The sequence below is a fragment of the Sphingomonas sp. ERG5 genome, assembly GCF_000803065.1.
Classification (GTDB): domain Bacteria; phylum Pseudomonadota; class Alphaproteobacteria; order Sphingomonadales; family Sphingomonadaceae; genus Sphingomonas.
In genome coordinates, this window is sequence record NZ_JSXI01000024.1 from 1 (window position 1) to 230,686 (window position 230,686).

Annotated in this window: 214 protein-coding genes and 2 tRNA genes (1 of these 216 cut by a window edge); 104 read left to right on the forward strand and 112 right to left on the reverse strand. The window is 63.3% G+C overall.

Annotated elements, in window-relative coordinates:
* Window positions 1-89 precede the first annotated feature (89 nt).
* Together OO12_RS08605 and OO12_RS08610 are read right to left on the reverse strand one after the other, a co-directional pair.
* Window positions 90-920: a TonB-dependent receptor gene (locus OO12_RS08605; RefSeq protein ID WP_034158276.1), complete on the reverse strand. Its 831-nt coding sequence runs from the start codon at window positions 918-920 to the stop codon at window positions 90-92.
* A gap of 157 nt (window positions 921-1,077) precedes the next feature.
* Window positions 1,078-2,127, reverse strand: coding sequence for a LacI family DNA-binding transcriptional regulator (locus OO12_RS08610; protein ID WP_034158277.1), 1,050 nt, complete (start codon window positions 2,125-2,127; stop codon window positions 1,078-1,080).
* Window positions 2,128-2,334: 207 nt separating this feature from the next.
* Here OO12_RS08610 and OO12_RS08615 point away from each other — a divergent pair, with 207 nt between their 5' ends.
* Window positions 2,335-3,264 (forward strand): formylglycine-generating enzyme family protein, encoded by a 930-nt coding sequence (locus tag OO12_RS08615; protein WP_034158505.1) that lies wholly within the window; start codon window positions 2,335-2,337, stop codon window positions 3,262-3,264.
* 177 nt (window positions 3,265-3,441) lie between these two features.
* On the opposite strand, the gene OO12_RS08620 is transcribed toward OO12_RS08615, so the two are convergent.
* The gene (locus OO12_RS08620) at window positions 3,442-3,963 is read right to left on the reverse strand and encodes a MarR family winged helix-turn-helix transcriptional regulator (RefSeq protein WP_052215681.1); all 522 of its coding nucleotides are present in this window, start codon (window positions 3,961-3,963) and stop codon (window positions 3,442-3,444) included.
* 85 nt (window positions 3,964-4,048) lie between these two features.
* Between OO12_RS08620 and OO12_RS08625 the strand changes: the two genes are divergently transcribed.
* Entirely contained in the window at window positions 4,049-5,581 is a 1,533-nt protein-coding gene (locus OO12_RS08625) for an alpha/beta hydrolase (RefSeq protein WP_034158278.1), read from the forward strand.
* 112 nt (window positions 5,582-5,693) lie between these two features.
* On the forward strand, window positions 5,694-6,431 hold the full coding sequence (gene mazG / locus OO12_RS08630; protein ID WP_034158279.1) for a nucleoside triphosphate pyrophosphohydrolase: 738 nt from the start codon (window positions 5,694-5,696) through the stop codon (window positions 6,429-6,431).
* Here mazG and hflX read toward each other — a convergent pair.
* The 8 genes from hflX to OO12_RS08670 all read right to left on the reverse strand — a co-directional run bounded on the left by hflX (window position 6,412) and on the right by OO12_RS08670 (window position 16,374).
* Window positions 6,412-7,704, reverse strand: coding sequence for a GTPase HflX (gene hflX, locus OO12_RS08635; protein WP_034158280.1), 1,293 nt, complete (start codon window positions 7,702-7,704; stop codon window positions 6,412-6,414). The genes mazG and hflX overlap by 20 nt on opposite strands.
* On the reverse strand, window positions 7,701-8,252 hold the full coding sequence (hfq, locus tag OO12_RS08640) for an RNA chaperone Hfq (protein ID WP_268747914.1): 552 nt from the start codon (window positions 8,250-8,252) through the stop codon (window positions 7,701-7,703). Before hfq ends, hflX begins: the two co-directional genes overlap by 4 nt.
* Before the next feature lie 141 nt (window positions 8,253-8,393).
* Window positions 8,394-9,764 carry a nitrogen assimilation response regulator NtrX gene (gene ntrX, locus OO12_RS08645; protein WP_034158282.1) on the reverse strand — a complete coding sequence of 457 codons (1,371 nt, stop codon included), beginning with the start codon at window positions 9,762-9,764 and terminating at the stop codon, window positions 8,394-8,396.
* A gap of 2 nt (window positions 9,765-9,766) precedes the next feature.
* Window positions 9,767-11,986, reverse strand: coding sequence for a sensor histidine kinase (locus OO12_RS08650; RefSeq protein WP_034158283.1), 2,220 nt, complete (start codon window positions 11,984-11,986; stop codon window positions 9,767-9,769).
* A gap of 52 nt (window positions 11,987-12,038) precedes the next feature.
* Complete coding sequence (ntrC, locus tag OO12_RS08655) at window positions 12,039-13,490, reverse strand: nitrogen regulation protein NR(I) (protein ID WP_034158284.1); 1,452 nt, start codon at window positions 13,488-13,490, stop codon at window positions 12,039-12,041.
* Entirely contained in the window at window positions 13,487-14,572 is a 1,086-nt protein-coding gene (locus tag OO12_RS08660) for a two-component system sensor histidine kinase NtrB (protein ID WP_034158285.1), read from the reverse strand. Before OO12_RS08660 ends, ntrC begins: the two co-directional genes overlap by 4 nt.
* 4 nt (window positions 14,573-14,576) lie before the next feature.
* Entirely contained in the window at window positions 14,577-15,590 is a 1,014-nt protein-coding gene (dusB, locus tag OO12_RS08665) for a tRNA dihydrouridine synthase DusB (RefSeq protein ID WP_034158286.1), read from the reverse strand.
* A gap of 121 nt (window positions 15,591-15,711) precedes the next feature.
* Complete coding sequence (locus OO12_RS08670; RefSeq protein ID WP_052215682.1) at window positions 15,712-16,374, reverse strand: GntR family transcriptional regulator; 663 nt, start codon at window positions 16,372-16,374, stop codon at window positions 15,712-15,714.
* A gap of 126 nt (window positions 16,375-16,500) precedes the next feature.
* On the opposite strand from OO12_RS08670, the gene OO12_RS08675 reads away from it, so the two are divergent.
* From OO12_RS08675 to OO12_RS08685, 3 genes are all read left to right on the forward strand, one after another.
* Window positions 16,501-17,841, forward strand: coding sequence for an MFS transporter (locus OO12_RS08675; RefSeq protein WP_200887424.1), 1,341 nt, complete (start codon window positions 16,501-16,503; stop codon window positions 17,839-17,841).
* A gap of 19 nt (window positions 17,842-17,860) precedes the next feature.
* On the forward strand, window positions 17,861-19,063 hold the full coding sequence (manD, locus tag OO12_RS08680; protein ID WP_034158287.1) for a D-mannonate dehydratase ManD: 1,203 nt from the start codon (window positions 17,861-17,863) through the stop codon (window positions 19,061-19,063).
* A 295-nt stretch (window positions 19,064-19,358) separates the two neighbouring features.
* On the forward strand, window positions 19,359-21,734 hold the full coding sequence (locus OO12_RS08685; RefSeq protein WP_034158288.1) for a TonB-dependent receptor: 2,376 nt from the start codon (window positions 19,359-19,361) through the stop codon (window positions 21,732-21,734).
* Between the two features lie 138 nt (window positions 21,735-21,872).
* Here OO12_RS08685 and OO12_RS08690 read toward each other — a convergent pair whose 3' ends face one another.
* The 3 genes from OO12_RS08690 to OO12_RS08700 form a co-directional block, all read right to left on the reverse strand.
* Complete coding sequence (locus tag OO12_RS08690; RefSeq protein WP_034158289.1) at window positions 21,873-22,568, reverse strand: hypothetical protein; 696 nt, start codon at window positions 22,566-22,568, stop codon at window positions 21,873-21,875.
* A gap of 105 nt (window positions 22,569-22,673) precedes the next feature.
* On the reverse strand, window positions 22,674-22,976 hold the full coding sequence (locus OO12_RS08695) for a hypothetical protein (RefSeq protein ID WP_034158290.1): 303 nt from the start codon (window positions 22,974-22,976) through the stop codon (window positions 22,674-22,676).
* 138 nt (window positions 22,977-23,114) lie between these two features.
* On the reverse strand, window positions 23,115-23,825 hold the full coding sequence (locus OO12_RS08700; RefSeq protein ID WP_034158291.1) for a class I SAM-dependent methyltransferase: 711 nt from the start codon (window positions 23,823-23,825) through the stop codon (window positions 23,115-23,117).
* 107 nt (window positions 23,826-23,932) lie between these two features.
* On the opposite strand from OO12_RS08700, the gene OO12_RS08705 reads away from it, so the two are divergent.
* Genes OO12_RS08705 through OO12_RS08715 form a run of 3 tightly spaced genes read left to right on the forward strand, consistent with a single transcriptional unit; the run spans window position 23,933 to window position 26,192 of the window.
* The gene (locus tag OO12_RS08705; RefSeq protein WP_052215684.1) at window positions 23,933-25,111 is read left to right on the forward strand and encodes a bifunctional 2-C-methyl-D-erythritol 4-phosphate cytidylyltransferase/2-C-methyl-D-erythritol 2,4-cyclodiphosphate synthase; all 1,179 of its coding nucleotides are present in this window, start codon (window positions 23,933-23,935) and stop codon (window positions 25,109-25,111) included.
* Window positions 25,111-25,644, forward strand: coding sequence for a hypothetical protein (locus OO12_RS08710; protein ID WP_034158292.1), 534 nt, complete (start codon window positions 25,111-25,113; stop codon window positions 25,642-25,644). Before OO12_RS08705 ends, OO12_RS08710 begins: the two co-directional genes overlap by 1 nt.
* 26 nt (window positions 25,645-25,670) lie before the next feature.
* The gene (locus OO12_RS08715) at window positions 25,671-26,192 is read left to right on the forward strand and encodes a CinA family protein (RefSeq protein ID WP_034158510.1); all 522 of its coding nucleotides are present in this window, start codon (window positions 25,671-25,673) and stop codon (window positions 26,190-26,192) included.
* On the opposite strand, the gene OO12_RS08720 is transcribed toward OO12_RS08715, so the two are convergent.
* Window positions 26,132-26,614 (reverse strand): type II toxin-antitoxin system RatA family toxin, encoded by a 483-nt coding sequence (locus OO12_RS08720; protein ID WP_034158293.1) that lies wholly within the window; start codon window positions 26,612-26,614, stop codon window positions 26,132-26,134. The two genes, OO12_RS08715 and OO12_RS08720, sit on opposite strands and share 61 nt — an antisense overlap.
* A complete protein-coding gene (gene lipA, locus OO12_RS08725; RefSeq protein ID WP_034158294.1) occupies window positions 26,614-27,534 on the reverse strand; it encodes a lipoyl synthase in 921 nt (306 codons plus the stop codon). Before lipA ends, OO12_RS08720 begins: the two co-directional genes overlap by 1 nt.
* A gap of 66 nt (window positions 27,535-27,600) precedes the next feature.
* On the opposite strand from lipA, the gene OO12_RS08730 reads away from it, so the two are divergent.
* Window positions 27,601-28,230 carry a carbonic anhydrase gene (locus tag OO12_RS08730; protein WP_034158295.1) on the forward strand — a complete coding sequence of 210 codons (630 nt, stop codon included), beginning with the start codon at window positions 27,601-27,603 and terminating at the stop codon, window positions 28,228-28,230.
* Here OO12_RS08730 and OO12_RS08735 read toward each other — a convergent pair whose 3' ends face one another.
* From OO12_RS08735 to aspS, 4 genes are all read right to left on the reverse strand, one after another.
* A complete protein-coding gene (locus tag OO12_RS08735) occupies window positions 28,231-28,638 on the reverse strand; it encodes a DUF1801 domain-containing protein (protein WP_034158296.1) in 408 nt (135 codons plus the stop codon).
* Entirely contained in the window at window positions 28,635-29,408 is a 774-nt protein-coding gene (locus tag OO12_RS08740) for a polyphosphate kinase 2 family protein (RefSeq protein ID WP_034158511.1), read from the reverse strand. Before OO12_RS08740 ends, OO12_RS08735 begins: the two co-directional genes overlap by 4 nt.
* A 16-nt stretch (window positions 29,409-29,424) precedes the next feature.
* A complete protein-coding gene (locus OO12_RS08745; protein ID WP_082006429.1) occupies window positions 29,425-30,816 on the reverse strand; it encodes an APC family permease in 1,392 nt (463 codons plus the stop codon).
* Window positions 30,817-30,953: 137 nt separating this feature from the next.
* A complete protein-coding gene (aspS, locus tag OO12_RS08750; protein WP_034158297.1) occupies window positions 30,954-32,753 on the reverse strand; it encodes an aspartate--tRNA ligase in 1,800 nt (599 codons plus the stop codon).
* Window positions 32,754-32,926: 173 nt separating this feature from the next.
* Here aspS and rnd point away from each other — a divergent pair, with 173 nt between their 5' ends.
* Genes rnd through OO12_RS08765 form a run of 3 tightly spaced genes read left to right on the forward strand, consistent with a single transcriptional unit; the run spans window position 32,927 to window position 34,723 of the window.
* On the forward strand, window positions 32,927-34,102 hold the full coding sequence (gene rnd, locus OO12_RS08755; protein ID WP_034158513.1) for a ribonuclease D: 1,176 nt from the start codon (window positions 32,927-32,929) through the stop codon (window positions 34,100-34,102).
* Entirely contained in the window at window positions 34,099-34,383 is a 285-nt protein-coding gene (locus OO12_RS08760; protein WP_052215685.1) for an I78 family peptidase inhibitor, read from the forward strand. Before rnd ends, OO12_RS08760 begins: the two co-directional genes overlap by 4 nt.
* Before the next feature lie 55 nt (window positions 34,384-34,438).
* A complete protein-coding gene (locus OO12_RS08765; protein WP_034158298.1) occupies window positions 34,439-34,723 on the forward strand; it encodes an I78 family peptidase inhibitor in 285 nt (94 codons plus the stop codon).
* A gap of 70 nt (window positions 34,724-34,793) precedes the next feature.
* Here OO12_RS08765 and OO12_RS08770 read toward each other — a convergent pair whose 3' ends face one another.
* The 5 genes from OO12_RS08770 to OO12_RS08790 all read right to left on the reverse strand — a co-directional run bounded on the left by OO12_RS08770 (window position 34,794) and on the right by OO12_RS08790 (window position 41,577).
* The gene (locus OO12_RS08770) at window positions 34,794-35,876 is read right to left on the reverse strand and encodes a serine hydrolase domain-containing protein (RefSeq protein ID WP_034158299.1); all 1,083 of its coding nucleotides are present in this window, start codon (window positions 35,874-35,876) and stop codon (window positions 34,794-34,796) included.
* Between the two features lie 64 nt (window positions 35,877-35,940).
* On the reverse strand, window positions 35,941-37,446 hold the full coding sequence (locus tag OO12_RS08775; RefSeq protein WP_052215686.1) for a Ppx/GppA family phosphatase: 1,506 nt from the start codon (window positions 37,444-37,446) through the stop codon (window positions 35,941-35,943).
* Between the two features lie 8 nt (window positions 37,447-37,454).
* On the reverse strand, window positions 37,455-39,632 hold the full coding sequence (locus OO12_RS08780) for an RNA degradosome polyphosphate kinase (RefSeq protein ID WP_034158301.1): 2,178 nt from the start codon (window positions 39,630-39,632) through the stop codon (window positions 37,455-37,457).
* 44 nt (window positions 39,633-39,676) lie between these two features.
* Window positions 39,677-40,312 (reverse strand): HdaA/DnaA family protein, encoded by a 636-nt coding sequence (locus OO12_RS08785; protein WP_034158302.1) that lies wholly within the window; start codon window positions 40,310-40,312, stop codon window positions 39,677-39,679.
* Complete coding sequence (locus OO12_RS08790; RefSeq protein ID WP_034158303.1) at window positions 40,309-41,577, reverse strand: hypothetical protein; 1,269 nt, start codon at window positions 41,575-41,577, stop codon at window positions 40,309-40,311. The genes OO12_RS08785 and OO12_RS08790 overlap by 4 nt, the downstream gene beginning before the upstream one ends.
* Before the next feature lie 60 nt (window positions 41,578-41,637).
* Here OO12_RS08790 and purM point away from each other — a divergent pair, with 60 nt between their 5' ends.
* The 4 genes from purM to OO12_RS08810 are packed head-to-tail and all read left to right on the forward strand — an operon-like array spanning window position 41,638 to window position 44,392.
* Window positions 41,638-42,744, forward strand: coding sequence for a phosphoribosylformylglycinamidine cyclo-ligase (gene purM, locus OO12_RS08795; protein WP_034158304.1), 1,107 nt, complete (start codon window positions 41,638-41,640; stop codon window positions 42,742-42,744).
* Window positions 42,745-42,750: 6 nt separating this feature from the next.
* Window positions 42,751-43,320 (forward strand): phosphoribosylglycinamide formyltransferase, encoded by a 570-nt coding sequence (gene purN / locus OO12_RS08800; protein ID WP_034158305.1) that lies wholly within the window; start codon window positions 42,751-42,753, stop codon window positions 43,318-43,320.
* Window positions 43,317-43,694 carry an MmcQ/YjbR family DNA-binding protein gene (locus OO12_RS08805; RefSeq protein ID WP_034158306.1) on the forward strand — a complete coding sequence of 126 codons (378 nt, stop codon included), beginning with the start codon at window positions 43,317-43,319 and terminating at the stop codon, window positions 43,692-43,694. The genes purN and OO12_RS08805 overlap by 4 nt, the downstream gene beginning before the upstream one ends.
* A complete protein-coding gene (locus tag OO12_RS08810; RefSeq protein ID WP_152616329.1) occupies window positions 43,691-44,392 on the forward strand; it encodes a hypothetical protein in 702 nt (233 codons plus the stop codon). Before OO12_RS08805 ends, OO12_RS08810 begins: the two co-directional genes overlap by 4 nt.
* Before the next feature lies 1 nt (window position 44,393).
* Here OO12_RS08810 and OO12_RS08815 read toward each other — a convergent pair whose 3' ends face one another.
* The 4 genes from OO12_RS08815 to OO12_RS08830 form a co-directional block, all read right to left on the reverse strand.
* Window positions 44,394-44,900 (reverse strand): GNAT family N-acetyltransferase, encoded by a 507-nt coding sequence (locus OO12_RS08815; RefSeq protein ID WP_327196013.1) that lies wholly within the window; start codon window positions 44,898-44,900, stop codon window positions 44,394-44,396.
* Between the two features lie 13 nt (window positions 44,901-44,913).
* Complete coding sequence (gene ndk / locus OO12_RS08820) at window positions 44,914-45,336, reverse strand: nucleoside-diphosphate kinase (protein ID WP_034158309.1); 423 nt, start codon at window positions 45,334-45,336, stop codon at window positions 44,914-44,916.
* A gap of 83 nt (window positions 45,337-45,419) precedes the next feature.
* The gene (locus OO12_RS08825) at window positions 45,420-45,860 is read right to left on the reverse strand and encodes a DNA polymerase III subunit chi (protein WP_034158515.1); all 441 of its coding nucleotides are present in this window, start codon (window positions 45,858-45,860) and stop codon (window positions 45,420-45,422) included.
* Between the two features lie 11 nt (window positions 45,861-45,871).
* Window positions 45,872-47,344: a leucyl aminopeptidase gene (locus OO12_RS08830; protein ID WP_034158310.1), complete on the reverse strand. Its 1,473-nt coding sequence runs from the start codon at window positions 47,342-47,344 to the stop codon at window positions 45,872-45,874.
* Window positions 47,345-47,528: 184 nt separating this feature from the next.
* Here OO12_RS08830 and OO12_RS08835 point away from each other — a divergent pair, with 184 nt between their 5' ends.
* The 5 genes from OO12_RS08835 to OO12_RS08855 all read left to right on the forward strand — a co-directional run bounded on the left by OO12_RS08835 (window position 47,529) and on the right by OO12_RS08855 (window position 53,733).
* Complete coding sequence (locus tag OO12_RS08835) at window positions 47,529-49,787, forward strand: LPS-assembly protein LptD (protein WP_034158516.1); 2,259 nt, start codon at window positions 47,529-47,531, stop codon at window positions 49,785-49,787.
* 76 nt (window positions 49,788-49,863) lie between these two features.
* Window positions 49,864-51,219 (forward strand): peptidylprolyl isomerase, encoded by a 1,356-nt coding sequence (locus OO12_RS08840; protein ID WP_034158517.1) that lies wholly within the window; start codon window positions 49,864-49,866, stop codon window positions 51,217-51,219.
* 12 nt (window positions 51,220-51,231) lie between these two features.
* Window positions 51,232-52,227: a 4-hydroxythreonine-4-phosphate dehydrogenase PdxA gene (pdxA, locus tag OO12_RS08845; protein ID WP_082006430.1), complete on the forward strand. Its 996-nt coding sequence runs from the start codon at window positions 51,232-51,234 to the stop codon at window positions 52,225-52,227.
* Window positions 52,224-53,057 (forward strand): 16S rRNA (adenine(1518)-N(6)/adenine(1519)-N(6))-dimethyltransferase RsmA, encoded by an 834-nt coding sequence (gene rsmA, locus OO12_RS08850; RefSeq protein ID WP_034158311.1) that lies wholly within the window; start codon window positions 52,224-52,226, stop codon window positions 53,055-53,057. Before pdxA ends, rsmA begins: the two co-directional genes overlap by 4 nt.
* 229 nt (window positions 53,058-53,286) lie before the next feature.
* Window positions 53,287-53,733 carry a hypothetical protein gene (locus OO12_RS08855; protein ID WP_200887425.1) on the forward strand — a complete coding sequence of 149 codons (447 nt, stop codon included), beginning with the start codon at window positions 53,287-53,289 and terminating at the stop codon, window positions 53,731-53,733.
* 60 nt (window positions 53,734-53,793) lie between these two features.
* Here OO12_RS08855 and OO12_RS08860 read toward each other — a convergent pair whose 3' ends face one another.
* The 3 genes from OO12_RS08860 to guaB form a co-directional block, all read right to left on the reverse strand.
* Window positions 53,794-54,309: a hypothetical protein gene (locus tag OO12_RS08860; RefSeq protein WP_034158312.1), complete on the reverse strand. Its 516-nt coding sequence runs from the start codon at window positions 54,307-54,309 to the stop codon at window positions 53,794-53,796.
* Between the two features lie 46 nt (window positions 54,310-54,355).
* Window positions 54,356-55,531, reverse strand: coding sequence for an RsmB/NOP family class I SAM-dependent RNA methyltransferase (locus tag OO12_RS08865; protein ID WP_034158313.1), 1,176 nt, complete (start codon window positions 55,529-55,531; stop codon window positions 54,356-54,358).
* Between the two features lie 144 nt (window positions 55,532-55,675).
* On the reverse strand, window positions 55,676-57,133 hold the full coding sequence (gene guaB / locus OO12_RS08870) for an IMP dehydrogenase (protein ID WP_034158314.1): 1,458 nt from the start codon (window positions 57,131-57,133) through the stop codon (window positions 55,676-55,678).
* A gap of 149 nt (window positions 57,134-57,282) precedes the next feature.
* Here guaB and OO12_RS08875 point away from each other — a divergent pair, with 149 nt between their 5' ends.
* The gene (locus tag OO12_RS08875; protein ID WP_034158520.1) at window positions 57,283-58,254 is read left to right on the forward strand and encodes an SPFH domain-containing protein; all 972 of its coding nucleotides are present in this window, start codon (window positions 57,283-57,285) and stop codon (window positions 58,252-58,254) included.
* An 11-nt stretch (window positions 58,255-58,265) separates the two neighbouring features.
* The gene (locus tag OO12_RS08880) at window positions 58,266-58,709 is read left to right on the forward strand and encodes an NfeD family protein (protein ID WP_200887433.1); all 444 of its coding nucleotides are present in this window, start codon (window positions 58,266-58,268) and stop codon (window positions 58,707-58,709) included.
* A 30-nt stretch (window positions 58,710-58,739) separates the two neighbouring features.
* Here the strand turns inward: OO12_RS08880 and OO12_RS08885 are convergent, their stop codons facing one another.
* The 4 genes from OO12_RS08885 to OO12_RS08900 form a co-directional block, all read right to left on the reverse strand.
* On the reverse strand, window positions 58,740-59,111 hold the full coding sequence (locus tag OO12_RS08885; RefSeq protein WP_034158316.1) for a hypothetical protein: 372 nt from the start codon (window positions 59,109-59,111) through the stop codon (window positions 58,740-58,742).
* 106 nt (window positions 59,112-59,217) lie between these two features.
* Complete coding sequence (locus OO12_RS08890) at window positions 59,218-59,853, reverse strand: DUF937 domain-containing protein (RefSeq protein ID WP_034158317.1); 636 nt, start codon at window positions 59,851-59,853, stop codon at window positions 59,218-59,220.
* A gap of 58 nt (window positions 59,854-59,911) precedes the next feature.
* The gene (locus tag OO12_RS08895) at window positions 59,912-60,364 is read right to left on the reverse strand and encodes a hypothetical protein (protein ID WP_052215687.1); all 453 of its coding nucleotides are present in this window, start codon (window positions 60,362-60,364) and stop codon (window positions 59,912-59,914) included.
* A 41-nt stretch (window positions 60,365-60,405) separates the two neighbouring features.
* On the reverse strand, window positions 60,406-62,019 hold the full coding sequence (locus OO12_RS08900) for a phosphoenolpyruvate carboxykinase (RefSeq protein WP_034158318.1): 1,614 nt from the start codon (window positions 62,017-62,019) through the stop codon (window positions 60,406-60,408).
* A 249-nt stretch (window positions 62,020-62,268) separates the two neighbouring features.
* On the opposite strand from OO12_RS08900, the gene OO12_RS08905 reads away from it, so the two are divergent.
* The 9 genes from OO12_RS08905 (at window position 62,269) to OO12_RS26805 (ending at window position 69,614) form a co-directional block, all read left to right on the forward strand.
* Complete coding sequence (locus OO12_RS08905) at window positions 62,269-63,114, forward strand: phytanoyl-CoA dioxygenase family protein (RefSeq protein ID WP_052215688.1); 846 nt, start codon at window positions 62,269-62,271, stop codon at window positions 63,112-63,114.
* A gap of 554 nt (window positions 63,115-63,668) precedes the next feature.
* Window positions 63,669-64,376, forward strand: a complete 708-nt coding sequence (locus tag OO12_RS08910; RefSeq protein ID WP_034158319.1) for a response regulator transcription factor — start codon at window positions 63,669-63,671, stop codon at window positions 64,374-64,376.
* The gene (locus tag OO12_RS08915) at window positions 64,373-65,938 is read left to right on the forward strand and encodes an ATP-binding protein (RefSeq protein ID WP_052215689.1); all 1,566 of its coding nucleotides are present in this window, start codon (window positions 64,373-64,375) and stop codon (window positions 65,936-65,938) included. Before OO12_RS08910 ends, OO12_RS08915 begins: the two co-directional genes overlap by 4 nt.
* A gap of 14 nt (window positions 65,939-65,952) precedes the next feature.
* A complete protein-coding gene (locus OO12_RS08920; RefSeq protein ID WP_034158523.1) occupies window positions 65,953-66,399 on the forward strand; it encodes an HPr kinase/phosphorylase in 447 nt (148 codons plus the stop codon).
* Entirely contained in the window at window positions 66,396-67,337 is a 942-nt protein-coding gene (gene rapZ / locus OO12_RS08925; protein ID WP_034158320.1) for an RNase adapter RapZ, read from the forward strand. The genes OO12_RS08920 and rapZ overlap by 4 nt, the downstream gene beginning before the upstream one ends.
* Window positions 67,334-67,741 carry a PTS sugar transporter subunit IIA gene (locus OO12_RS08930; protein ID WP_034158321.1) on the forward strand — a complete coding sequence of 136 codons (408 nt, stop codon included), beginning with the start codon at window positions 67,334-67,336 and terminating at the stop codon, window positions 67,739-67,741. Before rapZ ends, OO12_RS08930 begins: the two co-directional genes overlap by 4 nt.
* Window positions 67,741-68,013 (forward strand): HPr family phosphocarrier protein, encoded by a 273-nt coding sequence (locus tag OO12_RS08935; protein WP_034158322.1) that lies wholly within the window; start codon window positions 67,741-67,743, stop codon window positions 68,011-68,013. The genes OO12_RS08930 and OO12_RS08935 overlap by 1 nt, the downstream gene beginning before the upstream one ends.
* 6 nt (window positions 68,014-68,019) lie before the next feature.
* On the forward strand, window positions 68,020-68,820 hold the full coding sequence (locus tag OO12_RS08940) for a TrmH family RNA methyltransferase (RefSeq protein WP_034158323.1): 801 nt from the start codon (window positions 68,020-68,022) through the stop codon (window positions 68,818-68,820).
* Between the two features lie 74 nt (window positions 68,821-68,894).
* Window positions 68,895-69,614 carry an META domain-containing protein gene (locus tag OO12_RS26805; protein WP_052215690.1) on the forward strand — a complete coding sequence of 240 codons (720 nt, stop codon included), beginning with the start codon at window positions 68,895-68,897 and terminating at the stop codon, window positions 69,612-69,614.
* Here the strand turns inward: OO12_RS26805 and OO12_RS08950 are convergent.
* Window positions 69,611-70,735: a 2OG-Fe(II) oxygenase gene (locus tag OO12_RS08950; protein ID WP_052215691.1), complete on the reverse strand. Its 1,125-nt coding sequence runs from the start codon at window positions 70,733-70,735 to the stop codon at window positions 69,611-69,613. The two genes, OO12_RS26805 and OO12_RS08950, sit on opposite strands and share 4 nt — an antisense overlap.
* Before the next feature lie 54 nt (window positions 70,736-70,789).
* Window positions 70,790-72,190: a DNA recombination protein RmuC gene (locus tag OO12_RS08955; RefSeq protein WP_034158324.1), complete on the reverse strand. Its 1,401-nt coding sequence runs from the start codon at window positions 72,188-72,190 to the stop codon at window positions 70,790-70,792.
* 78 nt (window positions 72,191-72,268) lie between these two features.
* Here OO12_RS08955 and OO12_RS08960 point away from each other — a divergent pair, with 78 nt between their 5' ends.
* The gene (locus OO12_RS08960) at window positions 72,269-73,933 is read left to right on the forward strand and encodes a formate--tetrahydrofolate ligase (protein ID WP_034158325.1); all 1,665 of its coding nucleotides are present in this window, start codon (window positions 72,269-72,271) and stop codon (window positions 73,931-73,933) included.
* A 17-nt stretch (window positions 73,934-73,950) separates the two neighbouring features.
* Here the strand turns inward: OO12_RS08960 and OO12_RS08965 are convergent, their stop codons facing one another.
* The 3 genes from OO12_RS08965 to recR are packed head-to-tail and all read right to left on the reverse strand — an operon-like array spanning window position 73,951 to window position 75,347.
* The gene (locus OO12_RS08965) at window positions 73,951-74,163 is read right to left on the reverse strand and encodes a DUF7336 domain-containing protein (RefSeq protein WP_034158326.1); all 213 of its coding nucleotides are present in this window, start codon (window positions 74,161-74,163) and stop codon (window positions 73,951-73,953) included.
* A 25-nt stretch (window positions 74,164-74,188) separates the two neighbouring features.
* Window positions 74,189-74,719, reverse strand: a complete 531-nt coding sequence (gene def, locus OO12_RS08970) for a peptide deformylase (protein WP_034158327.1) — start codon at window positions 74,717-74,719, stop codon at window positions 74,189-74,191.
* 31 nt (window positions 74,720-74,750) lie between these two features.
* Complete coding sequence (gene recR / locus OO12_RS08975; RefSeq protein ID WP_034158526.1) at window positions 74,751-75,347, reverse strand: recombination mediator RecR; 597 nt, start codon at window positions 75,345-75,347, stop codon at window positions 74,751-74,753.
* A 54-nt stretch (window positions 75,348-75,401) separates the two neighbouring features.
* Between recR and fmt the strand changes: the two genes are divergently transcribed.
* The 3 genes from fmt to OO12_RS27965 all read left to right on the forward strand — a co-directional run bounded on the left by fmt (window position 75,402) and on the right by OO12_RS27965 (window position 77,576).
* A complete protein-coding gene (gene fmt / locus OO12_RS08980) occupies window positions 75,402-76,313 on the forward strand; it encodes a methionyl-tRNA formyltransferase (RefSeq protein WP_034158328.1) in 912 nt (303 codons plus the stop codon).
* Complete coding sequence (gene truA, locus OO12_RS08985; protein WP_034158329.1) at window positions 76,310-77,065, forward strand: tRNA pseudouridine(38-40) synthase TruA; 756 nt, start codon at window positions 76,310-76,312, stop codon at window positions 77,063-77,065. Before fmt ends, truA begins: the two co-directional genes overlap by 4 nt.
* A 304-nt stretch (window positions 77,066-77,369) precedes the next feature.
* On the forward strand, window positions 77,370-77,576 hold the full coding sequence (locus OO12_RS27965) for a hypothetical protein (protein WP_160296768.1): 207 nt from the start codon (window positions 77,370-77,372) through the stop codon (window positions 77,574-77,576).
* Between the two features lie 71 nt (window positions 77,577-77,647).
* Here the strand turns inward: OO12_RS27965 and OO12_RS08990 are convergent, their stop codons facing one another.
* The 8 genes from OO12_RS08990 to OO12_RS09025 form a co-directional block, all read right to left on the reverse strand.
* Complete coding sequence (locus OO12_RS08990) at window positions 77,648-78,832, reverse strand: class I SAM-dependent RNA methyltransferase (RefSeq protein WP_034158330.1); 1,185 nt, start codon at window positions 78,830-78,832, stop codon at window positions 77,648-77,650.
* A complete protein-coding gene (locus OO12_RS08995) occupies window positions 78,829-80,220 on the reverse strand; it encodes a bifunctional ADP-dependent NAD(P)H-hydrate dehydratase/NAD(P)H-hydrate epimerase (protein WP_034158331.1) in 1,392 nt (463 codons plus the stop codon). The genes OO12_RS08990 and OO12_RS08995 overlap by 4 nt, the downstream gene beginning before the upstream one ends.
* Entirely contained in the window at window positions 80,217-80,630 is a 414-nt protein-coding gene (locus OO12_RS09000; RefSeq protein ID WP_052215692.1) for a hypothetical protein, read from the reverse strand. The genes OO12_RS08995 and OO12_RS09000 overlap by 4 nt, the downstream gene beginning before the upstream one ends.
* Entirely contained in the window at window positions 80,617-82,338 is a 1,722-nt protein-coding gene (gene ilvD / locus OO12_RS09005; RefSeq protein WP_034158333.1) for a dihydroxy-acid dehydratase, read from the reverse strand. Before ilvD ends, OO12_RS09000 begins: the two co-directional genes overlap by 14 nt.
* An 8-nt stretch (window positions 82,339-82,346) precedes the next feature.
* Window positions 82,347-83,081 (reverse strand): N-formylglutamate amidohydrolase, encoded by a 735-nt coding sequence (locus OO12_RS09010; RefSeq protein WP_034158334.1) that lies wholly within the window; start codon window positions 83,079-83,081, stop codon window positions 82,347-82,349.
* A 205-nt stretch (window positions 83,082-83,286) separates the two neighbouring features.
* A complete protein-coding gene (locus OO12_RS09015; RefSeq protein ID WP_034158335.1) occupies window positions 83,287-84,114 on the reverse strand; it encodes a 4-(cytidine 5'-diphospho)-2-C-methyl-D-erythritol kinase in 828 nt (275 codons plus the stop codon).
* Window positions 84,111-85,700 carry a tetratricopeptide repeat protein gene (locus tag OO12_RS09020; RefSeq protein WP_052215693.1) on the reverse strand — a complete coding sequence of 530 codons (1,590 nt, stop codon included), beginning with the start codon at window positions 85,698-85,700 and terminating at the stop codon, window positions 84,111-84,113. The genes OO12_RS09015 and OO12_RS09020 overlap by 4 nt, the downstream gene beginning before the upstream one ends.
* Window positions 85,701-85,707: 7 nt before the next feature.
* Window positions 85,708-87,369, reverse strand: a complete 1,662-nt coding sequence (locus tag OO12_RS09025) for an electron transfer flavoprotein-ubiquinone oxidoreductase (RefSeq protein WP_034158528.1) — start codon at window positions 87,367-87,369, stop codon at window positions 85,708-85,710.
* 117 nt (window positions 87,370-87,486) lie between these two features.
* Here OO12_RS09025 and OO12_RS09030 point away from each other — a divergent pair, with 117 nt between their 5' ends.
* From OO12_RS09030 to moaB, 3 genes are read left to right on the forward strand one after another with little or no spacing between them, the layout of a single operon-like run.
* Window positions 87,487-88,221 (forward strand): uracil-DNA glycosylase, encoded by a 735-nt coding sequence (locus tag OO12_RS09030; RefSeq protein ID WP_034158336.1) that lies wholly within the window; start codon window positions 87,487-87,489, stop codon window positions 88,219-88,221.
* Window positions 88,218-90,017, forward strand: a complete 1,800-nt coding sequence (locus tag OO12_RS09035; protein WP_082006431.1) for a lytic transglycosylase domain-containing protein — start codon at window positions 88,218-88,220, stop codon at window positions 90,015-90,017. The genes OO12_RS09030 and OO12_RS09035 overlap by 4 nt, the downstream gene beginning before the upstream one ends.
* Complete coding sequence (moaB, locus tag OO12_RS09040) at window positions 90,007-90,534, forward strand: molybdenum cofactor biosynthesis protein B (RefSeq protein WP_034158337.1); 528 nt, start codon at window positions 90,007-90,009, stop codon at window positions 90,532-90,534. The genes OO12_RS09035 and moaB overlap by 11 nt, the downstream gene beginning before the upstream one ends.
* 13 nt (window positions 90,535-90,547) lie before the next feature.
* Here moaB and OO12_RS09045 read toward each other — a convergent pair whose 3' ends face one another.
* Window positions 90,548-91,072, reverse strand: a complete 525-nt coding sequence (locus OO12_RS09045; RefSeq protein ID WP_034158338.1) for a YbjN domain-containing protein — start codon at window positions 91,070-91,072, stop codon at window positions 90,548-90,550.
* 152 nt (window positions 91,073-91,224) lie between these two features.
* Between OO12_RS09045 and OO12_RS09050 the strand changes: the two genes are divergently transcribed.
* Window positions 91,225-92,157: a hypothetical protein gene (locus OO12_RS09050; protein ID WP_034158339.1), complete on the forward strand. Its 933-nt coding sequence runs from the start codon at window positions 91,225-91,227 to the stop codon at window positions 92,155-92,157.
* Between the two features lie 62 nt (window positions 92,158-92,219).
* Here OO12_RS09050 and OO12_RS09055 read toward each other — a convergent pair whose 3' ends face one another.
* Window positions 92,220-92,927, reverse strand: a complete 708-nt coding sequence (locus OO12_RS09055; protein ID WP_327196015.1) for a phosphoribosylanthranilate isomerase — start codon at window positions 92,925-92,927, stop codon at window positions 92,220-92,222.
* A 132-nt stretch (window positions 92,928-93,059) separates the two neighbouring features.
* Between OO12_RS09055 and OO12_RS09060 the strand changes: the two genes are divergently transcribed.
* Together OO12_RS09060 and OO12_RS26810 are read left to right on the forward strand one after the other, a co-directional pair.
* The gene (locus OO12_RS09060) at window positions 93,060-94,133 is read left to right on the forward strand and encodes a PA0069 family radical SAM protein (RefSeq protein ID WP_034158340.1); all 1,074 of its coding nucleotides are present in this window, start codon (window positions 93,060-93,062) and stop codon (window positions 94,131-94,133) included.
* Between the two features lie 82 nt (window positions 94,134-94,215).
* The gene (locus OO12_RS26810) at window positions 94,216-94,881 is read left to right on the forward strand and encodes a Crp/Fnr family transcriptional regulator (RefSeq protein ID WP_052215694.1); all 666 of its coding nucleotides are present in this window, start codon (window positions 94,216-94,218) and stop codon (window positions 94,879-94,881) included.
* 323 nt (window positions 94,882-95,204) lie between these two features.
* Here OO12_RS26810 and OO12_RS09070 read toward each other — a convergent pair whose 3' ends face one another.
* A complete protein-coding gene (locus OO12_RS09070) occupies window positions 95,205-95,582 on the reverse strand; it encodes a GFA family protein (RefSeq protein WP_034158341.1) in 378 nt (125 codons plus the stop codon).
* 469 nt (window positions 95,583-96,051) lie between these two features.
* On the opposite strand from OO12_RS09070, the gene OO12_RS09075 reads away from it, so the two are divergent.
* A complete protein-coding gene (locus OO12_RS09075) occupies window positions 96,052-98,421 on the forward strand; it encodes a bifunctional diguanylate cyclase/phosphodiesterase (RefSeq protein ID WP_052215695.1) in 2,370 nt (789 codons plus the stop codon).
* Window positions 98,422-98,469: 48 nt separating this feature from the next.
* On the opposite strand, the gene OO12_RS09080 is transcribed toward OO12_RS09075, so the two are convergent.
* Both OO12_RS09080 and dnaE read right to left on the reverse strand, forming a co-directional pair.
* On the reverse strand, window positions 98,470-100,062 hold the full coding sequence (locus OO12_RS09080; RefSeq protein WP_034158342.1) for a long-chain fatty acid--CoA ligase: 1,593 nt from the start codon (window positions 100,060-100,062) through the stop codon (window positions 98,470-98,472).
* A gap of 15 nt (window positions 100,063-100,077) precedes the next feature.
* Window positions 100,078-103,557 (reverse strand): DNA polymerase III subunit alpha, encoded by a 3,480-nt coding sequence (dnaE, locus tag OO12_RS09085; RefSeq protein WP_034158343.1) that lies wholly within the window; start codon window positions 103,555-103,557, stop codon window positions 100,078-100,080.
* A gap of 331 nt (window positions 103,558-103,888) precedes the next feature.
* Here dnaE and OO12_RS09090 point away from each other — a divergent pair, with 331 nt between their 5' ends.
* Complete coding sequence (locus OO12_RS09090; RefSeq protein ID WP_034158344.1) at window positions 103,889-105,121, forward strand: calcium-binding protein; 1,233 nt, start codon at window positions 103,889-103,891, stop codon at window positions 105,119-105,121.
* Here OO12_RS09090 and OO12_RS09095 read toward each other — a convergent pair.
* From OO12_RS09095 to secG, 8 genes are all read right to left on the reverse strand, one after another.
* Window positions 105,118-105,609 (reverse strand): glutathione peroxidase, encoded by a 492-nt coding sequence (locus tag OO12_RS09095; RefSeq protein ID WP_034158345.1) that lies wholly within the window; start codon window positions 105,607-105,609, stop codon window positions 105,118-105,120. The two genes, OO12_RS09090 and OO12_RS09095, sit on opposite strands and share 4 nt — an antisense overlap.
* Entirely contained in the window at window positions 105,606-106,208 is a 603-nt protein-coding gene (locus OO12_RS09100) for a GNAT family N-acetyltransferase (protein ID WP_034158346.1), read from the reverse strand. Before OO12_RS09100 ends, OO12_RS09095 begins: the two co-directional genes overlap by 4 nt.
* A 45-nt stretch (window positions 106,209-106,253) precedes the next feature.
* On the reverse strand, window positions 106,254-106,928 hold the full coding sequence (locus tag OO12_RS09105) for an ABC transporter ATP-binding protein (protein ID WP_034158347.1): 675 nt from the start codon (window positions 106,926-106,928) through the stop codon (window positions 106,254-106,256).
* 1 nt (window position 106,929) lies between these two features.
* Entirely contained in the window at window positions 106,930-108,180 is a 1,251-nt protein-coding gene (locus tag OO12_RS09110) for a lipoprotein-releasing ABC transporter permease subunit (protein WP_034158348.1), read from the reverse strand.
* Window positions 108,181-108,621: 441 nt separating this feature from the next.
* Window positions 108,622-111,096, reverse strand: a complete 2,475-nt coding sequence (locus OO12_RS09115; RefSeq protein WP_034158349.1) for a TonB-dependent receptor — start codon at window positions 111,094-111,096, stop codon at window positions 108,622-108,624.
* A gap of 75 nt (window positions 111,097-111,171) precedes the next feature.
* A complete protein-coding gene (locus OO12_RS27970) occupies window positions 111,172-111,363 on the reverse strand; it encodes a hypothetical protein (protein WP_152616333.1) in 192 nt (63 codons plus the stop codon).
* 75 nt (window positions 111,364-111,438) lie between these two features.
* Entirely contained in the window at window positions 111,439-113,073 is a 1,635-nt protein-coding gene (locus OO12_RS09120; protein WP_034158350.1) for a CTP synthase, read from the reverse strand.
* 95 nt (window positions 113,074-113,168) lie between these two features.
* Complete coding sequence (gene secG / locus OO12_RS09125) at window positions 113,169-113,540, reverse strand: preprotein translocase subunit SecG (protein ID WP_034158533.1); 372 nt, start codon at window positions 113,538-113,540, stop codon at window positions 113,169-113,171.
* A 262-nt stretch (window positions 113,541-113,802) separates the two neighbouring features.
* On the opposite strand from secG, the gene OO12_RS09130 reads away from it, so the two are divergent.
* The 9 genes from OO12_RS09130 to OO12_RS09170 all read left to right on the forward strand — a co-directional run bounded on the left by OO12_RS09130 (window position 113,803) and on the right by OO12_RS09170 (window position 121,822).
* Entirely contained in the window at window positions 113,803-114,123 is a 321-nt protein-coding gene (locus tag OO12_RS09130) for a MarR family transcriptional regulator (protein WP_034158351.1), read from the forward strand.
* Window positions 114,086-114,436 (forward strand): SH3 domain-containing protein, encoded by a 351-nt coding sequence (locus OO12_RS28500; protein ID WP_160296769.1) that lies wholly within the window; start codon window positions 114,086-114,088, stop codon window positions 114,434-114,436. The genes OO12_RS09130 and OO12_RS28500 overlap by 38 nt, the downstream gene beginning before the upstream one ends.
* Window positions 114,433-115,362 carry an N-acetyl-gamma-glutamyl-phosphate reductase gene (argC, locus tag OO12_RS09140; RefSeq protein WP_034158352.1) on the forward strand — a complete coding sequence of 310 codons (930 nt, stop codon included), beginning with the start codon at window positions 114,433-114,435 and terminating at the stop codon, window positions 115,360-115,362. The genes OO12_RS28500 and argC overlap by 4 nt, the downstream gene beginning before the upstream one ends.
* Window positions 115,363-115,435: 73 nt before the next feature.
* Window positions 115,436-116,896, forward strand: a complete 1,461-nt coding sequence (zwf, locus tag OO12_RS09145) for a glucose-6-phosphate dehydrogenase (protein WP_034158353.1) — start codon at window positions 115,436-115,438, stop codon at window positions 116,894-116,896.
* 141 nt (window positions 116,897-117,037) lie between these two features.
* Complete coding sequence (gene pgl / locus OO12_RS09150; protein WP_034158354.1) at window positions 117,038-117,754, forward strand: 6-phosphogluconolactonase; 717 nt, start codon at window positions 117,038-117,040, stop codon at window positions 117,752-117,754.
* Window positions 117,751-119,568: a phosphogluconate dehydratase gene (gene edd, locus OO12_RS09155; protein ID WP_034158355.1), complete on the forward strand. Its 1,818-nt coding sequence runs from the start codon at window positions 117,751-117,753 to the stop codon at window positions 119,566-119,568. The genes pgl and edd overlap by 4 nt, the downstream gene beginning before the upstream one ends.
* A 19-nt stretch (window positions 119,569-119,587) precedes the next feature.
* Window positions 119,588-120,556 (forward strand): glucokinase, encoded by a 969-nt coding sequence (glk, locus tag OO12_RS09160; protein ID WP_034158356.1) that lies wholly within the window; start codon window positions 119,588-119,590, stop codon window positions 120,554-120,556.
* The gene (eda, locus tag OO12_RS09165; RefSeq protein WP_034158357.1) at window positions 120,553-121,158 is read left to right on the forward strand and encodes a bifunctional 4-hydroxy-2-oxoglutarate aldolase/2-dehydro-3-deoxy-phosphogluconate aldolase; all 606 of its coding nucleotides are present in this window, start codon (window positions 120,553-120,555) and stop codon (window positions 121,156-121,158) included. The genes glk and eda overlap by 4 nt, the downstream gene beginning before the upstream one ends.
* Before the next feature lie 76 nt (window positions 121,159-121,234).
* Window positions 121,235-121,822, forward strand: coding sequence for a TetR/AcrR family transcriptional regulator (locus OO12_RS09170; RefSeq protein WP_034158358.1), 588 nt, complete (start codon window positions 121,235-121,237; stop codon window positions 121,820-121,822).
* A gap of 24 nt (window positions 121,823-121,846) precedes the next feature.
* Here OO12_RS09170 and mltG read toward each other — a convergent pair whose 3' ends face one another.
* The 5 genes from mltG to fabD all read right to left on the reverse strand — a co-directional run bounded on the left by mltG (window position 121,847) and on the right by fabD (window position 126,293).
* On the reverse strand, window positions 121,847-122,815 hold the full coding sequence (gene mltG, locus OO12_RS09175; RefSeq protein WP_034158359.1) for an endolytic transglycosylase MltG: 969 nt from the start codon (window positions 122,813-122,815) through the stop codon (window positions 121,847-121,849).
* A 6-nt stretch (window positions 122,816-122,821) separates the two neighbouring features.
* Complete coding sequence (fabF, locus tag OO12_RS09180) at window positions 122,822-124,081, reverse strand: beta-ketoacyl-ACP synthase II (protein WP_034158360.1); 1,260 nt, start codon at window positions 124,079-124,081, stop codon at window positions 122,822-122,824.
* A 165-nt stretch (window positions 124,082-124,246) separates the two neighbouring features.
* Complete coding sequence (locus OO12_RS09185; protein ID WP_034158361.1) at window positions 124,247-124,483, reverse strand: acyl carrier protein; 237 nt, start codon at window positions 124,481-124,483, stop codon at window positions 124,247-124,249.
* A gap of 84 nt (window positions 124,484-124,567) precedes the next feature.
* Window positions 124,568-125,305: a 3-oxoacyl-[acyl-carrier-protein] reductase gene (gene fabG / locus OO12_RS09190; protein WP_034158362.1), complete on the reverse strand. Its 738-nt coding sequence runs from the start codon at window positions 125,303-125,305 to the stop codon at window positions 124,568-124,570.
* Window positions 125,306-125,357: 52 nt separating this feature from the next.
* Window positions 125,358-126,293 (reverse strand): ACP S-malonyltransferase, encoded by a 936-nt coding sequence (fabD, locus tag OO12_RS09195; protein WP_034158363.1) that lies wholly within the window; start codon window positions 126,291-126,293, stop codon window positions 125,358-125,360.
* A gap of 137 nt (window positions 126,294-126,430) precedes the next feature.
* Between fabD and OO12_RS09200 the strand changes: the two genes are divergently transcribed.
* The 4 genes from OO12_RS09200 (at window position 126,431) to rplI (ending at window position 128,659) form a co-directional block, all read left to right on the forward strand.
* A complete protein-coding gene (locus OO12_RS09200) occupies window positions 126,431-127,213 on the forward strand; it encodes an acid phosphatase (protein ID WP_034158364.1) in 783 nt (260 codons plus the stop codon).
* A 164-nt stretch (window positions 127,214-127,377) separates the two neighbouring features.
* Window positions 127,378-127,803: a 30S ribosomal protein S6 gene (gene rpsF, locus OO12_RS09205; protein ID WP_034158535.1), complete on the forward strand. Its 426-nt coding sequence runs from the start codon at window positions 127,378-127,380 to the stop codon at window positions 127,801-127,803.
* A 14-nt stretch (window positions 127,804-127,817) separates the two neighbouring features.
* The gene (gene rpsR, locus OO12_RS09210; protein WP_034158365.1) at window positions 127,818-128,042 is read left to right on the forward strand and encodes a 30S ribosomal protein S18; all 225 of its coding nucleotides are present in this window, start codon (window positions 127,818-127,820) and stop codon (window positions 128,040-128,042) included.
* Between the two features lie 11 nt (window positions 128,043-128,053).
* A complete protein-coding gene (gene rplI / locus OO12_RS09215; protein WP_034158366.1) occupies window positions 128,054-128,659 on the forward strand; it encodes a 50S ribosomal protein L9 in 606 nt (201 codons plus the stop codon).
* Window positions 128,660-128,756: 97 nt separating this feature from the next.
* Here rplI and OO12_RS09220 read toward each other — a convergent pair whose 3' ends face one another.
* From OO12_RS09220 to OO12_RS09230, 3 genes are all read right to left on the reverse strand, one after another.
* Window positions 128,757-129,014 (reverse strand): GlsB/YeaQ/YmgE family stress response membrane protein, encoded by a 258-nt coding sequence (locus OO12_RS09220; RefSeq protein ID WP_034158536.1) that lies wholly within the window; start codon window positions 129,012-129,014, stop codon window positions 128,757-128,759.
* 535 nt (window positions 129,015-129,549) lie between these two features.
* A complete protein-coding gene (locus tag OO12_RS09225; protein ID WP_034158367.1) occupies window positions 129,550-130,329 on the reverse strand; it encodes a TSUP family transporter in 780 nt (259 codons plus the stop codon).
* A gap of 127 nt (window positions 130,330-130,456) precedes the next feature.
* Window positions 130,457-130,870 (reverse strand): hypothetical protein, encoded by a 414-nt coding sequence (locus OO12_RS09230; RefSeq protein ID WP_034158368.1) that lies wholly within the window; start codon window positions 130,868-130,870, stop codon window positions 130,457-130,459.
* A 3-nt stretch (window positions 130,871-130,873) separates the two neighbouring features.
* On the opposite strand from OO12_RS09230, the gene OO12_RS09235 reads away from it, so the two are divergent.
* On the forward strand, window positions 130,874-131,149 hold the full coding sequence (locus OO12_RS09235; RefSeq protein ID WP_152616335.1) for a hypothetical protein: 276 nt from the start codon (window positions 130,874-130,876) through the stop codon (window positions 131,147-131,149).
* 222 nt (window positions 131,150-131,371) lie between these two features.
* Here OO12_RS09235 and mutL read toward each other — a convergent pair whose 3' ends face one another.
* Window positions 131,372-133,156: a DNA mismatch repair endonuclease MutL gene (gene mutL, locus OO12_RS09240; RefSeq protein WP_034158370.1), complete on the reverse strand. Its 1,785-nt coding sequence runs from the start codon at window positions 133,154-133,156 to the stop codon at window positions 131,372-131,374.
* A 164-nt stretch (window positions 133,157-133,320) separates the two neighbouring features.
* Here mutL and OO12_RS09245 point away from each other — a divergent pair, with 164 nt between their 5' ends.
* From OO12_RS09245 to OO12_RS09275, 7 genes are all read left to right on the forward strand, one after another.
* Window positions 133,321-134,367 carry a rod shape-determining protein gene (locus OO12_RS09245; protein ID WP_034158371.1) on the forward strand — a complete coding sequence of 349 codons (1,047 nt, stop codon included), beginning with the start codon at window positions 133,321-133,323 and terminating at the stop codon, window positions 134,365-134,367.
* 77 nt (window positions 134,368-134,444) lie between these two features.
* Window positions 134,445-135,338 (forward strand): rod shape-determining protein MreC, encoded by an 894-nt coding sequence (gene mreC, locus OO12_RS09250; RefSeq protein ID WP_034158372.1) that lies wholly within the window; start codon window positions 134,445-134,447, stop codon window positions 135,336-135,338.
* A complete protein-coding gene (gene mreD / locus OO12_RS09255) occupies window positions 135,335-135,847 on the forward strand; it encodes a rod shape-determining protein MreD (RefSeq protein WP_034158373.1) in 513 nt (170 codons plus the stop codon). The genes mreC and mreD overlap by 4 nt, the downstream gene beginning before the upstream one ends.
* Before the next feature lie 19 nt (window positions 135,848-135,866).
* Entirely contained in the window at window positions 135,867-137,942 is a 2,076-nt protein-coding gene (gene mrdA / locus OO12_RS09260; RefSeq protein WP_034158374.1) for a penicillin-binding protein 2, read from the forward strand.
* Window positions 137,939-139,054 carry a rod shape-determining protein RodA gene (gene rodA, locus OO12_RS09265; protein WP_034158375.1) on the forward strand — a complete coding sequence of 372 codons (1,116 nt, stop codon included), beginning with the start codon at window positions 137,939-137,941 and terminating at the stop codon, window positions 139,052-139,054. The genes mrdA and rodA overlap by 4 nt, the downstream gene beginning before the upstream one ends.
* A gap of 105 nt (window positions 139,055-139,159) precedes the next feature.
* A tRNA-Lys gene (locus tag OO12_RS09270) sits at window positions 139,160-139,235 on the forward strand.
* Between the two features lie 420 nt (window positions 139,236-139,655).
* A complete protein-coding gene (locus OO12_RS09275; protein ID WP_160296770.1) occupies window positions 139,656-141,920 on the forward strand; it encodes a TonB-dependent receptor in 2,265 nt (754 codons plus the stop codon).
* A 22-nt stretch (window positions 141,921-141,942) separates the two neighbouring features.
* Here the strand turns inward: OO12_RS09275 and OO12_RS09280 are convergent, their stop codons facing one another.
* The 6 genes from OO12_RS09280 to OO12_RS09305 form a co-directional block, all read right to left on the reverse strand.
* On the reverse strand, window positions 141,943-144,282 hold the full coding sequence (locus tag OO12_RS09280) for an alpha-L-rhamnosidase (RefSeq protein WP_200887427.1): 2,340 nt from the start codon (window positions 144,280-144,282) through the stop codon (window positions 141,943-141,945).
* Window positions 144,279-145,211 (reverse strand): alpha/beta hydrolase fold domain-containing protein, encoded by a 933-nt coding sequence (locus OO12_RS09285; RefSeq protein ID WP_052215698.1) that lies wholly within the window; start codon window positions 145,209-145,211, stop codon window positions 144,279-144,281. Before OO12_RS09285 ends, OO12_RS09280 begins: the two co-directional genes overlap by 4 nt.
* A complete protein-coding gene (locus OO12_RS09290) occupies window positions 145,208-146,482 on the reverse strand; it encodes an MFS transporter (protein WP_034158377.1) in 1,275 nt (424 codons plus the stop codon). The genes OO12_RS09285 and OO12_RS09290 overlap by 4 nt, the downstream gene beginning before the upstream one ends.
* Before the next feature lie 283 nt (window positions 146,483-146,765).
* Entirely contained in the window at window positions 146,766-147,143 is a 378-nt protein-coding gene (locus OO12_RS09295; RefSeq protein WP_034158378.1) for a DUF885 family protein, read from the reverse strand.
* Complete coding sequence (locus tag OO12_RS09300) at window positions 147,136-148,527, reverse strand: DUF885 family protein (RefSeq protein ID WP_082006436.1); 1,392 nt, start codon at window positions 148,525-148,527, stop codon at window positions 147,136-147,138. Before OO12_RS09300 ends, OO12_RS09295 begins: the two co-directional genes overlap by 8 nt.
* Window positions 148,528-148,729: 202 nt before the next feature.
* Window positions 148,730-149,644, reverse strand: a complete 915-nt coding sequence (locus tag OO12_RS09305; protein WP_034158380.1) for a LysR family transcriptional regulator — start codon at window positions 149,642-149,644, stop codon at window positions 148,730-148,732.
* Window positions 149,645-150,060: 416 nt separating this feature from the next.
* Here OO12_RS09305 and OO12_RS27980 point away from each other — a divergent pair, with 416 nt between their 5' ends.
* The 6 genes from OO12_RS27980 to OO12_RS09335 all read left to right on the forward strand — a co-directional run bounded on the left by OO12_RS27980 (window position 150,061) and on the right by OO12_RS09335 (window position 154,336).
* The gene (locus OO12_RS27980) at window positions 150,061-150,576 is read left to right on the forward strand and encodes a hypothetical protein (RefSeq protein WP_152616336.1); all 516 of its coding nucleotides are present in this window, start codon (window positions 150,061-150,063) and stop codon (window positions 150,574-150,576) included.
* An 8-nt stretch (window positions 150,577-150,584) separates the two neighbouring features.
* Window positions 150,585-151,472, forward strand: a complete 888-nt coding sequence (locus tag OO12_RS09315) for a hypothetical protein (protein ID WP_034158382.1) — start codon at window positions 150,585-150,587, stop codon at window positions 151,470-151,472.
* 74 nt (window positions 151,473-151,546) lie between these two features.
* Window positions 151,547-151,873, forward strand: coding sequence for a hypothetical protein (locus tag OO12_RS09320; RefSeq protein WP_034158383.1), 327 nt, complete (start codon window positions 151,547-151,549; stop codon window positions 151,871-151,873).
* A gap of 139 nt (window positions 151,874-152,012) precedes the next feature.
* Window positions 152,013-152,456: a hypothetical protein gene (locus OO12_RS09325; RefSeq protein ID WP_034158384.1), complete on the forward strand. Its 444-nt coding sequence runs from the start codon at window positions 152,013-152,015 to the stop codon at window positions 152,454-152,456.
* Between the two features lie 53 nt (window positions 152,457-152,509).
* Window positions 152,510-152,719, forward strand: coding sequence for a hypothetical protein (locus tag OO12_RS09330; protein ID WP_034158385.1), 210 nt, complete (start codon window positions 152,510-152,512; stop codon window positions 152,717-152,719).
* A 690-nt stretch (window positions 152,720-153,409) separates the two neighbouring features.
* A complete protein-coding gene (locus tag OO12_RS09335; protein ID WP_200887428.1) occupies window positions 153,410-154,336 on the forward strand; it encodes an NAD(P)-dependent oxidoreductase in 927 nt (308 codons plus the stop codon).
* A gap of 63 nt (window positions 154,337-154,399) precedes the next feature.
* On the opposite strand, the gene msrB is transcribed toward OO12_RS09335, so the two are convergent.
* The 5 genes from msrB to OO12_RS09360 form a co-directional block, all read right to left on the reverse strand.
* On the reverse strand, window positions 154,400-154,849 hold the full coding sequence (gene msrB, locus OO12_RS09340; protein WP_034158386.1) for a peptide-methionine (R)-S-oxide reductase MsrB: 450 nt from the start codon (window positions 154,847-154,849) through the stop codon (window positions 154,400-154,402).
* A 39-nt stretch (window positions 154,850-154,888) separates the two neighbouring features.
* Complete coding sequence (locus OO12_RS09345) at window positions 154,889-155,743, reverse strand: alpha/beta fold hydrolase (RefSeq protein ID WP_034158540.1); 855 nt, start codon at window positions 155,741-155,743, stop codon at window positions 154,889-154,891.
* A gap of 81 nt (window positions 155,744-155,824) precedes the next feature.
* Window positions 155,825-156,295, reverse strand: coding sequence for a nuclear transport factor 2 family protein (locus OO12_RS09350; RefSeq protein WP_034158387.1), 471 nt, complete (start codon window positions 156,293-156,295; stop codon window positions 155,825-155,827).
* A gap of 2 nt (window positions 156,296-156,297) precedes the next feature.
* Window positions 156,298-156,924 carry a pyridoxamine 5'-phosphate oxidase family protein gene (locus OO12_RS09355; protein WP_034158388.1) on the reverse strand — a complete coding sequence of 209 codons (627 nt, stop codon included), beginning with the start codon at window positions 156,922-156,924 and terminating at the stop codon, window positions 156,298-156,300.
* 28 nt (window positions 156,925-156,952) lie between these two features.
* On the reverse strand, window positions 156,953-157,495 hold the full coding sequence (locus tag OO12_RS09360; RefSeq protein ID WP_034158541.1) for a carboxymuconolactone decarboxylase family protein: 543 nt from the start codon (window positions 157,493-157,495) through the stop codon (window positions 156,953-156,955).
* A gap of 116 nt (window positions 157,496-157,611) precedes the next feature.
* Here OO12_RS09360 and OO12_RS09365 point away from each other — a divergent pair, with 116 nt between their 5' ends.
* From OO12_RS09365 to OO12_RS09380, 4 genes are all read left to right on the forward strand, one after another.
* Window positions 157,612-158,523: a LysR family transcriptional regulator gene (locus OO12_RS09365; protein WP_034158542.1), complete on the forward strand. Its 912-nt coding sequence runs from the start codon at window positions 157,612-157,614 to the stop codon at window positions 158,521-158,523.
* Window positions 158,524-158,571: 48 nt separating this feature from the next.
* On the forward strand, window positions 158,572-159,321 hold the full coding sequence (locus OO12_RS26815) for a helix-turn-helix transcriptional regulator (RefSeq protein WP_052215700.1): 750 nt from the start codon (window positions 158,572-158,574) through the stop codon (window positions 159,319-159,321).
* A gap of 82 nt (window positions 159,322-159,403) precedes the next feature.
* Window positions 159,404-160,942 carry a S41 family peptidase gene (locus tag OO12_RS09375; RefSeq protein ID WP_034158389.1) on the forward strand — a complete coding sequence of 513 codons (1,539 nt, stop codon included), beginning with the start codon at window positions 159,404-159,406 and terminating at the stop codon, window positions 160,940-160,942.
* Window positions 160,943-161,062: 120 nt separating this feature from the next.
* Window positions 161,063-162,586: a carboxylesterase/lipase family protein gene (locus OO12_RS09380; RefSeq protein ID WP_052215701.1), complete on the forward strand. Its 1,524-nt coding sequence runs from the start codon at window positions 161,063-161,065 to the stop codon at window positions 162,584-162,586.
* Here the strand turns inward: OO12_RS09380 and OO12_RS09385 are convergent, their stop codons facing one another.
* Both OO12_RS09385 and OO12_RS09390 read right to left on the reverse strand, forming a co-directional pair.
* A complete protein-coding gene (locus tag OO12_RS09385; protein ID WP_034158545.1) occupies window positions 162,587-164,578 on the reverse strand; it encodes a TonB-dependent receptor plug domain-containing protein in 1,992 nt (663 codons plus the stop codon).
* 444 nt (window positions 164,579-165,022) lie between these two features.
* Window positions 165,023-165,640, reverse strand: coding sequence for a TetR/AcrR family transcriptional regulator C-terminal domain-containing protein (locus OO12_RS09390; RefSeq protein ID WP_034158390.1), 618 nt, complete (start codon window positions 165,638-165,640; stop codon window positions 165,023-165,025).
* 95 nt (window positions 165,641-165,735) lie between these two features.
* On the opposite strand from OO12_RS09390, the gene tet reads away from it, so the two are divergent.
* Window positions 165,736-166,932, forward strand: coding sequence for a Tet(A)/Tet(B)/Tet(C) family tetracycline efflux MFS transporter (gene tet / locus OO12_RS09395; protein WP_034158391.1), 1,197 nt, complete (start codon window positions 165,736-165,738; stop codon window positions 166,930-166,932).
* Window positions 166,933-166,956: 24 nt separating this feature from the next.
* On the opposite strand, the gene OO12_RS09400 is transcribed toward tet, so the two are convergent.
* Together OO12_RS09400 and OO12_RS09405 are read right to left on the reverse strand one after the other, a co-directional pair.
* Entirely contained in the window at window positions 166,957-168,393 is a 1,437-nt protein-coding gene (locus OO12_RS09400; protein WP_034158392.1) for an NAD-dependent succinate-semialdehyde dehydrogenase, read from the reverse strand.
* A 142-nt stretch (window positions 168,394-168,535) separates the two neighbouring features.
* Complete coding sequence (locus OO12_RS09405) at window positions 168,536-169,114, reverse strand: FMN-dependent NADH-azoreductase (RefSeq protein ID WP_034158393.1); 579 nt, start codon at window positions 169,112-169,114, stop codon at window positions 168,536-168,538.
* Window positions 169,115-169,215: 101 nt separating this feature from the next.
* Here OO12_RS09405 and OO12_RS28905 point away from each other — a divergent pair, with 101 nt between their 5' ends.
* On the forward strand, window positions 169,216-169,584 hold the full coding sequence (locus tag OO12_RS28905; RefSeq protein ID WP_235364725.1) for a winged helix-turn-helix transcriptional regulator: 369 nt from the start codon (window positions 169,216-169,218) through the stop codon (window positions 169,582-169,584).
* Between the two features lie 145 nt (window positions 169,585-169,729).
* Here OO12_RS28905 and OO12_RS09415 read toward each other — a convergent pair whose 3' ends face one another.
* From OO12_RS09415 to OO12_RS09440, 6 genes are all read right to left on the reverse strand, one after another.
* Window positions 169,730-170,551 (reverse strand): Cof-type HAD-IIB family hydrolase, encoded by an 822-nt coding sequence (locus OO12_RS09415; RefSeq protein WP_034158395.1) that lies wholly within the window; start codon window positions 170,549-170,551, stop codon window positions 169,730-169,732.
* Complete coding sequence (gnd, locus tag OO12_RS09420) at window positions 170,548-171,534, reverse strand: phosphogluconate dehydrogenase (NAD(+)-dependent, decarboxylating) (protein ID WP_034158396.1); 987 nt, start codon at window positions 171,532-171,534, stop codon at window positions 170,548-170,550. Before gnd ends, OO12_RS09415 begins: the two co-directional genes overlap by 4 nt.
* Before the next feature lie 73 nt (window positions 171,535-171,607).
* Window positions 171,608-172,735, reverse strand: a complete 1,128-nt coding sequence (tal, locus tag OO12_RS09425) for a transaldolase (RefSeq protein ID WP_034158397.1) — start codon at window positions 172,733-172,735, stop codon at window positions 171,608-171,610.
* A complete protein-coding gene (gene tkt / locus OO12_RS09430; protein ID WP_082006437.1) occupies window positions 172,735-174,831 on the reverse strand; it encodes a transketolase in 2,097 nt (698 codons plus the stop codon). The genes tal and tkt overlap by 1 nt, the downstream gene beginning before the upstream one ends.
* A gap of 64 nt (window positions 174,832-174,895) precedes the next feature.
* Entirely contained in the window at window positions 174,896-175,573 is a 678-nt protein-coding gene (gene rpiA / locus OO12_RS09435) for a ribose-5-phosphate isomerase RpiA (protein WP_034158398.1), read from the reverse strand.
* 66 nt (window positions 175,574-175,639) lie between these two features.
* Window positions 175,640-176,530, reverse strand: a complete 891-nt coding sequence (locus tag OO12_RS09440; RefSeq protein WP_034158399.1) for an AraC family transcriptional regulator — start codon at window positions 176,528-176,530, stop codon at window positions 175,640-175,642.
* A 174-nt stretch (window positions 176,531-176,704) separates the two neighbouring features.
* Here OO12_RS09440 and OO12_RS09445 point away from each other — a divergent pair, with 174 nt between their 5' ends.
* Both OO12_RS09445 and OO12_RS09450 read left to right on the forward strand, forming a co-directional pair.
* Window positions 176,705-177,667, forward strand: a complete 963-nt coding sequence (locus OO12_RS09445) for an SDR family NAD(P)-dependent oxidoreductase (RefSeq protein ID WP_034158400.1) — start codon at window positions 176,705-176,707, stop codon at window positions 177,665-177,667.
* Between the two features lie 151 nt (window positions 177,668-177,818).
* A complete protein-coding gene (locus tag OO12_RS09450; RefSeq protein WP_034158401.1) occupies window positions 177,819-179,396 on the forward strand; it encodes an ABC-F family ATP-binding cassette domain-containing protein in 1,578 nt (525 codons plus the stop codon).
* A gap of 6 nt (window positions 179,397-179,402) precedes the next feature.
* Here the strand turns inward: OO12_RS09450 and OO12_RS09455 are convergent, their stop codons facing one another.
* Both OO12_RS09455 and OO12_RS09460 read right to left on the reverse strand, forming a co-directional pair.
* Entirely contained in the window at window positions 179,403-180,479 is a 1,077-nt protein-coding gene (locus OO12_RS09455; RefSeq protein WP_034158402.1) for a PepSY-associated TM helix domain-containing protein, read from the reverse strand.
* A complete protein-coding gene (locus OO12_RS09460) occupies window positions 180,479-182,716 on the reverse strand; it encodes a TonB-dependent receptor (protein ID WP_152616338.1) in 2,238 nt (745 codons plus the stop codon). Before OO12_RS09460 ends, OO12_RS09455 begins: the two co-directional genes overlap by 1 nt.
* A 186-nt stretch (window positions 182,717-182,902) precedes the next feature.
* Between OO12_RS09460 and OO12_RS09465 the strand changes: the two genes are divergently transcribed.
* Window positions 182,903-183,427, forward strand: coding sequence for a gamma carbonic anhydrase family protein (locus tag OO12_RS09465; protein ID WP_034158548.1), 525 nt, complete (start codon window positions 182,903-182,905; stop codon window positions 183,425-183,427).
* On the opposite strand, the gene OO12_RS09470 is transcribed toward OO12_RS09465, so the two are convergent.
* The 4 genes from OO12_RS09470 to OO12_RS09485 all read right to left on the reverse strand — a co-directional run bounded on the left by OO12_RS09470 (window position 183,424) and on the right by OO12_RS09485 (window position 189,326).
* Complete coding sequence (locus OO12_RS09470) at window positions 183,424-184,377, reverse strand: alpha/beta hydrolase (RefSeq protein ID WP_034158403.1); 954 nt, start codon at window positions 184,375-184,377, stop codon at window positions 183,424-183,426. The genes OO12_RS09465 and OO12_RS09470 overlap by 4 nt on opposite strands.
* 4 nt (window positions 184,378-184,381) lie before the next feature.
* Window positions 184,382-185,836, reverse strand: coding sequence for an AMP-binding protein (locus OO12_RS09475; RefSeq protein ID WP_034158404.1), 1,455 nt, complete (start codon window positions 185,834-185,836; stop codon window positions 184,382-184,384).
* A 68-nt stretch (window positions 185,837-185,904) separates the two neighbouring features.
* Window positions 185,905-188,073, reverse strand: coding sequence for a TonB-dependent receptor (locus OO12_RS09480; RefSeq protein WP_034158405.1), 2,169 nt, complete (start codon window positions 188,071-188,073; stop codon window positions 185,905-185,907).
* A gap of 224 nt (window positions 188,074-188,297) precedes the next feature.
* Window positions 188,298-189,326 carry a LacI family DNA-binding transcriptional regulator gene (locus OO12_RS09485; RefSeq protein ID WP_034158406.1) on the reverse strand — a complete coding sequence of 343 codons (1,029 nt, stop codon included), beginning with the start codon at window positions 189,324-189,326 and terminating at the stop codon, window positions 188,298-188,300.
* A gap of 469 nt (window positions 189,327-189,795) precedes the next feature.
* Here OO12_RS09485 and OO12_RS26820 point away from each other — a divergent pair, with 469 nt between their 5' ends.
* Entirely contained in the window at window positions 189,796-192,756 is a 2,961-nt protein-coding gene (locus tag OO12_RS26820; RefSeq protein ID WP_052215703.1) for a YadA-like family protein, read from the forward strand.
* A 100-nt stretch (window positions 192,757-192,856) separates the two neighbouring features.
* Here OO12_RS26820 and OO12_RS09495 read toward each other — a convergent pair whose 3' ends face one another.
* Window positions 192,857-195,460 carry a M1 family metallopeptidase gene (locus OO12_RS09495; RefSeq protein ID WP_034158407.1) on the reverse strand — a complete coding sequence of 868 codons (2,604 nt, stop codon included), beginning with the start codon at window positions 195,458-195,460 and terminating at the stop codon, window positions 192,857-192,859.
* Window positions 195,461-195,578: 118 nt separating this feature from the next.
* Between OO12_RS09495 and OO12_RS09500 the strand changes: the two genes are divergently transcribed.
* Window positions 195,579-196,538 carry an NAD(P)H-dependent flavin oxidoreductase gene (locus tag OO12_RS09500; RefSeq protein ID WP_034158408.1) on the forward strand — a complete coding sequence of 320 codons (960 nt, stop codon included), beginning with the start codon at window positions 195,579-195,581 and terminating at the stop codon, window positions 196,536-196,538.
* Between the two features lie 46 nt (window positions 196,539-196,584).
* Here the strand turns inward: OO12_RS09500 and OO12_RS09505 are convergent, their stop codons facing one another.
* Both OO12_RS09505 and OO12_RS09510 read right to left on the reverse strand, forming a co-directional pair.
* On the reverse strand, window positions 196,585-197,046 hold the full coding sequence (locus tag OO12_RS09505; RefSeq protein WP_034158409.1) for a DUF1465 family protein: 462 nt from the start codon (window positions 197,044-197,046) through the stop codon (window positions 196,585-196,587).
* A 120-nt stretch (window positions 197,047-197,166) separates the two neighbouring features.
* The gene (locus OO12_RS09510) at window positions 197,167-197,364 is read right to left on the reverse strand and encodes a YdcH family protein (RefSeq protein ID WP_034158410.1); all 198 of its coding nucleotides are present in this window, start codon (window positions 197,362-197,364) and stop codon (window positions 197,167-197,169) included.
* A 220-nt stretch (window positions 197,365-197,584) separates the two neighbouring features.
* Here OO12_RS09510 and OO12_RS27440 point away from each other — a divergent pair, with 220 nt between their 5' ends.
* Complete coding sequence (locus OO12_RS27440; RefSeq protein ID WP_082006440.1) at window positions 197,585-197,740, forward strand: YdcH family protein; 156 nt, start codon at window positions 197,585-197,587, stop codon at window positions 197,738-197,740.
* Window positions 197,741-197,889: 149 nt separating this feature from the next.
* Here the strand turns inward: OO12_RS27440 and OO12_RS09515 are convergent, their stop codons facing one another.
* The 4 genes from OO12_RS09515 to OO12_RS09525 all read right to left on the reverse strand — a co-directional run bounded on the left by OO12_RS09515 (window position 197,890) and on the right by OO12_RS09525 (window position 200,042).
* A complete protein-coding gene (locus tag OO12_RS09515; protein ID WP_034158411.1) occupies window positions 197,890-198,267 on the reverse strand; it encodes a PilZ domain-containing protein in 378 nt (125 codons plus the stop codon).
* Between the two features lie 87 nt (window positions 198,268-198,354).
* Complete coding sequence (gene dksA, locus OO12_RS09520; RefSeq protein WP_034158412.1) at window positions 198,355-198,822, reverse strand: RNA polymerase-binding protein DksA; 468 nt, start codon at window positions 198,820-198,822, stop codon at window positions 198,355-198,357.
* A gap of 554 nt (window positions 198,823-199,376) precedes the next feature.
* The gene (locus OO12_RS29100; RefSeq protein WP_235364727.1) at window positions 199,377-199,520 is read right to left on the reverse strand and encodes a hypothetical protein; all 144 of its coding nucleotides are present in this window, start codon (window positions 199,518-199,520) and stop codon (window positions 199,377-199,379) included.
* 18 nt (window positions 199,521-199,538) lie between these two features.
* Window positions 199,539-200,042, reverse strand: coding sequence for a hypothetical protein (locus OO12_RS09525; RefSeq protein ID WP_235364728.1), 504 nt, complete (start codon window positions 200,040-200,042; stop codon window positions 199,539-199,541).
* 283 nt (window positions 200,043-200,325) lie between these two features.
* On the opposite strand from OO12_RS09525, the gene serS reads away from it, so the two are divergent.
* The 5 genes from serS to OO12_RS09550 all read left to right on the forward strand — a co-directional run bounded on the left by serS (window position 200,326) and on the right by OO12_RS09550 (window position 205,425).
* Window positions 200,326-201,603: a serine--tRNA ligase gene (serS, locus tag OO12_RS09530; RefSeq protein WP_034158413.1), complete on the forward strand. Its 1,278-nt coding sequence runs from the start codon at window positions 200,326-200,328 to the stop codon at window positions 201,601-201,603.
* Window positions 201,603-202,367, forward strand: coding sequence for a 5'/3'-nucleotidase SurE (gene surE, locus OO12_RS09535; protein WP_034158414.1), 765 nt, complete (start codon window positions 201,603-201,605; stop codon window positions 202,365-202,367). The genes serS and surE overlap by 1 nt, the downstream gene beginning before the upstream one ends.
* A 37-nt stretch (window positions 202,368-202,404) precedes the next feature.
* Window positions 202,405-203,484 carry a M23 family metallopeptidase gene (locus OO12_RS09540; protein WP_034158415.1) on the forward strand — a complete coding sequence of 360 codons (1,080 nt, stop codon included), beginning with the start codon at window positions 202,405-202,407 and terminating at the stop codon, window positions 203,482-203,484.
* 288 nt (window positions 203,485-203,772) lie between these two features.
* The gene (tyrS, locus tag OO12_RS09545) at window positions 203,773-204,999 is read left to right on the forward strand and encodes a tyrosine--tRNA ligase (protein WP_034158416.1); all 1,227 of its coding nucleotides are present in this window, start codon (window positions 203,773-203,775) and stop codon (window positions 204,997-204,999) included.
* Window positions 205,000-205,107: 108 nt separating this feature from the next.
* Window positions 205,108-205,425, forward strand: coding sequence for a pilus assembly protein PilZ (locus OO12_RS09550; protein ID WP_034158417.1), 318 nt, complete (start codon window positions 205,108-205,110; stop codon window positions 205,423-205,425).
* 5 nt (window positions 205,426-205,430) lie between these two features.
* Here the strand turns inward: OO12_RS09550 and recG are convergent, their stop codons facing one another.
* Window positions 205,431-207,491, reverse strand: coding sequence for an ATP-dependent DNA helicase RecG (recG, locus tag OO12_RS09555; RefSeq protein ID WP_034158418.1), 2,061 nt, complete (start codon window positions 207,489-207,491; stop codon window positions 205,431-205,433).
* Between the two features lie 73 nt (window positions 207,492-207,564).
* Here recG and OO12_RS09560 point away from each other — a divergent pair, with 73 nt between their 5' ends.
* The 3 genes from OO12_RS09560 (at window position 207,565) to OO12_RS26825 (ending at window position 213,492) form a co-directional block, all read left to right on the forward strand.
* Window positions 207,565-207,831, forward strand: a complete 267-nt coding sequence (locus OO12_RS09560; protein WP_034158419.1) for an FAD assembly factor SdhE — start codon at window positions 207,565-207,567, stop codon at window positions 207,829-207,831.
* Window positions 207,832-207,876: 45 nt separating this feature from the next.
* Window positions 207,877-211,332: a transcription-repair coupling factor gene (gene mfd / locus OO12_RS09565; RefSeq protein ID WP_034158420.1), complete on the forward strand. Its 3,456-nt coding sequence runs from the start codon at window positions 207,877-207,879 to the stop codon at window positions 211,330-211,332.
* Window positions 211,333-211,440: 108 nt separating this feature from the next.
* Window positions 211,441-213,492 (forward strand): bifunctional diguanylate cyclase/phosphodiesterase, encoded by a 2,052-nt coding sequence (locus OO12_RS26825; protein ID WP_052215704.1) that lies wholly within the window; start codon window positions 211,441-211,443, stop codon window positions 213,490-213,492.
* 22 nt (window positions 213,493-213,514) lie between these two features.
* On the opposite strand, the gene OO12_RS09575 is transcribed toward OO12_RS26825, so the two are convergent.
* Window positions 213,515-215,098, reverse strand: a complete 1,584-nt coding sequence (locus OO12_RS09575) for an amidase family protein (protein ID WP_052215705.1) — start codon at window positions 215,096-215,098, stop codon at window positions 213,515-213,517.
* Between the two features lie 388 nt (window positions 215,099-215,486).
* Between OO12_RS09575 and OO12_RS28505 the strand changes: the two genes are divergently transcribed.
* Complete coding sequence (locus tag OO12_RS28505) at window positions 215,487-215,642, forward strand: hypothetical protein (RefSeq protein ID WP_160296771.1); 156 nt, start codon at window positions 215,487-215,489, stop codon at window positions 215,640-215,642.
* 34 nt (window positions 215,643-215,676) lie between these two features.
* On the forward strand, window positions 215,677-217,245 hold the full coding sequence (locus OO12_RS09580) for a hypothetical protein (protein WP_235364729.1): 1,569 nt from the start codon (window positions 215,677-215,679) through the stop codon (window positions 217,243-217,245).
* On the opposite strand, the gene OO12_RS09585 is transcribed toward OO12_RS09580, so the two are convergent.
* Window positions 217,233-217,664 (reverse strand): YybH family protein, encoded by a 432-nt coding sequence (locus OO12_RS09585; RefSeq protein WP_082006441.1) that lies wholly within the window; start codon window positions 217,662-217,664, stop codon window positions 217,233-217,235. The two genes, OO12_RS09580 and OO12_RS09585, sit on opposite strands and share 13 nt — an antisense overlap.
* Before the next feature lie 237 nt (window positions 217,665-217,901).
* Here OO12_RS09585 and OO12_RS09590 point away from each other — a divergent pair, with 237 nt between their 5' ends.
* Window positions 217,902-218,516, forward strand: coding sequence for a DedA family protein (locus tag OO12_RS09590; RefSeq protein WP_034158422.1), 615 nt, complete (start codon window positions 217,902-217,904; stop codon window positions 218,514-218,516).
* 297 nt (window positions 218,517-218,813) lie between these two features.
* Here OO12_RS09590 and OO12_RS09595 read toward each other — a convergent pair whose 3' ends face one another.
* Window positions 218,814-220,802, reverse strand: a complete 1,989-nt coding sequence (locus tag OO12_RS09595; RefSeq protein ID WP_034158423.1) for a putative bifunctional diguanylate cyclase/phosphodiesterase — start codon at window positions 220,800-220,802, stop codon at window positions 218,814-218,816.
* Between the two features lie 168 nt (window positions 220,803-220,970).
* Between OO12_RS09595 and moaA the strand changes: the two genes are divergently transcribed.
* From moaA to OO12_RS09610, 3 genes are all read left to right on the forward strand, one after another.
* A complete protein-coding gene (gene moaA / locus OO12_RS09600) occupies window positions 220,971-221,966 on the forward strand; it encodes a GTP 3',8-cyclase MoaA (RefSeq protein WP_034158424.1) in 996 nt (331 codons plus the stop codon).
* Entirely contained in the window at window positions 221,963-222,742 is a 780-nt protein-coding gene (locus OO12_RS09605; RefSeq protein WP_034158425.1) for an NAD kinase, read from the forward strand. The genes moaA and OO12_RS09605 overlap by 4 nt, the downstream gene beginning before the upstream one ends.
* 51 nt (window positions 222,743-222,793) lie before the next feature.
* A tRNA-Asn gene (locus OO12_RS09610) sits at window positions 222,794-222,868 on the forward strand.
* Here OO12_RS09610 and OO12_RS27445 read toward each other — a convergent pair.
* Window positions 222,858-223,226: an antibiotic biosynthesis monooxygenase family protein gene (locus OO12_RS27445; protein WP_160296772.1), complete on the reverse strand. Its 369-nt coding sequence runs from the start codon at window positions 223,224-223,226 to the stop codon at window positions 222,858-222,860. The genes OO12_RS09610 and OO12_RS27445 overlap by 11 nt on opposite strands.
* A gap of 115 nt (window positions 223,227-223,341) precedes the next feature.
* On the opposite strand from OO12_RS27445, the gene OO12_RS09620 reads away from it, so the two are divergent.
* Both OO12_RS09620 and OO12_RS09625 read left to right on the forward strand, forming a co-directional pair.
* Window positions 223,342-223,821, forward strand: a complete 480-nt coding sequence (locus OO12_RS09620; RefSeq protein WP_034158427.1) for a MarR family winged helix-turn-helix transcriptional regulator — start codon at window positions 223,342-223,344, stop codon at window positions 223,819-223,821.
* 133 nt (window positions 223,822-223,954) lie between these two features.
* Complete coding sequence (locus OO12_RS09625) at window positions 223,955-224,446, forward strand: methylated-DNA--[protein]-cysteine S-methyltransferase (protein ID WP_034158428.1); 492 nt, start codon at window positions 223,955-223,957, stop codon at window positions 224,444-224,446.
* 2 nt (window positions 224,447-224,448) lie between these two features.
* Here OO12_RS09625 and OO12_RS09630 read toward each other — a convergent pair whose 3' ends face one another.
* Window positions 224,449-224,871, reverse strand: a complete 423-nt coding sequence (locus OO12_RS09630) for a GNAT family N-acetyltransferase (RefSeq protein WP_034158429.1) — start codon at window positions 224,869-224,871, stop codon at window positions 224,449-224,451.
* Complete coding sequence (locus tag OO12_RS09635; protein ID WP_034158430.1) at window positions 224,868-225,431, reverse strand: TetR/AcrR family transcriptional regulator; 564 nt, start codon at window positions 225,429-225,431, stop codon at window positions 224,868-224,870. Before OO12_RS09635 ends, OO12_RS09630 begins: the two co-directional genes overlap by 4 nt.
* 82 nt (window positions 225,432-225,513) lie before the next feature.
* Between OO12_RS09635 and OO12_RS09640 the strand changes: the two genes are divergently transcribed.
* From OO12_RS09640 to OO12_RS09655, 4 genes are all read left to right on the forward strand, one after another.
* A complete protein-coding gene (locus OO12_RS09640; RefSeq protein WP_034158431.1) occupies window positions 225,514-226,422 on the forward strand; it encodes an SDR family oxidoreductase in 909 nt (302 codons plus the stop codon).
* A gap of 534 nt (window positions 226,423-226,956) precedes the next feature.
* Window positions 226,957-228,189 (forward strand): hypothetical protein, encoded by a 1,233-nt coding sequence (locus OO12_RS09645; RefSeq protein WP_034158432.1) that lies wholly within the window; start codon window positions 226,957-226,959, stop codon window positions 228,187-228,189.
* 11 nt (window positions 228,190-228,200) lie between these two features.
* Entirely contained in the window at window positions 228,201-229,088 is an 888-nt protein-coding gene (locus OO12_RS09650) for a FecR family protein (RefSeq protein WP_034158433.1), read from the forward strand.
* A 66-nt stretch (window positions 229,089-229,154) separates the two neighbouring features.
* Window positions 229,155-230,686, forward strand: the 5' portion of a protein-coding gene (locus OO12_RS09655; protein WP_034158434.1) for an acetolactate synthase large subunit. Its footprint extends 106 nt past the window's final position; the window shows 1,532 of its 1,638 coding nt (coding positions 1-1,532); the start codon lies at window positions 229,155-229,157; its stop codon lies beyond the right edge, outside the window.

Below are 230,686 nucleotides of genomic sequence, written 5' to 3' on the forward strand. Positions count from 1 at the left end.
CGCTCGTGATCGACCACCATACGCACCGCGCGCTCGCGCACTTCCGGCGCAAACTTGTTCGTCGTCTTGCTCATACAGGCTCCACCTTCTCAGGAGTTGGAGCCTCCGGCAAACCCGGCGCGGTTCATTGAGACACAGCAGTTGCGATTACTCTCGCCATAGTCGCCGATCACATAAATGGAGGTAGCATCGTTCGGTTCGAACAGGAATTTTCCGCGAACGCCCCAGTTGTTGGTGTTGTTGAGTTTCTGGCCGTTAAAGGTGTTGGTGATGATGCCGTCCGCCGTGGAACGGAATCCCGAAAGACGAAACGCCGCGCGGCCCTTGTCGAGCACGAGCGACCCCGTTCCTTTCAATCGAACGTCATTGAAGCTGCCATAGCTCGCCGAGGCTTCGAGGCTTGTGTCGTACAGGCTCGGCTTTTCCGTGACGACATTGAGCGCTCCGGCCGAAGAGTTCTTGCCAAAGAGAGTTCCCTGCGGCCCGCGCAGCACCTCGATGCGCTCAATATCGTTGAAATCGAAAAAGGACGCCGCGGAGCGGCCGATGACGACTCCATCGATCACAGTCGAAACCGAAGGTTCGACGCCATCGGAGAAATTGAGCGTGCCGATACCGCGGATCGAAAGGCCCTGCCCTCGCGTGTTGGCACTGTTGGTGAAGCCGATCGATGGAGATACCTGTGACAATTGCTCCAACCCGTTAACCCGATTGTCGGAAAGCGCCGAAGCCGAAAGCACTGAGACGGAAACCGGGACTTTCTGGAGATTCTGCTCTCGCTTCTGCGCCGTCACGACAATGTCGTCGTTTGCAGCGTTCGCATCTCCCTGGGGTTGCCCGTCCTGCGCTTGAGCGACCGCCGATACGGACATCGCGATTGCGGCGGTGCACAGCCAAAGCCCTTTGCGACGATAGTTCATTCTGATCCTCCCCCAGATGTCCTCCAATCGTCGCCTCGCATAACTCCAGGGCTTAATCCCTTTGACTCCGAGTCGAGACAACGTTGTCCCGATCACCTAAAGAAGTGCGGAGCGAGCGTCAATATTGAGCAATCAAATGAGTCGGTGACCGCTCGACCTACTTGCCGGGCGCGCGCGCAAGCGTTTGACGAAACGTAATTTCATAGGGGACGGTCACCAGCTGATTCCAGTCCTCGCCAGCCTGCCCCCCGTGTGCGATGAGTTTCTGGCCGGCGATGCGGGCAATCTCAATGGTTGGCTGGCTGACCGTTGTAATACGCGGCAAGGTATGTTCCGCAATGGCCAGGCCGCCAAATCCCACCAGCGACAATTCATCCGGGACAGCGATGCCGTAATCGACCGCTGCTGCCAGAACGCCCGCCGCCATCTCATCATTCGCCGCGAAGATGGCGGTCGGACGCTCCGACAGACGCAGAAGCTCCCTGCCCTTTTCCAGCCCCGAACTGAACAGGAAATTGCCTTGACGCACGTCGACGGTGACACCAGCAACATTGGCGACAGCTTCCAGCAAGCCGGTTTTTCGCTGACGTTGGGCGGCATGATCCTCCGGCCCGTCGATAAAGCCGATCCGCCGGTGTCCATGAGACAAGATTGCCTCACCCACTTCGCGCGCGGCGCTTCGGTTGTCGATGACCAGACACAGCGCCCGCTCCAGATTCAGGCCTGGATTGATCCGCGCGAACGGCAGACCCCGGTTTTCCAGCACATCGAGAATCCAGCCGATGTCGCACAATGGAGGAACAAGAATGACCCCATCCAACTGCACCATGTCGAGAAATCGTTCCAGTACGGCCGGGTCAGCAGTTGGTGCGACGCTCTCAATCACAAGATGATATTCGGCCGCGTGACACGCCTGCAGCAAGCCAAGGATGACATCCGCAGCATAGCTTGGCATGCGGCGATCAGGCTCCGGCACCCCGTCAATCCGTGCCTGCGATCCAATAATGAAACCCAGTGCATGGGCTTTTCCGCCCCGAAGCAGACGAGCGGCCCGATTAGGCGTATAACCGAGCTCGCGCATCGCCGCCTCCACCTTGGAGCGTAACGCCTCGGCCACGGTGGGAGCCCCGTTAACCACCCGAGAAACGGTCTTGAACGATACGCCAGCGTGCTTTGCGATATCGATGATCGTGACTGACCGCTTCAAAAAGCCTCCCTTTGCCGTGGCAGTTGAGCTAACCAGCTGCGACGATAGACAGTGCCAGGTGCAAATCAAACCGCATTGGTAAAGCGTTCAGGCTCGTTGAACCGACACTGCCCAGACCGTGCCGGCTATTCTGCCGGAGGCAGTGAAGCGGACATGGGGAATAAGGAACGTGACCGACCAATGACTTCCGCCAAAACGCTTGCCGGAATGCGTTTCATTCCGGGTGGCACCTTTATCATGGGGTCGAACAATTTCTATCCCGAAGAAGCACCGCTCCGCAACGTGCGGGTCGATCCCTTCTGGATCGATGCCGCCCCGGTCACGAACGGCGACTTCTGCCGCTTCGTCGCAGCGACGGGCCATGTTACCGAAGCGGAAATGACACCCGATCCTGCGGATTATCCCGGGATGTCGCCCGGTATGGATCGTCCCGGCTCGCTTGTCTTTAGAAAGAGTTCCGGACCCGTTGACCTCAGCGACCCGAGCAATTGGTGGCGTTTCGAATTCGGCGCCGACTGGCGTCACCCGCTCGGCCCGGAAAGCTCGATCGAGGGAAGCGAAGATCATCCCGTCGTCCATTTGGCCTATGCCGATGCTGAGGCTTATGCCCATTGGGCCGGCAAGGCGCTGCCGACCGAGGCGGAATGGGAATATGCCGCGCGCGGCGGGCTCGAAAGTGCCGAATATGCGTGGGGAGACGAACTCGCCCCAAGTGGGGCGATGCTTGCCAATTATTGGCAGGGTTTGTTTCCTTATGCCAACCAATGCCTCGACGGCTGGGAAGGAACATCGCCGGTGGGTAGCTTTCCTGCCAATGGCTTTGGTCTATACGACATGATCGGCAATGTTTGGGAATGGACGCAGGACTGGTGGTCCGCGCCTGCGGCACGCGCGAAGAAGGCCAGACAATCCTGCTGCATGACTAGCAATTCGCAGGAAAAATATCGTTCGCGCAGTTACGATCCCGAACAGCCCGGAATCCGTATTGGCCGCAAAGTACTGAAAGGCGGATCCCATCTATGCGCCGCCAACTATTGCCAGCGCTATCGCCCCGCCGCACGGCATCCGGAAACGGTCGATAGCTCCACGAACCATATCGGGTTTCGCTGCCTGGTTCGAGAACCTATCCTGACCTAGAGACTATGCGGCGGTGGCGTCATAGAGCCAGATCGAAACGTTGCATTCGACCAGAAGGTCTCATTTCAAAGATACAGAAAACTGTCTCTTTTCAAAATTGGTTTAACAGATTGAACTGACCGTACGAAGACACCGGCCAAGATATTGCCCTCTTTCACATCCTTCAACGCGTAGTCATCACAATTGCAGGCGCAGCTTGCGCAACAGCCCAGCGAGCTCGGCGCATTCATTCTCGCTGAGACCGGAGACAGACTGTTTAGCCTGTTCAAAGCGCAGAGCGATCGCCCCATCGATCAGCCTGACGCCTTTGGCGGTAAGCTCGGCACTCAGCGAACGCCGGTCGCTGGTCCCGTGGCTACGCTCGATCAGCCCGCGTGCTTCCAGGCGGTTGAGACACGCGGTCATCGCGCCGGAGGTCAGCAGTACCGATTGCAACAATGTGGTCGGCGACAGTCGGTAAGGTGCGCCTGAGCGCCGAAGCGTGGCGAGCACATCCAGTTCGGTGTAGCTGAGCCCGACCGCGTGCAAGGATTTGCTCACCTCGCTTTCCAGCAAATGCCCCAGATGCAGCACGCGACCGACCACCGCCATCGCCGAGGCATCCAGATCCGGGCGCTCGCGACGCCAGTCCAGAAGCAGTTGATCGACGATGTCGCCGCTTGGGTCGCCCCCCTCTCGGCCTATTGAATCTTCTGGCATCGATATAGTATCTCAATATCAAGTATCTTGACATAAAGGTATCTTAATGGAACCCTGCACGCAATCCCCGAACAAAGGTGCGTGCATGCGATCGATCCTTACACTGGCTTTCCGGCGCTGTGTGCTGCTGTCGCTGATCTTCACAGCGCCCGCGTTCGCCGCGCCGCCGCACCGGGCCGGTGAGATCGTCGTTGAACATAACACGACCCGGAATGAGGCTGGAGCGGTCGTTCATTACGAGATCGGCACCTTGTACGTCCGTGAGAATCGCAAAAATGCCGACAGCAGGATCATTGGCGTCGGGTTCGCGCGCATCAAAGCGCCCCACCCCACCGGCGCGCCGCCAATATTCTGGCTACCCGGCGGCCCTGGGCTGAGCGTATTGGGCGCCTTTACCGACACGGACAATGCCGCCAAAGGCCGGCTGCGATCCTGGCTTGCCTTCGGGACCACCGCCGACCTCGTCATTATCGAGCAGCGCGGCTATACCCGTGGCGGTGAAATGCTCGAAGCGATGGGTGAGGCCTCCCCGCTCGACCAACCCGCTTCGCTACGCGCCGAAGCGCTGGCGATGCGCGAACTGGCGAAAAGGGCGGTCGCGGAAAACCCTGACAAGGATCTGTCCGGCTACAATATTGCCGAGTTCGCCGCCGATGTGGACGATCTTCGCGGTGCATTGGGCTATGATCAGATCAGCCTGTTTGGCGGCAGCTTCGGCTCGCAATGGAGCCTGGCCGTCATGCACTTCTATCCCCGGACCATTGCGCGCGCCGTGCTCTCCGGAGTCGAGCCATTGAATAATGGCTATGATCTGCCGTCACATGTGTTCGCGGCGCTGCAGCGCATCGCCTATGACGCCGATCGCGACGCCGCGCTCGCGCCCTATCTTCCCACGGGCGGCATGATGCAGGCGGTGCAGGCGCTTCGCCACCGCTTAGCCGCGCGGCCAGTGCGAGCAGTGATCCACGATGAATCGGGCAGAAGCCGGACAATCGTCCTGGGACTTGGTGACCTTCAACTCGCCCTGCTTTCACACACGCAGGAAGCCGAGCAATGGCCGGCGTTCATCCTGTCGCTCTATCACGGTCATTACGAAAGTTGGGCGCAAGAGGTCGCCGAGGCGCGCGAGGCCGGTAAGGTCAAGCTGATCGGCCCCCTGGCAGATTCGAGCCTGGGCGTCACCGCAGCCCGAGAACATCAATTGCGGTCCGATCCAGCGCTGGATTTTCTCGGCAACTGGAATTTCGAAGCGAACATCGCTTCGGCGCCCGACTGGCCCACCCCGGACATGGGCGATGACGTCAGAATGCCGGTCGAAAGCAGCATTCCCGTCGTCTTCGTGCATGGCGATTGGGACACCTCGACACCGGTCGAGAACACGCTGGGCCTGTTGCCTTATTATCCCAACGGCCATGCGATCCTGGTCCATCGTGGCGGCCATGACGGAACCTTCTATCAGTTGCGCGAAGATCCGATCGCAAAACAGGCAGTCTATGACTTTCTGAAAACAGGAAAAATGACCGGCCTTCCGGTCGCGATCAGCCTGCCCGCACCGCGCTTCGCCATCCCGTCCTTCGCGCCGCCGGCTGGTGGCGGAAAAGGGCGAGCTCCGCATTGATCGCGCCCTGCGCGTTGCACGGATGGCAGCATTGCTGCTACGCGAAAGGGTGGCTTTCAAATCAGATAGAGCGTCCGCGAGCGAGGCCATCGCTTTCCCCGGGGGAACGGCTATGGACCGCCTCGTGGCGATCATGGCACGCCTTCGCGATCCTGCCACGGGGTGCGAATGGGATTGCGCGCAGGATTTCGCGACGATCGCTCCCTATACGATCGAGGAAGCCTATGAGGTCGCCGATGCGATCGCGCGTGGCGACATGGCCGATCTAAAGGACGAACTCGGCGATTTGCTGCTCCAGGTCATCTTCCACAGTCGCATGGCGGAGGAGGCCGGCCTGTTCGCGCTGGACGATGTCGCGACCGCGATCAGCGACAAGATGGAACGTCGCCATCCCCATATCTTTGGCGGCGCGGCCGAGGGTGGCCATTACCTATGGGAAAAGATCAAGGCCGAGGAACGCGCCGCAAAGGGTGAGGCGAGCACGCTTGACGGCGTGGCGATCGGCCTGCCTGCCCTTCTTCGCGCCGAGAAACTGCAGAAACGCGCGGCGCGCACCGGCTTCGATTGGCCCGATGCGGACGGTCCACGTGCGAAGGTGATCGAAGAGATTGCCGAGATCGATGCGGCGGGCGTCGATCAGCGTGAAGAAGAAGTGGGCGACCTGCTCTTTTCCGTGGTCAATTGGGCCCGGCATCTCGGCGTCGATCCCGAAACCGCGTTGCGCGTGGCCAATGCCAAGTTCGAGGCGCGCTTCAAGGCCATGGAAGCAGAAGCGGGCGAAGGATTCTCCGGCCTGAATCTCGATGCCAAGGAAGCATTGTGGCAGGCGGTCAAGCGCCGCGCTGGCTGAACCGATCATAATCGCGCGGCGACATGCGCACTTCATAGGTCGCCTGGTCATTCTCGACGTCCTGACCAAGCACCTCGCCATGCGCGTGCAGCCAGGCGGCGCCGGCACCATCAGCTGAATCGAGCGTGATGCTGTAGCGGCGATGATTCTGCGTCAGCATCGCGGCCATGGTCTGGATCAGATCATCGACCCCTTCCCCGCTCAGCGCCGAAATCGCCACGACATCCGCGCGTCGTTCCGCTTCGCCGATCAACTCCGTGCGCTCGTCATGGTCGAGCAGATCGAGCTTGTTCCACGCCTCGAGCCGCGGCGTTTCCAGCGCCACGCCAATATCCTGCAGCACTGCTTCGACATCAGCGCGCTGCGCGGCGGTATCGGGATGCGCGATGTCGCGGACATGGATCAGCACATCGGCCGAAATGACTTCCTCAAGCGTTGCCTTGAACGCCGCGACGAGCTGAGTCGGCAGTTCGGAGACGAAGCCAACCGTGTCGGACAGGATCGCCTTGTCGAGCCCCGGCAAGCTGATTTGCCGCAGCGTCGGGTCGAGCGTCGCGAACAACAAATCCTCCGCCATGACGTCAGCACCAGTCAAGCGATTGAAAAGTGTTGACTTTCCGGCGTTGGTATAGCCGACTAGCGCGATCACCGGCCAAGGTGCACGCTGGCGCCGTTCGCGGTGCAAGCCACGCGTGCGGCTGACCTGTTCGAGTTCGCGCTTCAACCGCGCCATGCGGTCGCGGATCAGGCGCCTGTCGGCTTCGATCTGAGTTTCACCCGGGCCGCCGAGAAAGCCGAAGCCACCGCGCTGACGTTCAAGGTGAGTCCAGCTGCGCACCAGCCGGCCGGCCTGATAATCGAGATGCGCGAGTTCGACCTGCAATCGTCCCTCGGCGGTCGCGGCGCGTTCACCGAAGATTTCGAGGATCAGCCCGGTACGGTCGATGACCTTGGCGCCGAGTTCCTTTTCGAGATTGCGCTGCTGCACCGGCGTCAGCGACGCGTCGAAAACGACAAGTTCCGCTTCCTCCATCCGCACCACGGCGGCGAGCATCTCGACTTGCCCGCTGCCGAGCAAGGTCGAAGGGCGTGCGCCACGCACCCGGTAGGAGATCTTTTCCGTGACGACGACGCCGATCGCCTCGGCGAGACCGGCAGTCTCCTCCAGGCGTGCAGCTACATCGCGTGAGGAGGCACCATGTTCGGGAAACACGACAACGGCACGGGCACCACGCGAAAATTCATCGCGATCACGTTCGAAACCTGTGGTCAACCTTCGTCGCTATCCGCTGTTTCATCAGCCAAATTCAGCGGATTCGCCGGCTGGATGGTGGATACGGCATGCTTGTAGACCAGTTGCGACATGCCGTCGCGCTGCAGCAGCATGCAGAACAGGTCGAACGCCGCGATCTGTCCCTGCAACATGACGCCATTGACCAGGAACATGGTCACATTGTCGTCCGACTTGCGCACGGCGTTGAGGAATATCTCCTGCAACAGGGGGGCGCGCTTCTGCGCCTCACCCACCGCATTGACGATCGCCGCGACATCGACGGTACCGGAGGGCATGATGGTCGAAATGGCATGTTTGTAGATCAGCTGCGACTGGCCGTCCCGGCGCAGCAGCACCGAAAAATTATCGAACCAGGTAACGATACCCTGCAGTTTCACACCCTTGACGAGAAACATCGTCACCGGTGTCTTCGAGCGGCGCAGGGCATTGAGGAACAGGTCCTGAAGGGAGGTTTGCTTGTCGGCCATCGGTCGATCCTTTGTTCTTGGCGGGTTTTCCCGCTGTGCGCCGGTTCCCGGCGTCGGAATGGGCGCTATCGGGCGCTTATTGCTAATCTAGGGATGCGACAGTCTCGCGTCTACTGTCTGTTAGCATGGGATAATCGGTGGCGGACCGCCAGGGTGCCCAAAGTGGTTCGCGCCGGCCGCATCCGTGCGCCGCCGCTTTCCCTATTCGTCGCGCGTTTCGGTAATCCCGAGCAGCTTCAATTTTCGATGCAATGCCGACCGCTCCATGCCGATGAAGTGGGCGGTGCGCGAGATATTGCCCGAGAAACGCCGAATCTGGACGCGCAGATATTCGCGTTCGAACGTCTCTCGCGCCTCACGCAGGGGGGATCCCATGATCGCGTTGGTACCACCCATATCGCCCGGCTCACCCAGCACTTCGGCGGGAAGCAAGTCGAGATCGATTCGTCCGATCCGGTCGCCCGGTGCGAGAATGACCGTGCGCTCGACCACATTGCGCAACTGTCGGACATTGCCCGGCCATTCATAGGATTGCAGCGCGACCATCGCGTCGGGCGCGATCTCCGGCGTCGGCACGCGGCGTTCCGAAGCGTAATGCGCCATGAAATGATTGACCAATGCGGGAATATCCTCGCGCCTTTCGCTCAGACCGGGGATCAGCACCGGCACCACGTTGAGGCGGTAATAGAGATCCTCGCGGAAGCGTCCCTCGGCGATTTCGGACATCAGGTCGCGCGATGTCGCCGACACGACACGCACATCGACCTTGACGATGCGCTGCCCGCCAACACGCGTGAAGCTCTGATCGGTCAGCACACGCAGAATCCGTGCCTGAGTCGCGATCGGCATGTCGGCGATCTCGTCGAGGAACAAGGTGCCGCCATGTGCCTGTTCAAGCAGCCCGGGGCGAACGATGCCGCCGCTTTCCTCGGCGCCGAACAATTCCTCCTCGACGCGTTCCGGGGTCATGCGCGCCGCGCTGACGATCACGAACGGCGCGTCGGCGCGCTGACTCCAGCCGTGAAGCAGACGCGCGGCGACTTCCTTGCCGACGCCAGCCGCGCCCATCACCAGCACACGGCTGCCGGTTGACGCGACGCGCTTCAGTGTGGCGCGGACGCCGTTGATCGCGGTCGAACTGCCGGTGAGGTCATTGTCGCGACCAGCGCTGGCGCGCAGCGAGGCGACTTCGCGGCGCAGGCGTTCGGTCTCGGTCGCACGCGCAACCATCAGCAGCAAGCGCTCGGCCTCGAACGGTTTTTCGATGAAATCGGCGGCGCCGCGGCGGATCGCAGCGACAGCGGTGTCGAGATTGCCATGGCCCGAGATGACCAGCACCGGAATCGACGGGTCGCGCCGCTTCAATTCGTCGAGCAATTCCAGCCCGTCGAGCCGCGATCCCTGCAGCCAGACATCGAGCAGCACCAGCGACGGGCGCCGCGCCGCGATCGCCTCCAGCGCGGCGTCGCTGTCGGCGGCGCTGCGGGTTTCATAACCTTCGTCTTCGAGCACGCCCGAGACGAGTTCGCGAATGTCGCGTTCGTCGTCGACGATGAGGATATCGAGTGCCATGGTCAGGTCCGATTTCGTGTGAGTTCGGTGGGGCGACGATCGTCGCTGTCGACGACGGCAGCATCCGCACCGCTGCCGGCATCCATCGCCGAAAGTGCGGCGGTGTCGAAAGTCATGACAACGAGAGTCCCCCCGCCCTCGCGGTCGCCGAACGAGATGGTGCCGCAATGTTCCTCGACGATCTTCTTCACAATCGCGAGGCCGAGACCGGTGCCGCGGGCGCGTGTCGTCATATAGGGTTCGACAATCCGATCGCGCGCGGCGGGCAGGCCGACGCCATTGTCGGACACGGTGATACGGACGGTACGCGCCGTGTTGCGGCTGACCGTCATGGCGACCTCACCAGCGCCCTCCCCATCGATCGCCTCGATCGCCTCGACCGCGTTCTTGACGATATTGGTCAGTGCCTGGCCGATCTGACGACGATCGCAGACCAGTTCGAGCCCGGGATCGTCATTGGTCATGGCGAAGCGGATGGCCGGATGGGCAACCTCATGGAGGAACAATGTCTGCTTGGCGATGTCACCGATCACCTCGTTGCGAAACAGCGGCTTTGGCATGCGCGCGAAGGAGGAGAATTCATCGACCATGCGGCGCAGATCGCCGACCTGGCGAATGATCGTCTCGGTCAGGCGCGCAAAGGTGCCGTCGTCGCTGGCGATCTGTTTGCCATAACGGCGCTGCAGCCGCTCGGCGGCAAGCTGGATCGGGGTCAGCGGGTTCTTGATCTCATGCGCGATACGGCGCGCGACGTCGGACCAGGCGGCGCGGCGCTGATCGAGCAATTGCTGCGTGATGTCGTCGAAGGTCAGGATCGGCCCATCCTCCGAGCGCGCGATCTTCACCGCCAGCGTCTTGGCGTCACCGCCGGCATCGATCTCGACGATGGCATCGCGCGCATCGCTCTCGATCAATGTGGCGAGTTCGGGCGAGATATCGCCAAGCGGGCGGCCGACCGGGTTGCTGTCGCCGATATTGAGGAATTCGACCGCGGAGCGGTTGATCAACCGGATCGTGCCGTCGCCGGCAATCGAGACCACGCCGGCGGAAACGCCCGACATCACTGCCTCGATCAGCGCGCGGCGACTTTCCAGCGCTCCGGTCTGTTCCTCAAGACGTCCAGTCATCTGATTGAAGGCGTTGGCAAGTGTGCCAACCTCATCCTCGGTCTTCGGCGCGGGCACGCGCGCGGTGAGGTCACCATCGCTGACCCGACGCGCGGCGGCAACCAGTTCTCCTACCGGCCGCACCAGCCGGTCGGCGACCGCGAGTGCGATCCACACCGCGATCCCGACGATCAGCAGCGAAATGCCCAGCAGCGCCGCATTGAAGCGCAATTGCAGCGCACGCGACCGCGACTGCAGCACGTGATAATCGGCAAGGATGGCGTCGCCACGCTTGAGCTGTGCCGCCAGCTGTTCGTCGAACACTTTGGCGGTGTAGAGATAGGCGTGGCTACCATAGTCCAGCGCGACAACGGCGCCGGCGCGATCCTTGTTCTGCACTGTCACGAAGGGCGCGCCGTGATCGATATCGTCCATCATCTGCGTGGTGACGATATTCTCCAGGGGGCGGCCATAGGGATTGAGGACAGCCAGCGGATCCTTGTCATTGCGCCGCAGGATCATCGCTTCGGACAATTCGCGGTTAAAGGTCTGCAGGAACAGTTGGTCGCCGAACTTCGGGTCGTCGATCCGCCAATGACGCAAGTCGCGAGCCAGATCCCCGCTCATCGCCCTGGTCTGATCGGCCACGCGACCCAACTCGCGCTGGTAATTCTCGCGCACCAGGGCGCTGGCATTCTCCAACATGCCGCGCGCACGATCGGACGACCAGAACTCGACGCCATATTGGAACAGCAGCGACGCGAAAATTACCACAAGCAAGGTGGGGACCGCGGCAACCACCGAGAACATCGCCACGAGTTGCACATGGAGCCGCCCACGTCCGCCAAGCGGCGATCGAGCGGCGCGCCGCATCGCGACTCGCCGGCCGAGCAGCACCATCAGGGCGATACCCGGGAGCAGATTCGCGACCAGCAGCAGAGCGATGATGGTGGGGGTCAGCGACCGCTGCGGCGCCTCGCCACCTGTGACCACGAAGTAAGTGGTCACCGCGATCGCAATCGCGCCACCGAGCACCAGCAGCTCGACAAACGGTGTGACACTGAACCGTCGGCCCTGTGTTTTGGTTCTGATCGTAGGTGCCAATTCGGCGTTCATCGTGTCTTATCTACAACGACACCGTTGCAAATAGAACACAGAATCGAACGGGTCAGCCCGCATCCGCCTCGGTCGAACGCCCCGCCGCCGGGTCGATGCCCAGCATATCGAGACGCTTTCTCAGTGTATTGCGGTTGATTCCCAGTGCGCGCGCGGCGCGCAACTGGTTCTGGCCATGGCGGGCAAGCATGGCTTCGATCAGGGGGCGTTCGACCTCGCCGATGATGCGATCGTACAACGATCCGTCGTCGAGCGTCGCGGGTTCCTCGCGTGCCATGCGTTCGAGTCGCGCACGAACCGCGGCTTCGATCCCGGGATCGCTTTCGAAGACCGTCGGCGCGGCCGCCCGGGCGCCGAGCATCGCCCTCACCTCATCCGCGTCGATTCGCTCGTCACGGCTGAGCACCGCCATGCGGCGCATGATATTCTCGAGCTCGCGGACATTACCCGGCCAGTCGTAATTCTCCAGCGCAACGATCGCGGCTGGCGCGAGTTGCTTGCGCGGCAGGCCGCTTTCCGCCGCCCGGTCGAGGAAATGACGCGCGAGCAGGGCGACGTCTTGACGTCGTGCGCGCAACGCCGGCAGCGTGACCGGCACGACATTGAGGCGGTAGAACAGATCCTCACGGAACTGCCCGCCACTGACGAGTTGCGCGAGATCGCGATTGGTCGCGGCGACAATGCGCACATCGGCGCGGATCGTTCGGGCTCCACCCACCGTGGTAAACTCGCCTGACTGAAGCACCCGAAGCAGCCGGGTCTGCGCTTCCATCGGCATGTCGCCGATCTCATCGAGGAACAATGTACCACCAGCGGCCTGTTCGAACCGGCCAGCCGACCGCGCCTGCGCGCCAGTGAAAGCGCCGCGTTCATGACCGAACAATTCTGCCTCGATCAGCTCGCGTGGGATCGCCGCCATGTTGATCGCGATGAAGGGTGAGCGGCGGCGCGTGCCCAGATCATGAATCGCGCGCGCGACCAGTTCCTTGCCGGTGCCGGATTCGCCCGAGATCAACACGGTGAGGTCGTTCGACACCACGCGCGCGATTACGCGATAGACATCCTGCATCGCCGGGGAGCGGCCGATCAGCGGCAGGGTATTGTCGTCCTTGTCGATAGCGTCGAGGGGCGCGCCCTTGTGGCGGGCGAGCGCGCCCTGCACTGCGCGCGACAAGGCATCGAGATCGAATGGCTTGGGCAGATAGTCATACGCACCCACCTCGTTCGCACGAACCGCGGTGTTCAGCGTATTCTGCGCCGACAGCACGATGACGGGAAGAGTCGGGTGTTCGGCAGTCAACCGCGCGACACGGTCCAGCCCATTGCCGTCGGGCAGAACGACATCGGAAATCACCACATCGGGCAAGCGGATCGCTAGTTGCACATCGAGCTCGGCCAGCGTGGCGGCCGTGGTCACGGCATGCCCCGCCCGGCGCAGCGACTGCGCTACCACGGTACGGATCGCGGCATCGTCATCGACGACCAGGATGGTGCCGTTCTTCATGACGATCCTCTCGGCAACAGGATGCGGAAGACGGTCGCTTCAGGCATCCCTTCACGGGCATATTGGATGATGCCGCCCATATCACGCACCAGCTTGTCGACCAGAGCGAGGCCAAGCCCCTGCCCCTCCGGTTTGCCCGAGATGAACGGGTCGAACAGATGTTCGGCGATATCGGCCGGCGCACCGGGGCCATTGTCGATCACGCAGATCTCGATCGGCAGCGGCTGGCGCGGACGGCCCGGGGCGGCGCTGACCGCCATACCGTGGCGATAGGCGGTGGCGAGCGTGATGCGCGCATCGGCCTGCTGCGCCATTGCCTCGGACGCGTTCTTGAGCAGGTTGAGAATTACCTGGAGCATCGCGTCGCGATCGACCAGAGCCGGCGGCAGCGAGGGATCGAAGCGCTCGTCGATGGTGACGTCACGCGCAAAGCCGGCCAGTGCGACGCGCCGCGCATGGTCGAGTAGCGGATAGATATTCTCCGGTGCCGGGTTGAGCGGTCGCGTGTCGGTGAAGTCCTGCATGCGGTCGATCAGCGCGGCGATGCGGTCGACCTCGGTCGTGATCAGTGTGGTGAGTTCGTCCGCCCCCTCCCCGCCGGTCGCAAGCAATTGCGCCGCACCACGAATGCCCGAGAGCGGATTCTTGATTTCGTGCGCGAGCATCGCCGCCGCACCGACCGCGGCGCGTGCGGCGGAAGCGCGATCAGCGCTATTCCCCATACGGCGCGAGGCCGCGGCATGGTGAAGCGTGATGATGCGCCAGCCGGGATGATCGGCGACAGGAGCTTCGATGAAGTCTACCCGCATGCGGCCACCGCGCGCGGTGTCGATTTCGGTATCGAACGCGGCAAAGCCATGACTGTCGCGGCCATTATCGTCGCGCGGCGATTGCAGCACCGCGTCGACCGGCTGGCCGATCATTGCGCGTTCGGAAAGATTGAGCAGCGTTTCGCACTCGGCATTGGCGTGCGCGATGCACCCCGCCGGGTCGACCGTCAGCACGGCCACCGGTAGCGCCGCGAAGAGATGCGCGAACTCCGGACCGGGCCCCATACCCGATGGGGCGTCCGGCACCGTCATGACGTCACGCCGCGACCGCTTCCGGCGCCTGGTCCCGCCAGGGCGCGTAGAATTCGGCGAGCATGGCCTGCACTGTCTTCGGATCGGCGATCTGGTTGACGCGGTTGCGGAACTCGGCCGAACCGTGCAGCCCACGCGTGTACCAGCCGATATGTTTCCGCGCCATATTGACGCCGGTTTCGATGCCATAATGCGCGAGCATTTCATCATAATGCTCTGCAATAACGTCATATTGTTCCGAAACGCTTGGGTCGGGAAGGCGCTGGCCGCTGGCGAACCATTCCATAACCTGGGCAAGCAGCCAGGGCCGGCCATAAGCGCCGCGCCCGATCATGATGCCATCGGCGCCGGATTGTTCCAGCGCGGCCTCTGCATCCTCGATCGAGCAAATATCGCCATTGGCGATCACCGGCACCCCGACCGCATCCTTCACCCGACGGATGAAAGCCCAGTCAGCATTGCCCTTGTACATCTGGTTGCGGGTTCGACCGTGCACGGTGATCAGCTTGACGCCAAGATCCTCGGCAATGCGCGACAATTCGGGCGCATTGAGGCTATCGTGACACCAACCCATGCGCATCTTGAGCGTGACCGGCACGCTGACCGCATCGACCACGCCGCGGATGATCGCCCCGGCATTGTCGAGATCGCGCATCAGCGCTGACCCGGCATCGCCATTGGTCACCTTGCGGACCGGGCAGCCCATATTGATGTCGACGATCGCCGCGCCGCGATCCTCGCTGAGCTTGGCCGCTTCGCCCATCTCATAGGGCGTGCAGCCGACCAGTTGCATCGACACCGGATCCTCGATCGGATCCCAGGCCGCTTTTTGCAGCGACTGGCGTGTTTCGCGGATCGCGGCCTGGCTCGCGACCATTTCGGTCACGTTGAGGCCTGAGCCATAGCGGCGCACGAGCTTGCGGAACGGCATATCGGTCACGCCGGTCATCGGCGCGAGCACGACGGGGCGTTCGATCCGGACGGGCCCGATCTGGATGGGGGACAAGGTATTTTTCATGGAGTGCCTGAAAAACGGGCAGTACGCGAGATGCCCCTAAATGGCAAGCCGAGCCGTCAGGCAAGTGGATCACGGATTGCGTGCCTGTTCCTGTAATTTCGAAACAAGGGCCGCAGGCCCATCAGGCATAGCGTTCCGCCACCTTGGACTTCTGCAGCTTCTGCAGCGCGGAATAGACTTCAGACAGCATCGCGCGGACCATGTGCTCGGCGGCGACAGGATCGCGGCTGATGATGATGTCGAGGAGGTCGAGATGCGCGGTGACGATGTCCGCCATCGCGCCTTCGCTCGCGACATGCGTGTGAAACAGCCAGCCTGAGCGACGATAGAGTGTCTGTAGCGGCATCAGCGTATTGCCCAGCATCATCTCACCCGAAGCCGCCAGGATCACCGCATTCAACTGGCTGTCGACGACGTTGAACTCGGCCAGCGTCATCCCATCGCGACCTGCGCGCAACGCCTCGGCCGCGGCCGAAAGTTGCTCGATATGGTCGGCGTCAGCGCGTTGCGCGGCCAATTTGCAGGCGATCGCCTCCATTTCGATCCGCACCGGCAGAAGCAACCGCTCCTCTTCCAGATCAAGCGGCGCGATACGCAATCCCGATCGCGGCTGAACATGGATGAGCCGCGCTGTCGACAGCCGCTTGACCGCGTCATGGACCGGCGTGCGCCCGAACCCGGACAGCCGTTCGAGTTCGCCCAGCGTCGTCCGCGCGCCGGGTTGCAGATCAGTCGTGACAATCAGTGATTCCAGCCGGTCGAAAGCCTGCTGTGACAAACTCATATTCGGCAACGCTGATCCCGATCCCCCTGCCGCCCCGGTCGCGTGGGCTGGTTATGAACCTGTTGTGGCCCATCCGGGCTTTACAGCCAAGCAGCGAGCATCTAGTTCAATCTGAAATTTCAGATAATGACGATGGTAGCGGGAGAGTTGGGGGACATGGCAACGGTGACGCTGGTCACGCAGAAACCGGCAGGCCGGCGGCGCTGGATGATCGCGGTGCTGCTCGGCGTCGGCGTGATCGTCAACTATTTCGACCGCGTGATCCTGACCGTTGCGGCCCCCGCAATTCAGAGTGATTTCGGCTTCGACAGCCTGACAATCGGACTGTTGCTCGGCGCATTCGGCTGGACCTATGGGTCGCTGCAGATCCCGGTCGGGCTGCTGCTCGATCGGTTCGGCGTTCGTCGGGTGATGACGATCAGCATCGTGCTATGGGCGCTCGCCTCGTTCGTCACCAGCGCGGCGATCGGCGTTGGCAGCCTGTTCGTCGCCCGGCTGCTGCTCGGCGTCGCCGAGGCTCCCGCTTTTCCCGCCAACGCCAAGGCGATCGGTTACTGGTTCCCGCGCGCCGAGCGCAGTTTCGCGACCGCCCTGTTCGATGCCGCAGCCAAATTCTCCAACGTCATCGCCATCCCCGTGGTGGCTTTACTGGTCGTTTCGCTGGGTTGGCGGGGCGCGTTCATCGCCACCGGTTTCCTGTCGCTGCTCTATTTCTTCCTGTTCCGCCGCCTGTACCGCGAACCTGCCGAGGATACTCGGCTAAGCGCGGAGGAACGCGCCTACATCATTGCAGGCGGCGCGACGGCCGAAGGGCTGGCGCACACTGGCGGGTTGTCCCTGCTCGGTTATCTGCTGCGGCGGCGCAAGGTCTGGGGACTGAGCATCGGCTTTGCCTGCTACGGCTACGCCTTCGCGTTCTTCATCTTCTGGCTGCCCGGCTATCTGGTGCAGGAGATGAAGATGGACCTGCTCTCATCCGCGGGTTTCACCATCGTTCCATGGATGTGCGCGACCGCGTCCGACCTGCTCGTCGGCGGCTGGTTGATCGACCATCTCGTCGGGCGTGGCTGGAACGAGACGCGGGTGCGCAAGTCGATCATCGTGTCAGGTATGGTGACTGGCCTGTCGGTTGTCGGTGCGGGGCTGACGCACGATCCCTATTGGGCGATCGCCTGGATCACGCTGTCGCTGAGCGGCCTGGCCGCCGCTGCACCGGCGAGTTGGTCACTGCCGTCGCTGATCGCGCCACGCGGCGGCGCCGGAACGATCGGCGGCATCATGAACTTCATGAACAGCATCACCGGGATCGCCGCGCCCGCGGCAACCGGCTTCATCGTCGCCACGACGCACTCGTTCAGCGGCGCGTTTCTGCTCGCCGGCGCGGTGCTCGCCATCGGCATCTTCTTCTTTACCGTCGTCATGGGAAACGTCGCGCCGATCCCTGAACCGACCCTCCATACCGTCTGATTCCAGGATCCGTAGAGTTATGAAAATTACCAATGCGCAGGTGTTCGTCTGTTCGCCCGGCCGCAATTTCGTCACGCTGAAGATCGAAACCGACGCCGGCATCTACGGTATCGGCGACGCAACCGTGAACGGGCGTGAACTGTCGGTCGCCTCTTACCTCACCGATCATCTCGTACCCGCCCTGATCGGGCGCGACGCCAGTGCGATCGAGGATATTTGGCAATATTTCTACCGCGGCGCGTATTGGCGTCGCGGGCCGATCGGCATGGCCGCGATCGCCGCGATCGACGTGGCGCTGTGGGACATCAAGGCTAAGGCCGCCAATATGCCGCTATACCAGTTGCTCGGTGGCGCCAGTCGTGCGCGAATGCTCAGCTACAGCCATGCGGCCGGCGAGACGATCGAGGAAACCGCCGACAAGGTCATCGCCCTCACCGAACGCGGCTTCAAGGCAGTGCGCGTGCAAAGCGCGATTCCCGGAATGCCGGTGACCTACGGCGTCGACAAGGCCGGTGTCGCACCGCAAGCGCATGAGCGTCCGCGCGAGACATTATGGGACACATCACGCTATTTGCGCCATGTGCCCAAATTGCTCGGGCATGTCCGCGATATGGTCGGCGAGGACTTGCATCTGCTGCACGACGCGCACCACCGGTTGACCCCGCAGGAAGCCGCGCGGCTGGCGAAATCGGTCGAGCCCTTCGATCTGTTCTGGCTCGAGGATCTCGTGCCGGCGGAAAACCAGGAGGCGTTCCGCCTGATCCGTCAGCACAGCACCACGCCACTTGCCGTCGGCGAAGTGTTCAACTCGATCCACGACTGCCGCACACTGCTTGAAGAGGGGCTGATCGACTATATCCGGACCACACCGGTTCATGCCGGCGGCATCACGCATGTGCGGCGCATCGCCGATCTCGCCGGGCTGCACCATGTGCGCCTCGGCAGCCATGGCGCCGCCGACATGTCGCCGATCACGATGGGCGCGGCGCTGCATCTCGACCGCTGGGTGCCCAATTTCGGCATCCAGGAATATGCCTTCCATCCGCCCGAGGCGCAGGAGGTGTTCGCGCATGAGTGGCGGCTGGAGGACGGTTATCTGCTGAGCGGCGAAACGCCCGGCCACGGCGTTGATTTCGACGAAAAACTCGCCGCCCGCTACCCATATCAGCGTGCCTATCTCGATGTTGCGCGCCTGTCGGATGGAACGCTGTGGAATTGGTAGGCCCAAACGGTCTCAATCTGAAATTTCAGATTGACATGCTGCGGCCAGCGAATACACGGAACGATGAAAGCCGACCCTGTGGGAGTCGGTGCACAAGGGAGACAACTCCGACACTGCGACGATATCGGCATTAGGCTTCCAGCAACCTGCCCCGTGTCGAACGGACAGGCCCGCAAACCACGCATGTCGACACTGCTTTTTCGCCCAATCGAAGACCCCGCCGTGATCGTGCGCAGACGATCGCGGCGACTGAAACCGTGCGCCCAGAACAGAAAATCCAGGAGAGGAATACGACATGCTTAACGGACATTTGATCGCACGGGCCGGACTCGCCGCGGTGTTGCTTGGCACAACATGCCTGTCGAGCGTCGTTGCGGCGCAAACACTGGCCCCGCCGCCCGCAGATAGCGCCGCCGCGCCGCTCGCAACACAGGACACGCCAGACGCAACGCCAGTGGTGGCGAACGACGAAGGCCCCGACATCATCGTCACCGGCACGCGCCGGTCGGAACGCCTGCAAGACGTTGCGGTCGCGATCACCGCGGTCAGCGGTGAAGCGCTGGCCAAGACGGGTTATACGTCGGCTTCCGACCTGCAATATGTCGTGCCCTCTCTCACCTTCAACAATTCGCAGGGCGCAGGCTTTTCGATCCGTGGGTTCGGCAGCCAGAGCTTCGATTATAATCTGGAAAAATCGGTGTCGGTCGTGCTCGACGATGTCGTCCAGGGCCTGCCCCGCTCGATCGGCTTCAACACCTTTGCCGATGTCGAGCGCGTGGAGGTGCTCGAAGGCCCGCAGGGCACCCTGTTCGGCAAGAACGCATCAGCCGGCGTCGTATTCGTGGTGACGCGCAAACCAGAGATCGGTGTGGCCAGCGTTCAGGGTTCGGTGCGCTACGGCACCGACAACGAGACGCAGATCGAGAACACCGTCAATTTGCCGATCAGCGATACGCTCGCCGCGCGCATCTCAGGCACCTATCAGAAGCGCGACGGCTATCTGTTCAATGCCTTCACGCAAAGCAAGGAAGGTGGCTATCGCGATGTGGCGCTCCGCGCCAAATTATTGTGGCAGCCGACGGCCGACATCCAGGCGATCACGACAGCGGAATATTTCGATCATCGCGACGACGGTTACAATATCATTGAGAATGTCCGCAGCCTGACTCCTTATGCGACGCCCCCTTCGTCGACCTCGCAGACCAATCTCGATTACGCGACGATCTTCGCGCAATACGGCTTCGCGGCCGGGACGAAAAACCAGACCTATCTCGCGAACAATCCCTGGTATGGCTATGTCAAACAGAAGGGCATTTCAGAAAACATCACCGCGTCGCTCGGAGACTACACGCTGACTTCGATCACGGCCTACAAACATCAGAGCAGCGGTAACTTCAACGATCCCGATTACACCGCGACGGACTTCTACACGCTCAACCGCAACCGGCTGAAGGCAAACCAGTTTTCGCAGGAGTTGCGGCTGAATTCGCCGACCGGCAGAACGTTCGACTATATCGTCGGCCTGTTCTATTATCGGCAGAATGCGAGCGCCTTCGAAGCGCAGGCCGGCAAGCGAAACCGCACCGATCTCCCTCCCCTGACTTATGTCAATCCGGTCGGATCGGGTTCGGCCTATGGCTCGCAGCAGCGCAGCTATGCAGCGTTCGGCGAAGGCAATTTGCACCTGACGAGGAAGTTGTCGCTGATCGGTGGCCTGCGTATCACACACGACAAGGTTAGCGGCGATTACGCGCCGACCACCGATTTCCCCTACACCTATATCGGCACCATCCCACCGGCGATCGCCGGTTCCGCCAAGGCGACCGACCTGACTGGCAAGGCCACGATCCAGTACAAGCCATCGCCCGATATCATGGCCTATGCCACTTATGCGCGCGGCTACAAGTCACCGGCGATCGGCACGAGCCGCGGTGTTCTGCGTCCCGTAAAACAGGAGAATGTCGATTCGTTCGAAGTGGGTATCAAGTCGCAATTCTTCGACCGCCGCCTGACGCTGAATCTTACCGGCTACGTCACCAACTTCTCCAACTTCCAGGCCAACACCTTCATCCTCCAGCCGAACGGCGATTATCTTGGACTGCTGGGCAATGCGCCGAAGGTCGAGGCGCGCGGGTTCGAGATCAGCACATCGCTGCGCGCCACGCCGGATCTGACGCTCAGCGGTAACTTCACCTACAACCATTCGAAATATCAGGGCTTCCTGGTTGGCTGCTACGCCAATCAGCCGGTCAATGCGGCACCGGGGCCGGGCTGCTATCGACAGGGCGCGTCGCTGGTCAATGATGCGAGCGATACCGACGTGATCCTGGCGCCGCGTGTCGTCTACAATCTGGGCGCCAACTACGAACCGCGACTGACCGAAACGCTCAAGCTGTTCAGCAGCGTCAACTGGTCGCACCGCGCCAGCACGCTGAGCGTGGCAGGCGATCCGGGGACGCGCATCCCAGCGTACGGCCTGCTCAACGGCACGATCGGCGTGGGCGCGATCGATGGTCGCCTGCGCCTCAGCGTTTACGGGCGCAACCTGCTCGACACACTGTTCATCGCCCGACTGCGTCCACTGCCGTTCGGGCCGACCGGCAGTTATTTACAGACCGTCGCGGGCGAAGGACGTCGCACCATCGGCGTGCGTCTGGATTATGCGTTCTGATCGGACGATCAATCTGGATGGGAAGCCTCTGCCGCGCACCGGCGGGGGCTTCCTTGGCCGGCGCCCCGGGCAAAGGTGAGTCAAAACCTACAGGCGGTTGCTGACTTTCGGTAATTGCTGGCTACCGCCACCCCGTGATCAGCGCGCGCCGTTCATGGCAGCCTGAACCCGCAAGCGGGGAAAGACTTCCTCAAGCGACTTGGTGTCGGGCAATATGTAGACATATCCGCCTCTTTTCTGGAAAAGCGGGCGCAGGCTCTTGTTGTAGAAGGCCAGGGGCACATTGATGCACCCAAAGGTTATGCGGTTGTCGTCGGTCGTCGGAGACAGCATACGCTGGCGGCGCCGTTCCTTCTTGCTAACCTCTGTCGGGATCGGGTGGAGCGCCACGGACGTGGCATAATCGACCCAGAGCACTTTCTGCTTGCCGGCTGCCAACCCATATTTCGCCAGGAAGCGTCCCGCAGGCGTCGTCTTCTCCGCCGGGCCGATCTCGGCAAGGTTTTTGCTGCCGATGCCGGGGCTGGCGTCATCCCCGACGGCAACCCCGATCAGCACCGGCACCTTGGCCAGCGCTTTCCCTTTTGCATCGAAGAGCATGAGGGAAGGAGCGTTCTTGTCGATGATGACATAAGGCAGGGAATTATTGTCCCCGGACGCAGCCACCCAATCGGCGACGCGCATCGCCGCCACCGATTGGGTCGCTTCATCTTCCACTTCCGTCATCGCCGGATGCGGTCGCGTCGATCTTGACGGGTGAGCAGCTTCCTTCGCCCGTGCAGGCACGGAAAGAGTCAGCGAAAGCCCGGCAAGCGCCAGAAAGACATTGATCATCGCTTGAGGCGCTCGACATGAAACGGCAAAAATGAACGGCCGTCGCCCCGAGGGTAGACCGACGCGGAAAATCACAGCTTTATTAGCATACGCTGCCTTGCGGCATCAATGGCGCGGCTTTTTACGCTGATTTTCCTGCATGCGCTGCTCGACGCCATCCACCCGGGAATTGAGCTGATCGAGACGCTGACCATTATTCTGCGCCTGACCGGATGCGGCCTGTGCCTCGGCCAATGCCGCCTTGGCCGTGCCGTCGGTCTGCCCAAGCCTGGCCTCGAGCCCATCGACGCGTTGGCTCACGGGAGCGATCTGATCCCTCACATATCCCTTGGTGGCACAGCCACCCAAGCCCAACGCTCCAGCCAGGATGACAATGGCAGGGGCAAATTTGGTTACAGATGGCGACATCGCATTCTTCCAATGGTTAACGAAACCGTCGCAACCCAGGCACCGCAGTCAAAGTTCCACCAATTCGGTTCTATTCTGTCCGACTGTGCATCTCCTCGGATGAGATGAGTGGATCAAGCAGGTGCGCCGACGCGAGGATCAGCGCACCTTTTGCCATTCCATCAGCAGGAAATAGGGCGCACGGCGATACCGCGCCGTGCGCCCCGCATCGGCCCCGACCGGCGCGGGTTCGGCAAAATGCCGCAAGTCGAAGCCGGCATCGAGCAGCAGTGTCATGTAGGTGCCGAGCGGCCTGTGCCAGTTCTGTACGCGAATGCCATTCCACGCCTCCCAACTGACGCGCTGGTCGAGATAATGATCGACGCGAGGTAGTGGCGACCGGCCGAGCAGCCTGAGCCAGCGATCGGGCGTGCCCGCCGTGTGGAAACTCTGCAGATTGGCGATAAGCAACGCGCCGCCCGGACGCAGGACACGGTGGGTCTCCGCAATCGCGGCGGGCAAGTCGGGTATATCGATCAGCGACAGATAGCTGACGGCCAGATCAATCGTGGCATCAGGCAGGTCGAGCGCTTCCGCGCGTCCGACCCGGTAATCGCCGTCTGGATCAAGCTGTCTTGCGCGAGCGATCAACGCCACGGTCGGGTCGACACCGATCGGCACGATGCCCAGATCGCGCATCATGCGGCAGAACCTGCCTTCACCGCAGCCGATGTCAATCGCGGTGCCAAAGCCGCGCCCGGCGATCCGCGCGATCATCGGCGCGTCTAGCACGAAGCGGCGTCCCCAATCGCCCTGCAAGCCGACCGCATCGATCCAATCTTGCGCCGATTCCTTCCATCCATCGGACATGCCGTCGCGCTCCCCATCTATCGGCACGCCCCATAACCGATCGAATCGACCGAAGCCGAGCGGAATAGCGGGTGGCGAGGCGGTCGGGCATGGGCTAGGCGAACGACATGACGGCCCCCAGTCCTACGCACCACCCCGCCCGCCCCCGCACAGCTGCGCTGATCGTTGCTGCCGGTCAGGGATTGCGCAGCGGCGGCAGTATCCCGAAGCAATTCGCACGCGTCGCGGGCAAGCCGATGATCGCGCATAGCCATGCGACCTTGCTCGCGCATCACGCGATCGACCGTGTGATCGTCGCGATCGGCGAAGGACAGGATGCCGCGCTCGACGACGCGATCGGGCCGGTCGAGCGCGTGGCCGGCGGCGCAACCCGACGGCTGTCGGTGCTGGCGGGTCTGGAGTCGCTGGCGCGTGATGGTGTCACCCGCGTTCTGATTCATGACGCCGCCCGCCCCTTCCTGCCCGTGGCGGTGATCGATCGCTTGCTGGCCGCGCTCGACGAAGATGTTGGTGCGGTACCCGCTCTGCCTGTTGCCGATACACTCGCACGCGGCATGGAAGTGCTGGGCGCCGGAGTCTCACGGGACGGATTATTCCGTATCCAGACGCCGCAGGCATTCCGTTTCGACGCCATCCTCGCCGCCCATCGGGGTTGGTCGGGCGATGAGCCGACCGACGATGCCCAGATGCTGCGCCAGGCGGGGGGAACAATAGCTTTGATCGAAGGCGATGCGATGCTCGAGAAAGTCACTTACCCAGCCGACTTCGCGGCGGCCGAAGCGCGCCACGCCGCAACGATGCGCGTGCGCAGCGCGACCGGTTATGACGTGCACCGGCTGGCCGAGGGCGAAGAATTGTGGCTTGGCGGGGTGCTGATCCCGCACGACAAGGGGTTGTCCGGGCACAGCGATGCCGATGTCGCGCTGCATGCCATCACCGACGCACTGCTCGGCACGATCGCCGCGGGCGATATCGGCACGCATTTTCCGCCAAGCGACCCGCAATGGCGTGGCGCGGATTCGGCGCAATTTCTGGAGCATGCCGCTTCGTTGATCCGAGCACAGGGCGGCATCATCGATTTCATCGACCTGACGATCATTTGCGAAGCGCCGAAGATCGGTCCGCATCGCGCGGCGATGCGCGACCGGGTCGCGACGCTGTTGCGGCTCGCTCCGGGTCAGATTAGCATCAAGGCGACAACGACCGAGCGGCTCGGTTTCACCGGGCGGGGCGAAGGAATTGCCGCGCAGGCGATTGCGACGATTCGGATCATGGGGGACGCATAATGACGAAGCGGATCGGACTGACGGCAGCCATTGCCCTATGCGCAGGCATGAGCGCGACCGGCGTTCAGGCGGCGGAAACTGCGGCCAAGCCCTGCGTGACGCCGCAAGAAGCGTCCGGATTGATCCTGTTCATCGCGCCGGAGGCCTTCAAGGCCGTTGGCGACGTTTGCGCGACCACGCTGCCGGCCGGTGCATTGCTGCGCCAGACATCGGGAGCGTTCATTGAAAAGTACCGCGCCGAAACCGATGCGGCTTGGCCGATGGCGAAGGCCGCTTTGGTCAAGATTTCCGGCGACGACATCAAGCCGGCGCTGGAGAGCGATGCCTTCAAGCCGATGATGGCGACAATGATGGCGCCGATCATCGCCAAGGACATCAAGCCCAAGGATTGCGCTCAAATCGACCGGATCGCCACACTTCTCGCGCCGCTGCCGCCACGCAATGCCGCTGAACTGGTGGTGACTCTGATCCAGCTGGCGGGCGACAAGAAGGAGAGCAGCAAGCTGCCCGTCTGCCCAGCGGACAAGGGTTGATCATGGAGCCGAACAAGGGGCTGAGCATGGACACCATCCTGCCGGCCGAACTGGTTGAGGCCGCGCGACGCGTCGTCGATGCCAACAAGGCGATCGGCCGGCGGGTCACGGTCGCGGAAAGCTGCACCGGCGGACTGGTCGCGGCGGCGATTACCGAAATTCCGGGGTCGTCGGACGTGCTCGAAGCGGGCTTCGTGACCTATTCCAATGACGCCAAGCTCGAATTGCTCAACGTCAGCCCCGACATTCTCGAAACCTTTGGCGCAGTGTCGATCGCCGTTGCGTGGAACATGGCGCAGTCGGCGCTGGAAATGAGCGGCGCCGATGTCGCGGTAGCCATTACCGGTGTTGCCGGCCCCGGCGGCGGCAGCGAGAAGAAGCCGGTCGGTACTGTCGTGTTCGCTCGTGCGGAAAAAGGCGCCGATCCCGGCCATGTCGTGGCGGACCGCAAGGATTTCGGCGATCTGGGCCGTGGTGGCGTACGGCTTCAGGCGGCGCTGTGTGCGCTCGAACTGTTGCTGCCGTCGGTGAGCGCCGATCCGGCATAAAGCACCGCGGCGCGCTCCTCGAACGCGCCGATCATCTTGCGCAGTGCGGATCCGAACACTTGCCCGGCCAGCATCTCGAACATCTTGTTCTTGAACGCGAAATCGACGCTGAAATCGACCAGACATCCAGCAGCGCCATCGCTGCGGAAAGTCCATTCGTTGCGCAGATATTTGAGCGGCCCGTCGAGATAATCGACATGGATATGGTCGGGCCGCTGCTTCTTCACTTTCGACGTGAAGGTCTCGCGCAGTCCCTTGAAGCCGACGATCATGTCGGCGACCATCTCGGTCGAGCTGTTCGATCGCACGCGGATTGCCGTCACCCAGGGCAGGAATTCGGCATAGCGTCCGACATCGGCAACCAGGTCGAACATTTGTTCGCTGCTATAGGGTAAGCGGCGGGTTTCAGAGTGGCGGGGCATCAGGGGCGCGCGAGCTTCGCCTCCCGCGCTGCGCGCAGGGCGGCGAAATCGTCGCCCGCATGGTAGCTCGAGCGCGTCAGCGGCGATGCCGCCACCAGGAGGAAGCCCTTGGCGCGCGCGATCGCGGCATAGGCGTCGAATGCCTTGGGTGTGACGAAATCGATCACCTTGGCATGACGCGGGGTGGGCTGAAGATACTGGCCCATGGTCAGAAAATCGATATCGGCGGAGCGCATATCGTCCATCACCTGATGGACCTCAAGCCGCTCTTCGCCCAGCCCGACCATCACACCGGATTTGGTGAAGATCGATGGATCGTGGCGCTTGACGCTCTCCAGCAGGCGCAGCGAAGCATAATAGCGCGCACCGGGGCGGATCGTCGGATAGAGGCGCGGCACGGTTTCGAGGTTGTGATTATAGACGTCAGGGCGCGCCTCGACGATCGATTCCACAGCAGCTTGTGCCTTGTTCCTGAAATCGGGTGTGAGGATTTCGATGGTCGTTTTCGGCGTCGTGCGGCGCAGGGCCTGGATCACCTTGACGAATTGCGACGCGCCGCCATCGGGCAAATCGTCGCGATCGACCGACGTGATGACGATATGTTCGAGGCCGAGTTCGGCTGCCGCATCGGCGGTGTGCTGCGGTTCAAGCGCATCGACCGCGCGCGGCATGCCGGTCTTCACGTTGCAGAACGCACAGGCACGGGTGCAGGTATCGCCGAGGATCATCACCGTCGCGTGCTTCTTGGTCCAGCACTCGCCGATATTCGGGCACGCCGCCTCTTCACAGACGGTGTTGAGATTGAGCCGGCGCATCATCGCCTTGGTCTCGGCAAAACCGACGCTGGTCGGAGCCTTGACGCGGATCCAGTCAGGCTTGCGTTGACGTTCGGGACGGGCGATCGGAGTCATCTCGGTCATGGGGTCGCAGATAGCGATGCTTTGCCCCGCTTGCCACCCCCCGTTCCCGGTGCAAGAGAAGCGCGCATGACCGGCTTTTCGAATCTCATCCAGGGCTATCACCGCTTTCGCGATTCATCCTGGGCCCAGCAACGCAGCCGATGGGCGGTATTAAGCGACGGGCAGACGCCCAGCGTGATGGTGATTGCCTGCTCGGACAGCCGGGTCGACCCGGCGCAGATTTTCGATACCTCGCCGGGGGAAATCTTCGTCGTGCGCAATATCGCCAATCTGGTGCCGCCATTCGAGCTCGACGGCGGCCGGCATGGCGTATCCGCCGCGTTGGAGTTCGCGGTGACTCAGCTTCAGGTGTCGGAGATCGTGGTGATGGGCCATGGCTCCTGCGGCGGCGTCCATGCCGCGATCCAACAGACATTTGCCGGCAAGCCGCCGGGCGAAGGCGGCTTTATCGACCATTGGATCGACCTGCTCGATGAAGCGCGCGACGACATCGTCGCGCGGTTGGGGACCGGCCCGAACGCGGTGCGCGCGTTGGAAATGGAAACGGTGCGGGTCAGCTTAGCCAATCTGCGCACCTTTCCGTGCATTCCCGAGCGCGAGGCGGCTGGCACACTAACGTTGCACGGTGCCTATTTCGCCATCGCCGACGGCCTGTTGCATGTGATGGATGAAACGGGCCGCTTCGATATTGCCTGATCAGTGGTTATCCCCGTTGCGCCGGTGATAGGTCAAGGCAAGCCGGACACAGGCGGATAACTCGGCCTCCGGCAATGGGTCGCCGAGCTTGAGCAGGATGGCGCGATTGCCCTCGTAGTTCAGCTCGTCGAACATCGACCGGAAACTGTCGATCAGGCTCGTCCGGCAATTGAAATACAATGCATAATGGTCGGGCGCGGCCGGTTTCCACGCGATGCGGATCGTGCTCCCGCTTCCCGACATATCGGTCAGATAGGCAGGCTCGCCCCATTTCAGGGTCTCGGTCAGGGCGCCGACCCCTTCCGTGCCAGCGGCTGTGGCCAGGATCAGGTCGCGAACCGCCATCAGCGCCGCGCGGGCATTGGCCGGATAGCCGGCAAACACCCGCGCGACGGGATCGGGTATCATCCCTTGAGCGCCTTGCGCGCCAGTTTTTCCACCTTGGGATCGAGCGGCGGCGGCGTCATGTCGATATGCGCCTCCAGTCGGTCGGCAATCGCGTTCAGTGCGGCGATGCGTGCCGCCTTCTTGTTGTTGCCGTCGATCGCGCACCATGGCGCCCAGCGCGTGTCGGTGCGGCGGAACATCTCCGCCATCGCGTCGAGATAGGCACCGCGCTTGTCGCGGTTGCGATAATCGTCAGCCCCGGTCTTCCAGCGTTTCCAGGGATGGTCGAGCCGCGCCTTGAGCCGTTCATCCTGTTCCGCCTGGGTGGTGTGGACGAACAATTTGACGATCGTGGTGCCCGAATCCACCTGCTGAGCTTCGAACTCGTTGATCTCGTCATAACCGCGGCGCCATTGCGCTTCGGTCGCGAAGCCCTCGACTCGCTCGACCAGCACACGCCCGTACCAGCTGCGATCGAACACCCCGATATTGCCGTTCGCCGGCAGCCTTTGCCAGAAGCGCCACAGGAAATGGCGGGCGAGTTCTTCGGGAGTCGGCGCGGCGATCGGCCAGACCTCGAAATTGCGCGGGTCCCATTCGGCGGTGAGGCGTTGGATGATACCACCCTTCCCCGCCGCGTCCCAGCCCTCGAACAGGACGAGTGCACGCTTCTTGTGGACGATATGCGCGACCTGGATATGCGAGAGGCGCTCCTGGACCGCGATCAATGCCTCCGCATAGTCGCCGTCGAACTTCTTGCCCGATTCATAGTCGGATAGGTTGATGCTCATATGCCGCATCATAAGCTCAGCTTTGTGGGATTTGCACTTCCCAATTGCCGCGCCGGCGCAGCACGAACCAATAATAGCCGGCGGAGACCGCGATCTGCACTCCGGTCATGATCAGCGCGGCGCGGCCACCTTCCTCGACATCGATCCAGCTTGCCCAGGCGACACCGGCGAGCGCGACCAACGTGAGCACCGGCGCGACGGGATAAAACGGCATGCGATAATGCGCATGCGCAGTCCGCCCGGTTCGGCGCCCGACGATCGCCGCCACGCAAATGCCAGCGTAAATGACAAGCAAGCCGCTGCCGCTGAGGATTAGCAACAACTGGATCGGCAGGAAGCAGCATGCGACTCCGATCGCGCCGATCAGCAAGGTACCGATCCAGGGCGAGCCGAAGCGCGGATGGATGACGGTGAGCCAGCGATCGAGCGGACGCCCCCAGCTATTGTCACGCGCCGTACCGTAGAAGAAGCGCGCGCAGGCCAGCACCCAGGCGATCACAGCATTGATGATCGCGATGACCACGCCGACGGCGACCCAGTCGGCAAGCCTCCCCCCGCCTCGCGCCGCGACGAGCAGCCCGAACGGATCGCCCGCGCTGAGGAAAGCGGCGAGGTCACTCGCGCCCATCAACCCGCCAAGCACCGGCAGAACCTCTAGCAGGAGCGTCAGGACAAGCGCGGCGAGGATCGCACGGGCAATGCCCCGCGATGCATCGTGCATTTCCTCGCCAAAATAGACTGCTGAGCCATAGCCGTTGAGCGCGAAGATCGCGATCGACGTGGCAAGGCCGATTTGAGTGAGCGTCGCCGGCACCAACCCAGCAGGAGACGACATGACCGGCGCAGTCAGGAATTCAAGCGCGGAGCGCGCGGCGCCGTGAAAACCGACAACCGCGACCACGATCAGCGCGAGCACTTCGAACATCAGAAAGATACCGGTCATCCAGGCGTTCAGCCGGATGCGCAGTATCGCAACGAGCGTCGCGCCCACCACGACGGCGATGGCTACCGGTATTTGCGGAAGGCCGGGCAGGACGGTGGACAGCACCGCGCTGATACCGAGCGCAGCAACGGGAACAAAGAAGATATTGTTGAAGACGTTGACGCCAAGCATCACGAAACCGGCGAGCGGCCCCAAAGTATGCGCGACCGCGACATACTCCCCGCCTGCGACCGGCCAGGCCGAGGAGAGTTCGGCATAGATGAAGGCCGTCGCGACGCAGACGATCCCAGCCAGGATCAGCGCCCAGATCGCGCCGGTGCCCGCCACTTGGAGCATGCCGGGAATGATCACGAACACCGACGATGCGGGTGTCGTGACCGAAAGCGTCAGGAACAGCACGCCGAACACGCCCAGGCTGCGCACCAGCCGGGATGGCTGTTCGGGCCTCAGCTGTTCATTGAGCATTATCTGTCCGCCCCCGCGTCACGGTGCTGCGCACATGCGACACGCACGATGCCAGAACAAGCCCCCGGTGATCGGAGGCGCGCTTCCCCTCCGCGTCATTCCCGCCAAGGTGGGAATGACGCGGTATTCTGGCTGAATTACGCCGACTTGACTGCCTGAGCGTCGACAGTGCGGATATTGAGTTCCTTCAGCTGCTTCGACGTCACGAACGCCGGCGCCCCCATCATCAAATCTTCCGCCTTTTGCGTCATCGGGAAGACGATCACTTCGCGAATATTGGGCTCATCGGCAAGCAGCATGACAATCCGGTCGACGCCCGGCGCTGAACCGCCATGCGGCGGGGCGCCGCACTTGAAGGCGTTGATCATGCCCGCGAAGTTCGTATCGACATCGGCCTGGGTATAGCCGGCGATCTCGAACGCCTTGTACATGATCTCGGGCTTGTGGTTCCGTACCGCGCCTGACGACAATTCGATGCCGTTGCACACGATGTCATATTGATAAGCGAGGATGTCGAGCGGGTTCATCGTTTCCAGCGCTGCCATCTCGCCCTGCGGCATCGAGAAGGGATTGTGGCTGAAGTCGACCTTCTTCGCGTCCTCGTCATATTCGAACATCGGGAAATCGACGATCCAGCAGAATTCGAAGCGGTTCTGATCGATCAGGCCAAGCTGGTCGGCAACGCGAGTGCGCGCCAGCCCGGCAAGCTTCGCGGCCTGCGCTTCCTTGCCCGCGGCGAAGAAGATGCCGTCGTTCGGGCCGAGGCCAAGCGCGTCGGCGATCGCCTTCATGCCGTCCTGGCCGTGATTATTGGCGATCGGACCGCCGAACACGCCATCCTTCTGCGTCGCATAGCCAAGCCCGGGAAAGCCTTCGCCCTGCGCCCAGCTGTTCATGTCGTCGAAGAATTTGCGGCTCTTCTCATGCGTGTTGGGAGCCGGCAGCGCGCGCACCACATCGCCGCCCTCGACCATCGAAGCGAAGCGACCGAAACCGGAACCCTTGAAGAGCTCCGACACGTCGGTGATCAGGACCGGGTTGCGCAGATCGGGCTTGTCATTGCCGTACTTCAGCATCGATTCGCGGTACGGAATGCGCTTGAACGGCAATGGCGAGACGGTGCGACCCTTGCCCTGCCAGTCGGCGAATTCCTCGAACACGCCGTGCAGCACCGGCTCGATCGCCGCGAACACATCGTCTTGCGTGACATAGCTCATCTCGAAATCGAGCTGGTAGAATTCACCTGGGCTGCGATCGGCACGGGCATCTTCGTCACGGAAGCAGGGCGCGATCTGGAAGTATTTGTCGAAGCCCGCGACCATGAGCAACTGCTTGAACATCTGCGGCGCCTGCGGCAGCGCGTAGAATTTGCCCGGATGTACACGGCTCGGCACAAGATAATCGCGTGCACCCTCGGGCGACGACGCGGTCAGGATCGGGGTCTGGAATTCAGTGAAACCCTGCCCAATCATACGGCTGCGGAGCGACGAAATGACGTTGGAGCGCAGCAGGATATTGGCATGGAGCCGCTCACGCCGCAAATCGAGGAAGCGGTAGCGCAAGCGAATATCCTCGGGATATTCATTCTCGCCGAACACCGGCATGGGCAGTTCCTGCGCCGCCGATTGCACCACCACATCGCGCGCACGAATCTCGATCTCGCCCGAAGGCAGATTCGCATTCACCGTTTCAGGCGAGCGGGCCACCACATCGCCGGTAATCGTCACGACGGATTCGGCGCGCAATTTGTCGAGCGCGGCGTGAGTCGGGCTGTCGCTGTCGGTGACGATCTGCGTGATGCCATAATGATCACGTAAATCGACGAACAGCAGATTGCCGTGGTCGCGCTTGCGATGGATCCAGCCGCTGAGCTTGACCGACGTCCCGACATCGGCGGCGCGGAGCTGTGCGCAGGTATGCGTGCGATAGGCGTGCATTTGGATTCTCACTCTGGCTCGTCACCCTGGCACGGGCTGGGATCTCGCGCCGCAAGCGCGCGCGCCGTAACGGGAGACCCCAGCCTGTGCCGGGATGACGTAAATATGTGGGGCCGCGCTTCTCTTTCCATGCCGCCTTTGTCAACCCGCTCACCTGTCGCTATGGGTCCAAGATGCACATCCATGACCTGATCACCGACAGCGCCACCCTCGCCAATCTCTGCGCCCGATTGTCGCAAGCCGACTTCGTCTGCGTCGACACCGAGTTCATGCGCGAGAACACGTTCTGGCCGGAACTCTGCCTGATCCAGATCGCCGACGAGAATGAAGCAGCGGCGATCGATCCGATGGCGGCGGGACTCAACATGAAGCCCTTACTCGATCTGCTGGTCGACAATGAGGATGTGTTGAAGGTCTTCCATGCCGGCGGGCAGGATCTTGAAATCGTTTATAATTTGACCGGTAAGACGCCGCATCCGTTGTTCGACACGCAAGTGGCGGCGATGGCGCTCGGTCAGGGCGAGCAGATCGGCTATTCCAATCTGGTCGATTCTTATCTTGGCATCGTCGTCGATAAGGGCGCGCGTTTCACCGATTGGTCGCGCCGCCCGCTCGATGCGCGGCAAATCGAATATGCGATCGGCGACGTCACGCATCTGGCAAAAATCTTCCCCAAGATGCTCAATCGGCTGCGCAAGACCGGGCGCGGCGAATGGCTCGATCAGGAAATGGAGCGAATCGGCGATCCGGCCAATTACGCCAATGACCCCGAAGAAGCCTGGAAGCGTATCCGCATCGCCGGTCGCAAGCCCGACGTACTGGGACGGCTGAAGGCGCTTGCGCGCTGGCGCGAGCTCGAGGCGCAAGGCAAGGATTTGCCGCGAGGCCGTATCGTCAAGGACGAGACGATCGCCGATATCGCCGGCCATCCACCGCGCAAGCAAAGCGACTTGGCGAAAGTGCGCGGGCTGTCCGCGACCTGGGCGGGCAATGATATCGGCGGACGGCTGATGGCGGCGCTGGACGCAGCGGTACCAATGAGCGCTGACGAAATGCCGGCGCGCGATGATCGCAAGCCGGGCCTGGGCAAGGACGGCGCGCTGGTCGCCGATTTGCTCAAGCTCCTGCTCAAGATCCGCGCCAAGGAAATCGACGTCGCCTCGCGCCTGCTCGCGCGCAGCGAGGACCTCGAGGCGCTGGCGGCGGGGCAGCGCGAGGGGCTGTCGATCCTGCAGGGCTGGCGCTTCGAACAGTTCGGCCGTGACGCGCTTGACCTGGTCGAGGGGCGACTGGCCTTTGCCGTGGTCAACGGCAAGCTGAAGATGACTCGGACGGAGGACGCAGCATGAAGATCGCCATCGGATTGATCGGAGCCCTGGCGCTGGGCGGATGCATGGACGGCCATCCGACGCCGCTTCCCGGCCCACGGGCGTGCAATGCTGATCGCGTCCAGAACCTGGTCGGCCAGCGTGCTACCCCGGCTCTGGTCGGCAAAGCCAAGCGCCGCTCGGGCGCGTCGGTTGCGCGACGGATCACGCCTGAGATGCGGGTAACGATGGAATTCCGCGCAGATCGTGTGAATGTCTGGGTCGGCATCAACGGCACTGCGGAACGGATCAGCTGCGGTTAAGCGACGAGATCTGACAGCGAGCCCCCCTGAGAACGACACGGACGGAGGATATGCCATGAAACGGATCGCTGGAATCGCATTGCTGATGCTCTCGGCCTGCGCGATGGATGATCCGCCGCAGCGACCCGGCCCACCCCGCACCTGCAATGCAGATCGGGTACAGCAATTCGTCGGCAGCCCGGGATCGGCCAAGGTCGTCGCCAGCGCCAAACGCCGCGCTGGAGCGCGCGCGGTACGCCGGATCACGCCGGGCATGATGGTGACGATGGATTTCCGGATGGATCGCCTGAACGTCTATGTCGACGCGCAAGGACGGGTCGAACGCCTTACTTGCGGCTAGGATGGGTTGATCCACTTCCGCTCGGGCAGCTATCGCCCTCAGTCGCTTCGACCGCCATTTCTTGATGGTATCAGGACGTAGGCGGCGCAGCACCAAACAAGCTGTCGGCAAAGAGGTCGAGCGTGCGCTGCGACATGCCGGTGTTGTTGAGGATGACAACGGTCGAGTGATCGTCGAAGCGGTGGCCAAGTACTGAGCGATAGCCTTCGGTGTTGCCCGTTTCCCATCCGGCAAGTCGGGTTTGCGCACCAATCTGTAGCGATCGGATGCGGCCGCCCAGCGCATACCGGTCATCGGGCGCCCGGATCGTCTTCAATTCGCGAAGCGAGTCGCCCGACAGAAAGCCGGTATCGAACACGAGATGCGCCGCGCGCAGCAGGTCGGCGGCGGTGCTGTAATATCCACCCCCAGCGGCCATGATGTCCAGACGCCGCGCCGGCATGCGAACCAGCGGTGCCCCCCGATAAGATGCGGCAGTGGTCGGCAAGTCTCGGCTCGAACGCGCTGCATCGGTGTGTTTCAGGCCCAACGGATCGAGCGTAATGGTGCGCACGACCTGCTGAAACGGTTGCCCGGTTACCGCCTCGACCATCGCCGTGATGATGAACCAGTTGGTCATGGCGTAATCGAACTTGCTGCCCGGCTCGAAAGCGAGGTCGGCCGAAGCATAGAGCCTGACGCCCTCAGCGGCCGAAACCTCGCGCTCCAGCACGCCCGGATCGAGCTTGGCTGCTGGGAGGAACATGCTGGGAATGCCGCTCATGTTCGACAAAAGATGCTGGAGCGTGACCTTGGCGCCAGTGTCCGGCCGGTAATCGCGAAGGATAGTCGCGATCGGTGTATCAAGCGCGAGTTTACCGCGCTCGGCCAGCTTGAGCGCCGTCACTGTCGTCAGCCATTTGGAGATCGAAGCGATTGCGTAGCGCGTATCGATCGTTGCCGGCCGCCCCGCTTCGCTGTCGGCCATACCGAACGCACGCGCGTAACTTGCTTTGCCCGCTCCGCCCGTCATGACGATGCCCTGAAACCCATGGGCCTTCACAAAAGCGTCGACCACCGGGTTATCCTGTCCCAGCGACTCCTTCGCGAAGCCTGTTGCGGGGGTCAGCCCAAGAAGTGCACCAGTCACAAGCAATTGCCGACGGTCGATCATGCATCCCTCCCCGCGTCCCAATGCGAATATCTGGCGCGAATTGGATGAACCGCGGCTGATCGAATCAGGACGACGAAACGGAAAATGCCTCACGCCCAAAGGCGGCGGCCAGCGCCTTATGACGCCGTTCGACGGCTTCACCGTACAGGGAAGCGTCACCCGGCTCCAGATGCAATGCGAGCGTGGAGGGCCCGGCGAACAAGCGTGACCGCTGCAACGGACCGGCCAGCCCGCCACTCAGCCGCTGACCCAGCCGCATCGCGAGCCCCCAGGCGGTGGCGCGCTTCAGATCGGCTAGGGGCGCCAGATCGCCGATCGGTGCCGGCGTTTCAGTGCCGCCGCCAAGGCTGGTGAACAATGCCTGCGCCATCAAGGCGCGCCCGGGTGCGTCGATCGCGACCCAGTTGCCGTGCAGCGCGATTTCGACGCCGCGTTCGGCCCGGAACTCCGGATTGGCGCGCCAGCCAACATCGGCCAACTGGCAGGCAGCATGACGCAAGCGTGCCATGCCCGGGGAATCGTCAGCGAACAGTGGTGCGATCCAGCGATCGAGCAGGTCGCCATGTTCAGCGAAGCGCCCATGCCGACGCCCCTCGTCACGTGTGGCGACGATCAGCGGATCCTGCGCCCGAACGACTGGAGCAAGAGTGCTGTAGAGCAGCCCTTCGCGCAAACCGAAGGCGGAGACGATCGTCGTTTCGCTGCCGAGATATTTGAACAATGCCGACAGCAAGGCCGCGCCATCGCCCAGCGTCGCCGCGCGCCCCGACGAAAGCCCGGGAATGGCACGCAGCCGCCCCTTGGTGACATGACTGATCGTGCGACTCATTCGCGCGACCGCGGCCGGCGCCATGGAATATTGGTGAATAATCGGCAGCGGATAATTGTTCAGATGCATGTCGAGCCGCGCCAGGGCACGCCAGGTGCCTCCGACGAGGTAAAGCGGCAGCCGCTCCCCCCGCCGTGCCCAACCGGCACTTTTCAACGCCTTGGCAATCTGGCGTTCCAGCGCGCCCTGCCCGCCCTTGATACGGATCGGGCCGACGCGCAGCACGCCGAAGGGAAAAGAAACGCGGTCGCGCACTTCGCCGCCCGACACGCGCACCAGTTCAAGGCTGCCACCGCCCAGATCGCCGACAATGCCATTGGCATCGGGGATCGCTGACAACACGCCCTGGCCCGCCGCCATCGCCTCCTGTTCACCCGACAGAAGTTCGACATCGAGCCCGAGCGATCGCGCAGTTTCAAGCAGGAGGTGACCATTGGAGGCTTCGCGGACCGCAGCGGTCGCAACCGTGCGCAGACGGGTGACTTCCATTTCGCGCGCGACCGCGGCGAAGCGAGCCAGCGCCTGACTTGCCTTGAGCAGTCCCTCGGGCGCGATCGCGCCAGTTTCCGACAGGCCCCGACCCAGTCCAGCCATGACCTTTTCGTTGAACAATATGGCGGGCAACCGCTCCGGCCCCTGATAAATGACCAGACGGATCGAGTTGGAGCCGATATCGATGATCCCGGTACGTGGCTCCACCGATGGGTCGGCCCTAGGCTTACGAAACGACAAGGTCGGCATCGGTCGGGTCAACGTCGGCGCCGCAATGAAAGTTTCGGCACCGATTCGCCGAGCCCAAGCGCCGCACCGCGTCCCGACAGCGACGGGTTGGTCATAAAATAGCGGTGCAGATTGAACGGGCGGTCCCCCGGATCGTCGCGAACGTAGCTGCCGTCCGCATGCAATTCCCAGCTTTGTTCATTGTCGATCAGATTGGCGACCATCACCTGGTCGAGGATTTGGTCATGAACCGTCGCATTCTCGATCGGCAGCATATACTCGACGCGCCGGTCGAAATTGCGCGGCATCCAGTCGGCCGAGGAAATGAACAGTTTCGCGCCGTCATTGGGCAGCGCCTTGCCGTTCCCGAACGCCCAGATACGGCTATGTTCCAGGAAACGCCCGATCACCGATTTGACCCGGATATGCTCCGACATGCCTGGTACGCCGGGACGCAGGCAGCAGATGCCGCGAATGATCAGTTCGATCTCTACCCCGGCATTGCTGGCTTCGTACAGCTTCTCGATGATCGCGGGGTCGACCAGCGAGTTCATCTTCGCCCAGATCGCCGCCGCCTTGCCCGCGTTGGCGTTGGCGATTTCGGCATCGATCATCGCGACGAGATTGGGCCGTAAATCACGCGGTGAAAGGCTGATCAGTGCCATGTTCTGCGGCTCGACATAGCCGGTGACGTAATTGAACATCTGCGCCGCATCGCGCCCGAGACGCGGGTCGGCGGTGAAGAAGCTGAGATCAGTATAGATCTTCGCTGTGACCGGATGATAATTGCCCGTGCCGAAGTGGCAATACGTACGGAACTGGCCCGCTTCGCGTCTCACCACCATCGATACTTTGGCGTGCGTCTTCCATTCCATGAAGCCATAAACGACCTGAACGCCCGCGCGCTCCAGGGCGGAGGCCCAGACCAGATTTTGCTCTTCGTCGAAGCGTGCCTTGAGCTCGACCACGGCCGTGACCGACTTGCCCGATTCGGCCGCCGCAATCAGTGCATTGATCACGGCGGGCTGCTTGCCCGCGCGGTACAATGTCTGCTTGATCGCCACCACGTCGGGGTCGGCCGCCGCCTGTTTCAGGAAAGCGAGCACCACCTCGAACGTCTCGTATGGATGGTGGACCACGATATCCTTGGACCGGATCGCCGCGAAGCAATCCCCACCGAACTCGCGGATCCGCTCAGGGAAACGCGGACTATAGGGGGTGAATTTCAGATCGGGCCGATCCTCGTCAACGATCGCATCGAGGTCGTTGATGCCGAGGAACGTGCCCCCCTCGGTCACGAAGGAATCGCTACCGCCCAATTCATCGCGCAGTGCCGATGACAATCGCTCGGGCATACCCGATTCCAGCTCGAGCCTTATGACTCGCCCGCGCCGGCGCCGCTTGATCGCATTGGCAAAGTAACGGACGAGATCCTCGGCTTCTTCCTCGATCTCGATATCGCTGTCGCGCAGCACGCGAAATTCGGCCGCGCCATGGACTTCATACCCCGGAAAGATCAACGCCGAGAAGCGCTTCACCAGTGATTCGATCGCGACATAGCGCGCACGGTCACCCGGCAACCGTACAAAACGCGCCATGGTCGCCGGGAGCATCACCAGTTCGCGGATCGGCTCATCATCGGACTCGCGGACCAGATCGAACATCACCGCCAGCCCCTTGTTGGGCATGAACGGGAAAGGGTGTGCCGGATCGAGCGCCTGCGGTGTCAGGATCGGGAAGATCTGTTCGCGGAAATGCGTTTCGAGCCATGCGATATCGGCGGCATCGACGGCGCCGTCGATCGTCTTCGACCCCAGTACTTCGACGCCGGTGTCGGCAAGCTGATGGCGTAAGTCGCGCCACACTTCGCGCTGGCTCTGCACCAGCGCATCCGCTTCCCCCACCACGGCCGCTAGTTGCTGCCCGGCGGTCATGCCGTCTGCGGAGCGGCGATCGACGTCCTGCGCCAACTGTCCCTTCAATCCGGCAACGCGGACCATGAAGAATTCGTCGAGGTTCGATCCCGAAATCGACAAGAAGCGCAGTCGCTCGAGCAGCGGATGTGCGGGATTGCAGGCTTCCTCCAGCACGCGCCGGTTGAAGGCCAGCCAGGAAAGCTCGCGATTGAAGTACCGCTCGCTATCGCCACCACCGGCAAAGGGATCGTCGTCGTCATCGAGGCGCGCGATATGGGCGGGGCGGGTCATGGGGGTTCTCGGCTGAATCGTTTGCGTCAGGGTTGTTCGGGTCGTCAGAGATCTTTGGGCGGCGATTCGGGCGCGTGATCGGTGATAAGCCCGATTTCCGACAAAGTCGCGCGTGCGAGCGGAATCGACAGGCGTTTTCGACGCTCCATCACTTCCTGGTCGAGCGCATCGACCGCACGGAGCAAGGCGATATGGCTCCGCTCGACTCGCGCCAGCAGCCACTGGATCAAGTCCGGCCGGGCATCGAGACCGCGGCGCAGGAACATGCGTTCGAACAGGGCCTGCATCAGCACATCATCCGGCGCGCCGATCCTCGCGATCGGGCTTGCTGCAAGGCGCGAGCGAAGGTCGGCAAGCTTGACCGTCCATTCGGGCGGTGCTGCATCCGCGACGATCACCAGCGGATGACGCGACTCCTGTGCTCGGTTCCAGGCGTGGAAAAGTGCCGTTTCGCTTTGGCGTTCGGCATCGTCAATGATCGTCCCGCCGCTCTTCGCGGCAAAGATTCGCGCCAGCAGACTCCGGCCCGATTTGCGCGGACCGGTGAGGATCACTGACATGACCGGCCAGGACGCCCAGCGCTCCAGCTGTTGGACCGCACGGGAATTGGATTCGCTGACCAGGAACTCATCGTCGCGCGGGTCGGCTGGCCATTCGAACGGCAGCGCGATCTGGCTCATCCGCTGGTCGCGTTGTCCGCCGGCGCCGGCGTGCCGCCCTGCGACGGTTGCCCTCCGCGCCGGATGCGCAACGTCGTGCCACTGCCCTGTACCTGCCAGCCACGCGACTCCAGTGCAGCGGAGAGCGCTGCGGGATCACCGTCATAACCGACCCGCATCACTGACACCCCACCCAGTGCGAGGCTGCTGGTCAGCGCCGTGCGGACGCCGGGAATATTGCGCATCGCGGCCTCGGTCGCCGCCACGGCGCCCGCCCCCGGCGTATCGAACTGGATCGACAGCGTCGACCGCACGTCGCCAGTCGCGACCGGACCGGGTGTACCCGTGGCCGTTCCCAAATCCTCCGGCAGATCCTCGATCACCACCGGCGCGGCGGGCGGCGGGACATAGGCGAGGCTGGAATCGGTTTCGAGCATGCCGGACTGCAGCGCCGACTGATAAGTTTCGTCGATGCGCTTCACCCCGGCATCGAGCAGTGCGTCGAGACCATCGCTGCTACCGACGCGCAGCGAGAATTTGGCGATCAGACGATTGTCCGGGCCGTGGCGTGCCTCGAACACGCCGACTACCGGGCCACCCGGCCATTGGCGATAGAGCCTCACCACCGGCACAAGGATGTCGGAGGCGCCATATTGGTCGAGGATCGTGCGCCACCAGCCGCGTCCGGGCCGGCCGACCTGGCCGGCATTAAGCAGCATCGCGTCCGGGCCAGTACCCGCCGGGCGAATATAGTCCACGGCGCTGTTACCGGTGCGATAGCGGCCCCAGGCCTCCTGCCAGTCGGTTTTCTGTTCGAACACCTGGCCGGTACCGCCGGACCATTGCAGCGGAATGACCAGCATTGGTGGCGATCGCGTCGCTTGCCCGGCGACCCCGAGCAATCCGCCGGCGCGAGCGCGACTGAACAACACGCCGAGTCGCGCGACATAGCGATTCGGGCCGATCTGCTCGTCCTCGATGACAATTCCCGACACCATTGCATCAAGCGTGCTGTCCGACACCCCGGCACCGCTGCTGCCGAGACGCTTGGCAAGCATTTCCCAGCCCTTGCGCTGAGCGATGCGCCAGCCGGCGAAGCGCGCTGCATCGGCGGTCTTGCCGGTCACGTCGACCTGGACACCGCTGACTTCAAAACTGCCCGATCCATCGGCCGACGTCATCGGTTGTTCGGGGCTGTCGGCCTGCGCCACCACCATCCCGCCGGTCGCGACAAGCGCCAGTGCGAGAGCCATATAGGGTGGGCGAAGAAAGCGACGGACAAACATTGCGGTCCTTTTGGCGAAGCAAGCGTGGAAATCCAAGCGAGATATGGCTAGGCGGCGGTTATGAGTGAAACCGAACCGGGTACTGCGCCCTATACTTACGCCCAGGCGGGCGTTTCGATCGCTGCCGGCAACGCGCTGGTGCGCGCGATCGGCCCGCTTGCCAAAGCCACGCGCCGCGCCGGGGCCGACGCGGATCTTGGCGGATTCGGCGGATTTTTCGACCTGAAGGCCGCCGGCTTCGTCGATCCGCTGCTGGTCGCGGCCAATGATGGCGTCGGCACCAAGCTGAAACTTGCGATCGAGCATGATCGCCATGACGGGGTCGGCATCGATCTGGTCGCGATGTGCGTCAATGATTTGATCGTCCAGGGCGCAGAGCCGCTATTCTTCCTCGACTATTATGCCACCGCCAAGCTGGACCCGGCGGTGGCCGAGCGCGTTGTCGGCTCGATCGCCAATGGTTGTCTCCAGGCCGGTTGTGCGCTGATCGGCGGCGAAACCGCGGAAATGCCCGGCATGTATGCGCCGGGTGACTATGATCTGGCCGGCTTTTGCGTCGGCGCGGTCGAGCGCGACCGGGTGCTGACAGGGCGCGAGATCGCTGCGGGCGATGTAATTCTCGGCCTCGCCTCATCGGGCGTGCATTCCAACGGCTTCTCGCTCGTGCGCCGGCTTGCGTCCGACAAGGGCTGGAAGCTCGACCGCCCAGCCCTGTTCGATCAGGAAACGTTGCTGATCGATGCGCTGATGGCGCCGACGCGGATTTATGTGAAGAGCTTGCTGCCCGTGCTGGCCGAGGGGCGGATCAAGGGGCTGGCGCATATCACCGGCGGCGGGCTGCTGGAAAATGTACCGCGCGTCCTGCCCAAGGGTGCTCACGCGCGAATCGATGCCGATGCCTGGCCGCAGCCGCGGCTGATGGCATTCCTGCAAGCGCAGGGCGCGATCGAGCCCGAGGAAATGTCGCGCACCTTCAATTGCGGGATCGGCATGGCGGTGGTCGTTGCGGCCGAAGAAGCCGCCGCCGTCAGGGCCGCACTGGAATCGGCCGGCGAGACCGTCTTTGCAGTCGGCCATATCGAAGCGGGCGAACGTGGTTGCACGGTCAGCGGCTCGATCGAAACCTGGGGTGCACAGGCCGACTGGACGGCGACTCACCTTGGCTGATTTCCGATGACGAGGAAGAAAGTCGGGATCCTGATTTCCGGGCGCGGATCGAATATGATGGCGCTGGTCGAGGCATCACGGGCAACCGATAGCTCCTATGATGTCGCCCTCGTCGCGTCGGACAAGCCTGCCGCGCCCGGCCTGATCTGGGCGACCGAACATGACATTGCGACCTTCTCGCATTCGCCCAAGGGTATTCCGAAGGCGGAATATGAAGCTGTCATCGATGCCGCGCTGCGCGATGCCGGCGTCGAATGCATCGCGCTCGCGGGCTATATGCGGTTGCTGTCCGACGATTTCGTTGCGCGCTGGCGCGGGCGCATCATCAACATCCACCCTTCGCTGCTGCCCAAATACAAGGGCCTCGACACACATGCCCGGGCGATCGAAGCGGGCGATGCGGTGGCGGGATGCTCAGTGCATATCGTGACCGAGGAACTCGATGGCGGCGATGTGCTCGGCCAGGCGGAAGTGCCGATCCTTCCCGGCGACACTCCCGATACGCTCGCCGACCGCGTGCTCGCAGCGGAGCATCGCCTTTATCCGAAAGTTCTGGCACACTTCACCACGCGATGAGTCCGGATCCAGAAACCGCCCTGGCCAAGGTGCGCGACGCAGCGCTATCGCTCCCGTCGACCTTTGAGAAATTATCGCATGGCTCGCCCGGCTTCTTCATCGAGAAGGGCAAGGGCTTCGCCTATTTCTGGCATAATCACCATGGCGACGGCGAGACGGTGGCGATCGTCAAGACCAGCGGACGCGAGGAGCAGCAAATGCTGATCGAGGCCGATCCGGATTTTTATTACTCGCCGCCCTATCTGGGACCGTCGGGCTGGATTGCGATGCGGCTGGATGGATCCGAGCTCGATTGGGACCGCGTTACCGACCGGATTGCGATGAGTTGGGAAATGGTCGCGCCGCGGCGATTGCTGGAGGCCGGTGGCCGATGACCGATGAACTGCCCCCTGCACCGGAAACACCGGCACAACCCGGCCCGACTTCGCCCCTCGCCCCACCTTCCCCCCCGTCGGTGGAAGACGCCGCGCAACAGGCGGTCGATCGCGCCGAAGCGGCAGCGACCCGGCGACGTTGGGTCACGCTGGCTGAACTGGTCGGTGTCGCCGGACTGGTCATCGCCGCGCTGGGCTTGTGGATGACCTGGTCGGACCGGCGCGCTGACGATCAGGCGAAGCTAGTCGAAAAGGCGAGTGAAGCGAAAGTCCGTACGCTGGTGATCTTGAAAGGTGCCGCCGAACGCGGTGGCGACCGCCTGAAACTGTCGGATGCCGCGCATGACATCCAGAATATCGATGTCAGCTTTCCTTCAGCGCTGGGCATTGCCGCGCAGAACAGCGTGCTGGAACCAAGGGTCGAGGCGAGCTGGTTCTCGGGTGCCCTGCTCGATCTGACCGATGATGGCCCGGACAATCAGCAAGGGCGCATGCCGGTGCTGATCACCGCCAGCTATTGGGATGCCGATACCGAGCGCCGCGATACGGCGATCTATGATGTGATATGGAAGACCAACGGCCGCATGTTTCGCGGGCGCGCCCTCCATCTCGAAGGCCTGATGCTGCGCGAGCGGGCGGGTTCCAAGGCGCGGCTCGATGCGATCTGGGCGCGCGAAAAGCCCAAACCAACCAAATAACCTAAAGCGAAAGCGCGTAGATCGGGTCGTCGTGAACTTCGGCGCCGACCTCGAACTGACGCCTGCCGATTACCGTGAAGCCGTTGCGCCCGTAAAAGGCGCGGGCACGCTCGTTATATTCCCAGACGCCAAGCAGCATGCGGCGATACCCCGATCTCACGGCATCTTCGCTGGCGCGCATCATCAATGCTGGGCCCACACCCGAACCATGCGTCTGCTTCAGCGTGTAGATGCGGCGCAGCTCGATATCGCCGGGCCGCGGCTCGATCGGAAGGTCCGGCCTCGTCAGCACCGCATAGCCAACCGGCGCATGACCGGGCTCGACTTCGGCCAGTGTGAGGATCGTGCCAGGGTCGCGGGCCCAGGCGGCGAAGGTCTCGATCCCGTTATTCTTCAGGCAATGCGCGAGAAGATCGACGCTGTTCAGCACCATCGCATAGGTATCGAGAAATGCCGCATTGGCGACGAGCGACAGGGCGGCCGCATCATCCGGGCCGGCCTGTCGCACGCGCCATTCCATATCAGCCGACCAGTTCTTCCGGCTTGAAGAAATAGGCGATCTCGATCGCTGCATTCTCGTCGCTGTCCGAACCGTGGACGGAATTGGCTTCGATCGATTCGGCCAGTTCCTTGCGGATCGTACCGGCATCGGCATTGGCCGGGTTGGTCGCGCCCATGATATCGCGGTTGCGCTGTACGGCGTTCTCGCCTTCCAGCACCTGTACGACGACCGGGCCGGAGATCATGAAGCTGACCAAGTCGTTGAAGAAAGGACGCTCGCGGTGAACGCCGTAAAAGCCCTCGGCCTGGTCCTTGGTCATCTGGATACGCTTGGACGCGACGACGCGCAGGCCGGCTTCCTCCAGCATCTTGGTGACGGCACCTGTGATATTACGGCGGGTGGCGTCGGGCTTGATGATCGAAAACGTGCGGTTCGCGGCCATGACCGTGAAGCTCCTATGTATAGAAATGGCGGAAAGTCGCGGTTCCCTAATCGGGGGCGTGCCGCAATGCAAGATAATCGCAGCTAAGCAGCCTGTTCCCAGCGGCCATTGTCGTTCTGTTTCCAGTAACGCCGCTCGATCCCGCCACGATCGGCCAGTGCTTTCCATGCAGTGCGTGCCTCAATGATGCGGTCAGCGTCAAAAAGGTGGAAGGCGCGGTCAAAGCCGAGCGCTTCCTCGCGCCACAGGCCATCGGCCAACGCGACGTTACGCGCGGTATTTGCGGCATCGGCAGTTTCGGCGATCAACACGGGCTGCGCGGCATCGTCCCCCTCGCCCGCGCGGCCATGTGCGAGGAAGCTTTCGGTGCTGTAGCTCCACAGCAATGTATCGATCGCCGAACGCTGCCGCTCGCTTTCGGCAACGATCAGCAGCCGCCCGCCGCCCGACACTATCTTCTCCGCGATTTGCGGCAGGACGCGGTCGAGCGGCATGGTCGTCAAATGGTAGAAATCAACTTGCATCGATTCTGACATCAACCCTCGAAATTGTCCGCGACAAAGCGGTCGAGCAAGCGCACACCATAGCCCGTCGCGCCCTTGTCGAAGGTCGGGCCAGCTTTGTCGGCCCAGACCATGCCGGCAATGTCGAGATGCGCCCAGCGCACACCGGTCTCGATGTAACGCTGCAGGAACTGCGCCGCGGTGATCGATCCGGCGCCGCGCGGGCCGACATTCTTCATGTCGGCGATCGGGCTGTCGATCAGTTTGTTATAGGCGTCCGACAACGGCAAACGCCATAACAGATCACCCGATGCCTTGCCCGCGGCGAGCAACTGATCGGCGAGCAAGTCATCATTGGCGAAGCAGCCGCCATGTTCATTGCCCAGGCTGATGATCATCGCGCCGGTGAGCGTGGCGAGATCGACAATGGTCTTGGGACGATGCGTCTTTTGGACCCAGGTCAGCGCGTCGCACAGCACCAATCGACCTTCGGCGTCGGTGTTGAGCACTTCGATCGTCTGGCCCGACATTGAGGTGATGACGTCGCCCGGGCGCATCGCGGCACCGTCAGGCATATTCTCGACCAGGCCGCACACGCCGATCACGTTGGCCTTGGCCTTGCGCGACGCGAGCGACTTCATCGCGCCGACCACTGCGCCGGCACCGCCCATGTCCCACTTCATGTCTTCCATACCGGGTCCGGGCTTGAGCGAAATGCCGCCGGTGTCGAAGGTCACGCCCTTGCCGACCAGCGCCAGCGCGGGATCGCCCTCACCCGCTCCATTCCATTTCAGCGCCAGCAGTCGCGCTTCACGCGCCGAGCCGAGACTGACGCCAAGCAGTGCGCCCATGCCGAGATCGCGCATCGCGGCTTCATCGAGCACGGTTACTTCGAGTCCCAGCCCTTGAGTCTCGGCCAGCACCTTCGCGACGAAGCTCTCGGGATAGATGACGTTCGGCGGCTCGGCGACCAAAGTGCGCGTGAGCTCAAGGCCTTCGGTCAACGCCTTCTGATGCGACCAGGCGGCATCCGTGCCCTCCGGCGCGTTGAGCAAGGTGATCGAGGTCAGCGTCGGCTTGGCCTTTTCGGGCAGCTTGGTGCGATAGATATCGTGCCGCCAGCCGCGCTGCGCCGCCGCCGCCGCAAAGCGGGCTGCGGCCTTGGGTGTTGGCTCCGCACCGGCAAAATCGACCGTTACCGCTTCGACACCCGAGGTCAGCAGCCGCGCGGTCAACGCTCCGCCGGCCTTTTCATAATCCGCTTCGCCGCCATTGCCGACGCCAAGCAGCAGGATGCGGCGCACCCCATCCCCCGCACCGACGAAAACTTCAGCGATCGCAGCGGCCTCGCCATCGAACCGGCTGCTCCGCGCCGCGCCCAGCACGACCTTGCGTGCGGCGTCATCGAGGCCGATAAAAGTGGCGCGCTCCAGCGCATCCTTTTCGATCGGCAACGCAAGAGGCACGCCGGAATCAGCAGGTGCGGCGGAGAAAAGGATCTGCATGAAAACCTCGGTCGGTTGAAACAGGGGGAGATGAGTCGCCCCCTCTAGGCCAGCGAAGGCGGGCTGGCAAAGTGCCTCCCCGCCCCATGGTCACCGTTCAGCGCGATTGCGGCGAGCGCCGCGTGATGCGATAGGGCAAGCGTTCGCGCGTCATTCCGGCGCGGCTGGGGGTGTGTTTCCCGACGTGAAGCGTTCCGATCTGCTCTCGACCTGCGTGGCGCCGCTCGCCCTGATTCTTGCGACCGGGACCCTTGGGACGGGTGCGCAGGCGCAGGACCTGCAAACGCGCACTACACCGCCGCCCCCGCCATCCGAAACGCCCCTGCCGACCACCGACGAACAAGTGCAGTTCACCGCCGGCACGCTCGAATATGATCTCAATGATGAGATCGTGACGGCCAATGGCGACGTACGCATGTACCGCAACGGTGACCGGCTACGCGCGGACAAGGTCGTGTGGAATCGTAACACCGGCAAGGTTGTGGCAACTGGCAATGTCGCAGTGACCAATCCGGGCGGCGATACCGCCTATGGCGATTCGATCGACCTGACCGATTCGCTGAAGGATGGTGTGGTCGACAATATGCTGATCGTGCTCGAGCGCGGCGGTCGACTTGCCGCACGCAAAGGCACACGAGCGCTGGACGAGGTGGTAACGCTAGACGACGCCGCTTTCACGCCTTGCGCGGTGACGACGGCCAAAGGGTGCCCCAAGGAACCGTCCTGGAAGATCACCGCGGTCAAGATCGTTTACCGCCCTGACCGCGAGCGGGTCTATTATAGCGGCGCGCAAATCAATCTGTTCGGCTTGCCGTCGATCCCGATGCCGAAATTCTCGCACACGGTCAGCGACGGCAGCGCAAGCGGATTGCTGTCACCCGATTTTCGCTTCGGGCGAGTCAACGGCCTGGAGTATTCACAGCCTTATTATTTCCGCCTGGCGCCCAATCGCGGATTGATCATCACGCCGCGGGTATTCAGCAACGCGTTGCCGATGCTGCAGGCCAATTACAGCGCGCTCGACAGCGAGGGGGCTTACCGAATCGGCGCTTATGCCACGGTCAGCCGCCGCAGCGACGATGTGGGGACCGCAACGCCGCTTGAATCGCAAATGGCATTTCGTGGCTATCTCGACGGCGTCGCCCGCTATCAGTTCGACGAGAATTGGAGTGCAAAGGCATCGTTGCGACTGGCCACAGACCGGACCTTCCTGCGGCGCTATGATATTTCCTATGACGACCGGCTTCGCTCGACCGCGAGCCTGGAACGGATCGATGCCGACAGCTATTTTGCCATTACCGGCTGGGCGGTACAGACGCTTCGCGCCAACGACCGCCAGGGTTTGCAACCAATTGCGTTGCCCGAACTCGATTATCGCCGCCGCTTCAATGACGGGTTGCTCGGGGGCAAGTTCCAGCTTCAGGTCAACACGCTGGCGATCACCCGGACTGGGGGGGAGGATACGCAGCGCGCCTTTGCCAGCGTGCGCTGGGATTTGCGCAAGCTGACCTCGCTTGGCCAGGAAGTGACGTTCACCGCCTTTGCCCGCGGCGATGTCTACAACGCCAATGACACACTTTCGACGACGATCCCGAGCTATCGCGGGACCGAGGGTGTTCATGGCCGGGTGATGGGAACGGCCGCGATCGACGTGAAGTGGCCGTTCATCGGCGAATTCCTCGGCGGGACGCAGCGCTTGACGCCGCGGTTCCAGATCGCCGCGTCGCCCAAGACCGAAAATCTCGACATCCCCAATGAAGACGCCCGCGCGGTCGATCTGGATGATTCCAACCTCTTCGCGCTCAATCGCTTCCCCGGCTATGACCGGTTCGAGGACGCCACGCGCTTCACCTATGGTCTGGATTGGGCGCTCGACCTGCCCGGCCTGTCGATCAAGACCAATGTCGGGCAAAGTTATCGCCTGGGCCAGCGCCCGGTTATCTTCCCCGACGGCACCGGCCTGAACGATCGTTTCTCCGACATTGTCGGCCGCAACGAAATCCGGTTCCGCGATTTCGTGTCGTTCACGCAGCGCTACCGGCTCGACAAGGACGGGCTGGCGGTGCGCCGCAATGAGATCGACCTGACGGTCGGGTCGCGCAGCACTTATGCGCTGGTCGGCTATTTGCGGCTCAATCGGGATATCGATCCGGCACTGGAAGATTTGCAGGATCGTGAGGAAGCGCGGATCGCGGGCCGGATCCAGGTCGCGCGTTTCTGGTCGCTGTTCGGTTCGGCGGTGTTCGACCTGACCAATCGCGACGAGGATCCGCTGTCGGCGTCGGATGGCTTTACCCCCGTCCGCCACCGCATCGGGGTCAATTATGAAGATGATTGCTTGAGATTCGGCCTGACCTGGAAACGCGATTATCAGAACGCCGGCGACGCTCGCGCGGGCAATAGCTTCCTGTTCAGTCTGGCGTTCAAGAATCTTGGCCGCTAAGCTTGGGTTCACCTGCCCTGTTTCATGGATTTACCGCCGGGACGCGACGGCGCGATATGGGATTTTGACCGACGTGATGATTTCGAAGACGAAGGCGGTCCGGACCGGCCGCACGGTTGCATTGCTGGCAGGCCTCGCCTTTGCTGGTACCGTGGTCGCGCAGACCGTGGACGACAATAGTGTGCCGAGCACCGGCCTCGACATTCCCGCAAATATGCAGATTTTCGGCAAGGTCGACCCGAACGTCCGCAAGCCGACCGCGATCGTGAACGAAAGCGTCATCACCGGCACCGATGTCGATCAGCGTGTAGCGTTGATCGTCTCGGCCAATGAGCTCAAGCTCAGTGCGGAGGACAAGGATCGCCTGAAGCTGCAGATCCTGCGCCAGCTGATCGACGAAACGCTACAAATCCAGGAAGCCAAGGCCAGCGAGATCACGATCACGCAGCCGGAAATCACCCAGAGCTTCGACCGTGTGGCCCATAATTTCAAGCGGTCACCCGCCGAGATGCGCACATATCTGCGCTCGGTCGGATCGTCCGAGCGATCCCTGAAGCGCCAGATTGAAGGCGAGCTTGCCTGGCAGCGCTATCTGCGCCGCAAGGTCGAACCCAGCGTCAATGTCAGTGACGAAGAAGTAAAGGGCATTCTCGAACGTATCAAGGCGTCGAAGGGCTTGGACGAATTCCATGTCAGCGAGATATATCTGTCCGCGACGCCCGAGCGTGCGCAGCAGGTCAATGCCACCATGCGCCAGATGATCGAGAAGATCCAAAAGGGCGAAGCGCCCTTCGAATATTTCGCGCGCAACTCTTCCGAAGCTTCGACGCGCGCCGTTGGCGGCGATCTCGGCTGGGTTCGCGCCGCCCAGCTGCCGGACTCGCTCGCAGCGGCCGCTACATCGATGCAGGTCGGCCAGGTTGCCGGGCCGATCGAAGTGCCGGGCGGCTTCTCGATCCTGTACCTGGTCGACAAGCGGCAAGTGATGACCGCGGATCCCCGTGATGCACGCCTTGCGTTGAAACAGCTGACGGTGCGTTTTCCCACCGGCACCACTCAGACGGGCGCGACAGCGCGCGCCGCAGAGTTCGCCAAGGCGGTGCAGACCATCCAGGGCTGTGGCGGCGTTGCCAAGATCGCCAGCGATATCGGCGCCGAAGTGGTCGACAGCGACGCAGTGACGATCCGCGACTTGCCGCCCGCGCTGCAGGAAATCATGCTGAAGCTGCAGGTCGGGCAAGCGACGCCGCCTTTCGGCTCGGCGCAGGACGGCGTTCGCGCGCTGGTGGTATGCGGTCGTGACGATCCGCGTAACGGCGACTTGCCGCAAGCCGAGGCGATCCAGCGCCAGATGGAGCAGTCGCGCGTCAATCTGCGTGCACAGACCTTGCTGCGCGATCTGCGCCGCGATGCGATCATCGATTATCGCTGAGCAGGACGTCCGATGACCCTGCCGCTTGCCGTTTCGATGGGCGACCCCGCCGGGATCGGGCCCGAGGTCATCGCCAAGGCGTGGATCAAGCGTGAAGCGCATGTACTGATGCCGTTCTTCGCGGTCGGCGATGCGCGCGCCATTGCCGCTGTCTGGCAGGGCCCGATTGCGCGGATCAGCGACCCGGCCGAGGCCAACCAGGCCTTTGCTACCGCCTTGCCCGTCCTGAATGTCGAGGATGGCGGCGACATCACCCCCGGCCGGCCTGATGTCGATGGCGCACGCTGCGCGCTCCATTCGCTTGAGATGGCAGCGGGTTTGGCACGGTCGGATGCCGCACGGGCGCTGATCACCGGTCCGGTCTCGAAAGCACAGCTGTATCAGATCGGTTTCAGCTATCCGGGCCAGACCGAATTCATCGCCGAACGTTGCGGCATTTCGGGCGAGAATGCCGTGATGATGCTCGCCGGGCCGACGCTTCGCGTGGTGCCGGTGACGACGCATGTCGCGCTCGACAAGGTATCGGCGATGCTGTCTGTCGAACTGATTGTCGCCAAGGGTCGCGCGACCGCCCGCGGTCTGCAGCGCAATTTTGGCATCGCCGCGCCTCGCCTCGCCTTTGCCGGGTTCAATCCGCATGCCGGCGAAGGCGGCGCGATCGGGCGCGAAGAGATCGACTTCATCATCCCGGCCATCGAGATCCTGCGCGACGAAGGTATAGATGCGACCGGGCCGTTCGCAGCCGACACGATGTTCCACGACCGCGCCCGCGTCACCTATGACGCCGCGATCTGCTGCTATCATGATCAGGCACTGGTGCCGCTTAAGACGCTGCATTTCGACGAAGGCGTCAACATCACGCTTGGCTTGCCGATTGTGCGCACTTCGCCCGATCACGGCACCGCGTTCGGTATCGCCGGTCAGGACAAGGCCGAGCCGGGCGCGATGATCGCCGCGATCAAGATGGCCGGAGATGCTACCGCGCGCCGCGCCGCCGCGGACGCGTGACCCCTTCCTCGTTGCCGCAATTGCCACCACTGCGCGAGGTCATCGCGCGCCATGGGCTGACCGCGAGCAAGGCACTGGGGCAGAATTTCCTGCTCGACGGGCAATTGCTCGCGCGGATCGCACGCGTGCCGGGCGATTTACAGGATGCCGAAGTGTTCGAGGTCGGTCCCGGGCCTGGCGGGCTGACGCGTGCCTTGCTTCAGGCCGGGGCGCGGGTGACGGCGGTCGAACGCGACCGGCGCTGCATCCCAGCATTGGCCGAACTGGGCGACGCCTTTCCCGGCAAGCTGCGTGTGATCGAAGAAGATGCACTGGAGATTGACGCGGCCGCCTTGTTTGAGGGGAAGCCGCATATCGTCTCCAACTTGCCCTATAATATTGGCACGGCGTTGCTGGTGCGTTGGCTCTCGGCCGACTGGCTGCCCTGGTGGGCGAGCCTGACCCTGATGTTCCAAAAAGAAGTCGCCGACCGCATCGTCGCCGGCACCGATGACGATGCTTATGGCCGTCTCGCGGTGCTGGCGCAGTGGCGCAGCAACGCGAAGCTGGCGATGCCAGTACATCGTTCTGCCTTCACTCCGCCGCCCAAAGTGATGTCGGCGGTGGTGCATATCGTGCCCGCAGCGGCACCCGAAGACGTCAATTTCGCAACCCTGGAACGCTTGACCGGGGCTGCCTTCGGGCAGCGGCGCAAGATGCTGCGCCAGAGTGTGAAAGGCGTGCCCGGCGCGCTGGCGGCGCTGGAGCAGGTCGGGATCGAAGTGACGCGCCGAGCGGAGACCGTCAGCGTCGCGGAGTTCACCGAAGTGGCGCGAGTGATGGGCGCCTAGCGAATTTGAACCTCCAAGGTCGAATCACACTCCCTCTCCGGCGACCGAGAGACAGGAAAGTACGATAACGCGCGGTGTATGCTTCGCTCATCGAACATGATTTGTTGTACAAACAAAATCAGTCATCTCCCAAATCCCGTAATTGTAGATATTGGAGCGCGGCTCGGAAGTGCAGGATAACGTATAAGGGGTAAGCGCAATTACCGAGGTTTCGACTGTCGCGATCATTTTGCTGACCCTGCTCTTTGTCGGCCAGTTCGCTGTGCTCGCCTTTTTTCTGATACGCGGGAAGATACGGCGTGCGCGATCACCCGTGATCCTTCGCCCTGGCGGCAGCGTGGAGATACCGCTCGTTGCTGCGTTTGGCGGATGGAAAGGCATCCCCTGGATCTCGATGACCGATTCCAACCTCGCGCCTTTGCTGGTCCTGCATCAGGCAGACTTTGAATACCGCGTTATCCGCCTGAAACGCCGGCCCTATACGGATATCTGCAATGTCGACCTGCGCACGGCGATCGGCACCGTCAACATCATCCTCGAATTCCATGATTCGGTACGAAACTTCGCCGGGAATACCGGGAACGGGGAAAATGCCCGGAAGGCATTAGACATCCTCGCGAGCAAAGGCTGCGCGCTGAGCGAGCGCGCAAGAGCTTTCGTTTCGACCGCTCTATAGCGTCAACACCTGAGCAAATCGCGCGCGCGACCAAGGGCCGTGAGCGCCCTATGCCGAATGCTATTCCTTTGCGATCGGGGGCTTCTCCGGCACTTTGGTCTGCGCTGCTGCCGTGACGATCGGCGGCCCTTTGGCGATCGCCGCCGCCAGTGTTACGGCCTCGGGGCAAGCGGCCTTGCCGCACAAGGTCTTGATCTTGCCGAGGTTGGCCTTGGCCTGGATCACCGCCCCCTTGGCAACCAGCGCTTCGCCCTGACCCTGTAGCGCGAGACGATCATTGGGTTCGAGCAGCAGCGCTTCACGGTACAGGCGGATCGCCTTGCCGGGTAGGCCGCGTGCCTGGGCCACATCGCCAAGCGTGATGAACGCGGCGCGGTTACGTGGATCGACCACCAGCGCCGTTTCCAGCGCGTCCGTCGCCCCGTCGAGATTACCCGCCGCCTGTGCCGCCTTGCCTTGCGCGAGCAACGCCATCGACCGCGGATCGATCTGGTCGTCCGGGCGCTGACCGTGAAGCGCGGTCGAGACCGTGAGCAGCGTCAGTGCTGCTGCGGCGGCGACGGACGAATAACGCATGATGCTCTCCAACAAGGACAGAACGGGTTTTGACACGATCACTCGGCTAGCATGGCCGTTTCAGTCTTGCGACAAAAAACCCGTCGGTATCGTCATGCGCGGGCGTCAGGCGAATGCCGGGACCATGCGACCTGCCAGCGGGCAGGTCGAGCATGTCGGCGCTCCATTCAGGGCGATCGGCCAGGAAACGCGCGACCTGCCCTGCCCCTTCATCGTCGAGCAGCGAACAGACGATATACACCAGCGCGCCACCCGGCTTGACCAGCGCTGCGCCGATTTCTAGCACATGCGCCTGGGTTGCGACCAGCCGCTCGATCCGATCTGGGGTCAGCCGCCAGCGCGCTTCGGGATTGCGCCGCCATGTGCCGGTACCCGAACAGGGGGCGTCGATCAGCACGCAATCGGCGGTGTCCTGCCAATCCGCCAGTGCCTCGGCTTCGCGTGCCGGGTTCAACAGGCGCGTCTCGACGATCGTCGCCCCTGCCCTTGCCGCGCGAGGCGCGAGGCGTGACAGGCGGTTGCGATCGGTATCGGTGGCAAGCAGCGCGCCGCGATTGTCCATCGCAGCCGCCAGTGCGAGCGTCTTGCCGCCGGCGCCGGCGCACAGATCCACGATGCGCATGTCAGGTCCAGCCCTGGCGGCCATGGCAACGATCTGACTACCGGCATCCTGTACTTCGATCGCACCGTCCCTCGCGGCGTCCAGCGCCTCGACATTAGTCCCTGACGGCAACCTGAGTGCATCAGGAAGGCTGGCAATCGGCTCGGCACCCTCGATCGGTTCTGGTGCGGCCTTGAGCCGATTGATGCGAATATCGAGCGGTGCACGATCGATCAGCGCGGGAAGCTCGTCTTCACCGATGCCAGAGTCGAGCAGCTTCGCAACGATCCAGTCGGGTGCGGCACCTGATTTCGCAGCGACCTCATTCGCGCCGATCGCCGCGGGACCATGCGTTGAGCCGTCGAACAATGCAGCGATGTCCGGCTCCGCCTGCGCCAAAGCGAGCATGGCGGCGCGGCCAGATTTTGGACGATCGCCAAGTTGGCGGATCGCCGAATAGACCAACTCCCGCACCGCACGCCGGTCCTTGCTACCGGCGTATCGGCGCTCGGCGAAATAGCGCGCGATCAGCGTGTCGGCGGCGGCACCCTGATCACGTGCGGCGGTGGCGATGGCGTCGAGCAAGTCGATCGCGGCCTGGATCCGGGCAGATGGGGTCATTCAATGTTCCAGACTTCGTCGTGCCGGACTTGTTCCGACATCCACTGTGCCGCTTAGGCAATAAGCGTTGCTCTTGCGGCAGGGCGGACCCCGGAACAAGTCCGGGCGACGCAGAAGAAACTCGCGGTTGTTTTTATCGGCTCGCTATCGCGTCGGATAATTCGGTGCCTCGCGCGTGATCGTCACGTCATGGACATGGCTTTCCATCAGCCCGGCCCCAGTGATCTGCACGAATCTCGCGCGTTTCTGCAGCTCTTCGATCGTTGCCGAGCCGGTATAGCCCATTGCCGCCTTCACACCGCCGACAAGTTGATGGATCACGTCACGCGCTGGGCCTTTGAAGGCGACCTGCCCCTCGATTCCCTCGGGCACCAGCTTGAGCTGGTCCTTGATATCGCCCTGGAAATAGCGATCGGCGGAACCACGGCCCATCGCGCCGACCGAGCCCATGCCGCGATAGGATTTGTATGCACGGCCCTGATACAGGAAGGTTTCGCCTGGCGCTTCCTCGGTCCCGGCCAGCAGCGACCCGATCATCACACTCGACGCGCCGCCGGCCAATGCCTTGGCAATGTCGCCCGAGGTGCGGATACCGCCATCGGCAATGATCGGTACGCCGCTCTTATGGCCCTCGGCGGCGCATTCCATCACTGCGGTAAGTTGCGGCACGCCGACGCCGGCGACGACGCGCGTGGTGCAGATCGAGCCCGGCCCGATGCCGACCTTGATCCCGTCCGCACCGGCACCGATCAGCGCGCGCGCGGCTTCCGCCGTGGCGACATTGCCGGCGATGACCTGCACCGAATTGCTCAGCTTCTTCACCCGCTCCACGGCACGGGCAACGTCGCTGTTATGACCGTGCGCAGTGTCGATCACGATCAGGTCGAGTTCGGCATCGACGAGCGCCTGGGTCCGCTCAAACCCCTTGTCACCAACCGTCGTCGCGGCGGCGACGCGCAGGCGACCAGCGGCGTCCTTGGTCGCGTTCGGATAATTGACGGCCTTTTCCATGTCCTTGACGGTGATCAGGCCGACGCAACGATAGCTCTCATCGACCACCAGCAGTTTTTCGATGCGGCGCTGGTGCAGCAGGCGGCGAGCCTCATCCTGCGACACGCCGCTCGACACAGTGGCCAGATTTTCGTGCGTCATCAGTTCGGCGACCGGCTGATGCGGGTTGCCCGCGAAGCGCACGTCGCGGTTGGTCAGGATGCCGACCAGCTTGCCATCCTTCTCGACCACCGGAATGCCGCTGATGCGGTTGCGCGTCATCAATGCCTGCGCCTCGGCCAGCGTGGCGTCCGGCGCGATGGTGATCGGGTTGACCACCATGCCGGACTCGAAGCGCTTCACCTGGCGCACCGCGGCGACCTGTTCGTCGATCTCCATATTGCGGTGAAGCACGCCGATACCGCCAAGCTGCGCCATGACGATCGCCATGTCGGCCTCAGTCACCGTGTCCATCGCCGAGGACAGGATCGGGATGTCGAGCTTGATGCCGCGCGTCAATTGCGTTGCCGTATTGGCCTGGCTGGGAACGATGTCAGACTCCGCCGGATAGAGGAGAACATCGTCGAAGGTGAGGCCGAGGCGGATTTCCATGGGGTGCCAGTTCCTGCGCGGGGGAGAATCGTGGCGGCTCATGTAACCAAAGGTGCCGGGAAGCGCTAGGGTCCGCGGCACCGCATTTGGCTGTTCTTGCCCGATCGATGTGCTAAATCTGGTGCGATCGATTGGAAGAGGGCGACATCATGGAATTGACCGCAGGCGTTCTCGTGCTGGCACTGGTGCTGCTATACCTCTTCACGAGCATCAAGATCGTCCGCCAGGGCTATCAATATACGATCGAACATTTCGGCCGTTTCACCACCACCGCGCGGCCAGGGTTCAATTTCTACCCCGCCTTTTTCTATCGCGTCGGCCGCCGTATCAACATGATGGAGCAAGTGATCGACATCCCGGGTCAGGAGATCATTACCAAAGATAACGCGATGGTCGCGGTCGATGGCGTGGTGTTCTTCCAGGTGCTCGACGCGGCCAAGGCCGCCTATGAAGTGTCCGAACTCTATGTCGCGATCCTGCAGCTGACCACGACCAATTTGCGCACCGTGATGGGCTCGATGGATCTGGACGAGACGCTGTCGAAGCGCGACGAGATCAATGCCCGCCTGCTCTCGGTGGTGGATCATGCGACGACCGCCTGGGGCGTGAAGATCACCCGCGTCGAAGTGAAGGACATCCGCCCGCCCGCCGACATCGTCAACGCGATGGGTCGGCAGATGAAGGCCGAGCGTGAGAAGCGCGCCAACATCCTCGAGGCCGAAGGCTCGCGCGCTTCCGAAATCCTGCGCGCAGAAGGGCAGAAACAGTCGAAGATCCTTGAGGCGGAAGGCCGGCGCGAAGCCGCGTTTCGCGACGCCGAAGCGCGTGAACGTGCCGCCGAGGCCGAAGCGACGGCGACCAAGCTCGTCTCGGTTGCGATCGAACAGGGCAGCCCGCAGGCGATTAATTATTTCATCGCGCAGAAATATGTCGAAGCGGTCGGCAAGTTCGCGACTTCGCCCAATGCCAAGACGATCCTGTTCCCGGTCGAGGCGACACAGTTGATCGGTACGCTTGGCGGCATTGGCGAGATTGCGCGTGAGGCACTGGCTGATCGCCCTGCAACACCGCCCGCGGCCGCTTCCCGCCCGCGCGTCCCCGTCACACGGGGCGACCAGTGACGATCGATGGGATGAGCGCTGGGGCATTCTGGCTGATCGCTGCGCTGGTGCTCGGCGTGACGGAGTTGATTCTCCCCGGAGTGTTCCTCGTCTTTATCGCGATTGCCGCTGCGATCACCGGCTTGGCGACATTGGCGCTCCCGGAATTGCCGGCGGCGGTGCAGTTCGCGTCATTCGCGATCTGGAGCGGCGTCGCGGTGATGATCGGGAGACGCTGGTATCGTGACTATCCGGTCGCTTCGAGCGACCCGATGCTCAATGACCGCGGCGCACGGCTGATCGGCGAGATCGTCACGGTCGAGCAAGCGATCGATTCGAACGTTGGCCGGGTCAGACAGGGCGACGGCAGCTGGCCGGCGCGCGGTCCGGATGCTCCGGCCGGCGCACGGATGCGCGTGGTTGCGGTTGAAAGCGGCGTGCTGGTGGTTGAGGCGATAGCCCTTCCCACCGCCTGACAGCCCCCGACTTGCGCCGGGGGCCACCAGTCATTTCTTGCCGAACAGGCCGCCGGCCAGACCGGCGATGTCGTTGAGCGGATTGCCGTCCCCATCGCGGTCAAGCAGTCCGCCGACCTTGCCCATGATGCCGTCACCGCCGCCAGCAGCGCCGAGCAGGCCGGCAAACTGGGCGAGCGATCCTTCACCACCGATATGGCCGACGATCTGCTGCAGAATGTCGGGCGCGATGCCGGTCGCCGAAGCGGCGGTCTCGACAGTATCACCTGGTTCAGGGTGTGCCTGACCCAAAGCGGTGACCGCACTCTCCGCCTGTTCCGGCGTCAGGCCGACCTTTTCGGCAAGGTTCTTGATATCGACATTGCCGGCAACTTGGCCAAGCAGTCCATCGAGCAATCCCATGATCTTTCCCTTCGACTCGGAAAATGCCGTAAGCGGCTCCACACGCTAAGCCGAACCGGCCGCACGCACGAGCGAATCCTTAGCATGGCGGGCAAGCCAGCCCGGCTCAACGCCCGGCGAGCTTGCCCGCCATGCCCAGGATGTCGTCGAGCGGGTTGCCATCATGGTTCATGTCGATCAGCGAGCCCAGTGCGCCGAGACCGCCAAGCCCTCCCGCCGCTGGTGCTGGTTGCGCCGCCGCCTGCTGACCGCCGCCGAGGATCGATCCCACCAGGCCGCCCAGCATACCACCAAGGCCGCTTTGCTGACCCGCGTCTGCACTTCCCGGCTGCGCCCCGCCTGCCTGTTTCGCCAGATAGCCCGCGACCGCCATCGCCAGCAGCGGCAGCATCTTCCTGAGCAGATCGGACGAAACGCCGCTTTGCGCGGCAGCGTGATCGGCCACGGTTCGACTGACGTCCTTCGATCCGAAAATCTGCCCCAGCACATTATTGCCGGCATCGACATCGCTGGCGCCGGGCGCGAGGATATTGGCGAGCAGTCCGCCGCCGCCCAGACTGCCGAGAATGCCCGCCAGCCCCGACAGCCCGTCGGGATGCTGTTGCGCCTGCCCTTTCATGCCACCGAGGATCGCCGGCAACAGTGCGGCCGCACCGGCTTGGGCCGTGCCTTCGTCGATGCCGAGTTGACTGGAAATGGCGCTGATACCGCCAGCCTGGTTGATGATGTCCATGATGTTCATCTGTTGCACTCCTCAAACCCGGCGCTCAACCTAAGCGCCGATCCGGATGCTGTCTCGCTCAATCGGCGGGCAGCGGAGCCAGGTCCGGCGGAACATATCCGCGCCGCGCCGCGACCGAGAACAGGCGCTCCCTGCTATAGAAGCGCAGCGGCCAGTCGCGCCGCCCGATTGGCGATGCAAGCAGCGCATTGACCGTATCGACGAGCGGTTGGCCAATGGCCTGGCCAGCGAGATGCAGTCTGATCCCGGCGATGAAACAGCGCGTGATCGTGTCGTGATAACCCTGGGTGTCGTCGTTCACCCCGCCGGCGCTCTCGTTATAGGCGGAGATGATCCCGGCGATCCGCGCATCCACATCAATATCGGGCCGGTCGCGGACCAGCCACAGGGTCGCACCGAGATGCGCCTCATGCGTCCATTCGGCCTTGGGTAATGTGCACGCGAGCAACCCCTCCCCGATCCGGCGGATCGCGGCGTCATCGGCAAAGGGGCGAAATGGCAGGTCGGTCATCGATCGGGCTTTCTCTCGTGCCCGATCGATGACCGGGCGTTTCAGACGGTTTGAGTGGTGCGCGCAGCGGGCGCCGATTGTCGCACGCCCTCATCGACATGGTCCGCGAATTGGGCGAAATTCTCGACGAACTGGTCGACCAGCCTGGCCGCCGTGGCGTCATAATCGGCCTTGTTCGACCATGTTTCGCGCGGATCGAGGATCGCGCTGTCGACGCCCGCCACCGCAACCGGCACCTTGAAGCCGAAATTCGGATCAGTGCGGAACTCGGCATCGTTCAGGCTGCCGTCGAGTGCTGCGTTAAGCAATGCACGGGTCGCCTTGATCGGCATGCGCTTGCCGACGCCATATTTGCCACCGGTCCAGCCGGTATTGACCAGCCAGCAATCGACCCCGCCCTTGGCGATTCGTTCCTTGAGCAAATTGCCATAGACCGACGGGTGGCGCGGCATGAAAGGCGCACCGAAGCAGGTCGAGAAGGTCGCGCTCGGCTCGGTAACACCAATCTCGGTGCCCGCGACGCGCGCGGTATAGCCCGACAGGAAATGATACATTGCCTGGTCCGGGGTCAGCTTCGAGATCGGCGGCAGGATGCCATAGGCGTCCGCAGTCAGGAAAATGATGTTGCGCGGCACCGGCCCCATATTCTTTTCCGACGCGTTCGGAATGAAGTCGATCGGATAAGCGCCGCGGCTGTTCTCCGCGAGACGGTCGTCGTCGAGATCGAGCACGCGCGTGACCTGGTCCATCACGACATTTTCCAGGATCGTGCCGAAACGCTTGGTCGTGGCGAAGATCTCCGGCTCGGCATCAGCCGACAGGCGGATCATCTTGGCGTAGCAACCGCCCTCGAAATTGAACACAGCGGTGTCCGACCAGCCATGTTCGTCATCGCCGATCAGCGTGCGGCTGGCATCGGCGCTGAGCGTCGTCTTGCCGGTACCCGACAGGCCGAAGAACACCGCGGTGTCACCGTTCGGGCCCATATTGGCGGAGCAATGCATCGGCATCACGCCGGTCGGCGGCAACAGGTAGTTGAGCAGTCCGAATACCGACTTCTTCATTTCGCCGGCATATTTGGTGCCGCCGATCAGAATCAGCTTCTCGGTGAAATTGACCGCGATCACCGTCTCGCTGCGGCAGCCATGCTTGGCCGGGTCGGCAACGAAGCTCGGTAGGTCGATGATGGTGTAATCGGCGACGAAGCCGCGCAACTGGCTTTCTTCCGGGCGGACCAGCATCGTGCGGATGAAGCTGTTGTGCCAGGCAAGCTCAGTCACGACGCGCACATTGACGCGGTGCTCGGGCTGCGACCCGCCGAACAGGTCCTGAATGAACAGATCTTCCTTGCTCTTCAGCGCGGCGAGGAAATCGGTCTTGAGCGCGGCGAAATGCTCAGGGCTCATCGCCTTGTTGCTCTTGCCCCACCACACGGTGTTTTCGGTTTCGGCATCGCGGACGATGAACTTGTCCTGCGCCGAGCGGCCGGTATGCGCGCCGGTTTCGACCACCAGCGGGCCATCAGCGGACAATTTGCCTTCGCCGCGCGAGATGGCGGCCTGGATCAGGCGGGCGGTGACAAGGTTCCAGTGCAGATTGGCGCGGGTCTCGATGCCCTGCGCTTCAAGGCCGGCGTCGGGAATGCGATCGCTCACGGGTGTCTCTCCGAATAATGCTGTGCGGGCGTTGCCGCATACCAATGTGATGATTGGGCGCATATCGCCGCCACGCCGGAGCGTCAAACATTGGGCCGCAGGACGCACTCCACCTGCGCCGGAACCACGCGCGCGCGCCGGACGTCGAATACCCTATCCTCTCATTGCCGACCGATTGCGGTCTGGATTTATCCGCAAATAGATATATTTAGAATTAAATAACACAAAAAAATCAAAACGGAGAGGATTATGCTGACCGAGGCATCGACTCGATCATGGACCGAGAAGGGATATTTCTTCGAGCGGGGACTGATCGCGAAGGACCGTGTCGCACAGATCGAGGCGGAGACGATCGCGGCGATCGCCGCCGATCCCCCCGCAGCGCATCCCGGCGAGCGGGTCTATGTCACCGAGCAGGACCTGCTGATCTATCCCGAGACCGCACCAAGCCCGATTGCGCGCAATCCGGAGGATTACATTGCCAAGGTGTTCAACTGCCACGCGGTCGGCACGGCGCATGAACTGGCGGTCGACCCCGCGATCACCGACCGGTTGGCCGATCTGCTTGGCCCCGATGTGGATTGTTTCCAGAGCCAGTTCATCTTCAAGAATCCCGGCGTGATCGGTCAGCCCTGGCACCAGGACGGCTATTATTTCCGCTACGACCGCCAGCCGCAGATCGGCGTCTGGGTCGCGCTCAGCGCCGCGACGATCGAGAATGGCTGCCTCTGGGTGCTGCCCGGCTCACACCGCGCGAACATCATCCATGAGCATGTCCCTGATCAACGCCCGGAGACGTTGCAAGGCTATCTGGAAATCGTCTCGCAGGACACGTCGGCGGACGAACCGGCACTGATGGAGCCGGGCGACGTGCTCTTTTTTCATAGCTATCTGATGCACCGCTCGACCGACAATATCGCCGATTACCGCCGTTCGGCGATGGTCTATCATTATGCCGAAGCCGGTACGCGGCCGGCCGATCCGCTCGCGGCGGCGATGCTGGCGCCGGTCAATCGCTGGGTGCCGGCGCGGCGTCGCGACGGTGATGTTCTTCGCGAAATCGTCGATACGGCATCCTCCTTTCCGCAGCATTGAAGAGCGACTCCGCCCGCAACCGCAAGGAGGGCGATAGCAATCACGCCCTGTCGCGGTTCCTGACGGACATGAACGGGCTTACAGTCTGAAAGGCGCGTTTCCATAGCTGCTGCGATAGCGGAGTTTAACAGCGGTTGAATCAAGCCCCGCGAGATAAGCGGGTGACGAGTTGGGGAGATATGTTACACCCTATTGTAACATATCTCCCGTGCAAGGGAGTGACGCATTTGGCTGGTGTCCTCGCTGCCAAGCGACGGACCGCATTGAGCAGGCCGGAGAAAATACTACCCATAGTCAATTGGTTAATTGCTCACTTCTCTTCCAGCTCATTCCGCCCCTGTTAATCGCCCTTGTTCCATAATCGCGGCGATGGGCCATATATTGCTGAAATACCGCCACAAATTCGCACAGGGGATCCAGGATAACAGCGGTGGCTTTTTTATTCCGGTAAAACAGCGGCCCGCCGCCCGGCAAACCACCACGCACCGGACAAGCCGGTTGAGCCGACCCCGGCTTTGCACTACCTCATCCGTAACAAATAATGAGGGTCCCGAATGACGGCGACGATCGCGCTAGTCGATGACGACCGCAATATCCTGACGTCCGTGTCGATCGCGCTGCAGGCCGAGGGCTTTGTCACGCGCGTCTATTCGGATGGCGAAACCGCGCTGAAAGCGCTGATCGAGAATCCGCCCGACCTGGCGATCTTCGATATCAAGATGCCGCGGATGGACGGGCTGGAGCTGCTGCGGCGGCTGCGCGAGAAGCAGGCGACGCCGGTCATCTTCCTGACCTCAAAGGATGATGAGCTCGACGAGGCGCTCGGCCTTGCGATGGGTGCGGATGATTATATCGCCAAGCCCTTTTCGCAACGCCTGCTGATCGCGCGCATCCGGGCGATCCTGCGCCGCACCGAACTGGCCCAGGCCGGGCCCGCGGGCGACGAGGAGACGGCGGCGGGCGAACTGGAGCGCGGACGGCTGACCATGGATACCGCGCGGCACCGCGTCACCTGGGGCGGGAAGAACGTCACGCTGACCGTGACCGAATTCCTGATCCTCGAGACGTTGGCGCAGCGGCCGGGCATCGTGAAGACGCGCAACCAGTTGATGGATGCCGCCTATCAGGACGATATCTATGTCGATGACCGCACCATCGACAGCCATATCAAGCGGGTACGGCGCAAGTTCCGGCAGATCGACCCCGAATTCGATGCCATCGAAACGCTGTATGGCGCCGGATATCGCTTCTCCGAGGAATGAAGCGGGAGGTTGATGACGGCGAGCTGACGCTTCGCTGGTCCGGCCGTGTTTCGCTCACGCCGCGGATCCTGTTCGTCAACATCTTCGCGCTGGCGCTGCTCGCGGGCGGGTTTTTCTATCTCGATTCCTATCGCAGCCGGATCGTCGACAGCCGTGTGGCGCAGGCGAGCCGCGAGGTGCGGCTGATCGCCGAAGCGATGCGCTCGGTCCAGCCAGCGCGACGCGACGCGCTGGCGTTGCGCCTCGCGCGCGATACCGGCGCGCGGCTGCGGCTTTATGACGAGGCGGGGACGCTGATCAGCGACACGCGCGCGCTCGGCCTGCGTAACGTCGTGCTGCAGGACCCCGACAAGCAGGATTGGGGTCAGGGCGCGGCGCGCTTCCTCGACGCGATGATCGACACCGTGGTCGGCACGCCGCGCGCCCCGCTTTATCGCGAACGTATCGCCGGGCTCGACTGGCCCGACGTGCGCACCGCGCGCAATACTGAAACGGCGCCGGCGACCGTGTGGCGCGCGCCCGACCGAACGCCGGTGATTACCGCCGCCGCCGCCATTTCCGGGCTCAAGGGTGTCCAGGGCGTGGTGATGACGACGATGAATGCGACCGACATCACGCAGACGGTACGGGTCGAGCGCTTCCGGTTGAGTGTCGTGCTGCTGATCGTCGCGATCGTGTCGATCCTGTTGTCATTGTTCCTCGCGCGCACGATCGTGCGGCCGCTGCGCCGTCTTGCCAGGGCGGCGGTGCGGGTCCGGCTCGGCCGCGCGCGCGAAGTGGTGGTGCCGCGCTTGCCGACGCGGCGCGACGAAGTCGGCATGCTGGCGCGCGCTTTGTCCGACATGAGCCTCGCGTTGCGCGCGCGGATCGATGCGACCGAGGCGTTCGCCGCCGATGTCGCGCATGAGATGAAGAACCCCCTCGCCTCGCTGCGCTCCGCAGTCGAGGGGCTGTCGCTGGTGCGCGATCCCGAATTGCAGGAACGGCTGCTCGCCATTGTGCGCGACGATGTCCATCGCATGGACCGGCTGATCACTGACATATCGGAGGCGTCGCGACTCGATGCGCAACTCAGCCGGGCCAAGTTCGAGCCGGTCGATATCGGCGCGATGCTCGACGGTCTGCTCGCCCAGCGCGACGATCGCGGTACCGAACGCGGCATCCGGTTGCGCTTCGATCACCGTCCGAGCGACCGGCTGATCGTGATGGGCGAAGGGACGCGGCTGGAGCGCGTGTTCGAGAATCTGATCGACAATGCCGTGTCCTTCTCGCCCGATGGCGGGCTGATCACTCTCGCCGCGTTGCGCGATCAGGACGAACTGATCATCAAGGTCGAGGATGAAGGTCCCGGCGTGCCGGAGGAAGCGCGCGAGCAGGTATTCAGCCGGTTTCAGTCGCTGCGCCCCGAAAGCGAGGAATTCGGTAAGCATTCGGGCTTAGGCCTCGCCATTGCGCGGACCATCGTCGAAGGGCATCAGGGGTCGATCGTGGTCGAATCGCGCGAGGACCGATTGAGCGGGGCACGTTTTGTGGTGACATTACCACTCAAGGATCGCAGATGAGTCGCGAGCCGAAAATGACACCAAAGACCGTCAGCGTCTCGACCGAGACGCTGCACGTTTCGACGGTGGCGATCGATGGCCGGGCCGTGTTGATCGAGGGGCCGTCGGGCGCGGGCAAGTCGGATCTGGCGTTGCGCCTGATCGATCGCGGCGCGGTGCTGGTCAGCGACGACTATACGATCCTGATCCGCAGCGGCGACACGCTGCTCGCAACCGCCCCCATGACGATCGCGGGCAAAATCGAGATTCGCGGTCTCGGCATTGTGCCGATGCCGCATGTCGAGCGTGTGCCGGTCGCACTACTGGTACGCCTGACGGATGGCTTCGACCGCATGCCGCTCGACAGGAGCGAGCGGAAGATCGCCGGGATCGCAGTCTCCGAAGTGTCACTCGACGCGCATGAAAATTCCGCGCCGATCAAGGTCGAGCTGGCGCTGAAGCGGATCGCAGCCCCGGCATGATCCGCGAACCCAAGAATATCCTGCTCGTCACGGGCATGTCGGGCGCGGGCAAATCGACCGTGTTGCGCACACTCGAGGATCTTGGCTGGGAAGTGGTCGACAACCTTCCACTGCTGCTGCTCGACCGGCTGCTCTCGGCACCGCTGCCCGAAGGGGCGGAAAGCATGTCGCAGCCGCTGGCGCTCGGCATCGGTGCACGCACGCGCGATTTCGACCCTGACAGCGTCGTGAAGCGCATCAAGCAGCTGCGCGAGGATTATGGCCATAACATCGGCATTCTGTTCCTCGATTGCGCCGGCGGCGAGCTGGAGCGGCGCTATTCGGAGACGCGGCGGCGGCATCCGCTGGCGCTCGATCGGCCGGCGAGTGATGGCATTGCGCGCGAACGGGAACTGCTTGCCCCGCTGCGGCGCGGCGCGAACCGATTGATCGACACGACCAGCATGACCGGCAACGAGCTGGCGCAGCAAGTCCGCGAGACCTTCTCGGACGAGAAGCTCGGCGCGCCGACGCTATCGGTGATGTCGTTCGGTTTCGCGCGTGGCGTGCCACGCAATGCCGATCTGGTGTTCGACATGCGCTTCCTGCGCAATCCACATTGGGTCGAAGCGCTGCGGCCGGGAACGGGCCTCGACGCCGATGTCGGCGCTTATGTCGCGGGCGACCCGGCCTATGACGCAGCGCTGGCGCAAATCGAATCGCTGCTGTTGCTGCTGCTGCCCCGCTACCGTGCCGAGGGGAAGTCCTATGTAACGATCGCATTTGGCTGTACCGGCGGGAGACATCGCTCGGTGCATGTCACGGAACGGGTAGCCGCACGGTTGCGCGACGAAGGATTTTCGCCCACGGTCACTCACCGCGATCTTGCCGCGGCGCCCCAGGACTCGCTGGAGGGTGCCCCGGCGGATGGGCCTGGAAGTGGAACTGTTTTGCAATGATCGGTCTGGTTCTGGTGACGCATGGGCGCCTCGCCGATGAATTCGTGACCGCGATGGAACATGTCGTGGGCAAGCAGGATCGTATCGCGACCATCGCGATCGGTCCCGATGACGACATGGAAGCGCGGCGCAGTGATATCGCTAACGCAATCGCTCAGGTCGATGCCGGGCATGGCGTCATCCTGCTTACCGATTTGTTCGGCGGCACGCCCTCCAACCTCGCGATCTCGCTGATGGAAAAGGGCCGGGTCGAAGTGATTGCCGGGATCAATCTCCCGATGCTGATCCGCCTTGCTTCGGCACGGACCCGGATGAAGGTCGTTGACGCCGTTGCCGCCGCGCGCGAGGCGGGGCGCAAATACATCACCGTAGCCTCCGAAGTCCTGGGCGAGGCCGCTGCCTGATGCCGGTGCAACGAACGGTCCTGATCACCAACAAGCGTGGACTTCACGCACGCGCCAGCGCCAAATTCGTCACTCTCGCCTCGACTCAACCGGTCGAACTGTCGGTCGAGAAGGATGGCGCGGGCAGCGTTACCGGCACCTCGATCATGGGCCTGATGATGCTTGGCGCGGCAATGGGTGATTCGATCACGATCAGCGCCGATGGCGATGGCGCCGAAGCAGCCGTCGGCGCATTGTGCGAGTTGGTGGAAGCCAAGTTCGGCGAGGATTGATCGCCCGTGCCACGCGAAATTACCGCCTTTTCCAACCCGCTGATCAAGCGGGTGCGCGAATTGCGCGACAAGCGCCATCGCCGTGAACAGCGCCAGTTCCTTGCGGAAGGGCTGCGCATCCTGACTGAAGCGCGCGATACCGGGCGGCTGCCCCGCACGCTGTTCTATGCCGCTGCCAGTGCGGACCATCCATTGGTCCATGCATTGTCGATCGACGTCGAGGAAGCGGGCGGCGAGTCGATTCAAACTACGCCCGACATTCTGTCCAAGCTGTCGGGCAAGGATAATCCGCAAGCGGTGGTCGGCGTGTATGACGATTTCCCCAGATCGCTGGAGACACTGGACCGGAGCAAAGCCGATATCTGGCTGGTCGCGGAACGGCTGCGCGATCCGGGCAATCTCGGCACCATCCTGCGCACCGGCGACGCGGTCGGGGCCGGCGGGTTGATCCTGATCGGGGAAAGCGTCGATCCCTTTTCGGTCGAGGCGGTGCGCGCCAGCATGGGCGCTTTGTTCACCGTGCCCGTCGTGCAAGCGGAATGGTCCGAGTTCGTGCCCTGGCTGCGCGGCGGTCCCGGTCAGCTTGTCGGCCTGAGCCTCGATGCCGAGAGCGACTATCGCGCCGCGCGCTATGCGTCGCCGACTTTCCTGCTCACCGGCAATGAAGCGCAAGGCATGCCGGCCAATTATGCCGCCGAGTGCGACTTGCTGGTCAAGATCCCGATGCTGGGTAGGGCCGACAGCCTCAACGCAGCGGTAGCGACGGCGGTGATGGCCTATGAGGTATTGGCGCAGCAGCGCGGCTGACGCCCGGCTGAACGCTTGCGTAACGATCGGTTCAGCCGCGCGACCATAATCGTGATGCTTCAAGGAGACCCGACATGAAGTTCGTCCCCACGCTCACTGTCCTTGCCCTGCTGCTCCCCGGCACCGCTGTTGCCGCGCCGCAACGCGACACGCCATCGTACAGGGCCGTCGGCACTGAACCGGGCTGGGCGCTGACGATCGATAACAGCCTGATCCGCTATATCGGCGATTATGGACGGACCAAAGTGACGACCCCGGCCCCGGTGCCGCGGCCGAGCTTCAATGGCTTGCGCTATGTGACGCCGCGCATCACCGTCGATATTACCCGCGTGCGCTGTAATGACGGCATGAGCGACCGGGAATTTCCCGACAAGGTGACGGTCGCGATCGATGGTCGCACGGTCAGCGGCTGCGGCGGCGACCCGATCGTCGCATCGGCGCCCGCTCCGGCGGCGGCGATCGACGGCGCATGGCGGATCGAAAGCGTGAACGACCGACCGACCCGGGGACCGAAATCCGCCTCTGTCACCTTCGGCGGCGGCCGGATCAGCGGCAGCACCGGCTGCAACAATTTCAACGGCATTTTCCGTTTCGAGCGTGGTTTCCTCGCGACCGGCCCGTTGGCATCGACGCGCATGGGCTGCCCCGGACCGGCGATGGCGCAGGAACAGGCGATTCTTGGCGTGCTTGGGCAGCGGCTTAGCGTGAGCTCGAACTTGAACGGCAAGCTGGTCCTGGTCGGTCGCGAACGAGCGAAGCTGGTCTTGTCGCCCGCGTTCCCCAGGCGCCGCTAAGCTTGGGACGACGCGGTGACGCCTTCAGGTGAGCCGACACGGTAACTGCTCAATTCCGGCGCCAGAAAGCGCAGATTCTGTTCGCGCAACGCCGCACCGGCATCGTCGTACAGGAACGGCAGGAACGCGTAGCGCTTACCGCGCGTCACGGGCGTTGCCTCATGCAATAACGAGCAGGAGAAGACCGCCGCGCCCCCGGTGGGCGCGCGATAGGTACGTCGGCCGAATTCGGGAAAACGCAGGTCGCCACCATCATAATCCTCGGCATTGAGGTTGATCGTGCAGGCGAACTTGCGGTGCGCGGTGCCCTTGGTGGTGTTGTCGCGGTGCGCGCGGAAATGACCGCCACCATTGTCGCCATCATAACAGGCGACGATCCAGCGCTCGATCCGCGTCGCATCGAACTGAAAGGCGCGATGGATCATCGGCCGCAGGAAACGATTGAGCCGCGCACGCAACGCCGCAATCAGTTGCTCGTCCTCGATCATGCAGTCCGATCGGCGCTTGTGGCTATGATCGACCTTCAGCACGGTCATGCCATTTTCTTCGCGCATGAAACCCGAATCTTCGCCGCCCTGCCGTTCGTACAGCTCGATAAGGTGACGACATAGCGCTGGTTCGAGAATATGCGGCGCGATCAACACCGGCGCTGTGGTGTCCTCAGGATCGGCCTTGAGTGAAGCCAGGGCAGTCATGATCTCCTCACCAGCCCCAATGTCGGCGTGCCGGACGACGCGCAGCATGGGGTCGAGCAGGAGCCAGTGCGGGCGATAGCGCCGGGACGTGCCTTCTTCCTCGACTGCGCCATATTTGCCGGACACCGCACGATCGTGATCGAGGAACCAGCGGATGCCCGGCAGCGACGGTTCGATGCGCTTTTGCTTCACGTCAGCCGGATCGATCGACACCCCGAAAAAGCATGCTTTCTCGTCATCGAACAGATGCCGGTGGCGTTCAACCAACTGCAATGCCTCCCGGCTAGCCGGCCATTCGGCGCCGCCGAGAAACAGCATGACGACCGACCGGCCGGCAACGGTATCGAACGCGAACCTTGGATTGCCGTCCAGCGCCGCGGCATGAAACCAGGGTGCGGGATCGCCCGGGACGAGAAGCTTGGCCATCCGATCGGGATAGCAAGTCGATAGTCGGTGTAAAGTCTTGCGCCAGGCCGCGATTCACTCCGCAGCCTGATCCACCTCATTTTCCAGCAACGCCGGCGCTTCGCCATAGCGCGCCAATGCTTCGACCGGTGGGACGTCCTCAATCTCGCGCGCGCCGGGCTCGATATTCAGGTCCTTCAACTTGCGCGCGGTAACCAGCGTTCGGCTTTCAAAACTCGACACGAAGGCATTGTAATTATTGACGGCCGAAGTCAGGCCACCACCGACCTTGCGCAAATCGCCCGCCGCCTTGGCGAGGCGGTCGTACAGCTCCTTGCCCAGTTCACCGATCTGACGCGCTTCCTTGGCGAGACGCTCCTGACGCCACACCGCAGACACGGTGCGGGCAATGGCGATGAGGTTGGTCGGCGTGGCGAGCAGCACGCGTTTTTCGAACGCGAAGTCCCACAAGGTCGGCTCCTGTTCGAGTGCCGCCGACAGGAAATGCTCGCCGGGGACGAACATGATGACATAGTCGGGGGCGTCGGCGAACTGGCTCCAATAGGCTTTGTTGCCCAGCCCGTTGATATGGGCCTTCATCGACGCGGCATGGAGCACCAGGCCGCGTGCCCGTTCTTCTTCGTCGACCGCACCGAACGCGTCCTGGTAGGCGTTGAGCGAGACCTTGGCATCGATCACCAGACTGCGCCCGCCCGGCACGGTAACGATCGCATCGGGACGCAACCGTCCGCCTTCGTCGCCGCCCGAAATACTGACCTCGGTCTGGAAGTCGGTATGTTCGGACAAGCCGCAGGTTTCGAGCACATTCTTCAATTGCTGCTCACCCCAGCGCCCGCGCGATTTGGGTGCATTGCGCAACGAATTGACCAGCTTGGCGGCCTCGCTGCTGACTTTCTCCTGCCCGACGCGCAACCCCTCGAGCTGGCCCTTGAGCTGATCGAAGGCGCCTTTGCGTTCGGATTCGACCTTGGAGACGGTCTCCTCATATTTCAGCAAGCGATCGCTGACCGGCTGGAGCATCGATTTGAGGTTCTGGCCGGCGGTTTCCTCGGACTGTTTGAAACGCGCATCGGCGCGGGTGAGAAACGTCTCCTGCGCCTCGGCCAGCAATTTGTTCGAAACCTCGGCAAACTGCGCCGCCATCAAGTCCTTGGCCTCGCGCAATTCCGTCAGGCGCGCCTCGAAGGCGCCGGCCTGCGCCTTCAGCGTGGCAAGATCGGTACGGGCCATGTCGCGCTCGTCGCGAATGATCTCCAACGTCTCGGCAAGCTGCGCTGCCGCCCTCGCCCGCTCTTCGGCCGACGACAGATCGATGAGGGCGCGCTTATACTCTTCGGTGCGCGCATCACGTTCGGCGCGGGCCTCCGCACTGCCCTTCCCGCCGAAAAACCAGCCAAGGCCTAGGCCTATCAGCAGGACGGCGATGAGCAGCAGTGGAACAATCAGGCCAGTCATTGAAAATCTCGATGGAACATTGCAGGAACTCTAGCGCGGAGGATTGTGTTGCGCCAGCCCTTGGCTAGGACAGCCGGCATGCAGACCGACATCGAGATCTCCCGCGCCGCGACCTTGCAACCGATCAGTGAGATTGCCGCCAAGCTATCGATCCCTCCCCAGGCGGTCGAACCTTACGGCCATTTCAAAGCGAAGATCGACCTGTCCCGCGTCCCGGCGACGGGAAAACAGGGTAAGCTGATCCTGGTCACCGCGATCAACCCGACACCGGCGGGTGAAGGCAAGTCGACCACCTCGGTCGGGCTGGCCGATGCGCTCAACCGGATCGGCAAGAAAGCGGTGCTGTGCCTGCGCGAACCGTCGCTCGGGCCATGTTTCGGCACCAAGGGCGGCGCAGCCGGCGGCGGTTATGCGCAGGTCGTGCCGATGGAGGACATCAATCTCCATTTCACCGGAGATTTCCACGCCATCACCTCGGCGCACAATCTGCTCGCGGCGATGATCGACAACCACGTCCATTGGGGCAATGCGCTCGATATCGATGTGCGACGGATCGTCTGGCGCCGCGTGCTCGACATGAACGACCGGGCGCTGCGCGATATCGCTCAATCGCTCGGCGGCCCGGCCAATGGCTATCCGCGCGAAAGCGGCTTCGACATCACGGTCGCGTCGGAAGTGATGGCGATCTTGTGCCTGGCGAGCGATCTGGAAGATCTCGAAGCACGGCTGGGACGGATCGTGGTCGCCTATACGCGCGGCAAGCAGCCCGTCACCGCGCGCGACCTGAAGGCCGATGGCGCGATGGCGGTGCTGCTGGCGCAGGCGGTGAAGCCCAACCTGGTGCAGACGCTGGAGGGCAATCCGGCATTCGTTCATGGCGGGCCGTTCGCGAACATCGCGCATGGCTGCAATTCGGTGATCGCGACGCGCGCGGCGCTCGGGCTCGGCGATTATGTGGTGACCGAAGCGGGGTTCGGCGCGGATCTGGGTGCGGAGAAATTCTTCGACATCAAATGCCGCCAGTCGGGACTGAAGCCCTCGGCAGCGGTGATCGTGGCGACGGTGCGCGCGCTGAAGATGAATGGCGGCGTGGCCAAGGCCGATCTCGGCGCGGCCGATCCCGAAGCGGTGCGGCGCGGCGGCGTCAATCTGGCGCGGCACATCGAGAATGTGCGGCAATTCGGCGTGCCGGCGATCGTCGCGATCAACAAATTCTCGACCGATACCGAGGCTGAGCTCGAGGTGATCCGCGAGATTGCCGCAGCGCAAGGGTCCGAAGCGATCCTGTGCACGCATTGGGCCGATGGCGGTGCGGGTGCCGAGACGCTGGCGGAGAAGATCACCGAATTGTGCGACCATGCGACGCCCCAATTCGCGCCGCTTTACGATGACGGCCTGTCGCTGTTCGACAAGATCAACACCGTCGCCACGCGCATCTACCGTGCGGAAGAGGCCATTGCCGACCCTGGCGTGCATGCGCAGCTGAAGCGCTGGGAAGATGCCGGGTTCGGCACCCTGCCCGTGTGCATGGCGAAGACCCAGTACAGCTTTTCGACCGATCCGGCGAAGCTCGGCGCACCGACCGGGCATGTCGTGCCGGTGCGCGAAGTACGGCTGTCGGCGGGCGCCGGGTTCGTCGTGGCGATCTGCGGTGAGATCATGACCATGCCGGGCTTGCCGCGCGTGCCGGCAGCGGAGTCGATCCGGTTCGGCAAGGACGGAGAGATCGAGGGGCTGTTCTGAAGGCGTCGTAACGCACGTCAATCAACCCCGAAACCTTCCGACCATGCGTCGCGATCAATCTCATATTGATCGATCACGAAACCATCAGGCGCATCGCGGAATCCGGCGAACTGCAGCTTGCGTTGCTTCGCTTCTTCGGCCTTCTCCGCGCTATGATAGACACCGATGAGCTTATCATCGGTATTCCCGTTATCCAGGCCGCGTGAATGCCAGAGCAGGAACACATGCATCACGCCTGCTCCCTGCCGAGAAAAATCACGCCGCCTTGCGCGCCTTGGCCAGCTTCTTGAGCACCATGTCGCGCTTTAGGCGCGAGATATGGTCGATGAACAGCACGCCGTTGAGATGATCGATCTCATGCTGGATCGCCGTCGCCATCAGGCCGTCGAATTCCTGCTCATGCGCCTTGCCGTCGCCATCGAGCCACTTGATCACACAGCGCGCGGGGCGCTCGACCTCGGCATATTGGTCGGGGATCGACAGGCAGCCTTCGGTGTAGGAGGCATAATCGTCGCTGACCGAGACGATCTCCGGGTTGATGAAGACATGCGGCGCGCGGACCGGCTTGGCGTCCTTCTCATCGCTTTCCGGCTCCTGCAGGTCGATCACGACGATGCGCTGCTCGATCGCGACCTGAGTCGCGGCGAGGCCGATGCCGCGGGCATCATACATCGTGTCGAACATGTCGGAGACGATCGCGCGGATCGAATCGTCCACGGTTGCGACGGGCTTCGCGACGGCACGCAGGCCGGGATGCGGTACTTCGAGGATTTCCAGAATAGCCATAGCCGCGAGCTAGGAAAGCGCGAGCCTGACGTCAAGCGACAGGTCGTCTCGCTCTCAGTGCCTGGGCCAACGTTCCCTCGTCGAGATAGTCGAGTTCGCCGCCAACCGGCAGCCCGTGCGCAAGTTGCGTGATGCGGATCGGAAAACGCTCGATCCGCTCGGCGATATAATGCGCGGTGGTCTGCCCCTCGAGCGTGGCGTTCATGGCCAGAACCACTTCATCCACGCCGCCGATTTCGATCCGGCGCACCAGCGAATCGATCGCCAGATCCTCGGGGCGAATGCCCTCGAGCGCCGAGAGTCGCCCGCCCAGCACATGGAAACGACCCGGGAACAGGCGCGAACGATCAAGCGCCCAGAGATCGGCCACTTCCTCGACGACGCACAGGGCGCGAGAATCGCGCCGTGGATCAGCACAGACGCCGCATGGGTTTGTTGTATCAATATTGCCGCAGATCGAACAGGTTGCGAGATTTTCCTCGACCGCACTCAGAGCAATCAGCAATGGCCCGAGCGCGGTCTGGCGCTTCTTGAGCAAGTGCAGCACCGCGCGACGCGCCGAACGCGGCCCCAGACCGGGGAGCCGCGCCAGTGCCTGTGTCAGGGCTTCGATCTCGGGAGAGGCCATCAGGAACAGATAGGGGGTTGCGCTGCCCTCCGGCAAGCGGTCAGAGCATGATCCATGCGGATCATCTTCATGGGCACACCGGAATTCTCGGTGCCGATACTACAGGCGCTGGTCGATGCGGGTCACGATGTGGCGGCGGTTTATAGCCAGCCGCCGCGTCGGGCGGGGCGTGGCAAGGCGCTAACCCCCTCCCCGGTCCAGGCGCGCGCCGAAGCCTTGAGCGTTGCCGTGCGAACGCCGGTGTCGCTGCGCGATGCCGAGGCCCAGGCCGAATTCGCTGCCTTCGGGGCCGATATCGCGGTGGTCGCGGCCTATGGCCTGATCCTGCCGCGTTCGGTGCTCGATGCGCCACGACAGGGATGCCTGAACGTGCATGCCTCGCTCCTGCCACGATGGCGCGGCGCGGCGCCGATCCAACGCGCAATCCTGGCCGGCGATGCCGAAACCGGGGTGTGCATCATGCAGATGGAGGCCGGGCTCGATACCGGGCCGGTCCTGCTGCGTGAAGCAACCCCAATCGGCGCCAGGACGGCGGGCGAACTGACCGACGCACTGAGCGCGATGGGTGCGCGGCTGATGGTGACGACGCTGGCCACGCTCGACGCCTATCCGGCCGAGCCGCAACCCGATGATGGCGTCACCTATGCGGCGAAGATCGACAAGGCCGAGAGCCGGCTGGACTTTTTGCAACCCGCCGGGGCCGTCGAGCGGCAGGTGCGAGGCTTCAACCCGCCCGGCGCCTGGTTCGAGATCAGCGGGGAACGGGTCCGCATCCTGGCGGCGGAAATACTCCCGCGCAGCGACAAGCCCAAAGCCCCGGGAACGGTTCTGGATGAGCTGCTGACCATCCAATGCGGCGATGAGGTCATTCGCCCGACCCTGCTGCAACGCGCCGGTCGTGGCGTCATGACGTCAGCCGAACTGCTGCGCGGCTTCGCCATCCCCGCCGGAACGGTGCTGACGTGACGCGCTTCGCGCTGACGGTGGAGTTCGACGGCCGGCCGTTCATGGGCTGGCAGCGGCAGAATCATGGCCCAAGCCTGCAGGCCGCGATCGAGGCAGCGGTGCTGGCGATCACTGGCGAGGCGGTCGCAGTCCATGCGGCGGGGCGCACCGATGCCGGGGTTCATGGATTGGGCATGCGTGCGCATGTCGACGTCACGCGGACGATCACGCCATTCCGGCTGATGGAAGCGATCAACGCGAAACTGCGCCCCGACCCGGTGGCGATCCTGGCGTGCGAGATCGTGGCGGACGACTGGCACGCACGCTTTTCCTGCCTGGCGCGGCACTATGAATATCGCATCGTCACGCGCCGTGCGCCGCTGACCGTCGAGCGCGGCCTCGCCTGGCGCGTGCCGATCGACCTTGATGCCGGCGCCATGGCCGAGGGCGCGGCGCGCCTGGTCGGACGTCATGACTTCACCACGTTTCGCTCGGCGCATTGCCAGGCCGACAGCCCGGTGCGCACGCTCGACCGCCTCGATGTTGTGCGCGAGGGCGAGCGGATCCTCGTAAGAGCCTCGGCACGGTCGTTCCTGCATCATCAGGTTCGATCGATGGTCGGCTGCCTAGCGCTGGTCGGCCAGGGGAAATGGAGCGCCGACGATATGAGCGCAGCGCTCGAGGCGAAGGATCGAGCGGCGCTGGGCCTGAATGCGCCGCCCGATGGCCTGTTCTTCCTGAAGGCGGATTATCCTCGGGACACCCAGCCCTGACGCTCATCGCCCAGCTGGAAGGCAAGTGTTGATGCTGGTCATGTGAAAGAGCGGGCGGCGGGGACAGTATCCTCGCCGTTGATGGTCCTAACGATTCGCCTGGCGGCATTGAATCGACGGCATTGCACTGCGCCACAGCGGGTCTGGGCCGCTTGCCGCGATCGATCGAAACTCCCGCAGCTGCGGGAGTTGTTGCGGGAGTTTCTGGGGGAAAATGCTTTTTGAGGGTTCTGCGGGAGTCTGCGGGAAAAGCTGCGGGAGTTTTGATGGATTCTCACGGGAGTTTTTCCGCTGTGCTGCGGGAGTGACGGGAAAAGGCGGGCTGAATGTCATGTTCTGTTCGATTCCGGTTCTGCCGATTCAACGGGTCGGCCGAATTGCTCTTGCCCGGCGCGCAATATTTGCGCCGGAGAGCAAGCATGACGAGGTCGAATGGACATCTGAATCGACGCGCTGCGCCGCCATGGCGAACATCGGCGCTGCACGACAAAAATTCGTGTTAATAAAGTGAGATGACAGATATTTTGCCGATCATATCGCAGATAGTCTACGCGCTTCTACGGCACCATTTGCCCTGCCCGCCTAGCGGCTGAACTTCGCCGCCAGTTCGACATGCGTGGACCAGCGAAACTGACCGACCGGCTGGATCCAGTCGAGCGTATATCCGCCCTTGCACAGCATCTCGGCATCGCGCGCGAAGCTGCTGGGATTGCATGAAACATAGGCGATCAGCGGCGCCTTTGATTCGGCCAGCAGCAATGCCTGTTCGCGCGCGCCCGCACGCGGCGGATCAAGCACGATCGCCTGAAACCGATCCAGTTCGACAGTCGTGAGTGGACGGCGGAACAGATCGCGATGGTCAGCGAAGATCTGGCGGCCGGCCAGCGCTGCGGCCGATTTGAGCGCGCCGATCGCATCCCGCGCCGCTTCGCCAGCATAGACGCGGCCCGGAAGCGCGAAAGTGAAGGTGCCGAGACCGGCGAACAGGTCAGCGGTGATGGTGGCGCCGCCGATAGCCTCGCGCACCATGGCAATCAACGCTCCCTCTCCCTCGCGGGTTGCCTGAAGAAAGGCTGCGGTCGGCAACGCAACGGGAATGCCGCTCAGAGTGATGGTGACGGGCTCAGGCTCCCAGCGGACCTCAGGACCGAGGCCGCCATCGATCGCGAAGCGCGCGACATTATATCGGCTGCAAAAGGCGCTGATCGCTTCGGCCGCGGCCAGCCCTTCGGGCTCGATGCCTTCGACCAGCAGATCAATGCCCTGGTCGGCCTCGGTCAGATGCAGGCGGGCGCGGCGGTTCTTCTTGAGGAATTTGGCGAGCAGCGGGCGTAACGGCGCGATGACCGCGAACAGCGCCGGGGTGAGGATATGGCATTCCTCGATATCGACCAGAACGTGACTGGCATTCTCGCTGAAGCCAATCTGGACCCGGCCGCCTTTCATTTCCGCCTGCAGCGCGGCGCGGCGGCGGCTGAAGGCGGGCGACAGCAAGGGTGCGCGAATTTCGGTTTCGAGCGCATGCGCCGCCAGCGCGCCCGTGATGCGGTCAATGATGAAGTCGCTATAACTGACGTCATCGAGGTGCTGGAGCTGACATCCACCACAGCGCGGAAAGTGACGGCATGGCGGCACTTGATGATGCGGGCCGGGAATGACGTCACCGGAGGCGGTCAGAGTATCACCAGGCGCAGCCAGCGCGGCGTGGCGACCGTCAGCGGTGATTCCTTCGCCACGGGCGGCAACACGAATGATGGTGTCAGTCATAAAATGCTCCTGACGGCCGTCAGGGCGTCTGCAAGGTCATCAGCGATAAAGGCGCCGCTCAGTCGCTGTGCGGCGCGCGCATGGGCCCATACGCCGGCACAGGCCGCATCGAAAGGCTTCTTGCCATTCGCCGCGAGGAAAGCACCGACCGCACCAGCCAGGACATCGCCCGTACCGGCAGTCGACAACCAGGGGCTGCCGGTCGGAGCGATGCTGACAGGCCCCTGGGGCGATGCGATGACGGTGTCGGCGCCCTTGAAGACGATCGTCGCCCCCGAATGCGCAGCGGCGGTACGAGCGCGATCGATCTTGCTGCCCTTGCCTGGACCGAACAGCGCATCGAATTCACCGGCATGTGGCGTCATGATCGCGGGCGCCGAACGACCCCGAACCGCGGCGAGCCGTGCCGCATCGAGCAAGTGGAGCGCATCACCGTCGATCACCAGCGGAGCGGATGACGCCAAAGCCTGATCGAGCCGCGCCCTTGCCTCCCCGCCCCGCCCAAGGCCCGGCCCGATAATGAGTGCGCCGATCCTTTTGTCGGTCAGTGCATCGGCAGCAAATTCTTTACGAACAATGGCATGGGGCTGTAATGCACCATGCGATGTAAGCAGCAGAACATAGCCCGCACCGGCGCGAAGAGCGGCAGTGGCGGACAATTCCGCCGCCCCCGGCATGTCGCCGCCGATGATCGCGACCATGCCACGCGAATATTTGTGCGATTCCGGACCCGGCACAGGCAGCTGCGGCACACCCAACACAGTGGCGTCGCTCGATACCGCAACCCCGATATCGAGGATCCGCACCGCGCCGCACCGTCCGGCTGCGGGGTAGAGCAAATGCGCCGGCTTCGCCGCACCCAGCGCCAGCGTGACGTCAGCGGGGGGAATGTCACCGAGCAACGCGCCGCTATCGGTTTCAACACCGCTGGGCAGATCGACCGCAATCGACAGGCGCGCGCGGCGGTTCAGCCGTCGCAGCGTGGCGACGAGCGCCGGATCGAGCGAGCGCGACAGGCCAGTGCCGAACAGCGCATCGACCAGGATCGGGGCGGATGTCGCATCGGTGAGTGTTTCGACCGGGCCGGTCCAGCCTTGACGTGCGGTGCGCGCGGCTGCGGTGGCCGGCGCCGCGAGCGCGGCAATGCGGACCGGCAAGCCCCAATCGCGCAAGGCCGTGGCCGCGACATAACCATCGCCGCCATTGTTGCCGGGACCGCAGAGGATCAGGACGTCGCTTCCCATGGCCAGACGCCTGACGACGTGAGCGACTTCGGTTCCCGCGCGGAGCATCAGGCGGTCGACGCTGGTTCCCGCGGCAATTGCCAACTCCTCCGCCGCGCGCATTTCCGCTGCGGTTACAACAGGCTTACCCGAAAGTGGCGTCATGGCGCCGTGGATGAAGGCGCGGCAGCAGGCCCGCGCACGGTGGCCGGCAGGCGATAGCGATCGCCGCCCAGCGCGACCTCGATCTTGTTGTCGGCGAGCACGGTGACCCTGGCCTGTTCCGCGCCATCGGCCGCGACCACGCCCCTGCCGTCTTTGGTCACCAGCAAGCGATGAAAGGCACCGTCGGGATGACGCACGGTCAGGATCAGGCCGTCAGCGGTGGTTTCCCGATCGATCGTGCAGACGCGCGCGAAATCGCCCGAGCCGCCCTGGGCGCAGATCAGCTCGCCCTTGTCCTCGACCGCGGCACGTTGTTCCGCCTCGACCTTGGCCAATGCGCCATGATCAGTCTTCGTCTCGCCACAGGCCGTGGCGCACAGGGCAAGCAGGATTCCGCTAGATATCCGCATAGACATGACGTTCGGCACTGGCTCCCGGATGCGTGACCGCGCCCTTATAAGCCGGGCCGACCGTCGCCGCATAGCGCCACAGCGCACCGGACTGGTAATCGTTGATGCGCGGCTGCCAACGCGCGCGCCGTTCGGCGAGCACATCGTCCGCCACATCGAGGTCGATCGTTCCCGCCGCGGCATCGATGGTGATGATATCACCATTCTCGACCAGCGCGATCGGGCCGCCCTCCGCCGCTTCAGGGCCGACATGGCCGATGCAGAACCCTCGCGTTGCTCCCGAGAAACGGCCATCGGTGATCAGCGCGACCTTCTCGCCGAGACCAAGGCCATAAAGCGCAGCAGTGGTCGACAGCATCTCGCGCATGCCCGGGCCGCCCTTTGGCCCCTCGTAGCGAATGACGATCACTTCGCCTTCGTTGATCGATCGCGCCTCGACCGCGGCGAAACAATCTTCCTCGCAATCGAACACCCGCGCCGGGCCGCTGAATTGCAGGCGGTGCATGCCGGCGACCTTCACGATCGCGCCGTCGGGGGCAAGGCTGCCGCGCAGACCCACCACGCCACCCGTCGCCATGATCGGCGTCTTGACGTCATAAATGACTTTCTGGTCGGGGTTCCAGGTCACCTGATCGATATTCTCGCCGAGCGTCTTGCCGGTCACGGTCAGGCAATTGCCGTCGAGGAACCCGCCCGCGAGCATCGTCTTCATCAGCATGTAAACGCCGCCCGCTTCGTACATGTCCTTCGCCACATACTTGCCGCCAGGTTTCAGGTCGGCGATGTAAGGGGTTGATTTAAAAGCTTCCGCTACATCGAACAAGTCGAACTCAATGCCCGCCTCATTGGCCATGGCGGGCAGATGCAGCGCGCCGTTGGTCGACCCGCCCGTCGCCGCCACGACGCGCGCGGCGTTGATGAACGCTTCGCGCGTACAGATGTCGCGCGGGCGGATATTCGCCTCGAGCAGCGCCATCACCTGATCGCCCGCCGCGCGCGCGATCTCATCCCGGCCGCGATAGGGCGCGGGCATCATGTTGGAATTGGGCAGTGACAGGCCGATCGCCTCACCGACGCACGCCATGGTGTTGGCGGTGAATTGCCCGCCGCACGCGCCATGGCCGGGGCAAGCGACCTTTTCGAGCTCGATCAGTTCCTGCAACGGGCATCCGCCCGCGGCATATTGGCCGACCGCCTCGAATACATCGACCACGGTCACGTCCTTGCCGTGATAGCTGCCGGGCAGGATCGAGCCGCCATAGACGAAAATGCTCGGCACGTTGAGCCGCAGCATCGCCATCATCATGCCGGGAAGCGACTTGTCGCAGCCGGCAAAGGCAACCAGCGCGTCGTAGCAATGACCGCGTACGCTGAGCTCAACCGAATCGGCGATCACCTCGCGGCTGACCAGCGAGGATTTCATCCCCTGATGGCCCATCGCGATGCCGTCGGTAACGGTGATGGTGTTGAAACGGCGCGGCATGCCGCCGCCCGCGATCACGCCGGCCTGCGCGGCATCGGCCTGGGCATCGAGCGTGGTGTTGCAGGGCGCGGAGTTATTGCCCGCGCTGGCGAGTCCGACGAAGGGCCGGGCGATGTCCTCTTCGGAAATCCCCATGGCATAGTAATAGCTGCGATGCGGGGCGCGCTCGGGGCCAACGGAAACATGGCGGCTCGGCAGGCGAGACTTGTCGAATATGCGGGTCATGCGACAGCCTATGTCGCGAGAGGGCCCTTTGACGCAAGTCTGTTGCGTAAGGTTTCGAGCATCGGGCCCAAAATTTCCGCCCATTTCCTGACACCGGCGGCATGGGCAATTTCGTCGTTGCGGATTTCGATCGCCAGGCTGGCGATGCCATTGGCTTCGCCATGCCGGTTAAGCGTCGCGTTGAGAATGCGGCCGGAATAGGGTTCGTTGTCACCGGTCGTGACGCCAGCGTCGCGCAGCAAATCGACGGCAAGACGCGCCGCGCGCGTGTCGCGATTATAGAGAATGCCCGCCTCCCATGGGCGGCGTCCCGCACTGCCCTGTTCGAGTTCGGGCGTGAAACTGTGGATCGAGGCAAGCAAAGTCGGGCGGTATTGCCGAACCAGTTGCGCCAGCGCGCGATGATAGGGCGCGTGGAAGCGGGCAATGCGCGCGGTGCGATCGGCCGCGACATTGCCGGGAATCGCATGCCCATCGCTGATCGTCGGCATCAGCGATGGATGATCGGGCTGACGATGAAGGTCGATCACCAGGCGCGACACGGTGGCGAAGATCGCCGGAACACCGAGATCGGCCGCCAATGCTTCGGTCAGCGGGGCTGCGCCAATATCGATCGCGATATGTTTGCCGAGCAGCGCCGCATCGATGCCGAGGTCGATGCCCGGCGGCACCGCATCGGACGCATGGTCGCAGATCAGCAGAATGCCGCCGCTCTTGCCGTCGAGAATGATCGGCGCGCTCATGGGATGAAAAGAAGGGCAGCGAGACCGAACCCGCCGCCCTTCCTGTCGGATGGCGCGCGGGAGAACCGTGGACCATCAGCGGACGCGCCGCGCAGAGCGGCGGATCCGTTCAAACGGTACGGAGCAAGAGCGATGCCAGATGCATCGCACGGAGACGGCCGACGAAAATCGCCACGGCATTGTGCCAGTTCGGGACGGAAAACTGTCATGCGAGTGTCGATTCGAGACACCACCAGCCGGGATGGCCGGCCCGGATCGCGGTGGCGGCATGGCTCCGCTCTAGCTCGGTTTCATAGAGCGCAAAACAGGTCGCGCCGGAACCCGACATGCGAACAAGGACCGGATCGGCGTGCAGCGCCAGGCGATCGAGCACATCGCCGATCACCGGCGCCACGGCGCGGGCCGGCGCCTCGAGATCGTTGCGGCCGTTGCGGGCGCGATCGAGCAACGCGCCATCGCCGATCGGTCCGCGATCGACCTTGTCCCACGCGCCGAATACCGTGGCGGTCGAAACGGCAATCCCGGGATTGACCAGCAGCACCGGCGTTCCGGCAAGGCCGTCCAGCGGCACAAGCCGTTCGCCCCTGCCCGTTCCGATCGCGCTCCTGCCCAGCAGGCACGCCGGCACGTCGGAACCAAGTGCTTCGGCGCACGCGATCAGGCGGCGGTCATCAACGGCAATGCGATGCAATCCGGCAAGTGCGCGCAACGTCGCGGCGGCGTCGGCGGAACCCCCGCCAATGCCTGAGGCAATGGGCAGGTTCTTTTGCAAAACGACCGACACTTCGTCAGATAATTCAAATTCTTGTGAGAATAATCTGACAGCCCGAGTGATAAGATTATCGCCCTCGCCCGCCAGTCCTGAGGCGAAAGGCCCTTCGATCGTCAGGCCGGCATCGCCGGGTGCCAGCCGCACCTCATCGCCATGGGTCAGGAACGCAAACAGCGTCTCGATCTCATGATAGCCATCAGTGCGGCGCGCACGGACGTGCAGCGCAAGATTGATCTTGGCCGGCGCTTTTTCGATGATCACGGGCGCCGATTGCCTTCGACTGGCCCGGACGCGATCTTGGCGGTCAGCCGCGCCGTATCGTCGGCATTGGCAACGACCGCCGCGGCGCGCCAGGAATAACGCGCCTCATAGCGACGACCGACCGCCCAATAGGCATCGCCGAGATGCTCCGAGATGTCGCCATTGGCAGGCTCGGCCCGCGCCGCGCGTTCGAGCAGCGGCAAGGCGCGCGGCGCGTCGCCGGTACGGTAATAGGCCCAGGCGAGCGAGTCGGTGATCGATGCGTCATCGGGCGCCAGGCTGCTGGCGCGTTCGAGCATCGCACGCGATTCCGCGATCTTCTCGCCGCGCTCGATCCGGGCATAGCCGAGATAATTGAGCGCCAGCGGTTCGTCGGGCGCGAGCTCAACCGCCTTTTCCAGCGCCTTGCGCGCTTCCGGCCAGCGTTTCGCCTGGTCGAGCGCACCGCCGAGTTGGACATAATGCGCCCAGGTGACGTCCTTGCCCACGCGCTTGATCGACAAGGTGAAGGCCTTGGCCGCGTCATTATAGCGCCGCGCGGCGACGAACAGTCCGCCAAGCCGCGTCGCATCTTCGCTGTCCGCGCCCGGTGCAGCCGACAATGCCGTCGCCGCCAGCAGCGCGCGTGCGGAATCTCCGGCGCGATTGAGCACCGTGATGCGGGCATCAAGCGCGACGGCATGGAACGGACTGTCGGGCCCGATCGCATGCAATGCGGCAAGCGCGCCCTCATTCGCGGCGTTGCGCGACAGGGCATCGGCCAGCAGCAACCGCGCCCGGTCATTGTCCGGCTCGACGCGCAACGCCGCGCGGATCAATGCGACCGAGATCGGCGTCGGGTCGCCCTCCGCCAGATCAGCGGCGAGACGCAGGAAAAGCCGCGACACGCCGAACCCGGCCGACGGTTTCACGCCGGCGCCAAGGCGCGAGCGGAACGCGACGATCACGCGATCGTCGCCGCGCAGCAGCGCCTGAGAGACTTCGCTCCGGCCCTGGGCGGCAAGCAATTGCGCCGCGTTGACGCGCAGATCGAGGCTCGCCTGATCGGCACCGAGCAATGCTTGCAGCGCGACCACGCCGTCATCGACTCGCCCGGTTGCGATCAGCAGCAGCGCGCGATTTTCGGCATTGAAGCGGCGCGCGATCGACTTGCCCTTGTCCGGATCGAGCCCGACAAGCGCGTCGCCGCCCGCACCGAACGTCACCCAGGCCTGAAGCGCGGGCTGGGCGAATTCGAACGGTCCGGTCGAGATACGCTTCAGCGCCGCTTGCTGGCCGGGCACGTCATTCTGCCGGATTGCCGTCGCCAGCATGAGCAGCGCCGCATCCGGGGGCGCTTCGCCATTTTTCTGCAGTATCGCCAGCGACCGGTCGATCAGCGCGTCATCGCCCGCTTCCAGCGCTTCGCGATAGGCGCGCCGGGCGACGGTGACGCTTTCCGGCGTCTGGAGCAGCGCCTGGCCATAGCTTGCCACCGCGACCTGCGTATGGCCATCGCCATCGGCGGCCCGCGCACGCGCATAGGCGCTGAGATCCGCGCCCGCCCAGGCCGGGCTCGCGGCACTCAGCGCGAGCCCCAGCAGCAACAGGCGATTACATGTTCGGATAGTTCGGCCCTCCGCCGCCTTCGGGCACGACCCAATTGATGTTCTGGGTCGGGTCCTTGATGTCGCATGTCTTGCAGTGGACGCAATTCTGCGCGTTGATCACGAACTTCGGATCGCCGGTTTCTTCGCCCACGATCTCGTAAACGCCCGCCGGGCAATAGCGTTGCGCCGGTTCGTCATACATCGGCAGATCATAATCGACCGGGATGGCCGGGTCCTTGAGCGTCAGATGGACCGGCTGATCCTCCTCATGATTGGTGTTCGACAGGAACACCGAGGAGAGACGGTCGAAGGTCAGCACGCCATCGGGCTTGGGATAAGCGATCGGCTTGACCAGATCCTTGCGCCACAGCGTCTCATTGTCCTTGTGGTGCTTCATCGTGAAGGGCATCTTCACGCCGAGATGCTCGGCCCACATGGTGATGCCGGCCAGCCCCGACCCGAGCAGCTCGCCGAACTTCTCGACCAGCGGCAGCACGTTGCGGACCTTGGACAATTCCCTGGCGACCCAGCTGGTCTTGTACGCCTCGGGGAACGCCGCGAGTTCATCATGCTCGCGACCGGCGGCGAGCGCATCGAACGCGGCTTCGGCGGCCATCATGCCCGACTTCATCGCGGTATGGCTGCCCTTGATGCGCGGCACATTGAGGAAGCCGGCGCTGTCGCCAATCAGCGCACCACCCGGGAAGACCAGCTTCGGCACCGACTGGAACCCGCCATCGCTGATCGCGCGCGCGCCATAGGAAACGCGCTTGCCGCCCTTCAGGATCGCGGCGATCGCCGGATGCGTCTTCCAGCGCTGCATTTCCTGGAAGGGCGAGAGATAGGGGTTGGAATAATTGAGCCAGGTGACGAAACCGAGCGCAACCTGGCCATTGGCCTGATGATAGAGGAAGCCGCCGCCGTTCGACCCTTCGGTCTCGGTCAACGGCCAGCCCTGGGTATGGATCACGCGGCCGGGGAAATGATTTTCGGGATCGATATCCCACAATTCCTTGATGCCCAGGCCATAGACCTGTGGCTGGCTGTCCTTCGCCAGGTCGAAAGTGCGGATCAGCTCCTTCGACAAATGCCCGCGCACCCCTTCGCCGAAGAAGGTGTATTTGGCATGGAGTTCGAGGCCCGGCGTGTAATCGGGCTTGTGCGTGCCGTCGCGCGCCACGCCCATGTCGCCGGTCGCGACGCCCTTGACCGAGCCGTCTTCGTTGAACAGCACCTCGGCCGCCGCGAAACCCGGAAAGATCTCGACGCCAAGCTCTTCCGCCTGCGCCGCCAGCCAGCGGCACAGATTGCCCAGGCTGCCGGTGTACGTGCCCTTGTTGTGCATGAAGGGCGGCGTGACGAAGTGCGGCATGCCGAACTGTTTGTTCTTCGTCAGGATCCAGTGCTGATTGTCGTTGACCGGCACCTCGGCCATCGGACAGCCACGCTCGCGCCAGTCCGGGATCAACTCATCGAGCGCCTTCGGATCGACCACCGCGCCCGACAGGATATGCGCGCCGACTTCGGAGCCCTTTTCGAGCACGCAGACCGACACGTCGCCGCCCTTTTCGGCGGCAAGTTGCTTCAGCCGGATCGCCGCGGCCAGACCCGCGGGGCCTGCGCCGACGATCACCACGTCATAGGGCATCGACTCACGGTCGCTCATCTTCGTCCTCCGTCTGACGTCCTCGCACGCGCGCTCGTCGCGTCCCGGGAACGTCTTGTCCTTGTCCCGGTGCCAGCGAATTGACCGCGCCGTCAACTAGTGACTCTAAGGCATGTGATGGGGGCTGACCAAAATTTCGACTGGCGACATGCCGCGGCGAGCGCAATCGACTGGTGGCGCGAGGCCGGCGTCGATGCGACGATCGACGAAGCGCCGCGCGACTGGCTTGCGCGGGTCGAGGCGCCACCGGTGGTCGAGGATCAAGCCGCCGTAGCGGCACCCTTTGTCCTGCCCGATACGCTGGAGGCCTTTGCCGCCTGGCGATCGGGGCCCGACGCGCCGGAAGCGGGCTGGCCCGAACCGATGATCGCGGCGCAAGGCACGGCGTCGTCGGACCTGATGGTGCTGGTCGACGTGCCCGAGCGCGAGGATGCCCAGAGCGGCATGCTGATGAGCGGGGCGGCCGGTCGCCTGTTCGACCGGATGCTGGCGGCGATCGGCCGCGACCGTTCATCGATCTATCTCGCCGCACTGTGCACCGCGCGGCCGGTCAGCGGCCGGATATCGCCCGAAATCGGGGATCGGCTGAACGAACTGGCGCGCCATCATGTCGCGCTCGCCGGGCCTAAACGGGTGCTTTTGCTCGGTAATGCGCCGAGCCGTGCGTTGCTTGGGGCGGATGCGGCGCGCGCGCGCGGTGGTTTACGAACGCTTAACCTTAATCTTGGCACGGTGGAGATCGAGATCGACGCGGTGGCGAGTTTCCATCCGCGCTTCCTGCTCGAGAAACCGGCGTTCAAGGCCGAGGCGTGGAAAGACCTGCAGATGTTGATCGGGGGACTGGAATCGTGATCCGACATGCAACCGGAAAGGCCTTGCTGGCCTGCGCGCTGGCAGCGGCACCGCTGAGCCAGGCCTATGCGGCCGATGCAGCCGATGCCGCGCTTCCCGATACGGCGCACGCGGAGACGACGCGCTCGGGCGGCGGCATTCCGACTCAACTCGATGCCACGCAGCGCGATGGATATCGCGCGGTCTTCGCCAGCATCCGGGCGCAGAAATGGCTCGATGCGCAACTCCAGCTCGATTCGATGAAGCCCGGCCCGCTCCACGCCATCGCCCGGGCCGAACTGCTCACCGCCAAGGGCTCGCCCAAGGCCGATCTCGACCCGTTGATGAAGCTGCTGAGCGAAGCGCCGGAACTGCCTCAGGCGGCGCAAATGCTGACCATGGCGAAATCGCGCGGCGCGATCGATTTGCCCACCCTGCCCGAAGCCCGCCGGCTGACCTGGCTTGGCAGCGCACCGGTCCGGTCGCGGGCCAAGAGCATCAAGAGCGACCTGGTCGCCGCCGAACTGGCGATCAAGATGCAGCCTTACGTCAAAGCCGACCAGGGCGTCGAAGCCCAGGCATTGCTTGACGCCACCGAAGGCCTGACGCCCGAGGCGCAGACCGAATGGCAGCAAAAGGTTTCCTGGATCTATTACCTGCAAGGTGATGACGCCAATGCGCGAACGATGGCGGCCAAGGCTGCGCTCGGCAGCGGCGACTGGGCGGTCCAGGGCGATTGGGTCAATGCGCTTGCCGCATGGCGGCAGCATGATTGCGCAGCGGCGGAAAGCGGCTTCGAGACGGTCGCGGCCCGTGCGAGCGACATCGAACTTCGCGCCGCCGGCCAATATTGGGCAGCGCGCGCCGATATGGCCTGCGGCCGGCCGGAACGGATCGAGGCACGGCTGAAAAGCGCGTCGCAGTATCGCGAGACATTCTACGGCCTGCTTGCGCGCCAGGCGCTGGGCATTCGTGACGCCGCCCCGCGCACCGCCAGCTATATCGCCGGCGACTGGCAGGCGCTGGGTCGCCGCCCCAATATCCGCGTTGCCGCCGCGCTGGTCGAAATCGGCGAGACCTCGCTCGCCGACGAAGTGATCAAGCAGCAGGCGAAACTGGGCGACCCAAGCGAATTCGGCTCGCTGGTCCGCCTCACCTCGACGCTCAATTTGCCTGGCACGCTGGTGTGGCTGGCGCATAACGGTCCGGTCGGCGCCACCGCATCGATCGAGGCGCGCTATCCGGCGCCGAACTGGACGCCCGATGGCGGCTGGCGCGTCGACCGCTCGCTGGTCTATGCCCACACCCTCCAGGAATCGAAATTCCGCACCGATGTGGTGAGCAGCGCGGGCGCTTATGGCCTGATGCAGGTGCGCCCCGGCGCGGCCAGCGATATCGCACGCAAACAGGGCCGCAGCTTCGACCGGTCGGCCCTTACCCGTCCATCGACCAATATCGAGGTCGGACAAAGCTATCTCGAGCAACTGCGCGATCTGCCGCTGACCGGCGGGCTGCTGCCCAAGGTGATCGCCGCTTATAATGCCGGGCCATTGCCGGTGCAGATCTGGAACGCGCAGTCGCGCGATGGCGGCGATCCTCTGCTCTATATCGAATCGATCCCCTATTGGGAGACGCGCGGTTATGTCTCGACCGTGCTCCGCAACTATTGGATGTACGAAAGCCAGAGCGGCAAGACCGTGTCGCCGAGCCGCGTCGCTCTCTCGCAGGGCATGTGGCCGCGCTTCCCTGGCCTTCCCGGCGCTGCGTCGGTCAGGCTGAGCGCGAAGGCGCCGAGCGCGTTCTTCAGTGCCAATTGACGAGAAGGCCGCGTTCCTGCCGGTCAGGATCGCGGTAATGACGGTGTCCGACACCCGCACGCCCGCCGACGACCGGTCGGGCGATATTCTGGTCGCCCGAGTGCTGGCCGCTGGCCATGTGCTCGCCGACCGGACGATCGTCATCGACGACGTCGCGGCGATCGTCGAGCGGCTGACGCAGTGGATCGACGACGATCAGGTCGATTGCGTGATCACCACTGGCGGCACCGGCGTGACCGGGCGCGATGTGACCCCCGAAGCGATCGAACGCGTGCAGGACAAGCCCATCCCGGGCTTTGGCGAACTGTTCCGCTGGCTGAGTTTCCAGACGATCGGCACCTCGACCATCCAGTCGCGCGCCTGCGCCTGTGTGACGCGTGGCACTTATATCTTCGCGCTGCCGGGATCGACCGGCGCGGTGAAGGATGGGTGGGACGGTATCCTGAAGGACCAGCTCGACAGCCGGCACACGCCCTGCAACTTTGTCGAGCTGATGCCGCGGCTGAGGGAACGCTGAGCGGCAGCGGCTATTACTTCGGCGCGGCCGCAGCCGGTTCGGTTTTCGCCGGCGCGGCCTTTTCATTCAGGAATTTCCCGAGCGATGCGTCCATCGCCGCGTACCATTCGATATAGTCGATGAAGTTGGCGTAAGTCGTTTTGCCGATCGCGCTGATATAAATATACTCGGCCAGGTCCCCGTCTGAATCGATCGCTACCTTCAGGAAGCGGTTGTCGCGATTCCATTCATTGGCCAGCGCCAGCGAGAAATGCGGCTGTTTCTTGTACCAGGAATAGAGTTCAAGCGAATCGCATCCGGTACCGTTGGTGCAGCCATAGAATTGCACCTGGAACCCGCTGCCATTGACGCCGCTGAGGATATATTCCCGGCCGGAATCACTTTTCTTGATGTCGGCCTTGTACCCGGCCTGCATCATCACCCCGGCGACTGTCCTGATATCGCTGAGGTCGATGACCCGGTCCTGGACCTGATCCTTGGCCAGCGACGGCGCGGCGATGGTCAGCGCACCGAACAGCGCCAAGGCGGATATGGCCATTCTAAACATCACTGTCTCCCTGAACTCCCGCCGGTCTATCGCGCCACCCACCACGATCAACTGGAGTCTGCTCCAAACGCCCGCTGCCGGGTGTGTAAGCGCCTGTTAAATCCCCGCCGCTATCATGCCGCGATCTTTCGAGAGGCATTTGCATGACCGCGCCGATTTTCGATCTGACCGCCAAGCTGAAAGCCAAGGCCGAACTCACCTCCGACGACACGCTGGCGCTGCGACGGGTCGCCTGGCCCGACGGGGTCATCGAGCCTGCAGAGGCGGAGGCGATCTTCGACCTCAACACCAGCGTCAAAGGCAAATCGCGCGACTGGGTCGACTTCTTCGTCGAGGCGATGACCGCCTATCTCGTCGAGCAGCAATCGCCCAAGGGCTATGTCGACGACGCCAAGGCCGCCTGGCTGATGGCGAAGATCGACAGCGACGGGCGCGTGGACTCGCTCGGCGAACTCGAGTTGCTGGTCAAGGTGCTGGAAAGCGCGACCAACGTCCCCGAAACATTGAAGACCTATGCCCTGCGGCAAATCGAGACGATCGTGCTGACCGGCACCGGCCCGACCCGCGACGGTGGGTCGCTTGATGCCGGGTCGATCAACGCCGCCGAGGTCAAGCTGCTGCGTCGCGTCGTGTATGCGCAAGCCAGTGATGGCCCGGCATTGGTCAGTCGCGCCGAGGCCGACATGCTGTTCCGAATCAAGGACGCGACACTTGCTGCCGCCAACGCGCCGGAATGGCAGACCCTGTTCGTCCAGGCGGTCGGCAATCACCTGATGGCGCATGGCGATTATCATGCACTCAGCCGCGAGCGGGCGACCGAACTCGATACCTTCATGAACGATACGCGATCCGGCGTCGGCGGCTTTCTCGGCCGCCTCGCAGGATCGGGCGTCAGTGATGGGTTCCGCAGCATCTTCGGCGAGAAACCCCAGGAGGTGGACCATGACGCCGCGGTCGCCGCCGATCGCGCCATCATTGCCGATGAACAGGCCTGGCTGACGTCGCGGATCAATGCCGACCAGGGACTGGATTCATTGGAAAAGGCGCTGCTCGCCTTTATCGTTGCGGAACAGTAAGAGCTGACGCGTAGCGGAACGGTCGGAAAAAGCACGCGCGCTTCAGGCGGCCGAACCCCACATCAATCGGACTGGAAAGCTTCGTCCGCCTTCCGGACGGCCAGCATGAAGCTGGCAAGCTTGGTCTCATCCAGCAACCCCTCAGTCCGTATCCCCGTGCACAAATCCAGCCCGAAGGGGCGCACTCGCCGGATGGCATCGGCGGCGTTCGCCGCCGAGAGACCGCCAGCGAGGAAGACGGGCAGCGGGCTGGCCTTCACAAAGTCGGCGCTTATGGCCCAATCATGCTGCAGGCCGGTCCCGCCAAATCGCGGTATCGCGGCGTTGGGGCTGCCTGAATCGAGCAGGAACGCGTGCACATAGGGAGCATATGCCGGGATCAAGGCGAGCGCTTCGCGACCTTCAACATGAATTACCTGAACCCGGCGGACATGAGGTTGCAGTTCAGCGAGGCGCGCCGATTCCCTCTGCGTGAGGTGGGGCAGGATCTGCACGGTCGTAGGCCGGGTCAGCTCGATATGCGCCGAGATGGCGTCCGCGCTGCTCTCCGAGGTCAACAGGAATGTCGCTATGGGCGGCGGAACGACCGCTATGATCCCCGCGATCTGATCGTCGGCGATGGTACGGGGACTGGGCGGCCTTTGGGCGACAAAACCGACGGCGTCGGCACCAGCGGCAATGGCCATTCTCGCCTCCGCATCGGATCGGATGCAGCAGATCTTGACTCGCGTTCTCATAAAAAAAGGCATCTCGCATTCATCGGATCCCATGGCAACAGCGCCGCGGCAATCGGAGAGACGAAGGCGAGCGAGAACCCCTGCTCGACAGTTATTCACCCGCTTAGTCGACGCATCATGCCCTGATGTTCTTGTTATGTTCCTGACAACCTGCTACGTTACGCCATGGCCGGAAATCGCCCCACTCGCGGCGCCACGCTCAATCGCGACAGTGTCCGCTTCAACTTGCCCGAACGCGAAGCCGATGGCGACTGGCTCGATGCACAGGGCGATGTGGATGGCGAAGCCCCGAAACTTCGCACCACGGTGACGGTCGAAAAGCCGCGCACGATCATCACGCGCAACCAGTCGCCGGATGTGGGCTTCGATCGCTCGATCAATCCGTATCGCGGCTGCGAGCATGGCTGCATCTATTGCTTCGCGCGGCCAAGCCACGCCTATCACGACTTGTCGCCGGGCCTGGATTTCGAGAGCAGATTATTCGCCAAACCCAGCGCCGCGGTGCTGTTGCGCGCCGAATTGTCGAAACGGGGTTATGTCGCCCGACCGATCGCGTTCGGGACCAATACCGATCCCTATCAGCCGATCGAGGGCGACTGGCGGATCACGCGCGCCTGTATCGAGGTGCTGGCAGAAACCGGTCATCCGCTGACCATCACGACCAAGTCCGACCGCGTGGTGCGCGACATCGACTTGCTCGCGCCAATGGCAGCGCGCGGGCTGGCGGTGGTGGCGCTGTCGGTCACTTCGCTCGATCCGCGTATTGCCATGACAATCGAACCTCGTGCACCGTCCCCCTCGCGGCGGCTGGCGGCAGTGCGCAAGCTGGTCGATGCCGGCATCCCGACACATGTGTCGATCGCGCCAGTCATTCCGGCAGTCACCGATCATGAGATGGAGCATCTCCTGGAACGGGCCGCGGAATGTGGCGCGCGCACCGCTTCCTTCCTGCCGGTGCGCTTGCCACATGAGGTCGCGCCACTGTTCCGCGCGTGGCTCGATGCGCATTTCCCCGACCGCGCGGGTAAGGTGATGGCGACGATCCGCGACATTCGCGGCGGGCGCGACAATGATCCCAATTTCGGCACGCGCATGCGTGGACAAGGGCCCTGGGCGGAACTGCTGCGGACGCGATTCCACATTGCGTGCCGAAAATATGGACTGAACAGCGAGCGCATCGCCGTGCGCTGCGACTTGTTCAGGGCGCCGAAGGGACCGCAGGGCGATCTGTTCGGCTAAGGTCCGCGCACAATGGCATCGCCCCTTCCCGCCGGGCCAGCTTTGCCGCATGGATACACAGCATCTATTATCCGGGGGCAGCATGTTTTCGACAGCGGGGCTTGTACTGCACTTGAGCTATGCGCTGCTCGTCGCGGCGATGCTCTCCGGCAAGCCGCACCTCATGCGATTGCTGATCGCGCTCGCGGCGATCCTGATCCTCCTGCGTGCGACGCTACTGGTTCATGATGGCACCACGGTCATATGGATGGCGATCCTGCTCGGCACATGGTTGCTGAAGCTCTGGGGCGACCAGCGCGAAAATGCAGCGACGACGCAGTTCGACGAGCGAGAGGAAGCGATGCGGAGCGGATGCCTGGGCGATCTGCCGCGCGGCGCCGCGCGGCTGTTCATCGACCAGGGTTTGTGGCTCGAGGGAACGCCCGGTGAAATTCTGACGCACGAAGGGCAGCCGGTCGACCATATCTATTTCCTCGCCAGCGGCGAAGCGCAGGCAAGCAGTAGCGGCCGGGCAGTTGGCATGTGCCGCCCTGGCGACCTGATCGGCGAAGCGACGGTCCTGTCGGGCGGCGCGGCGACAGCCACCGTCACCCTGGTATCGCCCGCGACCTTCTGGTGCGCCTCGACCGCCAATGTCCGGCAGTTTCTCGACGACCATGAAAGCCTGCGCATCACGATCGAGCGCAGCTTTTCAGATGCGCTGAGAGAGAAACTGCGTGCCGCCAACCGCCTAATCGCAGCCAGCTAGCGCATCGGGTGCGGCGTCTTGCCCTGGTAGCGCGCCGCCGCAATCCTGTTTTTCCGACAATAAGAAAGATCGCGCCGCGAGAAGTCCGGTAAGTGAGGCAAGCCAGACCCCGTGCCATGGTTGAATCGCCAGCGGCGGCAGGATCGCGGGACGCGGCGAGGGAGATATGTTACACCGGTATGTAACATGGCTTTTCCGCAGTCGCTTCGGCGCGATTCTGATATAATTCTATATATATCATTGACTTAATTGGCCATCACTAGTCACGCATAACCCAACCAGCGGCTTTGCGGTGCTCAAACCGGGATCGCTGCCGTCAACAGCTATTGATGCTGCGGCAGGCCATCAGCGATCTCGTAATAGTCACCTTTCTCGGCAACGAAGATGTGCATCTTGACGGTTGTTTCGGTGGAATCATCGAAAGCTCCCATCGCGACGGCTATCCAGTCGCGATGCAACGGCTCCCAGAAGAGCGAGGATCCGCATGTCGCGCAGAAACCCCGCCTGATCTTTTCCGACGATTGAAACCATGTGAGCGATTCCGTGCCGGTGACGGATAAAGCGGCCTTCGGAATGTCAGTCGAGGCGAAGCAATGCCCGGACTGCTTTCGGCACATCTGACAGTGACATATATCGGGTTGCGGCAAGGCGCTATCGACGGTGAAGGCGACTGCACCACATAGGCATGAACCGGCGTGCATTGACTCGTCCCGAACTGCGCGCTCGCCCAATGCCAGCGTCTCTCTTCAGCACCATCGCATTGGTGCCAGAATGCCCGCAAGTGGAGTGATGCTGCCGACAATGTCTCACATGGCAGGCAAGTGCGACCTGATCCGCGAGCATTCCAATGCGAGTCTCAAGGCGGCGCGCACACGGACAATGTGGCTGCTTCAGGGGGTTGCGAGCTGTTTCGGGCATGCGACTGCACCGAAGGAACTAACCACCAATGGCGCGAAGAGCCTCCATAACGTTTGCCAGCGCTTACGAGTGCATCGGATCAAACGCACGGTGCCTCGGGTGGGTCGCCAAGGTGTAAGTCTCGCAAGACTCCCCCTCAAACGCACAAATTCATCAAGAACATCCATTATGGTGTAAACACACTGAGATCACAGAGTATTTTTATTTTTCGTTAGCGAGGCACCTTTAGCAATACAAGCATAGGAGAAACCGATGTTTTCTGTCCTAGCCTGTATTCAACACCAGCATGATTGGCGGCTGATTGTCGTTGCGGCGGTAATTTGCCTGATTGGCAGTTTCACCACCATGCTTCTGTTCCAGCGCGTGCAGGAATGTGAGCGCGCCCACCGGTATCGCTGGATGGCGACCGCCGCGATCACCTGCGGCACCGGCATATGGGCGACGCACTTCATCGCAATGCTCGCTTATGACAGCGGTTTTCCCATCAGTTACGCTCCGCAGGCGACGGCCATGTCGATCGTGGTCGCAATCGCCGCCGCCGGAGCGGCAATCATCGTGGCGCATGCGCGGGGCAATGCCGCATCTTTCGCGATCGGCGGCGCCATCCTTGGCCTCGGCATTGCCGCAATGCATTTCACCGGCATGGCCGCGATCGAAGCGCAGGCACGGCTGATCTATGATGTGCCGATGACCATATCGGCGGTGCTGGCCGGCACCATATTCGCTTCTCTGGCCTTGCTGGCATTCCACACCTTTCGCGATATTCGCCGCCTTGCGGTTGCCACGACATTGTTCGTCCTGGCGATCTGCAGCCTCCATTTCACCTCGATGAGCGGCATTACGCTGCGACCCGATGCAAGCGTCATCGTCGCCGGCGCATCGATCGACCGCTCGCTGCTCGCCGGGATCGTCATCGCCGTTTCAACGGCACTGATCCTTACGGCATTCGGCGCGACCTTTCTCGACCGCCATCTCACGGACCTCAGGGGGCTGGCCAACGCATCGCTCGAAGGCCTTTTGATAGTCAGGGACGATCGGATTCTCGACGTCAATGAACGCCTCATCGAAATGTCCGGCTGGACATCGTCTCAACTGACAGGCCGCCCGCCAACCGCCATACTCGTTCTGGGACCGGAGGGTCTGAATTGCTGCGGCGACACCGACGGCCCGTCCGAAATAACGCTCCTGCACGTCGATGGCCGCGAGATTCCGGTCGAGATATTATGCCGCACGATCGAATATCGCGGACGTGAATCTCACGTTCTGGTCGTTCGGGATATCACCGAACGCAAAAAGTCGGAGCGCAAGATCGAGCATCTGGCGCACCATGATTCGCTGACCGATCTGCCCAATCGCGCGCTGTTCGACGATCGAATGGATCTGGCGCTGCGCCTTGCTGCGCAACGGGACGAGCAGGTCGCGATTCTCTGCCTGGATCTGGATCGCTTCAAGGCGGCGAACGATATTTTCGGTCATGGCGAAGGCGATCGCATCCTGTGCAAAGTGGCCGACATTCTCCGCGATGTGACGGACTCGACCGATACGATCGCCCGCCTTGGCGGGGATGAATTCGCGATCATTCAATCCGGTGTTCCTCAGCCCGAATCGGCCAGTCAACTCGCCAATCGTGTGCTGGCCGCTTTCGCCGAGCGCATGAACATGGCGCGTGATCCGAAAGCCGTCGGTGTCACCATCGGCATTGCGCTGTTTCCCGACGATGGATCGAACAGCGATGAATTGCGCACCAATGCGGACACTGCGCTGTATCGCGCCAAGGGTGCGGGGCGCGGCACCGCCTGCTTCTTCGATGCGGCGATGGATGAAGCCGCCCGCATCCGGCGTGAACTGGGTCATGATCTGCGGCGCGCAATCCTGCGCAATGAACTTTCCGTCGCCTATCAACCGCTGATCGCTGCCCGATCCGGCCAGGTGGCCGGCTATGAGGCGCTGTTGCGCTGGATCCATCCGGAGCGCGGCGTGATTGGCCCCGCCATCTTCATTCCGATCGCGGAGGAAAGCGGCACGATCGTCGAACTGGGTGCGTGGGTGCTGGAACAGGCGTGTTCCGAAGCCGCGCGCTGGGCGGAACCGCTCACCATCGCGGTCAACGTGTCACCGGTGCAGTTTCAACTCCCCAATTTCTGCGAACAGGTCGCGGACGTGCTGAGCCGAACCAAACTGGACGGCACCAGATTGGAACTCGAAATCACGGAAGCGGTCCTGATGCGGGATCGCGAGGCCGTGCTGGTGCTGCTGCATCGCCTGCGGGCGCTTGGCGTGCGCATCGTGATGGACGATTTCGGCACCGGCTATTCGTCGCTCAGCAATCTGCAAAGCTTCCCGTTCGACAAGATCAAGATCGACGGTAGCTTCACCGCGGCGATCGAGCATGACGACGCCGCGCGATCGATCGTCCGCGCGATCATCGGTCTGGGCCATAGCCTCAATCTGCCCGTCGTGACCGAAGGCGTCGAGACGGAGGCCCAGCGCTTGATCGTCACTGAACAGAATTGCTCGCAACTTCAGGGCTTTCTGCTCGGCAAGCCCGGCGCAGAGCCCAGCAGGGCGCTTCACCCGGCGGAGATTGTCCAACTGGATAGCGCCCGCCTGAAACGGACCTGAGCCTCGTCGATCCGGCAGGCGATGCCGGATCGACGACTCCAGCCAGCGTCAGGCAGCCGCCAGCTTGTAATCCTTGAACCGCGCGCGCAGTTCGGTCTTGAGCAGCTTGCCGGTGGCGGTGTGCGGCAAATCGTCGACGAAGACGATCTCATCGGGCAACCACCATTTTGCGACATGATTGCTGAGATGTGCGGTGATCTCGTCGGGCGTCACCATGCTGCCCGGCTTCTTGACCACGAGGAGCAGCGGGCGCTCGTCCCATTTGGGATGATAGATGCCGATCGCCGCCGCTTCCCCGACCCCGGCACAGCCGATCGCGGCATTTTCCAGCTCGACCGAGCTGATCCATTCGCCGCCCGATTTGATCACATCCTTGGCGCGGTCAGTGATCTGCATCGTTCCATCGGGATGGAGCACCGCGACGTCGCCGGTGTCGAACCAATTGTCCGCGGCGACCGCATCGGCTTCGGCCTTGAAATAGCGCTTGATCACCCAGGGACCGCGGATCTGCAGCCGGCCCGAGCTGAGCCCGTCACGCGGCTGTTCGCGATCCTCGTCGTCGATCACGCGCAGTTCGACCCCGAACGGGATCGACCCCTGGCGCGAGACCAGGTCGAGCTGCTCGCCCAGCGTCATCTCGTCCCAATGCGGCGGCGGAAAGCCGGCGGTACCGATCGGCGAGGTCTCGGTCATGCCCCAGAGATGCTTGACCACCACGCCCATGCCCATGAGCCGTTCGATCATTGCGCGCGGGGCGGCCGATCCGCCAATCGTCACTTGCTGCAGATGGCGCGGCTCTTCGCCGGTCGAATCCATATGCTGGAACATCGACAGCCACACCGTCGGCACGCCGGCCGAATGCGTCACCTTCTCGTCATTCATCAATCCGCACAGGATTTTCGGATCGTTGACCGCCGAATAGACGAACTTCGCCCCCGACATCGCGCCGGCATAAGGCAGCCCCCAGGACGCGGCATGGAACATCGGCACGATCGGCAGCACCACCGCATTGGCCGAGAGGTTGAACACCCAGGGCGCGACCTCCGCCATCGCATGGATGACGGTCGAGCGATGTTCATAGAGAACGCCCTTGGGATTGCCGGTGGTGCCGCTGGTATAGCAGAGCATGCATGGATCGCGTTCCGGGCCTTCGACCCAGGCATAATCGCCATCTTCCGCCGCGATCAGCGCCTCGAAGCCATCGGGACCATCATCGTCGAACGCGACATAATGCTCGATGCTCGTCCATTGCGGCTTGAGCCGGTCGACCAGCGACTGGAACTGCTTGTCGTAGAACAGCACCCGGTCTTCGGCATGGTTGGCGATATAGACGAGTTGCTCGTCGAACAGCCGCGGATTGATCGTGTGGATCACGCCGCCAATGCCGATCGCGCCATACCAGGAGACGAGATGGCGGCTATGGTTCATCGCCAGGGTGGCGATGCGGTCGCCCTTGCCGCAGCCGAGCCGCTCCAGCGCCTGGCAAAGTTTCCTGGCGTCGCGGGAAATGCCGGCCCAGTCGGTGCGCGTCTCCTGCCCATCGGCATAGACACTGACGATCTCTCTTTTGCCGTGCTCGCGCGCGGCATGATCGATCAGCTTCGTCACCCGAAGTTCGAAATCCTGCATTCCACCCAGCATCAACACCCTCTCTCGCTACCCAACCAGAGCGAGCCTCGCTTCGGAGGTTCTCAGCTCGACATCACTGACATCCTGAAGGGTCTCGATCCGTCCGGCAAGCTCGCCGTCGAGCAAAAAGTCACGGCCAAGCAGGACGCGGGCAGCGCCGCCTTCGGGAAGCGCCGCCCTGATCCACACCTGGCCACGTCCGCCGCGATGCTCGGCGAGCAGGTGGGCCAGCGCAGCCACCGCTGCCGGCGTGGCAATGGCGGCTTCGAGGGTGAAGCGAGCATGATTGGCCAGCGCTTCAAATGGCTGGATCCGCTTGATCGCGACGCGCGGCGCGTCTTCGCCCGGCCGGCGATCAAGCTCGACGGTCAGGATGCCGCACCCCCCATTGCGCGCGGCTTCTTCAAGCTCGGCGGCGACGACGTCATCGAAACAGGTCGCGAAGAACTGGCCGGAAGGGTCGGACAATGTCGCCATCAGATAACGGCGCCCCTTGGCGGAGGTGCGCCAGCGCGCATCCTCGACCAGCGCGGCCATCGTCGCGCCGGCGCGGGTGCCGTCGTCGGGGATGGAGAGTTCGCCCAGCGCGGCATAATTGCGCGCGCCATGCGCCCGGGCGAGATGCGAATGACGATCGACCGGATGCGCGGAGAAATAATAGCCAAAGGCTTCCTTCTCCTGCTCCATGCGCTGGGCAAGCGTCCAGCGCGCGCTGAGCGGAAGCTTGATCGCGGGCTCCTGTGCCTCGCCCTCGCCGAACAGGCCGCCCTGCCCGCTGACCTTCATCTCCTGCGTGCGCGCGGCGGTGGCGAGCAGGGTCTCGGCCACCGCGAAGATACCGGCACGATTGGTGTCGATCAGATCGAACGCGCCTGCCCCGGCCAGCCCCTCGAGCTGGCGCTTGTTGAGCAAGCGCGGATCGACGCGGCGCGCGAAGTCATCAAGCGTGTCGAACGGGCCATTGGCGATGCGTTCGTCGACCAGCTTCTCCATCGCGCCTTCACCGACGCCCTTCAATGCGGCAAGTGCGTAGCGGACGGCCAGTCCATCGCCGTCATATTCGACGCTGAACTCCGCCTCGCTCTCGTTCACGCACGGTGCGTGGCATTTGATGCCCATGCGCCGCATATCGTCGGCGAAAATGGCAAGCTTGTCCGTGAGATGCAGGTCGTAGCACATTGACGCCGCGAAGAATTCGTGCGGATGGTTCGCCTTGAGCCATGCGGTCTGATAGGTGAGCAGGGCATAAGCCGCCGAGTGGCTCTTGTTGAAGCCATAGCCTGCGAACTTGTCGATCAAATCGAACAATTCATTGGCCTTGCCCGCGGCAATGCCATGCGCCTTTGCACAGCCTTCGACGAAAGTCGCGCGCTGCGCGTCCATCTCGGCCTTGATCTTCTTGCCCATGGCGCGACGCAGCAGATCGGCGCCGCCCAGGCTGTAGCCGGCGAGGATCTGCGCCGCCTGCATCACCTGTTCCTGATAGACGAAGATCCCATAGGTTTCCTTCAGGATCGGCTCCAGCAGCGGGTGCGGATATTCGATCGGCTCGCTGCCGTTCTTGCGGCGACCGAACATCGGAATATTGTCCATCGGGCCGGGACGATACAGCGCGTTGAGCGCGATAATGTCCTCGAACACGGTCGGCCGCACGGCGGTCAGCGTGCGCCGCATGCCTTCGGATTCGATCTGGAACACGCCGACGGTGTTGCCGCTCTGGATCAGCTTGAACGTCGCGTCGTCGGTCCATTCCAGGGCATCGAGGTCGACAATGATCCGGCGCTTTGCCAGCAGTTGCACGGCCTTCTTCAGAACGGATAGTGTCTTGAGGCCGAGAAAGTCGAACTTCACCAGTCCGGCGGCCTCGACATATTTCATGTCGAACTGCGTGACCGGCATGTCCGATCGCGGATCGCGATAAAGCGGCACGAGCTGGTTGAGCGGACGGTCGCCGATCACCACGCCGGCGGCATGGGTCGAGCTGTGCCGCGGCAGCCCTTCGAGCTTCATCGCCAGGTCGAGAAGGTGCTTCACACCGTCGTTGTTGCGATATTCCTGCGCCAGTTCGCTGACGCCGTTGAGCGCACGATCGAGCGTCCAGGGATCGGTCGGATGGTTGGGGATGAGCTTCGCCAGCCGGTCGACCTGGCCATAGCTCATCTGCAGCACGCGGCCGGTGTCCTTGAGCACGGCGCGCGCTTTCAGCCGCCCGAAGGTGATGATCTGCGCGACATGGTCGGTGCCATATTTGCGCTGGACGTAGCGGATCACTTCTTCGCGGCGGGTTTCGCAGAAATCGATGTCGAAGTCGGGCATCGACACGCGTTCCGGATTGAGGAAGCGTTCGAACAGCAGCCCGAGCTTCATCGGATCGAGATCGGTGATGGTCAGCGCCCAGGCGACGACCGAGCCCGCGCCCGAACCACGGCCCGGACCGACCGGAATGTCATTGTCCTTGGCCCATTTGATGAAGTCCGCGACGATCAGGAAATAGCCCGGGAAGCCCATCTGGATGATCACGTCGAGCTCGAAGTCGAGCCGGGCGAAATACTCCGCTTCGGTCGTGTTCGGCGCCAGGCCGCGCTTCAGGCGTTCGGCGAGGCCGGCATGCGCATCGACGCGCAGCGCCTCGGATTCGGCATCACGGTCGCCGGCCAGGCTCGGCAGGATCGGCTTGCGCGCGGGCGCCGCGACGGCACAGCGCTGCGCCACGACCAGCGTGTTGGCGATCGCCTCGGGCAAATCGGCGAACAGCATGCGCATGTCCTTGGCCGGCTTCATCCAGGCGTCGGGCGAACTGCGTGGGCGGTCGTCGCTGGCGATATAGGTCGAATTGGCAATGCACAGCATCGCGTCATGGGCTTCGCTGAAATCCTCATCGGCAAAGCAGCACGGATTGGTCGCGACCAGCGGCAAATCGCGTGCATAAGCGAGATCAAGCAAGGCCGGCTCCGCCCTGCCCTCGATTTCGTCGAGGCGGCGGGTAAGCTCGATATAGAGCCGGTCGGGAAACAATGACTGCAGCCGGTCGGCATAGGCCATCGCACGGCCGTCCTGCCCCTCGGCCAGCAGCCGCGTCAGGCCGCCCTCGCGGCCGGCGGTCAGCGCGATCACGCCGTCGGTACGCCCTTCCAGCGTGGCGAAATCGACATGCGGCGCCTGTTCGATCGGGCGGTCGAGATGCGCCATCGACACCAGAGCGCAGATGTTCTGATAGCCCGCCTCATCCTGGGCATAGAGCGCCAGCCAGTCGAGCGGTGCCTCCACGCCTTCGGGCATATCGGGCCGGGCGACGCCAAGCATTGCGCCGATGATCGGCTGAACGCCCGCGCCCTTCGCCGCGTCGGAAAAAGCCATCGCGGCATAAAGCCCGTTGCGGTCAGTCAGCGCCGCGGCGGGAAAGCCCAGTTCCTGGGCGCGCTTGGCGATCGCCTTCGGCTCGATTGCGCCATCGAGCATCGTAAAGGACGAAAAGATACGCAGGGGCACAAACGCGGAATGAGGCATGCCAGCTTTATGCGGAGTGTGGCGCGGGATGGGAAGCACCGACGGCGCAAAAACCTGTGGCTAACTCCTTCCTTGCGCACAAGGGGGCATGACATGGATGACAAAGCCGATTGGTTTGTCGAGGTTTGAGACATTCAGGCTGCGTCGAGAAGGTCCGGCAATCAGCCCGCCGCGTTATCCCACGCAGCAAATACAGCCACTATGGAAGTAAATAGTTCACCCTGTCGCAAACAAGGAAAGAGACACTTGCGATTGATATTCGACCATGAAACGCTCCCTGCCAACCAACTCGACTCGCGTTCAACCGCATCAATCATGGGGAGCGATTTGCATGGCGACGTTCAATGGCACCAGTGTCAGTGATTATTACACCGGCACCGGATCGGGTGATTTCATCTACGGCAATGGCGGTGACGATAGCCTGGCCGGCGGAGCCGGTGCGGATTACATCGATGGCGGATCGGGGAACGACTTTCTCTTCGCGTATCTCGGGCTGGACACCGACACATCTGTCGACACGGTGCTTGGCGGGGATGGTAACGACCATATCTTTATCGGTTATGGCGACAATGCGAATGGCGGCAACGGCACCGATAACCTGTCGCTTTTCCTGAGCAACGCGTCGTCGGCCGTCAATATCGACTTTACCGGCCTGTGGCTGGGCGGCAGCGCGACCTTGGGCGGCGGGACGATCCAGGGATTCGAGAATCTCGATTCAGCGACCGGGACAGCGTTCAACGACGTCATGATCACGGGCTCGCCCGGGGGAAAGATCTGCAGCCTGCTGGGCCAGGATGGCAGCGACACGCTCACCGGCGGTGCCGGTATCGATTATCTCACCGCCGGCTTCGGCTCGGTTTCGGCACTCGGCACGGATACCTATTATGACGTGCTCTATGGTCTGGGCGGCGACGATACCTTGATGTTCGGGATCGGCGACTATGCCGATGGCGGTTCCGGATTCGATAGCTTCACGTTCGACGCCGGCACCAGCGCGACGGGTGTGACGATCGACTTCACGACCCTGTTCACCACTGGGTCCGACACCATTCTCGGCACCTATATGAACAGCCTTGAGGATATCGAAACGGTCTATGGTTCGCTGTACAACGACACCATCAACGCGGGATCGGCATCGACCAAGGCAGCGCTGTCCGGTCGGGACGGCAATGACACATTGATCGGGGGTTCGAGCAGCGACACGCTGACCGGCGGCACCGGCGCGGACATTTTGACCGGCGGGGCGGGCAGCGATGAATTCGTGTTCGGTGCAGGCGAGATTGGCGGCGCAAGCTGGGCGACGACCGACCTGATCACCGATTTCAGCCATGCTGCGGGCGACAGGATCCGGTTGTCCGGCATCGACGCCGTCGTCGGCGGCTCGGACAACGCGTTTTCGTTCATCGGGACCGGCTCGTTCACCGGTGTTGCGGGTCAGCTGCGCTATGACATCGCCGGCGGCGTGACGACCGTCTATGGCGACACCAATGGCGACGGCATTGCCGATCTGGCCATCGCCTTCAGCAGTGCGGTCACGCTCGTCAGTGGTGATTTCTACCTTTAGCGCGGCGCCGACAGCAGCTTTTCGATATCCGCTTCGATGTCCTCGGGCTTGGTCGTCGGCGCATAGCGCGCGATCGTCTTGCCGCCGCGGTCGACCAGGAATTTGGTGAAGTTCCACTTGATCCCGGTCGATCCGAGCAAGCCGGGCGCTTCACTGCGCAGCTTCTGGAACAGCGGGTCGGCGTCCGAGCCATTGACGTCGATCTTGGCGAAGACCGGGAAGGTCACATCATAGGTCAGGGTGCAGAAATTGGCGATCTCCGCCGCATCGCCAGGTTCCTGGCTGCCGAACTGATTGCAGGGAAAGCCAAGCACTTCGAAACCGCGATCGGCATATTTGCGGTGCAGCGCCTCCAGCCCCTCATATTGCGGTGTGAAGCCGCATTTGGAGGCGGTGTTGACGATCAGCAGCACTTGCCCGGCATAAACGGAGAGATCGACACTGCCGCCATTGGCGGCCTTGACGCTCAGGTCGGTCACTGCGGTCATGCGGTCGCTCCTTCGTGGCGCGCGAGCAGATAGTCGAGATTGGCGCGGACCCCCGGCCATTCGGTCGCGGTAATCGAATAGACCACGGTGTCGCGCAAATGGCCATCGGGCATCACCATATGATTGCGCAGCACGCCATCGAGCTTCGCACCGAGCCGTTCGATCGCACGCCGCGACCGCTGGTTGAGCCAATCGGTGCGCAACTGGACGCACGAACAGCCAAGCGTTTCGAACGCATGAGTCAGCAGCAGCCGCTTCGTCTCACTGTTGAGCCCGGTGCGCTGCACGCGCCGCGCATAGAGCGTGCCGCCGATCTCGACCCGGCGATGCGGGGCGCTCATACGCATGAAGCGCGTGGTGCCGGCGATCGCGCCCTCCGCATCGAGCACCGCAAATGGCATGGCCCGCCCGGCATCGCGCTCGCTCATCAGTTTCGCCATCCAGGTGCCGACCGTGGCGGCATTGGGCACGAACGTGTAGAACTGGTCGGCCAGATCGTCGGCGATCGCCGCGACCAGCGCCTCGCCGTCCCCGGGCTCAAGCGGACGAAGCGTGACATAGCGTCCGGACAATATGGGTATGGTGGTCCAGGCCGGCATAGGATCAAGCCGCCGAATTAAGGTTCGGACAATATAAGCAAATGGTCATGCCAGTCTTCCCTCGTGAAGCCGGACCACGCGGTCCATCTTCAGCGCCATGCGCTCATTATGAGTCGCGACCAGCGCCGCAGACCCTTCATGGCGGACGAGACGGAGGAATTCGGCAAGGACGATATCGGCAGTGGCCTCGTCCAGATTGCCGGTGGGTTCATCGGCCAGCACCAGCGCCGGCCGATTGGCCAGCGCGCGCGCGACGGCGACACGTTGCTGCTCGCCACCCGAGAGCTGGCTCGGCCGATGCGTCAGGCGCTGACCAAGGCCAAGCGCGGTCAGCAGCGATTCGGCGCGGTCATCAGCCTCGGCGCGAGTCTTGTCGCGAATCAGCTGCGGCAGGACGACATTTTCCGATGCGTTGAAATCGGGCAGCAAGTGATGGAATTGATAGATGAAGCCGAGATAATCGCGGCGGACCACGGTGCGCTGATGCGAATCGAGCTGCGCCGCCTCGCTGCCGGCGATCCGGATCGATCCGCTGAACCCGCCCTCAAGCAAGCCGATCGCCTGGAGCAGGGTCGATTTGCCCGACCCTGAGGGCCCGAGCAACGCGACGATCTCCCCTGCCCCGACGGTCAGGTCGACACCGCGCAGCACTTCGATCGTGACGCCGCCCTGGGCGAAGCTGCGTGTCAGGCCGGAAACGGCAAGGATCGGCTCATTCATCTCATTCATAACGCAACACCTGGACCGGATCGGTGCTTGCAGCCTTGAACGCTGGATAAAGCGTGGCGAGGAAGCTGAACACCAGCGCCATCAGCGCGATCACGACGATTTCGACCGGATCGGTCTTGGACGGCAGTTCGGTGAGGAACCGGATCGCCGGGTCCCACAGATTCTGTCCGGTGACGAACTGGACGAAATTCACCACGCCCTGCCGGTAATAGAGGAAGATGAAACCGAGGATCAGCCCGGCGACGATGCCCAGCGCGCCGATCGTCGTGCCGACCACCATGAAGATGCGCATCAATCCGACTCGCGTCGCGCCCATCGTGCGCAGAATGGCGATGTCGCGGGTCTTGGCGCGCACCAGCATGATCAGTGACGACAGGATATTGAACACCGCGACCAGGATGATGATCGACAACACGGTGAACATCGCGACGCGCTCGACCGCGAGCGCCTCGAACAATTGCGCGTTCATCTGCCGCCAGTCGGCGATCACTGCGCGCCTTCCGATCTTGTCGGCAAGCGGCGCCAGAATCGGACCGACGCGATCGGGGTCGACCGTCTGCACTTCGATCATGCCGACATTGTCGCCCATCAGCAGCAATGTCTGCGCATCCTCGATCGGCATCACGACATAGGCCTTGTCGTAATCATAGACGCCGATCTCGAAGATCGCGCCCACGGTATAGGAAACGATCCGCGGTACCGTGCCGAACGGGGTGGTTTGCCCTTGTGGGCTGATCAGCGAGATTTCGCTGCCGACCTGCGCGCCCAACGAATCGGCGAGGCGCGATCCGATCGCGATCTTGCCGCTGCCGGGGGCGAGGCTGGCGAGCGAGCCCATCACCACCTTGGTGCTGATCGTCGAATTGCCGCGAATATCCTGCACGCGCATGCCACGAACCAGTACCGCTTCGACCCGGCCATTATAGCTGGTCATCAGCGGCTGTTCGATCATCGGCGTCGCGCTGGTCACGCCGGGGGTCGCCCGGGCGGCCTTGACCATGTCGCGCCAGTCGGGAATTTGCCCACCAATCCCCTGCACCACCGCATGACCGTTCAGACCGACGATCTTGTCGAACAGTTCGGCGCGAAAACCGTTCATCACGCTCATCACGATGACCAGGGCGGCGACACCGAGCATCACCGCGACCAGGCTGATGCCGGCGACGAGGAAGATGAATGCTTCCCCCTTGCCCGGCAGGAGATAGCGCCGGGCGATCATGCGTTCGTAGCGTGATAATATCATGGGTGCCGGTGATGCCCGCCCGAGGAATGACAGCGCCGCTCTAGGATGCGCGTGCGTCGCTGGCAACTGAGGCACCCTGTTGCGCAATCGCCACAGGATCGCCGCAATCGAACCGAACCGGTCACATTGCCGGTGACAAACGCGCCCGTCGAACCTAGCACTTCCAACACTGAGACACAGGCAATGGCCGTGGTTCGGGGAATGCTTTCAGCTCCACCTTGAAAACAAGGTGTGCAGCGAGGGCGGGACAAAGGGGGCTGACGAGCGATCGTCACGCAGGCGCCCGGGCTGGAGACGGTCCGGGCGTTTGACATTTCCGGCCCGGAAAATCTCACTTTACGCGAACGAAACCTCAGCCGGAACGCCCGGCTAGGGCCGTTATCCGAACGCGACGGTCCGCAACCGGCCCCCTCCCGCGCACGGGAGAGGGCCATACGCACGTCAGAAGGAAGCGCTGATCGTCAGGCCATAGGTCCGAGGATCGCCGGGATTGCCGGCGATCAGGCCGGTATTGCCCGGCGTGGTCGCGAGCAGCTCGAAATACTTCGCGTCAAAGGCATTGCGCACCCAGCCGAAGACATTGAAGCTGTCGGTGCGATAGCCCGCACGGAAGTTTGTCAGGGTATAGCCGTTAATATCGGTATAGATCGACCGCGAGGCGTTGGACGAGAATGTGGTCCGGGAATTGGCGTCGGCCGCTACATATGCCTGACCGTCTAGTCCGAACAACCTTGCCGGGACGTTATACTCGCCGCCATAGGAAAAAGCCCATTTCGAGATGCCCGGGAGCAACTGGCCTGAAATATTGCAGACCAGCGGACTATTGGTGCCTGGCGCTCCCGGGGCGCCGATGACCGCGCCACTGCCGCCGCCAGAGAGTTCAGGCGGGCAAGGTGCATTTTTGAAGTCCACATATTTGGGGTCGGTGTAGGCGCCGTTCACGTAGACATTGAAGCGATCCGACGGACGAACGGAAAAATCGGCTTCGACACCCCGCACGCGCACCTTCGGCGCATTGGCGAGATAGCCGCGCAACGCAGAGGTCGAACTGTCGTTCACGATCGCCTGATAATCCTTGATGTCGGTCCAATAAGCAGTGAGGTTGAGCGTCGCCCTGCGATCCCAGAATTGCGATTTCACGCCCACCTCGAAATGGTCGACCTTTTCTGGCTTGATCTGGGCGAGCTGTGTCTGGACCACGCCTCCCACAACCGGCACACCGTTCAAATTCAGACCGCCTGATTTGAAGGTATGGGCGTAAGTAGCGTACAGCAGTACATCGCGCGTCGGCTTGTAAGACGCCGTCAGGTCGTATGTAAGATTCCATGCCTTATAAGCTTCATCTCTGAATGCCTGAGGCTGGATCGCTGTGCGCTGCTCGACCTGACGCGGTGTGCCGCCGCCGGTTGGGACGAGATTGCCCTGCCCGTCTCTGACGACGCTTACATAACTGCCGATCTTGTTGTCATAGTTGACCCGAAGGCCGGGTGAGATCGTGAACTGGTCGGTCAGGTCCCAGTTAAGCTTGCCGAATACAGCCCCGCTGAAATTCTTCAGGCGAATATCGTTATTGGCCGTCAACCCATTCAGCACAGTCGGATCCAGATAGAGCAGAGGGCTTCCGGGAGCGGTCGTGTCACGTGCCGTTGGACTGATCAGCCAACGGCTCGCCGCAGACCCCTGTTGCTGAATGCCAGTCGTATGGATGTCCTGATAGAAGCCGAAGACACCTAGGACATAGTCGAAGCCATTACCCTTGCCGGCATAGCGGAATTCCTGCGTGTACTGATTCTGCTTGGTCGGATTGTTGGACTTGGTCGTGATCGGCAAGCCGGTGAAGTCGCGATCGTTCTTCGGACCCCAGTCCCAGAAGCGCCAAGCGGTAACCGAGGTCAGCGTTCCCGAGCCCAGCTCAAGTTCGCCGCGTAGCGACACGCCACCAAGAATGTTCTTCGCGGCTAATTCAGCATCGACATCGGTCACCCGGTCAAACGGATTACGGCTCGGCACGACGTAATTCTGCTGCGCCGACAAAGCGTCATACTGCCGGTTCAGCGCACGCTGCGTGGAGCCATTTCGCACGAAAATCTGCGCGCAGCATGCGGGATCCTGGCGGTTATAATCGCCGGACAAGGTGAGTTTGAGGCTGTCGCTCGCATTCCACAGCAGGGCACCGCGGAAACCGATATTATCCTGCGCGTTGATATAGGTGCCGGTCTTGACGTTGTAGATCGTGCCGCGCCGGCTGGTCGTCGAGAGGCCGAGGCGCACGGCAACATTATCGCTGATCGGCCCGGAAACCGATGCCTTGGCCTGTTTGAACGCCAGGTTGCCGGCAGTGACTTCGGCTCGCCCCTCGAAATTGAAGCTCGGCGCCTTCGACGTGATGTTGATCGCACCGGCAACGGTGTTCTTGCCGTAGAGTGTCCCCTGCGGCCCGCGCAGCGTCTCGACTTGCTGAACATCGAGGAAATCGAGCGTGGCGACCGCGACGCGGCTGAAATAGACCTGGTCGATATAGACGCCGACGCCCTGGTCGATGCCGTCATTGGTCAGGCCGAGTGGCGCACCGAGGCCGCGGATATTGACCGACGAATTGCGCGGGTTGGACGAATAGAATTGCAGCGTCGGCTGAAGCTGCTGCAGCCGCGCCACGTTGAAGCTGCCGGTGCTGTCGAGTTCCTTGACGCCAACCACCGAGATCGCGATCGGCACGTCCTGCACCGCTTCCGCGCGGCGGCGTGCAGTGACGATGATGTCGGACGCGACCGAACTGCGCTGAACATCCTCTTCATCGCGCTCCGGCGTGCCCGGAACAGAGACTGTCGGCGTGACCTGCGGTGGCGCAACAGGTTCCGGAGCGGTTTGCGCAATCGCCGTCGAAGCCAACAACGCGGAAAGAGTGTGAGCGAGCATCAATGATTCCCCCTAGAGAAGAGCCTAAACTCTACTATTTCGGTGGGAGTTCTATCCGCTGCGTTCTTGAGCCCGCTAAAGTTGAACTTTACGCTGGCGCGAATCCGGGCTTTTTCGCTTTATCGCTTCGATGAAGTGACCCAAACAAGCGTCGCGCTGCGCCCGGATGAGCGCCACATCCTCTCGCTCGCGCAAGATTGATTTCGGAACCAGGCAGATCGTCTGTGGCACGGTGATGCCGGCCGCAACGCTCAGCGACCGCACCACTTTACTTTCTTATCGTTGGAAAACGGACGACGATCAGTCCCTGTTGCTCGCGACCAACAGGGAGAAACCGCGGTTTCAGACCAGCCGGCTTTGCTTCACCGCAGCTTCGACGAAGCTGGCGAACAAGGGATGTGGGTCGAACGGCTTGCTCTTCAGTTCGGGATGGAACTGCACGCCGATGAACCAGGGATGGTCCGGCCGCTCGACAATCTCGGGCAAGGTGCCGTCGGGCGACATGCCGGAGAACACCAGTCCGCCCTTTTCCAGCGCCTCGCGATACCCGGTATTGACCTCGTAACGGTGACGATGGCGCTCGCTGATGTCGTTGCTGCCATAGATCGAGGCGACGACGCTGTTCCCGTCGAGCTTCGCCGCATAGGCGCCGAGCCGCATCGTGCCGCCGAGATCGCCACCGGCCTCGCGCTTTTCGATACCGTCGGAGGTCATCCATTCGGTGATCATGCCGACCACCGGTTCATCGGTCGGACCGAATTCGGTCGATGAGGCGTCAGCAATGCCGCTCAGATCGCGGGCGCCTTCGATGCAGGCCATCTGCATGCCGAAACAAATGCCGAAATACGGCACACGGCGTTCACGCGCGAAACGGACGCTGGCGATCTTGCCCTCGGCACCGCGTTCGCCGAACGCGCCGGGAACCAGGATTGCGTGAAGCGGTTCGAGCTTCGCTGCGACGTCGCTGTCGGTCTGCTCGAACAGCTCGGCATCGATCCACTGGATGTTGACCTTCACCCGGTTGGCGATGCCGCCATGCACCAGGGCTTCATTGAGCGACTTATAGGCGTCGGGCAGGCCGACATATTTGCCGACCACACCAATCGTGACTTCGCCTTCGGGGTTCTCGAGCCGGTCGACGATATCGATCCAGCGATCGAGCTTCGGCGCCTCGCCCGGTTCGATGCCGAAAGCGCGCAGCACTTCCGAATCGAGCCCTTCGGCATGGTACTGCATCGGCACCGCGTAGATGCTCTTGGCGTCGAGCGCCGGAATCACTGCGGCCTGGGGCACGTTGCAGAACAAAGCGATCTTGGCCCGCTCGCTCGCCGGCAGCGGCTGTTCGCAGCGGCACACCAGCACGTCGGGCTGGACACCAAGCGCCGCGAGTTCGCGTACCGAATGCTGAGTCGGTTTGGTCTTCAACTCGCCGGCGGCAGCGATGTACGGCACCAGGGTGACATGGATGCTGACCGACTGGCCGCGGCCAAGGTCGTTGCGGATCTGCCGAATCGCCTCGATGAAGGGCAGAGATTCGATATCGCCGACCGTGCCGCCAATTTCGCACAGCACGAAATCCACATCGTCGGTCTGCGCCTGGGCGAATTCCTTGATCGCGTCGGTGACGTGCGGAATGACCTGCACGGTCGCGCCGAGATAATCGCCGCGCCGTTCGCGCGCGATGATCTGCTGATAGATACGGCCCGAGGTGACATTGTCCGACTGGCGCGACGGCACGCCGGTGAAGCGCTCATAATGGCCGAGATCGAGGTCGGTTTCCGCCCCGTCGTCGGTCACATAGACTTCGCCATGCTGGTAGGGCGACATCGTGCCGGGATCGACATTCAGATAAGGATCGAACTTGCGGATACGCACGCGGTACCCCCGCGCTTGCAGGAGAGCCGCGAGGCTCGCCGCCATGAGACCTTTGCCGAGCGAGGAAACCACGCCGCCGGTGATAAAAATGAACCGCGCCATGGGAGCAAAGGCCTAGCGTCGTTTAGGGTCGCGCGACAAGCGTGCGACTCCGAAAAGCTGTCGGAAATCCGCCAAGTGGCGGATTATGGCTGAGATTATTGCGCGAGCGGAACTGCGCTGTTGTTCGCCGGCGCGGTCGCATTTGCCGCGAGCGCCGCCGCCGTTGCCGCATCATTGGCTGGCGGCGCCGCTGCCGGGGCTGCGACGGGCTTGCGGGCGAGCGTCGGATCGATCGTCACTGCCTGGCGGGTCGAGGCCAGCACCGCGAGCAGGATGCTGAGGCCGACGAACACCGTCGCGAGGACAGACGTGGCGCGAGTGAGGAAATCCGCCGCGCCGCGCGCCGACATCAGCCCCGACGGGCTGCCCCCCGTACCAAGCCCGCCGCCCTCCGAGCGCTGCATCAGGATGACCCCGACCAGGAACGCCGCAACGACGGCATGAACAACGAGGATGAAGGTGAACATGAGCGGTTGCGCGATCTTTGGCTGAGGAATTGCTGCGGAAAGCGGCGACATAGGCGAGGTGGCCCGTTCGATCAACCACCGCACCAGTGAAACGTTCTGGCCGCTAACCAGAACATTTCGCCTCCGCACTGAAACCAGCCGCGCTCACGGGCGTTATGACCGGCGATGTCCTGCCTTCGGGCATTGCGTAATGTGGAATTTTATTGTGGCCACCATACTTGAACGTCCCCCCGCATCGACGGGATCCTCCCTCGGTTCCTGGATGCAGGCACTGGTCGATTATGTACGGTCCGGTGAACCCGACCTGACCAATCGCCAGATGGCATTGCTGCTCGTCGTTTATCTCAGACCGGGACCGCATACGGTACGAGGGCTTGCCCGGGTGCTGAATGTTTCTAAACCGGTCGTCACGCGCGCCTTGAACAGACTTGGTGCGCTGGGCTATCTGCGCCGACAGCGCGACGATACCGACAAACGCAATATCTTCGTCGCGAAGACCAGTGAAGGGGCAGAGTTTCTTGAAGAGTTCGGGCAATTCCTCGGCGATGCCGAGCAACCCGCCGTCCGCCGGGCCAGCGCGTAGAAGCTTCGCGCTGACCGGGCCGTCGACCAAGCTCGACCCGCGTACCAATGCCGTCCGCCGCGATATCGCGGACATTCGCCTCGCGGAACATGTCTTCGCGCCGCATTATGCCGCGCCGTTGTCAATGGTCGTTGCCACGGAGACAGTGCTGCGCAGCGAACGCCCGCACGATTCCACCGCCGTCGCCATTTTGCTGCCCGACGATTTGTTCGAAGTGCTTGAATATGCCGGCGACGATGCCTGGGGCATTGCGCCAGGACATGGCCAGGTCGGCTATATTGCCGCAGCCGCACTTGCGCCGTGCGTGTCATGAGCGTCAGCGTCTTCATCGATGGTGCGGCAGGCACCACGGGCCTTGAGATCCGCGAACGGCTGGCCGGACGAGTCGACATCGCGCTTGTCCAGATCGAGGAAGCGCGGCGCAAGGACGCAAAGGCGCGCGCCGAAGCATTGAACGATGCCGACTTCGTCATCCTGTGCCTGCCCGACGACGCGGCGCGCGAAGCGGTCGCCCTGATCGACAATGATCGCACGCGCGTGATCGATGCCTCGACCGCGTTCCGCACGGCGGAGGGCTGGACCTATGGCTTCCCCGAACTCGAACCTGGTCAGCAGGCGGCGATCGCCGAAGCAAAGCGCGTGAGCAATCCGGGCTGCTACCCGACCGGCTTCCTCGCGTTGGTGCGGCCGCTGGTGCGCATGGGCTTGGTGCCGGTCGACTGGCCGATCACGGTCAATGCGGTGTCGGGCTATTCGGGCGGCGGCAAGGCCATGATCGCCGAGTATGAGAGCGCAAATCCGCCACCCGCCGCGCGCATCTATGGACTCAGCCTAGCCCATAAGCATGTGCCGGAGATGCAAAAGCATGCGCGGATGGAGCATGCACCAATCTTCATGCCCTCAGTTGCCAATACCTATCGCGGCATGATCGTCGAGGTACCGCTGCCATTGCATGCATTCCCGCGCCGGCCGAGCCTGCATGTCTGCGAAGCGGTGCTGAGCGAAGCCTATCGCGATTGTGCGCTGATCAACATCGTCGCGGACGATGCCGCCACCGTCGCGATCGAGGCCGATGCGGGAACCGACCGGCTGACCCTGCGGGTGTGCGGCAACCCCGACACCGGTCAGGCGCGGCTGATCGCGACGCTCGACAATCTCGGCAAGGGCGCGGCGGGTGCTGCGGTGCAGAGTTTGAACATCATGGCGGGATTCGATCCGATCACCGGGCTGACCGTCTAAACGCAGACATATTCCCGTTGGCGGCGCGCCCTCCCCAGGCTACCGCGCAGGCCGACGATACAAGGAGACACCCATGCGCAATCCGGTGGCCAAGCTGCTCCTGTTCGGTGCGACCGGCGATCTGGCGCAGCGTATGCTGCTTCCGTCGCTCTATGGTCTGCACGCCGATGGCCTGTTGCCCGAAGCATTGTCGATCACCGGTTCCGCCCGGTCGGAGCATGACGACAAGAGCTATCGTACCTTCGCCGCCAAGGCGCTGGAGGAGTTCCTGCCCGAGGACCGCAAGGACAAGGCAGCGATCAAGAGCTTCCTCGAGCGGCTGAGCTATCAGGCGCTCGATGCGTCGAAGATCGATGGGTTCGGGGCGCTGGCCGAGAAGATCGGCGATGTGTCGGGTGGGCTCGCCATCTTCCTGTCGACCGCGCCCTTCCTGTTCGAGCCGACCATCAAGGGCCTCGAATCGGTCGGCCTGGCCGGGCCGACGGTGCGTATCGGACTGGAAAAGCCGCTCGGCTATGACCTGGCGACGAGCCGCGAGATCAACGACGCGGTTGCGTTCGCCTTCCCCGAGGAGCGGACGTTCCGCATTGACCATTATCTCGGCAAGGAGACGGTGCAGAACATCCTTGCGCTGCGCTTCGGCAACTCCTTCTTCGAGCCGGTCTGGAATGCGCGCGGCATCGACAATGTCCAGATCACCATCGCCGAGACGGTCGGGCTGGAGGATCGCGCGGGCTATTACGAAAATGCCGGCGCGCTGCGCGACATGGTGCAGAACCATATGCTGCAATTGCTCGCGCTGATCGCAATGGAGCCCCCTGCCCGCTTCGACGGGACGGCGATTCGCGATGAGAAGGCCAAGGTGTTTCGTTCGCTGCGCCAGATGGCGCCGGCGGATGTGCCGCATTTGACCGTCACCGGCCAATATGGCGCGGGCGCGGTCAATGGCGAGATCGTCAAAAGCTATGCCGACGAACTGGGCAAGCCATCGAACACCGAGACATTCGTCGCGATCAAGGCGCATGTCGACAATTGGCGCTGGCAGGGCGTGCCCTTCTATCTGCGCACCGGCAAGCGTATGGCTGCGCGCCGTTCGGAGATCGCGATCCAGTTCAAGGCGGTGCCGCATTCGATGTTCGGCGACCGTGGCGGCCTGCTCCAGCCCAACATGCTGATCATCCGGCTGCAGCCAGAGGAATATGTCCGGCTGCTGGTAATGGCCAAGGAACCGGGGCTCGACCGCGACGGCATCCGCTTGCGCGAAGTGCCGCTCGACCTCAGTCTCGACAGCGCCTTTGCCGGCACGCGGCGGCGCATCGCTTATGAGCGGCTGCTGCTTGATTTGATCGAAGGCGACCCGACCTTGTTCGTGCGCCGTGACGAAGTCGAGGCGCAGTGGCAATGGATCGACGCGATTCGCGCCGGCTGGGAAGCGAATGGCGTAAAACCCAAATCCTATGCCTCGGGCGGATGGGGCCCATCGGCCGCGATCGCGCTGACCGAGCGCGATGGGGTAACCTGGCAGGATGATTGAGTTTTGACCTAACGAACCGCTGTTCGCCCCGAGCTTGTCGAAAGGCCGTGCTTCCTTCTCCGACGTTTCGCCGAAGAAGAACGGTGCTTCGACAGGCTAAGCACGAACGGTTTTCATTTTTCAGATTTATGGAACGGACAGATGAGCGAAGAAATCGAATGGTGGGACTATGAGGACGCCGAAGAGATGGCGGATGCGGTCGTGGGCGATATCGCCTTTGTGATCGAAAGTGCGATCGACGCGCGCGGCGCGTGCGTCATCGCTCTGGCCGGCGGCAAGACCCCCTTGCCGATCTACGCCAAGCTTGCTGCAACCAAGCTCGACTGGAAGCGCGTCACGATCATTCCGACCGACGAACGCATCGTGCCGCTCGGCGATCCGCTGTCGAACATCACCGCGATCGGCAAGGTGTTCATTCCCAAGGGCGCGCGCGTCATCCCGATCGTCAGCGAGGCGGCGGCCGATTACAAGGCGGCGGGCCGCGCGGCGGATTCGCGGCTCGGCGACCATCACTGGCCGCTCGACCTGTGCCTGCTCGGCGTTGGCGCGGATGGGCATACAGCCTCGATCTTCCCTGGCCCCGATTATGAGGAAGCCATTGCCGGCCCGCGCGAACGCCGCGCGCTCGGCGTGATGCCCGATCCGCTGCCGCCCGAAGCGCCGGTGGCGCGTGTGACCTTGAGCCGCGCCGCGATCGTCTCCGCGCGCGCGTTGACGCTTGCCGTCACCGGCGCCGCCAAGCGCAAGGTGATCGAACAGGCTATCAAGCAAGGCCCGTCCTCGCCCTATCCGATCGGTCGCGTGCTCGCCGATGCGGAATTGCCGGTCGACATCCATTGGAGCCCCGACGCCGCATGAGCCTTCACGCCGCTATCGCAGCCGTCACCGACCGGGTCATCGAGCGATCGAAGCCGACGCGGGACGCCTATCTCGCGCTGATCCGGCACGAGCGCGATAGCGGCATCGAGCGGCCGATGCTCGGCTGCGCCAATCTGGCGCATGGCTATGCCGGCACCGACGAAGATCGTGACGCGATGAAGCCGGGCACGGCGATGAACATCGGCATCGTCACGGCCTATAACGACATGCTGTCGGCGCATGCGCCTTATTACCGCTACCCCGAGCAGATGAAGATCTGGGCGCGCGAAGCGGGCGCGACGGCGCAAGTCGCGGGTGGCGTGCCGGCGATGTGCGACGGCGTGACGCAGGGCTATCCCGGCATGGAATTGTCACTGTTCAGCCGCGACACGATCGCGATGAGCACGGGCATCGCGCTGAGCCACGGCATGTTCGAGGGTGCGGCGCTGCTCGGCATTTGCGACAAGATCGTGCCGGGCCTGCTGATGGGGGCATTGCGCTTCGGTCATCTGCCGATGATCCTGATCCCGGCCGGGCCAATGCGCACCGGCATCCCCAACAAGGAAAAGGCCCGCGTCCGCGAGCTATATGCCGAGGGCAAGGCAACCCGCGACGAATTGCTCGAGGCGGAGATTGCCGCCTATCACGGCAAGGGCACCTGCACCTTTTACGGCACGGCCAATTCCAATCAGATGATGATGGAAGTGATGGGCCTGCACATGCCCGGCGCCGCCTTCGTCAATCCGGGCACCAAATTGCGTCAGGAACTGACGCGTTCGGCGGTCCATCAACTCGCCAGGATCGGCTGGAAAGGCGACGACTACCGTCCGCTGGGCGAATGCGTCGATGAAAAGGCGATCGTCAATGCGGCGATCGGCCTGCTCGCGACCGGCGGGTCGACCAATCACCTGATCCATTTGCCCGCGATCGCTGCCTGTGCCGGAATCGTCATCGATTGGGACGATTTCGACCGGCTGTCCGGCGCGGTGCCGCTGATCGCGCGAGTCTATCCGAATGGCTCGGCGGACGTGAACGGCTTCGAGGATGCCGGCGGCATGCCGTTCGTCATTCGCGAGCTGATCGATGCCGGATTGATGCACCGCGACATCCGGACCGTGGCGGGTGACGATCTGGCCGATTACGGCAAGACCGCGACGCTCGATGGCGACACGCTGAGCTGGGTCGATCCCGGCGAGAGCAAGGACGACACGATCCTCCGCCCAGCGAGCGCGCCCTTCTCGCCCGAAGGCGGTTTCCGCATCCTCGCCGGCAATCTTGGCCGGTCGTGCATCAAGGTCAGCGCGGTCGAGCGCGACCGCTGGACGATCGAAGCGCCAGCGCGGGTCTTCTCGACTCAGCAGCAAGTGCAGGACGCATTCAAGGCAGGAGAACTCGATCGCGATGTGGTCGTGGTGGTGCGCTTCCAGGGCCCTCGCGCCAACGGCATGCCCGAACTGCACAAGCTGACACCGCCGCTCGGCGTGCTGCAAAATCGCGGGTTCCGGGTCGCGCTGGTCACCGATGGCCGCATGTCGGGGGCGTCAGGCAAGGTGCCGTGCGCGATCCATTCGAGCCCCGAGGCGCTGGGCGGCGGGCCGCTTGGCAAGGTGCGCGACGGCGACATCATCCGCGTGTCCGCCGAGACCGGCGAGTTGGTCGCGCTGGTCGATCCGGCGGAATGGGCCGCGCGCGAATTCGCACCGGCGCCCGCACCGGCAATGGGCACGGGCCGCGAACTCTTCTCGATCATGCGCGATCGCGCGAACGAAGCCGAGCGTGGCGGTTCCGCCATGCTCGCGGCAATGGGCTGGTAGAATTGGGGGACTGGTAAGCATGGACGTCGTCACGGTCGATATCGGGGGGACCCATGCCCGCTTCGCCATTGCCGAAGTGGCCGATGGCCGCGTCGTCTCGCTTGGCGAGCCGGTAACGCTGAAGACCGCGGAACATGCGAGCCTGCAGACCGCATGGGAAGCGTTCGGCGCGACGCAGCAACGGCCGTTGCCACGCGCGGCCGCCATCGCGGTAGCGTCGCCGGTTGGCGGCGACGTGATCAAGCTGACCAACAATCCGTGGATCATCCGGCCAGCCCTGATTCCCGATCGTCTCGGCGTCGATGATTATGTGCTGATCAACGATTTCGGCGCGATCGGCCATGCCGTGGCCCAGGCGCCGGAGAGCGAGTTCCTGCATCTTGCCGGGCCGGAGCAGCCCTTCGCCCCAACTGGCGTGCTGACAGTCTGCGGCCCCGGTACCGGGCTCGGCGTGGCGCAGGTGCTGCGTACGACCGATCGCTATCATGTTCTGGAAACCGAAGGCGGGCATGTCGATTACGCACCGCTCGACGGGATCGAGGACGCCTTCGTCAAGCATCTGCGCAAGAAGTTCACCCGCGTCTCGACCGAGCGGATCGTCGCCGGACCAGGCATCATCGCGATTTACGAGACGCTCGCCGAGATCGAGGGCCGCGCGATCCAGCGGTTCGACGACAAGGCGATCTGGACCATGGCGCTGGAAGGCCGGGACAGCCTGGCGCTCGCCGCGCTCGACCGCTTCTGCCTCAGCCTCGGCGCGGTCGCGGGCGATCTCGCGCTGGCGCATGGCGCGAAAGGCGTGGTCATTGCCGGCGGCCTTGGTCTGAGACTCAAGGAGCATTTCTCCCGATCGGGCTTTGCCGAACGGTTTGCCGCCAAGGGCAGGTTCCAGCAAATGATGGCCGCGATCCCGGTCAAGCTGATCATTCATCCTCAGCCGGGCCTTTACGGTGCCGCTGCCGCCTTTGCACAGGAGCACACATCATGACGGGTATCGAAGCGATCATGCGGACCAGCGCGGTCATCCCGGTGCTTGTGATCGACGATGCCGCGACCGCCCGTCCGTTGGCCGAAGCGCTGGTCGCCGGCGGCCTGCGCGTGCTCGAAGTGACCATGCGCACCCCCGCCGCACTCGATGCAATCCGCGAGATGAAGCAAGTACCCGGCGCGATCGTCGGTGCGGGTACGGTGGTGACGCTGGAGCAGTTCGAGCAGGTCATGGACCTCGATGTCGAATTCATCGTCTCGCCCGGCCTGACTGAAAAGCTCGGCCGTCCGATCGTCGATAGCGGCGTGCCGTTCCTGCCCGGCATCGCCAATGCCGGCGACATCATGCGCGGCCTCGATCTCGGGCTGACGCACTTCAAATTCTTCCCGGCCGAGGCATCGGGCGGGCTGAAGGCATTGAAGGCCCTCGCCGCACCCTTCTATCAGGCGCAGTTCTGCCCGACCGGCGGGATCACCGAGGCGACCGCCCCCGACTGGCTCGCGTTCGATCCGGTGCTGTGCGTCGGCGGCAGCTGGGTGACCGGCGGCACGATGGCCGAGGTCGAGGCAAAGGCGCGCGCGGCGAACGCCTTGCGGGGATAAGGCCGGAATCGCGCAGGTTTGATTTTTATTGAACGCTGTCTAATGGTTATCGTCTCGGCTCGACGATGAAGGTAGCATGGCCAGACGTTCGGATCATACGCGCGAGGAATTGAGGGCGATGATCGTCCGCGAGGGCCATCGCCAGATTTCGGATGTCGGCTTCGCGCACTTCTCCGCGCGCGAAGTGGCGAAGCGGATCGGCTATTCGATCGGCACGATCTACAACGTGTTCGAATCCTATGATCTGCTGATCGTGGCGATCAATGCGCGGACGCTGGCGCTATGGCAGGCGCATCTCGAGGCCCGGCTCGACGGGATCCGGGAAGGTCGGCTGCGCACCCTGGTCGAGGCCTATTTCGAGTTTGCCATCCTCCATCGCCATGCCTGGACCGCGCTGTACGATCACCGCCTGCCCGATGATGTGCGTGCGCCGGAATATTATCGCGAGCAGATTCGCTCGCTGACCGGCATCGTCCGCGACGAGATCGCCGCGGTGTTGCCGGAGGACAAGATTGATGAAGCCGACGCACTGACTCGTTCGCTCCTCGCGACCGTCCATGGGCATTGCTTCTTCACCCTCAACGGCACCTTCGCGCTATTGGGCGAAGAGACGCCGCTTGAAACCGTCTATCGCCGGGTGCTCGAAACCATTGGCGCCGTCTGAAGGCTTGCGGCGAAGGTAACGGGATCACATCTCGCCGCGCGAGCGCCTGATCGCATACCATTTCTGGACGTTCGCATTGTGCTGCTCAAGCGTGTCGGCAAAGACATGGCCGCCCGTGCCATCGGCAACGAAGTACAGCGCGTTCGATTGTGCCGGGTCGAGCACGGCCGCGATCGAATCACGGCCGGGATTGGCGATCGGCCCAGCCGGCAGGCCGGTCATCGCGTATGTATTGTAGCCGTTATTCGCCTGCAGCTCGGAACGCAGGATCCGGCGCCCCAGCGGACGGCCTTTGGTCACCGGATAAATCACCGTCGGATCGGCCTGAAGCGGCATGCCGCGCTTCAGCCGGTTGGAATAGACCGCCGCGACCTGGCGCCGTTCGCTTGCCTTGCCTGTTTCCTTCTCCACGATCGACGCGAGGATCAGCGCATCGCGCGGCGTGGTCACGGCGATGCCGGGTTTGCGCTTCTCCCAGGCGCTGGCGAGATACTGCGTCATGGCACGCTGCATCCGCTTCACCATTGATGCACGCGTGTCGCCGCGCTGAAAGCTGTAGCTGTCGGGCATGATCGAGCCCTCGGCCGGTACGTCGACCGATCCTTCCAACTCATCCTTCTTCATCAGCGCGTCCTTGACCATCACCGAAGGCCAGCCCGGCGCAATCATGACGAAGCGCTGCAGCGTCTTGCCGCCCTGTAGCAGTTTCAGGATATCGGCCCGACTGAGATGCGCAGGCAGGCTATACTCGCCTGCCTTGATTCCCTGCCCGCCGCCGAAGATACGGGCGAGCAGCTTGAAATTGCTCGCGGAGCCGATCGCGCCGGCCTTTTCGAGCTGATCGGCCGCCTGCGCCATGCTGGTGCCCGGCGCGATACTGATCGTCACATTGCGCTTAAGGGGCCCGCTACCGCCCCAATAATAGACTATGCTCATCGCCGCCACGGCGGCGATGAGCGCCAGGATCAGCGCGGAACAGCCGAATTTGCGCACACCAAATCAGATCGCGCGCATGACGAGGCTGGCATTGGTGCCGCCGAAGCCGAACGAGTTGTTCAGCACCGCCTTCACCTTACGCTCCTTCGCCTTGTGCGGGACGAGATCGACACCAACGCAATTCTCGCTCGGATTGTCGAGGTTGAGCGTCGGCGGCACGATCTGGTCGCGCAGCGCGAGAATGCAGAAAATGCTCTCCACTGCGCCGGCGCCACCGAGCAGATGCCCGATCGCCGATTTGGTCGAGCTCATCGACAGCGTCTCGATGTTGTTCCCGAACAGGCGGCGCACCGCGTTCAACTCAAGCTCGTCGCCAAGCGGGGTCGAGGTGCCGTGCGCGTTGATATAATCGATATCCGACAGCGACAGACCCGACTTCTTCATCGCCATTTCCATCGAGCGGAACGCCCCCGATCCCTCGGGATGCGGCGCCGTGACATGATAGGCGTCGCCCGACAGGCCATAGCCGATCACCTCGGCATAGATTTTCGCGCCACGCGCCTTGGCGTGCTCATATTCCTCGAGACAGACCACACCGGCGCCTTCACCCATCACGAAACCGTCGCGGTCAATATCGTAAGGGCGGCTGGCGCGTTCCGGCGTATCGTTGAAATTGGTCGAGAGAGCGCGCGCCTGAGCGAAGCCGGCGATGCCCAATGGGCAGATCGCGCCTTCCGCGCCCCCCGCGAGCATCACATCCGCATCGTCCATCGCGATCATCCGCGCGGCGTCGCCGATCGAATGCGCCCCCGTGGAGCAGGCGGTAACGACTGCGTGATTCGGGCCCATCAGACCATATTTGATCTGCACCTGGCCCGTGATCAGATTGATCAGGCGACCATGGACGAAGTGCGGCGAAACGCGCCTCGGGCCCTTTTCGTGCAGCACGATCGATTCGCTGGCGATGCCCGGAAGGCCGCCGATGCCAGCGCCGATCGAGCAACCAGCACGGAATTTCTGCTCTTCGGTCATATCGGTCAGACCGGCATCTTCGAGCGCCTGGCCCGCTGCATCGATGCCGTAGATGATGAACGGGTCGACCTGGCGCTGCACCTTGTGATCAACGCGCTTGCCGGGATCGAAGCCATATTCATGGTCGGCCGGTTTCACCTCGCAGGCGATGCGGCAGACATAGTCGCTCGCATCGAATCGCGTGATGACGCCCGCGCCCGATTTCGCGGCAAGAATGTTCGCCCAGGCCGTTTCGACATCGGCGCCAAGTGGGGTGACGAGTCCAAGTCCGGTTACGACAACGCGGCGCATGGCGAATCTCCGTAATTCATCTGCAAAAGAGAACGGCCCCCCGCCCCCTGTGCGACACTAGGATGTGCGACACGCTGGGACGGGGAGCCGGTCATGTGGATGGCCAAAGGAATTGGGCAAACGATGGGCACGGGCGACGCAATTGCATCGGCCCAAGCCCGCCGATCAGTCCTTATGCTCGTCGATGAAGGTGATCGCGTCCTTGACGGTCGTGATCTTCTCGGCGGCGTCATCAGGAATTTCGACGCCGAATTCTTCTTCGAACGCCATCACCAGCTCGACGATGTCGAGGCTGTCCGCGCCAAGATCGTCGATGAAGCTCGCGTCCTCGGTCACCTTGTCGGCCTCGACGCCGAGATGCTCGACGACAATCTTCTTAACGCGGTCTGCGGTCTCGCTCATGGTATCGTCCCTCTATTGCTGGGGGTTTTGGTAATTCCCGAACGCACGTAGAACGCGTCCGGTGCCCGCGCAAGGGGGCGTCCTTCAGATCATGGCCATCCCGCCGTTCACATGCAACGTCTGCCCTGTAACATATCCCGCCTCCTTGCTGGCGAGATAGACCACTGCCGCGCCGATATCCGCGCCCTCACCCATCTTGCCCGCCGGAATGCGCGCGTTGAGCGCTTCCTTCTGCGCGTCGGGCAGTTCGTCGGTCATCGGCGAGGTGATGAAACCCGGCGCGACGCAATTGACGGTGATGCCGCGCGACGCGAGTTCCTGCGCCAGCGCCTTCGACATGGCGGTCAGCCCGCCCTTGGACGCGGCGTAATTGGCCTGACCCGGATTGCCAGTCGTACCCACAACGGATGTAATCGAGATGATCCGGCCGAAACGCGCCTTCATCATCGGGCGCGCGGCGGCGCGGGCGAGGCGGAATGCGGCCTCCAGATTGACGCGGATCACCTGATCCCATTCCTCGTCCTTCATGCGCATGACGAGATTGTCGCGCGTGACGCCGGCATTGTTGATCAGGATATCGAGCTTGCCGAGCGCTTCGACCGCCGAGGGCACGAGCGCATCGACCGCCGCGCCATCGGACAGATTGCACGGCAATGCGGCATGATCACCACCTAGGCTGGCCCTGAACGCTTCCAGCTTTTCGCCATTCGATCCGGATACGGCGAGGCGTGCGCCCTGCGCCGCCAGCGCCTGCGCGACGGCCGAGCCGATTCCGCCTGAAGCGCCGGTTACGAGTGCGGTCATGCCTGTCAGGTCGAACATTTCTTATTCTCCACTCAAAACCCCCTCCCTTCGAAGAAGAGGGAGAACTACATTACAAACTCTTCGCCAGCGTCTCGATATCGTCCATCGTCACGGCGCTGGTCACCTCGACATCGGCGACGCTGCGCTTGACCATCGGGCCCAGCACCTTGCCGCCAAACTCGACGAAATGCTCGACCCCGGTCGCGGCCATCGCGATTACCGATTCGCGCCAGCGCACCATGCCGGTGACCTGTTCGACCAGCAGGCGGCGGATCGTGTCGGCATCGCCGACCGGCGACGCCGTGACATTGGCGAAGACCGGGACCAGCGGGGAATCAATTCGCGCCTCGGCCAGCGCCTTTTCCATCGCGTCGGCGGCGGGCTGCATCAGCGGACAATGGAACGGCGCGGAAACCGGCAACAGCACGGCACGCTTGGCGCCCATATCCTTGGCCAGCGCGATCGCACGCTCGACCGCCGCGCGGGCGCCGGAAATCACCACCTGACCGGGATCATTGTCATTCGCGACAGTGCACACCTCGCCCTCGGCCGCCGCTGCGGCGATTGCACGCGCCTTGTCGAGATCGGTGCCGAGCAGGGCAGCCATCGCGCCCTTGCCGACCGGCACCGCCGCCTGCATCGCCTGGCCGCGATGCTTGAGAAGCAGGGCCGTGGTCGCCAGGTCGATCGCGCCGGCTGCGCACAAGGCGCTATATTCGCCAAGCGAATGACCCGCGACATAATCGGCCTTGTCGGCGAGACGGATGCCCCCCTCCTGCTCGAGCACGCGCAATGTCGCGATCGCGTTGGCCATGATTGCGGGCTGGGCATTTTCGGTCAGCACGAGCTGATCCTCGGGCCCTTCGGTCATGAGACGGAAAAGATGCTGGCCAAGCGCCTCGTCGACCTCCTGGAATACCGCACGGGCGGCGGGGCTCGCCTCGGCGAGCGCCTTGCCCATGCCGACGGCCTGGCTGCCCTGCCCGGGGAAGATGAATGCGCGCATGATATGCCTCCTGAAACTCAGGCGCGTCGGACTAGAAACATGAACGAGCGATAGCAAGCCGGGACACTTTTCCAGGGATTGGCGGACCGATCCCCGCTCTGCCATAAGCCGCCCAAAGATCAGCTGGAGGCCCGTTAATGAGCATTCGTCCGTGGATACTGGCTTCAGCCGTCGTTGTTGCTGCGGCAACTCCCTACATCGCCATCAGCCAGATTCGCGGCGGCTACCTGCCCTCGGGCACACTCGACATTGTGCAGGTCCTGCCGCCCGCACCGCTCAAGGGCGACCAGCGTTACAAGGCGGACCGCAAGATCTTCAAGGCGACCCGGCCATTGCTGACCACGCCGCGCGGTGACCTCGCCACGCACGATGTCGCGACCGGCATTCCCTATATGGCGAGCGCGTTCAGCTGCGCGGTCGGCGTGGTGATCACGCCCGAGAACGCGCCGCTGACGATCAAACTGATCGGCAAATCGGGTATCGACACCGGTACCCAGTCGGGCACCGCGAAGAATGCGTTCAAGCGTCTGCGCCCCTTCCAGATCGACAAACGCAAGATCTGCCAGCCGGCCGCGCAGCTGAAGGGCAGCTTCGACTATCCCTCGGGCCATACGACCTGGGGCTGGACCTGGGCGCTGATCCTGGCCGAGCTCGCCCCCGATCGGGCAACGCCGATCCTTGCGCGCGGCCGCGCTTATGGCGAGAGCCGGATCGTGTGTGGTGCGCATAACGCCAGCGCGGTCCAAACCGGATTCATGACCGCGTCGGCGACACTCGCCGCGGACCATGCCCAGCCAGGCTTCCAGGCCGATGTCGCGGCCGCCAGGGCCGAGCTGGCCGCGTTGCGGGCGAATCCCGCGACGGCGAAGCCGGAAGGGTGCGACGCGCAGGCAAAGCTGGTGGCTCAACCGATCCTCTGACACTTGCCTTCCGCCTGAAAATCGCTAAGGACGCCGCATCCGGGGTGGAGAGCTTGGCTCTTCGCCCCTGATTGCTTTGCGAGAAGCAGATCTACGAGACGATAGCCGGAGGGGCGGTGCGCATGGTGCGTCCGTCAGCGATCGGCCAAGACGAAGGACAAGACATGGCTCTTTACGAGCATGTGTTCCTTGCGCGCCAGGATCTGGCACAGGCGCAGGTGGACGCACTGGCTGAAAATGCCACCAAGATCATCACCGACAACAAGGGCAAGGTCGTGAAGACCGAATCCTGGGGCCTGCGCAGCCTGGCGTACAAGATCGCCAAGAACCGCAAGGCGCATTATGTGATGCTCGAAATCGACGCCCCCGGCGATGTCGTCGCCGAGCTGGAGCGTCAGACTCAGATCAACGAAGACGTGATCCGCTACATGACCGTCAAGGTCGAAGGCCATGAAGAAGGCCCCAGCGTGATGATGCGCAAGAGCGATCGCGACCGTGAACGCCGTGGCGACCGCGAAGGCGGCCGTGGCGATCGCCCCGACCGTGGTGACCGGGCCGACCGCCCCCGTCGCGACTTCGACGGCGAATAAGGAGCATATAGACAATGGCACGCCCATTTTTCCGCCGCCGCAAGAGCTGCCCCTTTTCCGCCAAGGATGCTCCCCGGATCGACTATAAGGACGTCCGGTTGTTGCAGGGCTTCGTGTCCGAGCGTGGCAAGATCGTCCCGAGCCGCATCACTTCGGTGAGCGGCAAGAAGCAGCGCGAACTCGCTCAGGCGATCAAGCGCGCGCGTCACCTGGGCTTGCTGCCCTACATCGTTAAGTAAGGAGCGGACCCATGGATGTTATCCTGCTGGAACGCGTCGAAAAGCTCGGCCAGATCGGCGACGTGGTCAAGGTGAAGGACGGGTTCGCCCGCAACTTCCTCCTGCCCAACAAGAAGGCGCTGCGCGCCAACGAAGCCAACAAGAAGGTCTTCGAAGCCAATCGCGAGAAGATCGTCGCAGACAATGCGTCGCGTCGTGGCGAAGCCGAGGTCGAAGCCAAGTCGATCGACGGCATCACCCTGACCCTGATCCGTCAGGCGTCGAACACCGGCCAGCTGTACGGCTCGGTCGCGGTGCGCGACTTGCTCGAACTGCTTGAGACCGAAGGCCACAAGGTGCCGAAGTCGGCGATCGTGCTCAACAAGCCGATCAAGGCGATCGGCGTGCATGACGTGAAGGTTTCGCTCCACGCCGAAGTCGCGGTGATGATCAAGGTCAATGTCGCACGCTCGCCCGAAGAGGCCGAGATGCAGGCACAGGGCGTCGATGTCATGTCCGCGATGTTCGAGAAGGACGAAGCGGGCTTTGTCGAAGCTTATGATCCCAACGCCGAGCCGGGTGCCACTGCCGAGGTATCGGCTGAGGCTCCTGCCGACGAAGAGACGACCGAAGGCTGAACCTTTCGGTACGATACATAGAGAAAGGGCCGTCCGGAGCGATCCGGGCGGCCCTTTCTTTTTGCCGCGAGCAGATCGCGGCAACGTCACATCACGGTCATCCGATCAGGCCGAAGGTCCGTGCCAGGAAAATCAGGACGATGGCGCCCAGGATCGAATAGACGAAGCCGGCCGGATGGAAGGGCTGGTCCTTGGTTGCGGGATGAAGCAATCGCCCCACAAAGCCGGCCAGGAACGATCCTGCGATGCCGAGAACGGCACTCATGATCAGTCCCATATGAACTGCGCCGGGATAGAAGAACCGCGCCAGAATGCCGACGATCAGGCCGACGATAATCATGCTCACATATTGCATAAGCACCTCTCCATGGGTCGCGGCCATGATCCGACGACGACAGTCCGCGCCACCCCCATCAACGGATGATCGGCACAGCGTGTCAAGTGCTGGTTAATCGCACCCGGTAGAGGCTTGGGCTAAAGCCAGGAAACTCCTGCGGAGATTGTGCCGTTCCTGCGCTGGCAGGTGGCCCGCATCACGGCACCACGACCCAAACGCTCACCACCGCTGCCAGCGGAAGCAAAGCGAGAAACAAGGGTATGATGGTTTTCATGATGCTTCGATTCTGGTTCGACGACTTGACCTGAAAATGCGCGCTGGGCGCAAAGGTTGCCCTTAGCTGAACAAGAATATTTCTGCGGCTTCCCGGAACTTTATCGCGGCGAACGGATATGGCGCACATGCTCGGAATGCCTCTGGATTCGAGTTCGCTGACACCCTCGTCGTCCAGGGACTACCGGAATGGTTTCGGCTCGCGTCGATCTAACGTCGAAGCAATAAAATAGTCAATGCTATCCTTTATGCCGCAAGTTGATCGATCGAGCTGTCGGCCTCACCAGCCGAGATAGAGACGCAATGGGTTCGCCGGGTCGGACAGGAGCTTGATCGTCAGCGCGAACGACATGAGCACCAGCAGGGGGCGAACGCCCCGGCCGCCAAAGCGCATCGCCAGATGCGCGCCGACCTGATTGCCGATTATGCTCGCTGCGGCCATCGAGAATCCCAGCACCCAGATCACCTTGCCGCCGACGATCATCACCGTCAGCCCGGCAAGATTGGTGCAGAAGTTCAGGAACTTGGCGTGAGCAATCGCGCGAACCAGGCCAAGCCCGCCCAGCGCGACGAGCGCGGTGGTCAGGAACGACCCGGTGCCGGGACCGAAAAAGCCGTCATACAGCCCGATCACTCCGGCGATGATCGTCAGTCCGGCGATGCCGAGACGGCTATGGCGGTCCATGTCGCTCATCTTCGGCGCGACGAGAAAATAGATTCCCATCGCGATCAGCAATACGGGCACGAAACCGGCCAGAAAGGACGGATTGACCTGCTGCACCGCGAACGCGCCAAGCCCTGCCCCGATCAGCGCCGCCAGTGCCGGCCAGGCAAAGCGGCGAAAGTCGATATGCCCCTTACGCGCAAAGGCGATGAACGCACCGCCCGTACCGAAAGTGCTCTGCAGCTTGTTGGTCGCCAGCGCCGACACCGGCGGAATGCCCGCCGCCATCAGCGCCGGGATGGTCAGCAATCCCCCGCCCCCGGCCAGCGCATCGATCAGCCCGGCCAGAAAGGCGACCGCGCAGAGCAGTCCGATGATTTCGATCGTGAGATGCATGCGGCGCTTTAACAGGGAGGTTTGGCGCTGCAACCATGGTGGTCGGCATTCCCGCTATGCGTGTCGTTTTCCGATTAACAACGGCATGGGCCATGCCAATACGGCTCCGGACAAGGCGCCACCAGGTTCAGTTACGAGATGCCAACCCGATGTCGGCTGATAATGGCGCGGGGGCGTTCGTGCTACAGAACCGAACAGCATCATAAAAAGCCACCTTGAAGGCTTTCAAATTTGCGGAATATGCGGCGGTTGCGGACCATCGGATGGAACTACGTTCGCAGACATCCGTAATATCCTCAACGTTGTGGCTATCGATGACCGTAATCCATTCCACATTTGGAAGCTCGCCGTTGGAAAGGCGCATGGTGTAACCGCGCAAATCCGACTCTAAATCGTACGCCCGGATCACCGCGTGAAGGAGATCTTGATCGACGCCCTCCACCGAACACGACAGGGCGCCTATTTCGGGTCGAGCAGCTTGATATGATTGAGCAGCCAACTCCATTGCGGCGAGCTGAATCTGCAGTTGGCTGTGGCTCACACAATGGCAGGCATTACGCCGATGGTCGCAAATCGGCTGGTCAAATCCAGCTGGTTCAATCGCAATCACCCATGCGGTTTGCCATCATTATCAACTGTTCGCAACTGGGTCGAAAGCCGTTACTTCCCCCCGAACGATTTCTCGATATCGGCGTGCGTCGGCGTCATGAAGGTGGAAGCACAAATTGCATACGGCCTATTGCTCAAAATCATCGCCAACTCCGAGTGCCCGCAGTCGACTTTCTGCAGCGTCAGCGAGGCCGGGATGGTCGATTATTAGATCATAAACCTGCCCGTGCGCCTTGAAGCTAATCACGCCGTTCGAAAGGCAATAGTCGGAGAAAGAAAGACCATCACCAAACAGGTATGCGTCTACGTCCGGAAGCGGTTCGGACTCTTCTCGAAATCGCTCCCGCTTACCACTCTTTGCCATACCGGTTCGCCTCTCAATCGGAGGGACGTAACATGCTGTCGGAATGTGCGCTATTGACCGAAAACGGTTTCACTTCCGCCCGAACAGCTTCTCGATATCGCCATGCGCCAGCTTCACCCAGGTCGGCCGTCCATGGTTGCACTGGCCCGAATGCGGCGTGACCTCCATTTCGCGGAGCAGCGCATTCATTTCCGTCACCGACAGGATGCGTCCCGCTCGTACCGAGCCATGGCAAGCCATGGTCGCCGCGACATGGTCGAGGCGCTCCTTCAGGCTCAGCGCTTCGTCGAACGCGGCGAGTTCGTCGGCCAGGTCGGTGACCAGACCGACGACATCGCCCTGCCCCAGCATCGCCGGGACGGCGCGGACCAGCATCGCGCGCGGTCCGAAGCGTTCGAGATCGAGGCCGAACTCGCTCAGTTCTTCCGCACGCGCCTCCAGCCGGTCGCAAGCGGGTTCGTCCAGTTCGATCACTTCGGGAAGCAGCAGCGCCTGGCTCGCCACGCCGCCAGTCGCCATCGCCTTGCGCATGCGTTCGAGCACCAGGCGCTCATGCGCGGCGTGCTGGTCGACCAGCACCAGGCCATCCTCTGCCTCGGCAACGATATAGGTCTTGGCCACCTGCCCGCGCGCGACGCCAAGCGGGAAACTGGTCGTTTCGGGCGGCGACGCATAGGCCGGCTCGGCCCGCGCCATTGGCGGCGGGATGAAGCTCGGGCGGCGCTCCTGAACGGCATAACGCGTTGGCGGCGATGACGGCGCTTCCCAGCGTCCAGTATCCTGGTGGTCCCAGAGTTGCGGCGCGGGCGGCGCAACCGGCTCGCTTTGCCACGCCGCCATCGCGTCGCTGCTCGGGCGCTGCGCGCTGCGATGCCCGGCTTCGTCGAGCGCACGGCGCAACCCGCTGACGATCAGGCCACGCACCATCGCCGGTTCGCGGAAACGTACTTCGGTCTTGGCCGGGTGGACATTCACATCGACCGCGTCGCTCGGCACGTCGAGGAACAAGGCGACCACGGCGTGACGGTCGCGCGCGAGCAATTCGGCATAAGCGCCGCGCACCGCACCGACCAGCAGCCGGTCCTTCACCGGCCGGCCATTGACGAAAAGATACTGGTGATCGGCAATGCCGCGATTGAAGGTCGGCAGGCCGGCAATGCCGCCAAGCTTTAGGCCTTCGCGTTCCAGCTCGATGACGATGCCGTTTTCGACCAGCCCGCGATCGGTCAGCGCGGCGACACGGTCGGGCAAACTCTCCCCGCCCATCACCGACAGGACGCGACGGCCATCATGTTCGACCGAGAAACCGATGCCGGGGTTCGCCATGGCAAGGCGCTTCACCACGTCGAGACAGGCGGCGTATTCCGACCGGGCCGAGCGCAGGAACTTGCGCCGCGCCGGCACGCGCTCGAACAATCCGTCGACGCGCACCCGCGTGCCGGGCGGGATTCCGACCGGTCCCTCGGAGTCGAGCACGCCATTGTCGACCACGCGCGACCATCCTTCCGCGCCGCGCACCCGGCTTTCGAGCTCCATGCGTGCGACGCTGGCGATCGACGGCAACGCTTCACCGCGAAAACCGAGCGTCGTGACCGCTTCGATCGCCTCATCAGGCAGTTTGGAGGTCGCATGACGCTCCAGCGCGAGCGCCATATCGGGAGGAGTCATGCCGCAACCGTCGTCGATCACCTCGATTCCGTCCACGCCACCGCCGCGCAGGCGTATATCGATGCGAATCGCCCCCGCATCGACCGCATTTTCCACCAGTTCCTTCAACGCACTGGCGGGTCGTTCGACCACTTCACCGGCAGCGATACGATTGACGAGATGTTCGGGGAGGCGCCGTATTGACATGGATGATGCTGTAGCCCAAGCGACGGCATCCCGCGACCCGCATCTACAGGCATCCAGAGCGTGGAATTTCCGCACTGGATCCTTCGGATATAATCGTTTCGCGAAGGATCGGTGCGAACTGCTGGTTCCCGTAACCCCGGGGGCGGCCTGAAACGGAATCATCAATGAGCTTCTTCTCGAAACTTTTCAGGTTTTCATCGCACGACATGGCGATCGATCTCGGGACCGCGAATACCGTTGTGTATCTGCGCGGCCGGGGCATCGTCCTCAACGAACCGTCAGTGGTCGCGGTCGAGACGCTGAACGGCGTCAAGCGCGTGAAGGCAGTGGGCGACGACGCCAAGCTGATGATGGGCAAGACCCCCGACAGCATCCAGGCAATCCGCCCCTTACGCGACGGCGTGATCGCCGACATCGATGTCGCCGAGCAGATGATCAAGCATTTCATTCACAAGGTGCATGGCGGGCAACGGCGCTTCTTCCGCTGGCCGCAGATCGTGATCTGCGTGCCGTCGGGCTCGACCTCGGTCGAACGCCGCGCGATCCGCGACGCCGCATCGAATGCCGGCGCATCGCAGGTCTGGCTGATCGAGGAGCCGATGGCCGCCGCGATCGGCGCCGACATGCCGGTGACCGAGCCGATCGGGTCGATGGTGGTCGATATTGGCGGCGGCACGACCGAAGTCGCGGTGCTCTCGCTGCGCGGCCTTGCCTACACCACCTCGGTCCGCGTTGGCGGCGACAAGATGGACGAGGCGATCGTCTCCTATGTCCGCCGCAACCATAACCTGCTGATCGGCGATTCGACGGCTGAGCGGATCAAGCAGGAAGTCGGCGTCGCCAAGCCGCCACCCGACGGCATCGGCCTGACCATCCACGTCAAGGGCCGCGACCTGGTCAATGGCGTGCCGAAGGAAATCCAGATCAATCAGGGCCAGATCGCCGAAGCCCTGTCCGAACCGGTCGGCCAGATCGTCGAAGGCGTGCGCATCGCGCTGGAGAACACCGCGCCGGAACTGGCCGCGGACATTGTCGACCAGGGCATCGTGCTCACCGGCGGCGGTGCGCTGCTCAAGGGTATCGACGAAGTGCTGCGCGACGAGACCGGCCTGCCGGTGACGATCGCGGACGATCCGCTGATCTGCGTTGCGCTCGGCACTGGCCGTGCACTTGAGGATCCGGTGTTCCGCGGTGTGCTGCATAGCGCCTGATCGGGTGCGACCGTACGGCGTGATGCTTTTTTATCCCCGTGTCCCTGAACCGGGCACGGGGCATTTAAGGGGGTAAAATGGCGCCGTCTCGCAACCGGCGCCCGGGTTTTTCGCGGCGGGCGCAATATGGTTTGTTCCTGGGTTATGTCATCGCGGTCGCCGGGGCGATCGTCGCGGCGATCCTGCTTGTCCTTGCGACATTGAACCCGCCTGCCTTTGCCGCCCTGCGCGCAACGGTGGCGGAAATCACCACGCCGGTTTCCTCGGGCATGGCCGGACTTGGCCGTGGTCTCGCGTCGATCCCGACATCGATCGGCAATCATTTCACGGTCATGCAGAAAAACGCCGCACTGCATAAGGAGCTGGAGGCCAATCGCGCGCTCCTGCTGCGCGCGCGCACCCTTTCCTATGACAATCGTCGCCTGAGGGCACTGCTCAACGTGCGCGAACGTACCGTGGATCCGGTGGTCGCGGCGCGCCTGGTCAGCTCGTCCGCCACCAGCACCCGGCGTTACGCCGTCCTGAACGCCGGTGCCTGGCAAGGCGTGCGCGTGGGGCAGCCAGTGCGCGGCCCCGAGGGGCTGATCGGGCGAATCCTGGAGACCGGGCCGAATACCGCGCGCGTCCTGCTGCTCACCGATCCGGAGAGCATCGTGCCGGTGCGGCGCACGCGTGACGGACTGCCGGCACTGGCCGCGGGGCGCGGTGACGGCATGCTCGATGTGCGCTCGGCCAGCCTGTCCGATATCGCGTTCGAACCCGGCGATGTCTTCGTCACATCGGGTACCGGCGGCATCTATTCCCCCAACATCCCGGTTGCGCGCATCGTGTACCGGTCGCACGACACCGCACTCGCGCGGAGCTTTGCGCAGCCCGATACGCTCGATTTCGCCTTGGTGCAGCAAGGCTTCATGCCGGTCCAGCCGCCTGCCCCCACCCCACAGGCCACCAGCGCAGCCGCGAAGCCATGAGAGCGCCGGCCCGTAACCCCTTCGACGCGGCGCCCGCACCGATCTGGCAGCGGATCATTCCCGCCGCATCGGTGATGATCGCTTCGCTGATCACGATCTGGCCCTATGTGGCCAGCTTCCCGCTGCTCCCGCCGCTCGGTCTGCTCGTGCTGCTTGGCTGGCGGCTGATGCGGCCCGACGCTTTCGCGATCTGGGGAGCCTTGCCGCTCGGTTTCTTCGACGACCTGGTATCGGGTCAGCCGCTGGGCAGCGCAATGCTGCTGTGGATGATCTGCTTCTTCGTCATCGACACGATCGATCAGCGCCTGGTGTTCCGCGATTTCTGGCAAAACTGGCTGATTGCGGCGGGCGCGACCGGCTTTTGCCTGATCGCGGGCCGGCTGCTCGCTTCTCCGCTCGGCGCACATGTCGACACGGTACTCTTGATGCAGGCGATCATCTCGATCATGCTGTTCCCACTGGTCGCACGGTTCTGCGCGTGGCTGGATGGTAAACGCGAAGGCGCATGAAAAGGCGCATATCCTGACCATGCGGAACGTTACGCAAGCGTCCCAGACCTATAGCTTCAGCCGCCGGGCAATGATGCTCGGGGTCGGGCAAGGCCTTGTCGCGGTGGCTCTCGCCGCGCGCATGACCTGGCTCGCGGTGGCCGAGAATGAACGCTATCGCATCCTGTCCGAAAGCAACCGCGTCAACATGACGCTGGTGCCGCCGCGGCGCGGCTGGATCGTCGATCGCCACGGCGCGCCACTGGCCAATAACCGCACCGATTTCCGCGTCGACATCATCCCCGACCGGCTCGAGGACAAGGATCGCGTCCTTGCCCTGCTGCGTACTATCCTCAATTTGCCGGAGGAGGAAATGGACCGCATCGCCACCGACCTGAAGGGCGCGGCGGGATTTCAGCCGGTACAGGTGGCGGAAAATCTCAACTGGGAACAATTCGCCGCGGTCAGCGTGCGCTTGCCCGAGCTGATCGGCGTGGCACCGACGCGCGGTTTCGCGCGCAGCTATCCCGCAGGACCGGCGGTCGCGCATCTGACCGGCTATGTCGGCGCAGCGTCGGCCGAGCAGTATCAGAAGACCAAGGACCCGCTGATGGTCACACCCGGTTTCAAACTGGGCAAGGATGGTCTTGAAAAAACGCTAGAAAAATCGCTGCGTGGTGAAGCCGGCGCCAAACGGGTTGAGGTCACGGCGCGCGGCAAGGTCGTGCGCGAGCTGGAAACCCGCGGCGACAAGCCGGGCCAGACCGCGCGGCTGACGATTGATGCCGGGTTACAGGAATATGCCGCGCGACGGCTTGGCACCAATAGCGGCTCGGCGGTGGTGATCGATTGCGACAGCGGCGACATCCTCGCCATGGTGTCGATGCCGGCCTATGATCCGAACAGCTTTTCCGACGGGATCAGCCATCTCGAATGGAAGATGCTGTCCGACGACGACCATGTTCCGCTGATGAACAAGACGCTGCAGGGCCTTTATCCGCCCGGATCCACGGTCAAGCCGATGAACGCGCTCGCGTTGCTGATGGCCGGTGTGGATCCGCATGCGCGAGTCAGTTGTTCGGGCGCGATGCGGGTCGGCAATGGCGTATTCCATTGCCACAAGCGCCGCGGGCATGGGCCGCTCGACATGAAGAACGCGGTCATGCAGAGCTGCGACATCTATTTCTACGAAATGATCCGCCGGGTCGGTTATGACGCGATCGCCCCGGTCGCGCGCATGTGCGGCCTGGGCGAGAAATATCATCTCCCGTTCGACACGCAGCGTTACGGCACCGTCCCTGACAGCGCCTGGAAGCTGAAGAAATACAAGGACGCCTGGACCGTCGCGGATTCGCTCAATGCGTCGATCGGCCAGGGTTATGTGCTTGCAAACCCGCTGCAGCTGGCGGTGATGGCGGCGCGGATCGGCTCGGGCCGGCATCTCCAGCCGCGCTTGCTTATGAACGGTCCCGCGCCGCTCGCCGCTCCGCTTCAGGCCTCGCCGGAGTATCTTGCGATCGTGCGCGATGCGATGTTCGGCGTGGTCAATCAGGGTGGTACCGCCGGCTCCGCGCGGCTGCAGGTTCCCGGCGTCGCACTCGCGGCCAAGACGGGTACCGCGCAGGTCCGCCGCATCACCATGGCCGAACGCGGCAGCGGCGTGCTCAACAACCGGCAATTACCGTTCAAACTGCGCGATCACGCGCTGTTCGTGTGTTTCGCCCCCGCCGACAAACCCAAATATGCCGCCGGGATCGTGCTGGAGCATAACGGCCATTTGATCCGCAATCTCGACACGCCGCTGATCGCACGCGATATCATGACCTATATGTTCGACCGCGAAGCCGCGCTGAAGTCGCTCGCAGAGGGTGAGCCGACCTGGGGCGGCGACATCGCGACGCGCGGCGCGGCACAGGCCGCGGCGTTCCGTGCCGCCGCCAATGCCCCAGCGCCAGGCGTCGGCGCGGCGACCGAGACCAGCGCGACTCAGCCGACGGCTGCGCCCGCGGTGGAGGCCGCAACCGCCGCGCAGAATGCGACCGCCGAAGCGCTGGGCGCGGCAACCGCGTCGGGCAACGGCATCGCCCAGGTCGGATCGACGGAGTCGCAGGAATGAACCCCGGTCTCAACTTCGTCCCCGCACCGCTCGCGCAACTGCCATGGCGGATCATCCTGCTGGTCGTGCTGATCGGCTGTTTCGGGCTGGTCGTGCTCTATTCGGCCGCCGGCGGGTCGCTCCGGCCCTGGGCGCTGAACCAAGGCATCCGCTTCTTCATCCTGCTTGCCGGTGCGATCGCACTGTCGCGGGTCAGGGAATCGGTATGGGGCAATATCGCGCTGCCGGTCTATGCCGGGCTTGTGGTCGCGCTGGTGCTGGTCGAATTGCTCGGTGCGGTGCGTGGTGGCAGCCAGCGCTGGCTCGACCTCGGTATCATTCGCCTGCAGCCCTCCGAGTTCATGAAGCCGTTCATCGTGCTGGCCTGCGCCAAATTCTACGACTTGCTGCCACCCAACGAAACGCGGCGTTTCGGCGCGATCTGGCCTGCCGCACTGCTGATCGGCATTCCCGGCGCGCTCGTCATGCTCCAACCCGATCTTGGCACTGCATTGATGATCTGTGCCGGCGGGGTGGTGGTGATGTTCCTGGCCGGCGTACCGCTGCGCCTGTTCCTTGGTGGTGCGCTGGCGCTGGGCGCGGCGATCCCGCTCGCCGTCAACTTCGTGCTGCACGATTATCAACGGCACCGTATCCTGGTGTTCCTCAATCCGGAGAGCGACCCGCTCGGCACCGGCTATCATATCAGCCAGTCCAAGATTGCGATCGGATCGGGCGGTATCTTCGGCAAGGGCTTCCTCAACGGGACGCAAAGCCATCTCGATTATTTGCCGGAGGGACATACCGATTTCGCGCTGGCGACGATGATGGAGGAATGGGGATTGATCGGCGGCGTGCTGCTGATCATCGCTTTCTTCGCCGTGATCTTCTGGGGCGTGAATGTCGCCTTGCAGGCGCAGACGCGCTTCGGCCGATTGACAGCGGCGGGCCTAGCCACGACGATTTTCCTCTACGTCGCGATCAATATGTCGATGGTGATGGGCATCGCACCGGTGGTCGGCATTCCCCTGCCCTTCATCAGTTTCGGCAGCTCGGCACAGCTCACTGTGTTGACCTGTCTCGGCATCCTGATGTCGATCGACCGGCAAAATCGCCAGAAAACGCGCTGGTAAGAAAAAAAGCCATTTTCGGGTTTGCATTTCGCAACGGCAATGGTAACGCGCGCCCTCCCCGGAAACGGCGGTGCCCTCCAACGCACCGATCCAGCCGCCCGGTATGGACGCATAGCTCAGTTGGTAGAGCAGCTGACTCTTAATCAGCGGGTCCTTGGTTCGAGCCCAAGTGCGTCCACCATCCTTTCAAAAACATACGCCATTGTTTGAAACCAGTCTGAGCAGACATGGCAGCGCGATCCACGCATCGTCGATCAGGACGGCTGATCGTCTGCAGTGAACCTGACATAGGCCGTGGCTCCGAACCCCTCTCTGCCTTGTGCGGCTGAGGCAACGCCGCCAAATCATTACCGACGATGGCGGCCAGGATTTCGCTATCCCGGTTCATGTCTGCAACGCGCCGTCGCCGCTTGTATCTGCCCCCTCCGCAGGCCGCCTGTCGGCGTTTTTTAATTGCGCCAATCCGGATTGATCATAAACTGGCTGTACGGCCAGCAAATTTATGATAGGTGACCGCGATGACCCGCCAAGCGGTCGTCGAGGTGCGTAACGGTGCGCCGATAAAGAGGGAGAGGCGTTTGCGATGCTGAAATTTTCGATCATGAGTTCGACACTTGCCATCGGCACGGCACTATTGGCGGTACCCGCCATCGCGCAGACAGCAAGCCCGGACGAAACCGAATCCGGCAGAGAACAGGTTGCCGATACCGGCCTGGGCGACATCATCGTCACCTCCCAGCGCCGGAAGGAGACGCTGATCAAGGTGCCGGCATCAGTCGAGGTATTGAGCGGCGACCGGCTCCAGGCCGCGCACATCAACAATCTCGCCAATGTCCAGGAGGTATCCCCCAGCCTGACCGTGTCCCAGACCTCGAACCCCAGTAACGCCATTTTCACCGTGCGCGGGATCGGGACGGCTGTCCGCGGTTCGGAGCAATCGGTCGGCGTCTATATCGACGGCGTGTTCCGTGGCCGGCCTGGTGCCGCATTGCAGGACTTGCTGGACATCGAGCGCGTCGAGGTGCTGCGCGGACCGCAAAGCACGCTGTTCGGCCGCAACAACTCGGCCGGCGCGATCAATATCTCGACCTCGCTTCCCAACGCAAATGCCTTCGGCGTGTACGCCGAGGGCACTTATGGCAATTTCGAGACGATCCAGGCACGTCTTTCGGTCAATGTCCCGCTGGTCACCGACAAGCTCGCGTTGAGCGTCGCGGTTGCGGAGAATTACAGCCACGGTTTCCTTGACGCCCCCAATCTGCCGCGAGGCCGAAGCAACGCTCGCGACCGGCAAAGCATCCGCGCCCAGCTCTACTGGACCCCGACCGACGAAACCCGCGTGCGGCTGATCGGCGACTATTCGCAGATGAATGACCGTTGCTGTTCCTATGTGCCGCTGTTCGTTTCCGACGCCGCCGTTGCAACACCTTTTTCATTCAACGTGCGCGGCGGATTTATCGGCTACACCCCTCCGACACCGGGCACGCGCGGCGTGTCGCCGAGCAACCCCGCGAGCAACGGAACATTCTATCGACCGTTCGATCGCCGGACGACGCAGGATTCGCCGTCGGGAGAGAAGGCGCAGGACAAGGGTGTGTCGCTTCAGATCGACCAGGATTTCGGCAACCTCACCCTGACGGCGATCGGCGCGCATCGGCGTTTCCAGGGCGATTCCAGCCTCGACATCGACGGGGTCGATTCGGCGATGATGAACGTCCGGTCGAGCCCGTCCAGCGCCATCAAGGAGACGTCAGCCGAAGTCCGTCTTCAGAATGCAGCGGGCAGCCCGGTCGAATTCGTCGTCGGCGGCTATTATTTCAATCAGAAGACCGTCGACACCAACCTGCTGCAGATCCGGATCAAGCCCGCGGCCGCGACGATCACCTTCTACAATTCGGTCGGCGCCGGAACGGCAAAGAGTGGCGCGCTGTTCGGTCAGGCGACCTATAATCTCACCGATACGCTGCGCGTCACCGGCGGGCTGCGCTATCTCAGCGAGACGAAGACCGGGCATGTCACGGTTGCACCCGGTTCCTTTTCATTCCCTGGCGACACGAAGCGGAAGGACGACGCGCTGATGGGATCGGCGACGATCGCCTATCAGCCGAGTCCCGCGGCCAATTTCTATCTTCGTTATGCGCGGGGCTATAAATCGGGTGCGATCAACCTTCTTCTGACGAGTGCGACCGAACCGCCGGTCGCCCCCGAAACGACCGATGCGTTCGAGGCGGGCGCGAAGTTCCGTCTGTTCGGCGATCGGCTGAGCACCAATATCGCGGTCTATACCCAGACCGTGAACGACCAGCAGGTTCAGGCGTTCAACAGCCAGACATCTTCGTTCCTCACCCTGAACGCCGCCAAGGTCCGCTCGCGCGGGGTCGAAGCGGAAATCCTCTATCGCCCGGTCAAGCCGCTCGCGTTCAGCGCCAGCGTGAATTATCTCGATGCGAAATATCTGAGTTTCCCGGGCGCCCCGCCACCTGCCGGCAGCGTTGTCCCCAGCCAGGACCTCACCGGCCGACCGCCGCCCAATGCACCGCGCTGGACGCTCGTCGGCGGCGTCAGCCTCGATCAGCCGCTCAATGACAAGGTTCGCTTGCTCGGCAACGTCAATCTGCGCCACGCGACGAGCTATTACACCGATCTGCCGCTGACCGAGGCCTTCCGGAACGGAAGCACGGATTTTCTGAGTGCCAGCGTCGAGCTTGCGCTGCGGAACGGCTTCGGGATCCAGGTCTGGGGGCGTAACCTGACCAAGGAAAATGCTTATCTGGGCGGCATTGGCACGCCAGGCGGCAGTGGCAGCCTCGCCGTATTCGTGAACGAGCCCCGGACTTATGGCGTGACGTTACGGTTCCGCCATTGACCGGGGCGCCCCGGCCGCGACCTCATGGTCGTGGCCGGGTTTCCCCGGCGACATGCGCCGCGGGAGCCTGAGCGTTCTCACAAGGAACGACACGCTCATGCGAGCCGGCGCCGAGCAGTTCGGCCTCATGCCCAGGAAGGGCAAGCTCAACCGACGCCCCTTCCGGCACGCTGACCTGGACTCGCAGGTCGCCGGCCTCGAGATCCCAGCGCACGCGAAGCAGCCCCTGCCGCGTCTCCCACGCCGTTTCCGCCCAGCTCACGCCCCCGCCCGGCCGCGGCGCGACGCGATAACGACCATCGACCGCCGATAGCGGCGCGATACCGCCGATCGTGCCGTGCATCCAGTTTGCGACGGCGCCGAGCGCATAATGGTTGAAGCTCGTCATTTCGCCGGGGTTGATCGAACCATCGGCAAGCATCGAGTCCCAGCGTTCCCATATCGTCGTCGCCCCCATCTTCACCGGGTAGAGCCATGACGGGCATTCGGTCTCGAGCAGCATCGCATAGGCATCATCGAGATGCCCCGTCCGGGCGAGCGCGTCACAGATATAGGGCGTACCGGCAAATCCGGTGCTGATCCGGTAGCCCGAGGCGCGCGCGAGTTCGGCGAGCCGTTCTCCGGCAATCGGGATGTCGGCGTCGTCGAGAATGCCGAAAACGATGGCCATCGCATAAACGGTCGTGCAGTCGCTCTCGATACGCCCATCCTCGACATAAGCAGCGTAAAAGGAGCGACGCAGAATCGCCGCCCTCTCCGCAAACGCGGCCTCATCGTCCCGGTCCAGAATGGCAGCCGCCTCGGCAACGAGCCGCAACGAACGATAGAGGCTGATCGTGGCAACGACACCCGCATCGGCCTTCGCCGCCAAGGGATTCTGTGGCGGAGCCTCCGGATCCAGCCAATCCCCGAACTGGAAGCGACCTTCCCAGACACCGCGATCCGAAAGCTGCGACCAGGCACGGTTCACATGCGCGACCTGCGCATCGAATGTCTCGGCGAGCACGCGCTTGTCGCCATACGCATCCCAGATGGCGCGTGGCACCCATGCCACGGCATCCGACCAGATCGCGGTCGTATCGATCATCTTGAACAAAGGCCTGGCGTCGAAATATTTGAGAATATCCGGCACGACCCAGGGCACGAGGCCATCGCGCTGCGCCTGCTCGAGTTCCAGGTCGCGGAGCCATTCGCGCAGAAAATCCTCGATGTCGAAGAGAAAAGCCGCGGTCGGCGCGAACACTGCCAGGTCGCCGGTCCAGCCCAGCCGCTCGTCGCGCTGCGGACAGTCGGTCGGCACCCCCACGAAATTGCCCCTGGTGCTCCAGACGACATTGCTGTGGAGCTGGTTGAGATCATCGTTCGAGCAGCGGAACCAGCCTGTGCGCTTTATGTCGGATCCGATGACGACGGCTTCCACGCCGCCATCGCGCGCCAGCGCTTCGATCCCGCCCGGCCAGCCGTCGATCTGGGCATAGCGAAGGCCGTGAAAGACCAAAGTCGGTTCGAACAGATCCTCGCCGCCGCTGAGCGTGTATATGTCGGTCGCCCTGGCCGAGCGGAGCGGTCTCACGCCAAGCTCCTCATGCTCGATAACCTCGGCGTGGCGGATCGTCAGCGTGTCGCCCGCAGCGCCTTTGACCTTGATGCTGAGCCAGCCGACAAAATTCTGGCCGAAGTCGACGAGAAGCCTGCCGGAAGGCGATGTCCACAGACGCCTGGGCGCGAGAGTTTCGATGCGCCGTATCGAGGGACCGAACTGACGGTCGAATTTACCCGCGTCAAACTCGACCATTTCGGCGGGCAGCCAACCCTCCGCCGCAAAACCCGGTTGCAGCCAGTCGGCGCTCCTCAATCGGGCGTCGATCGATTGCCCGTCATAGATGCTCGACCGGGTGATCGGGCTCGCACCGGCCCGCCAGTCTTCATCCGTCGCAACGACCTGCCTGTGCCCATCGGCAAAACGGAGATGAAGCTCGGCAAAACCGGCCGGTCGCTCGCCATAGGTCACATGCGGCGGAATGAAGAGCGGTGTCGCGTACCAGCCATCGCCGAGTTGAAGCGCGAGCGCATTCGCACCCTCCGACACGAACCCGGTCACGTCGCTTACCGTATAGCGCACCCGCCATTCATAGGATGTCCAGCCCGGCGCAAGAAGGTCGTCATTGACCGGCGCGCCGTTCACCCATGCCTCGACCACCCCCAAAGCCGAAAGCAGCAGCGTCGCCTGGGCTAACTCGCCGTGCCCCTCATCCAGCTCGAACTCGACTCTCAGGCGCGGCGCTGTCTCAATCGCGACCGGCGCGGCGAGCATGTTGCCGATACGGGGTGCCGGGGCGTCGATGTCGAATTGTCCGCTCATTGGAATCCTTCGAATATCTTGACGATGCGGGGAAGCGCAGCCCGCGCCTCCGGCAGGAAGGTGAAGACGGGCCAGCCGTGAACGAGGCCCGGCATGGTGATGAACGCCATTGTCAGTCCCTCGTCGCGGCTCCGCTGCTCGAGACGGGCGGTGTCGGGATACAGGATATCGCGCGTACCCGCGAAGACGGTGACCGGTGGAAGCCCCTCCATACTGGCGAATAGCGGGCTGACCCTCCCCTCCGCCGGATCGAGCTCGCCGGCCCATTGCCGGCCGGACCATCGGAGCGAGTCCACCGTCATCAACGGATCATCGATCGACAATGATCGCGGATCGGACAGGGTCGCATCGAGCCAGGGAGCGATCAGGAGCAGGTGCGCGGGCTGCGCGCCGCCGCGGCGGACTAGTTCCTGCGTCACGGCAAGAGCGAGTCCCCCGCCGGCCGAATCCCCGATGACCGAAACGGGCGCGCCCGGCGCCAAGGCCTGCGCGACGAGGTCGGCCGCCTCTGGAATAACCAGCGCTGCGGTCCCGCGCGGCGCGAGCGGGTAGAGCGGAACGAGCGCGCAGCAACCAAGCTCCCGCACAAGCGTCGCGATCCAGGTCCACTGGAAACTCGCCATCTGGGCAATATAGGCGCCGCCATGAAAATAGATGAGCGTCTGCGCGCGCGATGCGCCGCCTTGGGGCTCGAGACGCCAGACCGGCCATTCGCCGAAATGGCCAAGCGACGCCGTGACGCCGTCCAGACTGGCCGCCGGCGGTTCGGGAGCCGGGAGCGGCGTGCCTGCCGAGGCCGCCGTTGCCTCGGCAAGCTTGACGAGCTTGCCGGCGGATCTGTCCCTGATGCGCGCCACATACGCCAGCGCGACAATCAGCTTGTGCCGCCAACTCGTCCGGCCATTCCCCCTGTCAGGTCGCGGCGTCATGGATGAAACTGCGCCTCTTCGACCTCGAACTCGCTATGCTGGTCGCGCGAGCGAAAAACGACCCAGGCGGCGGCAACGCCGATGAACGTCGTCACCGCGAGGATGCCGTAGAGCGCCCGGACGCCGATCTCCTGAAGCAGAAGCGGCGTCACCGACGCCGCGGCCGCGGCAACCAGGCGCGCGATCGCGATGATCGTTCCCTGGGCGGTCGTGCGCACCAGCGTCGGGAAGGATTGCTGCGACCAGACACGGTACATCCCCTCAAAGGCGAAGGAGGCGCCGATCGCGTTCAGGAAGAAGGCGAAGACCAACGTTGTCGCGGAAAAGCCGAAGATGGCGATGACGAGCGGCATCAGCACGAAACACACCGCGCCGAACTGGAAATAGCGGAAGCGCACGGGCTTGTCGGCGATCCTCATGAACCAGAGGAAACCGATGAGCACCAGGGGGAGCGCAAGGAACGAGAACTTCGCCGCCGACGAGACGGTAAAACCCGCCTCCTTCACCATCATATAGCTCAAATACTGGCCGTTGGTGTTCCCGAGGATACTCGTGCCGACATAGAAGATCGACAAGCCAATGAAAGGGACGAGATAGGGCGCGCGAAACAGGATCGATACCTTGATCGTTTCGCCCTTCGGCGCGCCATTATCCGCTTTCCGCGCCGCGCGGGCATCAAGCCAGAGCCGCGATTCCGGGATGGTCAATCGTGCGAGCAGCACGATCACGGAAACAACAACGACATGGCCGAAGATGAAATAGATCGCGTTGCGGCCGAGATCGCCGAAAAGCGCCACGCAAATACCGTTTGCGGCAATGCCGATAAGCCAAAGCAGGTTCGAAAAACCAAGTAGTCGGCCGCGATTCTCCTCGTCCGCAGCCTCCGAAATCGTCGCGAGCGACACCGGAAGATCGGCACCAATCGCGAAACCCATGACGGCGACGCCGAGAATGATCGCGGTAAAATCCTGCGCCGTCATGAGCGCGAGCGCTCCAGCGATAATGAAGAACATCGTGATCACGAACACCGGCCGGCGGCCGAACCGGTCACCGAGGCGACCGCCGACAGCGGCGCCGATCGCCATCGTAAGCGTCAAGGCGCTCGCGGCGATGCCGACCTGGCCGGCCGAAAGGCCGAGATGCTTTTCGAAGATGACGAGACTGGCGCTAAAGGCGGTGATCGCGGCGGCATCGATATAGGATGCCATGCCCGCTACCGTTCCGGACCACCAGGGGTTGGCCGCGAGACCCGGCCGGACGGACGACGACATCGCCCCCCCATGTGCAGTTTCCAAAGTCATTTGCTCTCCCTCGCATGGCGCGTGCCTCCTCTCACCTTCTGCGGTGAGTAGTCTTGCAGGGACATTTGCTCACTTATCGATCAATAGCAATCAATATAGATCACAAACGAGTCATTGCATGCCACGCACGGATCGCCCAGCCTGGCGCGCAACATTGGATGGGCGATAGGGGCGATCGCGCCTTTGCCGCCGCTTCGGGCGGTACGCCTGCAACAGGCGCTCAAGTCGCACGCGATGCGGGCCCGCTTTGAACTCACGACCCGGGAAAGAGTCTTTGCAAACGTTTCTCGAGCACAGGGAACGGGACGATCCCGCCGGACAGCACGGTGTCGTGATACCGGCGAATGTCAAAGGCTTGCCCCGCGGCCACCTCGGTTTGGCGCCTCAGGCGCCGAAACTCTTCACCGCCCGCCCAATAACAGGCGGAAAGCCCGGGGAAATCCGACGCGTCGGCAAGCACCATGCGCCGCCGCATCTTTGGCCGCGTAATCGCGTCACCCGCGGCATATTGCTCGGCCTGATCGAGCGTCCAGCGTTTCACGTGCATACCGGTATCGCCCACCGTGCCCATCGCCATGCGCCGGTCCATCAGCCGATTGGCATATCGTCCCAGAAGATCATCGTCATACACGCCGGACTCGACAGCGATGCTCCGCGCATATTTCGCCCCAGCCTTCCGCAAAGCCCGATGAGATGAAACTGCGCCGATACGGCGAGAGCGATGCGTTGGCCTCGATCCGGTCGAGATGGTAATGATGGCCAGGGCTGAGTTCATGATAGATCAGCGGCGCCGCCCAGAACCATGAGGCGTCCGCCAGGTCGCCACCATTGAAGACATAGATTCCGCGTGGATCGTCCTTGGTCGGGCGTTGATAATAGCCGTTGGTCAGCAAGCTTTCCAGTTCGGGCGCCTGTGGTGCAACATCGAACGGTTTTGCTGGTGGGCTGGAAAAGAAGCGCGGCAGGCGGGGTTGCAGCTTGGTAAGCGCGCCACGAAACCGCTTGGCCACGTCATCGACACTGGCGGCTTTCCAGCGCGCACCGTGCAACACCTCTTCGTGAAACGCTTCGGCCGACCCGGCAAATCCAATCTCGCGGCGAAGCCCGGTCAGATCGCGGTCCGCTTCCGCGACGGTCTGCAGCGCTGCCTCATGAGTCTCCACGGGGTCGATCTCACGTGAAAGCCGTGCGCCAAGCAGGAAGCGATAATAATCGGGCCCATCGCGAAAGCGCCAGAGGCCGACATCATCGCCGGCCCTGGGCAGATAAGACTGGTCCAGAAAGCCCGAGAGGCGGTGCAGCGCCGGCACGATGGCCTCGGCCAGGATTTTTTGGGATCGCACGACAAAGACAGCGGCACTGGGCGGAGATACATGGGACAGACGTTTGCCGCATGGCAGGAACTGGGTTGCCGGATCGGCGAGAACGGCCTTCAGATAGCCCGATACAGCGACGATCTCTTCGCGTGGATACAGGATGTTCCGCTCGATTTGTCCACGGAGTTTCGCCGTAATCTGATCGATGTAGCGGGGAGATGCGTCGAGCAGCCGAAGATAGCTGTCGAGATCTTGCGACGACGCCAGGCTCGCGGCGCCGAGGCGCCGCGTCAACGCCGACAAGACCGAGCTGTAAGGGCCGAGCGGAAAGTCGAGCCAGTAATGACGATGCCAGCCGAGGCTCTGCTCCAGATCCCAAAGCAGGACTTCTCGCGTTTCGTGCCCGTCCTCGGTCAGCGGCGCGGTTTTGAGGCGAGTGAGTTGTGCGATCCATTGATGGGTTCGCTCCGCGGATGCCTGCGAATAGTCGAACGACAAATCATGCAATGCGCTGCCGTCACCATAGGGTTCCCAATAGGACCCGATCGGCCGAGGATGACGCGCCGTCTCTGCTATGATCGCATCGAGCGCCCTGTCTGCTGAACCGCTTGATGCCGCCAACGCCACTCCGCCGCGCGCGACGAGTGTCGTCGCAGCGACAGCGCCCAGAACAAATTGACGTCGACTTGCTCCGGGCATGATGTCTCCATTTTCCTTGGCGCGAAACGAACCTGCGCGGCGCGTGCGCAGGTCGCCGCATCGGGCTCGATTGATCCGCCCGGATAGGACCGGCCAGACGGGATGGCGCCCCGCCTGCTTGTTGCGGCGAGAGTATAGAGGGTTCAGGCCCTTGCCAGACAGAATATCGCTACTCTGAACTGCGTTTTCGCAGGCCTTGCGACTATCCGAGCCACCAAAGACGGTCCTGTACGAAACGCGCCTTCAGGAAATCGCCAACCGCACGCACCCGGGCACTGCGGTTTGTTTCCTCATGCGTGACCATCCATAATTCTGTTTCGAACGGGAGGTCGATTTCCAGCCGCACCAGATCGAAAACGGTCTTCCGATAGAATGAGGGCCCTAGGGCAATGCCGAAGCCGGCATGAGTCGCCGCCACGGCGAAATTCGCGGAGTTGGTTCTGAATGCCGGGCCGTCATTGGCGTCGACGATGCACTTCCACCAATTGAGCAGCGGATCGGTGTGATGGATCGCCTGATAGATCAGCTTGTGGTCCGTGAGTTCGTCGATCGTGCCGGGTGCGCCATGCAATCGCAGATAGTCGCGCGACGCGAACAAGGAGAACCCCAGCGCTCCGAGGCGAAAGGCAACGAGGCGCGGATCTTCGGGTTTTACGATGGTGATGGAAATATCGGTTTCCTCCGTCAAAAGGTCACCTGCTTGGGGTCCTGTAACGACATCGAGCGAAATATCGGGATATTGCCGGTGAAAATCGCCCAGGATCGGCGTCACCCAATAGGTGCCGATCCCTTCCGAGACATACAGCCGCACCACGCCGGCCAATTGTCCGTCCATTCCGGCGATATTGTTTGTGACGGCGGATACGACCGCCTCCATCTCGCTCGCCTTGGCGACGAGTGCCTTTCCCGCCGAGGTCAATGTCATGCCATGGGCGCGGCGGACGAACAGCTTCGCGTTGAGCTCGCGCTCGAGCTCCTGCACACGCCGTGAAACGGTCGTCGCATGGGCGCCCATCTTCTCGGCGGCATGATGAAAGCTGCCGGTCCGGGCAACGGCCAGGACAAATTGAAGGCCATTCCAGTCGCGTAAATGACGCGACGTGTGCGCTTTGGTCATTGCCTCATCTTCTCCCGTGGCGACGGTCGTCGATGAGCCTTGATCTGCACAGGCGCAACTGTCGTGAATGTTGGCAAGGCGGTAGCTCAAACGCCGCTCACGGGGCGCACTCTCCTGGCGGCAGGGAGCCGCATCGCACCCTTCACACTAACCGCAGCCTGAAGGCCGCCTTCTGGGCTGGCCCATCATGGGTCCCACCGCGGGAAAGCTGCCCGTCGGCAGGCGACCCACTTGCGGACGTTCGGGTCGCGCAGTCGCTTCTCGATAGCGGACATCCGTATGAACCAAAAAATGATTGCAAATTTCTGAGCGATCAAGGAGCACCGAAAGCGTCGGATTGCCGACTTGAGACCGGGGGGCATATGCGACGCCGACTTAATCGGCATAGCGTTTTTAGCTATGGAATATCTGCAGCGTTGCTGCTGTCGGCGACGGGTGCGTTAGCACAGACCCCACCTCCTGATGCAAATTTGGTGGCGGCTCCTTCGGTGCCCGATGGTCGCGATCCAAAAGTCGTAGCAGACGGTTGGAAGTTCTTCTACTTCTGGCGCGCGAATACATCATTTGCGCAAGCTTATGCCGATTTGACCGAATGCTATCGCTTCCTGCCTGTATCCAATGCCGAGGTGGGATTACCGGCCTTTGTGCCCTGGACAAGTGTAACTGGTGTTAGAATCCATGAACCAAATTACCTCGCCGGTAGCCTCGTCAGCGATATAATAGGCGCAATGGTCGCCGGCCCCCTGGACCGGCGCATGAAGCAGTCACGCATGCGGCGCTGCATGGAACCGAGGGGCTATCAGCGCTTCCCCGCGCCCGAAAAGGTCTGGGTCACCATCATAGACAATTACTCGCACGGATCGATCGCGGTGCAAGCGAAGCTCGCCAGCCGTGAAAAACCCGATGCCGAACCGGTGCCGGTGACACGATGAAATACCGAATGTTCTTTCTTGCTGTGTTGTCCGCATCGCCCGTGATCGCCAAGGGTCCGCCGCGTGACATGGTCGAGATGAAAGCGGGCACGCCCGTCAGTATTCAGAAGGACAGGAGCTACTTGCTGTTCCGGGTACCCAAGCATCATGGCGTGCCTAATTTCGAGCCTGTCTTTTTGCGCATTCCGAACGCTGAAGAAATGAAATTGTACGAAGCGGACCGCGAGGCGTCGTTTGCGCTGGCGGCTCCGAAATTGATCGCAGAACGCGACAAGCAACTTTCCAAACAGGCCGCCGTGCGCGCTGCGGGCGGTACCTATTCCGGCATCGTTCCGCCTGCGCCAACCACACAGAATTTCAACTATACTTGGACCCGCATCGGCAATCTTCAGAACATCGACGCTGCGGCGGCCTTCGCAAAAAGCGCGGAGGAAGCCACCTATCTCGTGGAGGTGAAACCCGGGGATTACGTCTTATTCGGAGCGTCATGGCCTTCGGGCTTGGCCAGTGTGCACGTGTGTTTTTGTCTGGGGACTGTGGGATTTGCCGCCGAGCCCGGCAAGGTCGTCGATCTCGGCTATTTCATGGCTGACAGGGCGAAGGAAAAGTCCGTCATCCCCGAGCTGGCCTCGGAAACCGGCTATGGTCCTAGCAGCGATCCAGGTGGGACTTACTTGCTAGCAGGAACTGTACGAGCGGTAGGACCCGAGAGTTCACGAGCGACGGGTGTCCCGCGGGATGCTGTTGAGCCGGCGCGCTACAGGGCCGTTGGGAAATACCTATACCCCGGCGCCGTCGGCATCAACCGGTTGGTGCCTGTTCCTGGCATCCTCGATTATGACGGCGGCGCTGTGATCGATGTGCAGAGTGGTAAGCAAGTGCCAGATAATTTTTGAAAGGCGACGGCTCGGCATATGGAGCGAGACGGCGCGTGAAAAACCGGCGCAGGATTAAGGTTGATCGAACTCACATGGAAAGCGCCAAGCGCCTATTGGCTACCTTGACGGCGGTATTTCCTGATCTTCCGGGCTTCCCCGATGTGGATCTGGTTGTTGATCTCGAAAGCGGGGAAGCCAATCACCACACTGTTTTGCGGGATTTCAGATCCGCCTTTAAGGAGGAAACTGCTCACCCTTCCCAAATGGGGGTATTAGCTGAGCTAATTCGAATTTCACTGAGCGAGCCGGATACCATCGAAAATGCGTGGATGACCGTCTTCCTGGAGCGCTGGCCTCGATCTGGACCTCTCTGGTCAAGCCTGTCACCGGAGACAAAGAGGCATATCAAGAGCAGCTAAGGGCGACGTCCGCTTTTCATCCCTCTTAGGAATCCCAATAAAGCAAGGCGGCCGCCAGACCACGCTTACATTCGCGATGGAAAGCGGGCGTCGAGCGATATAGGATTATTTGAGGGCCTGACGACGATGGGGAAGAACCGTGGGCGGGCGTGAGATAAAGGCCTTTGCGCTGGCCCCGCTACCTGTTTTGGTTCCGCTGCTCGTTGCGATCGGAATTAACGCAGTTGTCGGGGGTACCGGAGACGCGGGGGGCGCAGACATTTTACTTGCGATGTTGGCATTCGTTCTGTTCGGCTATGGTACCACTTTTTTGATCGGGATTCCCATCCACCTGGTGTTGCGACGTTTCCGAAAAACTGGCTTGATCTATTACCTGAGCCTCACTGTCCTGCCCTTCGTTCTTCTCGCTGGTGCGATTGCTGTTTGGCTCCAGCTTGCCCCGGCTCCGGCTCCACCCGTCAACCCGTTCAGCCTATACGCGCAGGGCGGTGGCGCCATAAAATGGACGTTGGCGTTTGGAGCTATTGCGTCGCTGTCGGCTACGACCTTTTGGTACGCGGGAGTAAGGCAGCCAAAATCCTGAACATCGGCTTTTAGGCGAATTCGACATTCGCCAAGAGCCGCCGCCAACGCCCAATGATCATCGTGGTTCTTGGTGGCTTGATCGGCGTCGCCGCGAGCGCACCGGATGTTGTGCAAGCCGGCATGCCCATCGACGTCCAGTCTCCCTCTTGTGAAGCGAGATTCAGCGCGATCAAGCTTTTTGCACAGCGCTTTGACATCCTTCGTCAGGCGGGTTCTATCAATCGTAAATCCCCCAATCCCGGCGGTATGATCAGCGCATAATGCCATGACCAGTCAGGGCGCAAACCGCGTTCCCCGTCGCCACACGCTCACTCGATTCACACAGCTCGCTGGCGTCGCCATTCATGGTCTCCGTCGCGCATGATGTGCGCCACGGGCAATGGCTCATGCGACAAACCATTTGAATCAAATGACGACCGTTTCAATCAACGAACACTGGATCCGATCAAACCATGCCCCACCCCACGACATTTCCCGATATTCCCGTAAGCGCGCTGGAAAAGTCCCGTCCCGCGCCATCAAATTCCCGCAGGAATTCCCGCAGATTCCCGCAGAACGCCGGAAAAAGCGTTTTCCCGCAAAACTTCCCGCAGTGACGGGAATCCGGGATCGAAATGGCGGCGCATCCCGGCCCCCTTTCCTGGATGGAAGCTCGAGCTGGCCTGACATTTAGCGCAGGTAAGCTAAGCCAGCGATTCAACCCCGGCCCAGCTCATGACAATGTTGCGCATAACGAGTCGCCATCAGGCACCCGACCGCTCTTTGACATGACGAATATCACAACAGCCTCGCTCACCATGGCGGAGAGCGGATATTCTCCCTGCCCTCTCCCTCCCGACGCCTGCCGACCCTGTTCCGAGAGGTAACAAGCGGTTATTGCACCGGTCACCGCGATAGCCGATCATCGAGCATCGCAGCCTCTGCTCGAACTCAACGGAACGACGACGTCAAGTGAACGCCTCCCCAGCCAGCGCCGACCATGTCGCGGAAACCGCCGAACCGATCGGCTTTATCGGCATCGGTGTCATGGGCACGCCAATGGCGCTGAACCTGCTCAAGGCGGGAATACCGATCATCGTCTGGAACCGCTCGTCCGAAAAATGCGAGCCGCTTCGCAAGGCCGGCGCCGAAGTCGCCGCAACGCCCGACGCGCTGTTCGCCCGGGCCAGCACAGTGTTGATGATGCTGATCGACGAGGCGGCCACCAATGCCGTGCTGGATCGCGGCACGCCGGAATTCGCTGCCAAAGTCGCAGGCCGCCTGCTGGTCAATATGGGATCGGTGCCGCCCGCATGGTCGCGCGCTCTCGCACAGGATGTCCGGACCGCGGGTGGCCGCTTTGTCGAGGCGCCGGTCTCCGGCTCACGCAAGCCGGCCGAGGCGGGACAGCTTGTCGGTCTGGTCGCGGGTGAGCGCGAGGACATGACCCGCGTCACCGATCTGCTGAAACCACTCTGTCGCGAGACGATCCAGTGCGGCGCGATCGGCAAGGCGCTGTTGATGAAGCTTGCCCTCAACCAGTTCCTGCTCGCGATGACGGTCGGGCTCGCCGAGGCGGTTCATTTTGCCGAACGCAACGACCTTGACCTTGCCGCCTTCAAGACTGCCGTCGATGCGGGACCAATGGCCAGCAACGTCTCGCGCCTCCGTTCGGCCAAGCTCATCGAACGCGACTTCGAACGGCAGACGTCGGTGGACGATGCCTGGAACAGCGCGCGCCTCGTCACCAATGCCGCACGCGATACCGCGACCGCGTCACCGCTGGCCGATGCCTGCCGAACGCTGCTGGGAGAGGCATCGGAACTCGGCCACGGGCAATTGGATATGGCAGCCGTGCTTTGCGCACTTGAAGCCCGATCCGGATCGGGCAAAAATTAACAAGGCGGGGACGGGCAACCGGACGCTCAAAGTCGAGCGCCCGATCGCCGATCAATTACCGCATCACGCCACTTCTTCGACCTGGTCGAGATAGGCGCCATATCCTTGCGCGACCATGTCATCGCGGTGCACGAAGCGCAGCGACGCGGAATTGATGCAGTAGCGCAGGCCACCACGATCCCGCGGCCCGTCGGGGAAGACATGGCCAAGATGGCTGTCGCCATGCGCCGAGCGAACCTCGGTGCGGACCATGCCATGCGTATCGTCGCTCAGTTCGCTCACATTGGCCGGCTCGATCGGCTTGGTGAAGCTGGGCCAGCCGCAGCCGGATTCATATTTGTCGGACGAGGCGAACAGCGGCTCGCCCGACACGATATCGACATAGATGCCGGGTTCCTTGTTATCGAGCAGCGGGCCGGTACCGGGACGCTCGGTGCCGCTTTGCTGCGTCACGCGATATTGCTCCGGGGTCAGTGCCGCAACGGCTTCGGCGGTCTTGCGATAATCTGCCATGATGGGTCTCCAATCCCGCGCTAGATGGGAAGCCGCGCGCTATTTGTCGAGGAAACCGGCGATGGCCGCCGCGATCTCGCCCGCATGGGTTTCGAGTGCGAAATGGCCGGTGTCGAGGAAGCGGATCTCGGCATCGGGCAAGTCGCGACGATAGGCCTCAGCGCCTGGTGGGAGAAAAAACGGATCGTTCTTCCCCCAGATTGCCAGCAGCCTTGGCTGATGCTCGCGGAAATAAGCCTGGAAGGCAGGATAGAGCGCGACGTTGCTGGCATAGTCGAGCATCAGGTCGAGCTGGACCTCATCGGCCTCGGGCCGTTCCAGATAATGCACATCGAGCGCGATGCCGTCGGGCGATACCGCCGCGACATCGGCGACCCCGTGCTCATATTGCCAGCGGATTGAATGCTCCGTCAGCATTTTGCGCAGTGCCTGGCGGTTGGCGTCGGTCGGTTCGCGCCAGTAGCGCTCGATCGGATTCCAGCCATCGCTGAGCCCTTCCACATAGGCATTGCCATTCTGCGAAATAATGGCGCTCACCCGCTCCGGATGCGCCATCGCGATACGCAGGCCGGTCGGCGCGCCATAATCGAAGATGTAGATTGCGAACCGGTCGAGCCCGATCACTTCGGTGAAACGGCCAATCACGTCGGCAAGCTTGTCGAAGCTATAGGTGAAGACATCGCGCGACGGCATGGCGGAGCGGCCAAAACCCGGCAGGTCAGGCGCCACGAGGTGGAAGCGATCGGCGAGCAGCGGGATCAGCTCGCGGAACATATGACCCGACGTCGGAAAGCCATGCAGCAACAACAATGTGGGGTTCGCCGGGTCACCGGCTTCGCGGTAGAAAATCTCCAAGCCATCGACATCGGCGGTGCGGTAGGTGGTATTGGTCATGACATGATTCCTCATTCCCGAAAACGGCAGGCGCCGCCGGGCGATTGTTGGTGGTTGGGTCGGTCGAAATACTGGAAGTAGCTAGAAGCCCAGGTCGCTGAGCCCCGGATGATCGTCGGGTCGCCGGCCTGGCGGCCAGTGATAACAGCGATCGCACTCACGGATCGGGGCATCATTGATGCTGGCGATGCGCAGGCGCATCAGGCCGTCCGCCTCGAACGCCCAATTTTCATTGCCATAGGAACGGAACCACTGCCCGCTATCGTCGCGCCATTCATAAGCGAAGCGGACCGCGATCCGGTCTTCCCGAAACGCCCATAATTCCTTGATCAGCCGATAATCGAGTTCGCGTTCCCATTTGCGCATGAGGAACGCGGTGATGGCGCCGCGACCCTCGAGAAACTCGGCGCGGTTCCGCCACCGGCTGTCCGGCGTGTAAGCGAGCGCCACGCGCGCCGGATCGCGGCTGTTCCAGCCATCCTCGGCAAGCCGGACCTTTTCGGTCGCGGACTCCAGTGTGAAGGGCGGCACGGGCGGGCGGTGGGCATTCATCATCAATCTCCCTGGGCAGCGAGGCGGGCACGCAATTCTGCCGTCTCGGCTTCGAGTTGGGCAAGCCGTTCCCGCAGCGGCCTGACCGCCTCGGCAATTTCCTGCTCGGTGAAACGCGGGGTGATGTGCTGCGGGCAATTCCAGTCGAACGCCTCGAGCCGCAGCAGCAAGATGCGTTCGAGCTTGGCCTTGTACTCCGGAACCGTGACCAACTCGGTCAGGCCTGGATCGGCATCAAGCGCGACCACCTCGACATGCGCATAGATTTTCAGCCGCGCGCGCCGGGTATAGTCCATCAGGATCAGCGCCGCCCGGTCACCGGCGGCAAGATTGCCGACGCTGATATATTGCCGGTTGCCGCGATAATCCGGAATGGCGAGCGTACGGTCGTCGACCAGCTTCACGAACCCGCGCGGACCACCGCGATGCTGGACATAGGGCCAGCCGGTCTCCGACACCGTCGCCATGTAGAAACTGTCGCGGTCGGCAATGAACGCCGCCTCATTGTCGGTGAAGCGGTCGAAAGCGCGATGGCCCTTGAAGTCGGTCCAAAGTCCGTCGCTGCCCATCGCCGCCTGCGCCGCACGGACGCTGGGCGTGATGGCGATGTCGAGAAAACCATAGGTCATGCTCGGTCTCCGATGAAAGGAACGCCGGTCAGGCCGCAGCGCTGCGCACGACAGGAAAGTCGATATCGGTCGCGGCGACTTCGTTGAGGAAATTGGTGAAGACATTTTCGGCAACCAGCGCGACGATCTCCACGATCTCGGCATCGGTGAAGCCGGCAAGACGTACCGCAGCGATGTCTGCATCGCTGACATGCCCCCGCTCCCGCGCCACGCTGGCGGCAAAGCGTACCGCGACATCGGCGCGAGCGTCCGACGAGGCGCCGCTGCGGTTGAGCGCAATCTCCTCCGGGCCGATCTTCGCAAGGTTGAGCGCGAGATAGCTATGTGCCGAAAGGCAATAATCGCAGCCATTGACCTGTGCGACCGCCAGCGCGATCCGCTCGCGCGTCTTGACGTCCAGAACCCTCTTGAGCGCGCCGGAGAGGCCCATATAGCCGGCAAGCGCCGCCGGGCTGTTGGCCATCAGCCGAAACAGGTTCGGCACGACGCCGAGCTGTTGATGGACAACATCAAGCGTCGCCCGGGAAGCTTCGGGAACATCGTCGCGGGTCGGGATGGCGATACGAGACATGGCAACCTCTTTGCGGCGCGGACCGGACCGGCCCGCTGCGAAGGAGATGACCCTTTTCATCCTTCCGTATAATCCGATAAGACTGGAACTCACCTTACCGAAAAATGGAAAGATCGATGGATCGCTTCGAAGCCATGTCGATGCTGCTGATCGTCGTCGAACAGGGCAGCCTTTCCGCCGCCGGACGGGCGCTGCGCGTTCCCGTCGCGACGCTCAGTCGCAAGATATCCGACCTCGAAGCGCTGCTCGGCACCCGATTGCTGATCCGCACCACCCGCAAGCTGACCCTGACCGATGCCGGCATTGCCTATGTGACGGCGGCGCGGCGCATCCTGGAGCAGGTCGAGGAAGCGGAGCGCGAGGCGGCCGGCGAATTCACCACCCCCAAGGGCGAGTTAGTCATCACCGCGCCGATCCTGTTCGGCCGCCTGCACGTCTTGCCGGTGGTGGTCGATTTCCTGGCGCTTTTCGCCGAGATCAACGTCCGGCTGATCCTGTCGGACCGCAATGTCGATCTGATCGACGACCATATCGATATGGCGGTACGGATCGGCCGGCTCCCGGACAGTTCGATGATCGCGACACGGGTCGGGTCGATGCGCACCGTGATTTGCGCCAGCCCTGCCCTGCTTGCCGGCCATGGCATGCCGCACGTCCCACAGGATCTCACCCGGCTGCCGTGTATCAGGCTCGGCGCACCGCTACCGGTGCCGGACTGGCGATTTCGATCTGCCGGATCAGACACGCTCATCGAGATTCCAATCGTGCCCCGGCTCTCCGTTTCGACCGCCGAGGCGGCGGCGGACGCGGCGATCCGCCATGTCGGGGTCGCACGCCTGCTCCACTACCAGGTGGCGGATTCCATCGCCGCGGGCGCGCTCCAGATCATCCTGGAAGCGTTCGAGCCGGAGCCGGCCCCCATCAACCTGGTTCATACCGCGCGCGGGCAGATGCCACTCAAAATGCGCCGCTTCCTCGACTTCGCGGCACCACGGCTGCGGCAGGCGTTCGGCATCGCACCGGACTGATCGCCTTACGCAATTGCCGTGCTCCGGCACTGCGGTTAGAAATGGCCAATGGAGCCGTTCACGTCGATCCGCCTGCGCCGTTACGCGCCGCGCGCCGCGATGGCCGAGCATCGCCATGATCAGCCCAGCCTGTGCGTCGTGCTGACCGGCGGTTATCAGGAAACCATCCGCGCGCGAACCGTCGATCAGGGATCGGGCGCCTTGCTTTTCTGCCCCGCCGACGAGCCCCATTCCCAGTTGTTCGGCGGTACTGGCGCCTCCAAACTCATCCTCGATCCAAACCCGGGCGCCCTTGGCTATCTCTCCGATCATATCCGGCTCGAAGACGCCCCTGCCATTCGCAGCGCCGAGGTCGGCCGGCTCGGTCGACGCATGGCGGCCGAACTGGCGATCGGAGATATGTTCTCGCGCATCGCTCTCGACGGCCTGTCATGCGAACTGCTTGCCTTGTTCGGACGCGCCGCCCGCGCTGCGTCCGATACGCCATCGCGCTGGGTGCAGGCGGCATGCGACTATATGGCGGCGCATCAGGAGGGTCCGGCGACTGTCCGTGATGTTGCCGCGGCGGTGGGATGCCACCCCATCCGCCTTTCCCGCGCCTTTCGCCGTACCTTCGGGAGCACCATCGGCGAGTATCAGCGCAGACTGCGCGTCGCCCGTGCATCGGAACTGCTGCGGCAGACCCATATGCCACTCGCCGAAATCGCCGCTGCCTGCGGCTTTTGCGATCAGTCGCATCTTACCCGCGCGTTCAAGGCGGAACTCGGCTGCACGCCGGGTAGCTATCGGCGTACCTAACGTCCAATCGTGCCGCAGATCCAAGACGGCCTGGCGATCATATCGTTAAGCGCGGGTGGTTATCGATCGGAGTCTTTCGCCCATGTCCGTAAATCGCGCCCTGCGCTCGCTTGGTCCCGTTCTGGCGTTGCTCGCCGCGATACCGTGTGCGCCGGCCCATGGCGCCGAACCGGATGCCGGCTATGACGCGGCAGCGTGGCGAAGCGATTTCGACCAGATCAAGGCTGAGCTCGAGCGTTCTTATGTCAACCTCGCCTGGATGGGCTCCCCGCAAAGCGGGATCGATGTTCCACGGCTGGAACGCCGCACCCAGGCCGCACTCGCCACCGCGACAACCGATGCCGAAGCGCGGCGTGCGTTGCAGGATTTCGTCAAAGGCTTTCGCGACGGCCATCTGTCGGAACAGACCTATCTCGTGAAGCCGGCAACGCCGGTCTGGCCGGAACCGCCGGCCGCGGTGATCGATCCACGGGATTCCGCCAGCGGTTGTGCTGCGCTGGGCTATGCATCGACCAGTTCGATCCGCTTTTCGCTGCCGTTCGAAACCCTGCCGGGGTTCACATTGCTGGCGGACGGCATCACCCGGCCATTCCGCACCGGGCTGGTCGCCGCGCCAAATGCCACGCGCATCGGGGTCATCCGGATCCACAGCTTCGAACAAACCGCGTTCCCGGCAGTGTGCCTTGCCGCCTGGGCGAAGATCGCGAGTTCGGGCCAGCCAGTCACGGCAGCGGCGATAGAGGGCATTACCGACGACATCTGGTACGGCACATTGGCGGCGGCATTGGCCGAACTTCGCGCACAGGGTGCCAAGGCAGTCATTGTCGATGTCGGCATGAACAGCGGCGGCAATGACAGCGGCGACTGGTCGGTGCGGTTGTTCACCGATCGTCCGGTCGATTCCTCCCGGATGATGATGGTCGCCGCCCCGGTGTCGGGTGGTTATTTCGACGAACAGATTGGCGAGATGACCAAAGGCCTGGCCAAGGCGCCAAAGCCCGAAGGCCGTAGCGCACTGGAGCAGGCGCAACAATTCTTCATGCGGCAAAAGGCCTCGATTCCGCCGAAGCGTTGCGACTTGTCCTGGGTGTGGCGCGAACAGCGTCCCTGGCGGCTCGACGCCTGCAATGGCCTGATCGACGCCGGTTTCGCCGATGGGTTCAAAAGTCGATTGCCGCGCAATGCCTATGGCGATGCCGATGTCGCGCAGCGCCTGTCCTGGGCGGCCAGTGTCGATGGTTTTGCCGGCGCGTGGCGCGGGCCGGCCTATGTCCTGACCGACGCGCAAACCTATTCCTCGGCGGAGATGTTCGCCGCGACGATGCGCGACAATCAGGTCGCCCGCACGATCGGCGTTCGCACCGGTGGCGATGGCTGCGGTTTCATGACCAAAGGGGCGCCGCTGGTTCTGGCGCACGCCCGGCTGCGCTTCCGCATCCCGAACTGCATCCGGCTTCGCGCTGACGGCACTGACGAGGTCGCTGGTATCGCACCGGATTTCCCGCTGCCACCGACCGAAGGCGAGAGCCCCCGCGCCCGCGCGGCCAGAGTGATCGGGACGCTCGAACAGGACCTGATTCGCGCCGCACCCCCGGCCCAGATCACATCATCGGCGCATTGAACGGCATCAGCGATACGCGGACCATCTGCGGCCGGGAGTCAACATGCCGCCATATTCCCGCTATAGGCCCGACGCGGCTCCTCCGGGGCACGCCGCGCGCTCCTATCGGGACGATGGTCAATGAAGCTGCCTTGGCGCGCCCTGACCCTTGCCACTCTGATCCTGTTGACGGACCCGATTGCGGCAACGCCTCCCGACATGGCCGTGGTCATAACCGGTGGCGGGCGGATCCGGGGCGAGCGCCTTGCCGATCGCATAGCCTTTCGCGGCATACCCTTCGCAGCCCCACCGGTCGGCCCGCTGCGCTGGCGCCCACCGGCTCCGGTCAGATCCTGGGCGGGGGTGCGCGACGCGACGCGTTCGGCACCAGCCTGTGCGCAGCTCAGCGAAGGCTGGAACAAGGGCAATGCCGATTATAGCGCCGAGGATTGCCTGTATCTGGAAATCGCCACGCCCAGCCTGACGCCAGCGCGGCGCTTGCCGGTGCTGGTATGGATCCATGGCGGTTCGAACACGGCCGGTGGCGGCGCGGGCACGATCGCCTCGTCGATGGTTCGGCGCGGCATTGTGCTGGTATCGATCCAGTATCGGCTGGGCGCGCTCGGCTTCATGGCGCATCCCGCGCTGACCGCGGAATCGCCACACCATGCCTCGGGCAATTACGGGCTGATGGACCAGCAGGCGGCACTTGTTTGGGTCCAGCGCAACATCGCCCGCTTCGGCGGCGACCCGACCCGGGTCACGCTCGGCGGCCAGTCCGCGGGCGCGATGGATGTCGGGCTGCAGCAGGTCTCGCCACGTGCGCGCGGCCTGTTCCATGCCGCCATCGAGGAAAGCGGCACGGCGGGCTTCGGCTTTCCACCCCGCAACCTGCGCGCGAGCGAAGCGATCGGAGAGCGGATCATCGCACAGGCCGGCCGGCCGCATGCCAGTGCCACCGCATTGCGCGCACTCCCCGTCGCCACCTTGCTGGAGGCCATGCGCGGCATCACCCTCCCCGGCCTGCCCGAAGCCGGCAGCCCCTGGGTTCAGACCACGATCGACGGCCATGTCATTACCGAGCCGCCGGCAGCCACGCTGGCCCGCGGCGCAGGCCAGCGCGTGCCGCTGCTGATCGGCACCAATGCGCAGGAGATCGATTTCTATCCCGATCTGGCCGCCGCCCGCCGGCGTCTGCCACACGCATTCGGCGCGAAGGCGGATGCGGCAGCGCGCTTCTATGGCCTGGAGCGGCCGGATGCCCCGCCCGCCGATCCCATACGCGGCACGGCGCGGATGCAGATCGGCACCGATATCGTCTTCAATTGCCCGACCGGATTCGTCGCCGGGGCGCGGCGGCGGTCGGGCGTTTCGGTTTGGCGTTACGACTTCAACTATCAGCCGTCGGGCGGGCCGGCGCCGGGTCATTCGAGCGAGTTGCGCCATGTCTTCGGTAACCCCGGCGAGGATGGCATCGCCACCGATGCGCCACCACTTCAGGCCTATTGGGCGAACTTCATTCGTAGCGGCACCCCGAACGGTGCCGGCCTGGTGCCTTGGCCGGTCTATGGTGCCGAGCAGCATTATCTCGGCTTTGGTACGGGTAAGCCAGCGGCCGCCACGGGGCTGCGCGCAGCCCTGTGCGCGAACTGGTCGCCACCCTGATCAGTTCAGGCGGATACCGATCCAGAAGGTCTGCGGCGTGCCATAGTCCATCGATCCCCCGGCATTTCGGGTGACCACGGTCTCGTCGAACAGATTCTCCACCCGGCCGATGATCGAAACATGCTTCATGATCGGCACACGCGCGGTCGCGTCGACGGTCAGCGCGCCGCGCAGCACATCGGTTTCGAGATCGTCTTCGAACTGTGCACCGACGTAACGCAACGTCGCCGACAGCGCCGGGCCGTTGATCGGCGCCCAGGCCAATGTGGCGCTCACCGAATGACGCGGGCTCTGCGCCGGGGTGAAGCCATCCAGCCTGGCCGACACGCCGGATGCATGCACCGTGGAATCGCTAAAGGCGTAGGAGGCGTCGAAACGCACCGCGCCGAAGCGCATGTTCGCCGTGATCTCGACGCCCTTGGCGACGATCGCATCGACGTTACGGCGCTGCCGCAAATTGGTACCGATGGTGACATTGGCGATCGCATCGTCGAGGCGATTGTAGAAAGCGGTGACGCCCAGGGTGACGCCGGGCAGCGGATGAACATCGACTCCGGCCTCAAGCCCCTTGAGCTTTTCGAGACCAAGCGCGGCGTTGGCCTGGGTAGTGATCGGTACCACGACAAAGGGCCGATACAGCTCATTGAGCGTCGGCAGGCGAAAACCGGTATAGCCCGCCGCGCGAAACGCCACGGCTTCACTCGCATTGAACAGCACGCCAACCCGTCCGGTGCCCACCAACCCGTCACGGTCCGCATAGTCGCTGCTGTTCGCGGTCAGCAGGCGGGCCGGATTGCGTTCGTGGAAAAAACCGTCGCTGATCGTCCAACGATCGCCGCGCACACCGCCGGTCAGGATCAGCTTGCCGATCGTCCAATCGTCCTCAATGAATACGCCAGTCGCACTGGTCTTGCCGCCAGCGTTGCGGCGGAAGGTCAACGCACCCGTGCCGCCATTATAGGCATCCTCGAACAATTCACCCTCGGCCAACCGCGCATCGACCCCAATGCGCAGCACATGATCGGGACCGACCGGCGGACGAATCTCGATCTTGCCGCCAAGCCCGGTCGATGGCGTGTTGCGTTGATCGAGCGTCAGGCGGAAACTGGTCGCGCTGATCACCCTGTTGGAGAAGTTGCGCGCCTGGACATAGGCGAGCACATCGATCTGCCAGTCGCCGCGATGGACCAGGCGAATGCTTGCGTCCTGGCCTTCCGACGCGCTGTCAGCACCGACAAAACGCAACGTACGGTTGTCGCCGAACAATGCGCCGCGAAATTGCAGGTCGGTCTCGGCATCGAGCGGCGCGACCGCGCGCAAGCCCGCCGACCAGTCCCGATACCGCGCCCGCGCCGTCGCCGGCACGCGTTGCGACGGGGGCGTGGTGAAAAAGCCATCGCCGCGCTCGAATTTGCCCGACAACGTCGCGAAGCCGCCGCCATCACCCAGATCGGGCGAAACCGCTCCCGACACGCTCACCGCATTGTTGGTTCCGTAGAACCCTTCGCCCGAGACGATCGGCAAATCGCTGCGCCCCGCACTGACCAGCTCGACCGTTCCTGCGACGGCGCCCGAACCGAACGGCCCCGATCCACCGCCGCGCGTGATGCGCGCCGCGCCGAGCCGGTCGCCGGCCAACGCGGTGAAAGGGATATAGCCGAAGAACGGATCGGCGATCGGTACACCATCGAGCAGCACCAGAGTCCGGCTCGAAGCGTTGCCGCCAAGCGAGCGCAAGGTGATCCCCTGTGCCGACGGATTGGCCGACCGGCTGTCCGAGCGGCGGAATTGCTGGAAGCCGGCGACGTCCTTCAGAACATTTTCGACTCGACCCGACGCTTCGTCGGTCAACCGGGCCCGGTCGATCACGATCGAACCATAAGCCGGCGTGCCCGGCGGTAATGGCAGCCCGGTGCCGATCACCACGATATCCTCCGCGTCTTCAGAAGACGCGGAGGATCCTTGCTGCGCAAGCACAGGCAAAGGCAGCATCAGGGCGATGAGCGGCAGGCAGAACAAGCGGGATATGGCGACACAACTCCATCGATATGGACATGCGGCGGACCCGCCGGGCAATCATTAGTCAATAATTTCAAGCACGCTCCACAAAACCGGCCAATTCCCACCGCGGGAGTAGACGATTGCAGAAAACGCAATCAAGCACGCATCTTTCGCACTTGCGATCATTCACGCTGCAGTGCACAAAGATCGGGCCTTTCAGGCATCCTCTCCTAAAAACTTTCAAGGCCGGTCCCTTTCGGGGGCTGGCCCTTTTTTTTGCCCGCGCTTTACGCTACGAGCGACTCGCTGTCGTCACGCCGAACAATAAAAATGTTCGAGGAGTGGAGCCTGCCGGGGAGACCGGCAACGGCGCGATTGCAGTGTGGGGGATCGAGCTGCCCAGGGCGCTCTCCCCCGTTTCTTTCTCCGCTATCCTCAGGAACTGACCAGCAGCTTCGCTTCGGCGCCCGCGATAAGCAGGTCAAGGCCAGCTTCGAACAGCTCCTCGTGACCGCCATCGCGATAAGCCGCGATCGCTATCGAGAGCAGCGGATGACCTTTCACTGCCCGATCGAGCGAGTCCTTGTCGGGCGGGCTGGCGAGTTCGGCCTGCTGCTCCATCACACAGCCGACGATATAGCGGCCGATCGCGATCTGGAGCTTGAGCGCACTTTCCACCTTCATGCCCGCCGCAACGAGAAAGGTGAGTTGCGCCTCGAAATGATCGACATCCTCGGGGTCGCCCTCGGTGCCGGCATGGACCCGGGCGGCGTCACGGTACGCAAGCAGTGCAGAACGGAAGCTGTGCGCATTGCGGCGGATGAACGTCTGCCATGGTTCGCCCGAACGGGGTGTCCGGTCACGATGCCCGCGCGTGAGGATCTCGCCGTTCATCGCGTCGAGCAACATGCGCTTGTTCTTGAAATGCCAATAAAGCGCCGGCTGCTGTACGCCGAGGCGATCCGCGATCAGGCGCGTGGTCAGGCGGTCGATCCCGACATCGTTGAGCACGTCGAGCGCGGTGGCGACAATTTGTTGGCGGTCGATCTTCATGCGGCTCCGGTCTTGGACGTGACTCCCGGGCTTGACTAGCAGGGCGCCCGAACCTTATCGCCGATAAATAGCTTATCAGTGATAAAGAATCGCTCATGACCAAATCTCTTGCCGTCATCCTATCGATCGTGATTCTCGATGCCATGGGCATTGGCCTGGTCATGCCGATCCTGCCCGCCATGCTCCGCGCGCTGTTGCATAGCGATGATCTCGGCTGGCGGTTCGGCGCTTTCCTGTCGCTCTATGCGCTACTCCAGCTCCTCTGTGCGCCGATCCTCGGCAGCCTGAGCGACCGTTTCGGCCGTCGGCCGGTTCTGCTCATCTCGATGGCCGGGGCCGTGATCGATTACATCTTCATGACCCTTGCCCCGTCTTTCTGGTGGCTGTTTCTCGGCCGGGCGATTGCCGGGGTTACCGCAGCGAATGGATCAATGGCGGCGGCTTATCTGACTGATATCGTGCCGGAGGATCGACGCGCCCGGGCGTTCGGCTATCTCAGCGCCTGTTTCGGGCTCGGCTTCATCATCGGACCGGCGCTGGGCGGTGTGCTCGGCGCCTATTGGCTGCGCGCGCCCTTTGTCGCCGCCGCGCTGCTCAATGCGCTCAACCTGCTCGTCACACTGTTCGTGCTGCCCGAATCGCACACAGCGCGAACCGGGAAGCTCGACCGCCAGGCGTTCCATCCCTTTGCACCGATGCGCTGGGCGGCGAGCTTCCCGGCCCTGCTCCCACTGCTTGCCATGTTCATCATCCTCGCACTCGTCGGTGAAGTCGGTGGCACCGTCTGGGTGCTTTATGGCCAGGATAAATTCGCCTGGGACAGCATCATGGTCGGGCTCTCGCTCGCCGGCTTCGGCCTGTTCCATGCGCTTGCGCAAGCATTGGTGGCGGGACCGGTCAGCGAACGCTGGGGCGAACAGCGCGCGGTGATCATCGGCATCGTCGCCGACACGATTGCCTATTTCGCCATCGCCTTCACGACCAGGGGTTGGTTTGCTTTCCTGCTCTTCCCGCTGTTCTGCATCGGCGGAATCGGCGCGCCGGCACTGCAGTCCCTGCTGTCGAAGCAAGTCGACGACGCCGATCAGGGACGGCTGCAGGGTGTGCTGACCAGCATGAGCAGCCTAGTGTCGATCGTCGGCCCGCTGATCATCAGCGAGGGCTATTTCGCCTCACGCGGGTTCTTTCCGGGGCTGGTCTGGGTCGCAGGCGCGATGCTGTACCTGCTTTGCCTGCCGATCCTGTTCAGGCGCACGCCGGGAATGAAGGTCGACGCGGCGACAAATGCCTAGCTGCTCCCTTCATGCTCGCTCCCCTTATGCGATGTGCACCGCTTTGGTGATCATATGCGCGGCGATGCCTTCAGGGCCGTCCTCCGACCCATAACCGCTTTCCTTCATCCCGCCGAACGGGCTGTCGGGCCAGGTCAACCGCACGCTGTTGATCGCGACCATTCCGGCCTCGATCGCATCACCGAGGAGATTCTGCCGCCGGCCATTCTCGGTGAAACAATAAGCGGCAAGGCCGAACGGCAGGCGATTGGCCTGTTCGATCGCCTCCTCGACGGTGACGAACGGGGCAATCAGCGCGATCGGGCCGAACGGCTCCTCATTCATCGCCCGCGCGGTCAGCGGCACATCGGCGATGACGGTCGGATTGTAGAAGAAACCCGCCCCGTCAGCCCGGTCGCCACCGGCCAGCACGCGCGCGCCGATGCTGCGCGCATCCTCGACCATCGCTGCGATCGCATCGGGGCGACGCGGATTGGCCATCGGGCCCATCTGCGTGCCGGCGTCCAGGCCGTCGCCGACCTTCAGTCGCTTGGTGCGCTCGGCAAAGCCGCTGGCGAAACGATCGTAAATGCCCTGCTGCACATAGAAGCGCGTCGGCGACACACACACCTGCCCCGCATTGCGGAACTTGTGCGCGACCAATGTGTCGAGCGTCTTGTCCAGATCGCAATCGTCGAACACCAGCACCGGCCCGTGCCCGCCCAGTTCCATCGTCGTCTTCATCACCGTATCGGCGGCGAGCTTGAGCAAATGCTTGCCGACCGGCACCGATCCGGTGAAGCTCAATTTCCGCGTGATCGGCGAAGTCAGCAGCTGGCGCGAGATCAGATCCGGCACGCCGAACACGCATTGCGCGACATCGCCGGGCAGCCCGGCATCCTGAAAACAGCGCACCGTTTCGACCGCGCTGCCCGGCGTTTCCTCGCTGGGCTTGAGAATGATCGAGCAGCCCGCGGCGAGCGCGGGCGCGATCTTGCGTACCACATTCAGGATTGGAAAATTCCACGCGCAGAATGCGGCGACCGGTCCAACCGGCTGCTGCAGCACCAGCGAGCGGGTGCCCGACGGACGCGGCAGGACGCGACCATAGATGCGCACCGCTTCCCCGGCATGGAAGTCGAGCATTGCGGCGGCGGCCAGCGCCTCGCCGCGCGCTTCGGCAAAGGGCTTGCCCTGTTCGAGCGTCGCCAGCCGGGCGAGCCGATCGGCCCGCTCGCGAATCAGCGCGGCAGTCCTGACCAATACTGCAGCCCGCGCTTCAGGTGCGGTGGCGCGCCAGGCGAGAAAGCCGCGCTGCGCTACCTCCAGCGCGCGATCCAGATCGTCGGCGGTCGCCAATGGCAGCGCCGCCAGCACCGCGCCGGTTGCCGGGTTGAGTACATCCTGCGTATCCCGCCCCACGCTATCGAGCCATTCCCCGCCGATATACAGGCCAAGGCGGGGATCATAATCGTGCGTCATGGGGAACCTCTCAACGGGATATGAAAGCGCCCCGCCGGCATAGCGCGGCGAGGCGGCTTCATGAGACTGGCGTTGGAGGACATTAGGGCGGATCGCCGCCGGTGCCAATCGCGAGATCGGCGGTGGCGGTCAGATCCTGTCGTCAGGCGGCAAGCGTGATGATCTGGCGCTCGGCCGCGTCGATCGCGCTGACCTTATGCTCGGGGCTGAGCTTCACGCCCTCGGCGATGACGAATTCGGGTGCGATGCCGAAAAACCCGAAAATGGTGCGCAGATAGGTTTCGGTGTGTTCCGCCGCCGCCGCGGGGCCTTCCGCACCGTAAATGCCGCCGCGCGACAAAGCGATGATCACACGCTTGCCACCGACCAGTCCTTCGGGACCGGCCGCGCCATAGCTGAACGTCTTGCCTGCAACCGCAAGGCGATCGATCCATGCCTTGAGCTGGCTGGGAATGGCGAAATTATACATCGCCACGCCAATCACCACCGTGTCGGCGGCGAGAAATTCCTCGAGAACCGCGGCGCTTTCAGCCGCCGGACCCGGCGTATCGCCAGCCATCGCCGCGAGATCGTAATGCACCAGCGGATCAGCCGCCAGGTCGCGCCGCACGAGCTGGAGCGAGGAATCCGCCGCGCTCAGTCGAGCAACGACCGATGACGACAAGGCACGGCTCACCGAGTTTTCGCCGAGAATGCTGGAGTCGATATGGAGAAGCTTCATGTTTGCGAGTCCTTGTGGTATCAATCAGTAACTGAGGCAGGATATGTGACTGCCCACGACACGCACAAGGAGGCACTATTTTGTTACCCGGGCACACGAATGTGACCAAGGTCAAGCTACCGGTGACTCAGGAAAGTTGCCGGCCGGTCGCGCCGATCCTGGCGCGCGTTGGCGACAAATGGAGCATCCTGGTGGTGATGATCCTCTCGCAGGGACCGCGCCGCTTCAACGATCTGAAACGCAATATCGACGGCATCTCACAACGCATGCTGACGCTGACATTACGTGGGCTGGAGCGGGATGGGCTAGTCACTCGCACCGTCTTCCCGACGATCCCGCCACGCGTGGATTATGCGCTGACCGATCTTGGGCATTCGCTGTGCGTACCGGTCACCGGGCTGGGCAATTGGGCGATGGCCAATATCGACGCGATCGAGCGCAGCCGGGCTGAGTTTGACGCGCGGGACTAGGATTAAAACGGGAGGGGATCACCCTATCCGTTCGTTTCGAGCGAAGTCGAAAACACTGCGCAGTTTTTGTGGCCTGTTTCTCGACTTCGTTCGAGACGAACAGGGGTGGTGAATCAGCGCAATTCAAAAAGACTCTCGCGGCCGCTCAAACCGCAACGCCCAGAATCATCTCACGGATCGCCCGCGCCACGCCATCGGCGTCATTCCCGCTGGTCACCAGATCCGCTTTGGCGCGAACCTCGGCCGGCCCCTGCCCCATGGCGATCGACAGGCCGGCGCGTTCGAACATCGGCACGTCGTTGGCTTGATCGCCGATTGCCGCGACCGCAGCGAGTGGCGTGTTCATCGCCCCGGCAAGCAACGCGATCCCGTCACCCTTGTTGGCGGCGAGCGCGGTGACATCGAGATAATAGGTCTGCGACTGGACGATCGTGGCGCGTCCGGCAAGCCCCGCCGCCCGGTCACGAAGGCCGGCAAGCAAGACAGGATCGTCACTGACGAAAGTCAGCTTGTCGGCGCGATCATAGAGCGCGGAGAAATCACTGGTAATGACCGGCGCCTGGTTCGAGGCGATGCGCTCACTGGCGACATGCGCACCCTGGTCGGTGCTGGCGTACCAGACGTCATCGGCGAACACCCAGCGATCCACTGCGGCATCGCCGACCAGGTCGAAGATCGTCCGCACCACGTCCGGATCGATGCGATGCTGGCACAGGATCGTGCCGTCGCGGCGAAACACGGTGCCGCCATTGAACGCGCCCATCGGGTCATCGATTTCCAGCGCGTCGGCGATCGGCATCATCCCCGACCGGGGCCGCGCACTGATGATCGTGAAGCCGACCTCCGCCCCGCGCAACCGCGCGACCGCCTCGATCACTGCCGGGGTCAGTTGCTTGTGCTTGTCGACCAACGTGCCGTCGAGGTCGGAGACGACGAGCCTGATCGGCTCACGCCCGGCTGAACTCATTGCGGGATCTCGACATGGCCGCCAAAGCCGTAGCGCATCGCCGAAAGCAATTTGTCGCCGAACGTGTGATCGACCCGACTGCGATAGCGCGCGAACAAGGCGGCGGAGAGGACATTGACCGGCACCGCCTCTTCCATCGCCGCATCGATCGTCCATTGCCCCTCGCCCGAATCCGCGACGTTGCCGGAAAACTGGTCGAGCTTCATGTCCTTGGCCAGCGCCGCCGCCGACAGGTCGAGCAGCCAGGAGGAGATCACACTCCCGCGTCGCCAGACTTCGGCGATATCGGTCAGGTTGAGGTCGAAGCGCTGATCCTCGGGCAGTCGTTCCGATGCCTTGGATTTGAGGATGTCGAAGCCCTCGGCATAGGCCTGCATCAAGCCGTATTCGATGCCATTATGGACCATCTTCACGAAATGCCCGGCACCCGCCGGACCGGCATGGATATAGCCCTGTTCGGCGCGCGCATCCTCCCCCTCATTGGCCATGCGATTGGGCGTGCGCGGGATGGTGCCGATGCCGGGCGCGAGCGCGGCGAGGATCGGGTCGATATGGTCGACCGCATCCTTGTCGCCGCCAACCATCATGCAGAAGCCACGTTCCAGGCCCCACACGCCACCCGACGTGCCAACGTCGATATAGCGTGTATTCTTTTCGGCCAGTTCCTTCGCGCGGCGAATGTCATCCTTGTAGAAGCTGTTGCCGCCATCGATGACGATGTCGCCATCGCCACAGAAGCCGGCGATGGTCGCGATGGTCTGTTCGGTCGGTTCGCCCGCCGGCAGCATGACCCAGAAGATCGCCGGGCTGTCGAGCCTGGCCTTCATATCCTCAAGCGAGTCAGCCGCGATTGCGCCATCTCCCGCCAGCGCCGCGATGGCGTCGGGATTGCGATCATAGACCACCGTTTCATGGCCCGCCCGCATCAGCCGACGTGAGATATTGCCGCCCATCCGGCCCAGGCCGATGATACCGATCTTCATTACTGCTTACACCTTTCGAGCGAGGTCCAGTTAAAAACTGTCCCCCGGGCACAGGCCCGGGGGCTCATCAGGATCAGCCTACCGCTTCGGGATGCTTGGCGGCGATCGCGCCGAGCAAGTCGTCAAACGCCTTGGCGAAGCTGTGTACGCCTTCCTCGACCAGCGTGTCGGTCACGCCGTTCAGGTCGAGACCAAGCCGCTCGGTTTCCGCCAGTGTATGGCGCGCGCCATCGACATCGGCAGTCAGCGTCTCGGCGGCGGTGCCGTGATCGCGGAACGCATCGAGCGTCTTGGGCGGAACGGTGTTGACCGTGTCCTTGCCGATCAGCGTGTCGAGATAAAGCGTATCCGGATAATCCGGGTTCTTGGTGCCGGTGGATGCCCAAAGCAACCGCTGCGGCATCGCGCCTTTCGCCGCGAGCGCCTGCCAGCGATCGGAAGCGATGAACGCCTCATACCAGGCATAAGCGAGCTTGGCATTGGCGATGGCGACCTTGCCCCGCACCGCCTTCAGCGCGTCGCTTTCGGCATCGTCCGCTGCGACCCGCGCGTCGATCGTATCGTCGATCCTGGTGTCGATACGGCTGACGAAGAAGCTTGCGACGCTGGCAATGCGATCAATCGGTTCGCCGCGCCCGGCGCGCTTTTCGAGGCCCGAAACATAGGCCAGCGCGACCGCCTTGTACGCGTCGAGCGAGAAGAGCAGCGTGACGTTGACGTTGATCCCGGCGTCGATCGTCGCGGCGATCGCGGGAACGCCCTGCGGCGTACCGGGAATCTTGATCATCAGATTCGCCCGGTCGACTTCCGCCCACAGCTTGGCGGCCTCGGCGATGGTCGCATCGGTATCGGCAGCAAGATAGGGTGATACCTCCAGGCTGACATAGCCGTCCTTCGCCTCGAGCCGGTCATAGACCGGGCGCAACGTGTCGGCTGCGGCCTGGATATCCTGGATCGCAAGATGTTCATAACGCGCCATGGTCGAGGCGTCGGGGTGGGCCTTGTCGAATTCTGCGAGCTCGGCGTCATAGGCGTCGCCATGCCCCATCGCCTTTTCGAAGATCGACGGATTGGACGTGACGCCAGTCAGCCCGTCCTCATCGACCAGCTTCTGCAAGCCGCCGGCTGCAAGGAATTTGCGATCGACGAAATCCAGCCATACCGCCTGGCCCTGTGCCGCGAGATCGTTCAGCCGTCCCATTATTTCTTCTCCAACATGCTCTGGGCCACCGCGACGATATTCTCGACGGTGAAGCCGTATTTGTCCTGCAATTTCGCCAACGGCGCGGAGGCGCCGAAGGTCGACATGGTGATCGTCCGTCCCTCGAGCCCGACATAGCGGTCCCAACCCAGCTCCCCGCCTTGCTCGACCGCGAGCCGCGCGGTGACCGAACGGGGAAAGACGGAGTCGCGATAGGCGCGATCCTGCTGTTCGAACAGATACCAACTTGGCATCGATACGACCCGCGAGCGTACGCCTGACGCGGTCAGTTGCTCATGCGCCGCGACGACCATCGGCACTTCGCTGCCGGTGCCGATCAGGATGATCTCCGGGTCGCCTCCCTCGGCGTCGGCGAGAACATAGGCGCCTTTGGTCAATCCCGATGCGGGCGCATATTTGCCGCGGTCGAGCGTCGAAATCGCCTGACGCGAGAAGATCAGCACAGTCGGTTCATGTGTATGAGTCAGCGCGACCTTCCATGCCTCGACCGCTTCGTTCGCATCGCCGGGCCGGATCGTGTCGAGCCCCGGGATCGCGCGCAAGGTGGCGAGATGTTCGATCGGCTGATGCGTCGGGCCATCCTCACCCACGCCGATCGAATCATGCGTGAAGACGAAGATGACCGGCAACTCCATGATCGCGGCAAGCCGGATCGGCGCGCGCATATAATCGGCGAAGACCAGGAAGGTGCCGGTGTAGGACCGCATATAGGACAGCGCCATGCCGTTGGCGATCGCGCCCATGGCATGTTCACGCACGCCAAAATGCATGTTGCGCCCGCCATAGCTGCCCGCCTCGAACGATCCCGCGCCGTCAAAGGTGAGGTTGGTCTTGGTCGACGGCGACAGGTCGGCCGCACCGCCCATCAACAGCGGCAAATGCGCGGCGATCGCGTTGAGCGCCTTGCCGTTCGCTTCGCGCGAAGCAATGCCCTTGGCGTCGGCTGGAAAGACCGGCACGTCGGCGTCCCAACCCTTTGGCAACTCTCCCTTGCGGGCACGATCGAGTTCGGCGGCCAGGTCGGGATATTCGGCACGGTAACGCCCGAACATCGCCTCCCAATTCGTACGCAGCGGTTCGCCCCGCGCGGCAATGGCATCGTGGAAATGATCCGCAACACCGTCGGGGACGAGGAACTGCGCGTCCTCCGGCCAGCCATAGGCTTTCTTGGTGGCACGAACATTATCCTCGCCCAGCGGCTCACCATGCGCCTTCTCGCTATTGGCCCGCGGGCTGCCCCAGCCGATGACCGAGCGCACGACGATGAAGGTCGGCTTGTCGCTGGTGGTGCGGAATGTCGCCAGCGCCTGCGCCATCGCATCGCAGTCATTGGCGTCATCGACATGGATCACGTTCCAGCCATAGGCCTCGAACCGCTTGCCCGTATCCTCGATAAAGGCGAGGTCGGTATGCCCCTCGATGCTGATCGTGTTGCTGTCATAGATCCAGCACAGGTTGGACAGCTTGAGATGCCCGGCGAGCGAAGCCGCCTCACCCGAGACGCCTTCCATCATGTCGCCATCGCCGCACAGCACATAGACGTCATGGTCGAACACCGGGAAACCGTCACGATTGAAATATGCCGCCAGATGCCGCTCGGCGATCGCCATGCCGACCGAATTGCCACAACCCTGGCCCAGCGGGCCCGTGGTCGTCTCGACCCCGGTCGTCATGCGATATTCGGGATGGCCGGGGGTTTTGGAATCGAGCTGGCGGAAATCCTTGATGTCGTCGAGGCTGATCGCCGGCTTGCCGGTCGGTTTCCCATCGGCATCGATCTCGCGGACCTTGGCGAGATGAAGCAGTGCGTAGAGCAGCATCGAGGCATGGCCGACCGACAGCACGAAACGGTCGCGATTGGGCCAGTCGGGCGCCGCCGGATCGGTGCGCAGAAACTGCGACCACAAGGTATACCCCACTGGCGCCAGCGCCATGGGCGTGCCGGGATGCCCCGAATTGGCCTTTTGCACCGCATCCATCGCCAATGTGCGAATCGTGTCGATGGTCAGCCGGGCGAGCGAACCGTCCTCATGCGTATCGTCGGCTGAACGTGCGGGGGCGTCGATGTCGCTCATGCGTACGGTTTCCTTGTGATGTCGCCCCAACGCGACGGACGAGCCTCGGTTGCCGCGACGGGCGTCATGGACGCAGCATTCGGACGACCTGGCCATTTTCAGCGATATAGGCGGTGTCGATCTCGCTCAGGAACAGGCCGTGGCCAAGCACGCCGGGGATTGCGGCGAGTTGCGTCGCCATGGCGGCGGGATCAGGCAGAGCGGAAAAGCTGCAATCGATCACCAGATTGTCCTGATCCGTGACGAACGGCCGATCATTCGCCATGCGCAATGTCGGGATCGCGCCCAGCGCCTTCAACCGGTCGAGCGCGAATGTCCGGGCAAAGGGCAATATCTCCACCGGCACCGACGCACGCCCGATCGCGGCACATCGCTTCGACCCGTCGGCAATGGCGATCATGCGGCGCGCAGCGGTCGCGACGATCTTCTCGCGCAGCATCGCCCCGCCCGCCCCTTTGATCGCCCAAAGCTGATCGTCGATCTCGTCCACCCCATCGATGGCGAGATCGATCGCGGCGAGATCATCGAACGCGAGAATCGCGATACCGGCACCGCGTGCGGCGCGCTCGGTGGCGTGGGAGGTGACGACCGCGGTGATCGACAGGCCATCCCGGACGCGTTCTGCAAGATGATAGATCAGCCACGCAGCGGTCGATCCGGTGCCGAGCCCGACGACCATGCCGGGCAGGACCTCCGCCGCGGCAGCGAGGGCCGCAAGCCGCTTATCCTCGTCGCGTGCGATGAGTCGGTCCTCCTGCTACGGTTCCCGACCCTCGCACCGCCACGCCGCGGCCGCAAGCTGCGCCGCTCATAGGGCAGCGCTGACTGGCTCCAACCCACGCAACCGTTCCGAATCCCGCGACGGCGGCGCCCCGAACATGCGCGCATATTCACGGCTGAATTGCGATGTGCTTTCATAGCCGACGCGATAGGCGGCGCGAGTTGCATCGGCATTGGCGATCATCAGGCGTCGCGCCTCCTGCAGACGCAACGTCTTCTGATATTGCAGCGGGCTCATTGCCGTCGCCGCCTTGAAATGGCGGTGGAATGATGCCGGACTCATCCCGGCAAGATCGGCAAGAGCATCGACCCGCAACGGCTGGTCGAAATGCGTGCGGATCCAGCCGACGGCCTGGCGGATCTGCGACACGCGGCTATCGGCCCGTGCGATCTGGCGCAGCACCCCGCCCTGCGGCCCCTGCAGCAAACGATACAGCATCTCGCGTTCGAGCATCGGCGCGATGACCGGGATATCGCCGGGCGTGTCGAGCAAGGTCAGCAACCGCGCCCAGGGATCGAGTATTTGCGGCGTGACCGGGCTGACCGCAAAGCCGGCGGTCTGCCCCTCTGGCCTGGCCGGCACATCGGGAATCAGTCCTGCGATCACATCGGGATCGAGCGCGAGGCTGACGCAGATATAGGGGCTTTCGTCGCTCGCCTCGATGATGCGGCCCGAGACCGGCAGTTCAAGCGAGGCGATAAAATAGCTTGCCGGGTCGAAGCGCAGCACGCGGTCGCCGACCATCACTTGCTTTGCGCCCTGCAGGACGAGGCACAGCATGGGCTGATAGAGCGACGCTGTCGGGCTGGTCTTTGCCCGGGTCACGAACAATGACATGCGCTGCAGCACCGTGGCCCGCCCGGACGGGCCGGCGTGGCGCTCGGTAAGCCGGCACATCTCTGTCAATTGTTCGCGCATGCCGCAAAGATTGGCGCAACACTGTTGGCAAACAAGTCCAGATGACCGGCGCGACCGGGCCTTTGATAGGAATAGGCAAGAGATCGACGCGATCGGGCGTCGGTCCTGCCTGCCGTCGCCCCAGATAGAGGTGGCCGCACCGGTCGCGTACGGCCCCCCTTCAGGAGATGAGAAATGACCAGCGTATTTGGAGCGGAATCAACCACCGATGAGGTGCTGGACGGCGTGGACTTGTCGGGCAAGCGCATCCTGGTGACGGGTGCCTCGGCCGGTCTCGGCGTCGAAACGGCGCGGGTGCTGGCCGCACGTGGCGCTCAGGTCGTCGGCGCGGTGCGCGATCTCGCCAAGGCGCAGCGCGCCACCGCTGAGGTGCGCGATCAGGCGGCGCATGGCGGCGGTATCGAACTGGTCGAGCTCGATCTGGCATCGCTGGTCAGCGTGCGTGCCTGCGCCGACGCGCTCAATGCCGATGGCCGCCCGTTCGATGTGATTATCGCCAATGCTGGCGTGATGGCCTGCCCGCAGGGCAAGACGGTCGATGGGTTCGAAACTCAGTTCGGCACCAATCATCTCGGCCATTTCGTGCTGATCAACCGCATTGCGTCGCTGCTGAGACCGGGCGGCCGCCTGGTGAACCTGTCCTCGGCCGGGCACCGCTACGCCGATGTCGATCTCGACGACCCGAATTTCGACCATGTGCCTTATGCCGAATTCACCGCCTATGGCCGTTCCAAGACCGCGAACATCCTGTTCGCCGTCGAGTTCGACCGCCGTCACAAGGACCGAGGTGTCCGCGCCACTGCGCTTCATCCCGGCGGGATCAGGACCGAGCTCGCCCGTCATATGACGGAAGAGGCGACCGATGCGCTGATCGCATCGATCAACGCGGGGCAACAAGCGGCCGGCCTGCCGCCATTCACCTACAAGTCGATTCCGCAGGGCGCGGCGACGTCGGTTTGGGCTGCCATGGTCGCCCCGGCGGAGGAAATTGGCGGGCATTATTGCGAGGACTGCCAAGTCGCGGCAATCACTCATGGCCAAGGCCTTCGCGGTGGCGTGCAATCTTATGCCGTCGATCCTGACAACGCCAAGGCGCTATGGGCAAAGAGCGAGGAAATGGTCGGCGAGCGTTTCTGACCGCGATCGGGCCGTCCTTTCCTGCACCGCTTGAAAGGGCGGCCCTGTGAGCCTATTATCTTGAAAACCGGCCTTAAAAGGACATGCAAGACGATGGATTTCATCCCGACAGCAACGCTCATCCGTTCTGCCATCCGGGAAATCCATCACCATGTCCGCCATCACAATTTCCAATCTCGCCTGGTCAACACCTGATTCTCGCCCGGTCTTCTCCGGCCTGGATCTGAGCTTCGGCGCCGAACGCGCCGGGCTGGTCGGCCGCAATGGCGTGGGCAAGACCACGCTGCTCAAACTGATCTCGGGCCAGCTGCCGCTCCAGTCCGGCGCACTGACTGTCTCCGGTAAACTCGGCATGCTGCGCCAGACCCTGCAGGTCGATGAACGGGAAACCGTGGCCGCCCTGTTCGGCGCGACCGACGGGCTCGCCCTGCTCACGCGCGCCGAACAGGGCGATGCCGGCGTCGAGGAACTGGGTGAAGCGGATTGGACGCTCGAGGAACGGATCCGCTCCGCGCTTGCCCGGGTGGGCCTCGACGTGCGGCCCGACACGCCCTTGAGCGAATTGTCGGGCGGCCAACGGACGCGCGCGGGCGTGGCCGGCGTGGTTTTCGCGGAACCCGATTTCCTGCTGCTCGACGAACCGACCAACAACCTCGATCAGGCGGGGCGCAAGGCGGTGATCGACCTGCTTGCCGGCTGGCGCGCCGGCGCAATTGTCGTCAGCCATGATCGTGCCTTGCTCGAAACGATGGACGCGATCGTCGAAATGACCACGCTCGGCGCCACGCGCTATGGCGGCAACTGGAGCCATTATCGTGAGCGCAAGGTGATCGAACTGGCGACGGCGGAGCGCGATCTGGCGGACGCCGAGAAGCAGATTGCCGAAGTCGACCGGCGCACGCAGGAAACCGCCGAACGCAAGGCGCGCAAAGACTCCGCCGGCCGGCGTAAGGCCGCAAAGGGAGACATGCCACGCATCCTGATCGGTGCGCGCAAGAACCGCGCCGAGAGTACGAGCGGGGAACATGCTCGCCTGGCCGATCGCCTTCGCGCGGATGCCGCGGAAACCGCCGCCGCCGCCCGGGCACAGGTTGAGGTCCTCCGCACCATGTCGGTGATATTGTCATCGACCGGCCTTGCCGCCAATCGGACCGTGCTGGAGATCGACCGGGTGACGGCGGGCTATGCGCCGGACCAACCGGTTCTGCGCGACCTGTCCCTGACGATAAGCGGCCCCGAGCGCATCGCCGTCACGGGGCGGAACGGTTCGGGCAAGACCACGCTCCTGTCGCTCATCACTGGCGCGCTACACCCCTGGACGGGCACCGTTCGGGTCGGAACCCGCTTCGCGCTGCTCGACCAGCGCGCCAGCCTGCTCGATCCGGCAAGGTCGATCCGCGGCAATTTCGTGCGTCTCAATGACCTGGCCGACGACAATGCCTGTCGAGCCGCGCTCGCCCGTTTCATGTTCCGGGCAAGTGCCGCGGACCAGATCGTCTCGACTCTCAGCGGTGGCCAGATGCTCCGCGCCGGCCTCGCCTGCATCCTGGGCGGAGTGAAACCCCCGGCGCTGCTGATTCTCGATGAACCGACCAACCATCTCGACCTCGATTCGATCGAGGCGGTGGAAACCGGCTTGCGCGCTTATGACGGTGCATTGCTCGTCGTCAGCCATGATGAGGCATTTCTCGAAGCGATCGGAACGACGCGGCGCGTCACGCTGCCGTGACTCCCGTCACGCCACGGCCGCGGGGGCTCGTTTCTTCCGCTTCGGTCGCCTGAACCAGAAGGACCATATCGCAAGACTGCCGAGCATCGCCATGGCCAGTCCCGACGCCGTCATTACCAGCCGCCAGACCAGCCCACCGACCTTCCCGGCATGAACCGGATAGGCGGCATTGAACAGCTTTGCGCCCGTCGGCATCGCCAGCGCATCGCGCACATCCATCAGACGCCCATCGCTGGCATCGAACCACAGGGAGGTGCGTCCATTGGGCAGCCATTCACCGGCACGTTTCATGCGCAGGCCGATCGGGGCGCCGGGCTTGCGCGGCAGGCTGAGGATGCGGAACTCGGCATCGGGGAAACGCTGTCGCGCGCGCTCCAGCATCGCGCGCCAATCGGGTCGTGCCGCCAACGGCCCGCTCTTCAGCTTGGGCTGAGCCAGCGCCGCCACCACATCGCTCGGAGCGGAAAAGGGTGCGACGACGATCGCGGCCACGGGCTTGAAGATCATCATCGCGCCAGTCAGCGCCGATAGGAACAACAATGGCGCCGCGACGATACCAAGATCGCGGTGCTGCATCACGATCGCCGGCCGGCTCATCCGCTTGGGCCAAAGCCGGAACGCGAAAGTGCGGCGCGTGCGCCACCACAGGATCACCCCGGTGATGACGAACAGCAAGGCGCACAGCCCCGCCACCCCGATCACCGTTTCGCCGATATCGCCCGCGAACAAATGATGGTGTAGATCGAACAGCCAGAGTTCAGGCCGCGCCCACTGGCTCGACCAGTGCGTGACGACCATTCCGGTCTGATCGGCATAGGCGCCCACGCCATCGGCGCCACGCACCTGGTGCAACCCGAACCGCTCACTCGCATAGACGATCCCGTTCGCGCTCGGATAGGCCCCCAGCAACCGGTCAGTCGCCGCCGCGACCGCCGCCGGATCACGCACCAGCGTATCCGACGCGTGCGGCAGCATGACCCAGCTATCCTTATGGACCAGGATCGCGCCGGTCAGTCCCAGGATGGCCAGCACCAGCCCGATCAGGCCGCCGGTCCAGCGATGGACCAGATCGAGCAGCTTCATCAGAATCTGTAATCCCAGCCGAGAGTTAACGTCCGCCCGCGACCGGCAAAGTAGGAAAGATTGTCGGTCGGCAAGCGTGTATCGCTGTTATAGTCGATATATTGCCTGTCGAAGAGATTCTGAACGCTGAGGCTCAGGCCGCCAAGACCGGTTTGATAACGAACACTGGCGTCAGTCAGCGCATAGCCGCCGAAATCATTGTCTCCGAGTTTCTTCGGATGAGTTGGATCGGCGTCGTCCAGCGCACGCGCCTTGCCGTCGAACCGTCGCGCAAGGTAGAATTGCGTCTGCAGCCGTGCCGACAGACGTCCCTTGACGTAGCTCGCCGCGAGGTTGAGCCGGTCGGGCGAGATATTGGTGCCGTCCAGATCGCTGTCGACCTTGCCATCGGGCACGGTATCGCTGTCGAACCGCCCCTTCAGATGGGCATAACCGACGCTCAGGCGCGCGCCATCGATCGGCAGCTTCACGCCCAGATTGATCTCGAGCCCCTGAATCTCGACGCGCAGCCGCTGCACATCGAAATTGCCGCCGGTCTGGGCGATCAGCAACTGGCCCTTGTCGCTCGATGACCAGAAATAGGTCGCAGACGCGTCGAGTGGACCGCGTTTGACCTCCAGGCCGACCTCACGATTGGTCGACACGATCGGGCTGATATCGAGGAAATTATCGATGTCGACGCCGGTTTTGCCGACTGCTCGCGTGATGCGACCAATGTCGGGCACCGTGAAACCCTCCGCATAACTGGCATAGGCGCGGATTCCCGGCACCGGTTCCAGGATCACGCCGCCATTGATCAGCGCATCCTTGAATTTGGGCTTGCCGCCCGAGACGGACACACCCCCAGCCGGCTTCGTGGTGCTGGCAAGTGTGTGATAATCGTCGATCTTGATCTCGACATTCTCATAGCGAATCCCACCGGCAAGACGCAGCGTCTTGTCGAACAATGCGAGATTGGCCTGTGCGAACGGGGCGAGGCTGCGGAAATCGGTCGGCGGCACCCAGACGCGATTGGTCGCGATCAGGCGTTGCTCGGTCGAATCCCAGATCGCATCGAAGCCGATCGTCGCGGTCAACGCTTCGAAACCGGGTACGGCGCGTTCATAGCTGACCTTGCCGCCATATTTACGCGATCGATTCTGCGACTGGTCGAACAAGGTGCCGATGGGCGCGATCCGAACGTCCTGAAAACTATCCTGTATCGTGGTCTCGCCGCCGAACGTATCCCGGCTGCGGTTGAAGAAGATCTGGCTGACGAAATTGCCGCCACCCAGATCGGTATCGGTCAGCGACAAGGCCGCGCTTTCGGTACGGCTGGCCGCCGGAACGCCTGGAGGATTGCCGCGCATCGCACTGGTCGGCAGGCCCGTCCTGCGGTTGCCCGCGACCGCGACATAATCGCCGTCGCCCTTCATTTCGAACCGACTGACGATCAGGTCGAGCCTTGCCGTCTCGCTCAGCTCATAGCCGAAACGCCCGAATAGCGAGAGAGTCCGCGTATCCTGGGTCTCGCCCTGAGTGAGATTGAGACCGACGCGGCGCCCGGCTCCATCATAGAAGACGCCGCGCTTCTCATAGGCGGCGCCGACCGTCGCGTCGAAGCGACCGGCCTTGTACTGGATGAGCCCCGCGGCCTTCCCGCCCATAGCGTCCTTGGTGAAATCGCTGTCGGTCGTGCCCTGGAGCAGAACGCGCCCGCTCACACCCTCCTTGCGTGGTACGCCGACCGTGACCTGGTTGACGATGCCGCCGGTGCCGCCAATCCCCTGCAGCGCGTTGGAGCCATAGATCAGTTCGACCCGGTCGATGAAAAAGCCGTCGATGGTGAAGCCGTCGCGGCTGCCGTCGCGCAATGGTGTCGACTGCGGAATGCCGTTGATCGCATAAAGCGGCGAACGCCCGCGCAGTGACTCTCCGGCACCCGACAGCTTCTGCCGCGTCGGCGAGAAGGACGGGGTCAGGGTCGATACCGCGTCGGTAACCGATCCGGAGATGGCGATCTGCTGGTCAAGCATCTCTTTGTCGATGATGTCGATGGTCAGCGGTAGCGCATTGGGCGGTAGGATCGTGCGTGCCGCTGTCACGATGATATCGCGCGGCACGGCATCGTCCGACGTCTCGCTGCTTTCGTCACGCGCGGCGGTATCGCCTTGCGCCTGCGCCAGGGCGGATGACGGCAGTGCGCCCAGCAGAAAAAGCGCCGCCAGCGGCAGCGGACGTGAAATTCGACGGATCATGGAGTCCTCCCGGCCGCGCCGCTATCAAAAGCGCTTCGGAAGTGCAACTCATTCGCAATAGCGCACCGCGCCTTCAAGACGATCCGTTCAGCAGCCCTTTCCCTCACCCCGGACTTGTTCCGGGGTCCACCGTGCCGCTACCATGATGGTAGCGGCACGTGCGGGCCGGTGGATAAAGGTGACGACATGCCCCAATATGAAATCGACGGAAAACGTCCGCAACTCGCCCCCGGCGCCTGGGTTGCGCCAAGCGCCGACTTGATCGGCAATGTGCTGCTCGGCGAAGATGCCAGCGTCTGGTTCGGCGCGGTCATTCGCGGCGACAACACGCCGATGATCGTCGGGCCGCGCAGCAATATCCAGGAAGGGGCGATGTGCCATTCTGATCCCGGCGCGCCCCTCACCATCGGCGCTGACTGCACGATCGGGCATCACGCCATCCTGCACGGCTGCACGATCGGCGACCGCGTGCTGATCGGCATGGGTGCGATCGTCCTCAACCGCGCAGTGATTGCCGAAGGCTGCATCGTCGGCGCGGGTGCGTTGGTGACCGAAGGCAAGACGTTTCCCGCAGGCAGCCTGATCGTCGGCAGCCCGGCCCGCGCGATCCGCGAGCTTGATGACAACGCACAGGCGATGCTGCTCATTTCCGCCGCACACTATGTCGACAAGGCGCATGGTTGCGCGGCGGGATTGAAACGAGTTGATTAGGGTCGCGGCGACGACAGCGTAACGCGAAGCGCCTCAAGGGCTTCCGTCACGTCGCCGGCTGACGACGGAATCGCGGCGCGGAGGCCGAAGCATCCATGGATGTTGCCCTTTGCTTCGCGGAATATGACCGGCACGCCGGCCGCGATCAGTGCTGCGGCATAGGCACGGCCTTCATCGCGCAGCGGATCCAGGCCTGCCGTCACCAGAACCGTCGGCGGCATGTCGTCGAGGTCGCCGGCGAGCAAGTCGTAGCGAGAATTGCCCGGTGCCGCAGCATAACATCCATTGAACCAGTCGATCGCCTTTTTCGTCAGGAAGAAACCCTCAGCGAAATCCTGTTTCGAACGGGTCGCACGATCATCGCCCATGGTCGGATAGATCAGGAACTGGCTTACGACCGGCACCGCGGCCGGCACATCGCGCAGCGCCTTTGCCGTTACCGCGGCGAGGTTGGCGCCGGAGCTGTCACCCGCAAGCACCAGACACGCGACGCTGCGGCCAAAAGCTTCCTCGGAAAAGGTCGCAATCCACCGCGCCGTCGCTTCAGCATCGTCGGGCGCGGCCGGCCATGGATGCTCGGGTGCCAATCGATAAGCCACCGATATCACTGGCAAATCGACCATGCGCGCGATCTCCAGGCACAGATCATGATGCGACTCCAGATCGCCCAGCACGAACCCGCCGCCATGGAAGTAAATGATCACCGGCCCTGCGCCGCGGGTTTCGCGCGCGTCGTAGAAACGGAGCGGAATAGAGCCGCCGGGGCCCGGGCATTCATGATCCCGCACGATCGCCAATCCATGCGGCGCAGCGGCCGGACGGGCGGCACGGATCTGTGCCGTCAACGCCCGCGCCCGTTCGACGCCCAATGCTTCCAGATGCGCCATCGGTGTCGTGTTGAGGATGTCGAGAAAGGCCCGCACGTCGGGGCGCACATAGTGCTGGGTCATTGGGTCAACCTTTCCGGGCCTGATCGGCGTCGGTGGCGGCAATGCGTCGGTCGCGCAATTGCGACCGGCGCGCCTTGCCCGCATCGTCACGCAGCGGCGTGTCGACGAACTCGATCGTCCTGGGGATCTTGTAGTGAGTCAGGCGCGCCTGGAGAAACTCCCTGAGTTCGCCCTCGGCCAACCGCGCCCCGGCTGCCGGCTGCACGATCGCATGCACCACATGGCCCAGATCCTCGTCGGGCAAGCCGATCACGATCGACGACGCGACCGACGGATGCGCGTCAAGCGCGGCTTCGATCTCGGCGGGGTAGATATTGGCCCCGCCCCGAATGATCAGGTCGGCCCGACGGTCACTGAGATAAAGAAACCCTTCGGCGTCCCAATGACCCAGATCGCCAAGGCTTTCCCATTCGCCGTGCGCGCGGGCTTCCGCGCCAAGATAATGATAAGTGGTGTTTCGTCCGCTGTCCGGGCGCAGGAATATCTCACCGACGTCGCCCGGCACCACATCATTGCCGAACTGGTCGAGAATACGGATTTCGGCACCGGGCTGAACGCGCCCGACCGATCCCGGGTGCGCCAACCATTCCGCGCCGGTGATCGTCACCAGGGCCTGGCGCTCGGTTCCGGTATAGACTTCGAGAACGCGCTCCGGGCCGAGCCATTCGATCCAGAAGCGCTTGAGCCAGGGCGCACAGGCTGCGGCCGAATGAAGCATCATGCGCAGGCTCGACAGGTCATGAGCGGCCCGCTCGGCATCGGACAGCCGCGCAATTCGATGCATCAACGTTGGAACGAGAAGCACCCAGTTGATCCGGTGCCGCTCGATAAGGTCCAGCAGCCGCAGGGGATCGAATTTGAGCATCTCCACCACGTGCCCACCGCCGAACAGCCCGAGCATGGTCCCGAGAAAGGGCCCATTATGATATAAGGGCCCCGGATTGAGCACGGTCTCGCCCGGCTGCTGCGCAATGCCGCCCTCCGCCGGATCCCATTTTCCTGACATATGATCGACGATCAGTTTCGGCCGTCCGGTCGATCCGCCGCTGGTCATGGCTTTCCAGTAACGCGGGATAAGTGACGGGACGTAATCGGCGGAAAGATCATTCGCCAGTTCGGGGCAGGACGATAGCGTCGCGAACCCCGGTGCGCGGGACGGCTCCATGCCGACGATGACGCGCGGCTGGGCGACCGCGACAATGGCTCCCAATTCCATATCCGAAAGCGATGATGAAATCGGATTGGGTGTCGCGCCCAGCTTCCACGCCGCGAATGCCGTTTCGTAGAACTCCAGTCCGTTGGGCAGCGCAATGGTGACGAGGTCATCGCGCTTGACGCCGTGCCGCTCAAGCAAACGCGCGCGGCGATTGCACCGCGCTTCGAATTCCTCGCGCCCGATCACCTGGTCGCCAATGGTGATTGCGGGTTTGTCGGGGCCGCTCGCCGCATGATGGCGCATGAGGTCGCCAAGTGGAACTCGACGAGCGCTGGCGCCGGCGAGGGTGAGGTTCGATCCAGGCATATCGTTCAGAAGCTTCGGCCAAGGGTCAGGCCGATGGTCCGCGGCAGTGACAAGGTAACCGGCACGGGTGCGGCCGGAACATAGACGTTGGCGGTGGTCGATGCCGAGACCTCCCCGCGCACATCGAACAGATTCTTCACATAAGGCCCGACTTCCCAGCCCTTGCCCATTTGCAGATTGAGGCTGAGATCGACAACATTATAGCTGGCGAGCTTGTAGAGCGGCGCCGAACTGCTGCCCGGATAGCCGGCATTTCGCTGGCCGATATGACGAAAGGCGAGGTTGAGATCGCCGGTGACGCCACTCCCCAGGTCGAAGCTGTAGTCGCCCGCCATGGCCAGGCTGAAGCGTGGCGAAAGCGGCAATCTCGCGCCAACATAAGCGATGCCCAGCAACGGCGCGACCGTGGTCAACTTGGCGTCGGTATAGGATCCCGAAGCGATCAGCTTGAATTCAGGGATCAGGCGATAGGATAGCGACATTTCCGCGCCATTGACGCGGGCATCGCCGCCATTGACCAGTTGGTTGACCCCTTTGCGGTTGACCGAAAGCTGAATCGACGACCAGTCGATGTGATAAAGGCTGGTGTTGAGAAAGCCCCGGCCGCCGGCGAAGCTCGTCTTCATGCCGATTTCATAGTTCCACAGCCGATCCGCATCGAAGGTTGCGTTCCCGGTACCACCTCCGGTGATGAGGTTAGGGCCGCCGGGGCGATAGCCGCTGGCGATACGCCCATAGATCATCGTTGCGGGTGAGACGTGATAGCGAAGGTTGAACAGGTAAGTGGCGACGCCCTCATCCGACCCGGAACTGTTGAAAACAGTGCCGAAGGGATTGGCGGAATTCGGCACCAGCCCCGAACCATATTGGCTGAAGACCTGATGGTTCCAGCTATAGCGTACCCCAAAGGTCGCATCGAGCTTTGAGGTGACATACAGCGTCGCGTCGCCGAACAGCGCGAATTCGCGCGATGTGCTCGGCAGGTCGAAGCTGCCCAGCGGAATGCCCAGCAGGCGCCCCGACGGATCGGCGGCATTGATCAGATTCACTTGCTGCCCGGTCTTCTCGCGCGAGTAGAAGGCGCCGACCACCCATTCGAACGAGCGATTGTCGGGCGATGCCAGGCGAAGCTCCTGGGTGAAGCGCCTGGTCTGGGCGGCAGTGGTCACAAGATAGGGTTTGACCGCTGCCGGCCCGAGTACCGCGCCGAGAATTGCGCTATACGGTACGCTGAAGTCACCTTCGGTGCGTCCGCTATTATATTGATATGCCGTGACCGATGTCAGCTTCGCCCAATGCCAGTCCCAATCGACGACGCCCGAGAATAGTCCGAGCGAAGAGCGCGACGGCTGCTCGAGCTGATAGGATTGATCATAAGGGCCTTGAGTGGGGTGATGCGTGACGGGATCGCGCATCGACACTGCCAGGCCGTTGCTCGTGATACGCTGCCCAAAAGCGTTCAGGCGAATGGTCAAATCGGGTGTCGGCTTGGCCAGCAACGTCACGCGTCCGCCAAGCGTGCGCGCATTGCCGAGGTTGTCCCGGCCATGGCTGGGATCATCGGCAAAGCCCGAATCCCATTGCGCGACCCCGACGGCGCGCAGCGCGACACGATCATCGGCGAGTGGCACGTTGATCATCGCACGCAAGGCACCGTTACCGGCACCATGCGCGGTATAACCTCCTTCGCCCTCGATCCGCCCGGTCGTTTCGGCAAGGTCGGGCACGTTGGTCATATATTTGAGTGTGCCGCCAAGCGCGTTCGCACCATAAAGCGTCCCTTGCGGCCCGTTCAGCACCTCGATCCGCTGCAAATCGAAAAGACCAATGTTCAGGGCCTGGGCGCCAAGGCCAAAGGGCGTGCTCGACCCCACCGGGACATCGTCGAGATAGAGCCCGATTGCGCTGTTGAGCTGGGTACCCCCCGTCGTGATGCCACGGATGGCGACACGACTCGTGCTGGGCGTGCTGGTCTGGAAACTGACCCCGGGGGTGAACGCGGCGAAATCCGCCAGCGTCTTCGCCTTCAGCTTTCCGAGATCCTCACCGCTCACCGTCCCGACCTGACCCGGAACGTCCTGAAGCTTTTCGCGGCGACGGCTGGCGGTCACGATGATGTCATCACCTGCGGACCGATCCTCGGCAACCGTCCGGGCGGCATTGGCCGGAGGCATTGCCTGCTCCTGTGCCGACGCTCCGGCAGATATGAAAGCGCCTGCCGAAATACTGCAGGCAAGCAGCCGCGAAACTCTCTTGGACATCATCCCCCTCCTCATCTTTTGTAAATATTTACAAAAGAATTATCATGGAACGAAAAAGAGTACAATCCCGCCTAAATCAGCGACTCAAGTAGCTGAAATGACTAACTTCTCTGTCGACGTTGAAAAGCTTATCAGTTTCACACGGCCGGAATGTTGTCGATCGCCCGGGTCGAGTCGCGGACGATCATCCGGGCCGGAATCTTGATTGCCACAGGCTCGCTGCGGGCACGCGTCGGAGAGATGAGCTCGATCATATGATCGATCATCTCGCGCACGGGCGTTCGGATCGTGGAAAGTCGATAGCTCGCATGGCCGGCCTCCGCGATATCGTCGAAACCGATAACCGCCACGTCCTCAGGTATCCGTAGCTTCAGCTCATGCCGGATCGCGTCCATCGCACCGATCGCCATGATATCGGTCAGGCAAATCAACGAATCCGGGCGATCGGGCCCAGCCATGATCTCGAGCGCGGCCTGATATCCTCCGGCATAGGTCAGGTGGCCGTCATGAACTTTCACTTGTGCGCCATCGATCGCGCCGGCCAGCCGCCCGAATATCGCCTCGCGCCGCTCGATCATCGTTGTCAGGCTGGATGGCCCGGTAATTATGGCAAAGCGCCTGCCCCCTCCCCTGAGCAGCAGGTCCGCGGCAAGCGCGCCTCCCTCACGGTCGTCTGGACGAACGCTATGGACCGGGAGGCCGGGCAGATACCGGCCCATTGTCACGACCGGAACGTCGCGATCCAGGCATAGGGTCGCCATCCGGCTCGAAATGGATGCCGCCGCGATAACGATAGCATCGACCTGATATTCGAGCATCTGCTGCAGCGACTTGTCGAAATCCTCAACGCCAGGAGGCGTAAACAGCAGGATCTGCTTGCCAATTCCTTCCAGCCCCCGGCTCGCCTCGGCCAGGATTGAGGAGTAAATCGGGTTACTCATGTTCGGCAGCATCAGAGCGACGATGTTGGACTGTCGCGTGATCAGGCTGCGTGCCAGCGAATTGGGTACATAATGGAGCTGACGCGCGGCTTTATGGACTCGTTCGGCCAGTTCCGGGGATATGCTGCTGCCCGGCGCGAAGGCTCGGCTGACCGCGGCGATCGACACGCCGGCCAGACGCGCCACATCGGTCGAATTGGCGCGCGCGTTCCTTTTCCTTGTCATCGGCCCTTTGTCATCGGATCGCCCCCTTGTCATCGGTTCGACAATGTCACGTCATTGATCCGCTTCATGCCTGCCCTGCGAAATCGCGCCGAATGGCGCTCGATCACGTCGGAACCCTAACCGTTACCGCCGATCCGGGCGATGGTCTCACCCGGTAACGTCCCCGTGATGACGGTTCGACCTGCGCCAGGTCAAGTCACGCCAACCCGTAATCCTCGCCTCACCGCGCATCCTCGATCGATTTTTTCGAAGGCCATGTCCGGTCTGCCCGATTTTCCCCGTCTAGCCACCCGTCAGCACTTCGATGCGCCGCTTCATGCGAGCGCAGCGAAGGCGGGCAAACGCGATCAGAGCCTTCAGGCCCCGGTCGCGCGGGGGGACGCCGCAGGAAACCAGGCAGCGCCCATGGGTCGCAGACAATCAATCACGCCGGCGACGAACTCGCTCCGGCAAAACGAGGATTTGACACATGCGTACGTCCATCAAACTGCTCGCCACCGCGGCGCCCTTCGCGCTGCTCGCCGCCCTGGCCTTGCCGGGCGCTGCCTATGCGCAAGACGTGAATTGCGAAGATACCACCGGCGTTCCGGCCGGAACCGTGACCGCAGGGTCCGTCAGCACCAGTTGCGGCCCGGGTGCCAATGCCTCGGGTATCGGATCGACCGCGGTGGGGACAGGTGCGGAGGCCAGCGATGACGGTACAACCGCCGTGGGACGCACGACGATCGCCAACCGCGCCAACGCCACGGCGATCGGTGCCTATGCGAACGCCACGGCTGCCAATGCATTTGCCGGCGGCTCCTTTTCCAACGCCAGCGGCCTGCAAGCGGTCGCGATCGGCTTCAATGCCCAGGCGGTGCTGGACCGGTCCGTTGCCATCGGCGGTGGCGCCGTGGCGCAGGATGTCGCCGCAACCGCGCTCGGCAGCAATGCCCTGGCGGCGCAAGCTTCGGCAACCGCCATCGGCGCGAGCAGCAAGGCAACCGCCGTCCGCGCCACTGCGGTGGGTGTCGGCGCGGAAGCGAGGGGCGACAGCGCATGGGCAGCCGGCGACAAGGCGCACGCTGGCCTGGTCGATACGATCGCCATCGGCCATGCTGCGCTTGCGGGCGATGACTCGATCGCCGGCAATGCCTCATTCGGTCAGATCGCGATCGGCGCCCGCGCCCGTGCGCCATTCGGTGAATCCACCGTGATCGGCATGGATGCCAAATCCAGTGGTTTCGACACGCTGGCGATCGGCGTGCGTGCGGAGGCGGTCAACAGCGGCACCGTCGCGGTCGGCAATGATTCGCGTGCGACGACGTTCGCAACCGCCGTCGGCAACAGCGCCGACGCGGTGATCTACGCAACCGGTATCGGCTATATCGCTCAGGCCACCGGCAGTTCATCGGTTGCCGTCGGCCACCGCGCCACCGCCACCGCAACGCGGTCGATCGCGATCGGCGCTTCCAATACCGGCAGCACCTTCACCACCGCGGATGCCGAGGATGCCATTGCGCTCGGTTCCGGCGCGAATGTCGGGCTGAACGCCAATCGTGCGCTCGCATTGGGCGCTCTCGCCAAGGTCGCCGCTGATGCCGCCGATGCCGTCGCGATCGGCGCCGATGCGAAAGCATCCGGCGTCAGTTCGATTGCCCTGGGCCGCAACAGCAACGCGATCAACGACGCCACGATCGCCATCGGCACCAACGTCACCGCTGGCGGCCGCGGCGCCGTCGCGATCGGCGAAGGCGCGGCCGGCGCCTTTGCCAGCACGACCGCCGTCGGTCAGTTCGCTTATGCCAATAATTCGCGCTCGACCGCGATCGGCGCATCGTCATCGGCCGACACCGACCTGTCGAGTTCGTTCGGCTATAATGCCCGGTCGCAGGGGATCGGTACGGCAGCGATCGGCGCGAACTCGCGCGCCTTCGGCATCGCCGCGGTCGCACTGGGCGGTGGCGGCACCGCGCTGACCAACGGCGCCCTTGCCGATGGCGATTATAGCTTCGCGGTCGGTTCGGCGGCGCGGGCGATCGCACTCAACTCGATCGCGATCGGGCGGGACAGCAGCGCGCTTCAGAACGATGCGCTGGCCTTTGGCGCCGGCGCCAGCGCGACCGCCGCCAACTCGGTCGCACTCGGGGCGAACTCGATCGCCGATCAGGCCAATACCGTCTCGGTTGGTCAGGCTGGCGCCGAACGTCGCGTCGTCAACGTCGCCGATGGCACTGCGCCGACCGATGCGGTGAACAAGGGTCAGTTCGACACCGTCGCGGCACAAGCGAGCGCGGCGCAGAACACCGCCAATCAGGCCCTGGCGGGCAATGCGGCCAATGCGGCGGCAATCACCACGGCGCAAACGACAGCCGATACCGCTCGCGCCGAAGCGGCGGCCGCTCAAGGCACCGCCAATACCGCGCTGACCAATGCGGCCACTGCCCAGACGACGGCGAACACCGCTCGCGTCGAAGCGGCGGGTGCGCAAAGCACCGCCGATCTTGCCCGCACCGAAGCGGCAGCGGCGCAGGCAACCGCCAACGCCGCTGCCGCTAACGGGACCTATTTCCGCGCCAACAGCACAGGCGCCGCGCCACAGGCAACCGGCACCGATGCGATTGCCGTTGGTCCGGCGGCAGTCGCCAGCGGCAACCAGTCGGTCGCGGTAGGTGCCGGCGCCCGGGCGGTGAACGGCCAGGCGGTGTCGATCGGCGCAGGCAATGTCGCCTCGGGCAATGGCGCGGTGGCGATCGGTGATCCCAACACCGCGACCGGCACCGGCGCGGTTGCGCTGGGCGCAAACAACAGTGCAATCGGTACGGGCGCGGTCGCGCTGGGCAATGCCAGCGTCGCGATGGGCGATGGCGCGATCGCACTCGGCAATGGCGCTAATGCGGGCCAGATCGGCTCGGTCGCGATCGGCACCGGTGCTACCGCGACCCGCGCCAACCAGGTCGTGCTCGGCAGCGCCGCATCCACGCACACGCTGTCGGGGATCGCCTCGTCGGCCAGCCGCGCGGCCCAATCGGGTGCGCTCAGCCTCGTCACCACCGACGGGCTGGGCAATCTCGCGACCTCAGCGCTCAACATCGACACGCTGGCCGGACTGGACGGACGCGCCACGGCGCTGGAGGGCCGGGCCACCGCTCTCGAAGGGCGCACGAGCCAGCTCGAACTCCGGGTCGGCGCGCTCGACAAGGGGTTGCAGCGCGGGCTGCGTCGCGCCGATGGCGGCATCGCCGCCGCGATGGCACTGGGCGGGACGGTGCTGCCGCCCGACAGCACGATCGCGGTGTCGTTCAACCTGTCGACCTATCGCGGACAACAGGGCTTTTCGGGCGCCGCGGTTGCACGCGTGACCGACAATATCTGGGTCAGCGGCGGCTTCGCCGGCTCGACGGTCAAGGGATCAAGCGGCGGCCGGGTCGGCGTAACCTTTGGCTGGTAATCTGGCCTGACAACGGGTCGCCATCGAAGAACAGGGAGCCGGCCACCGGCTCCCTGTTCGATTTTCCCTCACGATAACAGGATGTAGGAGCTGATAGCGCCTATTTCGTCGCAGCGACCCAGGCCTCGGCCGCGGGTCGCAACCGCTCCGTCACCTCGCGCCGCGCCGCCATGCCCGCAACCACACGCGCAGCACCGCCGCGCGCGGCTGCGGGCAAGTTCTTCTCGGCATAGGCGGTAATCCTTGCCGGCATCGCCGGATCGTTCGATCCGCCGCCCAGTCCGGCGATGTAGGTCGATCGGTTGCTTGCCTCGGTAAAGGCATCGACCTGCGCCAGATTGGCGAGCGCGAAATCGAACGCCAGTTCCGGATGCTTGCTCGCCACCGCGCGGAGCAGGCTGGCCTTTTGCGGTGCGCTCAACTCATCGGTCTTGATCAGGTCGAGCGCGCGCTGCGCCAGCGCCGCGTCACGCGCACCGCCGAGCAGCCGGACATAGGCGTTGCGCGTCACCGGGTTCTTTTCCGCCCGTGTGATCGCCAGCAACGCCTCCCATTCAGCTAGGGTCGCATTGGCCGCATAAGTGCGCAGGATCGGCGTGCGGATCGCCGGCGGGATCGCATTCGCGTCACCGGCGAGCGCCGCGACATAGCGCCGGGCCGTCGCCGCGATACCGGCATCGCCGATTCCGCCAAGGCCGCTGATCAGCGTCTCGCGCAAATTGGTCACCAGTGGCGATTCACCAGCCTTCGCCTCATAACCGACGCGCTGCATCACCGGCGAGATGATCGTCACCATGCGCGCATTGAGCTTCTCCTCCAGCGGCATTCCCTGGAAACGCTCGGCGAGCCGCCCGAGCTGGCCCGACAACATGGTCCATTCGAGCGGATCGGCGTCGACCGGCACCTTCCCGACCAGCTCGAGATAGCGCGCCAGATCCTGGTCGCCGCTCATCGCCAGCGCATAATCGTCGCCCAGCGTGCCGATCCGGTCGGCCAGCGCCAGGGTGCGGAAATCGCGCACGATCGCGGCATGGCCGGCTGCGTCATATCGCGCGCGCAGATAGCTGCCCTTGCCCTGATTGAGCACCAGTGTACCGCAGCCCTTGACGCTGACGGCAGCGGGTGCGGCACCTTGCACGATCGCGCTGGTCGCCTCCTGCCCGACCACGCCGATCCGCAGCGGCACGCGCCAGGTCTGCGGCTGCTTCGACGGCGTATCGAGCCCGAACCGGCCTTGTGTCAGCGTCGCGCTGGTCGTGCCATTGGCGCAGGTCGCCCCGGTCAGCGTGACCAGGGGCACGCCGGCCTGAAGCGTGAAATCATGCATGATATCGGCGACCGGCTTGCCCGCCGCCTCGGCCATTGATTCCCACAGCTGGTCAGTGACGGTGTTGCCGTATTTATGCTTCGCCATGTAGCGGCGGATGCCGTCACGGAACACATCGGGCCCCAGTGTCGCCTCGAGCATTGCGATCACCGCCTGGCCCTTTTGATAGGTGATGCCGTCGAACGCTTCGCCGATCTGGTCGACCGTCTCGATCTTGCGGATGATCGGGTGCGTCGCCGCGGTCGAATCCGCCCCCAGCGCGACTTCCCGCTCGGTCCCGACCAGCGCCGCTGTCGCATCCCAGCTCGGGTTGAGGTCGGCGCTCGCCTTGCCCTCCATCCATGACGCGAAGCCCTCGTTCAGCCACAGATCGTCCCACCACGACATGGTGACCAGATCGCCAAACCATTGATGCGCCATCTCATGCGCGACGACGGTGTAGATCCGCTGGCGGTTGCTCTCGGTCGCGCGCTTGGGGTCGAACAGCAATTCCTGCTCGAAATAGAAGATCGCGCCCCAATTCTCCATCGCGCCGAAGGTCTGGCTGCCACCCGGGCCAGCGATCATGTCGAGCTTGGGCAGCGGATAAGGCTGCCCGAAATAATCATTATAATAGCTCAGCAACCGCTTGGCCGCATCGAGCGAATATTGCCCCTGCTCGACCACGCCGCGCCGCGTGATGATGCCGATCTCGGTCTTGCCGGCCATGACCGTGCGGCGTTCCATGTCGCCCATGCCAAGGAACAGCAGATAGCTCGACATTCTCGGCGTCGTGGCGAAGCGGTAAAGCTTCTTACCACCCGCCACGCTGGTGATTTTCGCCGCCGGCATATTGGAGAAAGTCAGCTGATCCGCCGGTGCCTCGGCGGACAGCGTGAAAGTCGCCTTGAATGACGGCTCATCCCACATCGGCGCGAAACGCCGCGCATCGGGTGCCTCGAACTGCGTCGCGAGCATCCGCGCCGCGCTGCCGTCGGGGTTCTTGTAATCGATCGCGAACAACCCGAGCGGCGATTCGTTGATCTTGCCCGACCAGGAGAAGGTCAGCGTGTGCACACCCCTGGTCGCGGCCTGGGGCAGCGTCACGGTCAGCAATTGCGCTTCCCGATCCTGCTTCACCGTCACGGCGGCACCATCGAAAGTCGCCGCGTCCACTACCAGATCCGCCGCGTTGAGCATGATCGTGCTGGTCGATTCGTTCACCTCGACCTTGATCGTTTCCTTGCCCGTAAAGGTCATCGCCCTGGCGTCCGGCTTGACCGTGATGTCGTAAGCGACCGGCACCACGGTCCTGGGCAATTGCCCGGCGGCCAGCGCCGGGGCGGAGACGGAGAGCAGCAGGAGCGACACGATGCGCGCGACAGGGGCAATCTTCATGGCAACCTCAGGATATATTATCTCGTGCGTTGCGCCCTTAATATGTTCAAACGGCTTGGCAAGCACGGCTGATTGGGATGGCTGGACAGCAATTTCAGTTGCGCTATGAAACGGGCTTATGAGCTTGCCCTCCATCCTGCAGCGCCTGCGCCTGCCCGTCATCGGTTCGCCGTTGTTCATCATCTCCGGTCCGGACCTGGTCATCGCCCAGTGCAAGGCAGGAATCGTCGGCGCCTTCCCGGCACTCAATGCCAGGCCTCAGGCACAGCTCGACGAATGGCTCCACCGCATCACCGAAGAACTCGCGGCGTGGAATCGCGACAATCCCGATCGCCCGGCCGCACCCTATGCGGTCAATCAGATCGTCCATCGCTCCAATGAACGGCTCGAAGCCGATCTCGCGACGTGCGCCAAATGGCAGGTCCCTGTCGTTATCACCTCGCTCGGCGCGCGTGAGGATCTCAATACCGCGGTGCATGGCTGGGGTGGCATCACGCTGCACGACATCATCGATGACCGTTTCGCACGCAAGGCGATCGAAAAGGGCGCGGATGGCCTGATCGCGGTCGCCGCCGGCGCCGGCGGTCATGCCGGCCGCTTGTCGCCATTCGCGCTGATCCAGGAAATCCGCCAATGGTTCGACGGGCCGCTTGCCCTGTCGGGCTCGATCGCGACCGGTGACGCGGTGCTCGCGGCACAGGCGATGGGCGCCGATCTTGCCTATATCGGCTCGCCGTTCATCGCTACCGACGAAGCCAATGCCGAATCGCGCTACAAGGACTCGATCGTCGCTTCCAAGGCTTCGGACATCGTCTATTCGAACCTCTTCACCGGGGTGCACGGCAATTATCTGCGCAGTTCGATCGAAGCGGCGGGGATGGACCCCGACAATCTGCCCGAAGGCGATTTGTCGACGATGAACTTCGGCGGCGGCAATGGCAGCAAGGCCAAGGCCTGGAAGGAAATCTGGGGCGCGGGCCAGGGAATCGGCGCGGTCTCGGCGATCGAATCCGTCGCGGTGCGGGTGGATCGGCTGGCACAGGAATATCTCGCGGCCCGGATGCGACTGGCCGCCTGAAGCTCGCCCGCCCTGCTTTCAGGCCCGGCGCGGGATCAGTCGTAAATCAAAACGCCATCGCCAGCCGGTCGAACATCGACCGGGCCGGGCTTGCCGCCACGTCCTGGTCCGCCTGGGCATCATCGAGCCGCGCGACGCGGCGATAAAGCTCGGTGCTCGACGCGATCAGCGCCTGCGCCTGATGCGGCATGGACAGGATCACGGCGGCATCGCTCATCGGCGCGGGGCCGAGGCGGCGTGACGGATCAAGCGCATCGCGCGCCTGCAATTCGCCGGCATCGACCGCCCGCTGAGTCAGCAGCCAGGCGATGATGTGCATCAGCCGTGTCGTGACCTTCAGCGATTCACAGGAAAAAGACACCCGGGCCAGCGGATCGAGCGCTTCACGCTCTTCGCGGCCGCCCTCATCGAAATAGCTTCGGGCTTCGTCGGCAAGCACCATCGCATCGACATAGAGTGTGTCGATCAGCCTGCGGTGGATCCGCGCTTCGGGTGCAAAGCCTTTCATGGTTCTGAATCTGACATAAACGGAGTGTTAACGACATAGGTCTTGTAGAAAGCTTTTTCGCTGCTTGCGTCCCAAAGCGGAGCAGTCGGCGAGGCTGGCGCGCATCTTGCCCGCCTTTGGTCAGGCAATGATATCCGGGATCATCTGGTCCTCGAGCATGCCGATCTCGTCGCGCAAGCGCAATTTCCGCTTTTTCAACCGTGCGAGCTGGAGCTGGTCGGTCGATCCCATTTCGAACAGCGCGGCGATCGCGGAGTCGAGATCGCGATGCTCGATGCGCAGGATTTCCAGGCGCTTGGCGATCTGCGTTTCGTCCATCTTTTCCCCATTCCCTGCGCGCCATCCTTAGGATGCGGACCGGGACCCGGCAACGGTCGTCATCGTCGATGCCGCTTTAAACTGGCTTGTGCCGGGCCTGCGCACGGCCCGCCGCATAAATCGCCTCGACACGTCGATTGTCGAAAAATTCGATGAAGACAATTTGCCACCAACGTGGTTCAATCATTCCCCCGCCCAGCAAAGAAGGAGGCTTTCTTCCATGCAAACTGCGCATTTCTCGGCACTTGAGGCCAAGCACGCCGTGCTCGATCGAAAGATCGAAGCCGAGTCGCAACGCCCGCTCCCCGACACCGTGGCATTGGCGGCGCTCAAGAAGCAGAAACTTCGCGTCAAAGAGGAAATGACCACACAATAAGTGTGCAACCTCGCGCGGGCTCGCCCGCGCGGGGTCTAGGGGCCATCCCCCCATTGTCCCGCGTGCCAACGCATGCTGGAAAATTAAAATCAACGAATGGCCGAATTAGCCCGCCTCGCAAACAGCGGTCGAGCATTGTGGTTCGGCGTTTAGCGCCGCGTCAGGATCGGCTTGACGAAAACCGGCGTCTTGGTGCCCTGCCCAACCGGTTTGCGCGCCAGCAACGGATCGATCGGGTGCGAGAAAGCGACCCCGACCCGACCAGCGGCAGACCATGCCACCTTGCCTGCAACCCAGCCAATCCCGCGAACATCGAATTCGACATCAAGGCCCTGCGGCAAGCCAGTGGCCAGTTCGGCCATCAAGCCACCGGCCGACAGGTTGCGCACCCGGAGATGCTGGATTTCATTGCTGCCCGAGACACGGAAATCAGCCATCAGAAACAGGCTGTCGCGCGCCTCATTGCGGTTACGCGCTGGGTCGTCAGCGGCAAGGCCGCTAAAGGGATCATAAGGCAACTGTTCCATCTGGGTGCTCGATCCAACCTCCGTTCGGCACCTGATAGACCAGAAATTCGTATCGAATCGCTTAAGAGATCACGCGAAATGCGCCGATCAGTCCTCGCGTGACACTTTTTCATGACGCTCGTGACGCTCTTGCGCTTCCACCGTCATCGTCGCGATCGGGCGCGCTTCGAGCCGGGCGAGCGAGATCGGTTCGCCGGTCACTTCGCAATAGCCATATTCGCCTTCGTCGATACGGCGCAGCGCGGCATCGATCTTGGAGATCAGCTTGCGCTGGCGATCACGCGTCCGCAGTTCGATCGACCAGTCGGTTTCGCTCGACGCCCGATCGGTGAGATCGGCCTCACGCAGCGAATCGACCTGCAACTGAGTCAGCGTGCCCGCCGCCTCGCGCAGGATCGCATCCTTCCACTGATGCAGCTTGTTGCGGAAATAGTCCTGCTGACGTGCGTTCATAAACGGCTCGTCCGCGCTGGGGCGATAGCCGTCAGCCGCGTCGTTTGCCGCAATGGCGCCAGGTACTTCGGATTCGTCCAATCGATTCAAGACCGTCGCCATCCCACTCTCCTGTCGATCACTCGATGCTTTTTGCGCATCTCCGGACCGCCCCTGTCCTACCCCTATGATGACCGGGCCTATAGCCATGCCGTTCCCGCATCACAAGCAACCGACTCACTGAAATAGTTCGATTGTTCCGACGCGCCCTTAGCCGCCCCCTGATTGCACTTTCGTGACCCCACGGATGTTCGAAGCCCTCGCAAGTCACGGCTCACCGTTAACCTTAAATATTAACGTCCGATTAGTATTAACCGATGAACTGTGCCGCCTTGGCACGTTAAGGAAACTAATGACGCGGCCACGTCATGAATTCGTCATTTCAGTGCCGAAACATTGGTTAACAGGCTTGAACTTAATAGTTTGTTGGTCCCTTTGGGCAATAGCGGCAATCCAGCTGCGGTGGTCCCGGATCTGGTGCAGCCGGACCAGTAACGAAAGAGTGACATCATGTCTGTGCGGATGGCCTTGGCAAAATTGTGCGCCTGCGCTTGCGGTGGCGCCCTGATCGGTGGCGGTGCAGTGCACGTCGCGGAAGGTGCGAAGACACGACAGGTCTACGCAACGAAGACGATCACCAAGCGCGCGGTCAAGCGCGTCGCGGTGCAGCGCAAGGTGAGCAAGGTTCGCCGAGTCGTGACGCAGACTCGTGCATCCTGCCCGCCCGCGGTCGTTACGGTGACGAGCCAGGGCGCGCCCATTCCCCTTCCTCCCATCGCTTATGCAGGTCTCGGATCGAGCGGTGAGATGCCGGTCGGTGGCGGCGGCGGTGGCGGCGCAGCGGTCGTTGGTGGTGGTGGCTTCGGCGGCGGCGGCTTCTTTGCCGGCGGCTTCTTCGGTGGCGGCGGCAGTTCAAGCGGCAGCGGCGGGATCGTCATCTCATCCACGTCGAGCGGCGGCTCGACATCAACGAGCGGCGGCTCCACATCAACCGGCGGATCCTCGACCAGCACCGGCGGCGTTTCCAGTACCAGCACATCCTCGACCGGCGGATCGTCGACCTCCTCGGCCAGCGGCGGTTCGTCGACTTCTTCCTCGTCCTCGACCAGTTCCTCGTCCAGCGGCAATGTGTCGACCTCGACATCCTCGTCGGGCAACGTCTCGACGAGCACCTCATCGTCCACCAGCTCGGGCAATTGGAGCAGCAATGGTGGCTGGAGCTCGAACGGCGGCTGGTGCCGCCATTGCGGCAGCAGCCATGGCAGCAGCGGCAGCAGCGGCACCCCATCGCCCGTACCGGCACCGCCGATGGTTCTCCTGTTCGGTGCAGCCGCGGCAGCCCTTGTTGCCCGCAAGCGCTTCGCGAAGAAAACCACCGTCGCTGTCTGACGCTCGCACGGCAGCCGATTTGAAGGGGCTCCCGCATATCGTGCGGGGGCCCTTTTCATGTCCGGCCGCTCACAACGCGGCCTCGATTTGATCGATCGGATGGCCGGTCGGATCCTTGTCGCGTTCAGTGGCGCTGCGGGTTGCGCGGCGCCGCCCTCGCCGCCATAGCCTGCGGCCATGCATGATATCCGCCTGATCCGCGAAAACCCCGAAGCTTTTGATGCCGCACTGGCGAAGCGTGGCTTGTCGCCGCACGCCGCCGAACTGGTCTCGCTCGACGAACGCCGTCGCGCGCTGATCACTGAGGCGCAGGCCGGACAGGCACGCCGCAACGAAGCCAGCAAGGCGATCGGCGCGGCCAAGGCAGCGAAGGACGAGGCGACCGCCACCACGCTGATGGCCGAAGTCGCGATACTCAAGGAGCGGCTGCCCGCGATCGAAGCGGAAGAAAAGGAACTCGGCGAAGCGCTGCACCGCCAGCTTGCCGCCATACCCAATTTGCCGCTCGCCGATGTACCGCAAGGTGCCGACGAAGAAGACAATGCGCTGGTCCATGATCGCGGCACGCCGCCGACCTTTAGCTTTGCGCCAAAGGAGCATGATGCGATCGGCCCCGCACTCGGCCTGGATTTCGAAACCGGCGCCGCGATGTCCGGCGCACGGTTCACGCTGGTACGCGGCGCTGCCGCCAAGCTGCACCGCGCGCTCGGCCAGTTCATGCTCGACACGCTTGCCGGCGAGCATGGCTATGAACAAGTCATCCCGCCGCTGCTCGTGCGCGACGAGGTGATGTTCGGCACGGGCCAGCTGCCGAAATTCGCCGAGGATTCGTTCAGGACGACCGATGGCCGCTGGCTGATCCCGACGTCGGAGGTATCACTGACCAACATCGTGCGCGAAAAGATCCTCAGCGAGGCCGAATTACCGCTGCGCCTCACTGCCCTCACCCCATGCTTCCGTTCCGAGGCGGGCTCAGCGGGGCGCGACACGCGCGGCTTCATCCGCCAGCATCAGTTCGAGAAGGTCGAAATGGTTTCGATCGTCACGCCCGAGGCGTCCGAGGCCGAGCATGAGCGCATGACGGCTTGTGCGGAGGGTTTGCTCGACGCGCTCGGCCTGCCCTTTCGCCGCATGAAGCTCTGTACCGGCGACATGGGCTTCTCCGCCGCGCGCACTTACGATCTCGAGGTATGGCTGCCAGGACAGGCGCGCTATCGCGAGATTTCGAGCTGCTCGACCTGCACCGATTTCCAGGCGCGGCGCATGAATGCGCGTTACCGTCCCGAGGGGGAGAAGGCGACTCGCTTCGTCCACACGCTCAACGGCTCGGGTCTTGCGGTCGGCCGGACGCTCGTCGCGGTGTTCGAGAATTATCAGCAGGAGGATGGGTCGGTCGCGATTCCCGATGTGCTGCAGCCGTATCTCAAGGGCCTCAACCGGCTGGAAGCGGCCTGATGCGTATCCTGCTGACCAATGACGATGGCTATCACGCTCCCGGGCTCAAGGTCCTTGAAGAGATCGCGGCGAAATTCTCCGACGATATCTGGATCGTCGCACCGTCCGAGGAGCAATCGGGCGCCGGTCATTCGCTGACCCTTAGTCGTCCCATTCGGATTCGCCGTCATGGCGACAAGCGTTTCGCGGTGGCCGGCACGCCGACCGACGCGGTGATGATGGCGATTGCCCGGATCATGAAGGACAATCCGCCCGACCTGATCCTGTCCGGCGTCAACCGCGGCGCCAATCTCGCCGAAGACGTGACCTATTCGGGCACCGTCTCCGCCGCGATGGAGGGCGCGCTCGCCGGGGTGCGCTCGATCGCGCTGAGCCAGGTCTATAGCCGCGAAGGCATGGGCGACACGGTGCCGTTCGAAGTTGCCGCAGCGTGGGGCGAGCGCGTACTGCGTCCGCTGATCGCCGCGCCGCTTGCACCGCGCACCCTCATCAATATCAACTTCCCGGTCGGGGCCGCCGCGGACGTGAAGGGCATTCGCGTCGTCAATCAGGGTCTGCGCGATTATGGCCGGTTGCAGATCGTCACCAATCGCGATCCGCGCGGCTATGAATATCATTGGTTCGGGCTTGGCCCGACGGTGGAGACTCCGGCACATTCAACCGATCTGGAGGCAATTGCCGAGGGTTTTGTCGCCGTCACACCCCTCCATCTCGATCTGACGCATCATGAATCGCTCGACATGCTGAACGCGGCGTTTACCTAGGGAAAACCAGCCGGGGGGCTGGCTTGGGGGACGAGTCATGGGGGCAAGTATCGGATACCGCATCGCGCCGCTCACGGCGCTGATGCTGCTGAGCGCGTGCATTCCTGGCGGGGATCGGCCGGAGCGTCCGCGCTACCCTGATTACGAACAGCCGCCCCGTCCCAGCGACACCTACGAACGGCATCGGTTCGACGAAGGCGTCCAGCAATTGCCCAGTGCGCCGTCTGCCTGGCAGGCGCGCCCGGTTTCCGCCGATGCGCGCTCGATCAGCGCGATGATCTATACCGTCCGCGCCGGCGATACGCTGCGTGGTATTGCCGATCGCACCGGCTCCGGGTCGGAGGCGATCGCCCGCGCCAATGGATTGCGGCCACCGTTCGTGATTCGCCCCGGCCAGCAGCTCGAAATCCCTGCCGGCCGCTATCATCTCGTTCGTGCCGGGGAGACCGGCATCGCCATCGCGCGCGCCTATGGCATCGACTGGTCACGGATCATTGCCGCGAACGATCTGATCGAACCCTATGTCCTGCGCGCCGGCATGCGTGTGCTGATTCCGGCTGCGTCGAGCGGCAAGACGAGCATCGAGGAACGCGCCGCCGCGTTCCGGCTCGGCGTCGACGACATCCTGACCGGCGGCGAACCTGCACTGGCGACCAACCAGCGCCCCTCGCGCCCGATCAGCACGCCGAATCGCGTCTTGCCCTCGACCGCCGCCATCGCGCAGCCGGAGCGGTTGCGTGGCGCCTTTGCCTGGCCAGTCCATGGCCGCCTGGTCGGCCGTTTCGGCCCGGGCGCTAGCGGCGAGAAGAATAATGGCATCAAGATCGCGGTGCCGGTCGATACCCCGATCCTCGCCGCGGCGGACGGCGTGGTCGCTTATGCCGGCGATGAGATCGCCGCGCTCGGCGGGCTGGTGATCCTCAAGCATGGCGATGGCTGGACCACGGTCTATGGCCATGCCAGCCAGTTGCTCGTCCAGCGCGGGCAAGCGGTGAAGAAGGGCCAGACCGTGGCGATGTCGGGCGATTCGGGCTTTGCCGACCGCCCCGAGGTGCATTTCGAGTTGCGGAAAGGACGCACGCCGGTCGATCCGCTGGGGCAGCTGCCGCCGCTTTAGGTCGTCGTTTATTTCTGATTAAATATCTGAAATATAATGAATTATGTAGAATGATCGCCGAAACGCTACGGACGAGGATATGTTACATACCGGTGTAACATATCTCGCCGCTGCCCTTCCCTTCGATCCTGTCCCGCCATCCTGTCGCCGGCGGCGATTCAATCATCATACTGCATCCGGCAAGCTCTCCTGTGCCGGACGTGTGCCGGCACGCTCTTTCTCAATGTCCGAAACAGGCAAGAGTTCGGTATTTTCGCCCGCCGGAAAATCCTCTAAGCGCCGCGCATCATGACCGACCACAGCTCCGATCTGCTCCGCCTGCTTTCGTCACGCGGCTACATCCACCAGACCACCGACGCAGCCGCGCTCGATGCGCTCGCGAACAAGCAGGTCGTGCCCGGCTATATCGGCTTCGATCCGACCGCGCCGTCGCTGCATGTCGGCAGCCTGGTGCAGATCATGCTGCTGCGCCGGCTCCAGCAATCGGGCCACAAGCCGATCGTGCTGATGGGCGGCGGTACCGGCAAGATCGGCGATCCGAGCTTCAAGGACGAAGCGCGCAAGCTGCTCGACCATGACGGCATCAATGCGAATGTCGCGTCGATCCGCCGCATCTTCGAACGCTTCCTGACCTTCGGCGACGGCCCCACCGACGCGGTGATGGTCGACAATGCCGACTGGCTCGACCAGCTCGAATACATCCCGTTCCTGCGTGATGTCGGCCAGCATTTCTCGGTCAACCGCATGCTCAGCTTCGATTCGGTCAAGCTGCGCCTTGACCGCGAACAGTCGCTGAGCTTCCTCGAATTCAACTATATGATCCTCCAGGCCTATGATTTCCTGGAACTTTCCCGCCGCGCCGGTTGCCGGTTGCAGATGGGCGGGTCGGATCAATGGGGTAATATCGTCAACGGCATCGAACTGTCGCGCCGCATGGATGGCACGGAGGTTTTCGGCATCACGACGCCGCTGATCACCACTGCAGACGGCGGGAAGATGGGCAAGACCATGTCGGGCGCGGTCTGGCTGCACGAGGATCAACTGCCGCATTTCGATTACTGGCAATTCTGGCGCAACACCGACGACCGCGATGTCGGCCGCTTCTTGCGCCTGTTCACCGATTTGCCGCTCGATGAGATCGCCCGCCTCGAAGCACTCGAAGGTGCTGAAATCAACGAAGCGAAGAAGATCCTCGCCAATGCCGCGACCGCAATGTGCCGGGGCGAGGCCGCGGCCGCGGAGGCCGCGGAAACCGCGCGCCGCACCTTCGAGGAAGGATCCGCCGGTGGCTCGCTGCCCAGCTTCATGGTGACGGGCGAAGTCTCGATCGTCGACGCGCTGATCGGCCTCGGCTTCTGCGCGTCCAAGGGCGAGGCGCGTCGCCTGATCAAGGGCGGCGGCGCGCGCGTCGGCGCGGACAAGGTCAGTGATGAAGCGCTGATGATCGCGGTCGGCGCCGACCCGGTGCCGGTGTCGGCCGGCAAGAAGCATCATGGCCTTCTGATCGCGGGATAAAATTCTTCGAAAAACCGCATCGCAACACTTTGTTAAACAGCTTCGTTGCGACCCGGTTTACACCGCATGCCCTAGCCTCGCTGACGGGACCATAAGGGACGCGGGGCCATGAGTTTCGGAAGCGCGGCAATTGCCGACAATCGCGGTGTCGTGCGCGACGAAGTGCATTACCGCACGCGCGCCTTTGGCCCCGACGCGCAACCGCTCTCATTGCTGATCGTCAACATGTCGGCGCTGGGCATGATGGCGCGCTGCGACCGCGATATTCCCGAAGGGTCGCGGTTGCGCGTGACTCTGCCGGTGATCGGCGTGGTCGCGGCGGAAGTCCGCTGGTGCCTGGGCGGTCGGATGGGCTGCGAACTCGACCGGCCGATCGATCTGGCCGACTATTACGAACTTCTCGCGGCACTGATCAAAGGCCGCTGAACCCGTTAGCCGGAACGCAGCAACGCAACCCCGGCCTCGCGCTCGAACAGATACAGCGCGGTCCGCGCCGCCTGTCCCCGGTCCGCGCTCAATCCCCCATCGCGATCGATCAGCAGCCGCGCGTCGTCGGTCGCGATCGGCAGCAATTCGCTCAGCATGTCCGGCGTCGCGATGCGGAACGCGGCTTCGCCGGATTGTTTCGTGCCGAGCAATTCGCCCGATCCACGCAGCCGCAGATCCTCTTCGGCGATGCGGAAGCCGTCATTGGTCTCGCGCATCAGGGCAAGGCGCGCGCGCGACGTCTCGCTCAGCGCGTTGCCGCGAATCATCAGGCAGATCGATCGCCCGCTGCCGCGCCCCACCCGTCCGCGCAACTGGTGCAATTGCGCCAGCCCGAAGCGGTCCGCCGCCTCGATTACGATCAGCGTCGCATTGGGCACATCGACGCCGACTTCGATCACCGTCGTCGCGACCAGCACGCCAGTGCGGCCCCCGGCGAAGGCCTCCATCACCGCGTCCTTTTCCGGCCCCTTCATCCGGCCATGGACCAGCCCGACCCGGTCGCCGAACCGCGCGCGCAATGTCTCGGCGCGCGCCTCGGCCGCGGCAAGGTCGGTCTTCTCGCTTTCCTCGACCAGCGGGCACACCCAATAGGCCTGGCCCCCGTCCGACAGATGCCGCGCCAGCGCATCGACCATTTCGCTCAGCCGATCCTCGGAAATCACCCGCGTCTCGATCGGCTGTCGTCCTGGCGGCATCTCGTCGATCTGGCTGACGTCCATCTCGCCATAATTGGCCAGGGTCAGCGTGCGCGGGATCGGCGTCGCGGTCATCGCCAGCAAATGCGGCGCGGCCTTCGCCTTGGCCTGCAGCATCATGCGCTGCGCGACGCCAAAGCGGTGCTGCTCATCGACCACCACCAGCGCGAGATCCTTGTAGGACACCGCCTCCTGAAAGATCGCATGCGTGCCGATCAGGATGTCGATCGCACCCGACGCCAGTCCCATCAGCGTCGCTTCGCGCACCTTACCCTTGTCGCGCCCGGTGAGGATGGCGACCTCGACCGGCACGCCCGCCAGCAGCCGCCGCAACGTTTCATAATGCTGCCGCGCGAGGATTTCGGTCGGCGCCAGCAACGCACCCTGCGCCCCCGCTTCGACCGCGAGCAGCAGCGCCATCGTCGCGACCAGCGTCTTGCCCGACCCGACATCGCCCTGCAGCAAGCGCAGCATCGGCTGTGCCTGCGCCAGATCGCCCTCTATCTCGCCGACCGTACGGGTCTGCGCGCCGGTCAGGCTGTAAGGCAATTGCAGGGCATCACGCAGCCGCCTGTCCCCGTTCAACGCCCTGCCCCGTCGCGCCCGCGACGATTGCCGCACCAGCGTCAACGCCAGCTGGTTGGCGAACACCTCATCATAAGCGAGCCGCTCGCGCGCGACCCGGTCCGACGGATCCGCATGCACCCGCGCCACGGCGTCACGCCACCCTGGCCAGCCGCGCTTGGCCAGCAACCCCGGCTCGATCCATTCGGGCAGCTCCGGCGCGCGCTCCAGCGCCTGGGCCGCCAATTGCCCCATGCGCCGCGATGTCAGCCCTTCCGACAGCGGATAGATCGCCTCGCGCTCCGGCTGATCGCCTGCCTCGTCGAGCGGCAGGACGTAATCGGGATGCACGATCTGCAATTCCTGTCCGTACAGCTCGAGCCGCCCCGACACGCGGCGCGGCTCGCCGATCGGCGCCAATTTCTTTGCCCAGCCGGGATGGCCGCCGAAATAGACCAGGCTGACATTATTGCCGTGCGCATCGATCGCCTGGACTCGACTCGGCCCCCGTCCGTTACCGCTGCGATGCTCGCGCGCGGTCAGGGTGATGACGATGGTCCGCCCGGCATCGGCCATGTCGAGCGCGTCGCGCGCGATTCGATCGATCCATCCGGTCGGCAAATGAAACAGCAGATCGACGACACGCGTCAGCCCAAGCTTGTCGAGCGGCTTGGCCAGCCCCGGGCCGATGCCCTTTAACGCCGTGACTTCGGCAAACAGTGGATTGAGGATATCGGGCCGCATGACTATCTGACGTCTCTAGCCTCACCCGACGGTCGCCGCCAGCGTCCGCCGGGCAATTGTGCATGGGAACAAGATGGACCGCGACACTCGCCTCAAACGCCTGGGCTTCCGCGCGTCGCATCGTGGCACGCGTGAGGCGGACCTGCTGATCGGCGGGTTCTTCGACGCGAAATCAGCGGAATGGAGCGATGCCGAAATCGATCTGTTCGAGGAGCTTCTCGAGGAACAGGATGTCGACATCATGGCCTGGGCGATCGGCACCGACAGGGTGCCGGCGAAATATGCCGGGCCGCTGATCGAGGCGATGAAAGTCCTGAATTACGTGCCAATTGCCGAGTGATCCAATCTTCCTCTCCTCGACGGGGAGAGGGCTAGAGAAAAAACCATGCCCGACCTGAAGACGATCCTCTCGGCCCGGAAGCCCCTTACCCTCGCCGGCGTGCCCACCGGATTCGAGCCATGGCTGCTCGCCGACCTCGCGCGCGCCGCAAAGTCTCGCGCCGTGTTCATTGCTCCCGACGAAGCGGCCATGCGCGCGATCGCCGCGACCGCGACGATGTTCGCGCCCGAACTCGAAGTGCTGACCTTCCCGGCATGGGATTGCCTGCCCTATGACCGCGCCTCGCCGACCTTGCGCACCATGGCCGAGCGCATGGCGACGCTTCATCGCCTGCAGCAACCGACCAGGGCGCCGCAGCTCCTCATCACCACCGCCAATGCGGCGGCCCAGCGCGTCCTGACCCCGTTCCGCATCCGCCAGCTCGTCACCACCCTCGCCCCCAAGGCACGGATCGACCGCGACAAGCTCGCGGCGATGCTCCAGGCGAACGGCTATGTCCGCGTCGAGACCGTCGCGGATTCGGGCGAATTCGCGGTGCGCGGCGGCCTGGTCGACCTGTTCCCGAGCGGTGAGGAACAGGCGCTGCGCCTCGATTTCTTCGGCGACGAGATCGAGAGCGTCCGCACCTTCGATCCCGCCGATCAACGCACCACCGGGCGCATCGACGGCTTCACCCTGCTTCCCGCCTCGGAAACCCTGCTCGACGAAGACAGCATCAAGCGTTTCCGCAGCCGCTACCGCGAACGCTTCGGCGCCACCGCGACCGGCGACCCGCTCTATCAGGCAATCAGCGACGGCCGCCGCCTCGCCGGCATGGAACATTGGCTGCCGCTGTTCGAAGAGAAGATGGCCACCCTGTTCGACCATCTCGGGGACGATGCCGTATTGGTCCGCGACGCCGGCGTGATCGGCGCGGCCGAGCAGCGCTTCGAGGCTATCACCGATTACCACGCCAACCGCGTCCGCGCGCAGTCAAGCGATCCGGGCAGCTATCGCCCGCTCCCGCCCGACGCGCTCTATCTGACCGCAAAGGACTTTGCCGAACGGCTGGAGGAGGCGCCGACCCACCTCACCACGCCGTTCCACGAGCCCGAAAGCGCGACGGTGCTCGATTTCGCGGTCGATGGCCCGCGCGATTTCGGCCCCGAGCGCAACAGCGGCGTCAATATCTATGAAGCGGTCGTTCATCACCTCAACACGCTGAAGAAGGACGGCCGCAAACCGATCCTCGCCAGCTATTCCAGCGGCTCGCGCGAACGCTTTGCCGGCCTGCTCAAGGATCATGGCGCAACGCATTTGTCGCTGGTCGATACCTGGCAGCAAGCGCTCGGCGTCGGCAGTGGCGGGATCGCCCTCATCATCCTGCCGCTCGACCATGGCTTCACCACGCCCGACGTCGCACTGCTCACTGAGCAGGACATGCTCGGCGACCGGCTGGTGCGCCGCGCCAAGCGCAAGAAATCCGCCGATGCCTTCCTCGCCGAACTGGCGATGCTCACGCCGGGCGACCTCGTCGTCCATGTCGATCACGGCATTGGCCGTTACGAGGGGCTGACCTCGATCCCGGTCGGCCAGAGTCCGCATGACTGCGTCGCGCTGAGCTATGCCGGCGGCGACAAATTGTTCGTGCCGGTCGAAAATATCGACGTACTGTCGCGTTACGGCTCGGACAGCGAAGGCGCGAGCCTCGACCGGCTCGCCGGCGAGGGAAGGGAACGCCGCAAGTCGAAGATGAAGGAGCGCATCCGCGAGATCGCGGGCGACCTGATCGCGACCGCGGCGGAGCGCGCGCCCCCCCCCGCCGATGTGATCGAACCCGATGGCGGCGGCTATGCCAGCTTCGTCGATCGCTTCCCGTACGAGGAAACCGAGGATCAGGACCGCGCGATCAATGATGTGCTCGGCGATCTGGCCAAGGGCACGCCGATGGACCGGCTGGTGGTCGGCGATGTCGGCTTCGGCAAGACCGAGATCGCACTGCGCGCCGCCTTCGCGGCGGCAATGTCGGGGCTGCAAGTCGCGATCGTCTGTCCGACCACTTTGCTCGCGCGCCAGCATTTCAACAATTTCACCGCGCGCTTCGAAGGCTTCCCGCTCAATGTCGGCCGCCTCTCGCGCCTCGTCACGGCGAGCGAAGCCAAGGCGACCCGGGAAGGCCTCGCCGCCGGCACGATCGACGTCATTGTCGGCACGCATGCGATCCTCGCCAAATCGGTCGAGTTCAAGCGCCTTGGTCTGGTCATTGTCGATGAGGAACAGCGCTTCGGCGTCACCCACAAGGAGCGGCTCAAGGCGCTGAAGACCGATGTCCATGTCCTGACTCTCACCGCCACGCCAATCCCACGCACGCTGCAAATGGCCATGTCGGGCTTGCGCGAATTGTCGGTGATCCAGACCCCGCCGGTCGATCGCCTCGCCGTGCGCACCTATATCATGCCCTGGGATCCGGTGGTGCTGCGCGAGGCGTTGCTGCGCGAACATTATCGCGGCGGGCAAAGCTTCTTCGTCACCCCGCGCGTCGCCGATGTGCCGGATATCGAGGAGTTCCTGCGCGAACATGTCCCGGAAGTCCGCTACGTCACCGCGCACGGCCAGATGTCCCCGACCGAGGTCGAGGAACGCATGTCGGCCTTTTATGACAAGAAGTTCGAAGTGCTGGTCTCGACCACCATCGTCGAAAGCGGGCTCGACATCCCCAGCGCCAACACCATGATCATCCACCGCGCCGACCGTTTCGGCCTCGCCCAGCTCTATCAGCTGCGCGGCCGCGTCGGCCGGGCCAAGACGCGCGCTTATGCCTATCTCACCACGCAGGCCGGTCGTATCCTGACCGAGGCGGCGGAGAAGCGCCTCAAGGTGCTGAGCGACCTCGACAGCCTTGGCGCGGGGTTCCAGCTCGCCAGCCATGATCTCGACATTCGCGGCGCGGGCAATCTGCTCGGCGACGAACAATCGGGCCATATCAAGGAAGTCGGCTATGAACTCTACCAGTCGATGCTGGAAGAGGCGATCATGGAGGCCAGGGCCGGCGGCGCACTTATCCGCCCGCGCGACTTCTCGCCGCAGATCACCGTCGATGCGCCGATCCTCATCCCGGAGGATTATGTCCCCGATCTCGACTTGCGCATGGGCCTGTATCGTCGCCTCAACGACATCGAGGAATCCGACGGCATCGAGGCGTTTGCCGCCGAATTGATCGACCGCTTCGGCCCAATCCCAGATCCGACCGCCAACCTGATCACCCTGCTCGAAATCAAGCTTCACGCGAAAAAGGCCTGTATCGCGAAGATCGATGTCGGTCCGCGCGGTGCGCTGGTGACGTTCCATGACAACAAGCCGCCCAACATCGACGGTTTGCTGGCCTGGGTCGCCCGGCTCGATGGCGTCGCCAAGCTGCGGCCCGACAGCAAGCTGGTGGTCAACCGCGTCTGGGGCGACCCCAAGTCACGGCTTAACGGCGCGCTTCAGTTATCGAAGGGGTTGGCCAAGGCGGCGGGATAGTATCGGCAGGCTCAAGCGCCACGCTTGTTCACGGCAATTACCACCACTCTGGACGTGAACCCATTTACCTCGTTCAGATTTACGGGACCGGCCCTATACGAGCGCCTCATGCTTGAAACCATCGTCAGCCTCTGTGCCGGTGCCGTTGCCCAGGTTGCCGGCGCGATCACGATCGAGAGCGCCGCGGCGGGGATCGTTGGGAACCGGGCCGATGCGGTGTTCAGGCAATCATGCACCGCACTGCTTGCCGGTATCGGAAAATTCACCGCATCGCGACAGCCCACCGAGCTCGCGCGGTCCTTTACCACCTCGATCGCCACCGCCTATCGCCACAGCCTGCGCTATCATCTCGAAACACTCTCCTCACAGGTGCGCAATGCCAGTGAACGAGCCCTTGTCGACGATTTGAATCATGCCGTGGCGACTGGAATCGATGCCGCCGTCACGCTGGATAGCGATGAGATGCACGCCGCGATTTCGCCGCTGCTGGCGCGCCTGGGCGACGAGAGCGATTGGGAGCAAGCCGCAATCCAGGCGACCGTGAACGCCGTCTCGGGCTGGTGCGAAACTGCACTGGCACGTCCCCTCCCGCTCCATCTCGCCATGCTGTTTCGGCAGCGCGCACCCAATGGACGTCGATCCTGGCTCGAGGTGTTTCGCGATGAGCTCGGCACGCTGATTCTCAAGGACCCATCGTTCGAGCGCCTGTTCCTCGCCAGCAACATCAGCAAGCTCGTGGAACATGTCGTCACGATCGACGCGGTGGCGCAGGCCTTGCGGGCCGATGTTCAGGAAACCAACCGCGCCATCGTCGCGGTGGGCGAGAAGGTCGACAGCGTCGCCCTGTACCAGGCCGAGCAGATCAATCACCTCCGGCGGCTTGAAGCACTGCTGGCGACCTGGAGCGGTGCGTCCAGCCCGGAAGCGCTGAATCGCGTCCTGAACGGCGTCATGTTCACCTGGGACGGAACCGTCCGGCCAACGGCACTCATCCTGGTCAGCGCCTTTGGCTGTTACTCGGCGATCGACCTGATCGGCCGAACCGAGCGGCTTGCGCTGATCCGCGACATTCAGGCCCGGCTCCTCGAGGCGGTCGATGCGGACGTCCATGTCGGACGATTCGACGCGGGGGAATTCGACCTGATCGTCCGCGACATCACCTCGCGCAGCCGGATAGAGGCACTTGCGGCCGAAGTTCTGGATGCGCTCCGCGAACCGTTTTTCGTCAATGGCTCACCCCTTGTGCTCAAACCCGTGGCCGGCGTCGCCATGTCGCCCTGGGACAGCTGCACCGCGGAGGCGCTGCAGCGTAAGGCGGATCTCGCCTTGCGTGCCGCGATCAGCGATTCCTCCGATGTGGCAATATTCTATCGAACGGCGCTGGATGCGGGCGCAAAGGACCGACGGCGGCTCGAGGCCGGGCTTCGCCGGGCGCTTACCGACGAAAGCCTGTATCTGGTCTATCAACCGATCGTGAACGTCGCGACCGAAGCCGTGGTCAGCTTCGAAGCATTGCTCCGATGGCAGCATCCCGAATATGGCGCGGTCTCTCCCGCCACCTTCATACCTATGGCGGAGGATATGGGCCTGATCCCCGAGATCGGAAATTGGGTGATCAGGAAGGCCTGCGCCGATGCTGCGGGCTGGGCCGATTATGCCGGCGTGTCGGTCAACGTATCGCCGATCCAGTTCGCCGATCCGCGCTTCACCAGGACGGTCGAAACCGCCCTTGCCTCCACACCGAATATGCGCGGGAGGCTGGAGCTGGAAGTTCCCGAGGGGATTTTCCTGCGCAACGATGTCGCCGCGGATGCGGTGCTTGCCCGCTTCAGGGAGCTGGGCATTCGAATGGCTCTGGACGATTTCGGCACCGGCTACTCAAGCCTTGGATATTTAAGCAGGGGTCAGTTCGACACGATCAAGATCGACCGATCCTTTGTCCGCAGCACCCTCGCAAATGATGCGAAGCGCAAGCAGGTCGTCGGGGCAATCGTTGCCCTGGCGCAAGGATTGGGCATGGCAACGACAGCGGAAGGTGTTGAGACTCGGGAAGAATTCGAGGTCATTCGCGAACTCGGCTGCGATTATGCGCAAGGCTTTCTGTTCGGCAGGTCGCTCAGGGCCAACGCCGTGCTGGGACACATACTCGATCCGCGGTAATCCGCCGCCCGCGCCGAAACCGTCACACCATTGCCGGCGCCCAGACCGGCGGACGACGGCGCGCCCAAGGGCGGGCCTGTTCGAGCTCAAAGGCAAGTTCGAGCAATGTCCGGTCATCGCCCAGCCGCCCGGCAAATTGCACGCCGACCGGCAAGCCATCCTTGGTCCAGTGCAACGGCAGGCTGATCGCCGGGCCGCCGGTCGCATTTTGCAACATCGAATAATCCGCATAATTGTTCAGCCGAAGCAACAGGATCGGGAATGGCACCGATCCGTTGATCTGGCCGATCGGGACCGGCGGTTTGAGCAGCACCGGCGTCACCAGGATGTCGATCGTGTCGAACAGTCCGAAATAGGCCCGGCTCTGGGCGTCGATCCGCGCATAGGATCGGGCGACCATTTCATCGGAAATATCCTCGCTCATTTCGCCCATGCGCAACGTTGCAGGGTCGACCAGCCCTTCCAGGATCCTGGTCCCGAGTGCCGCCATTTCGGGCGGAATGGTCTTTTTCCGATCTCGCGCACGCGCGGTGTAGATCAGCGTGAAATCTTCGAGAAATGCCTCACCGTCGAACGGCCAGCGGCGTTCATCGACGCGGTGCCCGAGCGATTCGAGCAGCTTGAGTGTGGACTGAACGCTGCGCACGACCTCGGGATCGGGGGTGTGACCGCCCAGCCCATTCATCACATATCCCACCCGCAACCGTCGTGCGGGAGGGCCAGTGACGCGGCCAACCGGCGGCAGGACCGCGTCCGCGCCACTCATTTCAAGCAGCGACAGCAAATTGGCGCTGTCGCGTACCGAACGCGACACGCAGAAGGTCACGCCAAGCCAGCTACTGACATTGATCTTCCCACCGACCATGCTGTGGCCGCCGGCGGTGATCCGGTCGCGTGACGGTTTCAGACCGACCAGCCCGCAATTGCTTGCCGGGATGCGCAGCGATCCGGCACCGTCCGAACCATGCGCCATCGGCACGATGCCCGCGGCCACCGCCGCGGCGGCCCCGCCCGACGATCCTCCCGGCGTACGGCTCAGCTCCCACGGATTACGAGTCACGCCATAGGCACTGGTCTCGGTGGTCGGCAGGATGCCGAATTCCGATCGCGTCGTGCGGGCAAAGATATTCAGGCCCGATTTTTCGCTGAGCATGATCATCGGATCGCTGCGCTGCTGGATCGGCATCAGCCGGTCGAGCCGCGCGCCGAAATGGGTGGCGGTGCCCGACACGTCGGCTTCATCCTTGACCATATAGGGCACGCCCGCGAACGGCGCGGTCAGGTCGATCAACGGTGCGCGCTGGCGTGCGCGATCATAGAGCGTCTGGCTGATACAATTGATTTGCGGTTGCACTGCCTCCGCACGAGCGATCGCGGCGTTGATCGCTTCGAGCGGGGAAATCCTGCGTGCCTTGATCGCCGCGGCCAGTCCGGTCGCGTCCATATCCGCAAAATCGGCGCCGATCCCACCAGATGCGGCCCCGGCCATGCCGGGAAAGAGTCCGGACACCATACCGGAGATCATCACCGCCGCCCCGGCAGCGCCCGCCTTCTTCAAGAAATCCCGCCGCGCCTGCGGTGAATTCTCGTCCGCTGGTTCTGCCATGCCCTATCCTCTCCTGATTTCAATCGGGATATAGAGAATTGATTGCCTTGAAAAGGCCATAATTAGGCCATGAATGTGTCCATCATACCCACAATGAGGCGCAAATGTGTCTTAATTGCCTTTTTTGCGCAGGCGGCCGCGGCGCTTGAAGAGGCATGCCGTGCGCCTCCTCCGCGAGCGCCATAAGGATATTATGAGGAGCAGTTGATGGGCGCGGCGCGCTGTGATTCAGCCGCCCACCTTGTACGGAACCGCGCGGAACCCGGTCAGATGCCTGCTTTTTCTCATTACGTCGTGTGGCGCGATCAGGTCGTCGCAAGCGGATCCAATTGTTGTGGCAACCAGCCGGCAACGCCATAGCCTCTTCAAATAGAAGAGGAGAAAGACAATGAAATCTATCGACTCCAAATCCTTGAAGAACCAGTTCGAAGCGCTGGATAAGGCGATCGTGAACACTGGCGCGAAGACAGTCTCCACGATTGCCCGCAAAACGCCCTATGAACCCTTTGATGTGTTCACCAGCGGCGGACGTGGCGCCGGCTGATCTGAACCCCAGCTGATCTGAACAGCGTGGCCGATTGGAAATGCTGACGGCCGATATCCATTTTTCCGACCTGCATGCGCCTGTCGATATCATCGACGGGCGCATTCTTTTTGGCGCATCGCATATCACACCCTTTCCGCACAGGCTGTTACGGGCGGTCGTGGTCGATACCGACGACGCCGTGACGGTCGCTTGTCTGGAACGGTTTCGCGACGATCCGGACGGGCTCGATCTTGTTCGCCCGGAACAGGCGCGCGACGCCGCCGATCGTCTCGATACCATCCGGTCTCATCTGCTCGACTGGTCGATCCTGACCATCGATCGGGTCAGCGGCCTCATCTCCTATGAAGCGTCACTGGTCCATTCGGCGCCGGTGTTTTTCCGCACGGCCGCCAGTCATGTCGCGATCGACTGGGATTCCAGCCGATTGCTGCGCGATACCAGCGTATCGATCCATTGGCCTGTGATGATGGCGCAAATCGCTGGAATGCTGGCCTATACGCCACAAACGCCGATCGCCGGTCTGTATCGCTCGCTCGCTGGCGCAACGCTCACCATCCACGGCGCAACTGTCGATGCGCGCTTGCCCGAGGCAATGGCCATGCCGGGCGCACAGGATCTGTTGCAGGACCAATCGGCCGAAGACCTGCTTTACGAAACGGTGCTGCTGCTGATGGCAGCGCGCGATTTCGATTCCGAACGGACGGCGGTCGAACTCAGTGGCGGGATGGATTCCGCGCTGATCGCACTTGCCGCCGCCGACATATCCGGACCGGGGCTGCTCAGTTACGGCGCGCAATTTCGCGGCGCGATGGGGGATGCCCAGCGCAGCCGGCGCGACTTGCTGTGCCGTCGCGGACAGTTTGAGGACATCGTCGTGCCGGCGAATCGCTTCCCGCCCTTCGGCCCGGGGAGCGCGCGCCGCACGCCCTTCGGCGTCTGGCCGCAGGACGAGAATTACCCGGAACTCTTCGAAGCGATTTTCGACATGCTCGCGCGTGCCGGAATCGATACGTTGGCCAGCGGCTTCGGCGGGGATGAATTATACGCGGTATATACCGGCGAAGAAGCGCCTGATGACGGATCGAGCGCCGCGACCTGCTTCGCGTATCTCACCGAGCGTGGTCGTCACCTTGCCCTGCAAGGCGGTGCGCCAAGGCCGCAGATCGTGCTCGCGGAAACCAGTCTTCTCGCAACCGCGGCGCGGTCGCAGCGCTTGTTGCGGCGGGGTATCTGGCCGATCTATCCGTACATCAATCCGATCCTGGCGCGCTTCGTCGCCAGCCTGCCATGGGAATATCGCCGTGATCGCACGGTGCTGCGCCGTGCCCTGACGGATCGGCTGGGCGATCCCGTTTTCCAGCGTGATTATGCGAAGGAGAGCTTCCGCGAAGTGGCGATACGCGGGCTTGTCGAGAACCGTGATTATCTGCAATCGGTACTGTCGAGATCGGCTGTGCTTGATCCGGACCTCATTCACCGCGATCGAATATCGGCAACGCTGGCGAGCGACATCGAATCGCTGTCGGACGCCGATTTCGGGTTTGTTTTCCGCGTCCTGGCAATCTGCTGCTTTTTCGACGCAGGAGATCAGGAGCTGTGATCGGCGATGATCAGCCACCCCTTCTTTGCCTGTCGCTCGAACACCAGCGAGGTCGGGCCGGACTGATCTTTCTCGCCCTCGAACTTCAAGCGATAGCGCGCGATCAGCAGCGCATGGTTTGCATCGAGCAAGCGAAAGTCGAGTTGTTCGAACGACAAGGTGCCCCGCTTGGCGCCCGCCACGAAACGCGGCGCATAGCGCGCCATGATATCCTTGCGCCCGCGCACCAGGCCATTGCTCGCAACGAAGCTCGCCTGATCCGCATAGATCGCGGTGAAACGCACCAGATCGCCCTGGTTCCAGCCCGCCGCACTATCGCCCATCGCCGCCATCACCTCGGCGCGGACTTCCTCGGCCGGCGTGGCGGTTTGCGGCGCGACCAGCATGACCGCGGCCAATCCAAATGCTGCCTTGATCATGATCGCTCCTCCAACCAGCCTTGTGACCGGCCAGCATAGTCCGGCGATCACGCCAAGTCATTGGCGCTCCGTCCCGCTTTTTGGCACAGCGCGCGAAGCAGTCCGCGATTGGCCAACGCAGTTCCGCCGCCTACAGCGCGTGGCATGATCCGTGCTTCGCGTTGCGGATCATCAATATCAGGAAGACAAAATGCCGCGCCGACCAATTCGCCCGACACACCTTCTGGACCACTCGGCATGACCGGGGCGATTGGCGGCATCATCCCGATCGCCAGCATCGCCGCCTACGGCCTGTTCGGCGCGGCCTTGCTTGCGCTGGCGGAGCGGCTGATCCCGGTCGTCCCCTCCTATGGCCTGTTCATTTTCCTCGGCAGTTCGATGGTCGTCACGCCGGTCGACCTCATCCCGCTGATCATCGCCACCACCCTCGCCTCCTCGCTCGGCGCGGTGTGCTGGTACGGCCTTGGCCATGCGCTGGGTGAGGAACGCACGCACACTCTGGTCAGGCGTTTCGGTCGTTACGTCTGGTTGCGCGAACCGGTCTATCTCTCGCTGTCCGATCGTTATAGCCGCAACGCGTTTGTCGCCACTTTCGTCGGGCAGACGATTCCGGTCGTGCGCGTCTATCTTTCGCTCCCCGCCGGCATCCTGGCCTTGCCGCTGATCACCTTCACGCTGGCGGTCGTGTTGGGCAGCGGGTTGTGGGTCGGCGCATTCACCAGCCTCGGTTATGGCCTGCATGTGCTGGGCTGGAACCCGTGGATCGCAACTCTGGTCGCGGTCTGCGTGCTGGTCGTCCTCGAATGCGGAATTCTGTGGCTCGTGCGGCGGCGCAAGGATGCGCCAGCCTAGCGTGAGCGCGATTCAATCCCGCCACCCGTCATGACAGAGTGGCGCCGGAAGAAAGCGAAAAATCTCCGTCCCGCTCTTTCACATGACTGATCATTATCGAATGATGCCGAATCACCTGTTCCGGCAATAACAGGTCCTTTTTTCACCTGTTACCGACCTGTTTTTCACCTGTTATTCAATAACAGGTGAAATCGTCATAACACTTTGAAAAATAAACCTGAATTGGCAAGGGAAACCGACTTGGCCGGGGAAGAAAAAATGATCCCCCGATAACAGGCCATAACAGGCGAGGATGGCCTAGGAATCGCCTGCGACCAGCCGCATCAGCGTGGCGACATCCACCGGCTCCGAACACAGGAAGCCCTGATAATATTGGCATCCCTCCTTCGCCAGCAGGTCGAGCTGCTCCACCGTCTCGACCCCCTCGGCAATCACCGACAGGCCGAGCGAGCGCGCCATGTCGATCACGCCGCGCACCACCACCCGGTCGCGCGGGGTGCCGGTGATGTCCTGCGACAGCTTCTTGTCGATCTTGAGATAATCGAGCGGCAATGACTTGAGATAGGCCAGGCTCGAATAGCCCGTGCCGAAATCGTCGATCGCGATCCGGCATCCGGCGCTGCGCAGCGTTGCCAGCAAGGTCGCGGCAATGCCAAGATCCTCGATCAGCCCGCTTTCGGTGATCTCCAGCGTCAGGCGGTTGCGCGGAAAACCGCTCGCATCGATCCGGTCGAGGAACAGATCGGCAAAGCCAGGCCGCGCGATATCCCCGGCGGTCAGGTTGAGCGACAGTCGCAGGCCGGCGAGCGCTGCAGGCCATGCCGCCGCGCGCGCCATCACGATGCGCTGGATATGGTCCGACAGCCCGATCTCCAGATCGGCCCGCGCCGCCGCCGCGAACAGCGCATCGGCACCGATCATGCCGAGCGTCGCATGATCCCAACGCGCCAGCGCCTCGACCCCGACGATCGCGCCGGTCGATGCCGACACCTGTGGCTGGTACAGGATGTCGATATCGCCCTGATCGATCGCCTGGCGCAATTCCGCCGCCAGCCGGTCTACCGGGGCATCGTCCTCGCCCGCCTCGGCGACGCGCACCGTCGCACTGTCGGATGCCTTGGCATCGGCCAGCGCTTCGCTTGCCCGGCGTAGCAAGGTCGCTGCGCTATCCTCGTCGCCACGCTCCGCCATGCCGATCCGACAGCCCAATACCGCAATCGAATCACCGACCACGAACGGCCGTGCGAGCGCGCTGGCGACATGCTCGACCGCCAGGTCGATGCGCTCGCGAGAGGCTTCGCTCGCGATGAGATATTCCGAACCGCCCATCCGGGCGACCAGCACGCCACGTTCCAGCGTCTCGCGCGCAATCTCCTCGATCCGGCGATAGGCGGCGCGCAGCAAACCATCGCCCGCCGCGCGGCCATAAGCGGTGTTGACCACCTCGAACCGGTTGAGCGCGATCAGCAGCACGGTCAGCGTCCCGCCAGCCGATTGCCCAAGTCGACGGTCGATCCAGCGCCGTGCCCCACCCGCATCGCGCACGCCGGCCAACGCCTCACGCATCGCCGCGACAGAATCAGGCGCCGAACCGAGCGGCTCGACCAGCGCATCGATTCGCCTGGCTTTCTCGTCATGCTGCAAATGCTGCACGACGCGGCCGATGCTGCTCAGGTCATGGGCGAAAGCGGTGGCATGACGCGTGCTCGACAGCCGGCGCAGCGCCGTCAGCGCCGCGCGGCGTTCGGGCAGGTCGAGCGTGCGCAGCAGGGCGCGCGGTGACGGCTCCTCATCGATCTCGAGCAGCCGGGCAAAGGCCGGCGTCAACACGACCGAGCGATTGCGCAGATCGAGCCGCCAGCCCAGCGGGTCGGGCGGTGCGCTCGCCTGCCACTCGCCCGCCATGCGTTCGGCATGGCGCGCCGCGAAGCGCAACGCCTGAGTGAACTCGGTATCGCTGAACGAACTGGCGAGGAAATGTGTCGCGCCGGCATCGTAGAAGCGCCCGATCGCATCGACATCGCCGCGCGATACCAGCACGAGCATCGCGCCGCCGTTCGAGCCGATCACGCCGCTCAACGCCTGTGCCGCGTCGAGCCCTTCATTCAGCGATCCGCGCGCATCGACCACCGCGACCGGCGCGCCACTGCCGAGGAAACGCCGCGCCACGCCCGCACCGCGCCGCGCCGCCACGACTTGCCATCCGGCGGCAACGGCGATCGCGGCAAGTTCGTCGCGCTGGCGGAACGACAGGATGAAGAGCGGCGCGGGCGATGTATCGATCACAGCACGCCCTTTCCCTTCATGCCGCGCCTGTTCGCGGTGCCATCCGCTCTTTCCGATGTTTGCACCGGAAGAACAAGGCTTCGCCGAGCATTACTCCACGCTTCCTGCACAGGCGATAAACAGCGAACGCCCTTGTTCCCGGCCCGACGAAGGCTTAGCTCTTGCACCATGACATGCGCGCCCGCCCTGAAGGACCGCCACGGCCGCACGATCAGCTATTTGCGGATCTCGGTCACCGATCGCTGCGACTTGCGCTGCCGCTATTGCATGGCCGAGCACATGACGTTCCTGCCCAGGGCAGCGCTGCTTAGCCTCGACGAAATCGCAGTGATCGCCGAACGCTTCATCGCGCGCGGCATCACCAAGATTCGCCTGACCGGCGGCGAACCACTGGTACGGCGCGATGTCGGCGATCTGGTCACGCGGCTCGGCCGGCATGTCGGGGCCGGCCTTGACGAGCTGACCATGACCACCAACGGCAACCACCTTGCCGACCATGCCCGGGCGCTGGTCGATGCCGGGATGCGCCGCGTCAATGTCAGCCTCGACAGCCGCGACCCCGAGCTGTTCCGCCACATCACCCGCCATGGCGACGTTGCGCGCGTGATCGACGGGATCTTCGCCGCGCGCGATGCCGGGCTCGCGGTCAAGATCAACATGGTCGCGCTGAAGGGCTGGAACGAACGCGAGATCGCCCCGATGCTTGCCTGGTGCCGCGACGAAGGGCTCGACCTGACCCTGATCGAGACGATGCCGCTCGGCCTGGTCGACGAGGACCGCACTGATCGCTTCCTGCCGCTGACCGCTGTGATGGATGAATTGAAGGCGCAATTCCCGCTGGTCCGCGATTCGCACGACAGCGGCGGCCCGGCGCGCTACTGGCGTATCGCCGAGAGCGACACGCGGCTCGGCCTCATTTCGCCGCTCACCGCCAATTTCTGCGACACCTGCAACCGTGTTCGCCTGACCACAGAGGGCATTCTCTACACTTGCCTCGGCCATGACGATCGGGTCGATCTGAAGGCGGTCCTGCGCGCCGATGGCGTGGCGGGCCTTGACGCGGCGCTCGATGCGGCATTGCTGTCCAAGCCCGCACGGCATGATTTCGACATCGCCGCCGCCACGCCCGCCGTCGCGCGGCATATGAGCGTCACCGGCGGATGAGCGACTTGCAACGGCGCGCGCTGGTCGCGTCGCCCACCCCCCAGGCTCAGGAAGCCGCCAGGGAACTGGCCGACGCCCATGACTGGGTCCATCCCGAGGACGCCGACCTGATCGTCGCGCTCGGCGGCGACGGCTTCATGCTGCAGACGCTTCACGCGATGCTCGAACGGCGCAAACCGATCGTGCCGGTATTCGGCATGAACCTCGGCACCGTCGGCTTCCTGATGAACGAATGGCAGCGACATGGTCTCAACGATCGGCTCGCCCGCACCAAGCCGTTCAAGGTCACGCCGCTCGCCATGACCGCGGTCACGGTCGGCGGCGACACCTATTCGCTGCCTGCGATCAACGAGGTCTCGCTGCTGCGCGAAACCCGCCAGACCGCGAAGCTGGAGATCACGCTCAACGACCGGATCGTCATGCCCGAACTGGCATGCGACGGCATCCTCGTCGCCACGCCGGCCGGGTCGACCGCGTACAATTTCTCCGCGCAAGGCCCGATCCTGCCGCTCGGCTCCAATCTGCTCGCGCTGACTCCGATCAGCCCGTTCCGCCCGCGCCGCTGGCGCGGGGCGATCGTGCCCGACAAGGCGCGAATCAGCATCAGGGTGCTCGAACCCGCCAAGCGCCCGGTCAGCGCGGTCGGCGACCAGCGCGAAGTGCGCGATGTCGCCCGTGTCGATGTGGTCATCGACCGCTCGCGCGAGCTGACCCTGTTGTTCGATCCCGAGCACGCGCTCGACGATCGCATAACGATGGAGCAATTTGCCGCCTGAATGGTCTTGCATCCTCATTACAGCCGTTTATAGAGCCGCCCTCGGCTTCATTCCCTGATAGCTCAGCGGTAGAGCTCTCGACTGTTAATCGAGCGGCCGTAGGTTCGAATCCTACTCAGGGAGCCATTCTCCGGATCGGGGCAGACGCCCCGCCGGACACCGGAGCGTAATTGCCCAGGTCAGCCATTATCTGCAGACGCTGGAACATCTCCTGCGGATCAAGCCCCATTTCCTTGTGTTTCGCGTCCGCCGCTTCCCGCGCCATCTGGATTGTGGCGGCAGACTCCCACTCCACAATGGTCATGTAAATGGCGTCGCCCGAAGTCCCTTGCTGCCTCAGCACATGGCGTTGCAAACACCCATCCATATCGTCGAACACGGTGTTGATTTCGGCCACTGTCGCGAGAAACTCCGCTTCGGCGGCGATGGGAACAACGAACCGGTCGATCCGGAAAATCCGCGAGTCATTGCTGCTGCTTTGCATTTCTATTCCTTGGTCAGGCAGTTTGCCGGGGTCTTCACCAACCATTCGGGCCGGCATCGATATGCCGCCAACTGCTTAATTGACAACATGATGTCAATATGGATATTTAATGCACATGGAGAATGACGATTTCAGAACCCCATCGGGCAAGGCCATCAGCGAGCTTATCGTAACTGTCTTTCGGCTCAACGGCCGCCTTCTAGCGGCGGGGGACCGGCTCGTCGCCGAGCTCGGTCTCACCAGCGCCCGCTGGCAGGTCCTGGGGGCAATTGCGCTATCGCCCGTTCCGGAACCTGTTGCGCGACTGGCTCGAAACATGGGGCTGAACCGCCAGGGCGTGCAGCGCATCGTCAGCGAATTGGTGGCCGAGGGCTTTGCCGAATTGAAGGAAAACCCCCATCATCGCAGCGCCAAGCTGGTCGTCATGACGAGCAAAGGCCTGCACGCCTATGACTGCGCGCTCCGCGCCCAGGCGCCATGGGTCAATATGCTTGGTGACAAGGTTGACCCGGAAGGGATCCAGCGCGCGAGCAAGGTTCTGGAGGGATTGCGGCAACGGCTTGAACAGCCGTCATCAGAGAAGGCGAACACGTAGTGAAGACCTGGACCGCCCCACCCGAGGTCAGGTCCATCGCGGTCTTTAAGCGCAACAAACAGGAAGCTCAGAGCATCGCGGGACGATACAAAACCCCTCATCACATGTTTCGCGGAAGCAAGAGACCAAAGCCATGACCTATTCGTACAAGATCATCGCATCGCCGGTCGGCCGGCTCACCCTGATCGCCAGCAACCAGGGCCTGGCGGCGATCCTGTGGGAGAATGACGATCCCAACCGGGTGCGGCTCGGCCCGCTCGTCGAGCAACCGGACAACCCAATCCTTGTCGAAACCGCGCGGCAGCTCGCCGCCTATTTCGCGGGGACGCTGCACGCCTTCACCGTGCCGCTCGATTTCAAGGGCACCGCGTTCCAGAAGAACGTCTGGGCGGCCCTGCTGACGATCCCGTTCGGCGAGACGCGCAGCTATGCGGAAATCGCGCGCCAGATCGGCAAGCCGACCGCCTTTCGCGCGGTCGGTGCGGCGAACGGCAAGAACCCCATTTCGATCATTGCCCCCTGCCACCGCGTGATCGGGTCGGGCGGTGCACTGACCGGCTTTGCCGGCGGGCTGGCGGCGAAGGAGCAATTGCTCAACCTCGAAGGCGCGCGCCGCGCCGCCTAGCCTTATCGTTCGCGACGATACCAGAACGCATCCGCCTGGCGCGCCATGCCGATGCGCTCGTAGAAACCAACCGCTTCCGGCACCGAGGCAAGAATCACGCTGACCGCCGGCCCAAGCTGCCGGCGGGTTTCGTCGAGCAGTCCCCGCCCTACCCCCAGCCCCTGCGCGGCGGGCGTGACTGCCAGTTCGGACACATAACAGGACCAGGAATAGTCGGTGATCGCGCGCATCACGCCGACCAGCGCACCATCGGCCCGGTCGAGCCGCGCGGTCAGTACCAGATCGGCTTCTTTCAGCATGGTCGCCAGCCGTTCTGCATCATCGACCGGGCGGATCGCACCCAGCCCGGACTCGATCAACACATGGCGGAAATCGCTCGCGGCAAGCGCGGGTTCGCTGGCGTAGAGGATGCGAGTGGCGGTCATGGAATATCCAGCGCTTTCATAAATCGGTCGAGATGCATGCGGATGAACGCGTCGAGCCGGCTTCCCGGCGAAAAGCCCCAGAGCAGCAGGGCGCCCTGCCACTGACCGACCATCAGGATACCGATATCAGTTGGCGCGCCGGGCGTATCGGCAAAACAGGCGCCGATCCGCGCGGCGAGCGTTTCGACCCAACGATGCCCGCGCTCGCGCAAATCGGGATGGCGCAGATCCTCACGCAACACATGGAGCTGGTCGGCATAACCCTCGATATCGCCATAAGTCTGCGACAGCCGGCCAAGCATTGCAATCGCGCCGGCCGGCGTTCGCGGCGCCGCCGCAGCAATCTCGTCGTTGAGCTGGTCGAACGCGTCCCAGGCATGAAGCATCGCGGCATGGATCAGCTTCGGCTTGCTGCCGAAACGCTGAACCAGGGTCGATCCCGCCAGCCCGCTGCGCTGCGCCAATGCGGCAAAAGTCAGCGCATCCGAACCACGCTCCTGCATCAGCGCCAGGGCGTGGGCGAAGATCGCTTCGTCGCTGGTGGTTCTCGGCCTTGGCATTTTGCCCGATCTTTTATAAATGAATATTCGTTTATATATAGTGACAGCAACGGGCACAAGGCGAGTCGACGCAGGAGATGGCATGCAATTGACAGGCAAAGTGGCGCTGGTTGCCGGCGCGACCCGGGGCGCGGGGCGCGGCATCGCGGCCGAGCTCGGTGCGGCCGGAGCGACGGTCTATGTCACTGGGCGCACGACACGAACGCAGCGGTCCTCCTACGACCGCCCCGAAACCATCGAGGAAACCGCCGAACTGGTCACTGCGCTGGGCGGGACCGGCATCGCGATCCAGGCCGATCATCTGATATCCGATCAGGTGCGCGACGTGGTTGCACGGATCCACGCTGAACAGGGACGGCTCGACATCCTGGTCAACGACATCTGGGGCGGCGAAACACTGATGGAATGGGACAAGCCGGTCTGGGAGCATGACCTCGACAAGGGGCTGCGCCTGTTGCGGCTGCAGGTGGAGACCCATCTCATTACCGCACATCACGCCCTCGCGCTGATGATCGAACAGCCCGGCGGCTTGCTGATTGAAGTCACAGACGGGCCAGCGGATTACAATGCCGATCATTACCGCATCAATCCGTTCTACGATCTGGCCAAAGTGTCGGTAAACCGCATGGGCTGGTCCCATGCTCAGGATCTGAAGCGTCATGACGCCACATCAGTCTCGCTCTCGCCGGGCTGGCTGCGCTCTGAAATGATGCTCGAGACGTTCGGTGTAGGCGAAGAGAATTGGCGCGATGCGTTGGCCAAGGTGCCGCACTTCGCCATTTCGGAAACCCCGCGCTTTGTCGGCCGCGCCGTGGCGGCACTGGCCACAGACCCGCAACGGGCGCGGTGGAATGGGCAATCGCTGACCAGCGGCCAACTGGCCCGGGAATATGGTTTCACCGACCTGGATGGCTCGCGACCCGATGCATGGCCCTATGTGATCGAGGTGCAGGATGCCGGCAAACCCGCGGACACGACGGGGTATCGCTAATGTGACGATGGGCTGAGTCGACTCCCCTTCCGTTCGTTTTCCGACGTCGCTCGGAACGAAAAGGGTACGATGAAACATCGGGCGGGATCGCCGACACTGAGTCGATACCGGTCCGGAGAGTTATCTTGCCACAAAAAGGCATGGCCACAGCCTGGCGCAAATGCCGCTTTCGCATATCGCGGAAGATTTGCGCCGCGGAACACTCGTCGCATTGCTGACCGCTCCGCTCAGTCCTAGTTTCCCTGCTCTATCCGCGAATTCACCGAGCGGAACCAGGCTTTCTCCCCGAGTTCGGACGCGCTTCGACCGCCCCCGTAACGATATTCCTGCACCAATCTTTACGGACTCAGTCGCCAGGAGTATTCCTGCTGTAGGGCGCCTGGACTGGAACGGCCATAATGGCTGCCGGTCCGCTGGTTGATCGGCCAGCTCTTTTCCGTTGCAGCAGGGTTGGCGCAAGGATGCCTGATGGGGGATATGATGAATAACAGCCGCTTTTATAGAGGCTTATGCGCAAGCGCGATCGGCGGAGCCATGCTCATCGCCGGCACCGCGCCTGCCCTCGCCCAGGCATCGCCCGAAACGGAGATCGACGCACTGATCGATTCATCCGCGACCCCGGCGGGAACGGTCACGGTCGCGCGCAGCCAGGCCGATGCCGGTGACCTGCTTGGCGCCGCGGCAACGCTGGAGGGCGCTCTGCTTGCCGAAGCCAGCGATGAATCCGCCGATGTCCGGCTTTATTACGTCACGATCTTGTGCCGTCTCGACGATCGTCAGCGCGCCGGCATCGAACTTGCCAAGATCGACGGCGCGACCTTGTCCGCGAGCAGCTGGGCCGAGGTGCAACAGGCCTGTGGCGCCCTCCCGCGCCCCGCAGCGAACGAGGGCAATCGCCGGGCGAGCCGGCTTTCGGTCGAGCTATCCACCGGCATCGCCTATAACAGCGACGCCTATGGCGTGGTGGCCAACCAGTTCAACCTTCCCGGCGCACTCGATCTGAGCAATGACGGCCTGTCCTTCACGGCCTCGCTCAGCCTCGACGGACGCGCAGCGATCAGCGGTGACAGCCAAGTCTATTACGGCGTGTCCGCGCAGACCAACAACAGCATTTCCGGCCCGGATCTCGACTATCAGTTCGGCAGTGCCTGGCTCGGCTATGCCTATCAGGGCGACACGATCGGCGCGTCGTTCGGCGGCGTGGTGCGCCACGGCCGCATCGCCGGATCACCCTATGTCACCGAATATGGCGGCCAGGCCGACCTGACCGCGCGGGTCGCCGACACCGGCCGCATCGCGCTGCGCGGCGAAGCCGTGAAGCAGGATTATAACTTCGCGTTGCCGGGCTATTCCCGCGACGGCGGACGCTATGACCTGGCGCTGGAATATCAGGGCCGGCCAGGCATCGGCACCAGCTATGTGGTCGGCGCCGCTTATGAGTTGAAGGACGCGGACACCCATGTCCTCGGCTATCGCGGCTTTCGCGGCTATGCCGGCCTGCGTACCCCGATCGCCGCCAACGGCACCTATGCCGGACTGAGCGCGATCATTCGCCATGTGAATTACCGCGACACGCCACTGATTCCCGATCGGATCGAGACGCGCTATTTCGTGCGCGGCGCAATCGGTGTGCCGATCGGCGACAGCGGCTTCGCGATCGAGGGCGCAGCGAGCTACACGCGGCGCAACTACAACGCCGCCAGCCTCATTCGCGATTATGACAGCGTCGGGGCGGAACTTCGCCTGATCTACAGTTTCGGAAAGTGAGGGGGCTGAAGATGACCCGGCATATCATATCGATCGCGCCCTTCGTCGCGACGTCATTCCTGACGTTCATGAGCCTTCCGGCAGTGGCGCAGACCGTGGGCGTCAATGCCCGTGTGCTGAACGACGTGCGCATGACCACTCAGGCCAACCCGTCACCGCATCAGGCGGTGATCAAGGAGCGCGTCTCGCTCGGCAACGACATCCAGACCGGCAAGGCGAGCGGCCTGCAAGTGCTGTTGCTCGACCGCACCAGCTTCACGCTTGGCGCCAATGCCCGGATCAAGGTCGACCGCTTCGTCTATGATCCTACCCGCAATGCCAGCGCGGTTGGCCTCTCGGTGACCAAGGGCGCGTTCCGTTTCATGTCGGGCAAGGCGCTCCATGCCAATCCCGGCCAGTCGCAGATCAGGACGCCGATCGCGTCGATCGGCATCCGCGGCACGATCATCGACGGGGTGATCGGCCTGGATGCAATCCATATCGCGGCTCGGGAACCTGGCATTCCCAAGGGTTACAAGGCCGACCCGGCGACCGCGTCGCTGATCCTGCTGCGTGGCCCCGGCGCCAATGCACAGGGCGAGCAGCGGGGTGCGATCGACGTCACAGCGGGCGAGAAGACCGTGCCCGTCGAGACCGCGGGCTATGCGGTATTCGTACCCGGCCCAGGCCAGCCGCCGATCGGCCCGTTCCAGCTGTCCAATGCGGGTTCGGCGACGCTGGCAATGTTGCTCGGCTCGGGCCGGGCGCGCAATGGCGCGTCGGGACCGGATATCGACCCGCTGGAATCGAACCCGACGGTCGATCAGTTCTTCGAACGCGACCCCGGCCCGCGACAGAACCCGTCCAACCCCAACGGCCCAGGCGATCCGGTCAATCCCAACAACCCCAACAGCCCTTGATTACCAGCGAGTTGTGTGACGCTATCGCGCCGCGCGTTCGTACAGGCAGCTTATGGGAATCGACCGATGAAAGCCTCCGACATCTTCGTCAAATGCCTTGAGGACGAAGGCGTCGAGTATGTCTTCGGCGTGCCCGGCGAGGAGAATCTCGATTTCCTCGACAGCCTGTCGCGCTCGTCGATCAAACTGATCCTGACGCGGCATGAACAGGGCGCGGGCTTCATGGCCGCGACCTATGGCCGTCACACCGGCAAGACCGGCGTGTGCCTGGCGACGCTTGGCCCCGGTGCGACCAATCTGGTGACGGCGGCGGCCTATGCCACGCTTGGCGGCATGCCGATCCTGATGGTCACCGGGCAGAAGCCGATCCGGAAATCGAAACAGGGCCGTTTCCAGATCCTCGACGTGGTCGACATGATGCGGCCGATCACCAAATACACGCACCAGCTCGCCAGTGCCGACAATATCCCCAGCCGCGTGCGCGAATGTTTCCGCCTCGCCGAGGAGGAAAAGCCCGGCGCGACGCATCTCGAATTTCCCGAGGATGTCGCCGACGAGCAAACCGACGCCCGGCCGATCAAGTCGAGCCTCGCCCGCCGTCCCTCGGCCGAACCCAAGGCCGTGCGTGCCGCGGTCAAGCGGCTCGAACAGGCCAGGGCCCCGGTGCTGGTGATCGGCGCCGGCGCCAACCGCAAGATGACCGGACGGATGCTGTTGCAGTTCGTCGAGAAGACCGGCATCCCCTTCGTCACGACGCAGCTCGGCAAGGGCGTGATCGACGAGACGCATCCCAAATTCCTTGGTTGCGCGGCGCTGTCGGCGGGCGATTTCGTGCACTGCGCGATCGGGGCCGCTGATCTGATCGTCAATGTGGGCCATGACGTCATTGAGAAGCCACCCTTCTTCATGAAGCCGGACGGCTGTGACGTCATCCATGTCTCGAGCCGTACCGCCGAAGTCGATCCGGTCTATTTCCCGCAGATCGAGGTTATCGGCGATATCGCCAATGCGATCTGGCAGATGAAGGAGGATATCGTTCCCCAGCATTGGGGCTGCGAAACCATGCTCGCCGCGCGCACCGCCGAACTGGCGCACACCGCGACGCTTGACGGCGATGGACGCTTCCCGATCTTCCCATCCTATCTGGTGCGCAAGGTGCGCGAAGCGATGCCCAATGACGGCATCATCTGCCTCGACAATGGCATCTACAAGATCTGGTTCGCGCGCAATTATCCCGCGCGGCAGCAGAATACCGTGCTGCTCGACAATGCGCTGGCGACGATGGGTGCGGGCCTGCCGTCCGCCATGGCGTCAGCGATGGTCTATCCCGGGCGCAAGATCATGGCGATCTGCGGCGACGGCGGGTTCATGATGAACAGCCAGGAAATGGAAACCGCGGTCCGGCTGAAGCTCAACCTCACCGTGCTGATCCTCAACGACGGCGGTTACGGCATGATCCGCTGGAAACAGGCCAATATGGGCTTTGCCGATTTCGGACTGACCTATGGCAATCCCGATTTCGTCAAATATGCCGAGGCATTCGGCGCGCACGGCCACCGCGTCGAAAGCGCGGAACATCTGCCCGAATTGCTGAAGCA

Coding starts and splice junctions, on each gene's coding strand:
- OO12_RS08605 (WP_034158276.1), bottom strand. CDS start 920: ATGAACTATCGTCGCAAAGGGCTTTGGCTGTGCACCGCCGCAATCGCG.
- OO12_RS08615 (WP_034158505.1), top strand. CDS start 2,335: ATGCGTTTCATTCCGGGTGGCACCTTTATCATGGGGTCGAACAATTTC.
- OO12_RS08620 (WP_052215681.1), bottom strand. CDS start 3,963: ATGCCAGAAGATTCAATAGGCCGAGAGGGGGGCGACCCAAGCGGCGAC.
- OO12_RS08625 (WP_034158278.1), top strand. CDS start 4,049: ATGCGATCGATCCTTACACTGGCTTTCCGGCGCTGTGTGCTGCTGTCG.
- mazG (WP_034158279.1), top strand. CDS start 5,694: ATGGACCGCCTCGTGGCGATCATGGCACGCCTTCGCGATCCTGCCACG.
- ntrX (WP_034158282.1), bottom strand. CDS start 9,764: ATGGCACTCGATATCCTCATCGTCGACGACGAACGCGACATTCGCGAA.
- OO12_RS08650 (WP_034158283.1), bottom strand. CDS start 11,986: ATGAACGCCGAATTGGCACCTACGATCAGAACCAAAACACAGGGCCGA.
- ntrC (WP_034158284.1), bottom strand. CDS start 13,490: ATGAAGAACGGCACCATCCTGGTCGTCGATGACGATGCCGCGATCCGT.
- OO12_RS08660 (WP_034158285.1), bottom strand. CDS start 14,572: ATGACGGTGCCGGACGCCCCATCGGGTATGGGGCCCGGTCCGGAGTTC.
- dusB (WP_034158286.1), bottom strand. CDS start 15,590: ATGAAAAATACCTTGTCCCCCATCCAGATCGGGCCCGTCCGGATCGAA.
- OO12_RS08670 (WP_052215682.1), bottom strand. CDS start 16,374: ATGAGTTTGTCACAGCAGGCTTTCGACCGGCTGGAATCACTGATTGTC.
- OO12_RS08675 (WP_200887424.1), top strand. CDS start 16,501: ATGACGATGGTAGCGGGAGAGTTGGGGGACATGGCAACGGTGACGCTG.
- manD (WP_034158287.1), top strand. CDS start 17,861: ATGAAAATTACCAATGCGCAGGTGTTCGTCTGTTCGCCCGGCCGCAAT.
- OO12_RS08685 (WP_034158288.1), top strand. CDS start 19,359: ATGCTTAACGGACATTTGATCGCACGGGCCGGACTCGCCGCGGTGTTG.
- OO12_RS08690 (WP_034158289.1), bottom strand. CDS start 22,568: ATGATCAATGTCTTTCTGGCGCTTGCCGGGCTTTCGCTGACTCTTTCC.
- OO12_RS08695 (WP_034158290.1), bottom strand. CDS start 22,976: ATGTCGCCATCTGTAACCAAATTTGCCCCTGCCATTGTCATCCTGGCT.
- OO12_RS08700 (WP_034158291.1), bottom strand. CDS start 23,825: ATGTCCGATGGATGGAAGGAATCGGCGCAAGATTGGATCGATGCGGTC.
- OO12_RS08705 (WP_052215684.1), top strand. CDS start 23,933: ATGACGGCCCCCAGTCCTACGCACCACCCCGCCCGCCCCCGCACAGCT.
- OO12_RS08710 (WP_034158292.1), top strand. CDS start 25,111: ATGACGAAGCGGATCGGACTGACGGCAGCCATTGCCCTATGCGCAGGC.
- OO12_RS08715 (WP_034158510.1), top strand. CDS start 25,671: ATGGACACCATCCTGCCGGCCGAACTGGTTGAGGCCGCGCGACGCGTC.
- OO12_RS08720 (WP_034158293.1), bottom strand. CDS start 26,614: ATGCCCCGCCACTCTGAAACCCGCCGCTTACCCTATAGCAGCGAACAA.
- lipA (WP_034158294.1), bottom strand. CDS start 27,534: ATGACCGAGATGACTCCGATCGCCCGTCCCGAACGTCAACGCAAGCCT.
- OO12_RS08730 (WP_034158295.1), top strand. CDS start 27,601: ATGACCGGCTTTTCGAATCTCATCCAGGGCTATCACCGCTTTCGCGAT.
- OO12_RS08735 (WP_034158296.1), bottom strand. CDS start 28,638: ATGATACCCGATCCCGTCGCGCGGGTGTTTGCCGGCTATCCGGCCAAT.
- OO12_RS08740 (WP_034158511.1), bottom strand. CDS start 29,408: ATGAGCATCAACCTATCCGACTATGAATCGGGCAAGAAGTTCGACGGC.
- OO12_RS08745 (WP_082006429.1), bottom strand. CDS start 30,816: ATGCTCAATGAACAGCTGAGGCCCGAACAGCCATCCCGGCTGGTGCGC.
- aspS (WP_034158297.1), bottom strand. CDS start 32,753: ATGCACGCCTATCGCACGCATACCTGCGCACAGCTCCGCGCCGCCGAT.
- rnd (WP_034158513.1), top strand. CDS start 32,927: ATGCACATCCATGACCTGATCACCGACAGCGCCACCCTCGCCAATCTC.
- OO12_RS08760 (WP_052215685.1), top strand. CDS start 34,099: ATGAAGATCGCCATCGGATTGATCGGAGCCCTGGCGCTGGGCGGATGC.
- OO12_RS08765 (WP_034158298.1), top strand. CDS start 34,439: ATGAAACGGATCGCTGGAATCGCATTGCTGATGCTCTCGGCCTGCGCG.
- OO12_RS08770 (WP_034158299.1), bottom strand. CDS start 35,876: ATGATCGACCGTCGGCAATTGCTTGTGACTGGTGCACTTCTTGGGCTG.
- OO12_RS08775 (WP_052215686.1), bottom strand. CDS start 37,446: ATGCCGACCTTGTCGTTTCGTAAGCCTAGGGCCGACCCATCGGTGGAG.
- OO12_RS08780 (WP_034158301.1), bottom strand. CDS start 39,632: ATGACCCGCCCCGCCCATATCGCGCGCCTCGATGACGACGACGATCCC.
- OO12_RS08785 (WP_034158302.1), bottom strand. CDS start 40,312: ATGAGCCAGATCGCGCTGCCGTTCGAATGGCCAGCCGACCCGCGCGAC.
- OO12_RS08790 (WP_034158303.1), bottom strand. CDS start 41,577: ATGTTTGTCCGTCGCTTTCTTCGCCCACCCTATATGGCTCTCGCACTG.
- purM (WP_034158304.1), top strand. CDS start 41,638: ATGAGTGAAACCGAACCGGGTACTGCGCCCTATACTTACGCCCAGGCG.
- purN (WP_034158305.1), top strand. CDS start 42,751: ATGACGAGGAAGAAAGTCGGGATCCTGATTTCCGGGCGCGGATCGAAT.
- OO12_RS08805 (WP_034158306.1), top strand. CDS start 43,317: ATGAGTCCGGATCCAGAAACCGCCCTGGCCAAGGTGCGCGACGCAGCG.
- OO12_RS08810 (WP_152616329.1), top strand. CDS start 43,691: ATGACCGATGAACTGCCCCCTGCACCGGAAACACCGGCACAACCCGGC.
- ndk (WP_034158309.1), bottom strand. CDS start 45,336: ATGGCCGCGAACCGCACGTTTTCGATCATCAAGCCCGACGCCACCCGC.
- OO12_RS08825 (WP_034158515.1), bottom strand. CDS start 45,860: ATGCAAGTTGATTTCTACCATTTGACGACCATGCCGCTCGACCGCGTC.
- OO12_RS08830 (WP_034158310.1), bottom strand. CDS start 47,344: ATGCAGATCCTTTTCTCCGCCGCACCTGCTGATTCCGGCGTGCCTCTT.
- OO12_RS08840 (WP_034158517.1), top strand. CDS start 49,864: ATGATTTCGAAGACGAAGGCGGTCCGGACCGGCCGCACGGTTGCATTG.
- pdxA (WP_082006430.1), top strand. CDS start 51,232: ATGACCCTGCCGCTTGCCGTTTCGATGGGCGACCCCGCCGGGATCGGG.
- OO12_RS08860 (WP_034158312.1), bottom strand. CDS start 54,309: ATGCGTTATTCGTCCGTCGCCGCCGCAGCAGCACTGACGCTGCTCACG.
- OO12_RS08865 (WP_034158313.1), bottom strand. CDS start 55,531: ATGACCCCATCTGCCCGGATCCAGGCCGCGATCGACTTGCTCGACGCC.
- guaB (WP_034158314.1), bottom strand. CDS start 57,133: ATGGAAATCCGCCTCGGCCTCACCTTCGACGATGTTCTCCTCTATCCG.
- OO12_RS08875 (WP_034158520.1), top strand. CDS start 57,283: ATGGAATTGACCGCAGGCGTTCTCGTGCTGGCACTGGTGCTGCTATAC.
- OO12_RS08880 (WP_200887433.1), top strand. CDS start 58,266: ATGAGCGCTGGGGCATTCTGGCTGATCGCTGCGCTGGTGCTCGGCGTG.
- OO12_RS08885 (WP_034158316.1), bottom strand. CDS start 59,111: ATGGGATTGCTCGATGGACTGCTTGGCCAAGTTGCCGGCAATGTCGAT.
- OO12_RS08890 (WP_034158317.1), bottom strand. CDS start 59,853: ATGAACATCATGGACATCATCAACCAGGCTGGCGGTATCAGCGCCATT.
- OO12_RS08895 (WP_052215687.1), bottom strand. CDS start 60,364: ATGACCGACCTGCCATTTCGCCCCTTTGCCGATGACGCCGCGATCCGC.
- OO12_RS08905 (WP_052215688.1), top strand. CDS start 62,269: ATGCTGACCGAGGCATCGACTCGATCATGGACCGAGAAGGGATATTTC.
- OO12_RS08910 (WP_034158319.1), top strand. CDS start 63,669: ATGACGGCGACGATCGCGCTAGTCGATGACGACCGCAATATCCTGACG.
- OO12_RS08915 (WP_052215689.1), top strand. CDS start 64,373: ATGAAGCGGGAGGTTGATGACGGCGAGCTGACGCTTCGCTGGTCCGGC.
- OO12_RS08920 (WP_034158523.1), top strand. CDS start 65,953: ATGACACCAAAGACCGTCAGCGTCTCGACCGAGACGCTGCACGTTTCG.
- rapZ (WP_034158320.1), top strand. CDS start 66,396: ATGATCCGCGAACCCAAGAATATCCTGCTCGTCACGGGCATGTCGGGC.
- OO12_RS08930 (WP_034158321.1), top strand. CDS start 67,334: ATGATCGGTCTGGTTCTGGTGACGCATGGGCGCCTCGCCGATGAATTC.
- OO12_RS08935 (WP_034158322.1), top strand. CDS start 67,741: ATGCCGGTGCAACGAACGGTCCTGATCACCAACAAGCGTGGACTTCAC.
- OO12_RS26805 (WP_052215690.1), top strand. CDS start 68,895: ATGAAGTTCGTCCCCACGCTCACTGTCCTTGCCCTGCTGCTCCCCGGC.
- OO12_RS08950 (WP_052215691.1), bottom strand. CDS start 70,735: ATGGCCAAGCTTCTCGTCCCGGGCGATCCCGCACCCTGGTTTCATGCC.
- OO12_RS08955 (WP_034158324.1), bottom strand. CDS start 72,190: ATGACTGGCCTGATTGTTCCACTGCTGCTCATCGCCGTCCTGCTGATA.
- OO12_RS08960 (WP_034158325.1), top strand. CDS start 72,269: ATGCAGACCGACATCGAGATCTCCCGCGCCGCGACCTTGCAACCGATC.
- OO12_RS08965 (WP_034158326.1), bottom strand. CDS start 74,163: ATGCATGTGTTCCTGCTCTGGCATTCACGCGGCCTGGATAACGGGAAT.
- def (WP_034158327.1), bottom strand. CDS start 74,719: ATGGCTATTCTGGAAATCCTCGAAGTACCGCATCCCGGCCTGCGTGCC.
- recR (WP_034158526.1), bottom strand. CDS start 75,347: ATGGCCTCTCCCGAGATCGAAGCCCTGACACAGGCACTGGCGCGGCTC.
- fmt (WP_034158328.1), top strand. CDS start 75,402: ATGCGGATCATCTTCATGGGCACACCGGAATTCTCGGTGCCGATACTA.
- OO12_RS08990 (WP_034158330.1), bottom strand. CDS start 78,832: ATGACTGACACCATCATTCGTGTTGCCGCCCGTGGCGAAGGAATCACC.
- OO12_RS08995 (WP_034158331.1), bottom strand. CDS start 80,220: ATGACGCCACTTTCGGGTAAGCCTGTTGTAACCGCAGCGGAAATGCGC.
- OO12_RS09000 (WP_052215692.1), bottom strand. CDS start 80,630: ATGCGGATATCTAGCGGAATCCTGCTTGCCCTGTGCGCCACGGCCTGT.
- ilvD (WP_034158333.1), bottom strand. CDS start 82,338: ATGACCCGCATATTCGACAAGTCTCGCCTGCCGAGCCGCCATGTTTCC.
- OO12_RS09010 (WP_034158334.1), bottom strand. CDS start 83,081: ATGAGCGCGCCGATCATTCTCGACGGCAAGAGCGGCGGCATTCTGCTG.
- OO12_RS09025 (WP_034158528.1), bottom strand. CDS start 87,369: ATGAGCGACCGTGAGTCGATGCCCTATGACGTGGTGATCGTCGGCGCA.
- OO12_RS09030 (WP_034158336.1), top strand. CDS start 87,487: ATGGGGGCTGACCAAAATTTCGACTGGCGACATGCCGCGGCGAGCGCA.
- OO12_RS09045 (WP_034158338.1), bottom strand. CDS start 91,072: ATGGCCATATCCGCCTTGGCGCTGTTCGGTGCGCTGACCATCGCCGCG.
- OO12_RS09050 (WP_034158339.1), top strand. CDS start 91,225: ATGACCGCGCCGATTTTCGATCTGACCGCCAAGCTGAAAGCCAAGGCC.
- OO12_RS09055 (WP_327196015.1), bottom strand. CDS start 92,927: ATGGGATCCGATGAATGCGAGATGCCTTTTTTTATGAGAACGCGAGTC.
- OO12_RS09060 (WP_034158340.1), top strand. CDS start 93,060: ATGGCCGGAAATCGCCCCACTCGCGGCGCCACGCTCAATCGCGACAGT.
- OO12_RS26810 (WP_052215694.1), top strand. CDS start 94,216: ATGTTTTCGACAGCGGGGCTTGTACTGCACTTGAGCTATGCGCTGCTC.
- OO12_RS09070 (WP_034158341.1), bottom strand. CDS start 95,582: ATGCACGCCGGTTCATGCCTATGTGGTGCAGTCGCCTTCACCGTCGAT.
- OO12_RS09075 (WP_052215695.1), top strand. CDS start 96,052: ATGTTTTCTGTCCTAGCCTGTATTCAACACCAGCATGATTGGCGGCTG.
- OO12_RS09080 (WP_034158342.1), bottom strand. CDS start 100,062: ATGCTGGGTGGAATGCAGGATTTCGAACTTCGGGTGACGAAGCTGATC.
- dnaE (WP_034158343.1), bottom strand. CDS start 103,557: ATGCCTCATTCCGCGTTTGTGCCCCTGCGTATCTTTTCGTCCTTTACG.
- OO12_RS09090 (WP_034158344.1), top strand. CDS start 103,889: ATGGCGACGTTCAATGGCACCAGTGTCAGTGATTATTACACCGGCACC.
- OO12_RS09095 (WP_034158345.1), bottom strand. CDS start 105,609: ATGACCGCAGTGACCGACCTGAGCGTCAAGGCCGCCAATGGCGGCAGT.
- OO12_RS09100 (WP_034158346.1), bottom strand. CDS start 106,208: ATGCCGGCCTGGACCACCATACCCATATTGTCCGGACGCTATGTCACG.
- OO12_RS09105 (WP_034158347.1), bottom strand. CDS start 106,928: ATGAATGAGCCGATCCTTGCCGTTTCCGGCCTGACACGCAGCTTCGCC.
- OO12_RS09110 (WP_034158348.1), bottom strand. CDS start 108,180: ATGATATTATCACGCTACGAACGCATGATCGCCCGGCGCTATCTCCTG.
- OO12_RS09115 (WP_034158349.1), bottom strand. CDS start 111,096: ATGCTCGCTCACACTCTTTCCGCGTTGTTGGCTTCGACGGCGATTGCG.
- OO12_RS09120 (WP_034158350.1), bottom strand. CDS start 113,073: ATGGCGCGGTTCATTTTTATCACCGGCGGCGTGGTTTCCTCGCTCGGC.
- secG (WP_034158533.1), bottom strand. CDS start 113,540: ATGTTCACCTTCATCCTCGTTGTTCATGCCGTCGTTGCGGCGTTCCTG.
- OO12_RS09130 (WP_034158351.1), top strand. CDS start 113,803: ATGCAGGCACTGGTCGATTATGTACGGTCCGGTGAACCCGACCTGACC.
- OO12_RS28500 (WP_160296769.1), top strand. CDS start 114,086: ATGCCGAGCAACCCGCCGTCCGCCGGGCCAGCGCGTAGAAGCTTCGCG.
- argC (WP_034158352.1), top strand. CDS start 114,433: ATGAGCGTCAGCGTCTTCATCGATGGTGCGGCAGGCACCACGGGCCTT.
- zwf (WP_034158353.1), top strand. CDS start 115,436: ATGCGCAATCCGGTGGCCAAGCTGCTCCTGTTCGGTGCGACCGGCGAT.
- pgl (WP_034158354.1), top strand. CDS start 117,038: ATGAGCGAAGAAATCGAATGGTGGGACTATGAGGACGCCGAAGAGATG.
- edd (WP_034158355.1), top strand. CDS start 117,751: ATGAGCCTTCACGCCGCTATCGCAGCCGTCACCGACCGGGTCATCGAG.
- glk (WP_034158356.1), top strand. CDS start 119,588: ATGGACGTCGTCACGGTCGATATCGGGGGGACCCATGCCCGCTTCGCC.
- eda (WP_034158357.1), top strand. CDS start 120,553: ATGACGGGTATCGAAGCGATCATGCGGACCAGCGCGGTCATCCCGGTG.
- OO12_RS09170 (WP_034158358.1), top strand. CDS start 121,235: ATGGCCAGACGTTCGGATCATACGCGCGAGGAATTGAGGGCGATGATC.
- fabF (WP_034158360.1), bottom strand. CDS start 124,081: ATGCGCCGCGTTGTCGTAACCGGACTTGGACTCGTCACCCCACTTGGC.
- OO12_RS09185 (WP_034158361.1), bottom strand. CDS start 124,483: ATGAGCGAGACCGCAGACCGCGTTAAGAAGATTGTCGTCGAGCATCTC.
- fabG (WP_034158362.1), bottom strand. CDS start 125,305: ATGTTCGACCTGACAGGCATGACCGCACTCGTAACCGGCGCTTCAGGC.
- fabD (WP_034158363.1), bottom strand. CDS start 126,293: ATGCGCGCATTCATCTTCCCCGGGCAGGGCAGCCAGGCCGTCGGCATG.
- OO12_RS09200 (WP_034158364.1), top strand. CDS start 126,431: ATGAGCATTCGTCCGTGGATACTGGCTTCAGCCGTCGTTGTTGCTGCG.
- rpsF (WP_034158535.1), top strand. CDS start 127,378: ATGGCTCTTTACGAGCATGTGTTCCTTGCGCGCCAGGATCTGGCACAG.
- rpsR (WP_034158365.1), top strand. CDS start 127,818: ATGGCACGCCCATTTTTCCGCCGCCGCAAGAGCTGCCCCTTTTCCGCC.
- rplI (WP_034158366.1), top strand. CDS start 128,054: ATGGATGTTATCCTGCTGGAACGCGTCGAAAAGCTCGGCCAGATCGGC.
- OO12_RS09220 (WP_034158536.1), bottom strand. CDS start 129,014: ATGCAATATGTGAGCATGATTATCGTCGGCCTGATCGTCGGCATTCTG.
- OO12_RS09225 (WP_034158367.1), bottom strand. CDS start 130,329: ATGCATCTCACGATCGAAATCATCGGACTGCTCTGCGCGGTCGCCTTT.
- OO12_RS09235 (WP_152616335.1), top strand. CDS start 130,874: ATGGCAGGCATTACGCCGATGGTCGCAAATCGGCTGGTCAAATCCAGC.
- mutL (WP_034158370.1), bottom strand. CDS start 133,156: ATGTCAATACGGCGCCTCCCCGAACATCTCGTCAATCGTATCGCTGCC.
- OO12_RS09245 (WP_034158371.1), top strand. CDS start 133,321: ATGAGCTTCTTCTCGAAACTTTTCAGGTTTTCATCGCACGACATGGCG.
- mreC (WP_034158372.1), top strand. CDS start 134,445: ATGGCGCCGTCTCGCAACCGGCGCCCGGGTTTTTCGCGGCGGGCGCAA.
- mreD (WP_034158373.1), top strand. CDS start 135,335: ATGAGAGCGCCGGCCCGTAACCCCTTCGACGCGGCGCCCGCACCGATC.
- mrdA (WP_034158374.1), top strand. CDS start 135,867: ATGCGGAACGTTACGCAAGCGTCCCAGACCTATAGCTTCAGCCGCCGG.
- rodA (WP_034158375.1), top strand. CDS start 137,939: ATGAACCCCGGTCTCAACTTCGTCCCCGCACCGCTCGCGCAACTGCCA.
- OO12_RS09275 (WP_160296770.1), top strand. CDS start 139,656: ATGAGTTCGACACTTGCCATCGGCACGGCACTATTGGCGGTACCCGCC.
- OO12_RS09280 (WP_200887427.1), bottom strand. CDS start 144,282: ATGAGCGGACAATTCGACATCGACGCCCCGGCACCCCGTATCGGCAAC.
- OO12_RS09285 (WP_052215698.1), bottom strand. CDS start 145,211: ATGACGCCGCGACCTGACAGGGGGAATGGCCGGACGAGTTGGCGGCAC.
- OO12_RS09290 (WP_034158377.1), bottom strand. CDS start 146,482: ATGTCGTCGTCCGTCCGGCCGGGTCTCGCGGCCAACCCCTGGTGGTCC.
- OO12_RS09300 (WP_082006436.1), bottom strand. CDS start 148,527: ATGCCCGGAGCAAGTCGACGTCAATTTGTTCTGGGCGCTGTCGCTGCG.
- OO12_RS09305 (WP_034158380.1), bottom strand. CDS start 149,644: ATGACCAAAGCGCACACGTCGCGTCATTTACGCGACTGGAATGGCCTT.
- OO12_RS09315 (WP_034158382.1), top strand. CDS start 150,585: ATGTTCTTTCTTGCTGTGTTGTCCGCATCGCCCGTGATCGCCAAGGGT.
- OO12_RS09320 (WP_034158383.1), top strand. CDS start 151,547: ATGGAAAGCGCCAAGCGCCTATTGGCTACCTTGACGGCGGTATTTCCT.
- OO12_RS09330 (WP_034158385.1), top strand. CDS start 152,510: ATGATCATCGTGGTTCTTGGTGGCTTGATCGGCGTCGCCGCGAGCGCA.
- msrB (WP_034158386.1), bottom strand. CDS start 154,849: ATGGCAGATTATCGCAAGACCGCCGAAGCCGTTGCGGCACTGACCCCG.
- OO12_RS09345 (WP_034158540.1), bottom strand. CDS start 155,743: ATGACCAATACCACCTACCGCACCGCCGATGTCGATGGCTTGGAGATT.
- OO12_RS09350 (WP_034158387.1), bottom strand. CDS start 156,295: ATGAATGCCCACCGCCCGCCCGTGCCGCCCTTCACACTGGAGTCCGCG.
- OO12_RS09355 (WP_034158388.1), bottom strand. CDS start 156,924: ATGACCTATGGTTTTCTCGACATCGCCATCACGCCCAGCGTCCGTGCG.
- OO12_RS09360 (WP_034158541.1), bottom strand. CDS start 157,495: ATGTCTCGTATCGCCATCCCGACCCGCGACGATGTTCCCGAAGCTTCC.
- OO12_RS09365 (WP_034158542.1), top strand. CDS start 157,612: ATGGATCGCTTCGAAGCCATGTCGATGCTGCTGATCGTCGTCGAACAG.
- OO12_RS26815 (WP_052215700.1), top strand. CDS start 158,572: ATGGAGCCGTTCACGTCGATCCGCCTGCGCCGTTACGCGCCGCGCGCC.
- OO12_RS09375 (WP_034158389.1), top strand. CDS start 159,404: ATGTCCGTAAATCGCGCCCTGCGCTCGCTTGGTCCCGTTCTGGCGTTG.
- OO12_RS09380 (WP_052215701.1), top strand. CDS start 161,063: ATGAAGCTGCCTTGGCGCGCCCTGACCCTTGCCACTCTGATCCTGTTG.
- OO12_RS09385 (WP_034158545.1), bottom strand. CDS start 164,578: ATGCTGCCTTTGCCTGTGCTTGCGCAGCAAGGATCCTCCGCGTCTTCT.
- OO12_RS09390 (WP_034158390.1), bottom strand. CDS start 165,640: ATGAAGATCGACCGCCAACAAATTGTCGCCACCGCGCTCGACGTGCTC.
- tet (WP_034158391.1), top strand. CDS start 165,736: ATGACCAAATCTCTTGCCGTCATCCTATCGATCGTGATTCTCGATGCC.
- OO12_RS09400 (WP_034158392.1), bottom strand. CDS start 168,393: ATGACGCACGATTATGATCCCCGCCTTGGCCTGTATATCGGCGGGGAA.
- OO12_RS09405 (WP_034158393.1), bottom strand. CDS start 169,114: ATGAAGCTTCTCCATATCGACTCCAGCATTCTCGGCGAAAACTCGGTG.
- OO12_RS09415 (WP_034158395.1), bottom strand. CDS start 170,551: ATGAGTTCAGCCGGGCGTGAGCCGATCAGGCTCGTCGTCTCCGACCTC.
- gnd (WP_034158396.1), bottom strand. CDS start 171,534: ATGAAGATCGGTATCATCGGCCTGGGCCGGATGGGCGGCAATATCTCA.
- tal (WP_034158397.1), bottom strand. CDS start 172,735: ATGGGACGGCTGAACGATCTCGCGGCACAGGGCCAGGCGGTATGGCTG.
- tkt (WP_082006437.1), bottom strand. CDS start 174,831: ATGAGCGACATCGACGCCCCCGCACGTTCAGCCGACGATACGCATGAG.
- OO12_RS09440 (WP_034158399.1), bottom strand. CDS start 176,530: ATGCGCGAACAATTGACAGAGATGTGCCGGCTTACCGAGCGCCACGCC.
- OO12_RS09445 (WP_034158400.1), top strand. CDS start 176,705: ATGACCAGCGTATTTGGAGCGGAATCAACCACCGATGAGGTGCTGGAC.
- OO12_RS09450 (WP_034158401.1), top strand. CDS start 177,819: ATGTCCGCCATCACAATTTCCAATCTCGCCTGGTCAACACCTGATTCT.
- OO12_RS09455 (WP_034158402.1), bottom strand. CDS start 180,479: ATGAAGCTGCTCGATCTGGTCCATCGCTGGACCGGCGGCCTGATCGGG.
- OO12_RS09460 (WP_152616338.1), bottom strand. CDS start 182,716: ATGATCCGTCGAATTTCACGTCCGCTGCCGCTGGCGGCGCTTTTTCTG.
- OO12_RS09465 (WP_034158548.1), top strand. CDS start 182,903: ATGCCCCAATATGAAATCGACGGAAAACGTCCGCAACTCGCCCCCGGC.
- OO12_RS09470 (WP_034158403.1), bottom strand. CDS start 184,377: ATGACCCAGCACTATGTGCGCCCCGACGTGCGGGCCTTTCTCGACATC.
- OO12_RS09475 (WP_034158404.1), bottom strand. CDS start 185,836: ATGCGCCATCATGCGGCGAGCGGCCCCGACAAACCCGCAATCACCATT.
- OO12_RS09480 (WP_034158405.1), bottom strand. CDS start 188,073: ATGCCTCCGGCCAATGCCGCCCGGACGGTTGCCGAGGATCGGTCCGCA.
- OO12_RS09485 (WP_034158406.1), bottom strand. CDS start 189,326: ATGACAAGGAAAAGGAACGCGCGCGCCAATTCGACCGATGTGGCGCGT.
- OO12_RS26820 (WP_052215703.1), top strand. CDS start 189,796: ATGCGTACGTCCATCAAACTGCTCGCCACCGCGGCGCCCTTCGCGCTG.
- OO12_RS09495 (WP_034158407.1), bottom strand. CDS start 195,460: ATGAAGATTGCCCCTGTCGCGCGCATCGTGTCGCTCCTGCTGCTCTCC.
- OO12_RS09500 (WP_034158408.1), top strand. CDS start 195,579: ATGAGCTTGCCCTCCATCCTGCAGCGCCTGCGCCTGCCCGTCATCGGT.
- OO12_RS09505 (WP_034158409.1), bottom strand. CDS start 197,046: ATGAAAGGCTTTGCACCCGAAGCGCGGATCCACCGCAGGCTGATCGAC.
- OO12_RS09510 (WP_034158410.1), bottom strand. CDS start 197,364: ATGGACGAAACGCAGATCGCCAAGCGCCTGGAAATCCTGCGCATCGAG.
- OO12_RS27440 (WP_082006440.1), top strand. CDS start 197,585: ATGCAAACTGCGCATTTCTCGGCACTTGAGGCCAAGCACGCCGTGCTC.
- OO12_RS09515 (WP_034158411.1), bottom strand. CDS start 198,267: ATGGAACAGTTGCCTTATGATCCCTTTAGCGGCCTTGCCGCTGACGAC.
- dksA (WP_034158412.1), bottom strand. CDS start 198,822: ATGGCGACGGTCTTGAATCGATTGGACGAATCCGAAGTACCTGGCGCC.
- OO12_RS29100 (WP_235364727.1), bottom strand. CDS start 199,520: ATGGGCGCGCCCTGGCTCGTCACCGTAACGACCGCGGGCGGGCAGGAT.
- serS (WP_034158413.1), top strand. CDS start 200,326: ATGCATGATATCCGCCTGATCCGCGAAAACCCCGAAGCTTTTGATGCC.
- surE (WP_034158414.1), top strand. CDS start 201,603: ATGCGTATCCTGCTGACCAATGACGATGGCTATCACGCTCCCGGGCTC.
- OO12_RS09540 (WP_034158415.1), top strand. CDS start 202,405: ATGGGGGCAAGTATCGGATACCGCATCGCGCCGCTCACGGCGCTGATG.
- tyrS (WP_034158416.1), top strand. CDS start 203,773: ATGACCGACCACAGCTCCGATCTGCTCCGCCTGCTTTCGTCACGCGGC.
- OO12_RS09550 (WP_034158417.1), top strand. CDS start 205,108: ATGAGTTTCGGAAGCGCGGCAATTGCCGACAATCGCGGTGTCGTGCGC.
- recG (WP_034158418.1), bottom strand. CDS start 207,491: ATGCGGCCCGATATCCTCAATCCACTGTTTGCCGAAGTCACGGCGTTA.
- OO12_RS09560 (WP_034158419.1), top strand. CDS start 207,565: ATGGACCGCGACACTCGCCTCAAACGCCTGGGCTTCCGCGCGTCGCAT.
- mfd (WP_034158420.1), top strand. CDS start 207,877: ATGCCCGACCTGAAGACGATCCTCTCGGCCCGGAAGCCCCTTACCCTC.
- OO12_RS26825 (WP_052215704.1), top strand. CDS start 211,441: ATGCTTGAAACCATCGTCAGCCTCTGTGCCGGTGCCGTTGCCCAGGTT.
- OO12_RS09575 (WP_052215705.1), bottom strand. CDS start 215,098: ATGGCAGAACCAGCGGACGAGAATTCACCGCAGGCGCGGCGGGATTTC.
- OO12_RS28505 (WP_160296771.1), top strand. CDS start 215,487: ATGAAATCTATCGACTCCAAATCCTTGAAGAACCAGTTCGAAGCGCTG.
- OO12_RS09585 (WP_082006441.1), bottom strand. CDS start 217,664: ATGATCAAGGCAGCATTTGGATTGGCCGCGGTCATGCTGGTCGCGCCG.
- OO12_RS09590 (WP_034158422.1), top strand. CDS start 217,902: ATGACCGGGGCGATTGGCGGCATCATCCCGATCGCCAGCATCGCCGCC.
- moaA (WP_034158424.1), top strand. CDS start 220,971: ATGACATGCGCGCCCGCCCTGAAGGACCGCCACGGCCGCACGATCAGC.
- OO12_RS09605 (WP_034158425.1), top strand. CDS start 221,963: ATGAGCGACTTGCAACGGCGCGCGCTGGTCGCGTCGCCCACCCCCCAG.
- OO12_RS27445 (WP_160296772.1), bottom strand. CDS start 223,226: ATGCAAAGCAGCAGCAATGACTCGCGGATTTTCCGGATCGACCGGTTC.
- OO12_RS09620 (WP_034158427.1), top strand. CDS start 223,342: ATGGAGAATGACGATTTCAGAACCCCATCGGGCAAGGCCATCAGCGAG.
- OO12_RS09625 (WP_034158428.1), top strand. CDS start 223,955: ATGACCTATTCGTACAAGATCATCGCATCGCCGGTCGGCCGGCTCACC.
- OO12_RS09630 (WP_034158429.1), bottom strand. CDS start 224,871: ATGACCGCCACTCGCATCCTCTACGCCAGCGAACCCGCGCTTGCCGCG.
- OO12_RS09635 (WP_034158430.1), bottom strand. CDS start 225,431: ATGCCAAGGCCGAGAACCACCAGCGACGAAGCGATCTTCGCCCACGCC.
- OO12_RS09640 (WP_034158431.1), top strand. CDS start 225,514: ATGCAATTGACAGGCAAAGTGGCGCTGGTTGCCGGCGCGACCCGGGGC.
- OO12_RS09645 (WP_034158432.1), top strand. CDS start 226,957: ATGCTCATCGCCGGCACCGCGCCTGCCCTCGCCCAGGCATCGCCCGAA.
- OO12_RS09650 (WP_034158433.1), top strand. CDS start 228,201: ATGACCCGGCATATCATATCGATCGCGCCCTTCGTCGCGACGTCATTC.